This is a genomic window from Lentzea sp. NEAU-D7, from assembly GCF_026242055.1.
Taxonomy (GTDB): domain Bacteria; phylum Actinomycetota; class Actinomycetes; order Mycobacteriales; family Pseudonocardiaceae; genus Lentzea.
This window is the reverse complement of sequence record NZ_JAPJDL010000004.1, coordinates 111,945-337,685: the sequence shown is the minus strand read 5'-3', so window position 1 is coordinate 337,685 and position 225,741 is coordinate 111,945. Positions and strand designations below refer to the sequence as shown.

The 225,741-nt window shown below is 67.3% G+C and carries 233 protein-coding genes and 5 pseudogenes (2 of these 238 running past the window's edge); 126 read left to right on the top strand and 112 right to left on the bottom strand.

The genetic code is table 11. The features are described 5' to 3' along the window. The 18 genes from ORI60_RS11635 to ORI60_RS11550 all read left to right on the top strand — a co-directional run. A protein-coding gene (locus ORI60_RS11635; RefSeq protein WP_266037082.1) for a hypothetical protein crosses the window boundary here: on the top strand, window positions 1-23 show its 3' portion. The gene continues 817 nt to the left of window position 1, outside the view; the window shows 23 of its 840 coding nt (coding positions 818-840); its start codon lies beyond the left edge, outside the window; the stop codon is at window positions 21-23. Between the two features lie 72 nt (window positions 24-95). After that, a complete protein-coding gene (locus ORI60_RS11630) occupies window positions 96-725 on the top strand; it encodes a hypothetical protein (RefSeq protein ID WP_266037081.1) in 630 nt (209 codons plus the stop codon). Then, the gene (locus ORI60_RS11625; protein ID WP_266037080.1) at window positions 725-1,444 is read left to right on the top strand and encodes a chromosome partitioning protein; all 720 of its coding nucleotides are present in this window, start codon (window positions 725-727) and stop codon (window positions 1,442-1,444) included. The genes ORI60_RS11630 and ORI60_RS11625 overlap by 1 nt, the downstream gene beginning before the upstream one ends. Continuing rightward, window positions 1,441-2,799 carry a CpaF family protein gene (locus ORI60_RS11620; protein ID WP_266037079.1) on the top strand — a complete coding sequence of 453 codons (1,359 nt, stop codon included), beginning with the start codon at window positions 1,441-1,443 and terminating at the stop codon, window positions 2,797-2,799. Before ORI60_RS11625 ends, ORI60_RS11620 begins: the two co-directional genes overlap by 4 nt. Before the next feature lie 11 nt (window positions 2,800-2,810). Further along, window positions 2,811-3,629, top strand: coding sequence for a type II secretion system F family protein (locus tag ORI60_RS11615; protein WP_266037078.1), 819 nt, complete (start codon window positions 2,811-2,813; stop codon window positions 3,627-3,629). Next, on the top strand, window positions 3,626-4,504 hold the full coding sequence (locus tag ORI60_RS11610) for a type II secretion system F family protein (protein ID WP_266037077.1): 879 nt from the start codon (window positions 3,626-3,628) through the stop codon (window positions 4,502-4,504). Before ORI60_RS11615 ends, ORI60_RS11610 begins: the two co-directional genes overlap by 4 nt. 8 nt (window positions 4,505-4,512) lie before the next feature. Further along, a complete protein-coding gene (locus ORI60_RS11605; protein ID WP_266037076.1) occupies window positions 4,513-4,689 on the top strand; it encodes a hypothetical protein in 177 nt (58 codons plus the stop codon). 13 nt (window positions 4,690-4,702) lie between these two features. Next, on the top strand, window positions 4,703-5,095 hold the full coding sequence (locus ORI60_RS11600; protein ID WP_266037075.1) for a TadE/TadG family type IV pilus assembly protein: 393 nt from the start codon (window positions 4,703-4,705) through the stop codon (window positions 5,093-5,095). Between the two features lie 5 nt (window positions 5,096-5,100). Continuing rightward, the gene (locus ORI60_RS11595; RefSeq protein ID WP_266037074.1) at window positions 5,101-5,526 is read left to right on the top strand and encodes a TadE/TadG family type IV pilus assembly protein; all 426 of its coding nucleotides are present in this window, start codon (window positions 5,101-5,103) and stop codon (window positions 5,524-5,526) included. Beyond that, on the top strand, window positions 5,523-5,909 hold the full coding sequence (locus tag ORI60_RS11590; RefSeq protein ID WP_266037073.1) for a pilus assembly protein TadG-related protein: 387 nt from the start codon (window positions 5,523-5,525) through the stop codon (window positions 5,907-5,909). The genes ORI60_RS11595 and ORI60_RS11590 overlap by 4 nt, the downstream gene beginning before the upstream one ends. Window positions 5,910-5,931: 22 nt before the next feature. Continuing rightward, window positions 5,932-6,330 carry a hypothetical protein gene (locus ORI60_RS11585; protein WP_266037072.1) on the top strand — a complete coding sequence of 133 codons (399 nt, stop codon included), beginning with the start codon at window positions 5,932-5,934 and terminating at the stop codon, window positions 6,328-6,330. Further along, a complete protein-coding gene (locus tag ORI60_RS11580; protein ID WP_266037071.1) occupies window positions 6,327-8,603 on the top strand; it encodes a BTAD domain-containing putative transcriptional regulator in 2,277 nt (758 codons plus the stop codon). Before ORI60_RS11585 ends, ORI60_RS11580 begins: the two co-directional genes overlap by 4 nt. An 814-nt stretch (window positions 8,604-9,417) precedes the next feature. Continuing rightward, window positions 9,418-10,608, top strand: a complete 1,191-nt coding sequence (locus ORI60_RS11575) for an AAA family ATPase (protein ID WP_266037070.1) — start codon at window positions 9,418-9,420, stop codon at window positions 10,606-10,608. Between the two features lie 26 nt (window positions 10,609-10,634). After that, window positions 10,635-12,365, top strand: a complete 1,731-nt coding sequence (locus ORI60_RS11570; protein WP_266037068.1) for a hypothetical protein — start codon at window positions 10,635-10,637, stop codon at window positions 12,363-12,365. 421 nt (window positions 12,366-12,786) lie between these two features. Continuing rightward, a complete protein-coding gene (locus tag ORI60_RS11565; protein ID WP_266037066.1) occupies window positions 12,787-12,912 on the top strand; it encodes a hypothetical protein in 126 nt (41 codons plus the stop codon). Window positions 12,913-12,942: 30 nt separating this feature from the next. After that, window positions 12,943-13,236 carry a hypothetical protein gene (locus ORI60_RS11560; protein ID WP_266037064.1) on the top strand — a complete coding sequence of 98 codons (294 nt, stop codon included), beginning with the start codon at window positions 12,943-12,945 and terminating at the stop codon, window positions 13,234-13,236. Window positions 13,237-13,272: 36 nt separating this feature from the next. Next, the gene (locus ORI60_RS11555) at window positions 13,273-13,755 is read left to right on the top strand and encodes a hypothetical protein (RefSeq protein WP_266037062.1); all 483 of its coding nucleotides are present in this window, start codon (window positions 13,273-13,275) and stop codon (window positions 13,753-13,755) included. Between the two features lie 57 nt (window positions 13,756-13,812). Continuing rightward, the gene (locus tag ORI60_RS11550; RefSeq protein WP_266037060.1) at window positions 13,813-14,403 is read left to right on the top strand and encodes a hypothetical protein; all 591 of its coding nucleotides are present in this window, start codon (window positions 13,813-13,815) and stop codon (window positions 14,401-14,403) included. Here the strand turns inward: ORI60_RS11550 and ORI60_RS11545 are convergent. Continuing rightward, window positions 14,392-15,114, bottom strand: coding sequence for a MarR family transcriptional regulator (locus ORI60_RS11545; RefSeq protein ID WP_266037058.1), 723 nt, complete (start codon window positions 15,112-15,114; stop codon window positions 14,392-14,394). The genes ORI60_RS11550 and ORI60_RS11545 overlap by 12 nt on opposite strands. Before the next feature lie 284 nt (window positions 15,115-15,398). On the opposite strand from ORI60_RS11545, the gene ORI60_RS11540 reads away from it, so the two are divergent. Further along, the gene (locus tag ORI60_RS11540; RefSeq protein WP_266037056.1) at window positions 15,399-18,623 is read left to right on the top strand and encodes a tetratricopeptide repeat protein; all 3,225 of its coding nucleotides are present in this window, start codon (window positions 15,399-15,401) and stop codon (window positions 18,621-18,623) included. Window positions 18,624-18,676: 53 nt separating this feature from the next. Here ORI60_RS11540 and ORI60_RS11535 read toward each other — a convergent pair whose 3' ends face one another. Genes ORI60_RS11535 through ORI60_RS11500 form a run of 8 tightly spaced genes read right to left on the bottom strand, consistent with a single transcriptional unit; the run spans window position 18,677 to window position 28,938 of the window. Continuing rightward, window positions 18,677-19,636, bottom strand: a complete 960-nt coding sequence (locus ORI60_RS11535; RefSeq protein WP_266037055.1) for an NlpC/P60 family protein — start codon at window positions 19,634-19,636, stop codon at window positions 18,677-18,679. Further along, window positions 19,633-20,637 (bottom strand): replication-relaxation family protein, encoded by a 1,005-nt coding sequence (locus ORI60_RS11530; RefSeq protein WP_416234390.1) that lies wholly within the window; start codon window positions 20,635-20,637, stop codon window positions 19,633-19,635. The genes ORI60_RS11535 and ORI60_RS11530 overlap by 4 nt, the downstream gene beginning before the upstream one ends. Before the next feature lie 14 nt (window positions 20,638-20,651). Further along, entirely contained in the window at window positions 20,652-23,126 is a 2,475-nt protein-coding gene (locus ORI60_RS11525; protein ID WP_266037051.1) for a type IV secretory system conjugative DNA transfer family protein, read from the bottom strand. Further along, window positions 23,126-24,916: a VirB4 family type IV secretion system protein gene (locus ORI60_RS11520; RefSeq protein ID WP_266037049.1), complete on the bottom strand. Its 1,791-nt coding sequence runs from the start codon at window positions 24,914-24,916 to the stop codon at window positions 23,126-23,128. Before ORI60_RS11520 ends, ORI60_RS11525 begins: the two co-directional genes overlap by 1 nt. Then, window positions 24,913-25,941 carry a PrgI family protein gene (locus ORI60_RS11515; RefSeq protein ID WP_266037048.1) on the bottom strand — a complete coding sequence of 343 codons (1,029 nt, stop codon included), beginning with the start codon at window positions 25,939-25,941 and terminating at the stop codon, window positions 24,913-24,915. Before ORI60_RS11515 ends, ORI60_RS11520 begins: the two co-directional genes overlap by 4 nt. Further along, a complete protein-coding gene (locus ORI60_RS11510; RefSeq protein WP_266037047.1) occupies window positions 25,938-27,761 on the bottom strand; it encodes a hypothetical protein in 1,824 nt (607 codons plus the stop codon). The genes ORI60_RS11515 and ORI60_RS11510 overlap by 4 nt, the downstream gene beginning before the upstream one ends. Continuing rightward, entirely contained in the window at window positions 27,761-28,120 is a 360-nt protein-coding gene (locus tag ORI60_RS11505; protein WP_266037045.1) for a pilin, read from the bottom strand. Before ORI60_RS11505 ends, ORI60_RS11510 begins: the two co-directional genes overlap by 1 nt. Next, a complete protein-coding gene (locus tag ORI60_RS11500) occupies window positions 28,111-28,938 on the bottom strand; it encodes a hypothetical protein (RefSeq protein ID WP_266037043.1) in 828 nt (275 codons plus the stop codon). Before ORI60_RS11500 ends, ORI60_RS11505 begins: the two co-directional genes overlap by 10 nt. A gap of 521 nt (window positions 28,939-29,459) precedes the next feature. Between ORI60_RS11500 and ORI60_RS11495 the strand changes: the two genes are divergently transcribed. The 5 genes from ORI60_RS11495 (at window position 29,460) to ORI60_RS11475 (ending at window position 32,941) form a co-directional block, all read left to right on the top strand. Beyond that, window positions 29,460-30,152, top strand: coding sequence for a hypothetical protein (locus ORI60_RS11495; RefSeq protein WP_266037041.1), 693 nt, complete (start codon window positions 29,460-29,462; stop codon window positions 30,150-30,152). Continuing rightward, window positions 30,149-31,033, top strand: coding sequence for a TRM11 family SAM-dependent methyltransferase (locus ORI60_RS11490; RefSeq protein WP_266037039.1), 885 nt, complete (start codon window positions 30,149-30,151; stop codon window positions 31,031-31,033). Before ORI60_RS11495 ends, ORI60_RS11490 begins: the two co-directional genes overlap by 4 nt. Before the next feature lie 47 nt (window positions 31,034-31,080). Beyond that, a complete protein-coding gene (locus ORI60_RS11485; protein WP_266037038.1) occupies window positions 31,081-32,067 on the top strand; it encodes a DNA cytosine methyltransferase in 987 nt (328 codons plus the stop codon). Next, window positions 32,064-32,252 (top strand): hypothetical protein, encoded by a 189-nt coding sequence (locus tag ORI60_RS11480; protein WP_266037036.1) that lies wholly within the window; start codon window positions 32,064-32,066, stop codon window positions 32,250-32,252. The genes ORI60_RS11485 and ORI60_RS11480 overlap by 4 nt, the downstream gene beginning before the upstream one ends. Window positions 32,253-32,584: 332 nt before the next feature. Next, window positions 32,585-32,941, top strand: coding sequence for a hypothetical protein (locus ORI60_RS11475; protein WP_266037034.1), 357 nt, complete (start codon window positions 32,585-32,587; stop codon window positions 32,939-32,941). 330 nt (window positions 32,942-33,271) lie between these two features. On the opposite strand, the gene ORI60_RS11470 is transcribed toward ORI60_RS11475, so the two are convergent. Further along, complete coding sequence (locus ORI60_RS11470) at window positions 33,272-33,763, bottom strand: NUDIX hydrolase (RefSeq protein WP_266037032.1); 492 nt, start codon at window positions 33,761-33,763, stop codon at window positions 33,272-33,274. A 356-nt stretch (window positions 33,764-34,119) separates the two neighbouring features. Between ORI60_RS11470 and ORI60_RS11465 the strand changes: the two genes are divergently transcribed. Continuing rightward, window positions 34,120-35,022 (top strand): hypothetical protein, encoded by a 903-nt coding sequence (locus tag ORI60_RS11465; protein ID WP_266037030.1) that lies wholly within the window; start codon window positions 34,120-34,122, stop codon window positions 35,020-35,022. A gap of 11 nt (window positions 35,023-35,033) precedes the next feature. Then, window positions 35,034-35,384 (top strand): hypothetical protein, encoded by a 351-nt coding sequence (locus tag ORI60_RS11460; protein ID WP_266037029.1) that lies wholly within the window; start codon window positions 35,034-35,036, stop codon window positions 35,382-35,384. Between the two features lie 519 nt (window positions 35,385-35,903). Here the strand turns inward: ORI60_RS11460 and ORI60_RS11455 are convergent. After that, window positions 35,904-36,224 (bottom strand): hypothetical protein, encoded by a 321-nt coding sequence (locus tag ORI60_RS11455; RefSeq protein ID WP_266037028.1) that lies wholly within the window; start codon window positions 36,222-36,224, stop codon window positions 35,904-35,906. Window positions 36,225-36,861: 637 nt separating this feature from the next. Continuing rightward, window positions 36,862-36,930: pseudogene (locus tag ORI60_RS44745) on the bottom strand (hypothetical protein); the annotation flags it as partial. 333 nt (window positions 36,931-37,263) lie between these two features. Between ORI60_RS44745 and ORI60_RS11445 the strand changes: the two are divergent. The 3 genes from ORI60_RS11445 to ORI60_RS11435 all read left to right on the top strand — a co-directional run bounded on the left by ORI60_RS11445 (window position 37,264) and on the right by ORI60_RS11435 (window position 39,752). Then, window positions 37,264-37,407, top strand: coding sequence for a hypothetical protein (locus ORI60_RS11445; protein ID WP_266037025.1), 144 nt, complete (start codon window positions 37,264-37,266; stop codon window positions 37,405-37,407). A gap of 314 nt (window positions 37,408-37,721) precedes the next feature. Next, complete coding sequence (locus ORI60_RS11440) at window positions 37,722-38,588, top strand: diacylglycerol/lipid kinase family protein (RefSeq protein ID WP_266037023.1); 867 nt, start codon at window positions 37,722-37,724, stop codon at window positions 38,586-38,588. A gap of 339 nt (window positions 38,589-38,927) precedes the next feature. Beyond that, complete coding sequence (locus ORI60_RS11435; protein WP_266037021.1) at window positions 38,928-39,752, top strand: GAF domain-containing protein; 825 nt, start codon at window positions 38,928-38,930, stop codon at window positions 39,750-39,752. Window positions 39,753-39,769: 17 nt separating this feature from the next. Here ORI60_RS11435 and ORI60_RS11430 read toward each other — a convergent pair whose 3' ends face one another. The 3 genes from ORI60_RS11430 to ORI60_RS11420 form a co-directional block, all read right to left on the bottom strand. Then, window positions 39,770-40,192, bottom strand: a complete 423-nt coding sequence (locus ORI60_RS11430) for a hypothetical protein (protein ID WP_266037019.1) — start codon at window positions 40,190-40,192, stop codon at window positions 39,770-39,772. A gap of 126 nt (window positions 40,193-40,318) precedes the next feature. Beyond that, entirely contained in the window at window positions 40,319-40,453 is a 135-nt protein-coding gene (locus ORI60_RS11425; protein WP_266037017.1) for a hypothetical protein, read from the bottom strand. An 87-nt stretch (window positions 40,454-40,540) separates the two neighbouring features. Next, complete coding sequence (locus ORI60_RS11420; RefSeq protein ID WP_266037015.1) at window positions 40,541-41,389, bottom strand: hypothetical protein; 849 nt, start codon at window positions 41,387-41,389, stop codon at window positions 40,541-40,543. A gap of 762 nt (window positions 41,390-42,151) precedes the next feature. Here ORI60_RS11420 and ORI60_RS11415 point away from each other — a divergent pair. Beyond that, window positions 42,152-43,477, top strand: a complete 1,326-nt coding sequence (locus ORI60_RS11415) for a hypothetical protein (RefSeq protein ID WP_266037013.1) — start codon at window positions 42,152-42,154, stop codon at window positions 43,475-43,477. A gap of 220 nt (window positions 43,478-43,697) precedes the next feature. Here the strand turns inward: ORI60_RS11415 and ORI60_RS11410 are convergent, their stop codons facing one another. Together ORI60_RS11410 and ORI60_RS11405 are read right to left on the bottom strand one after the other, a co-directional pair. Beyond that, complete coding sequence (locus tag ORI60_RS11410; RefSeq protein WP_266037011.1) at window positions 43,698-44,183, bottom strand: hypothetical protein; 486 nt, start codon at window positions 44,181-44,183, stop codon at window positions 43,698-43,700. Between the two features lie 113 nt (window positions 44,184-44,296). Next, window positions 44,297-44,791, bottom strand: coding sequence for a hypothetical protein (locus tag ORI60_RS11405; RefSeq protein WP_266037009.1), 495 nt, complete (start codon window positions 44,789-44,791; stop codon window positions 44,297-44,299). Between the two features lie 1,386 nt (window positions 44,792-46,177). On the opposite strand from ORI60_RS11405, the gene ORI60_RS11400 reads away from it, so the two are divergent. Beyond that, a complete protein-coding gene (locus ORI60_RS11400; RefSeq protein WP_266037007.1) occupies window positions 46,178-47,386 on the top strand; it encodes a PP2C family protein-serine/threonine phosphatase in 1,209 nt (402 codons plus the stop codon). Here ORI60_RS11400 and ORI60_RS11395 read toward each other — a convergent pair. Together ORI60_RS11395 and ORI60_RS11390 are read right to left on the bottom strand one after the other, a co-directional pair. Next, entirely contained in the window at window positions 47,335-47,736 is a 402-nt protein-coding gene (locus tag ORI60_RS11395; protein WP_266037005.1) for a hypothetical protein, read from the bottom strand. The two genes, ORI60_RS11400 and ORI60_RS11395, sit on opposite strands and share 52 nt — an antisense overlap. Window positions 47,737-47,865: 129 nt before the next feature. Next, a complete protein-coding gene (locus ORI60_RS11390) occupies window positions 47,866-48,102 on the bottom strand; it encodes a hypothetical protein (protein WP_266037003.1) in 237 nt (78 codons plus the stop codon). Between the two features lie 703 nt (window positions 48,103-48,805). Here ORI60_RS11390 and ORI60_RS11385 point away from each other — a divergent pair. Both ORI60_RS11385 and ORI60_RS11380 read left to right on the top strand, forming a co-directional pair. Beyond that, window positions 48,806-51,238: a transglycosylase domain-containing protein gene (locus tag ORI60_RS11385; RefSeq protein ID WP_266037001.1), complete on the top strand. Its 2,433-nt coding sequence runs from the start codon at window positions 48,806-48,808 to the stop codon at window positions 51,236-51,238. A 424-nt stretch (window positions 51,239-51,662) separates the two neighbouring features. Further along, window positions 51,663-51,944 (top strand): response regulator transcription factor, encoded by a 282-nt coding sequence (locus ORI60_RS11380; RefSeq protein ID WP_266037000.1) that lies wholly within the window; start codon window positions 51,663-51,665, stop codon window positions 51,942-51,944. Here ORI60_RS11380 and ORI60_RS11375 read toward each other — a convergent pair. Continuing rightward, window positions 51,926-52,144 (bottom strand): hypothetical protein, encoded by a 219-nt coding sequence (locus ORI60_RS11375; protein WP_266036998.1) that lies wholly within the window; start codon window positions 52,142-52,144, stop codon window positions 51,926-51,928. The two genes, ORI60_RS11380 and ORI60_RS11375, sit on opposite strands and share 19 nt — an antisense overlap. A gap of 214 nt (window positions 52,145-52,358) precedes the next feature. Between ORI60_RS11375 and ORI60_RS11370 the strand changes: the two genes are divergently transcribed. Beyond that, window positions 52,359-52,520, top strand: coding sequence for a hypothetical protein (locus ORI60_RS11370; RefSeq protein WP_266036996.1), 162 nt, complete (start codon window positions 52,359-52,361; stop codon window positions 52,518-52,520). A gap of 4 nt (window positions 52,521-52,524) precedes the next feature. Here ORI60_RS11370 and ORI60_RS11365 read toward each other — a convergent pair whose 3' ends face one another. From ORI60_RS11365 to ORI60_RS11345, 5 genes are all read right to left on the bottom strand, one after another. Next, complete coding sequence (locus ORI60_RS11365; protein ID WP_266036994.1) at window positions 52,525-52,926, bottom strand: MmcQ/YjbR family DNA-binding protein; 402 nt, start codon at window positions 52,924-52,926, stop codon at window positions 52,525-52,527. Window positions 52,927-53,662: 736 nt separating this feature from the next. Next, on the bottom strand, window positions 53,663-54,346 hold the full coding sequence (locus ORI60_RS11360) for a hypothetical protein (RefSeq protein WP_266036992.1): 684 nt from the start codon (window positions 54,344-54,346) through the stop codon (window positions 53,663-53,665). Next, window positions 54,339-54,563 (bottom strand): hypothetical protein, encoded by a 225-nt coding sequence (locus tag ORI60_RS11355; protein ID WP_266036990.1) that lies wholly within the window; start codon window positions 54,561-54,563, stop codon window positions 54,339-54,341. The genes ORI60_RS11360 and ORI60_RS11355 overlap by 8 nt, the downstream gene beginning before the upstream one ends. Before the next feature lie 20 nt (window positions 54,564-54,583). Continuing rightward, window positions 54,584-55,093, bottom strand: a complete 510-nt coding sequence (locus ORI60_RS11350) for a tyrosine-type recombinase/integrase (RefSeq protein ID WP_266036989.1) — start codon at window positions 55,091-55,093, stop codon at window positions 54,584-54,586. Then, window positions 55,084-55,296, bottom strand: coding sequence for a hypothetical protein (locus ORI60_RS11345; protein WP_266036987.1), 213 nt, complete (start codon window positions 55,294-55,296; stop codon window positions 55,084-55,086). The genes ORI60_RS11350 and ORI60_RS11345 overlap by 10 nt, the downstream gene beginning before the upstream one ends. Before the next feature lie 580 nt (window positions 55,297-55,876). On the opposite strand from ORI60_RS11345, the gene ORI60_RS11340 reads away from it, so the two are divergent. Continuing rightward, window positions 55,877-57,625 carry a DUF1996 domain-containing protein gene (locus tag ORI60_RS11340; RefSeq protein ID WP_266036985.1) on the top strand — a complete coding sequence of 583 codons (1,749 nt, stop codon included), beginning with the start codon at window positions 55,877-55,879 and terminating at the stop codon, window positions 57,623-57,625. 286 nt (window positions 57,626-57,911) lie between these two features. Here the strand turns inward: ORI60_RS11340 and ORI60_RS11335 are convergent, their stop codons facing one another. Further along, complete coding sequence (locus tag ORI60_RS11335; protein ID WP_266036983.1) at window positions 57,912-58,250, bottom strand: DUF1330 domain-containing protein; 339 nt, start codon at window positions 58,248-58,250, stop codon at window positions 57,912-57,914. An 88-nt stretch (window positions 58,251-58,338) separates the two neighbouring features. Next, window positions 58,339-58,959 carry an NAD(P)-binding protein gene (locus ORI60_RS11330; protein WP_266036982.1) on the bottom strand — a complete coding sequence of 207 codons (621 nt, stop codon included), beginning with the start codon at window positions 58,957-58,959 and terminating at the stop codon, window positions 58,339-58,341. A gap of 444 nt (window positions 58,960-59,403) precedes the next feature. Here ORI60_RS11330 and ORI60_RS11325 point away from each other — a divergent pair, with 444 nt between their 5' ends. Then, window positions 59,404-59,748: a YidH family protein gene (locus tag ORI60_RS11325; protein WP_266036980.1), complete on the top strand. Its 345-nt coding sequence runs from the start codon at window positions 59,404-59,406 to the stop codon at window positions 59,746-59,748. Then, a complete protein-coding gene (locus ORI60_RS11320; protein ID WP_266036978.1) occupies window positions 59,745-60,032 on the top strand; it encodes a DUF202 domain-containing protein in 288 nt (95 codons plus the stop codon). The genes ORI60_RS11325 and ORI60_RS11320 overlap by 4 nt, the downstream gene beginning before the upstream one ends. Window positions 60,033-60,117: 85 nt before the next feature. Here ORI60_RS11320 and ORI60_RS11315 read toward each other — a convergent pair whose 3' ends face one another. Together ORI60_RS11315 and ORI60_RS11310 are read right to left on the bottom strand one after the other, a co-directional pair. Then, entirely contained in the window at window positions 60,118-60,732 is a 615-nt protein-coding gene (locus ORI60_RS11315; RefSeq protein ID WP_266036976.1) for an NAD(P)-binding protein, read from the bottom strand. Window positions 60,733-60,900: 168 nt separating this feature from the next. Beyond that, window positions 60,901-61,695: a DUF4142 domain-containing protein gene (locus ORI60_RS11310; RefSeq protein WP_266036974.1), complete on the bottom strand. Its 795-nt coding sequence runs from the start codon at window positions 61,693-61,695 to the stop codon at window positions 60,901-60,903. Between the two features lie 546 nt (window positions 61,696-62,241). Between ORI60_RS11310 and ORI60_RS11305 the strand changes: the two genes are divergently transcribed. The 9 genes from ORI60_RS11305 (at window position 62,242) to ORI60_RS11265 (ending at window position 69,636) form a co-directional block, all read left to right on the top strand. Next, a complete protein-coding gene (locus tag ORI60_RS11305) occupies window positions 62,242-62,925 on the top strand; it encodes a response regulator transcription factor (RefSeq protein WP_266036972.1) in 684 nt (227 codons plus the stop codon). Further along, window positions 62,922-64,289, top strand: coding sequence for a HAMP domain-containing sensor histidine kinase (locus tag ORI60_RS11300; protein WP_323055900.1), 1,368 nt, complete (start codon window positions 62,922-62,924; stop codon window positions 64,287-64,289). The genes ORI60_RS11305 and ORI60_RS11300 overlap by 4 nt, the downstream gene beginning before the upstream one ends. Window positions 64,290-64,549: 260 nt before the next feature. Beyond that, the gene (locus ORI60_RS11295; protein WP_266036971.1) at window positions 64,550-64,999 is read left to right on the top strand and encodes an SRPBCC family protein; all 450 of its coding nucleotides are present in this window, start codon (window positions 64,550-64,552) and stop codon (window positions 64,997-64,999) included. Between the two features lie 32 nt (window positions 65,000-65,031). Beyond that, window positions 65,032-65,514 (top strand): MarR family winged helix-turn-helix transcriptional regulator, encoded by a 483-nt coding sequence (locus tag ORI60_RS11290; protein WP_266036969.1) that lies wholly within the window; start codon window positions 65,032-65,034, stop codon window positions 65,512-65,514. Window positions 65,515-66,107: 593 nt separating this feature from the next. Continuing rightward, the gene (locus ORI60_RS11285) at window positions 66,108-66,914 is read left to right on the top strand and encodes a universal stress protein (RefSeq protein ID WP_266036967.1); all 807 of its coding nucleotides are present in this window, start codon (window positions 66,108-66,110) and stop codon (window positions 66,912-66,914) included. A 9-nt stretch (window positions 66,915-66,923) separates the two neighbouring features. After that, a complete protein-coding gene (locus ORI60_RS11280; protein ID WP_266036965.1) occupies window positions 66,924-67,271 on the top strand; it encodes a cytochrome d ubiquinol oxidase subunit II in 348 nt (115 codons plus the stop codon). Further along, window positions 67,207-67,992 carry a cytochrome d ubiquinol oxidase subunit II gene (locus tag ORI60_RS11275; RefSeq protein ID WP_266036963.1) on the top strand — a complete coding sequence of 262 codons (786 nt, stop codon included), beginning with the start codon at window positions 67,207-67,209 and terminating at the stop codon, window positions 67,990-67,992. The genes ORI60_RS11280 and ORI60_RS11275 overlap by 65 nt, the downstream gene beginning before the upstream one ends. Window positions 67,993-68,089: 97 nt before the next feature. Further along, window positions 68,090-68,245 carry a hypothetical protein gene (locus tag ORI60_RS11270; RefSeq protein WP_266036961.1) on the top strand — a complete coding sequence of 52 codons (156 nt, stop codon included), beginning with the start codon at window positions 68,090-68,092 and terminating at the stop codon, window positions 68,243-68,245. A gap of 191 nt (window positions 68,246-68,436) precedes the next feature. After that, window positions 68,437-69,636 carry a DUF2254 domain-containing protein gene (locus ORI60_RS11265; protein WP_266036960.1) on the top strand — a complete coding sequence of 400 codons (1,200 nt, stop codon included), beginning with the start codon at window positions 68,437-68,439 and terminating at the stop codon, window positions 69,634-69,636. Window positions 69,637-69,940: 304 nt separating this feature from the next. Here ORI60_RS11265 and ORI60_RS11260 read toward each other — a convergent pair whose 3' ends face one another. Then, window positions 69,941-72,070, bottom strand: a complete 2,130-nt coding sequence (locus ORI60_RS11260) for a transglycosylase domain-containing protein (protein ID WP_266036958.1) — start codon at window positions 72,068-72,070, stop codon at window positions 69,941-69,943. Between the two features lie 388 nt (window positions 72,071-72,458). Between ORI60_RS11260 and ORI60_RS11255 the strand changes: the two genes are divergently transcribed. Beyond that, the gene (locus ORI60_RS11255) at window positions 72,459-72,752 is read left to right on the top strand and encodes an iron-sulfur cluster biosynthesis protein (RefSeq protein WP_266036957.1); all 294 of its coding nucleotides are present in this window, start codon (window positions 72,459-72,461) and stop codon (window positions 72,750-72,752) included. 97 nt (window positions 72,753-72,849) lie between these two features. Here ORI60_RS11255 and ORI60_RS11250 read toward each other — a convergent pair whose 3' ends face one another. Beyond that, a complete protein-coding gene (locus ORI60_RS11250; RefSeq protein ID WP_266036956.1) occupies window positions 72,850-73,272 on the bottom strand; it encodes an ATP-binding protein in 423 nt (140 codons plus the stop codon). Between the two features lie 1,051 nt (window positions 73,273-74,323). On the opposite strand from ORI60_RS11250, the gene ORI60_RS11245 reads away from it, so the two are divergent. Then, the gene (locus tag ORI60_RS11245) at window positions 74,324-74,614 is read left to right on the top strand and encodes a hypothetical protein (protein WP_266036955.1); all 291 of its coding nucleotides are present in this window, start codon (window positions 74,324-74,326) and stop codon (window positions 74,612-74,614) included. 100 nt (window positions 74,615-74,714) lie between these two features. Here the strand turns inward: ORI60_RS11245 and ORI60_RS11240 are convergent, their stop codons facing one another. Both ORI60_RS11240 and ORI60_RS11235 read right to left on the bottom strand, forming a co-directional pair. Further along, window positions 74,715-75,299 (bottom strand): hypothetical protein, encoded by a 585-nt coding sequence (locus ORI60_RS11240; protein WP_266036953.1) that lies wholly within the window; start codon window positions 75,297-75,299, stop codon window positions 74,715-74,717. Next, window positions 75,247-76,371, bottom strand: a complete 1,125-nt coding sequence (locus ORI60_RS11235) for an alpha/beta fold hydrolase (RefSeq protein WP_266036951.1) — start codon at window positions 76,369-76,371, stop codon at window positions 75,247-75,249. Before ORI60_RS11235 ends, ORI60_RS11240 begins: the two co-directional genes overlap by 53 nt. 293 nt (window positions 76,372-76,664) lie before the next feature. Between ORI60_RS11235 and ORI60_RS11230 the strand changes: the two genes are divergently transcribed. Further along, on the top strand, window positions 76,665-77,033 hold the full coding sequence (locus tag ORI60_RS11230) for a hypothetical protein (protein WP_266036950.1): 369 nt from the start codon (window positions 76,665-76,667) through the stop codon (window positions 77,031-77,033). Between the two features lie 374 nt (window positions 77,034-77,407). After that, entirely contained in the window at window positions 77,408-77,827 is a 420-nt protein-coding gene (locus tag ORI60_RS11225; protein WP_266036948.1) for an STAS domain-containing protein, read from the top strand. 135 nt (window positions 77,828-77,962) lie between these two features. Here the strand turns inward: ORI60_RS11225 and ORI60_RS11220 are convergent, their stop codons facing one another. Next, window positions 77,963-78,907, bottom strand: coding sequence for a universal stress protein (locus ORI60_RS11220; protein ID WP_266036946.1), 945 nt, complete (start codon window positions 78,905-78,907; stop codon window positions 77,963-77,965). Window positions 78,908-78,980: 73 nt separating this feature from the next. Then, entirely contained in the window at window positions 78,981-80,435 is a 1,455-nt protein-coding gene (locus ORI60_RS11215; RefSeq protein ID WP_266036944.1) for a phosphatase PAP2 family protein, read from the bottom strand. A 293-nt stretch (window positions 80,436-80,728) separates the two neighbouring features. On the opposite strand from ORI60_RS11215, the gene ORI60_RS11210 reads away from it, so the two are divergent. Further along, window positions 80,729-81,553, top strand: coding sequence for a YihY/virulence factor BrkB family protein (locus ORI60_RS11210; RefSeq protein ID WP_266036943.1), 825 nt, complete (start codon window positions 80,729-80,731; stop codon window positions 81,551-81,553). A gap of 151 nt (window positions 81,554-81,704) precedes the next feature. Here the strand turns inward: ORI60_RS11210 and ORI60_RS11205 are convergent, their stop codons facing one another. The 4 genes from ORI60_RS11205 to ORI60_RS11190 form a co-directional block, all read right to left on the bottom strand. Continuing rightward, on the bottom strand, window positions 81,705-83,093 hold the full coding sequence (locus tag ORI60_RS11205) for a GDSL-type esterase/lipase family protein (RefSeq protein ID WP_266036942.1): 1,389 nt from the start codon (window positions 83,091-83,093) through the stop codon (window positions 81,705-81,707). Between the two features lie 281 nt (window positions 83,094-83,374). Continuing rightward, window positions 83,375-83,989 (bottom strand): NAD(P)-binding protein, encoded by a 615-nt coding sequence (locus ORI60_RS11200; protein ID WP_266036940.1) that lies wholly within the window; start codon window positions 83,987-83,989, stop codon window positions 83,375-83,377. A gap of 249 nt (window positions 83,990-84,238) precedes the next feature. Continuing rightward, window positions 84,239-84,790, bottom strand: coding sequence for a DUF4142 domain-containing protein (locus tag ORI60_RS11195; protein ID WP_266036938.1), 552 nt, complete (start codon window positions 84,788-84,790; stop codon window positions 84,239-84,241). A gap of 150 nt (window positions 84,791-84,940) precedes the next feature. Continuing rightward, window positions 84,941-85,831: a hypothetical protein gene (locus ORI60_RS11190; protein WP_266036937.1), complete on the bottom strand. Its 891-nt coding sequence runs from the start codon at window positions 85,829-85,831 to the stop codon at window positions 84,941-84,943. A 1,092-nt stretch (window positions 85,832-86,923) separates the two neighbouring features. On the opposite strand from ORI60_RS11190, the gene ORI60_RS11185 reads away from it, so the two are divergent. Continuing rightward, a complete protein-coding gene (locus ORI60_RS11185) occupies window positions 86,924-87,229 on the top strand; it encodes a MarR family transcriptional regulator (RefSeq protein ID WP_266036936.1) in 306 nt (101 codons plus the stop codon). Between the two features lie 10 nt (window positions 87,230-87,239). On the opposite strand, the gene ORI60_RS11180 is transcribed toward ORI60_RS11185, so the two are convergent. From ORI60_RS11180 to ORI60_RS11165, 4 genes are all read right to left on the bottom strand, one after another. Continuing rightward, window positions 87,240-87,611 carry a hypothetical protein gene (locus ORI60_RS11180; protein WP_266036934.1) on the bottom strand — a complete coding sequence of 124 codons (372 nt, stop codon included), beginning with the start codon at window positions 87,609-87,611 and terminating at the stop codon, window positions 87,240-87,242. Window positions 87,612-88,029: 418 nt separating this feature from the next. Beyond that, window positions 88,030-88,509, bottom strand: a complete 480-nt coding sequence (locus ORI60_RS11175; protein ID WP_266036932.1) for a hypothetical protein — start codon at window positions 88,507-88,509, stop codon at window positions 88,030-88,032. 12 nt (window positions 88,510-88,521) lie between these two features. Continuing rightward, the gene (locus ORI60_RS11170) at window positions 88,522-89,844 is read right to left on the bottom strand and encodes a sodium:proton exchanger (RefSeq protein ID WP_266037287.1); all 1,323 of its coding nucleotides are present in this window, start codon (window positions 89,842-89,844) and stop codon (window positions 88,522-88,524) included. Further along, window positions 89,832-90,374, bottom strand: a complete 543-nt coding sequence (locus ORI60_RS11165; protein WP_266036930.1) for an SPW repeat protein — start codon at window positions 90,372-90,374, stop codon at window positions 89,832-89,834. The genes ORI60_RS11170 and ORI60_RS11165 overlap by 13 nt, the downstream gene beginning before the upstream one ends. A gap of 564 nt (window positions 90,375-90,938) precedes the next feature. Here ORI60_RS11165 and ORI60_RS11160 point away from each other — a divergent pair. Continuing rightward, on the top strand, window positions 90,939-91,292 hold the full coding sequence (locus ORI60_RS11160) for a hypothetical protein (RefSeq protein ID WP_266036928.1): 354 nt from the start codon (window positions 90,939-90,941) through the stop codon (window positions 91,290-91,292). Here ORI60_RS11160 and ORI60_RS11155 read toward each other — a convergent pair. The 4 genes from ORI60_RS11155 to ORI60_RS11140 are packed head-to-tail and all read right to left on the bottom strand — an operon-like array spanning window position 91,286 to window position 93,028. Then, complete coding sequence (locus tag ORI60_RS11155) at window positions 91,286-92,149, bottom strand: universal stress protein (RefSeq protein ID WP_266036926.1); 864 nt, start codon at window positions 92,147-92,149, stop codon at window positions 91,286-91,288. The genes ORI60_RS11160 and ORI60_RS11155 overlap by 7 nt on opposite strands. Then, the gene (locus ORI60_RS11150; protein ID WP_266036925.1) at window positions 92,146-92,484 is read right to left on the bottom strand and encodes a hypothetical protein; all 339 of its coding nucleotides are present in this window, start codon (window positions 92,482-92,484) and stop codon (window positions 92,146-92,148) included. The genes ORI60_RS11155 and ORI60_RS11150 overlap by 4 nt, the downstream gene beginning before the upstream one ends. Further along, on the bottom strand, window positions 92,472-92,678 hold the full coding sequence (locus ORI60_RS11145) for a hypothetical protein (RefSeq protein WP_266036924.1): 207 nt from the start codon (window positions 92,676-92,678) through the stop codon (window positions 92,472-92,474). Before ORI60_RS11145 ends, ORI60_RS11150 begins: the two co-directional genes overlap by 13 nt. After that, window positions 92,675-93,028 carry an SPW repeat domain-containing protein gene (locus tag ORI60_RS11140; RefSeq protein ID WP_266036923.1) on the bottom strand — a complete coding sequence of 118 codons (354 nt, stop codon included), beginning with the start codon at window positions 93,026-93,028 and terminating at the stop codon, window positions 92,675-92,677. The genes ORI60_RS11145 and ORI60_RS11140 overlap by 4 nt, the downstream gene beginning before the upstream one ends. 327 nt (window positions 93,029-93,355) lie before the next feature. Between ORI60_RS11140 and ORI60_RS11135 the strand changes: the two genes are divergently transcribed. Then, window positions 93,356-93,649: an iron-sulfur cluster biosynthesis protein gene (locus tag ORI60_RS11135; protein WP_266036921.1), complete on the top strand. Its 294-nt coding sequence runs from the start codon at window positions 93,356-93,358 to the stop codon at window positions 93,647-93,649. 2 nt (window positions 93,650-93,651) lie between these two features. On the opposite strand, the gene ORI60_RS44740 is transcribed toward ORI60_RS11135, so the two are convergent. The 5 genes from ORI60_RS44740 to ORI60_RS11115 all read right to left on the bottom strand — a co-directional run bounded on the left by ORI60_RS44740 (window position 93,652) and on the right by ORI60_RS11115 (window position 95,648). After that, entirely contained in the window at window positions 93,652-93,774 is a 123-nt protein-coding gene (locus ORI60_RS44740; protein WP_416234388.1) for a sensory rhodopsin transducer, read from the bottom strand. A 15-nt stretch (window positions 93,775-93,789) separates the two neighbouring features. Further along, on the bottom strand, window positions 93,790-94,143 hold the full coding sequence (locus ORI60_RS11130) for an SPW repeat domain-containing protein (protein ID WP_266036918.1): 354 nt from the start codon (window positions 94,141-94,143) through the stop codon (window positions 93,790-93,792). Between the two features lie 161 nt (window positions 94,144-94,304). Next, window positions 94,305-94,580 (bottom strand): DUF3040 domain-containing protein, encoded by a 276-nt coding sequence (locus tag ORI60_RS11125; RefSeq protein WP_266037286.1) that lies wholly within the window; start codon window positions 94,578-94,580, stop codon window positions 94,305-94,307. A 67-nt stretch (window positions 94,581-94,647) separates the two neighbouring features. Continuing rightward, entirely contained in the window at window positions 94,648-95,196 is a 549-nt protein-coding gene (locus tag ORI60_RS11120) for an SPW repeat protein (protein WP_266036916.1), read from the bottom strand. 5 nt (window positions 95,197-95,201) lie between these two features. Then, complete coding sequence (locus ORI60_RS11115) at window positions 95,202-95,648, bottom strand: SPW repeat protein (RefSeq protein ID WP_266036915.1); 447 nt, start codon at window positions 95,646-95,648, stop codon at window positions 95,202-95,204. A gap of 197 nt (window positions 95,649-95,845) precedes the next feature. Here ORI60_RS11115 and ORI60_RS11110 point away from each other — a divergent pair, with 197 nt between their 5' ends. Next, window positions 95,846-95,989, top strand: coding sequence for a hypothetical protein (locus ORI60_RS11110; RefSeq protein WP_266036913.1), 144 nt, complete (start codon window positions 95,846-95,848; stop codon window positions 95,987-95,989). Between the two features lie 121 nt (window positions 95,990-96,110). On the opposite strand, the gene ORI60_RS11105 is transcribed toward ORI60_RS11110, so the two are convergent. Further along, window positions 96,111-97,208 carry a S1C family serine protease gene (locus ORI60_RS11105; protein ID WP_266036911.1) on the bottom strand — a complete coding sequence of 366 codons (1,098 nt, stop codon included), beginning with the start codon at window positions 97,206-97,208 and terminating at the stop codon, window positions 96,111-96,113. Window positions 97,209-97,277: 69 nt separating this feature from the next. Between ORI60_RS11105 and ORI60_RS11100 the strand changes: the two genes are divergently transcribed. Next, a complete protein-coding gene (locus tag ORI60_RS11100) occupies window positions 97,278-97,772 on the top strand; it encodes a DUF2231 domain-containing protein (RefSeq protein WP_323055899.1) in 495 nt (164 codons plus the stop codon). A 4-nt stretch (window positions 97,773-97,776) separates the two neighbouring features. Here ORI60_RS11100 and ORI60_RS11095 read toward each other — a convergent pair whose 3' ends face one another. Both ORI60_RS11095 and ORI60_RS11090 read right to left on the bottom strand, forming a co-directional pair. After that, the gene (locus ORI60_RS11095) at window positions 97,777-98,907 is read right to left on the bottom strand and encodes a site-2 protease family protein (protein ID WP_266036907.1); all 1,131 of its coding nucleotides are present in this window, start codon (window positions 98,905-98,907) and stop codon (window positions 97,777-97,779) included. Next, on the bottom strand, window positions 98,904-101,867 hold the full coding sequence (locus ORI60_RS11090) for an FAD-binding and (Fe-S)-binding domain-containing protein (protein ID WP_266036905.1): 2,964 nt from the start codon (window positions 101,865-101,867) through the stop codon (window positions 98,904-98,906). Before ORI60_RS11090 ends, ORI60_RS11095 begins: the two co-directional genes overlap by 4 nt. A 173-nt stretch (window positions 101,868-102,040) precedes the next feature. Between ORI60_RS11090 and ORI60_RS11085 the strand changes: the two genes are divergently transcribed. After that, window positions 102,041-102,340, top strand: a complete 300-nt coding sequence (locus tag ORI60_RS11085; protein WP_266036903.1) for a hypothetical protein — start codon at window positions 102,041-102,043, stop codon at window positions 102,338-102,340. Here the strand turns inward: ORI60_RS11085 and ORI60_RS11080 are convergent. Next, window positions 102,315-103,079, bottom strand: a complete 765-nt coding sequence (locus ORI60_RS11080; RefSeq protein ID WP_266036901.1) for a copper chaperone PCu(A)C — start codon at window positions 103,077-103,079, stop codon at window positions 102,315-102,317. The genes ORI60_RS11085 and ORI60_RS11080 overlap by 26 nt on opposite strands. 159 nt (window positions 103,080-103,238) lie before the next feature. Between ORI60_RS11080 and ORI60_RS11075 the strand changes: the two genes are divergently transcribed. The 6 genes from ORI60_RS11075 to ORI60_RS11050 all read left to right on the top strand — a co-directional run bounded on the left by ORI60_RS11075 (window position 103,239) and on the right by ORI60_RS11050 (window position 107,233). Then, window positions 103,239-104,318 (top strand): AI-2E family transporter, encoded by a 1,080-nt coding sequence (locus ORI60_RS11075; protein WP_266036899.1) that lies wholly within the window; start codon window positions 103,239-103,241, stop codon window positions 104,316-104,318. Continuing rightward, complete coding sequence (locus tag ORI60_RS11070) at window positions 104,315-104,932, top strand: hypothetical protein (protein WP_266036897.1); 618 nt, start codon at window positions 104,315-104,317, stop codon at window positions 104,930-104,932. Before ORI60_RS11075 ends, ORI60_RS11070 begins: the two co-directional genes overlap by 4 nt. Before the next feature lie 12 nt (window positions 104,933-104,944). Next, complete coding sequence (locus tag ORI60_RS11065) at window positions 104,945-105,733, top strand: DsbA family protein (RefSeq protein ID WP_266036895.1); 789 nt, start codon at window positions 104,945-104,947, stop codon at window positions 105,731-105,733. A gap of 86 nt (window positions 105,734-105,819) precedes the next feature. Beyond that, window positions 105,820-106,326 carry a PPC domain-containing DNA-binding protein gene (locus tag ORI60_RS11060; RefSeq protein WP_266036893.1) on the top strand — a complete coding sequence of 169 codons (507 nt, stop codon included), beginning with the start codon at window positions 105,820-105,822 and terminating at the stop codon, window positions 106,324-106,326. Window positions 106,327-106,331: 5 nt separating this feature from the next. After that, window positions 106,332-106,700: a nuclear transport factor 2 family protein gene (locus ORI60_RS11055; RefSeq protein ID WP_266036891.1), complete on the top strand. Its 369-nt coding sequence runs from the start codon at window positions 106,332-106,334 to the stop codon at window positions 106,698-106,700. Between the two features lie 50 nt (window positions 106,701-106,750). Continuing rightward, entirely contained in the window at window positions 106,751-107,233 is a 483-nt protein-coding gene (locus ORI60_RS11050; RefSeq protein WP_266036889.1) for a MarR family winged helix-turn-helix transcriptional regulator, read from the top strand. 2 nt (window positions 107,234-107,235) lie between these two features. Here ORI60_RS11050 and ORI60_RS11045 read toward each other — a convergent pair whose 3' ends face one another. Further along, a complete protein-coding gene (locus ORI60_RS11045; RefSeq protein WP_266036887.1) occupies window positions 107,236-108,249 on the bottom strand; it encodes an SDR family oxidoreductase in 1,014 nt (337 codons plus the stop codon). 207 nt (window positions 108,250-108,456) lie between these two features. On the opposite strand from ORI60_RS11045, the gene ORI60_RS11040 reads away from it, so the two are divergent. The 7 genes from ORI60_RS11040 (at window position 108,457) to ORI60_RS11010 (ending at window position 113,460) form a co-directional block, all read left to right on the top strand. Further along, window positions 108,457-110,250: a thiamine pyrophosphate-requiring protein gene (locus tag ORI60_RS11040; protein ID WP_266036885.1), complete on the top strand. Its 1,794-nt coding sequence runs from the start codon at window positions 108,457-108,459 to the stop codon at window positions 110,248-110,250. Window positions 110,251-110,256: 6 nt separating this feature from the next. Continuing rightward, window positions 110,257-110,478 (top strand): hypothetical protein, encoded by a 222-nt coding sequence (locus tag ORI60_RS11035; protein ID WP_266036883.1) that lies wholly within the window; start codon window positions 110,257-110,259, stop codon window positions 110,476-110,478. A gap of 99 nt (window positions 110,479-110,577) precedes the next feature. Further along, window positions 110,578-110,991: a four-helix bundle copper-binding protein gene (locus ORI60_RS11030; protein ID WP_266037285.1), complete on the top strand. Its 414-nt coding sequence runs from the start codon at window positions 110,578-110,580 to the stop codon at window positions 110,989-110,991. Between the two features lie 23 nt (window positions 110,992-111,014). Then, window positions 111,015-111,200, top strand: coding sequence for a hypothetical protein (locus ORI60_RS11025; protein WP_266036881.1), 186 nt, complete (start codon window positions 111,015-111,017; stop codon window positions 111,198-111,200). Window positions 111,201-111,616: 416 nt separating this feature from the next. Next, window positions 111,617-111,910 (top strand): iron-sulfur cluster biosynthesis protein, encoded by a 294-nt coding sequence (locus ORI60_RS11020; protein WP_266036879.1) that lies wholly within the window; start codon window positions 111,617-111,619, stop codon window positions 111,908-111,910. A gap of 10 nt (window positions 111,911-111,920) precedes the next feature. Beyond that, entirely contained in the window at window positions 111,921-112,697 is a 777-nt protein-coding gene (locus ORI60_RS11015; RefSeq protein WP_266036877.1) for a universal stress protein, read from the top strand. Window positions 112,698-112,707: 10 nt separating this feature from the next. Continuing rightward, entirely contained in the window at window positions 112,708-113,460 is a 753-nt protein-coding gene (locus ORI60_RS11010) for a CPBP family intramembrane glutamic endopeptidase (RefSeq protein ID WP_266036875.1), read from the top strand. Window positions 113,461-113,463: 3 nt separating this feature from the next. Here ORI60_RS11010 and ORI60_RS11005 read toward each other — a convergent pair whose 3' ends face one another. Both ORI60_RS11005 and ORI60_RS11000 read right to left on the bottom strand, forming a co-directional pair. Beyond that, a complete protein-coding gene (locus ORI60_RS11005) occupies window positions 113,464-113,826 on the bottom strand; it encodes a hypothetical protein (RefSeq protein WP_266036873.1) in 363 nt (120 codons plus the stop codon). After that, window positions 113,799-114,896 (bottom strand): enolase C-terminal domain-like protein, encoded by a 1,098-nt coding sequence (locus ORI60_RS11000; RefSeq protein WP_266036872.1) that lies wholly within the window; start codon window positions 114,894-114,896, stop codon window positions 113,799-113,801. Before ORI60_RS11000 ends, ORI60_RS11005 begins: the two co-directional genes overlap by 28 nt. Window positions 114,897-115,112: 216 nt before the next feature. On the opposite strand from ORI60_RS11000, the gene ORI60_RS10995 reads away from it, so the two are divergent. The 7 genes and pseudogenes from ORI60_RS10995 to ORI60_RS10965 all read left to right on the top strand — a co-directional run bounded on the left by ORI60_RS10995 (window position 115,113) and on the right by ORI60_RS10965 (window position 123,184). After that, a complete protein-coding gene (locus tag ORI60_RS10995; RefSeq protein WP_266037284.1) occupies window positions 115,113-116,222 on the top strand; it encodes a ubiquinol-cytochrome c reductase iron-sulfur subunit in 1,110 nt (369 codons plus the stop codon). After that, a complete protein-coding gene (locus ORI60_RS10990; protein WP_323055897.1) occupies window positions 116,219-117,715 on the top strand; it encodes a cytochrome bc complex cytochrome b subunit in 1,497 nt (498 codons plus the stop codon). Before ORI60_RS10995 ends, ORI60_RS10990 begins: the two co-directional genes overlap by 4 nt. A 462-nt stretch (window positions 117,716-118,177) precedes the next feature. Next, window positions 118,178-118,408, top strand: a complete 231-nt coding sequence (locus ORI60_RS10985; RefSeq protein WP_266036870.1) for a hypothetical protein — start codon at window positions 118,178-118,180, stop codon at window positions 118,406-118,408. Between the two features lie 209 nt (window positions 118,409-118,617). Next, window positions 118,618-119,002, top strand: a pseudogene (locus tag ORI60_RS10980) (ferredoxin); the annotation flags it as partial. A gap of 150 nt (window positions 119,003-119,152) precedes the next feature. Then, window positions 119,153-120,730: pseudogene (gene ctaD, locus ORI60_RS10975) on the top strand (cytochrome c oxidase subunit I); the annotation flags it as partial. Window positions 120,731-121,262: 532 nt separating this feature from the next. After that, on the top strand, window positions 121,263-121,592 hold the full coding sequence (locus ORI60_RS10970; protein ID WP_266036869.1) for a hypothetical protein: 330 nt from the start codon (window positions 121,263-121,265) through the stop codon (window positions 121,590-121,592). Continuing rightward, window positions 121,589-123,184, top strand: coding sequence for an alanine/glycine:cation symporter family protein (locus ORI60_RS10965; protein ID WP_266036868.1), 1,596 nt, complete (start codon window positions 121,589-121,591; stop codon window positions 123,182-123,184). The genes ORI60_RS10970 and ORI60_RS10965 overlap by 4 nt, the downstream gene beginning before the upstream one ends. 70 nt (window positions 123,185-123,254) lie before the next feature. On the opposite strand, the gene ORI60_RS10960 is transcribed toward ORI60_RS10965, so the two are convergent. The 6 genes from ORI60_RS10960 to ORI60_RS10935 form a co-directional block, all read right to left on the bottom strand. Beyond that, entirely contained in the window at window positions 123,255-125,057 is a 1,803-nt protein-coding gene (locus tag ORI60_RS10960; protein ID WP_266036866.1) for a glycoside hydrolase family 15 protein, read from the bottom strand. Further along, window positions 125,054-126,115 carry a glucose 1-dehydrogenase gene (locus tag ORI60_RS10955; RefSeq protein WP_266036864.1) on the bottom strand — a complete coding sequence of 354 codons (1,062 nt, stop codon included), beginning with the start codon at window positions 126,113-126,115 and terminating at the stop codon, window positions 125,054-125,056. The genes ORI60_RS10960 and ORI60_RS10955 overlap by 4 nt, the downstream gene beginning before the upstream one ends. Window positions 126,116-126,138: 23 nt before the next feature. After that, window positions 126,139-127,593 carry a peptide MFS transporter gene (locus ORI60_RS10950; protein WP_266036862.1) on the bottom strand — a complete coding sequence of 485 codons (1,455 nt, stop codon included), beginning with the start codon at window positions 127,591-127,593 and terminating at the stop codon, window positions 126,139-126,141. Beyond that, a complete protein-coding gene (locus ORI60_RS10945) occupies window positions 127,590-128,243 on the bottom strand; it encodes a copper chaperone PCu(A)C (RefSeq protein ID WP_266036860.1) in 654 nt (217 codons plus the stop codon). The genes ORI60_RS10950 and ORI60_RS10945 overlap by 4 nt, the downstream gene beginning before the upstream one ends. A 216-nt stretch (window positions 128,244-128,459) precedes the next feature. After that, a complete protein-coding gene (locus ORI60_RS10940; RefSeq protein ID WP_266036859.1) occupies window positions 128,460-128,729 on the bottom strand; it encodes a hypothetical protein in 270 nt (89 codons plus the stop codon). 546 nt (window positions 128,730-129,275) lie between these two features. Then, window positions 129,276-129,827, bottom strand: coding sequence for a DUF4232 domain-containing protein (locus ORI60_RS10935; RefSeq protein WP_266036858.1), 552 nt, complete (start codon window positions 129,825-129,827; stop codon window positions 129,276-129,278). Window positions 129,828-130,653: 826 nt separating this feature from the next. Here ORI60_RS10935 and ORI60_RS10930 point away from each other — a divergent pair. Together ORI60_RS10930 and ORI60_RS10925 are read left to right on the top strand one after the other, a co-directional pair. Next, window positions 130,654-131,172, top strand: coding sequence for a DUF421 domain-containing protein (locus ORI60_RS10930; RefSeq protein WP_266036857.1), 519 nt, complete (start codon window positions 130,654-130,656; stop codon window positions 131,170-131,172). A 10-nt stretch (window positions 131,173-131,182) separates the two neighbouring features. Continuing rightward, a complete protein-coding gene (locus ORI60_RS10925; RefSeq protein WP_266036856.1) occupies window positions 131,183-131,473 on the top strand; it encodes a hypothetical protein in 291 nt (96 codons plus the stop codon). Between the two features lie 76 nt (window positions 131,474-131,549). Here the strand turns inward: ORI60_RS10925 and ORI60_RS10920 are convergent, their stop codons facing one another. Together ORI60_RS10920 and ORI60_RS10915 are read right to left on the bottom strand one after the other, a co-directional pair. Further along, window positions 131,550-132,473, bottom strand: a complete 924-nt coding sequence (locus tag ORI60_RS10920) for a universal stress protein (protein ID WP_266036854.1) — start codon at window positions 132,471-132,473, stop codon at window positions 131,550-131,552. Between the two features lie 18 nt (window positions 132,474-132,491). Beyond that, window positions 132,492-132,977: a hypothetical protein gene (locus tag ORI60_RS10915; RefSeq protein WP_266036852.1), complete on the bottom strand. Its 486-nt coding sequence runs from the start codon at window positions 132,975-132,977 to the stop codon at window positions 132,492-132,494. A 971-nt stretch (window positions 132,978-133,948) separates the two neighbouring features. Between ORI60_RS10915 and ORI60_RS10910 the strand changes: the two genes are divergently transcribed. Then, window positions 133,949-135,166, top strand: a complete 1,218-nt coding sequence (locus ORI60_RS10910) for a cation:proton antiporter (RefSeq protein ID WP_266036851.1) — start codon at window positions 133,949-133,951, stop codon at window positions 135,164-135,166. 460 nt (window positions 135,167-135,626) lie between these two features. Here ORI60_RS10910 and ORI60_RS44735 read toward each other — a convergent pair whose 3' ends face one another. Together ORI60_RS44735 and ORI60_RS10905 are read right to left on the bottom strand one after the other, a co-directional pair. Further along, window positions 135,627-135,800 carry a helix-turn-helix domain-containing protein gene (locus ORI60_RS44735; RefSeq protein ID WP_416234395.1) on the bottom strand — a complete coding sequence of 58 codons (174 nt, stop codon included), beginning with the start codon at window positions 135,798-135,800 and terminating at the stop codon, window positions 135,627-135,629. A gap of 171 nt (window positions 135,801-135,971) precedes the next feature. Continuing rightward, entirely contained in the window at window positions 135,972-136,106 is a 135-nt protein-coding gene (locus ORI60_RS10905) for a hypothetical protein (RefSeq protein WP_266036850.1), read from the bottom strand. A 603-nt stretch (window positions 136,107-136,709) separates the two neighbouring features. Between ORI60_RS10905 and ORI60_RS10900 the strand changes: the two genes are divergently transcribed. The 9 genes from ORI60_RS10900 to ORI60_RS10860 all read left to right on the top strand — a co-directional run bounded on the left by ORI60_RS10900 (window position 136,710) and on the right by ORI60_RS10860 (window position 144,054). Next, the gene (locus ORI60_RS10900) at window positions 136,710-136,856 is read left to right on the top strand and encodes a hypothetical protein (RefSeq protein ID WP_266036849.1); all 147 of its coding nucleotides are present in this window, start codon (window positions 136,710-136,712) and stop codon (window positions 136,854-136,856) included. Window positions 136,857-137,321: 465 nt separating this feature from the next. Continuing rightward, window positions 137,322-138,389, top strand: a complete 1,068-nt coding sequence (locus ORI60_RS10895) for a hypothetical protein (protein WP_266036847.1) — start codon at window positions 137,322-137,324, stop codon at window positions 138,387-138,389. A 22-nt stretch (window positions 138,390-138,411) separates the two neighbouring features. Further along, a complete protein-coding gene (locus ORI60_RS10890; protein WP_266036845.1) occupies window positions 138,412-138,816 on the top strand; it encodes an SRPBCC family protein in 405 nt (134 codons plus the stop codon). After that, window positions 138,813-139,934 (top strand): PucR family transcriptional regulator, encoded by a 1,122-nt coding sequence (locus ORI60_RS10885; RefSeq protein WP_266036843.1) that lies wholly within the window; start codon window positions 138,813-138,815, stop codon window positions 139,932-139,934. Before ORI60_RS10890 ends, ORI60_RS10885 begins: the two co-directional genes overlap by 4 nt. Window positions 139,935-140,066: 132 nt before the next feature. Beyond that, on the top strand, window positions 140,067-140,498 hold the full coding sequence (locus tag ORI60_RS10880) for an NfeD family protein (RefSeq protein WP_266036841.1): 432 nt from the start codon (window positions 140,067-140,069) through the stop codon (window positions 140,496-140,498). A 4-nt stretch (window positions 140,499-140,502) separates the two neighbouring features. After that, the gene (locus ORI60_RS10875) at window positions 140,503-141,549 is read left to right on the top strand and encodes an SPFH domain-containing protein (protein WP_266036839.1); all 1,047 of its coding nucleotides are present in this window, start codon (window positions 140,503-140,505) and stop codon (window positions 141,547-141,549) included. A 45-nt stretch (window positions 141,550-141,594) separates the two neighbouring features. Beyond that, window positions 141,595-141,891 (top strand): DUF3040 domain-containing protein, encoded by a 297-nt coding sequence (locus tag ORI60_RS10870; RefSeq protein ID WP_266036836.1) that lies wholly within the window; start codon window positions 141,595-141,597, stop codon window positions 141,889-141,891. Window positions 141,892-142,025: 134 nt separating this feature from the next. Further along, on the top strand, window positions 142,026-143,357 hold the full coding sequence (nhaA, locus tag ORI60_RS10865; RefSeq protein WP_266036834.1) for a Na+/H+ antiporter NhaA: 1,332 nt from the start codon (window positions 142,026-142,028) through the stop codon (window positions 143,355-143,357). A 136-nt stretch (window positions 143,358-143,493) separates the two neighbouring features. Beyond that, window positions 143,494-144,054 (top strand): NAD-binding protein, encoded by a 561-nt coding sequence (locus ORI60_RS10860; RefSeq protein WP_266036832.1) that lies wholly within the window; start codon window positions 143,494-143,496, stop codon window positions 144,052-144,054. A gap of 78 nt (window positions 144,055-144,132) precedes the next feature. On the opposite strand, the gene ORI60_RS10855 is transcribed toward ORI60_RS10860, so the two are convergent. From ORI60_RS10855 to ORI60_RS10845, 3 genes are read right to left on the bottom strand one after another with little or no spacing between them, the layout of a single operon-like run. Continuing rightward, window positions 144,133-144,951: a hypothetical protein gene (locus ORI60_RS10855; protein WP_266036830.1), complete on the bottom strand. Its 819-nt coding sequence runs from the start codon at window positions 144,949-144,951 to the stop codon at window positions 144,133-144,135. Then, complete coding sequence (locus ORI60_RS10850; RefSeq protein WP_266036828.1) at window positions 144,941-145,189, bottom strand: hypothetical protein; 249 nt, start codon at window positions 145,187-145,189, stop codon at window positions 144,941-144,943. Before ORI60_RS10850 ends, ORI60_RS10855 begins: the two co-directional genes overlap by 11 nt. Next, window positions 145,189-146,400, bottom strand: a complete 1,212-nt coding sequence (locus ORI60_RS10845) for a cation:proton antiporter (RefSeq protein ID WP_266036826.1) — start codon at window positions 146,398-146,400, stop codon at window positions 145,189-145,191. The genes ORI60_RS10850 and ORI60_RS10845 overlap by 1 nt, the downstream gene beginning before the upstream one ends. A gap of 160 nt (window positions 146,401-146,560) precedes the next feature. Between ORI60_RS10845 and ORI60_RS10840 the strand changes: the two genes are divergently transcribed. From ORI60_RS10840 to ORI60_RS10830, 3 genes are read left to right on the top strand one after another with little or no spacing between them, the layout of a single operon-like run. Beyond that, a complete protein-coding gene (locus tag ORI60_RS10840) occupies window positions 146,561-147,169 on the top strand; it encodes a TetR/AcrR family transcriptional regulator (RefSeq protein ID WP_266036824.1) in 609 nt (202 codons plus the stop codon). A 5-nt stretch (window positions 147,170-147,174) separates the two neighbouring features. Further along, window positions 147,175-148,443, top strand: a complete 1,269-nt coding sequence (locus ORI60_RS10835) for a glycosyltransferase (protein WP_266036822.1) — start codon at window positions 147,175-147,177, stop codon at window positions 148,441-148,443. Then, window positions 148,404-148,886: a DUF6653 family protein gene (locus ORI60_RS10830; RefSeq protein WP_266036820.1), complete on the top strand. Its 483-nt coding sequence runs from the start codon at window positions 148,404-148,406 to the stop codon at window positions 148,884-148,886. Before ORI60_RS10835 ends, ORI60_RS10830 begins: the two co-directional genes overlap by 40 nt. Here the strand turns inward: ORI60_RS10830 and ORI60_RS10825 are convergent. Genes ORI60_RS10825 through ORI60_RS10815 form a run of 3 tightly spaced genes read right to left on the bottom strand, consistent with a single transcriptional unit; the run spans window position 148,874 to window position 150,935 of the window. Then, the gene (locus tag ORI60_RS10825; protein WP_266036818.1) at window positions 148,874-149,644 is read right to left on the bottom strand and encodes an ABC transporter permease; all 771 of its coding nucleotides are present in this window, start codon (window positions 149,642-149,644) and stop codon (window positions 148,874-148,876) included. The genes ORI60_RS10830 and ORI60_RS10825 overlap by 13 nt on opposite strands. Next, the gene (locus ORI60_RS10820) at window positions 149,641-150,552 is read right to left on the bottom strand and encodes an ABC transporter ATP-binding protein (RefSeq protein WP_266036817.1); all 912 of its coding nucleotides are present in this window, start codon (window positions 150,550-150,552) and stop codon (window positions 149,641-149,643) included. The genes ORI60_RS10825 and ORI60_RS10820 overlap by 4 nt, the downstream gene beginning before the upstream one ends. Continuing rightward, window positions 150,549-150,935 (bottom strand): class I SAM-dependent methyltransferase, encoded by a 387-nt coding sequence (locus tag ORI60_RS10815; RefSeq protein WP_266036815.1) that lies wholly within the window; start codon window positions 150,933-150,935, stop codon window positions 150,549-150,551. The genes ORI60_RS10820 and ORI60_RS10815 overlap by 4 nt, the downstream gene beginning before the upstream one ends. Window positions 150,936-151,439: 504 nt before the next feature. On the opposite strand from ORI60_RS10815, the gene ORI60_RS10810 reads away from it, so the two are divergent. After that, window positions 151,440-151,637, top strand: a complete 198-nt coding sequence (locus tag ORI60_RS10810) for a DUF3188 domain-containing protein (RefSeq protein ID WP_266036813.1) — start codon at window positions 151,440-151,442, stop codon at window positions 151,635-151,637. An 84-nt stretch (window positions 151,638-151,721) separates the two neighbouring features. Next, window positions 151,722-152,000 carry a hypothetical protein gene (locus ORI60_RS10805; protein WP_266036811.1) on the top strand — a complete coding sequence of 93 codons (279 nt, stop codon included), beginning with the start codon at window positions 151,722-151,724 and terminating at the stop codon, window positions 151,998-152,000. Between the two features lie 458 nt (window positions 152,001-152,458). Here ORI60_RS10805 and ORI60_RS10800 read toward each other — a convergent pair whose 3' ends face one another. Further along, the gene (locus ORI60_RS10800) at window positions 152,459-153,313 is read right to left on the bottom strand and encodes a class I SAM-dependent methyltransferase (RefSeq protein ID WP_266036810.1); all 855 of its coding nucleotides are present in this window, start codon (window positions 153,311-153,313) and stop codon (window positions 152,459-152,461) included. Window positions 153,314-153,439: 126 nt separating this feature from the next. Here ORI60_RS10800 and ORI60_RS10795 point away from each other — a divergent pair, with 126 nt between their 5' ends. From ORI60_RS10795 to ORI60_RS10775, 5 genes are all read left to right on the top strand, one after another. After that, on the top strand, window positions 153,440-153,703 hold the full coding sequence (locus tag ORI60_RS10795; protein WP_266036808.1) for a hypothetical protein: 264 nt from the start codon (window positions 153,440-153,442) through the stop codon (window positions 153,701-153,703). Continuing rightward, complete coding sequence (locus ORI60_RS10790; RefSeq protein ID WP_266036806.1) at window positions 153,700-153,873, top strand: hypothetical protein; 174 nt, start codon at window positions 153,700-153,702, stop codon at window positions 153,871-153,873. Before ORI60_RS10795 ends, ORI60_RS10790 begins: the two co-directional genes overlap by 4 nt. Window positions 153,874-153,880: 7 nt before the next feature. Beyond that, window positions 153,881-154,360: a cation:proton antiporter regulatory subunit gene (locus tag ORI60_RS10785; RefSeq protein ID WP_266036804.1), complete on the top strand. Its 480-nt coding sequence runs from the start codon at window positions 153,881-153,883 to the stop codon at window positions 154,358-154,360. Window positions 154,361-154,362: 2 nt separating this feature from the next. Continuing rightward, entirely contained in the window at window positions 154,363-155,517 is a 1,155-nt protein-coding gene (locus ORI60_RS10780) for a cation:proton antiporter (RefSeq protein WP_266036802.1), read from the top strand. 138 nt (window positions 155,518-155,655) lie between these two features. Next, a complete protein-coding gene (locus ORI60_RS10775) occupies window positions 155,656-156,675 on the top strand; it encodes an FAD-dependent oxidoreductase (protein ID WP_266036800.1) in 1,020 nt (339 codons plus the stop codon). 537 nt (window positions 156,676-157,212) lie between these two features. On the opposite strand, the pseudogene ORI60_RS10770 reads toward ORI60_RS10775, so the two are convergent. From ORI60_RS10770 to ORI60_RS10745, 6 genes and pseudogenes are all read right to left on the bottom strand, one after another. Beyond that, window positions 157,213-158,143: pseudogene (locus ORI60_RS10770) on the bottom strand (IS481 family transposase); the annotation flags it as partial. A 294-nt stretch (window positions 158,144-158,437) separates the two neighbouring features. Beyond that, window positions 158,438-159,862 carry an MFS transporter gene (locus ORI60_RS10765; RefSeq protein WP_266036798.1) on the bottom strand — a complete coding sequence of 475 codons (1,425 nt, stop codon included), beginning with the start codon at window positions 159,860-159,862 and terminating at the stop codon, window positions 158,438-158,440. After that, the gene (locus ORI60_RS10760; RefSeq protein ID WP_266036796.1) at window positions 159,859-160,521 is read right to left on the bottom strand and encodes a DUF3159 domain-containing protein; all 663 of its coding nucleotides are present in this window, start codon (window positions 160,519-160,521) and stop codon (window positions 159,859-159,861) included. Before ORI60_RS10760 ends, ORI60_RS10765 begins: the two co-directional genes overlap by 4 nt. Before the next feature lie 44 nt (window positions 160,522-160,565). Continuing rightward, window positions 160,566-161,801 (bottom strand): NAD(P)/FAD-dependent oxidoreductase, encoded by a 1,236-nt coding sequence (locus ORI60_RS10755; protein ID WP_266036794.1) that lies wholly within the window; start codon window positions 161,799-161,801, stop codon window positions 160,566-160,568. After that, the gene (locus ORI60_RS10750; RefSeq protein ID WP_266036792.1) at window positions 161,798-161,989 is read right to left on the bottom strand and encodes a ferredoxin; all 192 of its coding nucleotides are present in this window, start codon (window positions 161,987-161,989) and stop codon (window positions 161,798-161,800) included. The genes ORI60_RS10755 and ORI60_RS10750 overlap by 4 nt, the downstream gene beginning before the upstream one ends. Next, window positions 161,986-163,185: a cytochrome P450 gene (locus ORI60_RS10745; RefSeq protein WP_266036790.1), complete on the bottom strand. Its 1,200-nt coding sequence runs from the start codon at window positions 163,183-163,185 to the stop codon at window positions 161,986-161,988. The genes ORI60_RS10750 and ORI60_RS10745 overlap by 4 nt, the downstream gene beginning before the upstream one ends. A 268-nt stretch (window positions 163,186-163,453) precedes the next feature. Here ORI60_RS10745 and ORI60_RS10740 point away from each other — a divergent pair, with 268 nt between their 5' ends. Next, entirely contained in the window at window positions 163,454-164,026 is a 573-nt protein-coding gene (locus tag ORI60_RS10740) for a MarR family winged helix-turn-helix transcriptional regulator (RefSeq protein WP_266036788.1), read from the top strand. Between the two features lie 207 nt (window positions 164,027-164,233). Then, window positions 164,234-164,848 carry a hypothetical protein gene (locus ORI60_RS10735; RefSeq protein WP_266036786.1) on the top strand — a complete coding sequence of 205 codons (615 nt, stop codon included), beginning with the start codon at window positions 164,234-164,236 and terminating at the stop codon, window positions 164,846-164,848. A 16-nt stretch (window positions 164,849-164,864) separates the two neighbouring features. Here ORI60_RS10735 and ORI60_RS10730 read toward each other — a convergent pair whose 3' ends face one another. Together ORI60_RS10730 and aztA are read right to left on the bottom strand one after the other, a co-directional pair. Next, the gene (locus ORI60_RS10730) at window positions 164,865-165,062 is read right to left on the bottom strand and encodes a hypothetical protein (RefSeq protein WP_266036784.1); all 198 of its coding nucleotides are present in this window, start codon (window positions 165,060-165,062) and stop codon (window positions 164,865-164,867) included. 233 nt (window positions 165,063-165,295) lie between these two features. Continuing rightward, complete coding sequence (aztA, locus tag ORI60_RS10725; protein ID WP_266036783.1) at window positions 165,296-166,030, bottom strand: zinc ABC transporter ATP-binding protein AztA; 735 nt, start codon at window positions 166,028-166,030, stop codon at window positions 165,296-165,298. A 54-nt stretch (window positions 166,031-166,084) separates the two neighbouring features. Between aztA and aztB the strand changes: the two are divergent. From aztB to aztD, 3 genes and pseudogenes are all read left to right on the top strand, one after another. Beyond that, window positions 166,085-166,903, top strand: a pseudogene (gene aztB, locus ORI60_RS10720) (zinc ABC transporter permease AztB); the annotation flags it as partial. Window positions 166,904-168,075: 1,172 nt separating this feature from the next. Further along, a complete protein-coding gene (aztC, locus tag ORI60_RS10715) occupies window positions 168,076-168,984 on the top strand; it encodes a zinc ABC transporter substrate-binding protein AztC (protein ID WP_266036782.1) in 909 nt (302 codons plus the stop codon). A 34-nt stretch (window positions 168,985-169,018) separates the two neighbouring features. Then, entirely contained in the window at window positions 169,019-170,182 is a 1,164-nt protein-coding gene (gene aztD / locus ORI60_RS10710; RefSeq protein ID WP_266036781.1) for a zinc metallochaperone AztD, read from the top strand. A gap of 156 nt (window positions 170,183-170,338) precedes the next feature. On the opposite strand, the gene ORI60_RS10705 is transcribed toward aztD, so the two are convergent. After that, complete coding sequence (locus tag ORI60_RS10705) at window positions 170,339-170,560, bottom strand: hypothetical protein (RefSeq protein WP_266036779.1); 222 nt, start codon at window positions 170,558-170,560, stop codon at window positions 170,339-170,341. Window positions 170,561-171,184: 624 nt separating this feature from the next. Then, window positions 171,185-173,440, bottom strand: a complete 2,256-nt coding sequence (locus ORI60_RS10700) for a hypothetical protein (protein WP_266036776.1) — start codon at window positions 173,438-173,440, stop codon at window positions 171,185-171,187. Window positions 173,441-174,145: 705 nt separating this feature from the next. On the opposite strand from ORI60_RS10700, the gene ORI60_RS10695 reads away from it, so the two are divergent. The 3 genes from ORI60_RS10695 (at window position 174,146) to ORI60_RS10685 (ending at window position 180,896) form a co-directional block, all read left to right on the top strand. After that, on the top strand, window positions 174,146-176,830 hold the full coding sequence (locus tag ORI60_RS10695) for a hypothetical protein (protein ID WP_266036775.1): 2,685 nt from the start codon (window positions 174,146-174,148) through the stop codon (window positions 176,828-176,830). 1,571 nt (window positions 176,831-178,401) lie between these two features. Next, a complete protein-coding gene (locus tag ORI60_RS10690; protein WP_266036774.1) occupies window positions 178,402-179,304 on the top strand; it encodes a tyrosine-type recombinase/integrase in 903 nt (300 codons plus the stop codon). Between the two features lie 521 nt (window positions 179,305-179,825). Next, on the top strand, window positions 179,826-180,896 hold the full coding sequence (locus ORI60_RS10685; RefSeq protein ID WP_266036773.1) for a sensor histidine kinase: 1,071 nt from the start codon (window positions 179,826-179,828) through the stop codon (window positions 180,894-180,896). Between the two features lie 9 nt (window positions 180,897-180,905). Here ORI60_RS10685 and vanX read toward each other — a convergent pair whose 3' ends face one another. The 4 genes from vanX to ORI60_RS10665 all read right to left on the bottom strand — a co-directional run bounded on the left by vanX (window position 180,906) and on the right by ORI60_RS10665 (window position 184,167). Further along, window positions 180,906-181,505, bottom strand: coding sequence for a D-Ala-D-Ala dipeptidase VanX (gene vanX, locus ORI60_RS10680; protein ID WP_266036772.1), 600 nt, complete (start codon window positions 181,503-181,505; stop codon window positions 180,906-180,908). Further along, entirely contained in the window at window positions 181,502-182,500 is a 999-nt protein-coding gene (locus ORI60_RS10675; protein WP_266036771.1) for a D-alanine--D-alanine ligase family protein, read from the bottom strand. The genes vanX and ORI60_RS10675 overlap by 4 nt, the downstream gene beginning before the upstream one ends. Next, window positions 182,497-183,459, bottom strand: coding sequence for a D-isomer specific 2-hydroxyacid dehydrogenase family protein (locus ORI60_RS10670; protein ID WP_266036770.1), 963 nt, complete (start codon window positions 183,457-183,459; stop codon window positions 182,497-182,499). Before ORI60_RS10670 ends, ORI60_RS10675 begins: the two co-directional genes overlap by 4 nt. Before the next feature lie 69 nt (window positions 183,460-183,528). Further along, window positions 183,529-184,167 carry a TetR/AcrR family transcriptional regulator gene (locus ORI60_RS10665; RefSeq protein ID WP_266036768.1) on the bottom strand — a complete coding sequence of 213 codons (639 nt, stop codon included), beginning with the start codon at window positions 184,165-184,167 and terminating at the stop codon, window positions 183,529-183,531. Between the two features lie 134 nt (window positions 184,168-184,301). Here ORI60_RS10665 and ORI60_RS10660 point away from each other — a divergent pair, with 134 nt between their 5' ends. Genes ORI60_RS10660 through ORI60_RS10650 form a run of 3 tightly spaced genes read left to right on the top strand, consistent with a single transcriptional unit; the run spans window position 184,302 to window position 187,772 of the window. Next, the gene (locus ORI60_RS10660) at window positions 184,302-185,105 is read left to right on the top strand and encodes an SDR family NAD(P)-dependent oxidoreductase (RefSeq protein ID WP_266036767.1); all 804 of its coding nucleotides are present in this window, start codon (window positions 184,302-184,304) and stop codon (window positions 185,103-185,105) included. A gap of 4 nt (window positions 185,106-185,109) precedes the next feature. After that, on the top strand, window positions 185,110-186,237 hold the full coding sequence (locus tag ORI60_RS10655; protein ID WP_266036766.1) for a DUF5938 domain-containing protein: 1,128 nt from the start codon (window positions 185,110-185,112) through the stop codon (window positions 186,235-186,237). Next, the gene (locus ORI60_RS10650; protein WP_266036765.1) at window positions 186,237-187,772 is read left to right on the top strand and encodes an acyl-CoA synthetase; all 1,536 of its coding nucleotides are present in this window, start codon (window positions 186,237-186,239) and stop codon (window positions 187,770-187,772) included. The genes ORI60_RS10655 and ORI60_RS10650 overlap by 1 nt, the downstream gene beginning before the upstream one ends. Here ORI60_RS10650 and ORI60_RS10645 read toward each other — a convergent pair. After that, on the bottom strand, window positions 187,747-188,175 hold the full coding sequence (locus ORI60_RS10645) for a hypothetical protein (RefSeq protein WP_266036764.1): 429 nt from the start codon (window positions 188,173-188,175) through the stop codon (window positions 187,747-187,749). The two genes, ORI60_RS10650 and ORI60_RS10645, sit on opposite strands and share 26 nt — an antisense overlap. A gap of 101 nt (window positions 188,176-188,276) precedes the next feature. Between ORI60_RS10645 and ORI60_RS10640 the strand changes: the two genes are divergently transcribed. Then, complete coding sequence (locus tag ORI60_RS10640) at window positions 188,277-188,885, top strand: TetR/AcrR family transcriptional regulator (RefSeq protein WP_266036762.1); 609 nt, start codon at window positions 188,277-188,279, stop codon at window positions 188,883-188,885. Here the strand turns inward: ORI60_RS10640 and ORI60_RS10635 are convergent. Then, the gene (locus tag ORI60_RS10635; protein ID WP_266036761.1) at window positions 188,882-191,884 is read right to left on the bottom strand and encodes an MGH1-like glycoside hydrolase domain-containing protein; all 3,003 of its coding nucleotides are present in this window, start codon (window positions 191,882-191,884) and stop codon (window positions 188,882-188,884) included. The genes ORI60_RS10640 and ORI60_RS10635 overlap by 4 nt on opposite strands. 24 nt (window positions 191,885-191,908) lie before the next feature. Beyond that, on the bottom strand, window positions 191,909-193,066 hold the full coding sequence (locus ORI60_RS10630) for a glycosyltransferase (RefSeq protein WP_266036759.1): 1,158 nt from the start codon (window positions 193,064-193,066) through the stop codon (window positions 191,909-191,911). Between the two features lie 58 nt (window positions 193,067-193,124). On the opposite strand from ORI60_RS10630, the gene ORI60_RS10625 reads away from it, so the two are divergent. Next, window positions 193,125-193,778, top strand: coding sequence for a class I SAM-dependent methyltransferase (locus ORI60_RS10625; RefSeq protein ID WP_266036758.1), 654 nt, complete (start codon window positions 193,125-193,127; stop codon window positions 193,776-193,778). Here ORI60_RS10625 and ORI60_RS10620 read toward each other — a convergent pair. Next, window positions 193,735-194,358: a cation transporter gene (locus ORI60_RS10620; RefSeq protein WP_266036757.1), complete on the bottom strand. Its 624-nt coding sequence runs from the start codon at window positions 194,356-194,358 to the stop codon at window positions 193,735-193,737. The two genes, ORI60_RS10625 and ORI60_RS10620, sit on opposite strands and share 44 nt — an antisense overlap. Next, entirely contained in the window at window positions 194,351-194,668 is a 318-nt protein-coding gene (cmtR, locus tag ORI60_RS10615) for a Cd(II)/Pb(II)-sensing metalloregulatory transcriptional regulator CmtR (protein ID WP_266036756.1), read from the bottom strand. The genes ORI60_RS10620 and cmtR overlap by 8 nt, the downstream gene beginning before the upstream one ends. Before the next feature lie 229 nt (window positions 194,669-194,897). Here cmtR and ORI60_RS10610 point away from each other — a divergent pair, with 229 nt between their 5' ends. After that, window positions 194,898-195,482, top strand: a complete 585-nt coding sequence (locus ORI60_RS10610; protein ID WP_266036755.1) for a class I SAM-dependent methyltransferase — start codon at window positions 194,898-194,900, stop codon at window positions 195,480-195,482. Here the strand turns inward: ORI60_RS10610 and ORI60_RS10605 are convergent. Beyond that, entirely contained in the window at window positions 195,458-197,023 is a 1,566-nt protein-coding gene (locus tag ORI60_RS10605) for a hypothetical protein (protein ID WP_266036754.1), read from the bottom strand. The genes ORI60_RS10610 and ORI60_RS10605 overlap by 25 nt on opposite strands. Window positions 197,024-197,188: 165 nt before the next feature. Between ORI60_RS10605 and ORI60_RS10600 the strand changes: the two genes are divergently transcribed. Next, window positions 197,189-198,550 carry an alpha-amylase gene (locus tag ORI60_RS10600; protein ID WP_266036753.1) on the top strand — a complete coding sequence of 454 codons (1,362 nt, stop codon included), beginning with the start codon at window positions 197,189-197,191 and terminating at the stop codon, window positions 198,548-198,550. A 52-nt stretch (window positions 198,551-198,602) separates the two neighbouring features. On the opposite strand, the gene ORI60_RS10595 is transcribed toward ORI60_RS10600, so the two are convergent. From ORI60_RS10595 to ORI60_RS10580, 4 genes are all read right to left on the bottom strand, one after another. Beyond that, on the bottom strand, window positions 198,603-199,736 hold the full coding sequence (locus ORI60_RS10595) for a S1 family peptidase (protein ID WP_266036752.1): 1,134 nt from the start codon (window positions 199,734-199,736) through the stop codon (window positions 198,603-198,605). Between the two features lie 157 nt (window positions 199,737-199,893). After that, window positions 199,894-200,994, bottom strand: a complete 1,101-nt coding sequence (locus tag ORI60_RS10590) for a zinc-binding dehydrogenase (protein ID WP_266036751.1) — start codon at window positions 200,992-200,994, stop codon at window positions 199,894-199,896. Then, window positions 200,991-201,404, bottom strand: a complete 414-nt coding sequence (locus ORI60_RS10585; RefSeq protein WP_266036750.1) for an acyl-CoA thioesterase — start codon at window positions 201,402-201,404, stop codon at window positions 200,991-200,993. The genes ORI60_RS10590 and ORI60_RS10585 overlap by 4 nt, the downstream gene beginning before the upstream one ends. 13 nt (window positions 201,405-201,417) lie before the next feature. Further along, window positions 201,418-203,787, bottom strand: coding sequence for a helix-turn-helix transcriptional regulator (locus tag ORI60_RS10580; protein ID WP_266036749.1), 2,370 nt, complete (start codon window positions 203,785-203,787; stop codon window positions 201,418-201,420). A 225-nt stretch (window positions 203,788-204,012) separates the two neighbouring features. Here ORI60_RS10580 and ORI60_RS10575 point away from each other — a divergent pair, with 225 nt between their 5' ends. After that, the gene (locus ORI60_RS10575; protein WP_266037283.1) at window positions 204,013-204,828 is read left to right on the top strand and encodes an alpha/beta hydrolase family protein; all 816 of its coding nucleotides are present in this window, start codon (window positions 204,013-204,015) and stop codon (window positions 204,826-204,828) included. Window positions 204,829-204,923: 95 nt separating this feature from the next. On the opposite strand, the gene ORI60_RS10570 is transcribed toward ORI60_RS10575, so the two are convergent. Continuing rightward, a complete protein-coding gene (locus ORI60_RS10570; RefSeq protein WP_266036747.1) occupies window positions 204,924-206,147 on the bottom strand; it encodes an MFS transporter in 1,224 nt (407 codons plus the stop codon). Then, window positions 206,144-207,118 carry a helix-turn-helix transcriptional regulator gene (locus ORI60_RS10565; RefSeq protein ID WP_266036745.1) on the bottom strand — a complete coding sequence of 325 codons (975 nt, stop codon included), beginning with the start codon at window positions 207,116-207,118 and terminating at the stop codon, window positions 206,144-206,146. Before ORI60_RS10565 ends, ORI60_RS10570 begins: the two co-directional genes overlap by 4 nt. A gap of 95 nt (window positions 207,119-207,213) precedes the next feature. Here ORI60_RS10565 and ORI60_RS10560 point away from each other — a divergent pair, with 95 nt between their 5' ends. Further along, on the top strand, window positions 207,214-207,609 hold the full coding sequence (locus ORI60_RS10560) for a RidA family protein (protein ID WP_266037282.1): 396 nt from the start codon (window positions 207,214-207,216) through the stop codon (window positions 207,607-207,609). 46 nt (window positions 207,610-207,655) lie between these two features. Further along, window positions 207,656-207,796: a hypothetical protein gene (locus ORI60_RS10555; RefSeq protein ID WP_266036744.1), complete on the top strand. Its 141-nt coding sequence runs from the start codon at window positions 207,656-207,658 to the stop codon at window positions 207,794-207,796. Between the two features lie 93 nt (window positions 207,797-207,889). Here the strand turns inward: ORI60_RS10555 and ORI60_RS10550 are convergent, their stop codons facing one another. After that, window positions 207,890-208,747 (bottom strand): phosphatidylinositol-specific phospholipase C/glycerophosphodiester phosphodiesterase family protein, encoded by an 858-nt coding sequence (locus ORI60_RS10550; RefSeq protein ID WP_266036743.1) that lies wholly within the window; start codon window positions 208,745-208,747, stop codon window positions 207,890-207,892. A 316-nt stretch (window positions 208,748-209,063) separates the two neighbouring features. Between ORI60_RS10550 and ORI60_RS10545 the strand changes: the two genes are divergently transcribed. Continuing rightward, the gene (locus ORI60_RS10545; RefSeq protein WP_266036741.1) at window positions 209,064-209,453 is read left to right on the top strand and encodes an HPF/RaiA family ribosome-associated protein; all 390 of its coding nucleotides are present in this window, start codon (window positions 209,064-209,066) and stop codon (window positions 209,451-209,453) included. Between the two features lie 199 nt (window positions 209,454-209,652). On the opposite strand, the gene ORI60_RS10540 is transcribed toward ORI60_RS10545, so the two are convergent. Beyond that, the gene (locus ORI60_RS10540; protein ID WP_266036739.1) at window positions 209,653-210,444 is read right to left on the bottom strand and encodes a PaaX family transcriptional regulator C-terminal domain-containing protein; all 792 of its coding nucleotides are present in this window, start codon (window positions 210,442-210,444) and stop codon (window positions 209,653-209,655) included. A gap of 91 nt (window positions 210,445-210,535) precedes the next feature. Here ORI60_RS10540 and ORI60_RS10535 point away from each other — a divergent pair, with 91 nt between their 5' ends. From ORI60_RS10535 to ORI60_RS10515, 5 genes are read left to right on the top strand one after another with little or no spacing between them, the layout of a single operon-like run. Further along, entirely contained in the window at window positions 210,536-211,414 is an 879-nt protein-coding gene (locus ORI60_RS10535) for an SDR family NAD(P)-dependent oxidoreductase (protein ID WP_266036737.1), read from the top strand. Window positions 211,415-211,425: 11 nt separating this feature from the next. Beyond that, on the top strand, window positions 211,426-212,301 hold the full coding sequence (locus ORI60_RS10530) for an amidohydrolase family protein (protein ID WP_266037281.1): 876 nt from the start codon (window positions 211,426-211,428) through the stop codon (window positions 212,299-212,301). After that, the gene (locus tag ORI60_RS10525) at window positions 212,298-212,756 is read left to right on the top strand and encodes a MaoC family dehydratase (protein ID WP_266036735.1); all 459 of its coding nucleotides are present in this window, start codon (window positions 212,298-212,300) and stop codon (window positions 212,754-212,756) included. The genes ORI60_RS10530 and ORI60_RS10525 overlap by 4 nt, the downstream gene beginning before the upstream one ends. A gap of 9 nt (window positions 212,757-212,765) precedes the next feature. Then, complete coding sequence (locus ORI60_RS10520) at window positions 212,766-214,082, top strand: MFS transporter (protein WP_266036733.1); 1,317 nt, start codon at window positions 212,766-212,768, stop codon at window positions 214,080-214,082. Further along, window positions 214,066-215,457: an acyl-CoA synthetase gene (locus ORI60_RS10515; protein WP_266036731.1), complete on the top strand. Its 1,392-nt coding sequence runs from the start codon at window positions 214,066-214,068 to the stop codon at window positions 215,455-215,457. The genes ORI60_RS10520 and ORI60_RS10515 overlap by 17 nt, the downstream gene beginning before the upstream one ends. On the opposite strand, the gene ORI60_RS10510 is transcribed toward ORI60_RS10515, so the two are convergent. Further along, window positions 215,426-216,058, bottom strand: coding sequence for a TetR/AcrR family transcriptional regulator (locus tag ORI60_RS10510; RefSeq protein ID WP_266036729.1), 633 nt, complete (start codon window positions 216,056-216,058; stop codon window positions 215,426-215,428). The two genes, ORI60_RS10515 and ORI60_RS10510, sit on opposite strands and share 32 nt — an antisense overlap. A 96-nt stretch (window positions 216,059-216,154) precedes the next feature. Between ORI60_RS10510 and ORI60_RS10505 the strand changes: the two genes are divergently transcribed. After that, window positions 216,155-216,925 (top strand): SDR family NAD(P)-dependent oxidoreductase, encoded by a 771-nt coding sequence (locus ORI60_RS10505; protein ID WP_266036727.1) that lies wholly within the window; start codon window positions 216,155-216,157, stop codon window positions 216,923-216,925. Here the strand turns inward: ORI60_RS10505 and ORI60_RS10500 are convergent. Further along, window positions 216,914-219,733, bottom strand: a complete 2,820-nt coding sequence (locus ORI60_RS10500) for a BTAD domain-containing putative transcriptional regulator (protein WP_266036725.1) — start codon at window positions 219,731-219,733, stop codon at window positions 216,914-216,916. The genes ORI60_RS10505 and ORI60_RS10500 overlap by 12 nt on opposite strands. A 53-nt stretch (window positions 219,734-219,786) precedes the next feature. On the opposite strand from ORI60_RS10500, the gene ORI60_RS10495 reads away from it, so the two are divergent. Continuing rightward, the gene (locus ORI60_RS10495) at window positions 219,787-220,650 is read left to right on the top strand and encodes an alpha/beta fold hydrolase (protein ID WP_266036723.1); all 864 of its coding nucleotides are present in this window, start codon (window positions 219,787-219,789) and stop codon (window positions 220,648-220,650) included. Window positions 220,651-220,675: 25 nt separating this feature from the next. Here the strand turns inward: ORI60_RS10495 and ORI60_RS10490 are convergent, their stop codons facing one another. From ORI60_RS10490 to ORI60_RS10465, 6 genes are all read right to left on the bottom strand, one after another. Next, window positions 220,676-221,044, bottom strand: coding sequence for a hypothetical protein (locus tag ORI60_RS10490; RefSeq protein ID WP_266036721.1), 369 nt, complete (start codon window positions 221,042-221,044; stop codon window positions 220,676-220,678). A gap of 9 nt (window positions 221,045-221,053) precedes the next feature. Next, window positions 221,054-222,019, bottom strand: a complete 966-nt coding sequence (locus tag ORI60_RS10485) for a hypothetical protein (protein ID WP_266036720.1) — start codon at window positions 222,017-222,019, stop codon at window positions 221,054-221,056. Between the two features lie 196 nt (window positions 222,020-222,215). Further along, window positions 222,216-222,734 (bottom strand): hypothetical protein, encoded by a 519-nt coding sequence (locus ORI60_RS10480; protein WP_266036718.1) that lies wholly within the window; start codon window positions 222,732-222,734, stop codon window positions 222,216-222,218. Further along, complete coding sequence (locus ORI60_RS10475; protein ID WP_266036716.1) at window positions 222,727-223,827, bottom strand: hypothetical protein; 1,101 nt, start codon at window positions 223,825-223,827, stop codon at window positions 222,727-222,729. Before ORI60_RS10475 ends, ORI60_RS10480 begins: the two co-directional genes overlap by 8 nt. An 11-nt stretch (window positions 223,828-223,838) precedes the next feature. Continuing rightward, entirely contained in the window at window positions 223,839-224,225 is a 387-nt protein-coding gene (locus ORI60_RS10470; RefSeq protein WP_266036714.1) for a FixH family protein, read from the bottom strand. Continuing rightward, entirely contained in the window at window positions 224,222-225,553 is a 1,332-nt protein-coding gene (locus ORI60_RS10465) for a hypothetical protein (RefSeq protein ID WP_266036712.1), read from the bottom strand. The genes ORI60_RS10470 and ORI60_RS10465 overlap by 4 nt, the downstream gene beginning before the upstream one ends. A gap of 135 nt (window positions 225,554-225,688) precedes the next feature. Between ORI60_RS10465 and ORI60_RS10460 the strand changes: the two genes are divergently transcribed. Next, window positions 225,689-225,741: the 5' portion of a sensor histidine kinase gene (locus ORI60_RS10460; protein WP_266036710.1), read on the top strand. Its footprint extends 1,081 nt past the window's final position; only the first 53 of its 1,134 coding nucleotides appear in the window; it begins with the start codon at window positions 225,689-225,691; the stop codon falls past the right edge of the window.

The following is a 225,741-nucleotide window of genomic DNA, read 5'->3' as shown; positions in this document are numbered from 1 at the left end:
GCCAGGCTCTCAACTCCCGCTAATCCCAGCAATGCCCGAGCGTGCCGCCAAATCAGGTGTCACGTCGCGATAGCCCATGCCTTCAGGAGGCCAGGATGAACACGCAGCAGGCTCTCAAGTCCAAGCCGGCCGACATGGTGCCGCCCCGGCTGCCCGGCCGTAAGCGACGAAGTCTCCCCCATCTGATTCTCGGCGCTGTGCTGGTGGTGGCATGTGCAGCTGGTGGGGTTGTTGCGGCACAACAGCTCGGTGACCGCCAGGAGGTCATCGCGCTGGCGCGACCGGTCGATGTCGGCCACGTGATCCTGCAGCAGGACCTTGTCGGGGTAAGTCTCGCCGTGGACGGTGCCGTGAAGGTCGTTCCCGCGTCTGCCGCCTCAAGCGTGGTCGGTAGGCCGGTCGCGTACTCGCTCCCGGTCGGGGTTCTCCTGACCGACGACGTGCTCGGACCGCCGCGACTGCCTGGCGACGGCAGGGCGATCGCCGCCCTTGGGCTCAAACCTGGGCAGTTCCCTCCCGAGCTGTCCGCCGGGTCGAACGTGCTCGTACTGGCCTCCTCAACGAACGAAGGCAACTCAGCGAGTTCCTGGCGTGCCGTGGTCGTCGCAGTCGACAGGACGGACCAGGCACCCGTCGTCTCGATGGAGCTGCCTGAACTCGATGCGCGAGCCCTCTCCTCGACACCCGCGGACAAGATCGCCGTGCTGATGGTCGGAGGTCGTTGATGATGGTCATCACCTGTTCCCTCAAAGGTTCGCCCGGTGCCAGCACGCTCGCTGTCGCACTCGGTACCCGCTGGCCGGAGCCGGTTCGCCCGATCGTCGTCGAGGCGGACTTGGCCGGCGGGGACGCCGCAGCGCGCCTTCGACTGCCGAGCTCTCCAGGCCTCGTCAGCCTCACCGCTGCTGCGCGTGGCAACCCCGGCACAGAGCTCCTGGCCCAGCACGCACACGCCCTGGCGAGCGGTCTGCGGATCGTGCCCGCGCCGTCTGATCCTGCGCAGTCGCGAGCAGCACTCGGAGCGCTGGCGGCCTCGAAGTTCGGTCCCTTTCGGACACTCGGCTCTCCGCTCATCGTCGACGTCGGCCGAGTCGATCCGGACCCCAAGATGCTGGGACTGCTGAGGTCCGCCGACGCGGTCGTTGTCGTGGTCCGGCCTCACGACGACTCGTTGGCGCACGTAGCGGCAAGGCGAGCCCAGGTGCAGACGTGGTCACACCGGCTCGGCCTCGTGCTCGTGGGCAAGGGCTATCCATCGGCACAGGTCACGGAGGCGTTGGGCCTGCCGGTGCTCGCCAGCATCCCGGACGACGCCAAGGGCACGCAGTCGCTGTGGCATCAGCGCGGCTTCGACTCGGCGTTGAGCCGACATGCAGAAGGGCTCGCTGGACAGCTCCTGCGCACGGCTCAGCAGGACATGACGCTGCAGCGGAGTTCCCGATGACCGCCGTGACACCGCTGAGCGGGCCTGCGGACCTGCCGTTTCCGAGGCCGATGAGCGACGTCCGCGGTCTGCGTGAACGGCTCCGGAACGACGTCACCGACCAGCTCAGCGCCCGACTGCGGGCGGACGGGAATGCGGAGCGCCCACCGCTCGGACCACTGCAGCGCCGTCAGCTGGCCGAGGCGGTTCTGCGCGACTCCGTCGAGTCGATCGCACAGAAGCGGCTTCAGGCCGGGCTCGACCTGTTCAACGCCGATGTGGAACGGCTTGCGGTCGCCGAGGTCCTGGCCGAGTTGTTCGGCGCTGGCAGGTTGGACCCGCTACTCGCCGACACCAGCATCGAGAACATCAACGTGAACGGCGCGGACCAGGTGATCGTCAAACGCGCCGACGGCACACGCGAGATGCTGCCGCCGATCGTCGACTCCGACGACGATCTCGTCCACCTGATCCGCACGCTGGCTGCCCGCAGCGGCATCGAGGAGCGCCGCTTCGACAACGCCTCCCCCATCGTGAACTTCGCTCTGCCATCTGGCGAACGCGTCTCGGCCGTGATGACGGTGACGGCCCGGCCGTCCGTCTCCATCCGCAGGCACCGCCTCCAGCGGGTGAACCTGGGCGAGCTTCGTGACAACGGCACGATCGGACCGGGGATGGAGTCGTTCCTCGCGGCAGTGGTCAGGGCGAGGAAGAACGTGCTCGTCACCGGAGGCACGACGATCGGCAAGACGACCTTGCTCCGGGCACTCGCCGCCGCGATACCGGCGCACGAGCGCCTGATCACCATCGAGGACGTGTTCGAGCTCGGCCTCGACCAGGACCCTGCGCACGCGGACGTGGTCGCGCTGCAGGCGCGCGAGCCCAACCTGGAGGGAGTCGGCGCGATCACGTTGTCCGACCTGGTGTGGCAGTCACTGCGCATGCAGCCCGACCGCGTGATCGTCGGTGAGGTGCGCGGGCCTGAAGTCATTCCCCTGACCAACGCGATGTCGATGGGCAATGACGGCTCGATGGGCACGTTGCACGCAAGTTCCAGCGCGGGTGCGTTCACCAAGCTGGGCGCATATGCGGTTCAGGGACCCGAGCGCCTGACGTTGGAAGCCACCAACCTCTTGGTCGCCTCAGCACTCCACTTCGTCGTCCACCTGGACCTTTCGGCGGACCGCCGCCACCGCGTCGTGTCCTCGGTGCGGGAGGTGGTGGACGCCGACGGGCGCCAGATCATCAGCAACGAGGTCTGGCGTCCAGGCCCTGATCTCCGAGCGGTTCCTGCAGCCCCGCTCCGGTCGCGCACGCTCGACGAACTCATCGTGGTGGGCTACGACCCGGAACTCGTGGATCGGTGGGGATCATGAGTTCCGCGTTGATGGCCCTGCTCGCGACTGGATGCGCCACAGGTGTGTGGCTGATCGTCATTGGCATTCGCGGCACCACCACGCCGCCTCGACGGTGGACCGTTCCCGACCACTTCTTCATGGTGCGGCTCTGCATCGGCGTGGTGGTCGCTCTTCTGGTCGGCGTGGTCACGGGCTGGATCGCGGCGGCGGTCCTGGCCGGACTCGGCGTCGCGTTGTTGCCTCACATCATGCGGGCGGGTGCCGAGCAACATGCCCGGCTCGACCGCATCGAAGCGATCGCGAGTTGGACCGAAATGCTCCGCGACACCTTGGTCGCCGCATCTGGACTGGAGCACGCCGTGCTGGCAACTGCGACCCGAGCGCCCGAAGCCATCCGGCCTGAGGTGGCGTCGCTCGCCGCCAAGATGCGCAGCGGCGAACGTCTGGCGGTCGCGTTGCGACGCCTCGGCGACGAACTGCACGACCCGACCGCGGACCTCGTGATCGCCGCACTCGTCCTGTCCAGCGAGCACCAGGCACGTCATCTCGCCGAACTGCTGGGCGAGCTGGCGACGGAAGCGCGCGACCAGGCATCCATGCGAATGCGGATCGAGGCGAGCCGACGACAAACCCGCACGAGCGTCAGGGTCATCGTGATCACGACGATCGCGTTCGCCGGCGGCCTGATCGCACTCAACCGCGCTTACCTCGACCCGTTCGGCAGCCTTCAAGGACAGCTTGTTCTCACCGTCGTGGGTGCGCTGTTCGGTCTGGCGTTCACCTGGCTCGCCCGAATCGCCCGCCTGCGGGAACCCGATCGACTCCTCGTTGCAGAGGTGCGGCGATGATCATGCCGTTGTTGTGGGGAGCATGCCTAGGTGCAGGGCTGTGGGCCTTCGCGGTGTGGCTGGTACCTCCAAAACCCTCGCTGCACGAGGTGCTTTCGACGCTTTCCGCACCTGCGAGTCCCCCAACGGGCACCAGTCCGGTATGGAGGGTCAAGCACAGGATCGCCGACGTTGTCGGCTTGTTCGGGCTTCCGAGCGCACGCCTGCGAGCTGACCTGAACGTCACGGGCGGAGATGTCGAACGCCACCTGGTGTCGAAGGTGCTTGACGGCTTGGCCGGTGCCGTCCTAGCGGCCTGCGTCAGCCTCGCACTAGTCGTCAGCGATGTCGGATGGCCGTGGATGACTTCCGCGATCGCGATTATCGCTTTCGGCGCGGCCGGATTCCTTCTGCCGGACTTCAAGGTGCGTGAGGCAGCTCAACGCCGCCGGTCCGCATTCCGACACGCGCTAAGCGCCTACCTCAACCTCGTACGCATCCTGCTCGCAGGTGGAGCAGGAGTGGACTCGGCGCTGTCCGACGCTGCCGAGGTCGGCGCCGGCTGGGTATTTCACCAGCTGCGGCAAGCACTCGTGACCGCTCAGGTGACGCGTTCGACCCCATGGGCCGCGCTCGAACGTCTCGGCGAGGACCTTGAGCTGCGTCAGCTGTCGGATCTTGCAGCTGCCGTCGGGCTCGCTGGCACAGACGGCGCCAAGATCCGTTCCAGTCTGGCTTCCAAAGCGGCAGCGTTGCGCACCAGAGAGATCACCGATTCCGAAGGTGAAGCGCGTGCCGCTACCGAGCGGATGAGCCTTCCACTTGTCTTGCTGATGCTCGGTTTTCTCCTGTTCATCGGATATCCGGCCCTGATTTCAGTCCTCAACGGACTCTAGGAGTGATCATGATCTATCTCTTGCTCTGCAACGTCCGTGCCGCGTTCGAGAGCCTACGGCGAGACGATCGCGGGTACGTGGGCGAAACGGTGGTGACCATTGCCGCGCTCATCGCCGCGGCCTTGGCGGTGGCCGCGCTTCTCTCGTCCTTGTTCGTCGGTGCCGCTTCCAAGATCTCCTTGTGAGCGGAGGCGTACGGTGCAACGACTACGGCTCCCCGACGACCGCGGAAGTGCCTCAGCGCAGGTCGTGATCATGCTGCCAGTGACCTTCCTGGCCTTCTTCATGGTCGTGCAGTTCGCCATGTGGTCTCACGCCACGCACATCGCGCAAGCCGCAGCTTCGCAAGGACTTGCAGCCGTTCGGGTTCACGGCGGATCGCCAGCCGACGGCGCCGCGAGTGCGCGGAATGTGCTCGCCGATCTCGGAGGTGGACCCCTGCGCGACACGAACGTCGACTGCGAACGAGGTTCTGAGACGGCCCTCGTGCGGATCTCGGGCACCGCGAAGCAGGTCGTTCCGTTCCTGAGCCTTCCGGTGCACGCCAAGGCCGCAGGTCCCGTTGAGCGTTTCGTCGAGCCGAGGCGGTGACCAGCATGTCCTGGTGGCGCGATCAACGTGGATCCGCAGCGGCAGAGGTCACGCTGTGGGCTCCCGTCATGGTGATGGCCTTGGTGTTCGTGGCGGTCGTAGTGCACCGCGGCGTCGATGCGCGACTTCGGCTCAACGACGTCGCACACCAGGCGGCGCGCGCCGCGAGCATCGAGAACACGACAGCACGAGCTGATGCCGCTGCCACAGCTGTCGCAACCAGGGCGCTCGCCGATTCCGGAGTCAGTTGTGAGGGCGTGAATGTCGAAGTCCTCGGCGATGTCCGGCCAGGAGCAGCGATGAGCGTGACGGTTTCATGCACGGTCGATCTCGGCGACGCGGCGCTGCTCGGCGTATCGGCCCAAAAACAGCTGTCCTCCACCGCATCAGAGGTGGTTGACGCCTGGCGTTCCGCGGGGAGCGGCACATGACCGCGTTCCTCGTCGCCCTCACCACCAGCCTCCTGGTCCTCGCCGGCCTCGTCCTCGACGGTGGCCTCGCGCTCGCCACGAAGGTCCAAGCCGCGGGAGCAGCAGAGGCAGCAGCGCGAGCAGGAGCTCAAGCAATCGACCTGAGCGCCTATCGCCTGGACAACCGGCTCACGCTCGCACCGGACCAGGCGGCGAGCAGAGCTCAAGCACATCTCTCCGCAGCTGGTGTCGGCGGCAAAGTCAACGTCTCCGGCAACACCGTCACGGTCGTTGTCACCGCCTCCCAACGCACGCAGCTACTCGGCCTCGTCGGGATCTCCAGCATCTCCGTCCAGGCAACCGGCCACGCGAGTCCCCACCGCGGTGTTGCACCAAGCCCGTGAAGACACTCGAAAGGGGAACACCATGGCCACCACGGATGAGATCCGCAGGCGGGTCGAGCTCGCTGACGCCGAGAGAAGCAATCGCCGGCTGGCCACCGCACAGCTCGTCGGCGAGCTCGCGCACCGACGCACCGTTCTGGCGGCTGAACTGAACGAGGTCGACGTCAAGCTCGGTGAGCTGATCATCGAGGCCGAGGACGTGATGAGCCTTCCGGAACTCGCTTCGTTCACCGACGTGCCGGCTGACGAACTCACGAAGTGGACGGCCGCCAGCAAGCCGAAGCGAGGCCGGAAGAGGCGGGCGAACACACGGCCACTCAAGCCTGGGACCTCCAGCGATCAAAGCAAGCCTGGCGTGCATGAAACCTCGTCAGGCACCGAGGTCGTCTCGCAGGCGCCACAGCCTGCACCAGAACGATGAACTCGAACGCCGGTGGCGTCGTGAGGCGCCTTGGCAACTTGCTACGCGCGCTGGTTGCGTCAGCGGTACTGCTCGCCGTGTTGGTCGGGTTGCCGCTCGGGCTGCGTGACTACGTGGGCTGGCCGTTACCGGACGAGTTCCCGAGCTGGGCTGTGCTGTCCTCCGTACTCGCGCAGCCGATGTCGCCTTCCTTCTTGATCGACGGACTCGCATGCCTCTGCTGGTTGCTCTGGGCCGCGTTCGTCCTGGACATCGGACTTCGTGCCGCTGACGTCCTACGCGGCGTGCGGTGGCCAGACCTGGCAGCGGTTAGGTCGCCGGCGGCGGTGTTGGTCGGCACGATCGTCTTGTCGGTGCTCGGCAACCGTGCGGCTGGGGCGACCAGCGACGGCCTTCAGCTGGCCTCATCCAGTCCGGTAGCCGTGGTCGAAACCGTGCGAGCACCCGATCCGGTCACGGGCAACTGTGACTCGATGTGGGCGGTGACCGAACGCGCGCTTGGCGACGGTGCCCGCTGGCCCGAGGTCTTCGAGCTCAACCGCGGTAAGCCGCAGCCCAACGGCCAACTTCTCACGGACCCGCACCGCGTGTTCCCTGGGGAGAAGCTGCTCATCCCGTCAGCACCGCCACCTCCCCCCGTGTCCACTCCCCCGATTGAATCGCCAGCGCCGCCAGCGCCTTCACCCGAAACGCCTCGGCACGAGGACCAGCTTCCGCAGCCCGACTCCGTACCGTCCGGAAGGGCCACGGCGTTCGTCAGCGCTGCCTTGGCCGCTGCCGTCAGCGCGGCCCTCGTCGTGGCAAGACGGCGACGCCGCGTCAGGTACAAGCCCGGCAGCGGGCTACGTGACGATCTCCGCGTCGCGCCCGTGGTCTACGAGCTGCGGCTCGCCCACCACCGTTCCGAGCACCCATCAACTCCAGCGGACGACGCAACACCGCTCGGCGTCAGGAACGAACGGGAAGTCGCACTCGACCTAGCGGCATGCGGCGGGCTCGGCTTGGTCGGCCCTGGCGCTGTTGCGGCAGCGCGTGCTCTCGTCCTGACTGCGTTGACCCGCACGACCGTCGGGATCACCGCTGAGGACTTGGCGTCGCTCCTTGGCGAAGCCGCAGTCGGTGAGCCACCGTCCGCGTTGCGGATCGTCTCCAGCTGTCGACAGCTCGCCGACCAAGCACCTCCGGCCGTGCTCGTTGCTCACCTTGACCACCAAAGCCGGCGGCAACTCGAAGTCACCTTTGCGCAGGAGTCCTCGCGGCAGCTCGCTGGCGTCTTCCTCGGGCAGTGGGCGCGTGGCATCACGCTCTACGTCGGTGCCGACGGCACGGTCTCTTCAGCAAGTCCTGGACCTGGCCAGGAGCTCGCGGGCACCAAGCTCTTCTGCCTCGGAGACGACGATGCGAGCGACCTGCTCGCGTTGTTCCGCGACGCCGAACCCCATCCACAGCCCGCAGCTGCCGAAGCCGCGCTCGAGATCAGTGCGCACGTCGTGCCCGCCGACCGACCACTGCTCCAGCTCCGGCTACTCGGCGTGCCCGCCCTGCATTGGCCTGATACCGAGCACGACGTCACCGCTGCCATTCAGCCGCGGCTACGCGAACTCGTCGTCTTCCTCGCCGTACACCCCGAGGGCACGACCCGCGAGGCACTCGTGAACGCCCTGTGGCCGGCGAACACGTCGGACAAGACGAACAACGCCCTCAACACGGCGCTCTCCCGGCTTCGCAACGCGATGGCGAAGGCGACAAGAGGAACGATCACCGACATTGCGATCGTCGGAGGAGGTCGCTACCGCCTTGACCCGGATCTCGTCGAGGTCGACTACTGGCACTTGGACCGCGCGATCACGGCCCGCCGCTCAGCAAGCACCGCACAGGAACGCATCGACGCATACCGCGAGGTCGTCAACCTCTACACAGGTCCGCTCGCGGAAGGGATCGAGAGCGAATGGCTGGAGCCGGTGCGCGAGGCCGTGCGGCGCGACGTCATCGACGCGGCCGCGGCACTCGCGCACGCGTTGCGCGAAGTCGATCCCGAACAGACGCTCGAACTGCTGGAGCGCGCAAGGACGTTCGATCCGCACAACGAGCTGCTGTACCGGGACATCATGCGGCTTCAGGGGCGGCTCGGGCGGCTCGAGGCCATACCGCGCACTCTCGCTCTGCTCACCAGCAAGCTCGCAGAGATCGACGATGAGCCATCACCAGAAGCGACATGGCTTGCAGCCAACCTCCCGCGGCACCACGCCAAAGATCAACTCTCCACGTCATGAGAGTCGCATTCTCTCCAAAAATCTCCGCCACAACAAAAGAACCTTTTCCTGCAATTTCATTCACGCCCAACTCGATGCTACCGTGCATTTTGTCATGATCAACCAAATCAACCACCGGAGGGGAATCATTCCGGGGTTCAGCACCAGGTACACCTGGAGGTCACCTCCAGACCTGATCCACCCAGCACGCACTCCACGCGTGACAGGGCGACCACAGCGGGATCACCTGATGTCCCAGACTCGCTTGGCCACAAGCGGGAGGTCAAAACGGCGCGGCGGCGGGCCTGCGGTCCACGTACCACCTGCACAGGCCCGACGAACCAACCTCACCTCTGCTCCGTGCCAACCTCCCCCGACCTGTTCGACCAGCCCTAAGCCGGACCTGGGCCTTGGCCGGCGTCTCGACCCGGCAGCACTCCAGCCGGAACGCAACCGCAAATACAATTGAATTCAATTACCGCCATAGCGCGAATGCTTCAATTTCACTGAAAAGAGTCTTGAAAAACCCCCAAAATGCACTGGCAATTGATGTGCGGCGGAGTTATATTTGAATCACACCGGGAAACCGGAAACCACACCGAATACCACACCTGGCGCGAGCCATGCCTGCCGAACGGGGTCCATCATGTGTTACGCCGACACCAGCACCGAAATTGACGGCACCGTTACCGCGTACTGCGGCTGTGGATGGGTCGAACACGCACACACCCCGGAATCGGCTGACATCGCAGCAGAAACGCACCAGAACGCGCCCGACGTCGAGTCGCCCATCGCGGCCGCCTGACCCCTGCAACCGGACCGAAAGGGAACCGCGATGACCACGCCCGCCACGACCCCGACCAGTGCCCCCGCGACAGGATCGGCAACCCGTCTGCGCAACGGCGAACTTCGCGCCATGGTTGCGCGCGTGCTGGCAGACGACCCCGGCACGGACATGACCCCGCGCGTCGTTGCCGCCAAACTCGGCGGACGATCATCGGGCGCGGTGGGCAACGCGTTGAAAGTACTCGCCGAATGCGGCGCCGCCGAAGTCGTGTCGACTGCGCCGTTGACCTACCGCGCTACCGCCACGACCGCCGTTGTCGCAGCAACCGTGATCACCCCGGCCCCGGCACCCACCCCACGCCCCCGCCGCGCGAAGTCATCAGCAACCACAGCGGTTCCCGATCCCGTCGCGCCTGCCCCGAAACCCGCCGCAACGGCTGTTGTCACGGGACCGGTGACGCGCCCGAACGGCCTGACCTACCACCCCCGGTTGTTGTCCGGCATGCCGGACGTGACCGCGCTGCACCGGTTGCGCGAAGCAGGAGTCGCCGCACTGCTGTACGGCCCGCCTGGGACCGGAAAGACGTCGGTGATCGAAGCCGCTTTCCCTGACCTGCTCACAGTTCAGGGTGACGGCGACACCACGGTCGCCGACTTCGTCGGCGAGTACACCCAGACCGATGACGGCCGCTACGTGTTCGTGCACGGCCCGTTGGTGCGTGCAATGCGCGCGGGTGTGCCGCTGTTCATCGATGACGCCACGTTGATCCCGCCCACCGTGCTAGCGGTGGTCTACCCCGCGATGGACGGCCGCCGTCAGATCGTGGTCAAAGCGAACGGCGGTGAGGTCGTTGACGCCGCTGACGGGTTCTACGTGGTCGCCGGACACAACCCCGGGGTGCATGGCGCGATCCTCACCGATGCACTGTCGTCCCGGTTCTCGGCTCAAATCCACGTGTCCACCGACTACGACCTCGCCGCGCAACTCAAGATCGACAAGCGGGCCGTCAAGGTGGCGCGCAACCTGGCCACCCGCCAAGCCAGGGGCGAAATCGGTTGGGCACCGCAGCTGCGTGAGCTGATCGCGTTCCAGAAGATCGCGGGTGTACTCGGTGCCGAAGCCGCCGCCGGAAACCTGGTTGGCATCGCACCTGAGGAAGACCGCACCACCGTCGCCAGCGCTGTCCGAGACGCCTTCGGCACCACGGTCAAACCACTGGCACTCGGCACCCGCATCTAGCGCGACCATCCGGAAAGGACACCGCCATGACCGCCCACCTGGTAGCAGACCCGGACGCAACGGGTGCCGCCATCTTCCCCGCACGCCCGGAATGGCTGACGCTGTCCGCCGCATTGGCGAACGAAGTACCGGTGATCGCCGACCGGGAAGACCTGTTGGTCACCATCGCACCCGGTGCGGGTGGCGGTGCCCCGGCGTGTTTCTACCCCAACCGCGCATTGATCGAAGTCGACGGTGACCACCTGGAAGTGGATCCTGCGACCGTTGATCCAGCGAACCTTTCCGACCGTGCGCGTTACCCCGTCACGTGGGGACTGCTGACCCACGAGTGCGCACATGCGAAGCACAGCGTGTGGGAGCTACCCGACGATGTCCCACCCGTTGTGGCGGACGCGGCGATGGTGCTGGAAGAGCCCCGAATGGAGTCTGCGCACGTTCGTCGCCGTCCAGACGACAGGCACTGGTTGCGCGCATCGGCGACGAACCTGGTTCTCGCCGACTTCGCTGGAAGCCCAACGATGAGCAAGGCGGACGCCGCCCGTGCTGCTGCCCTGGTGCTGGCACGAGTCGACGGTGGCATCCTCACCTCCGCTGAAACCGCACCGGTCGCCGACGTCGTCGAGGACGTTCTCGGACTCGACACGCTGAACGAACTCCGTGTTCTGTGGCAGGAAGCTCTCGCCACGGCCGACGATGACGCCGACACGATGATCGATCTCGCGAAGCGCTGGTGCAAGACCGTCGGGACCGACTCTGACAGCGAATCGCCTGAACCTGGTGAGCCCGGCAGGGCGGGCGAGTCGTCGCCGCCATCGCCCCTCGCCGAAGCGATCGGCCGGACACTGGCCAAGGTGGCGAGTGCGGTGGCGGACGAAGCCCCGCCAGAAGATCCGGCCGTTGTAGCGGCTGCAGCGAAGGCAGCCGAAAAGGCGGCTACCGATGCAGCTGAGGCAATCGCGCGGTCCGTGTTCTCCGGCAGCCACCCCCGTTCCGGCTACGGATCAACGACCATTGCAGGCACCCGCAAACCGACCACGGCCGAACGCACCGCTGCCCGAACGCTGGGACGGGCGCTGTCGACCGCTGGCACACGCGAACGAGTCGCCGTGAAGTCGACCTCGCCGATTCCTCCCGGACGACTTCGGATGCGCGGCGCACTCGCCGCCGATGCTCAACGTGCTGCAGGTGCCGTGCCCACAGCCGAACCGTTCACCCGTACCACACGCCTGACCGTGCCCACACCGCCGCTAAGGCTGGGAATCGCGTGCGACGTGTCGGGATCGATGAGCCACCTTCGTGGCCCTGTCGCGTCGACTGCGTGGATTCTCGCCCACGCTGGACGGCACGCCACCGTGCCTGCCGACACCGCCGCCGTGATCTTCGGCGTGCACGTCCGGCCTATTACCCACCCCGGCAAGGTGCCCGCAGAGGTGACTGAGTTCGACGCTGACGACGACTGGGAAAGCGTTGCCCTCGCAGTCGATTCCCTAGACGGTGCGCTCGGCCTCTCACGTCCCGGTGCCGCACGACTGCTGGTGATCGTGTCCGACGGACACTTCAACGGCGACGAACGCACCGCCGGGCGAAAGCGGGTTGATCGGCTGCGCGCGTCCGGCTGCGCGGTGCTATGGCTGACCTCAAACCCTTGGGACGCACCCTTCGACGGCCTCACCGTGCACCAACTCACCGACCCCACCGCCACTGCTACCGCGATCGGCCGTGCTGCCACCAACGCACTGAAGGCGGCCGTCCGCTAACCGAGATCAACGCTTATTGGAGGTGTTTCCCTTGCACAGCAGAGACGACACAGCCGTGAAGGAGCATGCGCCCGGCCTCGCCGACAAGGCTGTTCGCGTCGCGCGAGCTTTGCGTTCCACGGGCGTCAGTGAGTTCCGCCGCCGCCACGACTCACCAGAGCAGTGGAGTCGGTGGGCGCGACGTGCCCGCGTCGCACGAACCGTTGCGGCTGCGCTGCAGTTGCCCGCCGACCGCGTCACCGTCACGGACGACCCTGACCGCCAGCACCGCACACGCAACGGCAACGTGCCTGGTGACCTGATCACGGTCGCAGACCCCGATACCCCTCAGCGGTGGCGACTGCTGACCGACTTCACCAGTCCTGGTGAGAGCTGATTCGTCCTGGACAGGTGCCCCGGCTGCGACGCCGAGGTGCCCGTCGTGCGCATCGCGTGCCTCGCCGACCTCGGCGACTACCTCGACCCGGACACCGACCTGGTTCCCACCGACGAAGCCCGGGACGCGTCGCTTCATGAGGCGGACTGCGTACTCGCACTTCCGAACTGACCATGACCGCCTCTGCCAAGGAGACCTGACATGACCTCCCACACGCACGCAGAAACCGTTGTCGACCGCTTCCTCGAGAACGGCTTCGTGGTGACCTCCGTCGTCGCCGATCCAGCCGACGCCCAACAGGTTCTCTACGGAACCGTCACTCGCAACGGCGTCCTCGTCGGGAGCTACTACTGCACCGACCGCATCCGTCAATCAGGTTGGCGAGTCGTCACAGCGGACGGCCAGCACCTCGCCTTCGGCAACGAGCCAGTGGAGCTCACGTACGACGGTGACGCGGTCTTTCTGCTGACGAAGAACGCCGACTCGCCGGCGTGATCGAAGGAAAACCCAGAGAAACCAGGAAGGCGCGCCATGACATCCACATTTCACAACGAGATCAACCTCGGCAACATCAATTACAGACTCGCTGCAACCGTGGAGTCCGAAGATTCGCTGGTGCTCGACCTGCTCGGAACTACGGAGTCAGGTGAGGTCGTCGCCGACGGGCGCTTTCGGCTCCCGGTCGAGGGCGGCAGCACGATCGGCAAGCTCCTCACCCGCGTACTCTCCGCGCACACACGGATGCAGGTCCGTCCGGTCCGGTACGCGAACGCCACCCGTCCTTGGACCCAAGACCTCGACGCGGAACTACGGCAAGCCTGGCTGCAACCGGGTATCAGAGATGCGGTGGGCCGCATCAACGACCTCGCCCAGCACATGCAACGGTCCCCCAGCGCCATCAGGGCCCGCCTTCCGAAGGTGGGTTGCGACCCGGACGTGGCAACCCGCGAACTTTCGAAGACAGCCGCTGCCTTGTTGCGCGTGAAGCCGACGCGCGCAAGTGAAGACGACTGACTTCCCAACCGTTCCCCGTAGACATTCGCTTGCCCAACAACCCAACGAAAGGCCGCTATGAACGCGCCATTCCCCCACACCGTGGTCGATGAGAGCCTCAGCGCGACCGAGGGCTACTACACGCTGCTGCGGATCGCGCATCTCGGCCCGCACACCGTCCGAGTGCGAGTCCATCGGCAGGTCGAGGTGGAGCCGTGCTTCGCCGCGGCCGAGATCCTCAGCGTTGACATGACCTGGACGCCTCTCGTCATGCATCACCCGGACGACTGGTTCGACCGTACAGCGACGCCGTTCAAGCACATCAACGTCAAAGCCGAGCTCGAGCCCATCGCGGACGGTTTGATGCAGCGCGTCACGGCGATCCTCGTCAAGTCGATCTCCATCCCGGAGCACGTCCTGGATGTCGTCGGCGCGCTGTTGGCCATGGCCTACGGCAGCACGGGCGAACATCTGGTCACTCCCGATGACGTGCGGTGGGCGAAGGCCAACGGCGGCCCGTTCCGCGCTATCGACCGGCGGGACGGCAGCGTGCTGCTCACCAAGGCACATCGGTACGACTGCCCTTTGCTCACCAGCGAATGCGACGTCCCCTGCGACGGCAAGTGCCAGGCCGTGCAGGCTGCAGGTGGTGATCCATCACTGAACTAGGTTCCAGCCCTTAGCTTTACCCGACCGACGACGCGGAGTCGCCGGTCGGCCTTCTTCTCCCGGAGGTTTGCTCGCTTCCCTCAAGCACCAAAGCGAGCCGTTGCCGAACCCACAGGTCCGGCAACGGCATCGGCTCAAGGGCGTTCGATCTACTTTCCGGCGGCAGGCGCGATCGCGAACCGCTTCGGTGCCGGGTTCGTCTTCACCACGGTCCCGGCAGACGTCAACGCTTCCAGTGCATTGTTCACAGCCCCCTGAGAACGTCCGAGGGCCCTGCCGATCTGTGTCGGCCCGTACGCGCATGTAGAGGTAGTGCTCCACCAACTGCCTCAACGCACCGGACTTCAGCCGACCTTCCGGCACCGGGTCGAACGGCTCGCGGGCAGGAACTGCACCTTCGGCCGACTCAGGTTCCGCGATCACTTCCGGTTCCATCACGTCGACGGCGACACCCGACCACAGATCACTAGCGCGTCGTCCGTCGACGACCCCGCGCGCCGTGCGTATTGCGGACCCATCTGCCTCCCAGCGCGCCAGAAGCTTCCCGGCGGTGGATTTGTTGATCCCGATGCTGGCCGCCAAATCAACGGCCGTGGAACCCGGCGCAGCGGTCAGCGCCGCCCGCAGTTTGTCCGCAGCCGTTTCAGGCGCTGTGACATCGCTGCTCTTCTCGATCTTGGTTGTCGTCTTGGTTCGGTTCTTGCTGGGCATGACGGTCTCCGCTTCTGGGATGTGGTTACGCGGTCATGCCCTGGCCAGGGCTTGCATTAGCCTGCGGCGCGCTACCGCTTGAATCGGCTAGGACTATGGACGCTTCCTTCAACCCAAGAAGTCAAGCAGCCACTAGAAGAATCTCTGTCTCATGTAGACACATCGACAGGTGGCGGAGTAGCAGTATTCCAACCGCGTCATACTCGCGGACAGAGCGACCCAGTTCGAACGCCGCCCACGCCTCCAGTCGGTCATCTACAGGCGGGGTGATTACACCGGCGCCGATGAGCGCGACCAATCCCCACTTCTGCGCGAGCGCTGCTGTCAGTGCACGTCGAGATGCCTTCCGCCGACGCGCCTATGACATCCGGCATCATGTCAAGGTGAGCATCAGCGACAAGGACAGAAAGATCCTCTGGGGCCGGTCTGGCAACCGATGCGCGCTTTGTCGCCAACTCCTCGTCGCGCAACGGACGTCGGCGGACGAAGATGCCGTTGTCGGCGATGAGGCTCACATCGCGGCACGCTCGCCGGGTGGCCCGCGCTACGGCGAGGGTGTCCCCGCTGCGATCGATGGCTACGCAAATCTGATCTTGCTGTGTCGAGTCGACCACAAAAGGGTGGACGACCAACCCGTGCACTACACAGCCACACGCCTCAGAAAGATCAAGACAGAGCATGAAGCATGGGTTGAACATGCACTCGTAGGGCAGGCACCGAGACTACGGGTTCGTGAAGTCTCACCGCGGGAGTTGGGAGTGCACGCGGCGATCCAGGTGCGGGATACCACGGGCGAGCTGCCGGCGTACGTGACTAGGGACGTTGACGCCAAGCTGCGCGCAAAGCTGGCTCCTGATATTGGAAGAGGCTGTTTTCTGCTTCTAGTGGGTTCGTCATCGGTGGGAAAGACGCGGACGGCCTCCGAGGCGATTCGGGAATGTTTTCCCGACTGGTGGTTGATACAGCCAGAAAATGCCGACGAAACGCGCGCACTAGCCTCAGCGCCGGTCGCACAAACCGTTGTGTGGCTTGACGAGCTCCAACGCTACCTCGGCCACCAGGGGACCACCGCTGAGACGGTGCGTGCGTTGTGCCGGGCTGGCATGGTCGTGATCGCTACACTCTGGCCGGATATCTACCTGACGCGTATGGTACCGCGCCAGCCCGGGTCGGCTGATATGCATCGAGCCGACCGTGAACTCCTCAGCCTGGCCACCGTGATTGATATCAGCGATACCCTCACCGCTGAGGAACTTGGTCGGGCAGCAGCACTCGCTGCCACCGACAATCGCATCCGGGAAGCTCTTACAGTCACCGACGCCGGCCTGATCCAGGTGCTGGCCGCCGGGCCTGCGCTGATTCGCTGGTGGGAGTACGCGCCGACGCCCTATGCGAGAGCGATCATCACTGCGGCAGCCGATGCCCGTCGGCTCGGTGTGTGGTCGCCTCTGACCCGTGAATTCCTAGCTGCCGCGGCGGTCGGTTACCTCACTGCCGCTCAACGGGCGGCCGCGCCCCCCGATTGGTTGGACGCGGCGTTGTCCTACGCGCTGGTCCCACTCCACGGCGCGGCTAGCACCCTCACGCCCGTTCCCGTCGGGGATGATGTGGCTGGTCCGATTGCTGGATACATGGTCGCCGACTACGTTCTTCAGTACGCGCGCCGGGCTCGCCGCACGGTGAGTCCTCCTGCTGCCTGCTGGAAAGCACTGGTGGCACACGAGACCAACAACGATGATCTTCGGCGACTGGCACACGCCGCACGAGCACGTTTACGCCATCACTACGCGGAATCCTTCTACCGTCGGCTGGTCGACGACGGCGACGCCGACGCCGCCCATACGATGGCCGTTCTGTTGGCCCAGCAGAAGCGCACGGACGAGGCCATCGCAGTACTACGACCTCATGCTGAGGCTGGCGTGTGGTTCGCCACCGCTGAACTGGTCGGATTGCTGCGCAGCCAGAACCGCATGGACGAGGCGATCACGGTCCTGCGGTTGCCTCGCCGGGACTCGATCGGTATTGATCGGCTTGTCGATCTGCTGGTCGAATTGGACCGAGAGGACGACGCAGTCGACGTGTTGCGCGAGCACACGCGAACCGGCGGCTATGAGACGGTGGACCGCTTCGCCGAACTCCTGGTGCGCCTCGGCCGTACCGATGAGGCGATCGATGTGCTGCGGCTGCACGCGGACGACAACTACTTGTTGTGGCGTCTGGCCTGCCTGTTTGCCCATGTCGGTCGCTTTGATGAAGCTATCGAGGTGCTGGTGGCTCATCCCGAGGCGGGCGCGGACCGCGGTCCCGAGTTGTTGGTTGATCTCCTCGCGAGGCAAGGCCGAATCAACGACCTGTGGGTCCGTGCGGAAGCCGGCGACGAGGTCTCGCTATGGCGGCTCGCTGACGTGCTCTCCGAGCAGGGCAAGGCTGAGCAACTCTCGGCGCTACTTGACAGCCACCGCGACGACCCTCACTTCACCTTGGTCGTCTCACATTGGCTGGCATGCGTGCTCGCCGAGCAGGGTCGCGTCGACGACCTACACGTGCGTGCTGACGCCGGCGACAAAATGGCCGGCTTCGAGTTGGCAGACCTGCTGATCGACCAGGGGCACCTTGACCAACTTCGCGCGCGTGCCGATGCGGGCGATCGAGCGGCCACCTGGCGGCTTGCCCAGCACATGGAGCGGTCTGGACACCCCGACGATGCCATCACCGTGCTACGCGGCTACCCCGACGAGGCAGACGTATCCTCCTTCCTTGCCAACCTGTTGATGAAGCAGGGACGTGTAGACGAGGCCATCGAGGCACTCCAACCTGCCGCCGACATCAACAAGGTGATAGTCACCGAGCGCGTGCTGCTCAATAACCTTCTCGCCCAGCAGGGCCGGGTGGAGGAGTTGCGGGCACGCGCGGACACCGGAGATAGGAATGCGGTGTGGCGACTGGCGGATCAGCTGGAGAATTCCGACCACGTGGACGAGACCATCGAATTGTTGTGGGCGCACGCTGACGACGATCACTCGGTCGCCTTCCGTCTCGCCGAACTGCTTGCCAAAAACGGTCGCATCACGAGCCTTCGAGCGCGCGCGGACGCCGGCGATAAGGAGGCCGCCGGGCGTTTGGCCGGACTGCTCGCCCAGCATGGGCTTCTCGACGAGCTCAGAATGCGCGCCGATGCGGGACAACTCTCCTCACACGTCGCCCTTCTCGATCTGCTCGTCCAACAGGATCGGACCGACGAACTAGGGCAACGCGCCGACGCCGGCGACAAGGATGCCGCCCGGCACCTCGTCGATCTGCTGGCGGATCAAGCTCGCATCGACGAGCTGCGAGCAGAGGTTGACGCCGGTACTGACGGTGCCATTGAAAAATTCACCGCCCTGCTTTTCACTCAGGGCAAACTCAGCCGACGCGAAGCTGCACACATCCATGCTTTCGGTTTCAACGCCGACGGATCAGTCTGCTACCCCACCGACCCAGCCGACGGCGACAATCTTGGATTATCTTAAGTTTCGTCTTGAACTTCATCTACGAACGAAAAATTGTCAACTAAGTTCGGAAACTAAAAGACTCTATTGTCCGGCCGTGTCGCGCCGTAGTAGTCGTCGCCGGTCCAGCGATATGGGCTGATCTTGACGACCTGGCCGAACGTAGGCGCGTGGATCATCTGCCCTGCCCCGAGGTACAGGCCCACGTGGTGGATGTCCTGTGTTGTCCCGTAGAACACCAGATCGCCCGGCAAAAGCGCCTCGCCCGCAGGAACCAGCGGCCCAGCGTCGTGCTGTGTGTGCGCTGTGCGGGGCAACTCGACGCCAGCAGCGTTGTACGCCGCCTTCGTGAGCCCGCTGCAGTCGAACCCGCCCTCTGCCTCGCCGTCTCCGCCCCAGACGTAGGCCAGGCCCAACTGCGCACACGCGAACTCAATCGCGACCCGCGCTGCCGGAGTGGCCGTGCGGATGTCGGCGCAGTCGCCGGTGCCTAGGTTTGCCGCTTCGGAGTACTTCCGCGCTTGGGCGAACACGTCGCGTACATACCAATCGGCGTGGTTGTACGCGAAGATCGCTTTGTAGAGGTCCTGCGGAGCCCCTGAATCACACAAGTAAAAGGCTGCCGCGTGCACCGCGTCGTGCGGGTTGTAGCGCGAGGGCGGCGTGGCACCGCCTGGCGGAAGCGCATGACGTCCGAGCACGCCTGCGAAGGTCGGTTCGAGGAACTGCATCGGCCCGCCAGCGCCCGCGAAGTTCTCGCCGCTGGTCACACCCGGCGCGTCGAGGCGCCCGTGGTCAGTTTCGATCTTGCCGATGGCCGCGAGGATGCTCCAGTCGAGGCCGGGACAAACACGCGCTGCGGCGACGTAGAGCACGCAGAACGCCGGCGGTATGTCCTCGACCGGCTTGGCACAGTTCACGTGCCCGGACGTTGACGAGCCGAACAAGGCGGACACCGCGTTGACGACACCTGCTGCTGCCAGAACGGCGACGAGCAGCACCGTGCCAACTGCGGCGCCAAGCTTGGACATCATCGGACACCGCCGCCCGGTCCCGACGCCGGAGGCGGCATCGGGTCTGGCGGAGGTAGCACCACCAGCGAGTCGTTCGCCGGCTCAGCGGGACGCGGGCAGGCTGGAAGCACCTCGCGAAGACGTACGCGGTTCGACGAGTGCGTGTTGAGCGGCAGCCAAACCGCACTCGCTGGGCTCGGTTGGTCGTCAGGTGCGAGGAGGTTGGCGGCCGCAGTGGCAACCGGCACGGCGTCTGGATTGTCGAGTCCGCGCCAAGCCGCAAGGAGTTGCTTGCGAGCGCTGGCTTCTCGTCGTGCGGTTGGAAACCACAACAGCAGCGGGGTTGAGATGCCGGTGCTCTCGGCGAGCGCGCTGTAGCCCACGAGCTTGGCAGCGACCTTCGTCAACGGCTCGGTGCCGAGGTCGAACTCCAGGAAGAACTCGGCGTGCGAACCCCCGCAGCCGAGTAGACCGTAACCGTCCGGCCGGGTGAGATCTCCGAAGAGCCTCGCGCACCGAACCTCGGACCACCACGCGTCGACGGTGAAGGTGTCACTGCGCTGGGCGTCCGCGATGAGGCCGAGGAACCACTCGTTCACGCCGACCGTGTGGGCGAGCCGCGGGCTGTGGGCGATGCCAACGGCCCGGTCATGCCGGTAGCCGAGGTCCTTGGCTTCGAAGCCGTGCTGCGAGGCCAATGCCGTGGCGCCGGCAGGCGCGAGGACGTAGTGCATGGGCGCGCTTCCGACCGGCGTGAACGGCTGGAAGCGATCGACTACGCCCCAGAGGTACAGCTCCCGCAGGCGCTGTCGTCCAGAGCGGTAGGACGGGAACGCCACCGACGTGATCAGCTCGGAGGTCAGCACGCGATGTTCCCAGAGCATGCTGACGATCCAGCGGTCTCGGGGAGTGAGTCTGGTCGCGAGCACCGCTTGGTGTGCAGCGGAGTTCGCTACGCGAGGTGCGAGTCGAGCCGACTTGGGCGCGCGGTGACGTCGTTGCGTAGTGGGTGCGGCGAGCATGCGTACTCCCCTGGTCAGCTGGAAGTGTTGCTGCGTCGTGGATCTGCCGCCCGTCGCGACGTGGGCCGGCCACCACCGGGTCCCGTGTGGACGGCCTTCGGGTGGACTCGTTGGTTGTTGCGCGCGGCTACTCGAAGCAGTCGGCTCCGTCCGGGCACGGCGGGACGGAGCGGCTCGGTGACCACGGTGAAGGGCTCTGTCTCAGCCCCGTGCACGACCAGGCGGACCGCGGCGTGGAAGGCGTCGTAGTGCGACAGGTCGTGAGCTGAGATCCGCGGGGCGGTGTGCCGGGAGAGGTGGTGCGCGTCCTCGGGACTTACGTTGAAGAAGAACTTGTTGCGGGCGTTCGCTGAGATGCTTTCCTGCATCTCCCGAGGAAGCTGCGAGGCGTTCTGGTGAGCCAGCACCAGCGAAAGCCTCAAGGCTCGCGCCTCAGGAAGCATGTCGTCCACCGCATACGGCAGGTTCAGGAAGTTGTGGAACTCGTCGAGCATCAGGGTGGCGTCCCGCCTGTCGCGTTGCGGCGTACGAGCGCGAGCTGTGACGACCTGCCACACGTTGGCGACCACGATCGAGCCGACGAGCCGCGCGGTTTCGTCACCGAGCGAGCCTTTGGGGATGCGGACGAGGCAGATTCCGCCGTTGTCCAGCACTTCCTTCATGTCCACCGTGGATCGGCCAGCGGCCACGGTGTCGCGCACGAACCTGCGCAACAGGAAGGCTCGGAGCTTGTTCATCAGCGGGGCGATGACCTGGGATCGGCTTGCGTCGCTGAGGTCGTCATACCAGGTCCAGAAGCCGCGCAACACCGGGTCCGTGATGCCTGCAGTGGTCCTGGCGCGATAGGCGGGGTCAGCCAGCAGCTTCGGCACATCGGCGAGCGTCGCGACGCCGTCGGTGAGCCGGAGCGTGAGGCAGGCGGCACGCACGACGTCGTCGGTACGTGGTCCCCAGAACGCCGCATACACGCGCCGGAAGATCGAGACGAGGTTGTCGACGGCCAGGTCCGGGTCGCCTCCGTCGAGCGGGTTGAGGCAGGGCGGCCGGTTCCGGGAGTCCGCGTCGAAGAGGACCACCCTGTCCGCGGCTGCTTCCGGCAACCGGGACAGGAGGTCGGTGACGAGGTCGCCCTTCGGGTCGATCACGACCGCGGCACGCCCTGCTTCGGCATCCGCGAGCACGAGCTGGGCCAGCAACGTGGACTTGCCGGAGCCCGTGGCGCCGATGACGTGCATGTGGTGGCGGGCATCGGCAACCCGGAGACCGACCGGTCTGCTGTGGCCGCTGTCGGTTAGTCCGAGCGGCTTGATGTCCTGGCCGGTCGCTGGGATTCCTGGGGGCGGAGCGATCGCTCGGGCACCGGCACGTTGGATGCCGGGCAGGGTGTCATCGGTCGGCAGATGCGCAACAGCCGCGAGCTCGGGCACCGAGAGCAGATCGCCTCGACCGAGTCGGCGTTCGGCGAGCGCTTGTGTCGGCCGGCGAAGCCGTTTGCGGGCGAAGTGGTTGTGCTCGGTGTAGGTGGCGAACGTCGTAGCCAAGGCGTGAGCTCGTCCGCGGATCGCAGCTTTCGCTCGACGCACGTCGGTCTCCGAGGCGTCGGTACTGAGCAACGTCGAGACGCCGTACCGCACCACGACCTCGAATTGGCTGCTGCGCTGTTTGTTCACGGACGCACGGTGCTGACTCGACAGCTCAAGCCTGTACTCGGGGACGATGTGGCTGGTTCGGGTGACGGATGCTCGCCGCGGGGTCCTCAACGACGGTGTGAGCAGGTCGAGCAAGTGCCCGGCGAGGTTCGTACTGCTGCGCCTGGCACGTCGCCCTCGTGCCAGGCGACGCCCGGTCGCCGGGCGAGCAAGCACCTGTAGGCAGGCATGCTCGTTGTTTCCCAAGCCGACCGGCGCCCCGAGCAGTCCGCGAAGGGGATCTGCCGCGAAGTCGACGCGCAATGGTAGAGCCTCCTCACGTGCGAGGCGCAGCTCTCCCCCAGCGGCCACCATTCGCTCACCAGGGCTGGCAAGCGGAAGAGGCGGTTCGGCTGGCGTCGTGCTCGTGTGGGCACCCGGCCAGGCCGATTCGACAGCACGTTCCACGAGACCGGGCGGAACCGCGCCGGGCACCCAGATCCGAATCCTGACCCCTGCCTGCGAGAACGTGAACTCGAAAACCAGGTGTGGCTGGCCAGTGAGCATGCGGTGCCACGCCGGGCGCAGGAGCCCCACGAGGTGCGACCAGAGCGCCGCGCCGCCGGTCGAGTCCGGCTGCGGCGGCACTAGGACGGTGACCATCCGAGCTTCAGCAGCGAGGAGCGTGTGGCAGCGGCGTCGCCAAGCTCGACGAGCTGCGAGCGCAACAACCGCGCCCACAGCTGCAGCGGGCGCGAGCACAGGTCCGGATGCGATCACCCAGTCCTGAGCAGCAGACACGAAGTCACAGATGCCGGATCCCGGATCGGTCAGGTAGTAGTCGATCCAGTTGCTCGTCATCACGCCACCTCGATGTCGTCGATGTCGACGTACGCCGCCTCGGCGTCGTCGAGGTCGTCGGTGAGCTCCGCCGGGTTGGTGGTGATCAGCTCGTGCTCGGCAGGAGATGCGATGCTCTGGAATGCGACGCGCTGCGTACCGGTGGACAGCAGACCTTGGCCTCGGTCAGCGGACAGCAGAAACTCCTGTTCGCCTTCCGAGAGGTGGAACAGGTGGGCGAGCTTGTCGATCGCCTGGGGGGCCTGCCTCAACAGGATCTGCGTCTCGGCGTTCGCGACCACCGCCTGCCCGATGTCGTTGCCGAGAACGTCCAGCGCGTCCTGAGTGATCACGGTGAGACCGGCGTTGTTCTTCCGGCCGACCTTGGAGGTCTTGAACAGGAAGGCCGCTCCGGCCGGCTCCTTGATCAGCCACCAGGCCTCGTCCACGACGACGAGCCGCGGCCGACGAATCGCCGGGTTGGTGATGCGCCGCCAGACCGCGTCCAAGGTGAGCACGGTCCCGACGCTCTTCAGCTCGTCCGGCAGGTCGCGAAGGCTGAAGACGATCAGATGACCTTCGGGTTGCGTGGTGGTCTGGCCGTCGAAGAGCTTGCTGAAGGCACCGTCGACGTAGGGCCCGAGCTGGGCAGCGAGGCTCGTTGCCGTCTTGTCGCCATAGCTGCCGAGGACTTCGCGCAGCGTGCGCAAGGTCGGAACCGGTCGGGACCATGTTCGAGCATCGGCGTTGATGCCGACCGACTCGTACGCGGCGGCGATCGCCTGGTCGAGGACCGCTCGTTCAGCCGCGTCGGGCTCGCGTCCGATCAGGACTGCGATCACGGTGTGCAGGAACAGCGCACGTCTCTGGAGCGCGTCACGCGGCGCAGATCGGCGGCCGTCAGCGCGCACGTGAACAGGTAGGTCGAACGGGTTGAGACGCACGTTGTCCGCGCCGAGCCGCACCTGGACGCCGCCGACTGCGGCAGCGAGCCGGACGTACTCGTCCTCGGGGTCGATGACCGCGACCTCGACACCGCGGTAGAGCGACCTGAGCAGTTCGAGCTTGACCAGGTAGGACTTCCCCGCGCCGGACCGGCCGAGGATCACGGAGTTGTGGTTGTGCATCCCGGCGCCGAAGCGATCCCAGTGGACCAGGCCTTGGGAGCCGATGTTGTAGCCGTAGAGCACTCCGGACGGTGCTGCGACGCTCGTCGGGTCGGGCGCCGGCAGGTCCGGCGAGGTGAACGGGAAGGCAGCGCTCAGCGCACTCGTGTCGAAGGTGCGGCGCATCCCGATCAGGTCCATGCCCAACGGCAGCGTGGACACCCAGCCCTGCAGGCTTCGGTACGTCGTGTGTTTGGCGTCGAGCAGCAAACTCGCGCACAACGATCGGAGCGCGGCCACTTCGTCCGCGAGCTCCCGCTCACCGGCAGCGTGAATGGTGAGGTACAGGCCGACCCGGTAGAGCTTGCCCTCCCCGCGGGCGACGCGGTCTGACAGATCGTGCGCGTCCGCGGTCGCGATGTCGGCTTGCGGATCTGGAAGCCGACCGTGCTCGGCGTCGTGCCGGCGCCCGGACTCCAGCCGCGCGAGTTGCTTCTTCAGCCGAGCCGCCGAGGTGGCCGGGTCGACGGGGTCGATGTGCAGCGAGACATCCAACCGGCCGGGGTAGTTCAGCAGCGGTGAGAGCCAGCCCGGGTAGACCTCACGTGGGAAACCCGTGATGGCGAAGCTCGCCACCCATTCGTCGCCGAGCTCCAGGTGCCGAGTGCCCACGGAGATGGCGTCCGGAACGATCGCGTTGATCATGGCGCCTGCTCCCAGTCGTAGTCGGACGCGGTCGTGATGACCTCGCTGGCATTGGCGAGTCCTGAAGAAGGCGGCAGGAGGGTGTCGGGATTGCACGCCGCCGCGAGCACTGCGGTCGCTTGTCCCGCATCCAGCGGAGTGATGACGACGCCAGCGCTCGTGAAGAGTTCGATCGCGTCGTTCAGCCGCCGGACCAACTGCGCTTCGGCAGCGCGTCGAGGCCCCTCACCCACCTGCCCGCCTCCTCGACGGCGGAGCATCGGCAACGCGCCCTTGGTCTCCTGGGCGATGCCGAACGGCTCCCGCAGCACCAAGAGGACCTGTCGACGCAACAGTTCGGTTCCAGCACCCAGGTGTTCGAGGAAGTCCGCGTGTTCACGAGCTGCCCGCTCCAGTGCTGGGTGCGGAAGCCCGCCGGCGGTGTCGCGGAGTTCGACGATCTGTTCGGTGAGGTCGAGCCGGTGTGCACGGACCAGCACCTGGACGGGCCCGGTGAGCGAGTGCAGGTACCTGCCGAAGCTCGAAACGATGGCCTGCTGTTCCATCGGCGTTCGGAGAGCGAAGTTGACGGTGCCGGCCACGGCGACGAGCGCTAGGCCGTCCGCGCCGAGGTCCACAACTCCGGTCGCTGTCACGTCCTCCACCGGCAAACGCAACGGAGAGGACGCGAGCTCGTGCTCGGCCCCTGAGTCCACGCTGGCGGTGATCCAGTCCGGTGCGGACAAGGCTTCCTCCTGCGCCGCGACATGCCTTCGCGGCGTCAAGCGCTGCCGGAGTGCAGCCCAGAGCAAGCGGTCCAGCGACACTCCGTCACGCTGGCCAAGGGCGAGCACGACAGCGACCGTCGCGAACGGGAGCGCGAGAAACAAGAACGCCGGCAGCGGGACAAACCGCTGGGTGACCGCCCACAGGACGTAGAGCGTCACCCCGGTCGTTGTGAGGATGGTGAGCTGTCGTCCGGTCAGGCCGAACAGGATGCGATCGGGTCGGTCGACGTCAGCGGGAATTCGCACAGGTCGTGTCATGACGCACCGCCGGTAGTCGGCTTGGCGCTTCGCGGTGCGCGGACAGGCGGGTCGAGCGGAAGCCGAAGCTGACGCGAACGTGCTCGACGTGGAGACGACGACGGTTTCGGAATCGGCGGAGGCGCGACGCGAGCAACCCTTTCGAGCGGCAACGCGTACTGACCATCACGTTGCGGCCGAGTCCCGGCGAACGGGTCGAAGGGAAGTTCCGGTTGATGCACTCGGCCAGCAGTTCGCCGGGGCTGCTTGGGCGCAGGGGGTGCTGGCGGCTTCGGAACCCGCGCGACATCGAGCGGAAGTACGTACTGGCCGTGACGTGTCGGCCGAATGCCTCGGTAAGGGTCGAACGGGATCTCAAGCTGCTTGCCCGGATCACGTCGAGGCAAGGGGGCTGGACTCGCGGCCACCGGACTGCTTGGTGCCGCCCGCGGAACGTCGATGGGGAGCCGATACTGGCCACTGCGGGTCAGCACTGGCCGATCCGACGGCCACCCCTTGTCAAACGGAAGAGCGAGTTGTCGGCCCTGGGGTTTCCGTACGCCGCCGGCCTGAGGCGCTGCAGGTGCCGGAGCGGCCTTGGAGCGTCGCCTCAGTCCGGACAACGGCAGCATGTACTGGCCAGACGCGGTCGCCTTGACGTTCGAGTACGGGTCGGGTGGTCTGGCAGGTGGACGACTCGCTCGAGCGCCAGGTGCCCGTGCCGAACCTGCCGCTCCCCGGCGGATCAGGCCGAAGGTCTTGTAGGCGATGAAGCCGCGGATCAGCGATCCCAGGAAGGTGCGACCGCCGCCGAGTTGAACACGTTGCATGACCCAGCTCGGGATCTTGACCAGGATCCACAACAAAGCCCCGGCGACGATGAGGTTCAGAACGTTGTCCGGGTTGGGGCCGAAGATGCTGAAGCCCCCGTCGGACAGCAGGACGCGCAACCCCACGATGAGAACGAGTGACTGTCCGATCTGGATTGCGAGCACGCCGCCAAACGCACGCCACCACCATCGCGCGATCCCATCTGTCTGCTGCAGGCCGTGCAGGATGAGGCAGAGTGGTGCGCCTGCGAGAAGCAAGGCGGTCACCGCGACTCGCACGGCATAGGTGCCGAGCAACGCCAGAAGCAGCACGACGATGCCGAGGCTCACGAGCAGGTTGAAGATGCTGCCCCCGGTTGCCGCGCTCGTCACGGTGTTCGCGAACATCCCGGCGAGTTGCTTGGCGGCGGCGTCCGGGTCCACTCCGCCGGCGACGAGTGCGTACGACAGCGCGTTCGCGAACTCGACAGCTCGTCCCGCGAGAAGCAACGACAGGTTCGCGGCCAGGAACCCGATGGCGATGCGGGGCGCGGTCTCGCGAATGGTGGTGCGCGTCTGCAACGTCTCGTACGTCATCAGGATCAACCCGGCCATTGTGATGAGCAGGGCGTAGCTCGCGACCGCGATCACGCGGGACGACTCCCACAACTCGGCGATGCGAGGGACCTGATCCAGGCGAGGCGTCGCCAGCAAGGTCTCGCCGACCGTCTTCAGCAGCGGGTTGAGCGCGCCCACCACCAGCGCCGAGAAGAAGCTCGTGATGCCTTCCGACACGCACGCACCGACGTCGGTGATCCCGCAGTCGTCTGACTTGGGAACGGGCGGTGTCGATGGGGGTGGTGCAGAAGTCGTCGGCGGGCTGGTTGTCGTCGTAGTCGGGTTGGGCGGTTGCGGTTCCGCAGCAGCCGAGGTGACTCCGACGCTGAGAATGGCGGCGAGCGCACCGAACACCGCCCACGCGATCCGCCGCTTGGTCGTCGAAGGACGAGTGGCTGTGGAGGCGGTGTTCATCACCGTTCTCCGACCAACGTCTTGAGAATCGCGACGAGCAACGGCGCGAGCATAGCGATGGCGAACCCGACGCCACCGGCCTTGAACGATGCCTTCGCCTTGTCGACTTCACCAGGCTCCGACCCGTTGATGAGGAGTCGCAGCCCGCCGATCGAGAAGCACACCGTGGCGATGGCGGCGGCGATGCCGATGATCCAGTTGCGGATGTTGTTGAGGACTTCGTCCAACGTGGACGCGAGCGCAACTACGTACACAGGTTGCGCGGAGGCGGTCGACGTGGCGATCAGCAGAACGACGACGACCAACTCGGTGAGAAGAAGAACCCGGCTGCTGTGGCGGAACGAACGAATCAAGCGCATCGCGGCACCTCCGGAGTCGTGCTCGACGGCGGCGCGGGCACGTCGGGCGAACTGGTGTGCGGGGAGGCGATCGGCTGCCTCTCGCACCCCTGAACTCCGGATTCGGAAGTGTTCCGGGACACCGGCCCGACGTCGTCGCGCAGGTAGAGGACGAGGCGGCGTTCAGCGCGTTGGCGAGCTTTCTTCGTGGCCTCGTAGCTCACGCCGCGCTGTTCAGCGACCGCGGCTAGCGGTACTTCCTCCAGCCTGGTCAGGCCGATGAGGTCGGCTTCACTGGACGAGACCGCGCCGTCTTCGACAGCGCGCGCGAGAACGAAGTCCGGATGTCCCCACGCCGCAGTTGGAGATGCTGAAGCGATCGCAATGGCTGACGGCGCAGGCGTGTCCAGTGCTTCGCGGAGAGCTGCGTGTCCGGCGCGACAGGCGGCCCAGCGCAGCCGCACCATGACGCGCGGACGGCTGAGGTCGATCGTGGCTAGCTCGGCGAGAAACCCTGTTAGCACCGAACTGTGGATGTCGCTCGGATCGTCGGCGAACCGAGCGGTCAGCTTCGACGCGACGTTGAGTAGCGCCGGCAAAGCGATCCCGGCGCACGCGACCGTCCATGTTGCACCTTCGGTCCGAGCAAGCCGGACGAGGTGAGTCCACACTGCATCGCGGACGCTCTGTGGGCATGTCCGGCGGAGCAACAGGTCACGGACTTCGTCCACCCGAACCCTGCGATCAGGGAACCCGTCGAACAGGCTCCCGTCGACGGACACCGGATGAGGGCCGGCAACGAGCCACGCGAAAGCAGAGCGGACGACGTCGAGCGGCATCGAGCCGACAGTGATACCAGGGCAGTTTCTGGGAAGCATCGGAACTCCTGACGAAGTGGAAATCCAGCTCCGTCAGGGCGCCACGCTGACCATCACCAAACTCTGACCCAGCAATGACTTGGCTCTTACCAACAGCATTCACGCCTGCCATGGCGGGTACGGGCGGTCGAACGAGTTCACAGCTGCTTACCCCTCCGCTACCAGCGGATTAGCACCTCGGTACCTGTCCGGTACTCGATCGGTTAGCGACCTCCACGCCGTCTGGAGCCCAAAAAGAACTCGCACGTCCCGAACAGGATCCGCATTCGGAGTTCAGGGGTGTCAATCACCGCCCGCCAATGAGGCGACATCCCCGACCTGGAGGATCCGTGACGCGATTCGGCGATTCCGTTGGTACCGATGGGACGGCTCGCCGTCCTGGAGCACGACCGTCCTCAGCACCCGGCTCTGCCCGCGCTGATGGCACTCGCAGGCCGTACCCGACTGCGCCCAACGTCAGCAGGGTCAGTCCGGCCCGGCCGGTGAGGCGCCCGTCCTCATCCACGACAGGCCCGACGCCGGCGACCGTGTGGGCTTGCGGTCCTGCACAGTTTCCGCTGGACGAAGACTGGCCGGTCCGCCTCATTCAGCAGGTGGTCCGCGCGTTCAGCCGCCCGGACGACCGAGTCGTCGTACTGCCTTGGCCGACCAGCTCAAGCTCCACCGGGCCAGCGGTCGAAGCCGTGAACGATCTCGGCCGTCGGGCAAACTCTGAGTCCGATGTGGAGCAGGAGCCGACCGCGACCGCCGATCTGGTCATCACCTGCACGCCGCCTCACCAGACGATCGCAGAGTTGGCGGACCAGGTCGTGCTCACCGCGGCACGACTGCTCCGAGTCGGCGGTGTCCTCGTCGTGTTGACCCACAACGACGCGGCCAGCGGTGAACTCGTGGACCGCACCGGCCAGGTCGTCACCAGCGCCCAGTTCGCCGATCTCCTCTATCTCCAGCACATCGTCGCCGTGCACGCCCCGATCCACAGCGGCCGGTTCCAAGTGGACCTCAACGACCACGACGCGGAGGAACTTCATCGTGCGCGACACCGCGCCGCGGTGCGCGGTCTTCCCGCGCCACATCTCCGTATCCACTCGGACGTGCTGGTGTTCGCCCAGCCCCACGACCACGCAGCTCGACCGCTCGCCAACGCCGTCATCGAAGCGGGGGTCATCCGATGAACAGCGAACTCCCGGTGTCCGTCTGGTCGACGGCTCAGACCTCGCCCTCAACCCAGCGGAAGAACCGCTACACCCGCGAGTCGACCGCACATCCCGCGAAGATGCTGCCCGACGTCGCGCGCTACGCCATCGCGCACTACACAGAGCCCGGCGACCTAGTGCTGGACCCGATGTGCGGCATCGGCACAACGCTCGTCGAGGCCGTGCGCCTCGGACGGCGCGCCGTGGGCGTCGAGTACGAACCGCACTGGGTCACCGTCGCCGGCAACAACCTCGCTCTCGCTGCCGAGCAAGGCGTCGATCACGACGGCCAGGTCTTCCATGGCGACGCCCGTCAGTTGTCCACGTTGCTGCCCGCCGAACTGCGCGGCCAAGTCGCGCTCGTGGTGACCTCGCCGCCGTATGGACCGTCAACGCACGGCCAAGTCGCGGTGGCTCCTGGCGAGGGCATTCAGAAGTACTTCCACCAGTACGGCAGCACGCTCGACCGCGGCAACCTCGCCAACATCGGCCACCATCGACTGCTCAGCGGATTCACCCGCATCCTCGGCGCGCTCAGCGAGTTCATGCGCCCAGGCGGGCACATCGCCATCACGGTCCGCCCTTGGCGTGAGCACGCCGAACTCATCGACCTGCCCTCGCAGATCCTCACCTGTGGACGCAACGCCGGCCTCATTCCGGTGGAACGATGTGTTGCTCTTCTCGCACGGGTCGCCGAGCACGACTTCGTCGCCCGAGGTTCGTTCTTCCAACGCGACTTCCTCCGCAAGCAGCGCGAGGCGGGTCTTCCCCTGCACCTGATCGCACACGAAGACGTGCTCATCTTCCGCACACCACTTCGTCCGTCTCGCTCAGCGGCCGTCAAAGCACGCGCCGCATGAACACGCGCGTCGCTCCCGACCTGTCCGTCAGGTTCGGTCCTGGGCCGGTGCTGGGTTCGCTCTGCACCGGCTACGGCGGCTTGGACATCGGGGTCCTGGCTGCCTTCGGTGGCGGTCGCATCGCGTGGTGCGCCGACCACGACGCACAGGTTGAAGAGGTTCTCGCCGCCCGCCTGCCTGACGTGCCCAACCTGGGCGACTTTCGCCTCGTCGACTGGACCACGGTCGAGCAAGTCGACGTCCTCACCGTCGGGTTCCCTTGCCAGGAGATCTCCGCCGCTGGACGACGCAAAGGCATCGAGAAGGGAACGCGCAGTGGAGTGTGGATCGACGTCGTGGAGGGCATTTGCGTTCTACGACCGCAGTTCGTCGTCGTGGAGAACGTCGCCGCGCTCCGCTGGAGGAACGGCGGACTCCACCGCGTTCTCGGGGACCTGGCCGAGGCAGGGTATGACGCGGTCTGGCGCAGCGTTCGCGCCTCCGACGTCGGCACGCCACACCGCCGCGAACGCGTGTTCCTGCTCGCATGGCCCGCTGTTCCCGACGCCGCAGGCGCGAGACGGCGACAACCGCGGCGCCGCCGATCCGGCACGGCGCCGCGCCCTCGGTCGTCAGGTGAGTCTGCACGACATCGTCAACGACATGCTTGCAGTGCGTCAGCGAGCGCCACGAGGCTCCATGCCCAAGTCGACGCGGTCATCCGGGACAACTCGTCCCGGACTCCGCCGCCCTCGCACACGAACTGGCGCGCCTTCTCCCATGTTGTAACCCGCTGGGAGAACGTCACTGGCCGAGCAGTCCCACATCCGACCGTGCCAGGCGTACACGGCGGTCCGGTGCTGTCCCCCGCGTTCGTCGAGCACCTCATGGGCCTCCCGGCTGGGTGGCTCACAGACGTTCCGCTGCTCCGCGTCGACCAGCTGCGGATCCTCGGCAACGGCGTTGTCCCGCACCAAGCCGCCCTCGCAGTCTCGGTGCTGCTTGACGACTTCCAGGCGATCACGCACGCGCCGACCCAAGGGCGTGCGGCATGAACCTCGTAGAAGCTCTGGCCGAAATCGAGGCGGCCAGCACCATCAATCGAGCAACTCGCCTCGGGTTGACGGGCTACCGGTTGCCCGGCCTCCTGAACGAGTTCAAACGAGGCTTCTCGCGCTACGCGTTCACAACCATGATGTCCATGGTCGTCTGGGTGCCAGGTCCTTGGTCAAGCCGCTGAACTGGCTGCGCGGCACATCGCTGAACCGACAGTGCTCGACCGCCGGAAGCTCGGCCACATCCGTCTCCCCGTGGCGGTCCAGCACCGATGTTTACTGCGTGCGGCGACGGGCTTCTTCTCACCACCTCTGCCGCTGGCGACCTCCTTGTCGTCTGCACGACGGCGGCGCTCGACCAGGCGCTCAGCGCGTATGTGCGCAGAGAGTCATCGTGAACGACATCGACCTCGAGGCGGCGCGGCTTCTGCTCAACCGCCTCGCGGTTCGGCCGGAACAACGGTTCGACCAACGGGCACTGACCTCGATGCCGAGCATCCGCGAGTAAGTCGAGAGCATGTCCAAGGCCGTACTCGCCAGCACGCTGCGCGTCTACGAGACGTACTGGAACCGCATCGTCGCGGCTCGCTGCCTCTACCCGCACGCGATCGCAGACCGCCTCATGTCCGAAAGCGACAATCCGGCACGACGCGTCGCCAAACCACGCGGACTCGCCAACACTCGTCGAGCACTATCCGATAACCGCCTCCGTGAGATCAACGAAGTCGCTGGCACGACCGGCAACGATCCCGAGCTCGACCTCGTCCTGCTCCGCTTTCACACCGAGACCGCCGCACGTCGCGACGGCGCACTCGCGCTCCGGAGCTGCGACCTGGACCCCGACCAATGTTTCGTCAGTCCCCTCAGGTCGTGACCCGAAGGACAGACATCAGGAACGCCGCACGGATCTAATCGAACATACGTACGAATGCAGCGATAGGTTCTCGCGTCATGGATCGGCAGCTTCTCGAACCGTCCCAGTGGACGGCACGCTTACCTACAAGTACGACTCGACCGGACGACCGGTGGCTCTCTTGCCGGCTAGGTGCAAGTCACTGCGGTGTCGCCTGATCAGGCCCGCCAGTTGCTCCGTGCCGACATGGTGCGTCGGCTAGAATGTGCGCTCCAAACGCTCGACACAGCCCCACCGACTATGCGGAAAGTCCTCGGTGAAGCGTCAGCCCCGCATCCGCTGGCAACGCGGTCAGTCGACCAGCTTCAGCGGCGTGGTGCCCAGCCTGCCTTCGAGGAGTTCGTCGAGGAGACCGGGAAGCTGAGCGGGAAGCAGTTTGTCGGTGCACTGGCGGAGTTCGGCTGCTGACCACCAGCGTCGTTCGATCAGTCCGGCTTTCTCGTTCTCGGTGGGTTTGAGTGCCACTTTGGGCGCGGTGTCGGTGATGCGGCCGAGGAACACGTGGTCTTCGCGGTGGTGATCGCGACCCTTGTAGTGGAAGCGGGATTCGCGGATCCACAGCTTGTGTCCCAGCGACGGGATGACGATGCCTGTCTCCTCCGCCACCTCGCGCAGAGCGGCGTCCTCCGGCTTCTCACCCTCGTCGAGGCCGCCGCCGGGCAGTTCCCACCAGTGGTGGCCGCGGTCGTGCGGATCGCAGGCGTGAATGAGCAGCACGCGGTCGTGAGCGTCGAGCAGCAGCACCCGAGCGCCGATGCGTGGGGTGGTGACGGTGGTGGACATCCGGCGGGCGTTCCTCGCGGTCGGCTGACTGGTTGGCAGCCTGCGCGGGTGGTGCCGGAGTTCAGAACAGAGTCGGCTCCGGCTCGTTGTGCGCGTCGACCGCCGTGGCGGGGTCCGACGTTAGCAGCGTCCTGTTAGCGGTAAGCGACAACCGGACGGCGGTCCCGAATGATCGGTCAGCCGCGAGCCGTCCGGCGAGAGTTACCTGGTCTCGTGGACGTACTCGCATGTCATGAGCCGCTGGACGAGTGCCGGTGAGCCGTGCGCATGGTCGTAGCGGTAGCCAAGTTCCGGCCGGCGTGCCCAGCTGTGTTGACACGCTGGCGGCCCGTCACCACGAGCGAATCCACCGGCTGATGAGCGGAGCGACCAAGGAACTGGCTGACCGGACCAACCGGGCGGCTCGGGCTGTCGACCAGACCGCCGACGCGTTCGCCAAACTCGACGACGAGGAGAAGCAGCGTTTCGACGCGCTGTTCAGGGCGTTGGACGGGCCGCTACCGAACTTCGCGCGACGGTACGGCGGATCGCTCGACGCCCCGTCGTTCGCCGATCCGAGCGAGCCCTCGGACTGGTTCACCGATCCGGAGCTGCACGCCACCACACCGCTGTTCGAGTATGACTGGCGGCACGACCTGCTCAGCGTCAGTGCGGCGGCGCGGCAGGCCGCGGTGTGGCTGGTGGGCAAGGATCCGTTCCAGGAGGCGTTCACCTGGCTCACCGGTGACTGGGCGGGGTTTCAGCGCTGCGCGATCGTGTGGGGTCAGATCGGGAAGGTCGCCGAGGGCATCGGGCGCAACATCGCCTCGGCGAGTGCCGGGTCGGAGTGGGTGTGGGAGGGACGGGCCGCGAACGAGGCCCGCGAGTACCTGCTGGCGCTTGCCGATGCCGCCACCGACTTCGCGCCGGTGTGCCTGGAGGTGGCCAAGCGCTACCAGGACGCGGTGAGGGCGGTGCGCAGTTTTAGCAAGTTCGTCACCACCGCGGCCGGTGAGATGGTGGACGCGGCCATCGCGTGGGCGCTGACCAGAGCGGCCATGGCCCGGGCCGCGCATCCGGCGGCGCTGGCGGCGTTGCTCGGGCTCCTCTACTACTGGGCGGAGAAGTTCAAGCAGGCCTACGAGTCCCTGTCGAGCAAGCAGTCCGAGATCTCGAAGATGTACGAGGGCATCTCGGGATGGTTCGCGACCGTCGACTACCGCCGCATCAGCCAGCTGCGGCCACCCGCGATGCTGCTGTCACCGGGGTCGCCGCTGTGAGCTTTCCCCAGGTGGACGAGAAGCGAGCGCTGCAGTCGGTACTCCGCCTGCTGTCGAGCGGTGGGCGGCGCGACCCGGCTGCGGAGATGGCACGCGAAGTGCTGTCCCGGCGGATGACGTTGCGGGAGGCCGGCAACAGCCTGGCCTACGGCGAGATGTTCACCCAGGCCGTAACGGACGCGGCCGCGACCATGGAGTCGACATCGCCGCAGCAACGCGCGGAAGCGGAGGCCGCGCTGGCCCACGCGGCGGACGTGCTGGACCCACCGGCCGCGCCACCGGTCCTTCCGCCCCGCAGGCGGACTCCTGCGGAAGACGACGACTGGGACGAGTCGGTCACTTCACCATGGGACCACCGGTAGTGGCCTGGCAGTCGACATAACAGCTCGCGGTGCCAGCACTACCACCGGCCTCCCGTGGCTGTGCGCATCTGCACCCCGCGACGAGGTTGTGCGGCGTTATGCGACCGTGGGCAGCCAATCTGGCGGCGTGATGTTGGGCGAAGGACGTCCTCGAGGTCGCGGAAGATCACAGCGTATGCAAGGCGGAGGATTTCGTCTCGCTCGACCACGCTCGACCGCCTGGACATGGTTCTCGGCGGAGCCTGGTGGCGCGACGTCTACCTCAAGGCACCCACCGGCAGCCAAGCCGTGAGCAAGCTAGTCGGAGAGTACGCGCGCCGCATCTGCCAAGCGGTCAACCAACGCACTCACGCCGGTGTCCCGCAACGCTGCGAAGCGACCTTGGCTCGTCCACTTCACCTTCCATCCCCACGGCAAGTGGTGCATCGCCGAAGCACCCGCGAAGGCCAACAAAACCTGGCGCGAGACCAACCACCAACTCACTCTTAACAAGCGCCTCGCCCGAGAGGCCGACACGGGTCAAGAAGACCTGTTCTCGGGAGCACTTGTCCCACAGATCACCGAGAAGAACACGCCCGCGCCGAGGAGGACCTCCAGCGGCGATGGGTTCTGACGATCACCGAGAACATCAAGAACCTGATCCAGGCCCGACCGCGTTTGGACGTGTGCAGGGACATGGATGCGATCTTCGGCGTGACGCTGGGACTCGCAGACGGCAAACACGTGCGAAAGGCGTGGGACCTGTTGGCGCAACAGGCTCTCGTCGATCGCCGCGAGACCGGCATCCCGCTCGAAAGCAGGCGATACGCCGGGTTTGACCTTGATTACGAAAGACGTCATAACCACTCAGCTTGAGGTCACGATCTCCGCGCGCGATGCGTGCGTAGACGGCCGGATCCGACTTCCTGTCAGTCGGGTAGTGGTGGGCGCCATCGACTTCTAGCACAACCCGGCGTCCCTGTGGCAGCAGTAGCAGGAAGTCCACACGGAAGTTGAGGAGTGCGTCCTGGCCGCGAGCCCGCGCAGTCTGCGGATCCCAATGGAGCCACACCTCGGGCAGCAGCGCTGGAACCTCCGGCACCACCAAGCCGTGGACATGGTGGTAGAGCTGGAAAAGCAGACGTTGGGGCGGCGAGTTGGCCGGCAGGCTTGCGATCAATCGCTTGTATAGCGTCTCTTTCGCCTCTCCGTCACTGTCCAGGCCCTGCCTATCCTTCCACCATGCCTGGAGATCGGTCCATCGCAGCCCTCCGGCTCGATCCTCCGGTCGTATACGAGGACCTTGTCGGCGTTGCTGACGATCTCTATGTCGTTGTCGATCGCGTCCCGGAAGCGGATGTCCGGCTTGACCGAGGAGGCGAAGATCGGGTTCTTCGGCCGTCCAGTGCCCCAACGCACCGCCACTACTCGGAAACTCAGACCCGTCCTCCTCGCCCACCTTGCGCAGTTCAGCGCCGATCGTGCGGAGGTGCGGGTTGATCACGTCGACCAGCGCCCGCTGCGCCGACTCGTCGTGCAGCACGTCTGCCGACACCATGCCCTCGATGAAGACCGCGAATCGCCGGTCTGGGGCGTCCAGCGCACCGAACTGCTCAAAAAGTCCTCCGCCGTCCAGGCGCGGTTTCGGAACACGTGACGGACGATCCGCTCACCCAAGCTTCGACCGGCGTGCACCGCCATGCTGAACGCGTTGTCGTCCAGCACCCACAACTGTTGAGCAGGCATCGAGGGTCTGGAGAGAGGCCCCGTTGACTTCAGCAGCTCGGATCGGCAGACACATGATCTTTCTCAACGGCCCTGTCGCGGTTCATCCCCAGTCAGCCGCGGTGCTGCTGGGATCGGCGGACCGCCTGCGGCGCAGGAAGAACGAACGCCGTTCTTGGCCGCCGCACGGGATCATGTGCTGATCGTGCTCGGGGACCGCTGGACCAAGCACCTCGGCCGCGCCCTGGACGACGCCGCGCTCGTGGCCTTCGCCGGCGAACTCCCCCGCACGGAGTCGTCGGTAGACAGAGTGTTCTGACGCGCCGTCCGTTCGATCAACGCCACGACGGTCTCGGTGACCCCTCACTCGGCAGGAATTGCAGGTTGCGCCGCTCGGCAAGTCATCGTCCCTGGTAGCGCGAGAGGCAGGGGACCGGTCGGACAGCCCTATGGGCCCATGCCGCACGCGCGCCCGCGACACGGGGCGTGACTGTGGCCCCGTCCCGGCCGGGTCCACAGCGGTTTGCGTGTCGTGTCCACGTGTGCGTTTGCTTGTCGCAGGGCATCCGGTCCGGTGTCGATCTCATGAAGGCGGTTCGGGTGGATCCTTGGCGTGACAGGCATCGTGTGGCGGTGGTCGTTCATCCGGGCGCCGTGGTGGACCACTCCGGCTTGCGGGACCTGGTATCTCGTGCCGCCTGGGACCGCGGCTGGTGCGAGCCGCAGTGGTTCGAGACCACCCGTGACGATGCCGGGACAGGGGTGACCGCACTCGCCCTGCGCAACCACTCGCGACTGGTTTTGGCGTGTGGTGGAGACGGCACGGTGAACGCGGTGGCCGCCGGGTTGGCGCACACCGGGGTGGCGATGGGAATCGTGCCGATCGGCACGGGGAACCTCGTGGCCCGGAACCTGGGAATCGGCAGTGAGGTGGAGGACGCCGTCACGTCGGCGTTCGACGGGGCGGACCGCCGCGTCGACATGGGCCTGCTGGACGGACGCCCTTTCGTCGGCATGGGTGGGATCGGTCTGGACGCGGAGATGGTCCGCGACACCTCGCCCAAGATGAAGCGCCTCCTGGGATGGCCCGCATACGTACCAGCCGTCCTCAAGGGTCTGAGGTCGGGCGCCACCCGGGTGACTGTCCGGTTGGACGACGGCAGCTGGCTGACCCGCCGCGTCCTTGGAGCGGTCGTCGGCAACATAGGCGCCCTGCAGGGCGGGGTTTCCCTCCTGCCGGACGCAGATCCCACCGATGGGCTCCTGGACCTGGCGTTGCTGCATGACGTGAACACCAGGGGTTGGCTGGTGACGGCGGGGCGCCTGATCGGTTCCCGCCGGGCGGACGGGCCGGCGGTGGAGCGGTTCCGGTTCAAGCGCTTGGAGTTGCGCAGCAGTCGCACCAAGCCGTTCGAGGTCGACGGAGAAGTCTGCGGGACAACCAGGTCACTGAAGGTCGAGGTGAACCCCGGAGCGCTCGTCGTCAAGGTGCCGGCATGACCTCGGCGTCTCGGTCCGAAAACTGTCGTCCGCTGGCTGCGAGTCGCATTCCTGACGACCGCGGGGGTACTGGCGCGGTTGCTGCGAGAGCGTGACGACCTGCGCGTGGTGAGCGTGTGGGAACCGAGGATGCCGCACTCCCCCGGCGTCGACTGGCAGTCCACACCGCGGACGGTTCACCACAGCACGGAGCGGCTGCCAGACCACCTAGGCCTCGGTGGCGAGGCCTTCGCGATGTCGACCGGTGAAAGTGTCCACTGTCGCCAGCGGTCAACGTGGCACGGTTACAAGATCTCTCGCAGTCCGGGCTTGCGGTGATCCTGGGTTACTGTTGCTCGCGTGCTCACCCACACCGATCCAGAGCGTCTGTCGGCGGTCCGCCGCTACCACATCTTGGACGCGCCCGCCGACGGTAGTTTCGACAGCGTCGCCCGTGTGGCCGCACAGGTCTTCGACACACCGATCGCGACCGTGACGATCGTGGACGTCGACCGCGTGTGGTTCGCGGCCTGTCACGGTCTGGAGGGTGTCACCCAGATCGGTACCGAGCCCGGCCTGTGCGCCTCGGCCGTTTTGCAGGACGGGGTGTATGTGGTGAACGACGGCGCGGTCGACCCCCGCACCCTTGACCACCCGCTGGTGCGCGGAGACTTGGGTCTGCGTTTCTACGCCGCCGCGCCGATCACCACCAGCGACGGCCACCGGCTGGGCACGGTCAACGTGATCGACCGCGACCCCCGCGAAGTCACCGACACCCAGGTCGCGACGCTCACCGCGCTGGCCGGGATCGTCGCCGACCAGTTGGAGCTGCGCCTGGCGGCCATTCAAGCCGTGCGCGCGGAACGCGGCCTGGACCAGATCCCCGGCCCACGCTCCACCGCGTCGGCCAAGTTGGCGGGCCAGCTGCGGCACCTCGCGGCCGACCATCTCGACGGCGAACACCCCCAGGTGTGCGAGCTCGGCTTGTCGGGCCCGTGCGACAAGCCCGTGGAGGTCAAGGTCGCCGACCCCTGGGGGGACTCGGCATGGGCATGCATCCGGCACGCCGAGGACATCATCATCAACGAACCGTCGACGTTCATCGCCGATCAGAAACTCAACGGGCTGGAGCGCTACCTGCGGCGCGCGAAGCGCCGCAGCACCGAACCGGCAGGCACGTCCTAGTACACCGACCGTGGATTTCACCGAGGCCTGGCCAAGTGGAATCGCGGTTCGGGCGTGGCGGGGTTCGTGGTGTGGGCCAGATCGGTGTGGACGGCACCGACCATGACCGAAAGATCGGTCTCGGTGAAGAACCCGGCCCAGCTGGGCACATCGGCAGGGTCGACGGCCGCGAACCGGTCCCTGCCGCGGTCGAGCTCGGCGAGCGCCTGACCACCGTCGCCTTTCCTGGCATGGGTCCACGCCGAGTTCATCGACAAGATGCTGGCGGCGATCTCGTCGCCCGGCCCGGCCGCGGCCAGCTGACCCAGCGCGAAGTAGTCCAACGCCTCGTCGAGGCTCCCGTGGTGCAAGCACACGCGGCCGAGCCGACAGCTGATGTTGGCAACCTGGCTGTCGTGCTGGCCCCGTCCCGCGAGCACGAGCGCTCGGGCGAAGTGCACGCGAGCGCTGCCGACCGGGCCCATGTCGATGAGATGGAACTCGGCTGCGGAGTCATCGTCTGAAGGGCCTGCGCCGAGTGCCTTTCGCGGCCGCATCAGGAGGCACTGAGCGCCTTCCAACACGAGCTAGCCGGAGTCGGCACGCCGACTTTGTGCCGGGTGGAGCCGATCTCGGCGAGCCGTCCACATCTCGTCGAGCAGCACCTCCAGCCGCAGCCCGCCCGGCAGGCTGCGCGTCGGTCTGTGCTCGAGATCCGGCATGGATCAAGGCCAGGCGACAACGATTGTCCGCGCATAGCTGTGGGCCTGCCCGTTTCGGGGCGGCCCACGGCGTTGTTCGAGATGTGGTTATCCGGTGCAACTGGGCACGGCGGGGACGCTGCCGAGGCAGTTGTTCGTCAGGTTGCCGCTGATCGGTGAGTTGTTGTTGGTCATGGTGCCGCCCTGGCGGTAGACGCCGCCCGCGGTGAGCACGGCGACGTTGGTCGTCACGGCGGTCTGGGTCATGGTGGTCGTGGCCGAGTCGACCGCCGCGATGCCCCCGCCACGTGATCCGGTGTTGCGGCCGACGAGCATCAGGCCGCCGGTGACACCAGTCGTGGTCAGTGTGCCGCGCAGGCCGTTGTAGATTCCGCCACCGTCCAGCAGCGCGACGTTGTCCGTCACCGGGCTCCTGGTGAACGTGGCGGCGGGCGAGGTGCCGGTGGGGGTGTCGGCGTTGGCCAGGCCGCCGCCGTTGAGGGTGGCCAGGTTGCCGCTCAGACTGCTGCTGGTCAGGGTTACCGCTCCTCGGTTGAGAATGCCGCCACCGTTACCGACGACGCTGCCGTTGGTGACCGCGACCGAGGTGCTGAGGGTGAGGTTGCCGGTGGCGCTGACCTCGAAGATGCGGAACAGCAGCAGCGACGTGCGGGTGATGGTCGCCGGGCCGAGCAGCTCCATCTGAGTGGTGATGACCGGCAGCCCGGTGGTCGGCCCGCCATGGGCGGCAGTCAGGCCGTAGGTGCAGCCGCCCGCCAGGACGAGGGTGTCCGCGGCAGGGGTGGAGTTGGCCAGGTTCACCGCCGCGACGAGAGCGCTCTCGCTGCACGCGACAGGGATGGTGATGGCCTGCGCCGCAGGGGCGGTAACAGCCATGGCCCCTACCACCACGGTGGCACCGAGCATCGCGCGAATGGTCGTGCGGACTTTTTGCATGACGCCTACTGTCCTGAAACATAATCGTGCACAAAACAACCCCGGTTCGCATCGTTCTGCGCTACCGGGGTCCTGGGCAACAACACACACCATACTCCCCAGCTAACAGGATGCAAACCCAGCCGCCCCGAATGGCTCATCGTCGCGAGATGGTGAATTCGTGTTTAAGGGAGTCTACGTGCACTATTCGAAGCCATGTGGGCGTCAACGTCAAGGCGACGTGATAGACCATCGAATCAGGCTGGGCGCGAAAAGTGCCCACGCTCAAGACTCATGCAGCCAGGACCAGGCAAGATGACTAGCTGATCAGCGCCGTCCGATGGCTGCCTCCACTGCAGACCCAATTTTGCCGATCGGGCCTGCGAAGCCACGGAACGCCGATCGAGGAGGACGATCACATTCCGTGTTGATCAACGGAAGCCATCCGTGCCGTTCGCACCGACGCGAGCTCCTCCGGACAAATTTGAAAAATCATGTTTTGCAGCATGCGGTGGTCAGGCCGCGAGAAATCGACCAAAGGCAACGGGGCGATCATGACATTGCTGGCATTGGCGGGAACCTGGTCTCACGTCCGGGTGACAGGCCGCAGTTTGCATTGCCATCCCCGAAAAAGGCGCGAAGGCTCGGTCACGTCGAGGGTGTTGGTCGATCCGGTGTCCTCACTTCTACGGCACCGGGCAGTGACCCCAGACCCCGGTCATCACACCACCTCGCAGGTCCGTGGCATCAGCTTCGGGCAATTTCACGGGTGGAAGGTTGATCATGAGATCGACAGCACGCATCAGCACGGCAGGCCGGGCCGGGCGGGCCCTCATCGCCTTGGGCACCGCGGCGGGATTTGTCCTCCTCGTTCCCACGCAGGCGTGGGCGCTCCCGCCGGGCTGTACCCAGAGCGGCGCCAACTTCACCTGCACCGCAGGGATCCCGGCTGGTCAAGTGCTGGACGGCACCAGCGGGAACAACATCATCACCATCACCGGCGGTGCCGTGAACGGCACCGTGAACGGCCTCGCCGGCAACGACACGATCAGGGTTACCGGCGTCGCCGGTACCGCGGGCACCAACGGCCCCGCTGGAGCCAACGGCACCGCGGGCACTCCCGCGGGGAATGCCGGCGGCAACGGGGGAGCCGGAAACGTCGGCGGACCCGGTGTCGGGAGCACCGGCGTCATCGACGGCGGCGCGGGCACGGACACCATCATCGTCCTCGGTGGGGCCGGAGGTAATGGCGGCAACGGCGGCCAGGGCGGCGTCGGATTCGCCAGTGGCGCGGGTGGCGCCGGTGGCAACGGCGGCATCGGCGGAATCGGTGGCGTCGGCAATGCCGGGAACATCACCGGTGGGGCCGGCAACGACATCGTCACCCTCACCGCGGGCAAGGGCGGCAACGGCGGCCTCGGTGGCTTGGGCGGCAACAGCGGCCTCGTCGCCGGCGGCGCGGGAGCTGGCGGCATAGGCGGCGCCGGCGCGGCCGGCGGCGTCGGGAACTCTGGAACCTTCACCGGCGATGTCGGTGATCCCGGTCTGGACGACGTGACCGCCAACGGTGGTGCCGGTGGTACTGGTGCGGCCGGAGGCGTCGCTGGCTGCGGCCACGGCGGCGGCGCCGGGGGCGTCGGCGGTGCCGGCGGTGCCGGTGGGATCGGGAACTCCGGCACCATCAGCGGCGGTGCCGGCGTCGACACGCTGAAGGCCAACGGCGGGCTCGGCGGGAACGGCGGCGTCGGCGGCAAGGGCGGCAACGGCTCGGCAGCCGTCCAGCCCGGCGGTGCAGGGGGCGTGGCCGGTGCCGGTGGCGCCGGTGGGATCGGGAACTCCGGCACCCTCACTGGCGGCACCGGTGTCGACATCATCACCGCGACCGGCGGCAAGGGCGGTAACGGTGCCACTGGCGGTAACGGCGGCACCGGCTGCAGCGGCCCTGGCGGTCCTGCCGGTCTCGGCGGTGCCGCGGGTGCCGGTGGTCTCGGGAACTCCGGAACCATCAACGACGCGGCCGACACCATCACCACTTCCTCTGGCGCCAGCGGCCTCGCAGGCGCCAACGGCATCGCCGGAACCAACAACGGCGGCACCTGCACCTGCTGACCGATAGGAGCAGCGGTACTAACGGGCAGCGGCAACACCGGTGATGTTGCCGCTGTCCTCAGTGGACAAGGAGAGCTGCTGAGGTGTCTTGGTCCGGTCAACCATTGTGGCGCCGGACTTGAGACGGGGGAACCACACGCCGTTGGCTGGTAGGGCAGCCGCAGCTTTCGACGTAGTTTGTGGGAGTGGGTCGACTGCGCAGGGCCGGGTGCGGTGGATGTCAGTGGATGACCTTGAGGTGGACGAACCATGTGGTGTGATACGTCATGCCCTGGCAGCGGACGTCGGTGTCGGCCTTGAGCTTCACGGCGTCGATCATCTTGTACGGGTGGTTGGTCTCGTGCTTCGCGAGGGTGGGCAGATGGGGGTCCGCTCCGACGGTGGACAGTTCGATCTGGTCGTGGCAGTAGGGCTTGTCGGCGGGATCGGCGACGGTGTCGATGACGACGTCCCCGGCGGAGATGGGTTGCAGTTCGGCTTTCACGTTGGCGTGCGGGTTTGCCAGGGTGAGGGTGACGTTCGCGGTTTCACCGGGTAGCAGGACGCCGATCTGTGTGCCGGGAACCGTTGCGCGGGTGACAGACTCGGGCGAGCCGGCTGAGCCGCTAGCGGTGGTGTGCTGGACAAACGCGGCGATCACGAAGGTGCTGACGGCAACGACGGCGTGGATGAGCAGTAGCGATTTGCCTTTTCTGTTGCTGTGCATCGTTTTCTCCCTTCTGCGACTAGTGGGGGTAGTGCGACAACCACGGGGCCGGCAGCCTCGTGGTTGTCGTCGATGGCCCCTGCTTGGCGGCGATCAGCGGGGTGTTCCCGGACCTAGCGGACGGCCTGGAACTGGGCGGTCCAGGTGGTGTGGTAGGTCATGGCCTGGCAGCGGATGTCGGTGTCGTCCTTGAGCTTCACGGCGTCGGTGAGCTTGTACGGGAAGTTGGCCTCGCTCACGGCCAGTGTCGGCAGCAGGGGGTCCGCGCCGGCGGCCGACAGTTCGATCTGGCCGTGGCAGTAGGCCGAGTCGACGGGGTTGGTGACGCTGTCGATCACGACCTCGCCCGGGGTCACGCTCATCAGCTTGATCTTCACGTTGGCGTTCGGGTTGGACAGGGTCAGGGTGACGTAGGCCTTTTCGCCGGGCAGCAACGTGCCGGTCTGCGCGCCGGTCACGGTGGCGGGAACCATCGCCTCAGCCGAGCCTGACACGCCCTCGGCGGTGCTCTCCTGGACGAAGGAGGCAACTGCCAGGCCGCTGACGCCGAGGATCGTTGCGACGGAGGCGATGACGAAAACGGACTTGGCTTTCTTGCTGACATGCATGGCGAGTCTCCTCATGTGGGACAGAAACCTGGTGGCCGGAAGGCCGTCGGGTGGCGTAAAGCTGCGCCGGTCGTGAACCTGGTGGCGTGATGGCGTGCGGACACCCTCGGCGGTCAGGGAGTCGTGGGTTCCGGCTCGCTGGAACCGGATGGCGCGTCAGCAGGCGTGGTACCGGCCGATGTGGACGGTGTCGTGTCGAGCGTGGACGGCGTGGTGGAGACGATCGGCTGATCCGGAGCCGAATCGGGTGGTGCTGCCGGGACCGGCGCGGTGGTACCGGTCGTCGGTGCTGCGGCGCTGGGCTGAGTGAGTGCGGCTGTCCATGTGCCGATGGCGCCCTCGATCGACACGGTCACCGCCAAGACCGGACTCAGCCCGGCGGACGCCACGCCCATCACGAATCCCGCGGGTCCCAACCCGGCGGCAGCAACCAGCGCGATGATCGCGCCACGTCGGACGCTGCTGCGGCGAACAGAACTCTTCACAGCCCGATTCCCGCAGGCTTCCGCCTTCCAGGGAGTGGTCCGATACTGCACGGACTCAATTTACCCTTCATGATCTACTCTTCCTGTGCACAATTTAAGACGGATCATGATATTGCCCGTCGAAATACATTAAATTCGCACCCAGCAAGCAATGAGGGCACCAAACCAGACATGCGGCGATGTCTCGCAGGTTCACACCCAACGGCGCCGGAGCTCCAACCAAGACTCGGCATCTCTGCCTCGTTCGAGCAGGTGAACTACATGCCTCGCTGCCGTGAACGTCGGACAAACGCTCTGCCTTGTTACACGTCAGCGATTCACGTATTCAAACGTTACAAATATTCGAAGATCGCGATGGAATCGCAGCGAACTGTTTCTCCAGATTTCGCGACTCACGGCCACGACTCGAAACTGCCAGTAGCGAAAATCCCGTCCTCGGCAAGGAACCCACAGAAGGAAAGAACCGCAGAAAGCAGTACAGAACCAAAAGAAAGAGCGCCTATGAGAGACACAAGCGGTGCAGCGATGATGACGTCGTTGCACCCGAGTTCTTTCAGCAGGCGGACCGCCGCTCTCAGCGAGGCGGTGTCACCCCGCCTTGGCCACCTCACCCGCCTACTGCGGATGACGGGCACCAACACCCCTCATCGCCGTCTGCCAACACGGGGATGACGGCTTTCTGGAAAGCGACAACCGCCTGAGCCGACATGCCAGGCGCTTCGGTTGTTCGTCACCGTTCGCTTCACGGAGTGCTGATGTCGCGAGTGGGTGGCATCCACCGCAGGGACCACAGCCAGTCCACGGCCATCTCGAGATCGGACGATCACCGAGACGGAGGGTCGTGGGACATGGTGGACGCACGACGTAGTGTCATGGACCGATGAACGTCAAGGGAGGCGGAATGGCTGAGGCCGAGGGCTCGGTGATCCGTCTGCAGGCCCTCAACGCCGTCACGGACGCGTCGCTCAGGGAGCTTGATCTGGACAAGCTCCTGGAAGTGTTGCTGGAACGAACTCGTGAGCTGCTCACGGTCGACACCGTGACAGTCCTGCTGATGGATCGCAGCGGCACGCAGCTGGTGGCGAGGGCTGCCTCGGGCCTGGAAGAGGAGGTCTTCCAGGGAGTGCGCGTGCCGGTCGGCAAGGGTTTCGCCGGCCGCGTGGCCCGGTCGCGGGAACCGTTGCAGCTCGAGCGCGTCGACGAGTCCACTGTGGTCAACCCGCTGCTGTGGGAGCACGGCCTACGAGTGCTGCTGGGCGTGCCGATGATAGGAGAGGGCGACCTGATCGGGGTCCTCCACGTCGGCAGTGCCGCGGCACGCCGGTTCACCGACGAGGAGATCGAGGCGCTGCAACTGATCGCCGATCGTCTCGCGGTAGCGGTCTACGTGGACCGCACGCGTGCTGAACGTGCCGCGGCCGCGTTGCTGCAGGAGAGCCTGCTGCCGGGCCGACTGCCGAGCACCGAGGGCTGGGAATTCGCGGCCCGCTACGTCGCCGGTGCGGACAGCGGCGTCGGCGGCGACTGGTACGACGTGTTCGAACTGCCCGGTGAGCGCATCGGCGTGGTGATCGGCGACGTCGCCGGTAACGGTCTGAAGGCCGCCGTCGTCATGGGGCGGCTGAGAAGCGCGTCGCGCGCCTACGCGCTGGACTACTCCGATCCAGCGGCGGTGCTGAGCAAACTCGATCGGAAGGCCAGTTACTTCGAGACCGGCACCATGGCCACCGTCGCCTACGCCGTCATCGATACGGCGACCCACCGCATGCGCCTCGCCGTGGCCGGACACCTGCCCCCAGTGCTCGCGGCTCCAGGAGACGAGTCCGGTTTCATCGCCGTCCACGTCGGCCCGCCCATCGGGTTCAACCTCGGCAGCACGGGCCGCCGATGCACTGACGTCGACGTGCCGCCAGGCTCTCTGATCGTCCTGTACACCGACGGTCTGGTGGAACGCCGGGGGCAGGACCTCGACGCTGGTCTGGAGCGGCTACGGCGGGCCGTCCTGCCGATGGGCCCGGAGGCGGCGTGCATCGAGGTCATGGCCACCATGGTCGGCGATCAACCAGCGACGGACGACATCGCGTTGGTGGCGATCCGCCACAGCTCTTGATGATCAGGAGTCAGTGCGCCGACGGCGTGACGTGCTGTGGCGCGGGTCAGTGTTCCGAGTGGTTCCCCGTGGGAGTGCTCACCGTCGATGTCGAGGCCCACGCAGCGTTCGCCGTCGTTGTCGGAGAAGGCTGGCACCGCGATGACGTTCACGTCGACGTGGCAGACGTTGGTGTCACTGAGCAGTTCGGCGTTCTCCATGTTGACCAGACTCACCTGGTGGTCGTGGTCATACTTCGAGGCGAGGTCGGTCACGTCGTCCATCGCGCCGCCCTGCGCCGCGAACGCGGGCGTGCCCATCATCAGAAAACCCGCGCCCACAGCAGCCGCGGCAAAAGCCTTCTTCAGCATGATGATTTCTCCTTGCGAACCCTTCGGCCGGTCCGTGCGTGCTACGAAGGAGGAACGGAGCCAGGCACCCCTGCCAGACTCCGTTCCCCGGTCTGCGGACGGCGCCGTCGCAACGCGCGCCGCCTCACGTCACTTGTCGTCGGGGTTGGCGCACAGGCCGCTGTCGTTGTCCGACAGCACCGGCACCGCGATGACGTTGACGTCGATGAAGCAGGCGTTCAGGTCGCTGAGCACCTCGGAGTCGTCCAGGTTGACACCGCCGACCTGGTGCGACATGTCCAGCTCGGGGGCGTCAGCCATCGCGGTGGAACCGAAACCGAGAAAAGCGCCCGCGATAGCGACGGCCGCGCCTGCCTTCTTCAGCACGAAAATCTCCTCTGTTGAATCGTTCAGAAAGGAACGTGTCGGCGTTGCACACGTTCCTCAAGTCCGGCAAGACCGTATCCAAACGGTCATGAGTCACCAAATCGTCAATCGCGCTCTGGCGTGACGATCCCACTTCAGATCACACCTTCGAGTGGCGCCTTCTTTTCGCCATTTAGTTTTGTTTCGCCGGATGACCAGGCCAAAGAAGCAGGCATCTCGTTCGCACCCCGCCATCGGGTGAATGTGTCCGCACGCATGCTTCGCCCGAGACGACCTCACGCCCGTCGCGCCGTGCCGGAGGACTCAGCCACAGGCCGCACACAGGGCTGAGACCCACGTCCGATGCGGACGATCTGTGCGACTAGACCAGGTTGGCAGAGATGGCGTTGTGCGCGGAGTTCATGCAGCGAGGAGCCGAACGTGGGCGCGCGGTGGCCGACCAGCACAAGAACACGCAGGCGCGCCGACTGCTCCCGGCACGCCCGAGCACCGTTGTGCACGCGGCGGTTTTCCTCGCACCAGTTTTCGACAGTCAGCCCGCGGAGAATTCAGACTCGAATCTGGTAACACGAGAGAGTGAGAAGGTCCCCACTCAGCACCCTGGGTAACGAATCCCCGGCGTCGGTTTCATTCGATGAGGTCGCCTGAAAGCAGATTCGGCGGGTAACCGGCGGAAGCCGCATTGACCGAGGGGAGTCCATCTGTGGATCGCAAGCGGATCGTGCCCTGTGTCGGCAAACTGGCCGGGCTTTGCCTGCTCGCCGGTGTGCTGCTCGCCGGGCTGCTCTTTCCGGCCACGGCGACGATGGGGGCGTTGTCCAACAAGCTCAGCGATCAGGTGGATTCCACTCTGGCGATGATACTGGCCACGGAGCCGCCGTTGATGACGACGGTGACGGACAAGCATGGGACACCGATCGCGTACCTGTACGACCAGTACCGGGTGCGGACTCCGCCGGACAAGATCTCCCAGCCCATGAAGGACGCGTTGCTCGCGATCGAGGATCATCGCTTCTACGACCACCACGGCGTCGACGGTCTGGCCACGTTGCGCGCCGCGGCTCGCAACAACGCGAGCGGCTCGGTGGAACAGGGAGCGTCCACGCTGACCCAGCAGTACGTCAAGAACTACCTGGTACACGTGCTGGCGCGTACTGACAGGGACGCGCAACACGCCGCTCAGGAGCAAAGCCTCACTCGCAAGCTGCGGGAGGCGCGCATCGCGGTGGGCATCGAGACGGCGCTGAGCAAGGACGAGATCCTCGGGCGCTATCTCGATCTCGTGCCGTTCGGTTCGACGATCTTCGGTGTCGCCGCCGCCTCGCAGGCCTACTTCGGCACGACACCGGACAAGCTGACCGTCCCTCAGGCCGCAATGCTCGCGGGGATGGTGAACAGCCCGACCGCGCTGGATCCGGAGGCACGGCCGGACAAGGCGTTGCAGCGCAGGAACCTCGTGATCGACGCGATGGTCGCCGGCGAGAAGTTGAGCAGGGACGTGGCGGATCGCCACAAGGCCGCTCCGCTCGGCCTGCACGAGCCGGTTCGCCCGCTGCGGACAGGTTGTGTCGGGGCGGGACCGTCGTACGGGTTCTTCTGCTCGTTCCTGGTGGAGTACCTGACCGAGGCCGGTTTCAGCCTGGAGGAGCTGAAGATCGGCGGCTACCGGGTGGAGACCACACTGGACCCGAAGATCACCGAGCACGCGAAGCAGGCGGTCGAGGCCCAGGCGCCCAAGAACACGCCGGGCGTGGCGAACACGATGGCCGTCGTCCGTCCGGGAAAGGACGCCCACGAGGTCGTGGCGCTGGTGGCCAACCGCGACTACGGCCTCAAGAAGGAGGAGTTCCAGACGCAGTTCGACCTGCCCAGCGGAGTGGAGAACAAGTTCGGCACCGGCTCGGTGTACAAGATCTTCACCGCGGCCGCCGCCCTGCAGAAGGGAATCGGCATCGACACGGTGATCCCCTCCCCCAACTCCTACACCTCGAAGGTCTTCAAGGGCGGAGCCGCCTCCTGTCCCGCCACGGGTGAACCGAACACCTACTGGTACTGCCTGTCCAACCACAACGACCGCTACCCGCCACAAATGCCACTGCGGCAAGCGCTCGCGACGTCACCCAACACGGCGTTCGTCATGCTGGAGGAGAAGACCGGTATGGATGCCGTGGTGGACATGGCGTCCCGGCTCGGCATGCGCAAGACGATGGCCACGAACATCGCCGGAGTACCGCCCACCACGAAGGGCCCCAAGGACCTGCGGGTTTCTCAAAAGCAGTACTACGCCGCCAACGCCAACGCCTCCTTCACCCTGGGCCCCGCACCGTCGAGCACCCTCGAACTCGCGAACGTCGCTGCCACGATCATGAGCGGCGGCACCTGGTGCAAACCCACCCCGATCCGGCGGGTGCTCGATCGGGACGGCAAACCCGTTGAGCTGAAACGACCTCCGTGCGAGCAGGCGGTCCCGGAACCGCTGGCCGACGCACTCGCCGTCGGCCTGGGCGACGACAGCAAAGGCATCGGCAGCTCGGCACAGGCAGCGCGCAAAGCAGGGTGGAAGCGCCCGATGATGGGCAAGACCGGGACCACCGAGGAGTACAAGTCCGCGGCGTACCTGGGAGCCACCCCCGACTACGCCGCCGCCGTCCAGGTGTTCAACGACAGCACCTCACCGAAAGGCATCTGCATTGGCGGCGGACCGCCGCGACTGTGCTCCGAGGGCAACATCTACGGCGGCACCGTGCCGGCGGCCACCTGGTTCGACACGATGGTGAAGGTGCACGCCGACCTGCCGGAGAAGCCCCTGCCGCAGGTGGAGGAACGCTACCTCCGCGGCGATCCCGGACTGACGGTGCCGGACGTCGTCGGCTCGGAGATCAGCAAGGCGTCGGCGATGCTGCGCGACGCGGGTTACCAGGTGAGGACCGTATCCATCAGCTCACCGAAGCCCCGAGGCGCCGTGGTCGCTCAGTCACTGCGGGGCTTCTCCCTGCGAGGCGCACCGGTGACGCTCTCCGTCAGCAGCGGCCCCGTCCTGCCTCCCACGACGACTTCTCCACCGAAGCCGCCCTCCCCTGCCGCGGTCCTGCCGCCTCCCGCCCCCGCAATTCCGTCCGCCCCGCACCCCGGCTGACACCCCCTGGCGTCACCAGAACTCGTTGCAGACCTCGGTCATGGCGTTGCGCGATGGCAGCGACGAACGACGTGACCGTCAACGCCACCGCGACCACCGCAAGCCCCGGAAACCGCTCCCCAGGACCACCCTGAACCGCCACGACGGGGGTAGGAGGTCACCGAAAACCGAGATGCCGAGCGCCGCCGCCACCTCCGCAGAGGTGTTGAGCAACGCGTTGATGTCGGTGGCCCACTCGTCCGGCGCTGTGTGGGTGAGGCCCGCGCCCAGGACCCAGCAGGACCACCCAGGCGATGTAGTTGCGGCCGAACAAAAGGAGTTGCGCTGTCACGAGGAACTAGCCGAGCGCCAGCAGGCTGGACACGCGGAATGAAGCGATCCGGGCCACCAGCGGAAGGCCACACCGAACGCGACGACCCACAGAGTGAGCGCCAGGCCCGACTCCAGCGCGGCGTTGGAGCGGTATACGCCGCGTGCGCCATCGGAGAACGACGGCGGTCTCACCGCCCGCGAGCTGACGGTGCTTGGACTGATCGCCGATGGGTTGACGGCTGGTGCGGTCGGCCACCGGCTGTTGATCTCGCCGCGGACCGTGCAGAAGCACCTCGAGCACATCTACGCGAAGCTGCGCACGACGGACAAGGTCTCTGCGGTGCTGAAGGCGCAGGCTCTCGGATTGCTCGCGGTTCAAGGATCGATGCGATAGCCCACCTCCGGCACGGTGTGAATCATCTTAGGCTGGCCACACTTGCGCCGGCGCGGCGGAAATGTGCCCAGCGCGGCCCATACTGGTTGAGCGGTGCGTTCGACCCGCGATTGAATGCCGCGTGGCCATTCGTCGAGTTCGGTCCGTACTCCGAATTCCACGAACGTGGCGAAGACATCGAATACAGGTGGCAGCAGCATCACGCCAACTCGCGACAAGCGCCGCAGCCGGCCGAGCTGCGGTCGTTCATCGCGGCGGCGATTCGTGAGCCTGTGTGGTGCAAAACTAGGCTCAGCGGGTCTGACCTGCCTTAGGCCACCGCGGGTTCGTACTCGTTGATCAAGCCGCCGAGTACTCGCGACGACGAACGGACCTCTGACCATTCCCTGGACGTCCGACAGGCCCAAGGAATACGTGGCGTTCAAGTCGCTCGCCTCCGCGATGTCCGCCCTGCCGACCAGGAACCACCCGCGCAAGCAACCGTCCGCCGCCGCCGTGAACCAGGCATTCGCCGAGATCACCGCCAATCGCCACGAGCGGACGTGGTCCGCAGTCCCCAGCACCCGCGAGCCCTGACCGCTCAACCGAGCAGCTTCACGAGCTTCGCCGGCGCCAGCACGCGGTAGCTCTCAGTCAGCAACTCCCGCACCTCGTCCCAATCCACGTCCGGCAGCACCTTCAGCCCGACCACGTCCTTGCCCCACGCCGCCCGGAAGAACGGCTCCCCGGCTCCGGCCAAGGCGTCGAACTCCTCGGGCTGGGCGCGGAACGTCATGATCACTGTTGGTTCGGTGAGTTCGACGGCCCGGCTGTACGCCCCGGTCTCACCGGGATGCGCCATGAAGACGTGCACGAAGCTGCGGTTGCGGACGCTCCACCGCACGCCCACCCACGCCGCTTGCTCGGTGGCCTCCGGCAGCGCAGCGCAGATGGCCCGCACCTCGTCCAGCACCCGGCCCGGCACGTCCGAACGATCGTTCACGGCACACAACGCTACGCGCCCGCTCCCCGTCCACGGGCATAATTGCCCCGATCACCATCGATGCCCCGTCGCTGAGCAGCCAGGCCGTCACCTCGGCCACCACGCGCAGTTCGGCCACGCCCACTTAACGGCGGCGCTCTCGATGAGGCTGTTGAGATCGCGCCTCATGGCGCCGTAGGTGGGCAGGACCGGGGGTTGGCGCGGCGGCTGCCGATGCTCGACGTGTTCACGATCGCGCCTCCACCTCCCCGTCGCACAAGGGCCGCCTGTGCATTCGTGGCAGTCCAGCGGGCGCGGAAGTTCACGGCGAACTGCTCGTCGATCTCGGCCTCGCTGGTTGGTGGTGTCCGAGCGGGCCGGGTTGCTCGCGAAATTTCAGAATGCCCTCGTCATGTCCACTCTGGTGTCCAGAAACGGCTGCTCGAGCGTGCCTTTGACGAGGACATGCACCCCCGCGACGCCGACCCGATCTGGGCACTCGGCGGGCTCGATCCAAGATCGGGACGTGGCCGCGCGATCCAGGCGAGCGCTGTGCTCAGCCTGGATCGCGCATTGAACCAATCGGCCCACTGCCTAAGCGCCCCGTTGAATCTAGACTGGCAGTAAATCCGGTAGCTGAGACGCGCGATCCCTACCGAGACGCCCGGAAATCATCGAGACTCGATACGGTTGTTCATGCAGCTCAAGACCGTCGTACTGAGACCAGTGCAACTGCTTGATACTCGACAGGATCCGTTCACACCGAAGAGGTCACTGTCGCACGGCCTGTTCGGTCCATGGAGCGAACGGCGTTGACGAGCCTTCTCGACCAGGCGGAGCCCACCCGAAGTCGCTGACGCAACGCCTCCGACGAGATCGGCCGCTGGTAGAGCTCACGATGGCGGATGTCCTCACGCCTCGCACGTTCCAACAGCTCGTCGTCAGCCGTCGACACCGTGTCTACCAGCTCGGTTGAGTCACTGACTCTTGCCTTGACGGGCAGCGGTGCCGGCTGATTCTCAACCTCCGAGCTAACGCGCCGAGCACAGTTCATGCCCTGTAGCAGCCGCGGCCCCACGTCGGACCAGCCGATGAGCAGCAGGGGCCCGACCGCATCGAATGCAGCCTTGCCGTACTCCCCTGCGATGACGGGATCGGCAATGTTCAAAGCCAACGTGACCAAACTGCAGAACATGAGCAGGCGACGGACGGGCTTGAGTTGCTCTTCACCTACTCCGTTCGCCGCTGTATGGCGCAGCCCGAGCAGCAACCCCACTACGGACAGGTCGACCGCAGGGGCAACCAGTGGAGCGATCCATCCCTGCACGCCAAGCCTGAGCCCCAGACTCAGCACGTTGCCGAAGCCGAACAAAAAGGTCAGTCCGACCACCGTGCCCATGATTACTTCGACGATCCGGCGGACACGCGTCTGGTCAGACATGTTCACCGATCCCCATCCGCAGCTGCGTCTCCTGGGGCCGCTCGGCCGCGGCGCTCTCGCCGTAGTGGCGTGGCATGTCCTCTGAGGTCCATCCGAGCAACAACATCAGGTCGCCGGTATCGCCGCCTGCGCGCTTCCACTCGTGCGCGAAGTTGTGCCGCCACCGATGCGCGTGCACGCCTTTCAGTCCAGCGGATAGTCCTCGGCGCTTGATCATGATCTTGATGCCGTTGGGCGTCAGCGCACGGATGCCTCGATCGGCGAGCCACAGTCTGGCAGCTCGACGCCCTTGTGCTTCGCACGGGCCCGAAGGTAGCGGCTGATCGCCCGGGCGCTCTTGGGTCCGTACCGGACACGGCGGTCCTTGTTGCCCTTGCCGTGGTAGTGCACGGAGTCGGTGTCCTGATTGAGGTCGTCGAGGCTGAGGTTGCCGACCTCCGACAAGCGGCCGCCGGTGTTGTAGTAGAGCCGGATGATCGCTTCGTCGCGAAGCTGCACGAAGTCCTTGCCCTTGCAGGTGCCGAGGACCTTCTTGGTGTCGTCGTCGCGGATGACGGCGATCAACTTCTTCTGCGGCTTGGGCTGCTTCACCCGGTCCATCGGCGAGCGGTCGATGTCCTCCGCGTCCTCCACCAGCCACTTGAAGAACTGCTGGAGGCCTTTGTGCTTGTTCAGTGCCGTGGCACCCGACCGGGTCTCGATCATCCAAGCCTGGAAGAACTCGACGTGCGCCTTGGTCACTCGCACGGGTCGTCGGCCGCGTCGTCGGCCTCCGGGTCGGGCGAGTACTCCGCCAGGTAGCGCGCTAGCTGCGCGGCGGCGAGGAGGTAGTTGTAGCGAGTGGTCTCCGGATGACTCGCGGATCGCAACGTGCGGTCCCAATCACGCAGATAGCCGGTCCAGGTCTCGGAGAGGCCGTTTGAGAGCTTGTTCAGATCCAGAAGAGGCATTGTGAAAGCCCTCCGAGCAAAGGGGTCGATGAGCGTCGTGCTCGACCCGGCAGAACTCGGCAAGATCACAAAAAGAGGATTCTCACAGTATCTGACCTGCGAGAACCCTCTTGGCGTCGGGACGACAGGATTTGAACCTGCGACCCCTTGACCCCCAGATACGGGTTCGCAGGCCGCTGACCTGCAAACAAGCACGTTGGACGCAGTTCGGCGCACTTGACTGCGAATCAAATGCGTTGCCACCTTTTGCACAGCCACCAAGATCCACTCCTTCGTGCCAGAGTTCCACTCGACCTCGCTTCACCTGCGACGCCGCACGAAGAAGTCCAGCAGGCCGTTGCCGAAAACGAGAACCGATGGCTCCAGCGACCCGCCGTTCGCCTGCTGCCGAACGCGATCACGGTCTTGTCCATGTGCTCGGGCCTGTCCGCGGTGCACTTCGCGAACAGCTGGACTCAGTCGTCCCGCTGTCGGCGCGAGCGAAGGTTCTTACGGAGTGCTGACGTCGCAGCTTGCGCCCAGTCGACGTCGCCTGCGCCTGCGTATGCCCCCTCAGACACGGCGCCTACGAGGAGGACGTATGACACACCGCGTAACCGACAGGCGGAAGTTCCGGCTGATCGCTTCGTTGTCGGCGGTGGCCGTGGTGGCAGCAGGCACCGCCACCGCGGCACTGGCCGCCAGGAACGGCGATCCGGCGCCGCTCAGTGCGTTCGTGCGCATCGACCAGGTCACCTCCAACGTCGTCAACCCGAAGTTGCAGCAGGGCGGCACCAGCGGCGTGTTCACGGTCGACTGCGGCACGAACGAGAACGGCAAGTTCAGCGCCGACAACCCGGTCGCCCAGCCGGGTCTGCGCCACGGCGCTCAGCACGTCCACGACTTCGTGGGCAACCTGTCGATCAGTGCCGAGTCCACCGATGAGAGCCTGGAGGACTCGGACACGACCTGCCGCAACGGCGACCGGTCGTCCTACTTCTGGCCGGTCGTCCGGATCAACCCGAAGGCCAACGTGAACTCGTCCGGCTCCAGCCCGGAGAAAATCAAGGAGGCAGGCGGGGCGGAGGTCGCCTGTCCCTCGGTGAAGGACAGGTTGCCCGCAGTGCCGCAGCAGGCCCGCGACGAGGTGACCAGGAACCTCGCGTTGCTGGACCAGCAGGTCAAGGAGGCCAGCGACCGAGTGGCGCGCAACGAGAACCCCGGCGACCCGAACTTCGTGAACAACGCAATCCTCGGCCCGCTGCGCAGCAAGCGGGTGGCCACGCTGGACCGGATGGCGATCGCCATCGGCCGGTCCGCGCGCAAGCCGAACCTGATCTCACTCGCCGACTGCGACGTGCGTTTCGGGCACGGTGGGCACTCGCAGGCTCCTCGCAAGTTCGCAGCCCAGGACGGCGCGAAACAGGACAGCCCCACGCCGACGATCAAGTGCCCGTCCGTGCGCGGTGCGCTGCCCGGTGTGCCGGACCAGGCGGTCGACGAGGTGGACCGGAACCTCGCGTTGCTGGACAAGCAGATCGCCGAGGCCAATCAGCGACTGGTCACGAGCAAGGGCCAGGGTGGGCCGAACTTCGTCGACAACGCGATCCTCGGGCCGTTGAAGGACAAGCGGGTCGCGACCCTCGACCGGATCGCCATCGCGATCGGCCGCAACGCCTCGCGGCCGCAGGGACTTGAACGCCTCGCACCGTGCGGCCTCAACGAGACCGGCAACGCGGGCGGAAACAACAACAACGACGGCGCCAACGACCCGGCCCTGGCTGCTCCCACCGGCAAGAACCTGGAGCTCGTCGGCAACAACGGCAAGATCGTCCGGCCGGCCCAGGTGAAGATCGAGTACCGCGGCAACGCGGCCAGCAAGGTCACGGGCATGCCGAAGTTCCTGAAGATGGTCGTCGGTGACGCCAAGCCGACCAGCCGCGGCCCCGCCAACGCCCGTGCCACGTGGACCTGCAGCGGGTTCGAGGACCGGCTCTCGGACAAGTACGTGATTTGCCCGAACGGCAGCAAGGTCATGCGGGTGCACGACTTCGCGGGCTGCTGGGACGGCAAGAACGCCGACAGCGCCAACCACCGCGACCACGTCCGGTTCGCCGACAAGCAGACCGGCGCGTGTCCGCAGGGCTTCAAGGCGATCCCGCAGCTGCGGATCAGCATCTCCTACGACATCTCCCGCGACGTACAGGAGAACGGTCAGTACCAGCTCGACGCGTTCCCGGAGGAGAACCACAACCCGTTCTCCGACCACAACGACTTCGCCAACGTCAACTCCGACCAGACCATGGCGCAGATTGTGAAGTGCGTCAACGAAGGACGGCGCTGCGGCTGATCGTTACCGTCGGGGTGCGGTCGCGCCGTCCGCACCCCGCTCAGCCCGGCGGGAAGCCTTTGGTCACCTGAAGCGCAACCTGGCCGACCTCGTAGCGGGCAAGAGCAACCGCATGTCGCGCTTGCCTCGTACCGGGGCCGGACAGGTGCGGTCGTCGCTTCGCAGCATCGGCGTCGCTCTGCCTGATCACCAGCGCGCGTTCGTCACCAGCTGAGGTCACCTTCTTGGACCGGAGATCACGTCGTGCCTGCGCCGTCCGACGACCGGATTCGCGGACAGAGTCGGATCAGCTCCAGGCGGTGGTGGCCTGGAGCACCGCCTCGGTCAACGCCTCCGTGCGCAACCGCGTCACCTCCTGGTAGCCGGCATCGGCCACCATGCGGCTGAACGCGGTCCGGTCCGGGTAGCGCACGATGATCACCGCGTCCCAGTCCTGGCCTTCCTCGGCCACCAGCACCGTGGAGCCCGTTCCGGCGTAGACGATCTCGCCGCCGTACCGGGGCAGGAACGTCTCGCGCAGCTGACGCGCATACTCCTCATAGGACTCCGCACCGCCTTCGGCGAACCGCAACAGGTTCAGCATCACCACCGGCCCGCCAGGATCTTCGGCGAGCAGTCGCTTCAAGTCCGCACCACGTGGATCAACGGCCATGTGCACAGCATGCCTTGCAGCGCCGCCGCCCGCATCGGTCAATCCACCCGTCACTGCGGCCTCACGTGGTGACAGACCTGCTACTCACCACGAGCAGTCTGTCGTCATCACGCAGCACCGCCACCGCCGGATCCTCTCCCCAGATCCGCTGACCGTGTCGCATCACGGCGAGCACCTGATGCCCGCAGGCGCGTGGCGAACGGCCGACCTCGTCCTGCGTCACCGCGCGTTCGGTCAACGTCCACTCAAGATCAGCAGACTCATCGGCGCCGTCCTGTGGCCGCGTCGCGCCGGGTGCCCATTCGTAGACCTGACGGACGTCTACAACGTGATCGGCGCCCGCGTGTTCGATCAGCTCGCGAACTTCACGGCTGTGGACCACGGTGATGATCGTGGCTGTCTCGTTGAGCGAACGCACTGCGGACGTGGTCCGAACGGCCGTCTCGTCATCCGGAACCGCGACAACGACATGGTCGGCGTCATGCGCGCCGGCCAACCACAAGGTGCGTAAACGCCAGCAGGGACCGACCACCGCCGGCACACCTTCCAGCACAGCTTGCTCGGCCCGCACGGGATCCGAGTCGACCACCATGAAGCCGTTCGCGTGGCCATTTTCACGCAGCGCCGCGACGACGGCTCGACCGCGGACGCTGTAACCGATGAGCACGGTTCGCGAACTCACCAAATCTCCCATCGCGGACTAGCCGTGCTCCCGGAGCAGTTTGGCGCGGACGCTCACCACGACCGGTTCGCGTCCGCCTCCCCATTGTGACGGAAACCTGCACTGTGCAACCTTGCGAGGTCCTTTCGATGATCGCGTATGTCGAGCAGTTCCTGGATCAACGGTCGCTGCGGACAATGAGGACCAGACCTACGGCGAAGATCACAGCGATCACGGTCAACCCCGCCCATCCTCCCCAGGAGGCCAGAGCCAGTACCGCTACAGGTACGACTACGAACAACCCGGCCAGAACCGCTGGACGGAGGACACCGCTGGAGTCGAAGAGGAATCGGCGCATCACCACAGCCTGGCAAACGTCCTAGGAGGACATTCAGGTGGGCCGACACGCAGCACCGCAATTGCTGCTCCTCGGCAACGAAGTACCCTCTCGCACGAGGAGGCTCAATGGCGATGGAACCACCCGAGCAGGAACCCGACTACCGGTTCTCGTTGGCCAACGAGCGCACGTTTCTCGCCTGGATCCGCACCGCGCTGGGTCTGCTCGCCGCGGGCGTGGCGATCCAGCAGTTCGTGCCCCCGTTCGCGATACCCGGCGCCACGACCGGTCTCGCACTGGGATGCGTCGGGCTGGCCTTCGTCGTCGCAGTGGTCAGCTTTCCCCGGTGGCGGCGCGTCCAGCAAGCGATGCGCACTGGGGCTCCCCTGCCGCGCAACTCGATGATCGTCGTGCTCGCGGCCGGAGTGGTGTTGATGGCGTTGTTCGCGGCGGTGCTGGTGGTGGTCGGATGAATCGTGACGCAGGCCTGCAGCCTGAACGCACAGCGCTGGCATGGAACCGCACCGCGCTGGCCGCCGCAATGTGCTCATTGCTCCTGCTGAACACCGCAGCACGGCACGGCTGGAGTTCGGCGATCGTTCCTGCGGTGTGCACGGCAGCCGTGTCCGCATCTCTAGTCATGCTCGGCCGTGATCGTCAGTCGACCGTGAAGCAATCGCGCGGACTGTTCCTGATCAGCGCTCTCGTGAGCCTCGCATGTGTCTCCGCGCTACCACTCGTGTGGAACGGCCACTGAGCCGCGATGTGTTCGGTGGAAATCTTGCTGACCACGGACCAGCACTTGTGTTGGGACGGTGAGTTCCGCAGACGCCGCAGAGCTGTCAGTCACCAACGGGTCCGCTGCTCAGCACGACAAGTTTGTCGTCGCAGCGCAACTCCCCGACCTCAGGATCCTCGATCCAGATCCGCTGACCGTCCCGCACGATGGCCAGCACGTCGTTGCCACACTCCCACGGCGAGCTGCCGACCTCGTCCTGCATGACCGGACGCTCCAGCACGGACCACTCCAGCTCCGGCAACTGATCGCACACGATGCCGTCCATCTCCAGCGCCCACTCGCCGACCCGATCCGCGACCAGGACGTGATCGGCGCCGAGGTACTCGATGAGTTCCTGCAGTTGTGTGCTGTGGACCAGGGTGGTGATCGTGGCGGCCTCGTTCAGGCTGCGCACGACCGAGGTGATGCGCAAAGCCAAAGCGTCGTCGGTCACGGCGACGACGATGTGGTCCGACGTGTGCACGCCCGCCGACCACAGCACGTCCAGGCGCCAGCCTTCACCCGCTACGGCGCGTACACCGTCCACTCCGGCTTGCACGACGCGTTCAGGATCGGAGTCGACGATGGTGAAGTCCGTCGCATGACCTCCGGCGAACAGCGTGCTCAGGACGACACGGCCGCGCGCGCTGTAGCCGATGAGCACGACATGTGAGCGCATCCGACGTTCCCCATCTTGCGCGGGCGGGTGCCGACCGATCCTGCCGGTCGGCACCCGGATCTCCCGTGGTGGCCTGGCGCGGACGCCCGCCCCGATCGGTGGCGTCCGCCCCGCCATTCTGATGGAGTCCCGCACTGTGCAACCTTGCGAGGCACTTGCGATCTGATGTCATTGTCGCGACGAGCGCGAGCGGCGCGGACGTCCACCTGTCCACAGGTAGATCCCGCCTACGACGGCCACCATCACGACGACACCGAGGATCGCGTCGGAGCCGTCACTTCCGTTCTCCTGAGCGATGTTCTGCGTCCTGGGCACGGTGGGCACCGCCTGGGGAACGGTGGGAACGGGCGCGGGGCTGACCGGTGCGGCGGCGAGCGCGGCGAGCGGAATGGCTTCCGTGTCGGTGAAATCGACCATGCCGGTCGCTTCGAGAACTTGGATGTGGTCGAGCACGACTTCCATGCAGCGCTTGGCGAAGTCCCGGATCAACGTGTTGCGGGTGCCGGTGCGAACGACCGCGAGGAACTTGTAGACACCACCGTGCGCCGCGCGGAGGCGGTTGGCGAAGACCCGGTCGAACTCGGCGCTGCCGGCCGGGGCGTTGGTCATCTCCGCGATCCAGCCCTTCTGGTCCGCGTTGGACTCGCTGGGCAGCGGGACGTTCAGCGTGCGCCCGAGCTCGAGAACCTTGGCGTCCAGTTCGGCGTGGCCGTTGATCAGATGACGGCCCGCCTCCTTCACGAGAGGATTGGCGGACTTCTCCAGTCCCAGCCGACCGGCGGGCCCCTCCCACAATCCAGCCAGTCGAACCTTGACCAGCATGTCCCTGCCCGCAGGTCCCATCGGGCCGAACTGGGTCTGCGTGTACTCCGGCCCGAATTCGGGTTGGGCGGACGCCTGCGGAGCCGCGAGCGAACAAAGGATCGCGAGCACCGTCACCACCTGGGCGAGACGTGTGAGCACGTGGATCTCCCTCCGCGTAGAGCGGCGATCGTGTGTACCGACACGGAGGGATACGGACGAATCGGACCGGCAAGATTATTGCATTGTGCAAACGTTATCTACTCGTTATCAACGCAGATCGTGCAGTAGTGAGGTCCCAGCGGCCTGTCCGAGCCCGTCCACCCTGCCTGATCAGCCTGCAGCCACAGCAAGTCCCACGCGAACAGACCTGTGGCACTGGTGCGGCGCGACCGGCCGCATCCGTCGCACACCAGGATTGTCCCTGTCATGCCTTCGTCAGTGGTGGGCATGCCTGTCACGACTGGTAGGGCCTTTCATCATCCCGAGACAGACGCCGGCCGTCTCTCGTCGGCTGACGTCTGACCTTCCCCGGAAGCGCGCGGGCACGCGCCCACTACGGGCGATCCCCCGCGGCGACAAGCATGCCTGACGCGTGCATTGTGCAACCTTACGAAGTCCTTTCGAAGGCATACATCTCAGCCGCGATGCGGTCACCATGGCAACGTGGTAGAAGCAGCACTAGAAACCTACGAAGAAAAGCGGGACATGGATTTCTCCGTGCTGCTCGTGGACGACGACGAGCGCATCCGCCAGGCACTCGGCCTGGCCCTCGCGGACGAGGGCTTCGCCGTGGACGAGGCCGTCTCGGGCGAAGACGCGTTGAGCCGGCTCGACGACAGTTCCTTCGACGTCGTCCTGCTCGACCTCATGCTGCCCGGGGTGGACGGCCTGCAGGTCTGCAGGAGACTGCGCGCCCAGGGCGATCTGCCGATCATCATCGTGACGGCGCGCACTGACACGCCCGATGTCATCGCCGGGCTGGAAGCGGGCGCGGACGACTACGTGACCAAGCCCCTGGTGGCGAGTGAACTGGCCGCACGCATCCGGGCATTGTTGCGGCGACGTGGCGGCACGAGGGAGAACCTGTGCTACCGCATCGAGGACCTGGAGATCTGGCCGGACGAAGGCGTCGTCAAACGTGGCGGTGAGGAGATCCGGCTGACGCGCACCGAGTTCCGCCTCCTCGCCGAACTGGCCGGGGGCGGCGGGCGCATCGTCACCAGGGAACAGCTGTTGCAGCGGGTGTGGGGGTACGACTACTACGGCGACACCCGGTTGCTCGACGTGCACATCCGCAGACTGCGCACGAAGGTCGAGCACAACCCGGAAGATCCGGTGTTCGTGCTGACGGTGCGCGGTTCCGGTTACAAGATCGGCCCCCCGAGATGATGGTGCCTCGCCTCTCCCTGCGCTGGCGGGTGGCGGCCGCGTTCGGTCTCGGTTCAGTGCTCGTCACCAGCCTGCTGGCCCTCGCGACGTGGAACCTGGCGTCGGACTACATGCTCCGGCAACGCGTGCAGGCCACGACCCGTCAGGCGGAGGTCAACCTGCGCCTGGTCGAGGCGGCCGTCCGCTCCAACTCGGACGGGCTGACCGAACTGCTGACCGGTCTCACCACCAACCCGGATTCGACGATCATGCTCTTCCACGGGAACGAGGTGCTGACGAGCGGACGGCAGGTCGATCCCGCCGTCGTTCCCGCCGAGCTGCTCGCAATGGCACGCGATGGCACGCCCGCCAGGCAACGCCTCAGGGCCGACGGCATCCCGGTGATCGCGGTGGCCCAGTCACTGGCCGACGGACAGGGCGTCTACGTCGAACTCTTCCAACTCGTCCAGCTCGACCGCACCTTCCGCTTCCTCAGCGGCCTGCTGATCGCCGGAACCGTGCTCAGCGGCATGATCGGCGTCGGACTCGGTTCCTGGGCCAGCAGACGCGCGCTGAGACCATTGACCGAACTGACCGCCGCTGCGTCACGCATCGCCGGCGGCGATCTGAAGGCACGACTACCCAGCCAGCGCGACCCCGACCTCGGACCACTGGCCAGCACGTTCAACACGACCGCCGACGCGTTGGAGCAACGGGTGCTGCGCGATGCCAGGTTCGCGGGCGACGTCAGCCACGAACTCCGCTCACCTCTCACGACGATGGTCAACGCCGCCGCGGTGCTCCGGCGCCGGCAGGCGGAGTTGCCCGGCACGGCGGGCAAGGCACTCGGGCTGCTCACGTCCGAGGTCGACAGGTTCGCCCGCATGGTGGTCGACCTGATGGAGATCAGCCGAGCCGACCAGGACGGCGACAAGGCTGACTTCGAGCCGCTCGACGTCGGTGGCCTCGTGCGCGGTGCCGCAGGTTTGCGGCTGGGCCAGGACGTCGAGATCGTCATCGAGTCGCCACCGCCACTGGTGCTCGGCGACCGGCGCAGGCTCGACCGCGTCATAGGCAACCTCATCGAAAACGCCGAGCAGCATGCCGGAGGCGCCGTCCGGCTGGCCGTGCTCCACCAGGACGACAGCGTCCGGCTCGAGGTCGATGATGCGGGACCCGGTGTACCTCATGACATGAGGAGCCAGGTGTTCGAACGTTTCACCCGTGGCGCCAGAGCGGGCAGCCGGGGTGCCGACACCGGCAGCGGACTCGGTCTGGCGCTCGTCGCCGAACACGTCCGCCGCCATCACGGCAAGGTGTGGGTCGAGGACCGCCCTGGCGGTGGAGCGCGATTCGTCGTGGAGCTTCCGGAGGCCCTCGTATGAGAATCTTCTTGGTCGCCGCCGCATGCCTTCTAGCTGCTGCCTGTGGAGTGTCCACACAGGATGAGCCTGAACCCCTGGGCACCACGACCACGCACAACGAGGCGCCTACGCCGGTGGTGACGCAGCGGCGCCATTCGGCACCGGCAACCACTTCAACCACCTCGAGCACCCCTGCCGCTTCGACGGCACTCGCTCCATCACCCGGCACGACCGGCGATCGTTAGGCACTCGTCAGGCGCAGCGGCCGGGAAATCGACAGAATGGACGGAATCCGCCGGAGGGACTCCGTTTTGAGCCGAAGCCGATCCATGCCTGCCGACGCGGACGCCGTTTTCGACGTCCTGTCCGATCTCGACAACATGACCGCCTGGCTGCCCGACTCCGTCGAGGTCGAGTTGTCCGGCCCCAACCTCATCCGCCTGTGGTTGCCGGGCCTGCACGCTGATGTCGACGTCGAGCGACAGGTCACCATCGACTGGGAACGGTTGCGCATCACGTGGGGCAGCGAAACCACGACGAGCTGCAACGGCACCCTCCAGGTTCTCCGGCTGACCGCAGGCCGCAGCGCGGTGTCCGTGCGCTTGACCGGCCCGCCCGGAGCTTCACGGAGCACGGTCGACACCTGGGTCGAATCAGCGCTCGACGCCCTCGAAACCGTCGTAGCTGACGAATGCCGTACAAAACAGGCAGTACACCAACCAGCTCTGTGATCACAGCACCGAAGTTGCGGTACAACAGTCGCATGACCCGGTCCAAGGTCGGCCCGAACGACGTCGACGCGCTCACCGACGCCGTGCTCACAGCCTCGCGCCTGCTGGTCGCCGTGTCCGCGCGCTCGCTCGCGGCGTTCGAGGAGACCCTCACCCTGCCGCAGTTCCGGATGCTCGTCGTCCTGGACAGCCGGGGATCGATGAAGCTCAGCTCGTTGGCCGAACTGCTGGACGTCAACCCGTCCACCGTGACCCGCATGGTCGACCGCCTCGTGACGACCGGGATGATCGCACGCCAGCCGAACCCGGCAACGCGCCGTGAGGTCGTGACCGAACTGACCAACGCAGGTCGGCGGGTTGTACGCGGCGTGACCCGACGGCGTCGTGCGGAGATCGGGAAGATCGTCGCGAGGATGCCCGAGGATGAACGGCGTGGGCTCGTCGATGCGCTGACCGCCTTCACCGAAGCAGGCGACGAGCCCACGGTGACCACGGCTGATCTCGGCTGGATCTGAACGGAGTCAGCCCAGCCGCCTTCCCGCATCGACGGCGACCACCAGCAACACCAGCGCGATGGCGGCCCCGACCACCACCTGGTTGACGCGTTCCTGCTCGGCCTGCTGTGGACTGCGGTCCGAACTGGGCGTACATCGCTCTCGTGGCGTTGACCGTCGTCACGTTGGTGATCGGTCTGGTGATCGGGATGCGCGCCGCCGCACCCGTGGGCACAACACGAGCGGGGAAGCCTCCGAGTTCGAAACGCAACCCGGAGAAGGAGGCTCGTTCATGACCATGGCGTGCCGGGACCTGCTCGGCTCTGGCTGAGACGCGCCGGTGGTCGCGGTGGCCTCACCACGACCACACCATCGAAAGGAACGAAACAATGGAGGTCGCACCCGCCGTGTCCAAGGGTGCTTGGCCTACTCGCTCCGATCAACCGTCGCGCAACCGATCGAGCGCGAGGCTCGACCTTTCTTCTGTGCAACATTTCCTCGTACCAACGGATTAGATCGTGCAACGCAGGCACTCACGTGCATACGGTGAAGCCTCTTAGGACGACACCGGAGCCACAACGCTCGGCGTCCATCCGCCTCCGTCAAGTTGCTTTGTGTGCACCATCGGCTTTGAGGTGAAGGACATGTCTGCTGCCAACCCGTTCGCGGAGTCCGGTCATCGAGGTGGTGTGGTCGCAGGTTTCGACGGCTCCGACTGCGCCCGAGGGGCGATCCTCTGGGCAGCGGCCGAAGCCGCTCATCGGCGCCGTTCGCTGCTGCTCGTTCACGCTCAGCTGACGGCGATCACGAGTGCCTGGGGAACTGTGGCCGCGCCTGGATGGGGCGCGGCAGCGGTGTTCGACGACACGCCCCTCCTGCGACAGGCCGAGGAGCAGGTCCGCGCCGCCGCAGAGGAGTGCCGGCAGCTCGAGCCGGGTTTGGACGTCGAGGCCCGGGTCGTGGCAGGCCGGGCCGCTCCGACCCTTCTCGAGGCGGCCCGGACGGTGGACGCGGAACTGCTGGTGGTCGGGATGTCCGGGCTGGGCGTGTTGCCCCGCACGCTGATCGGTTGCACGGCCACAGACCTCGTGAACCAGGCGGACCAACCGGTCGTCGCGGTGCACGGCGGACCGGCGCACAGGAGCGGTCCGGTGGTGGTTGGAGTCGATGGCACGGCCGAAACCATGTCCGCCCTGCAGTTCGCCTCCACGTATGCGGACCGCCACGCGTGCGAACTGCGTCCTGTGCACGATGATGTCGACACGTTGCTCGCGCACTCCGAAGAAGCTCAGCTACTCGTGGTACGAGACCGCGGTCATGGCGTCGTGCACAGAGCAGTGTTCGGCTCAGTCAGCCGCGCGGCACTCAGCCGTGCGCTGTGTTCCGTCGCGGTGTTGCCCAGTGCTCCGGTGAGTGTTTAGGGAGGCGGGGTGCACGAACAACCGAGCGGCTTCATGGCGGGCCTCCGCATACTCATCGCGTTCGTCGCCGCCGAAGTGGCGTTCCTGGCGTTGACCCTGGTGACACTGGCCTGGTACGCGTCGCTGTTCGGCGGTGCCGACTTCGGCGGCGAGGTCTGGGACCTGCTGGCGGGCGGCACCGAACGCGGACACCGGGTGCGGGACCGCATCGAGCGGTCGATCGGCCCGGTCTGGGAGGCCAACCACGTGTGGCTGATCTTCGTGCTGGTCGTGCTGTGGACCGGCTTCTCCCGTGCCTTCGCCGCAGCGGTCACCACGCGCTCTACATCCCGCTCACGCTGGCCGGGTTCGGCATGATCCCCGCGGCGCCGCCTTCGCCTACCGCAAGAGCGTCAGCACGCTGGGAAGGCGCCGGTTCTTCGGCGCGGCCTTCGCACTGTCCTCGCTGCTGACTCCGTTCCTCCTCGGCGCCGTCGTCGGCGGCGTGGCCTCCGGCCGGGTGCCGCCCGGCATCGCCGCCGGCGACGTGCTGGCAAGCTGGGCCAACCCCACCTCGCTGGTGGGCGGCACACTCGCCGTGCTGGTCTGCGCCTACCTGGCCGCGGTGTTCCTCTGCGGCGATGCCCGGCGCGATGGGGAGGACGACCTGGCCGACCAGTTCCGTGTGCACGCTCTGGTGATCGCCGCCGTGGCCGGCGCGGTGGGCCTGGGAGGGATCGCGGTACTGCGTACCGACGCGCCAACGTTGTTCGCCGGCCTGACAGGACGCGGTTTGCCGGTCGTGGTGCTGTCGGTCATCGCCGGTCTCGCAGCGCCCGGCCTGCTGCTTGCCCGGCACTACACCCTCGCCAGGATCGCCTCCGCAGTCGCCGTTACGGCGATCCTCATCGGCTGGGCGGTCGGGCAGTACCCATACGTGCTGGTGCCGTCCCTCACCGTCGAGCAGGCCGCGATGGGCCGCACCACCCTCACCGCCCTGCTCGTCGCGCTGGGTGCCGGCGCACTGGTCCTGGTTCCTTCGCGGACCTACCTCTACGTGCTCTTCCAACGCCCCCGCGCAAGCGCAAGCGAGAAGTGACCGGCCATCCAGCTCTCGCCCGAGGTAGATCAGGCAGCGGATCACGTCCGACGCCGAGTTCATCGGACGCAGGACGGCCGGTGCGTACCGAGCCGGGATGTTCGACCTCGTGGCCGTCACCATCACCCTGTCCATCGTCCTGCACTCCTCTTCGGACGTCCCGGTCGTCAAGGCCCTGCGCATCGAACCGCCCGTCAACCTGCCCACCGGCGGACCGGAGGAGCCGGGCATCGAGCACACGCCGCCTGGCTGAGGCAACCCGACAACAAAGGTGCCGCGACCCTGCTTCGACCCAATGAGTCCTTCGCCCTGCAAGATCGCCTCAGCCTGGCGGATCGTGTTCAACAAATTGCCGATGGTGCCCGCGACCGCCGGGCGGGCAGTCGGTCCGCGTGCGTGGCCCGCCCGGATGTCCGGAGCACTCCAGCTGTTTACGATGCCGGGATGAGGAGCGAGAGGCGGACGGGGCTGCGGTACTGGCTGCGCGACCGCTTTTGGGCATTGCCCCTGGCCATCGCCCTTACAGCAGCCGGCCTCGCCATCACGCTGACCGCGGTCGACCAGGAGCTGTTCGGCTCGCTGCCGCTGCTGTTCAGCGGCGGCCCAGAGGGTGCCCGCGCACTGCTCGCGGCGATCATCACCTCGATGATCTCGTTCACCGGTCTGGTGTTCTCGATCACGGTCGTGGTTCTGCAGTTGACCAGCAGCCAGTTCTCCCCGCGCGTGCTCAACACATTCCTGCACGACCGCTTCACACAGGTCGCGCTCGGCGTGTTCGTGGCGACGTTCGTGTTCGCGTTCGTCGTCCTGCGCACGGTCCGCGGCACAGCGGAGACCGAAGGCTTCGTCCCCGCTACGGCGGTCACCGCGGCCGTGGTGCTGGTCTTCATCAGTGTGCTCGTCTTTCTGCGCTACATCCACCACATCACCCAGTCCATCAGGGTCTCCACGATCATCAACCGGATCGCCACTGATACCAGGACGCTCATCGCCCGCCGCTATCCCCCCGACGACGCCAGCGCTCCGTCCGAGGGTGTGCCCGCTGCCGGACCGGTCCACCGGGTGCCGGCCGCCGAGGGCGGTGTCGTGCAGAGCGTGCGGGACGACCGCCTCGCCGACACGGCGGCCGAGCACCGGTGCTCGATACGGCTGGTGCCCGCAATCGGTGAGTTCCTGCCCGCGGGCGCCACGTTGTTCGAGGTGACGGGGACGGCGGAGCCACCGACCCGTGAGGAGCTCTGCGCCGCGGTCGTCCTGAACGAGGAGCGCACCCTGGACCAGGACGTCGGTTTCGGTCTGCGCCAACTCGTGGACATCGCCCTGCGCGCGCTGTCGCCGTCGCTGAACGACCCGACCACCGCCGTCCAGGTCGTCGATCAACTGCACGACCTGCTCCGCTGCCTGGCCACCCGACCGCTGCCGCCGCGCAGGCGAGTCGCCGAGGGTGTGCTCCTGCTGACCGTGCCGGAGGCGGGGTTCGACGACCTGCTGGCCGTAGCGGTGGACGAGATCGCCCGCGTCGCGGCCGACGACCCTCGCGTCCGCTCCCGGCTGCACCGGATGCTCCTCGACTTGGCCGACGTCGCCCGGCCCGAGCACCACACGGCGATCGCCCGCATGCTCCAGGCGTTCACGGAAGCCTGACCGGCTGTTCAGGATCCGGTGTGACCGGCAACACGCCGATGCCTGCTGACCTGCGCGGATGTGTTTCTCAGCATCTACAGGGCTCGTAGTGGACCCTGCTGGGCAATTGTCGGCGAAGCTCCGTCTTCTCGTGCCGAAGCAAGAGAAGCTCAGCGTCCCTCACTGCTTCACCACGGAGCAGCGAGGGACGCGGCGGACAGCAACTTCCAAGTCCTTGCACAGCAGGGCACGATCACCCAAGCGTGATCTCAGTCGGAGAGATGCGCCGAACACCGTGGTGACGACTTCTCGAGCAGCACAGGATTCAACCGTCGCCGGTACGTGTCGTCGTGCGCTGGGCAAGCGGTACCGCGGGCAGCGGTTTCACAGGCATGTTGGCGTGCACCTCCGTCATCCCGTCGAACCAAGCAAGGGCGGGCAGCGTTCCGCCATAGAGGTCGCCGGTCGCACACAGCACAGGGCCCACGGGCCTGACGCAGATCGGACGGGGTGCAGGGCTGTCGTTGAACACCTGTACGGCGCCCGCGTAGTTCATCGTGGCGCCCAAGAAAGCGGCGGACTTGTACTCCTCCGTGGTGCCTGTCTTGCCGATCATCGGCCTTGTCCACCCGTGGCGCCGAGCCGCGTTCGCGGCTGTGCCTCGGTGTCCGTCGTCGCTCAGGGCGGCTGCGAGGGCATTGGCAACTGGCTCGGGCACGGCCTGATCACACGGTGATGCCGGAAGTTCCACGGCTCTGCCGTGCCGGTCGACCACCTGGGCAATCGGCGTCGGTTCACACCAGGTGCCGCCGCTTACGACGGTGGCGGCGACGTTCGCCAGTTCCAGTGTGCTCGACGGTGCCGGGCCGAGGGTGAAGGAGGCGTTCTGCCTGCTGGTGAAGAACTCGGCCTGGTTGATCCGCAGATCGGGCCGCGACGAGTTCGGATCCGGGCGTGTCCCGTCGATGTTGGTCGCCAGCGTCTGGCGCATCCCCAGCCTTCGCGCCATCTCGACGACGGCGTCCAGGCCGACCCGCTCCTCGAGGATGACGAAGGCGGTGTTGGGCGAGGTAGCCAACGCTTGGCGCAGCGTCATGCGGGCCGGGTAGTCATCGTTGTGGTTGCGCAGGCAGTACCAGCGGGTGTCCGGCTCGCCGGTCGACGGGCAGCCTGGCGCGCCGCCTTTGAACACCTGCGAGGTGTAGGAGCCGGGCGAGTCGATGACAGAGCCGACGCGGTAGCCCTGTTCGAGGGCTGCGGCGGCGGTGAAGACCTTGTACACGGATCCCGCGCCGAACTTGTTGGCCACTCCGGCGGGTAGGTCCAGCATGCTCTGGAACCGCTCGGCGTCAGCGCCGTGATCTCGGTTGGCCACCAGCGCGGTGACCTCGTGCCGGTCACGGCCAGGTTTGACGACCGCCATCGTGCCGGCGACACCTGAGGTCTGTCGGGGGACCTGCGCCAGCACTGCTCGCTCGGTGGCCTGACTTACCGCGCGATTGAGCGTTGTGTGCACTGTGTAGCCACCAGCCTTCAACCGCTGTGGGGTGATGCCCTTGGAGGCCAAGTAGTCGACGACGTAGGAGCAGAAGAAGCCGAGTCCCGGATCGGCGGCCACACATCCGTTCGGCAGCCTCCGCAGCGGGGTCTGCACGCCCAGAGGCGTCTCTCTGGCTCTCTCAGCCGCGGCGCGGTGCACCATGCTGTGGTCCGCCATGCGGTCGATGACGAGGTTGCGGCGCTGCAAGGCGGCATCCGGAGAGTGTTCGGGGTTCAACGCGGCCGGGCTGTTGACGAGCGCGGCGAGCAATGCGGCCTGCGGCACGGTCAGACTGTCCGGCGTGGTACCGAAGTAGAGCTGCGCGGCTGCCGCGACGCCGTAGGTACCGGCTCCGAACGGCACTGTGTTGAGGTAGCGGGTCAGGATTTCCTCTTTGGAGAACGTACTTTCCAGCGCCACAGCCATGCGGATCTCCTGCAGCTTGCGCTCAGGCGTGCGCAACTGCACCCGCGCTTGACGTAGCGGGTCATCGCGCGCCACGACATGGATAAGGTGGTTCTTGATGTACTGCTGGGTCAGGGTGGAAGCACCCTGCACCACCGCGTCCGAGGCATAGTTGCGCACCGCCGCCCGCGCGGTGGCCACCCAGTCCACACCACGATGCTCATAGAACCGATGGTCCTCCACAGCCACGATCGCGTCTTTCATCGCCCGTGAGATGTCCTCGGACTTCACAAGCACCCGGTGCTGGTCATAGAGATGAGCAAAGGGCTTGCCTTCTTCGTCGACCAAGGTCGTCACCGCCGGCGGCTCGACGCCGACAGGCAACGCGACCGGGTTCGCAAACTGGTCGCTGGCCTGGGACAGCAACACGCCCGCTCCACCGACGACCGGGAACAGCATTCCGGACAGGAGGATTCCCGCCACCAGGCAGAGTCCCAGAAGACGCATCATCGTTGCCCCTCATAGATTTGCACGGCAGGCGCCTCTGCATCACACCAATGGAGCGGTTCGAGCCTCACTCCCGCACCGGTGGTCACGAACTCGCCGACCATCGCCGCCGACACCTGTCGTCGTTCCGGCCCAACGGGTTCCTGCAGACGAGCAGGTAGAATCTTGCGGTCACCTTGCGACTCATTACGTCCGCTGGCCTGGTCTCAACCCGCTCTGATGCTGCAGCGTTGGTCACGTCGCGGCACACCAGCCAGGATTGTCATCCGATCGTTTCCCAGGTAACGAAGAGACTTCGTTGTAGCTCCACCACCTGGCCTGTTCCATCGGAGCCACGTTTGCGCTCGTGCCACGACGTCTACCTTGGTACGAAGGCATCGAAGGGAAAACCATGCTCGACATCACGCCATCTGCTGGAGAAGCGATCAAGGATCTCGCCTCGTCAGCGGGAACTGTGAACGGCGGCGGGTTGAGGATTTCCGTCGCGGACATGAACGACGACGGCGCTGATCTCTCCCTCACTGTGATGGACCGGCCAGCGAGCGGTGACCAGATCGTGGTGGGAGCACTGAACTCCCATGTGTTCTTGCAGCCCGAGGTGGCCGAAATTCTCGACGATCAGGTCCTCGACGCCCGCCGCGAGGATGGTGGGAAGATCCGCTTTTCCCTGCACGCCAAACGATGAGCTCTGCAGGGACATGCCATGGCGGACGGCGATGCCACCACCGCATCTCATGGCTTAGAAGCGCCTACGGGATCGGCTGGGTGCGCTCTGAGGATCGTCACGGGCTGGTCGAGTTCTCGTCATCAGGGCAAGGAATCGACGCGAACACCGTTTTGCCGCCGTCAGGCAGTGGGCGGCTGCCCCACTCGCAGGCCAGGTTGTCGACGACCACGATGCCACGGCCTCTCGTGCCACCAAGTCGTGAACGCCCGCGTACCGGCTGGGCTGGCGAGCTGTCATCGACTTCGATCTTGATATCACACGGCGCGTAGTACCGGAAGATGCGGAGCCGACCCGTTCCGGGTGTGTGGTCCAGGACGTTGCTCACCAGTTCAGTGACGACGAGCGCCACGTCGTAGCGGTGGTCTTCGCCTAGATCACGCAATGTGACGGCAACCTGATCGCGCACTACCGACAACTTGATGTTCGGCTCGACAGGCAAGTCGAGCACGATTGCCGCAGGGCCGTCACCGACGGTCATCAATTGGGCGCCTCCACATAGGCACGCACCAACATGCTGTGCGCGCTTTTCGCACGATATCTGCGACTCATCAGCGTGAAGCACGTATGTGGTGCTTGACGACCTTTCGGATTCGTTAAGTTTTCGGTGATCAGATCTGGAGTCAGCGGCTATGCGCTGGCTGACGGGCCATTGTGCAGGGGCGTTCACTGCAGTGAGATGACATGCTGACCGACCGTGACGAACCCTTCGAGCGCTCGGCGAGGTCGAGCTGGTGGGGACGCACGTTGGCAACCTGATGCGAAGCGATCAGGCCAGAGAATGGTCAGCTGCCAACGGGCTAGGCATTGACAGGCTGCTTAGGGGCCCTCAGCACTCGGCTCAACCGTCGCTGCGAATCACGAGCGCGAGCCCTCCTGCGAGAATCACGGCGATAGCAGCCAGTCCCGCCCATCCGCCCCCATGAGGCCAACACGAGTACGCCCACTGGAACGGGCCACCAACATGCCGACCAGAACTAATGGTCGGACGACACCGCTGCAGTCGAAGAGGAATCGGCGCATCACCACAGCGTGGCAAACGTCCTGTTGCGACTTTCACCTGGGTAGACGAGCCGCAAGCAAGGTGAGATAACGCTGCTCGGCAGACTCGCGTGGTGACCCTGCAAGCCGTCGGGAGCAGCGTCGCCGTGAGGGAGCAGTTCATGTGAGTACGGAGGGATTCGGGCACACGGTTAGTGCAATCGGGTTCGCGCTCAACGCTGCCGTCCAATCAGGTCACAACACCGCCTCGACTGGGACGGCAGTTGCACCCGTCGTTTCCCTTGTCCTGCGTGGAGAACGCTTCGAGGAAGCAGGGATGAGACTCGGGCGGGAGGTCGCGATTGGTTCGACGATTTTCACGCAGTGGACAGGACCGCGGTAACGACTCCGCCACCCCGAAGGAGAAGATCGGCACGACGGTCACCGGTCTTGGAGGTGGAGCGGCTACCGGGTCCGGCTTCAACTGTCCCTACGGAGCCCCAGTAGCGCCTCCCCGTCCAGTGCCGACGGTTGCACGTGCAGTCAGTGCGGTGACAATTCTTGCTGGCATATGGCTGTTGCTGGCTCCATTCGTGCTCGACCAGGTCCCGGCTGCAGACGGGCTTGGCGCGTACTGGAACGACCTGGTGCTGGGAACTGCGATCGTGGTGCTCGCCTCGATCCGGATGGTGGCTTCGGACCGACTGCCGTGGTTGAGCCTCGTTAACGCTCTTCTCGGTCCTTGGCTTGTCGCGTCGCCGTTCGTGCTCGAATGCCGTCAGCGTCGTATGCCTACGAAGCGACGAGCAATGATGTTGCCGCCGGTCTGCTCGTGTTCGTGATGGCAGTCGTCAGTGCTGCGACGACCTATCAGCACACAGACAGCAGCGACAGGATCGGCCGGGAACGTGACCCTCACGGCCGGGGAAGTGCGACCACTTCCTACCTGTTAGGGAAAGGGTTGCGGCCGTTCGCCAGCCACGCCATCAGCGCAAGACCCGCAGCGATGGAGCCAAGGGTGTCCATCGCCAAATCGGCGATGGTGTCGCTGTAGCCAACGCCGATCCGGACGCCGGCCACGACCTCCGCGTACCACTCGTAAAACTCCCAGAACACGCCTAATGCAAGGCCCACGACCGTGGTCAGGAACACTACCGCGCTACGGCCGTGGTGCCGTTGGTGCGGCAGCAGGGGTGTGCGCAGCAGCAACAGGTAGGTCATCGCGGCGAGCGCGCCGGTGCAGAGGCAGTGCAGCACCCAGTCCAGCCAGATGATCTCGCGATACCAGTGGAACAGCGACGCCGCTGCGGCCAGTGGCAGCAAGATGCAAACTGCCAAGTCGAAGGGGCGGGGCAGACCGGCCAGCCGAGGAGCCAGCAGGATCGCGAAGACCAGACCGAGCCGGATGCCACCCTCGACCTCGTCGACGAGCGCGGCGTACACGGCCCCCACAAGCACGGCGCCGCGAAGCACGTCAGCGACCATCCCTGCTGTCCGCAGAGCGATGTCGGTCTTGGTGGGCACCACGTTCACGCTCCTCACGTGCCGACGAGTGGAGACCGTTCGTAGTCGGCGGGTCGACGGTTGTGAAACTCGAACCCCTGTCTCCCTGCTGCGCTGCCGTCCGCTCGTTTGCCGGATCGACCTCGAGAATGACCCGGGCCAGGTCGTCTGGCGAGGTGTACGGCACTGCGTGGCATCCCGGAACTTCCGCGTAGCGGCCGCGCTGCGCGATGTCTGCGAGATGCCGTGCCACCGCGCGCGGAACCAACGGATCGCGCGCTCCGCGCACGAGGAGCACGGGGCAGCCGACCCTGCGCAGTGTGGCCCGCAGCCGATACGACAGCAGGTGGCGAAAGGCTCCCCAGACCTTGCGCGGACCTGCGATCACCGCATCTCGCAATGTCTCGGCCACCAGCGGCGACGGTTCCTGTGCCATTGCCTGAGCCCATCGGATGATCACGGCGAGGGGATGGCGGTGGCCCGGAGGCGGGCTGACCAGGACCAGACGGCGGACCAGTTCGGGATGGCGGACGGCCAACTCCACCGCGGCATGGCATCCCGCCGAGTGCCCCATCACGATCGCCGGCCCGGTCAGACGCGTCATGACGGCCCGCAGGACTTCAGCCGCGTCCCTAACGGAGATCGGTGGCCCAGCCTCGGAGCTACGTCCGAACCCGGGTAGGTCCGGAGCGACGACTGTGCGGGACTGGGCGAGCCGCGTCATGGTCGGCACCAAATAGCGTGAGCACACCGCCATCCCGTGCACCAGCACGACCGGTGTCGGATGATCACCGGGATGATCTGCTTGACGCACCAACACTTCATGCCCAGCGGCCTCGACACGGACAGTCGAGCAGTCCTTGCATTCGTCCCCTTTCAGGTGCGGAACCAGATTTCCGGTTCGAGGTGATCGGCGGCGGCGAGCCTGCAAATCTTCCGGTCGGCCGAGCGGGTCCACGCCTTCATCCCTCCTACCCTCATCGTCCTGTTGTGGAGGCATCCCCTCGGCGAAGGCATCGAATCTCTCGACGTCCAGCCGTCGCCTGATCGTGATTTCCTTTGCAGGCCTGGAGTTCTCTTCGAGATCCGATCGCAACGGAGTTGGTTGTCTCGATCAGGCGGTCCGTCCTGCGCGGTGTGCCGCACTGGTACGTCATACCGCGGAAGCCGGTTGTTTCAACGTTGTTGCGGGCTCCGGTGTTGAACTCGTCCTTTAGAGGCAGCCGTCAGGAGGGACTCCTCCGCGGATCCTCATCGTCGCGCTGTGGCCTTCCCACTAGCAACCGCTTGAGATACAGCATCAAGCGCACACGCCGTTCCCGGTTCTCCGAGCCTGAAGCCGGGTAAGCGTATGAAGGTCCAGCCCGTGACCACAGGAGGTGCGCCCAGATGACCACACAGATCCCGGAACCCGACCCCATGACGAACGTCGAGGTCGGCATGCGCGTAGTGGACAGCGAAGACGAGGAATTGGGCACAGTGGCCGAGGTGAAATTCGGCGACCCGGAAGCGATCACTGCCGAAGGCCAGCGGTCTCCTCGGGGGATGACCGAGCACGTCGTGAACTCGTTCACCGGCTCGGAACCCGATGTGCACCCGCAACTAGAAGGAAGGCTACTGCGCACTGGATACATCAAGATCGATGCCAAGGGCCTGTTCGCCACCGACCTGTACGCCGGCACTGAGCAGATCCATCACGTCGACCCGGATGGAGTCCGCCTCGCCGTTCCACGGGGCCGCCTGATTCCCGAGGTCTGATCGACTGGAACTGGTAGAGGACGGACATGGCTAGGCGCAAAGCGCCTCTTGGCCTACCGCACCTGGAGTGTGGCGGAACCGGCAACTCCAGGCCGCCGTCCCACCGGCAACCCACGGCGGTTCGCGGGCGAAGAGCACAGGAATCTGCCGGGCCGCGAACCGCCGCGAACATCATCTTGTCCAATCGCCGCACATGGCGTATGGACAGCTCGCCGACAAGCTTCGGACATTGCAGGGTAACGACCTTCTCACAATTCGTGCAGATAACAACATTTGCGCTTTGAAGAGGAAGCCGGCGGTCACCATCGGTAGTATCGCGATGCGTGAAGGCAGCGAAGAAGCATCCTCGGTAAGCTGAGAGAAGGTGCGACGACATGCGATCCGTTCTCGACCTCGTGAAAGCCGGGCAACTGTGGACGCTCCCGCCCCGCCCTGATCGTGCCGCCGCAGCGCGCCAAGTGCTACACGTCCACAGCATGAGGATCCAACCGGATTGCACGATCTTGGAGCTAGCTGGCGAGATCGACATGCTGACGACATGGCTCCTCGCCGAGCGCCTGGACGAACATCTCAGCGAGGAGGTTCGCCTGATCGTCCTTGACCTGTCCGATGTAACGTTCTTGTCGGCAGGTGGCTTGAACGTGCTCGTCATCGCCGATGACTACGCCCGTGCACGCGGTGTCACGATATCGATCACCGGTTGCGGTGGCCTGGTACGAGTGTTCGAGATGGCGGGTCTCCGGGAGCGCTTCCACTTCGTCGCAGATCATCAAAGCCTTGTGGATCAGTGCTGACGCAGCTGCCTGACGAGCCACCATCTCCAGGATCCGGCGATTGCCCAACAGGAGCGTCTGCCCCGAAGCGATACACCAACACCGGAACCACGAGCATCGCGACGGAGAGTTCATACATCACGCCCGCGGCGTGGCCTAACTGTCGACTCCGGGCACGATAGCTACCGGACATACTGCGTGATGCAGAACGACGTGACTGACCGAGCCGAACAGAACACGGCGCACTGCGCCGCGGCCGCGGTTGCCGACCACCATCAGCCGGGCCTGTTCGGAGTGATCCAGCAGCGTGTGTGCCGGCCGTTCGTCGACGACGTCGATGTGAACGGGCACGCTGGGATGGCTGTCGTGCCAGGGTCGCAGGAATTCGTCGTACAGCACGTTTCTGGCCGCGCTGCGGTCGGTTTCGGGACTCGATGGACCTGCCGAGGTGATCACGTCCAAAGGCCAGCCGGAGAGGGCGTGCACTGCAACGACACCACACCCGTGCCGCGCTGCGAAGTCGAACGCGAACCCGACGGCGCGAACGCTGGCGTTAGTGCCGTCCACACCAAGAACGACCGGTGCATCCAAACGTGGCGGGGCGTCACGGACCACGACGACAGGCCGATCGGTGCTGTGCACGAGGTCCGCAGCGGTGGAACCGAGCAGTGTTCGCGACAGCGAGCCAAGCCCGGACATTCCCACGACCAGGAGATCGGCTTCGGTGGCGTCGGCGGCGGTGAGCAGTGCCACTGAGGCGGTGCCCTCGACGACGGTGACGGACACGCTGATTCCCGGCGCCACCGCCCGGCACTGGTCAGTCAGTTCAGCGAGATGTTGCTCGATGCGCTGCCGCACGTGCTGGTCAGTGAACGGCGGCATCGTGCCCCACGCAGACGCGGACGTCGGATCCCACCCAGGCAATGCCACAGGGCCCGGCCAGTGCCCGGCGCTGACCTCCGGCCAGACCTGTGCCTCTACGATGAGCAGCGGGCAGCTGCGGCGTGCTGCTTCGACTGCAGCCCACAGCACCGCTTCGCGTGACTGGTCCGAACCGTCGAACCCGGCGACGATGTTTCCACGTTGCTCGAAGACCTCCACGGCAACTGATTACCCAGTCGCCGGGAAGTCTGCCGATAGGAACAGCACGATCCGACAACCGTGACAAAAATATTTAGTCCTCAGTGGACGATTGCGTGATGGAGTCACCGGTCATCAGCCCCTGCGGGCGGATCACCCACCAGCACACCATGATCCAGATCAGTGCCATCGAGGCACCGCCGGCGACATCGGTCGGGTAGTGGACACCGGCATACAGTCGCGTGAACGCGACGGTTGCGACAAGCGCGATGGTTGCCGTCACGACCAGCCATTTCCACCAGCGGCGGGTAGCGGAGACCACAAGGAGAGCCGTCGCGGCGTACAGAGCGCAAGCCGCGGCGACGTGACCGGAGGGGAAGCTTGAGGTTGGCGGCAGGTTCGGATTGAGCTGTGGCACATCGGGCCTGGATCGGCTCACGATCGCGGTGGTGGTGAGAAAAAGGCTGACCTCACCGACGAGCACAACGGTGAGGAAGAGCACCGGCCGCCAACTGTGAGTGATCGCGAGCACGAGGGGGCCGATGACGAACGCTGCGGCAAGAACTCCGCCGGTGCTGCCGATCCGGCTCGCATAGGCGTTGAAGGTGTCCAGAAGTGCAACACGGTGGTGAGCCAGCCACGTCACCGCGTTGTGGTCCCAGGCGAGCGGCACCGGCCCCGTTCCATCCGCGCTGACCAGCAGGCCGGCGCCGTAGAGCAGGCCTAGCAGCAGCACCCAGGCGGTGACGAGCTCGGCGGCTCCTCGCCAAGGATGCGGCAGAGTGGGCGGGTGCCGTCGCGGGACCGGCCGTAGTTGGGACTCCGCTTCAGGCGCGAGCCCACTCGACAGCGGGGTGACCTTCGCGGTGGTTGGGTGACCCCAGCGCCGGAAGGCGACCGCGGTGACCCCCAACCACAGCAGTCCTAGCAGCCATCCAGCGAGCACGTCGCTGAGGAAGTGCGCGCCCAGCGCCATCCGGGAGAAGCCCACCGCTACGACCACGACACCGACAAGTGTGGCGAACACCCATCGTGCGGACTTCGGCACGACGGGCAGGAAGATCAGCAGGAGCACGCCGTAGGACACCAGCGAGCCCATCGCATGCCCGCTGGGAAAGCTCATACCGGTGCTAGCAGCAACTGGAAAGTCGACGACGGGGCGAAGCCTCCCGACAAGCGCCTTGACCGCGCCGTTGAGCACCAGTGCACCGACTGCGGTGACCACCGCATAGCCGGCGAGCCGCGGCTGGCGGCGAATCAGAAGCCAGGCCGCGCCAACCGTGACCACCCACAGCAGCATCGCTGTCCCGCCCAAGTCGGTGACACCAGTCAGCACTCTCACCACGATGTCGTTGCCGGCCACAAGATCGTTCAACCCGCCCGCAATCATCAGGTCCAGCTCGTGAAGCGGCTTCCACCGCAGCTGAACTAGTGTTAGCAGCAGCGCGAAACCGACTCCAGCCGCCGTGACGAGCGCCAGGCCGACGACCGTGCCGAGCGCGAAACGTTCAGCGCGAGACACCGCGTCCGGTGAGGGTCGAAATGTCATGGCGGACTCCCATCAGCTCATCATGACCCGCGACGGTCAGTGGGTCGCCTCGTGATGGGCTACCCATCAACGTGGCGGCTACCCGAGCCCGGCCTCAAACTTTCGTCGCATCGGCCGGGCCGCACAACGGCTGATCCGTCCAGATTATCTTGCAGACAAAGGGGAATTCCTGCTGCATGAACGGACGAACCACACGCGGTCCAGTGCTTTCTCTTGTGCGTGAACGTTTCCGGCACCTTCGCCGGTGGAGGGACCGAGTTCCCATGCCAGCCTGGTGGAATGTCGTCAAACGCGTGCTGGACGCGGTGTCTGCCGACCGGCTGCCGTTGGTCGCGGCCGGAGTGGCGTTCTTCGTCATGCTCGCGCTGGCGCCTACGATGATCGCGTTGCTCACGGTCTACGCTCTCGTGGCGGACCCGCACCACGTACCCGATCAGCTCGCACCCCTCCTCCGGGTGGTGCCAGGAGAAGCGGGCGATCTCGTGATGCAACAGTTGCGTGCGGCCGCGGAGATTGACGTCACAGGGTTGACCATGGGGCTGGTAGTCAGTGCCGCCACAGTGTTGTGGAGCATGTCCAACGCCGTGCGATGGCTCATCGCCGGACTCAACATCGCCCACGGCGTACGGGAGACGCGCGGCTTCTTCAGACTACGTGGACTGGCCCTGCTGTTCGCGCTAGGAGCGTTGACCGTAGTAGTGGTCGGACTTGCTGTGGTGGCAGCCGTTCCGGTCATCCTCGACGTGGTCGGAGCCGACTCGTCCACGAGGGACGTGGTCAACCTGGTGCGGTGGGCGGGAGGGGTTCTGCTGGTGACGCTGGCGCTGGCCGTGATGTACCGCTTCGGTCCCAACCGCAGCACAAAGGGATGGCACTGGGTAACGGCCGGCAGCACGGTGGCAGTCGTGGTGTGGTTGGCGGGGTCAGCCGGTTTCGCCTTGTATCTCAACTACTCCTCGGGCTATCACCGGACCTACGGGACCTTGGCTGGAGTCACCGTGCTGTTGTTGTGGCTGTACCTCTCGGCGTTCGCGGTGCTGCTCGGTGCGGAGATCGACGCCCAGAAGGAGCGGGATACCGAGTGTGATCAAGACAGCGAGACCAGAGTCTCTTCCTAGGCCGCGGCAATGGTAATGCTGGCACCGAACGGCGTCCGACCACCATAGGTGGTCGGATCGCCTTGAGGACAACGAAATCCATGAACTTGCACATCGTAATCTTCCTGCATGTGCGAGACAGATCTTTGCAATGTGCAACAAGGCGCGTTGATCATCTTGTTGTGGACGTGACAGTCGGCTCGTACCGCAGCGCATGTTGGTCGGCCAGAGCCATGGCCAGCTGGCCGGCGGTCGTCGGGTGAAAGGGAGCCGAGGCGTTCACTCCCTGGACGTACGGCTGCTGGTCACACAACCCATGACCCGTGAAGTCCGGCCGGACAGGGGTCGCTCCGGCTGCTTCGGCTCCCTTGCGCAGCACCTCGTTGAGGGAGTGCAGCAACGCGAGCAGAGATCTCTGCTTGGCCGGCGTGAAGCCGTGTTCAGCCAAGCAGTGCTGGTTCCCGCCGAACGGATCATAGTAGAGGTTGATCAAAAGCCGGGGACGGGCGGGGAGTTCTCTCAGCCGCAACAGCAACTGCTCGTAGCTCAGGCTGAACTCCGCGAGCTGTTGCTGGAAGTAGGCGGTCGACGCGTTGTTGTCGCAACTCGGCGTCATCGCGCACAACCGGAGCAGCGACGTCCAGCCAACATCGTTGGCACCGATGCTGACGATCACCACACGCACCTGTTCACTCGTTTTCGCAACAGCCAGCTGAGACGGCACCACCGTGTCCCCCGCCTGTTGGGATCCCATGACGCCCGCCGTGATCGTGGCACCACCGCAGGCCAGGTTGAGTATTCGCCAGCGGTTGACGGCAGCCAGGTTCTCTGCGAAAGCGTCCGCGCTGCGGCCACATGCACGGTCCTGTGCGGTCGGCTGCACAACGGCAGGGAGACCCGCTCCCGCCGCGACCGAGTCCCCCAACACCAGCGCATCCACCGGGCCGACATCGGTTCCTTCCGCCGCCGGTACAGCGGGCAGCTGGGCCCGCCCGACCAAAGCGGCGAGAGAATTGACACCGCGAAGCCGATCCGGAGCCGAACGCGCGCCGACCATCACGGCGCCCACGTTGACCGCCTCGACGCACAGCAGGCTTGCCAGCAGCACGACGACGGTGCGTCTGCGGGACAATCTCATCCATCCGACAACGGCACCGGCGAAGAACAGTGCGAACAATCCAGCGATCACCGTTTCGAGCAGGAAGTACCGCTTCCAGCCGGCGGCCAGCGCCTGTCCGAGCGCGTTGGTGGGACTCTCCATATCATCCGAGGCGACGAAGTTCTCGATTTCGCTGTCCAGGGTGATGCGGCTGAGCTCCAGCCGAGGTCGCACCGGGCCGGTGAACTGCACCGCGGTGCTCAGCCGCTGACCGAACAACTCCAGGACCCCCGGTCCCGACGCCGTCAGCGACGCAACCGCGCCGACGCGCACCGTCTGCCCGGCCACCGACACCTTCTGCATCGGTGTGATCGCCAGCGAGACAGCGATCGACGCCATTACGACGGCAGCGATCGCCGCCAGCGCCACCACCCGTTCACCCCACCAGGACAACCGCCTCATGCCGACTCCCGGAACCAGCGTCGCTCGGACAGTGACCTGTCGGGATTCACCTCCGGAGGCCCTACTAACCATGTACGGGTCAGGTCAGGCGATCAGGAGTCCGATCGGCCGGGTAGGATGTTCACCCGCCCAGTCATTCCGGAGGCCTCGGGCCTGCTGAAGTCCGAAGTGGACGCCGACACGTGCACACTCGCCGGTTAGAGCGGCGATTGGACACCATCATGACGGTGTCCAATGGAGACATCGATGCAGCCCGGCCGGTGCTCCTGCGCCCGAAATTGTCAGTCGATGACCGGCATGGTGCTCAACACGATCAGCCAGTCATCACCGCGCAGCTCCCCGATCTCCGCGTCATCGGTCCACATCCGCTGACCGTCCCGCACGATCGCCAACACCTCGCTACCACAGTCAAGCGGCGAGCTGCCGACCTCATACGGCATCGCGGGACGCTCCTCCACCGCCCATTCCAGCTCGGGAAACAGTTCGCGCGGAAGGCTTTCAACTTTGAGCGCCCACTCGCCGACCCGGTCAGCCACCAGGACGTGGTCGGCTCCGAGGTACTCGATGAGCTCGTGCATTTGCGTGCTGCGGACCAGAGTAGTGATCGTCGCGGTCTCGTTGAAGCTGCGCACGACCGAGGTGATGCGCAGAGCGAGAGCGTCGTCGGTCACCGCGACGACGATGTGGTCGGAGGTCTCTGCACCGGCAGACCACAGCACATCCAGGCACCAGCCTTCGCCCGCCACGGCGCGCACACCATCCGCTCGGGCCTGCGCGACGCGTTCGGGATCGGAGTCGACGATGGTGAAGTCCGTCGCATGCCCTCCGGCGAGCAGCGCACTCAGGACGACGCGGCCGCGAGCGCTGTAGCCGATGAGAACGGCATGTGAGCGCATCCAGACGTTTCCTCATCGTGCGTGGGCGGATACCGGCCGCCGATCCTGCCGGCCGGTACCCGGATCTCCCCGTAGCGGATGGGCGCGGACGCTCGCCCGACCGGTTCGCGTCCGCCGCCCACAGTCTGCCGGAAGCCCGCAGCATGCAACCTTGCGAGGCCCTTTCGATGAATCCTCATTGCCGTGAAGAACGTGAGCGACCTGGCCGTCCGCTGGTCCACAAGTAGATCCCGACGACCACGGCGACCATCACGAGGAATCCGAGCAGTGCATCGGAGCCGTCGCTCTCGTTCTGCTGAGCGATGTTCTGAGTTCTGGGAACGTTCGGCACGGCCTGGGGCACAGTGGGAACCGGCGGGGGCTGGCAGGTGCTGCCGCAACGGCCGCGAGCGGAATCGCTTCGGTGTCGTTGAAGTCGACCATGCCGGTCGCTTCGAGGACCTGGATGTGGTCGAGCACGACTTCCATGCAGCGCTTCGCGAAGTCGCGGATGAGCGTGTTGCGTGTACCGGTGCGAACGACCGCGAGGAACTTGTAGACACCACCGTGCGCCGCGTGAAGGCGGTTGGCGAAGATACGATCGAACTCGGCGCTGCCGGCGGGGGCGTTGGTCATTTCGGCGATCCAACCTCGCTGGTCGGCGTTGGCCTCGCTGGGCAGCGGGACGTTCAGCGTGCGGCCGAGCTCGAGGACCTTGGCGTCGAGCTCGGCGTGCCCGTCGATCAGATGCCAGCCTGCTTCCTTCACCAGCGGGTTGGCGGATTTGTCCAGCCCTGGGCCGTGTTTTAGTTCTGGCTCCACTGCGGCTGTTGGGCCGTGGCGATCGTGGTGCCGTTCTGGGGCCTCGGAACGAGGACTGGTCGGAGTGGTGCGTCGCAGGCGGTATGCAAGGACCCGGGCCCGTTTCTGCGTTCGGCCGGCTGTCTTTGCGGCTGTGTCCGCAGTCCGCCGCTATCGACTTCTGCACATCACATAGAGGTCCACGTCGATCGGCTCCCAGAGGCTTCCGGCCTGGATCCACCAGCCGTCGCGGTCGGCTCCCTCGCTCATCAGGCCGGGCCTGGATGCGATGAGTACGGGCTCCTGGCTGTTCGCCGCGGCGCCGCCGCTGGTGACCCGCCGTCCGTTGAGGCAGGTGAGGAACCCTCCTGACGGGGTGTTCTTGCTGACCTTGTAGGTCGTCCACTCGTTGTCGGCGATCGGGTCGGCACAGGTCACGGCCCCAGCGACGCCGACCGTGCCGTTCGACCAGACACGGCCAGCCACCGTCCACGCCGTCGGTCCGGAGGCGGTGAAGCCGGACGGGTAGCTCTTGGTGAGAGAGCTTTCGGTGCCCTTGATCTCGGCGCCGCCGCCGAGGGCGGTCTTGCCTGCCGGGCAGGAGACGGTGACGGTCTGGTCGCTCGGCACCTGGACGAGCGGGGCCTGCACGACCTCATAGCCCCTGGGCAGGGACGCGCAGACCGCCCAGACGGTCACAGTGGTGGGTGTCCCACCGAAGTTGCGGGCGTTGGCCACCCATCCCCACGCTCCCGTCTCACCGTGGAGGACGGCGGGGAAGCTCCCGACCAGGCCGACCTCGTGGTACACGGCGTTGGGGGCTACCGCCTCCGCGCCGCCGCTGATGGCCCAGTCCCCATCGCGGCACTCCGCGTAGACCGGCTGGTAGTCGTTGACGGTCTTCGTCGCCTTGACGATCGAGACCAGCGCCAGCGGCGGCGCCGGTGTCGTGTCGGCGGCGGCAGGCTGGGCCAGCAGCGCCGCGATCAGGACTAGGCCGAGCGCGGTGACGCACCAGCCGATCCGGGAAGCGGCCCGTGACAGGAACTGCTGAAAGCTCATGGGGCCTCGATCTGTGAAAGCGCGACACAACGCGCAGCGCGATCAAGGTATTGCGGTGCGTGATCAATTGCCTAGCGGGTGCCACTGGATCCGGTGACACCCGCTTGCGCACGAAGCCCGCGGGGTCATGCCGGGATGGCGCCGTTGACGGTGCAATCGGCCGGGCGCGGCACGTCAGCATCGGCGGTCCAGCTGATGGCCACGTATCAGCGGGCAGCCCTGTGCTCGTGCCTCGGGCGTCCAGGTCACAGCCACAAGTTCACCGCCGCGACCTGGACTGCCGCCTCGGAACGGCAGGCCAACTTCTCGTACCGCGCGGCCACGGCCGGTGCTGTTTGAGACGGCTGATGCCGCATTCCACCGCGTGGCGGGCTTTGTAGTCCTGGCGGTCGAAGTCAGGTGGCCGACCGCCGAAGCGGCCCCGGCGCTCGCGGTTGCGGACCTGGTCGACCGGCTCGGCGATGGAGCACCGGATTCCGCGCCTCCTCAGGTAGGCGCGGTTGGCAGCGGACGAGGCCGCTTTGTCGGCCGCACCCGGACCGGAGTCCGCCGCGGTCGGCCCAGGCCCAGCCGGGGCACTCTGATCGCCTCCCGTGCCGGCACGAACTGCGGACCGTCACCCCTCTGACCCGCAGTCACCAGGAGTGACAGGGGCTCTGGCCCTGCTCGCACGCAAGATGGATCTTCGTGCTGAACCCGCCCCGCGACCGGCCCAACCCGTGATCATCTGGCTCGTAGACCAACCCGCCAGGCGGCTCCTTCTGCCCGGCCTCATCCCGCCGTGCACAAGCCGCGTACTGATGGGCCCGGCATGCCGTCGAGTCGACATTGACCTCCCAGACGATCAGCCCCGCCGCGTCCGCTCTCGACTGCAACAACGTGAGTATCCGCGCCCACACTCCCTGGCGCTACCACCTACAGAGCAGCCCATACACGGTCTGCCAAGGCCCGTACTCGGATGGCAGATCACGCTACGGGGCACCGGCCCGCACCCGCCACCGAACTCCATCGACCAACCGTCGCCGATTCCTCGACCTGCGACGCACCCCTGCCGCAGTTCCGGATGCTCGTCGTCCTGGACAGCCGGGAGCGATGAAGCGCAGCTCATTGGCAGACCTGCTGGATGTCAACCCCTCCACCGCGACCCGCATGGTCAAGCGGTTGGTGCGAGCCGGATGGTCGCGCGCCAAACCACCCCGGCCACGCCGTGAGGTCGTCGTGGAACTCACCGACGAGGGACGCCGGGTCGTGCGTGATGTGATTCGTCGACGGCGGGCGGCGATCGGACGGATCGTGACAAGGATGTCCGAGGACGAACGGCGCGGACTTGTCGATGCGCTCACCGCGTTCACCGCCGCAGGCGGCGAACGCGCGGTCACCTCAGGTGACCTCGGCTGAATCTGACCGCTCAGCCGAGCCACTTCCCGGCATCGATCGCGACCACTAGTGATACCAGCGCAATCGCTGCTCCGACGACGATCTGGTTCATATGCACCACCGGGCTGCCATCGGCGCGGAGAAGGAACCCTGCCGCGACGAGCGCCGCCGCAAGCCAGATGTTGGCCGTGCGCAGCCATGGAACGTCCAATGGCGCCAACGCGCGCAGCATTCCCACCAGCATGATGACCGCGGCGAGTACCAGCGCAAGCCAGTAGGGCCGGAAGAGACGCTGTGCGGCTTGAAAATCCAGGAGCAGAGGAGCCGCGATCAGCCATACACCCGCGAAGAACGTGAGGGTTCCGGTTCTGGCTTCCGATCGTCGGCACTGTTCTTCACGCACACGGCAATCATTGCGGGGCGCAATCGAAGAGACGACACGCCAGGGTGATCGTAGGGAGTTCGCAAGGGCAGGACTGCCGGAGTACGGCAGGATTCGTCATCGTAGCGGGGTTTGCCGGCGACCTTGGCGGCCGCCTCGCAAGTATCCGCGTGCGGAGACCGGGAAGGTCCGCGAGCCGGAACATCCAATCACGCGAGAACATGCGCCACCTCGATGAGGGCGCCATCCCCTCCGTGAGCCGACGTCCGAACTCCTGCATACGCGTGACCGGCGATCGCATCCGCCCCCGGATAGGGCATTAAGGCCGCGTCCACATCGCCGTCCGCCAGTTCTCGCCGAGCCACCGAATTGGGCACATGCCCGAGTGAAACACATCATTTGCACAGTGCAGAGGCGATCTCACGCAGTGGTCCTCAGTTCATCCGAGACGGGCGGTGGGAGTCCTGATGGTCGACCACACGCCGATGCCGAGCGCGGACCCGTACAGGACGTGGCCGAAGAACGAGACCCACGGCGTGAACGCACGCGCTCCAGCCAGATTGATCAGGGGCCACAGCAGCACGCGGTCGACGAGCCACAGCGGCAGACCGAAGAGGAATCCGGCGATCACCAATGCCTTGCCCTGCAGCGAGCGGTATCCCGAACGGCGGCGCAGCGCCATACCGAACAGAGCGCCGAACAGCACTGACAGAACCAGGTGAACGGCGCCGCCTACCAGCAGGCCGGTCCAGTCGAACGCCCCGTCCAGCGGCACGTCCCGGACGACCAGATGAGCGATGATGTTGAGTGGCGCGAGCATCCCCGTTCCGAAAGCCGCCATCACCGCCATCACCCAGAAGCCCATCACCATTCCCGCCACCAGACCGCTGGTGGCCCCCACGGCGGCCTTGCTGGTCATCACGGCATCTCCTCAGGTGTCCCTGTGTTCGAGTTCGGAGAACGGGCGCACCAATCCGTCGCGCACCACCCGTACGCAGTCACGTCTGCGGCGCAGGAGCTGTCCAGCGGCCAGCGCCGTGTACAGCGCGGACAGCACCAGGATCAGGACTTCGTTGAACCGGGGTGACATCGTGATGCTGGCGACGAACTGGACGGCGAACAACGCGAAGAGCGTCGCCGCCCCGCCGGTGGTGAGGCCGAGGTTGACCAGAATGCTCACCGCGAACAACGACTGCGCTGCTGTGATAAGCAGTTCCAGGCGCTGGTTCGTGTCGATCGGCAACCCGTGAGCGGTCGTCGCGGAGATCGCGAAGATCACCGGAATTGTGCCAACCAGCAACGTCCACTGGTTGACCTTGCTGGACAGCAACGTGCCCAGCGAGTGCGACGCCTTGAGACGCACCGCGTACAGGCAGGCGACGATCAGCTCGGGTGACTCGCTCGCCAGCGGAGCGATCCACTGCACCAGCAGGAACTCGTCGACGCCGATCTGCTGCCCGGTGTCCACGAGGCTATGCGCGAAGTGTTCCGCCGTGGCCAGGATGACCAGGCCCGCGGCCACGAACATGCTGATAACCAGGGTGCGGCGGCGAGCGGCCGGTTTGCCCCCGGCCCACGCCGCCACACCTATCAGGTCAGGTTGCTCCGCTGGCATCTTCGCCAGTCTCCAGCCGTACGCGGCGAAAATCGACACGAAGATGGCGGCGTCGAGCAGAGTGAGCGATGTGCGCAGCGGCAGCGTCAGTGAGTACAGCGTCGCGATGCCGAGAAAGACCACCTCGGCCGACATGGTGGGCGCCAGGCTGACCCGGCCGGGCCGGGTCGAGGCGCTGCTCCTGGCCGCCCGCCGTGCCGAAATGCTCGCCACCAGAACGACCAGCGGCCAGCCGAATCCCACCAAGATGCGGTTGGCTCCTGTCATGTTCGCCAGCGCAAGGGAGCAAGGGTTTGCTCCGCCTTCCGCCGACACGCATGTGCCGTGCTCTCCGAACTGCTGTCCTGCCTGGTAGGTGAACACCAGGTCGACCGCGTACTCGGGCAGCACGGCGACGACGGCGAGTACTGCGATGGCGAGCCCAGCGCTGATGTCGACCTGGGCCGCTTCCGCCGCCCAGGCGAGCACGAACGCGGCTCCCACGATCGCGATGCCGAACACCATCGCGTCCGCAACGGCGGGGAAGCCGGGATGTGGCAAACCCAGGTAGTCCGCAGTTCCGAGGTAGGCACCGGGCAGGCAGATCGCGGCCGCCGCGGCCAACCTGCCCGGAAACCTGTCCTGCGTCACCGGTCGGATGCGTTTCGGTCACTGCGATTCCGGTAGGTGATCGCGGCACTCAGCCCGGCCATGATCACGACGAGTGCTCCTACGATCACGTCGTTGGAAGTCGCAACCGTCGTGCTCACGCCTTCGGCGTAGTCAAGCACCATTGGCGCGACGATCAACCAGGTGCCCAACGCTACGTTGACCACGCTGAACCACGGCACGTTGCGCGGAGACACGGCCCGCACAAGCGCTAGCACCGCGATCGCGCTACCGACCACCAGGTCGTTCCAGTACGCCCCCACTCCCTGCACGGCAGGGGCGTAGTCGAGCGCGAACGGTGAGAGCACCAGCCAAACACCGGCGAGGAACGTCACGGCGCTCGCGGCGCTGGCCGCGGGCGGCGGCGCCGCCGGATAGGTTGGCGGAGCGCCGTATCCGTAGCCGTATCCCGGATAGGCGTACGGCTGTCGCTGCTCCGGGATCGGGTCGGTCGACCGCTCCGCGGTACGAGGCTCAGTCTCGATCCGCTCCGCGTGCTGGTCCGCTGGACGTCGAGCCATTCCAGTCACTTCCTTCCAGTTGCCGAAGCCTCCTCACTCCGCTGGTTACCGCGCAGACCCCTGTCCCGATGCACGCTGTCACCGTGCCGTTAGGCAGATAACGGACGGGACAACGTCGAGTTCAGCCCCGACCCCAGGCGCCCGAGAGGGCTTGCCGATGCCCATGGCGCAGGAGGTGGTGCCGGAGTCACATGGAACGATCCAAGAACCACTGTGATGCATGCTGGGACATCGGCGTCTTGAAGAATCACCGGAATTCGCCGAGCCACCGAGCCACATCCGTCAGTACGATGCCGCCACGGCAGCTGCCAGTTCGGGCGAAACAAAATCGTCACGTCCTTCAACCGTCGCAGCTGGACAGACCCGAAACGGATCGCCGCCGTACGACCTGCACCCGCCGACGCGCGGTCCGGTGATCGTGCCTTGGCGTGTGAGTTCGCGGGATCGGTGAAGATCTTCTTGGACCTTCTCGCTCACAGGCACCACCGGCTCGGGTCAGCCCTGCGGTGGCTCGTTCACCGGCGGCCCGGCAGCAGGCCGAGCTGACCGGGCGGTGAGTATCAGATGGCTGATCTGCAGGGCCATGAACATCTTCTCGTTGATCGCCCACCGGCCACGAACACCAGCAGGCTCGACGCAAGGAACGCAGCACATCCCTGCCGGGGACGCGAAAAGCCGGAACCGGTCGCGAAGTTGCGGCCGCAGTGCACCCACTACCAGTGGTCGCGCACCGAACAAAAATCGCGAAGCCGAGGTGATGACCCCGATGAACTGTCGCCCACCGGGAACGGCATGACACCTGCCAGACTCGAACCTCGGCCAGCATCGGTCACCGCGCAGCGTGCGTTCGGCACAACAGCAAGAATCTCTGTCGCACAACCGATTCTGGTTCATGAAACGGGTAGCGACGGTCAATGAGCTCGTAGCACGGCCACCGGGCAGGGTGACTCGTGCAGGATGGTGTGGCTGACTGAGCCCAGCAGAGCCCGACGCAGCGCACCTCGGCCATGGCTGCCGACCACGAGCAGGCTGGCGCCCTGGGCTTGTTCCAGCAACACGTTGGCGGGTCGTTCTATCGCGGCGACATCGCGAACCGACACATCCGGCCACCTACGCACGGCGCCGGCGATCGCCAGGTCGAGCGACCGCTGGGCGTGCTGCAACGCCGTGCCCCCGTCAACCGGCTCACCGTGCAGCGCCTCGTCGAGTGGTACGTCGCTCCAAGCGTGTACAGCGACGAGTTCCGCGTGGTGCCGGGCAGCGAACTCGAAAGCGAAGTCGACGGCCCGCGCGCTCGTGGGTGATCCGTCGACGCCGACGACGACATGACCGCCCGACGTGTCTGTCTCCCGCACTACCACCACGGGAGGCTTGCTGTGCCGTGCAAGCTCAGCTGCGGTGGAGCCGAGGAACAGCCGGGTCAACCTGCCGGCGCCGGCCGCTCCGACGACAACCATTGCGGCATGTGGCTCGACAGCGGTCAGAGCCTCGGCGGGTACGCCGACCTCCACGCGAGTGTTCACCTCGACAGCCGGGTGAACCGCGCGGCAGACATCGGCCAGCGACTTCAGCATGGTCGCCGCCCACCGCCGCAACGGTGCTTCGTCCATCGTTACAGAGGGCGAGGGCAAGTACATGTGCTCGTACACCGGCCATCGGACGATGTGCACCAGCACGAGAGGCGAGCCTCTCCGCACCGCTTCGTTGGCTGCCCAGACCGCCGCGTGTTCCGCGGCGTCCGAGCCGTCGACTCCCACCACGACCGGTTCGTTCACCTGGCTTCCCCTTTCACTGGTCTGGGCACGCCGGCCTGGCCTCGTCCGGTCGGCACGACGGCGGCCACCAGCCCTACGAGAACTACTCGCAAATGCAGGACCAAGGCGTCTTCCTCGATTGCGGCGTAGGCGATGGCGCCGTACAAGATGGCGAGACCGGCGCCGTACAGCCGAGCGTGGCGGCTGCTGCAGGTGCAGGCGAGGCCGAGCAGTCCGGTGCACACCAGCAGAATTCGATGTGGTTCACCGACATCCGGAAAGCCGAACAGGCCAGACGCCGTCTGCGACGTGCCGACGAGTAGGACGATGATCTGTGGTCTGCTCAGTCGTCCCACCGCTCCCCCACAGGCACCCCGCGGCGACGAATTCCCACGACGCCCACGACCGCGCATCCAATGCCCAGCATGAGCACGTCGAAGTTGACTGCGAGACCACCGCCGACCGTAATCGCCATACCGGCGCCGGTCAGCAGGAGGTAGCGCCGGATCGAGTACCGCCGCCGCGGGCGTTCTTCGAGCAACATCGTCATCCCATCCTCGACGTGTCACCGGGGTAGGCGTCGAACCGTGGCTTCGACCGGGCTCGCCACGAGATCGCCGTACTCACCAACGCGAGCGCGATGACGACGAGACCGACAACGACGACGTTGACCGCCGCGGCTGGTGTGTCGTGGGCCAGCAGCAGCGGCGTGGCCACCAGCCAGCCGCCGAGGGCGACGGTGACCCAGTCGAGCCACGGAATCGACCGCGGCGAGATCGCGCGGGCCAGTGCGACGACGGCGATCACGGTTCCTGTGACGAGCTCGTTCCAGCGCCCTGCGGTGATGTGGTGGAAGCTGACCGCTGAGAGCAACAGCCAGACCGCGGCTAGGAAGGTCAACGCGTTCGGCACCGCCGCAAGTCCGCCCCGATCGCGGAGGTGCCGAGCGGGATAGCGCGCCCGTGACGGTTGGCGCATACCGTTGAGCTCGCTCAATGGTGTGTGCACTGAGGACTGGTTTCTGGGTGGCGTCATGCGAGTCGGGTACCGCCATGGGCGTCCGCGACACCTGCACGCCACCGGTTCACTGCACCGTGACACCGGTAACGAATCGATCTCACCGTTTCAGGCCAAAATCCTTCCGCCCGCAAAATTCAGCCTGCACAACCTTTGCAGGTTCGTCTGCCACGGTTACGTTGATGGGCAAGGACAATCGAAGGAGGAAGCATGCTCGACGTCACGGCCAATGCCGGCGAAGCCATCAACACTCTCGCCTCCTCAGCAGGTACCTCCGACAGCGCTGGGATCAGGATCTCGGTTGCCGACCGGAACGATCAAGGCGCCGATCTCGCGCTCACGATGACGTCCCATCCGCTCGACGGTGACCAGGTCGTTGTCGGAGCACTGGGATCCCACGTGTTCCTAGAACCTGAGGCAGCCGAAATCCTCGACAACCACGTGCTCGACGCTCGCCGCGCTGGCGATGGCGAGATCCAGTTCGCTCTGCGCGTCAAGGCCTGAGTTCAGGCCGAGTACGTGCCACGAGGCACCTGCACGGGGGCGGCCAGGTCGTTGAACCTGACGTGCCGAGCGCGGCACGCGGGGATCGTCACGACGTGCGGTCCCTGCGGGTCGCGGCCCGCCAAGAACAGCGTGATTGTTCAGTTCGACGCCTGCTCGGTGCGGCTGCGGTGGCGGTGGGTTGACACGGCACTCGCTGCCGCCATGACGATCACGACCATGCCGACCGCGAGGTCGTTGCCGATCATGACACCTTTGTTCGCACCTTCGTACTCGTGTACAAACGGTGCCACGATCAGCCATGCTCCGAGTGCGACGTTGACAATGCTGAACCAAGGCACGTTCGACGGGGCCACGGTGCGCACGATGGCGAGCGTCGCGATCGCGACGCCGACCACCAGGTCGTTCCAGTACGCGCCGATTCCGGAGCTGGCCGGCACGTACTCCAGCACGAAAGGCGCAAGCACCAGCCAGATACCGGCGAGGAACGTCACCGCGCTCGCGGCACTCGCTCCGAGCGGAACTCGTCCCCCGTACGCCGGCTCCGCACCATAGGGATACATGTGTTCCGGGTCAGTGGTCTGCTCTTGGCCACGTGAGCCAAGCGGTGGTTGTCGAACCATCACGACACTCCTGTTCGTTGATGTTGTTCCCTCTACTCCGGCCAGCACGAGTCGTCGTCCGAACGGCGTTTGCGCATCACGACGACGAATCCGCCGCCTGTACAGGCCAGGCCGACGACGACCAGGTACACGCTGAGCACCGCAGTGCCCAGCACGGTCAGCAGTACGCCGGTGATGATCAATACGACGAACGGCCACTTCCGGGTGCACGGCCAGGCTTGTCGCATTCCTTCCACCAGAAGGGGATCCTCGCGCTCGAGTTGACGTTCGATCTCTTTGAGACGGCGGCGGTCATCGTGGTTCAGCATCATCGCGCTCCGGGCCAACGAGGTCGGTTCTCCAGCCGGATACCGCACCGGAGAGTGCGGCCGACGGTCAGCGTTGCTCGTCCGGTTCCTCCTCGCGCTCGTCGGCCTCCTCTTCACGGCGGCGGTAGGTGCTCGCAGCGCTCAACGAAGCCATCGCGATCACGACCGCACCGACGACGAGATCGTTGATGACGGCTTCAGGAGTTGCTTCCGGACGGCTGTAGCCGAGTGTGAGAGGCGCGACCACGAGCCAGATGCCCAGTGCGACGTTGACGATGCTGAACCATGCCACCCGCATCGGCGCGAAGGCGCGCACGATCGCGAGCACCGCGATGACCCCGCCGATGACCATGTCGTTCCAGCGAGCCTGTGGGGCGGTGTCGTAGCCCAACGCGAACGGCGCCAATACCAGCCACAGCCCCGCCAGGAACGTGACACCGCTGGCAGTGGCGGCGCCGACGGGTTCGCGGGTGTCGAGGGCCAGCGGTGCCCCGTACGGATAGACCAGCGGTGCGTACCCGTAGGGCCGCAGCTGCCCAGGCGTGACCTCGGCGGTCTCCCCGCGAGCGGATGTCCGCTCGTCACCCCGAGTCCTGCCTGATGATCCGAAAACCATGATCCTCACTCCTGTCCAGATCGGGCGCGGAGGCGGTAGGTGGTCGTGGCGCTCACCGAGGCCATGACCGCGATGATCGCGCCCGCGGAGATGTCGACCGCGATGGCCGAAGGGGCATCTGGCCCCTCGTAGCCCAGTACGAACGGCGACACGATCAGCCACAGTCCGAGCACGCCGTTGACAACGCTGAACCACGGCACCTCTTTCGGCGCGAACACCCGCACCAGTGCGAGCAACGCCACGACGACGCCGAGGACGATCTCGTTCCAGTACCCCTGCACGGCGCCGCCCGTTGTCCCGAAGCCGAGCACGAACGGTGCCAGGACGAGCCAGACTCCGGCCAGGAAGTTCACCGCGCTCGCCACGCTCGCGGCCACAGGTGGCCGCCAACGCTTCTCGGTCTCGTGCCACTCGATGTATCCGGGCTCGTGCCGTTGTGAACGGAAGACCACCGTCGTCCTCCTCTCTGTTGAGGCCACGCCGTTCGGGTATCCGCTCCCGGCTCTGGGACACAGTTCGTGTCCTGTTGGTTATCGCGGTGCGCGGACAACACCTCCACGTCTCGGCGGCGTCACGCTCGCCTCACGACGCGGGGCCAGACGCATGGCGCCGCAACCAGTCGGCAGCGTGGCTGGAAACGACGAAGGATGTGGACAGAGGGAGACAACTTCCCCGCAAGAGCGTCACTTTGCGCCTCGCGGCGCAGGGCGGTGTCGACCACCTCTACACCGCGGCCGCCTACTACACAGCTTCCTACGCGTTGGAACGCGCGTATGCGCGCGTCAGCTGGTGACCAGCCCGGTTGCGCCGGTCGGTGCACGCGCCATGTTGGACCCCCGCGTTCGGTTGCACTGGTCGGCCAGGGCCTCCCCCTGCACGGGTCCGTGACGCCGATACCAGCGCGAGCCACGCCATCAACGACTACGTGCAGCGATCTTCACCCTTAGCTCCTGCTTGTCGCCGTTGCGCACGATCATCGCCGCTACCTGCTGTCCGGGGTCGGTCGCTCGCAGGGCGCCCAGCAACGATTCCACAGTGCTCACCTCTATATCGTGCAGCCGCACGATCACGTCACCGGGCCGAATGCCGGCGTCCGCGGCCGGACCGTTCTCGTCGACGCCAAGCACGACGACCCCGGAGTCGGCCCGCACGCCGAACCGCTCCCGGATCTCGTCGGTCAGACGACCCGCACTGATACCGAGATACGGATGTTCCGCTGTGCCGCCCTCGATGAGTTGCTCCGCGATGTCGACCGCGGTCGCCGACGGGATGGCGAACCCGAGTGACACCGCGCCGGCCGCGGGTGGGATGTAAGCCTCGTTGATGCCTATTACCTTTCCGCTGGTGTCCAGCAAAGCGCCACCGGAGTTGCCGGGTGAGATCGGGGCATCGGTTTGGATGAGATCCACCAACGACCTCGTCTGCGCCGCCGAACCGGGAATCTCCCGGTGCAGCCCGGACACGATGCCCGCCGTGACGGAGTTCTCGAACCCGAGCGGGCTTCCGATCGCCAGCACCGAATCACCGGGACGCGGCAGCTCCTTGCGGAACTCGGCGACCGGCAAGTCCTTGCGCTCGGTCCGGACCACCGCGAGGTCGGTGATGGGGTCGGTGGCGAGCACTGTGCCGCCAGAACGTCCACCGTCCGCGTACTCGACGCTCACCTGATCCCGCCCGCCGACCACATGCTCGTTGGTCAGCACGATGTCCGAGCGGAAGACCACACCACTTCCCACGCCCGCATCCGTGCGCACGGTGACCACGTTCGGTGACACCCGCTCGACCAGATCCGCGTACGAGGAGCCTCTCTGCTGCACCGGGGCGCCGGTGCCGGTTTCTCGCGGTGAACAGGCCACCAGGGCCAGCAAGAGGGCGACCGCCGCGACGACGGCGATGAGCGCGACAGTGATCTGCCTGACCTGATCGTTTCTCACGGGTTGCCTCCGTGGTGAAGGTGAATGGTCCCTGTGGCAGGAATTCCCTTGCGATACCGCTAAAAACGCGGTCCTCACGCGGAATCGCGCTTCCTGCGACAGGTGGCTGGGTACGCGGTGGGAACCGAGACATCGAGGAGGAATGCCATGCGAAGCCGCGCACGAATGATGGGACACGCGATCCATCCGATGCTGATCGTGTTTCCTCTGGGACTGCTGTTCACGGCGGTCTGCTTCGACGGGTTGTACTTCGCGACCACCACGACGAACTTCGCCGTCGCCAGCGCGTACACGACGGCCGCGGGTGTACTGGGTGGTGTGCTCGCCGCCATGTTCGGCTGGGTCGACTGGTTCGCGATTCCGGGAAAGACCCGGGCCAAGCGGGTGGGGCTCATCCACGGGCTCGTCAACGGCCTGGCGCTCGCGCTCTTCGCCGTGAGCTGGCTGCTGCGACTGGACCAGGTCACGTGGCGGCCCACCGTGCTCAGCATCTCGTTCGCGCTGGGCGGTCTCGTGCTCGCGTCGGTCGGCGGCTGGCTGGGCGGCGAATTGGTCGAGCGCCTCGGTGTGGGCGTCGACCCCGACGCCGGGCTCGACGCGTCCAGTTCGCTGCGCGGGCACAAGCGCGCACCCGCCGCCTGAGAGCTCAGGCACGGCCGGTGTTCAGCCCCTGGAGGGAGACCGCGCGGCTGATGTCGGTGGGCGAGACGATGCCGACTAGCCGTTCCTCCTCGAACACCAGGGCCCGGCCGTCAGTACATCCGTTCATCCGGGTCAGCAGGTCCGCCAGCGGGTCGTCGGGCTGTACCAGTGGAATGTCCTTCGGCTCGCAGGCGACCTCGCGCAGCGCGACAGAACCGCGCTGGCCGGGCGCGACCCGCTTGAGCCTGCCCAGCGTGACCATGCCCTGGAGCGCCCCGTCTTCGTCGACCAGCGGAAAGGCGGAGTGTCGGCGGGCGAGCGCCACGTCCTGCAGGAACGAGCTCACGCTCAGTCCGCCGTCCACGGTTTCCGGCTCCGGGGTCATGACGTCCCGCACCCTCAGGCCTTCGAGCATCCTGCCGAGCGTGGACTGGCGCTCCTCCGCGCTCGCCATCGTCACGATGAACAGACCGATCAGGGACCACCACAGGCCACCGGCGAACCCGGTGAACAGCGACCACACACCGAGCGCGATCAGCACGAAGCCGAACCCGCGGCCGATTTTGGTGCTCCACACGGTCGCCCGGTGCGGGTCGTCCCACCACGCCCACAGCGCCGATCGCAGGATCCGGCCACCGTCCAACGGCGCTGCGGGCACGAGGTTGAACGCGGCCAGCACCACGTTGATGAACGCCAGGTAGACAAGGACTCCGAGCACGAGCGGATCGGCGTCCAGCGTGCCCGCCAGCAGCAGAGCAGCGCCGGACACGAGTGCCACCAGCAGGCTTGTAGCGGGCCCGACCGCCGCGACCCGGAACTCGGCGCCCGGTGTGCGTGCCTGACCTTTCAGCGACGCCAGGCCGCCCAGCATCCAGAGCGTGATGCCCTCGACCTCCTGACCCGTTCTGCGCGCCACAAGGGCATGCGCGAGCTCGTGAGCCAGCAACGACACAAGGAAGAACACGGCCGTCACGAATCCCGCGACCAGGTAGACCCACCAGGCGTGCCCGGCGGCGACGACCGGAAGCTGACCGAACCCGATGCCGGACATCAGCAGCGCCACGATGACCAGCACGCTCCAGTGCAGTCCGACGCAGACACTCCAGAACCGTCCGATTTGGATTGTTGCCTTCATCGCGTCTCCGTCCGGTCTTGGTGGGATCGAAGCCTGAGGACCTGTTCCGGTTTCTCCGTCAGCCGGACACCCCGCACGGCGGACGCCAGCACCTGAGCCGAATGCACCGCCACGCGGCCTGTGTGCCCCTGGCGTATCTGAGTGCGGCAGGAGAAACCGTCGGCGATCACGAGGCTTGAGGTGTCGGCCTGGCGGACTGCGGGTAGCAGCACGCGCTCGGCACAGGCCATCGACACGTCGCGGTGCTCCGCCGTCATGCCGAAGTCGCCGGCCAGACCGCAGCATCCCGAGTCGAGCAACTCGGCGTCCACGCCCGCTCGGTCGAGCAGGTCGCGTTCCGCGTCGTATCCCAGTACCGCGTGCTGGTGACAGTGCACCTGAACCTTGGCGGAGACCGGTTCGTCCGACCGCACTTCCGGTGCGAACCTGGGCGCCCGGTCCGTGAGCAGCTCTGCGAGCGTGTGGCTCTGCTTGCGCAGCCGTTCGACGTCGAGGTCGTAGCCGAGCAATTCACGGGCGTCGGCCCGGAACACGGACGCGCAGCTGGGTTCCAGCAGAACCAGGGGAACCCTCGCTCGCAGTTGCGGTGCCAGCGTCGTCACCGTCCGGCGCAACACCCTGCGCGCGATTCCCAGCTGCCCGGTGGAGATCCAGGTCAAGCCGCAGCAGAGCGTCCCCGTGGGGATCTTCACCCGGAATCCCGCCGCTTCCAGCACGGTGAGCGCGTCCACCGCGATTTCCGGCTGGAAGCTGTTCGTGAAGGTGTCCAGCCACAGCAGCACCGTTCCGCGCTCCCCGGAACCACGTGGTCCCCGGTGCCGGTACCAGTCCGTGAACCGCAGGGAGGCGAATCTGGGCAGGTCCCGCCAGGGATCGACGCCGCCGAGGCGCTTGACGATCGGGCCTGTGACCGGCGCATGCGCGATTCCGTTCACAAGGCCCGGAGCGAGTGCGGCCAGCCGTGCCCACAGCGGCAGCCAGCCGAGACTGTAGTGCTCCAGGGGCCGGAGCCTGCCCTCGAAGTGGTGGGACAGGAACTCTGCCTTGTAGGTGGCCATGTCGACGTTCACCGGGCAGTCGGTCTTGCACCCCTTGCACGCCAGGCACAGGTCGAGCGCGTCGTGCACGTCCTCGCTGCGCCATCCGTCGGTGATGGTGCGGCCGGACATCATTTCGTTGAGCAGCCGTGCGCGGCCGCGGGTCGAGTGCTTCTCCTCCTTGGTGACCATGTAGCTCGGGCACATCACGCCGCCTTCTGACTGACGGCACTTGCCCACGCCGACGCACCGCAGCGTCGCGTGCGCGAGGCTGCCTTCGTCGTGCGGGAACGTGAACTCGGTGCTCGGTTCGGCCGGTTCGTAGTCCGCCCCGAGGCGGAGGTTCTCGTCGAGCGGACGCGCGTCGACGACCTTGCCGGGGTTCATCCGGTTGCGCGGGTCGAAGATCGCTTTGAACTCTCGGAAAGCGCGAGTCAGCTCCTCCCCGAACATCCTCGGCAGCAACTCTCCCCGTGCCTGCCCGTCGCCGTGCTCGCCGGACAGCGAGCCGCCGTAGGACACGACCAGGTCCGCGGCGCGTTCCACGAACGCGCGAAAAGACTGGATGCCGTCCGCGGTGGTGAGTTCGAACGGCATCCGGCTGTGTACGCAGCCGTGCCCGAAATGGCCGTAGAGGCTCGATTGCTCGTAGCCGAAGTCCTCCTGCAGTGTGGTCAGGTCCCGCAGGTAGTCACCGAGCCGGTCGGGCGGCACGGCGGAGTCCTCCCAGCCAGGCCAGGCGTCGGGCATGCCGGGCACTCGTGCCGTCGCGCCCAGGCCCGACTCCCTCACCTGCCAGATCTGCTCGCGGTGCTCGTCGTCGTCGAAGATCTCCGCCTTGGGCCACCTCGAGCCGTTGCCTGTCAGGTCGTCGACGAGCTTGCCCGCGGCCGCACGCGCCTCGTCGCGCGTGTCGCCGCCGAACTCGATGATCAACCAGGCTCTGCCGTCGCGGGGCAGCAGCCGCACCGCCTCCGGATGCAGGTGCTTGCGGCGCATGAAACCGACCAGCTTCTCGTCGACACCCTCCAGCACCATTGGTGCGTGCCCGTTGATCTGGGGCACCGCGTCGCCCGCTTCGGCGATGCTTGGATACGACAACAGCACCATCACCGCCTCGGCGGGCTCGGGCACGAGATCCAGCTGCGCGCGCAACACCGTCACGCATGTGGACTCCGTACCCACCAGGGCCTTCGCGAGGTCGAATCCGCTCTCCGGCAACAGTGCGTCGAGATTGAAGCCCGACACCAGACGTGGAATGTCGGGGAACCCGGTCCGGATAGCGTCGGCATACCGGTCCCGGAGCGCGCGAACACCGCGGTAGATCTCCGCCTGCCTCCCTCCCGCCGCCAGCCGGGCCGCGTAGCCGACCTCGTCGGTGCGGCCGACCCACATCCGGGTTCCGTCGTAGGTCAGGATCTCCAACGCGCGGACGTTGTCGGCGGTCGTGCCCGCCCACTGCGCCGTGGAGCCGCAGGAGTTGTTGCCGATCATCCCCCCGATCGTGCACTGACCGTGTGTGGACGGCTTCGGTCCGAAGACGAGACCGTCGCGGCGCGTGATCCGGTTCAGGTGGTCGAGCACAACCCCCGGCTGGCACACCACGCGTCGCTTTTCCACGTCCACCGACTCGACACGGTCGCAGTACTTCGACCAATCCAGCACCACGGCGTCGTTGCAGCATGCACCCGCCAGGCTGGTGCCGGCACCGCGCGACAACACAGGTGCGTCGTGATCACGGCAGATCTCGATGGTGGCCACCGCGTCGTCCACATCGCGTGGAAGCACCACACCGATGGGCGGCTGGCGGTAGTTGGACGCGTCGGTCGCGTACAACGCCCGGCTGCCGGGATCGAACCTCACCTCACCGCGGAGCCGCCGGGTGAGCTCGGCCGCGAGCGCGCCTGTGTTGCGGGGTGCCATGCCGTCAGCTCCTTGTCTGCTCAACGCGTGCTGTCGATGGCTGCCGGTTACCACGAACTGGTCCTCGCGCAGCGACTGTGACACCACCGATACGTTGACAACATGGCCGTAACGATGCGATTCAGTCCACTGTGGACTCCTTCTGCCAGCCGTTCCTGAGGCAGCCGACCGTCATGACTGAGGTAATCGAATCGACCGAAGTCGACGCACCATTGGACACCGTGGTTCACCAGTGGTCGAAGTGCCAGCGGATGGGGCGACAACTCCCGGAGGCGTTCGCGACCTTTCAAGGGCTACCGGACGAACACACCAGGGTGAAGCTGTGCGCCGAGCAGCAACAGGGCAGTTCCGCAAGCGCACAGGAACTCGGCCTCGAAGAGGAACTCGACCGCTTCAAGCACGTGGTCGAGGCGGACGTCGCGGACCGATCCGGGCTGCTCGACTGGCTCAGCCAGACAGTCTGGCATCGCTGACGAGGAACGGAATGCCCTGCATGCAGGTCGTCGGCCTGCCAGGTGCCGGTGTGCCTTCTACGACGACCTCCTCGCCGGTCTGCAGTACCTGACGATCTCCGCCGAGCAGCAGGAACTGCCGGCCGTCGTCGACCCTCATCACCAGGCACCGCGGCTCGACACCGCTCTGCACCACGCCGGTCAGCGTGATCTCGTCGGGTGTGCAGGAAGGCAGCGGGCCGTCGTCCCCGTCTCCCGTCGTCTCGATGATGGCGTCTACGGTCGTCTCCCCGGCACGGTCGAACTCGAACGTGACCGGTACCGTGGTACCCGCGATAACTTCCTCGGAGAAGTTCAAGACGCGCAGGTGGTAGGCGAGTTGCTCGCCCGCCACTCCGGTGACCCCGCCGTCCGCGGCCAATGGCAACTCCTGCACCTTCTCACCGCTGCCGTCGCAGTCGCGGTCCCACCGGATCTCGACGTCACCGGCCACTGGCGTGCGCACATCCACCAGTGCGTCGGGATGGTTCGCCTGGTTGAACAATGCGAGGCTGATCACGCCATCGTCGCCGGGTCGGAAGGCGTTGCCCTCCGGCGGGCGGAGGTGAACGTTGCGCAGCAGGATCTCGCCGAACTCCGCGTTGGTGCCGATGGTGCCGCTCTCGTACACCCGTTGAGGTTCACCGCAGGACGCGGCTGTGAGCGCCAGCAGCACCACCGCCGTCGTCGACGCGATCTTCGCGATACCGGTTGGCAGCATGGGTCGCTCCTCTCCTGATTCGCTTGTCACCAGTGGGCTTCCCCGATGCCGTGGGAGGGAACGGTCTACCGCCCGTTGTGACTCCGCCGTTACAGGGCAACGAAGATCCACAGTGGACAGGTGCGGTTTCGGCGGTACGGGGAAGGCTAACCAAACACCGTGAAGGAAGAACCACATCCCCCGAACTCCGCACAGCTGGTACGTCGTCTCAAAGAAGCGGCGGTACCGGCGGCCGCGTGCATCGCCCTGATCGTGCTGCTCTACCTGCTGATCCGGCTCTCGGTGATGGTCAGCGCGGTGCTACTGCCGTGCGCGGTGGCGTTGCTGCTGGCCGCGCTGCTACACCCGGTCGTCCACTGGCTCCAGCGGTTGCACGTACCCCGGTGGCTGGCCACGGCGCTCGTGTTGCTCGCCGGAGTCGCGGTGATCGGCGGAATCCTTGCGTTCGCGGTGAACGCCATCGTCTCCGGGCTCACCGATCTGCAGGCCACGTTGCAGTCAAGTCTCTCGTCGCTGCGTCATTGGCTCGTGCACGGTCCCCTGAACCTGAGCCAGCGGCAGATCGAAGAAGGCATCGACAACCTCACCGCATGGCTGCGGGAGCGCTCGGATCAGCTCGCCTCGAGCGTGACGGCGACGGCATCGGCGCTCATGCGGTTCCTGGCAGGGACGGTGCTCGCTCTGTTCGTACTGGTCATCCTGCTGCACGACGGTGAACGCGTACATCGAGCCGTAGTGCGCGCCATGCCACGCGACCTTGCACACCGTGCCGACCAGCGGATCCGGCGTGCGTTCGCACAACTCTCGACGTACGTCCGGGCGAGCATCGGCGTCGCCCTCATAGACGCGATCGGCATTGGCGCGGGTCTCGTGCTGCTCGGCGTGCCGCTCGCACTTCCCCTCGCCTCGCTGGTGTTCCTCGGAGGCTTCGTCCCCTTCGTCGGCGCATTCGTCACCGGCGGAATGGCTGTGCTGGTCGCCTTCGTGACGAAGGGCCCGCTCGTCGCTCTTGTCGTCTTCGCCATCGTGATCGGGGTCCAGCAACTCGAGGGCAACATCCTGCAACCTCTGTTGCTGGGCAAAGCCGTGCGGCTACACCCCCTCGTGGTCGTGCTCGCGGTCTCGACCGGCGCCGTCACAGCGGGCATCGTGGGCGCCGTTTTCGCCGTGCCGCTCGTCATCGTGCTACGCGCGCTCTTCTCACCACCTTCGCATCAGAGCGACGAACGACACGCATGACCGGGTTGCTGTCCTGCATCGTTTTCGGCGGATCGCAAGCCTGTATGGATGCATTGAGCAACATTTGCATAAAGGCACTTTTGATGCTCGTCGGCTGGGTACGCCAACGGAACAACGAACCGACGATGATGGGAGAGCCTGTGAGCTCCGTGAGGAATCGCTTGATCGCCGCCGCCGCGGTGCTGGGCCTGGGGTCCGGCGTCCTGACCGGATGCGGGAACGACGACCCTGTGAACGATGTGGTCCCAGGCACGACCGACATGACCACTACCACCACAAAGCCTGATCAGCCTCAGTACTTCGCCAACGCCGACCACGTCGGGAAGAAGGCCACCATCACGGCCCCGGTGGAGAACGATCTCACCGACGAGTCGGTAATCCTCGACGCCGCCTCCTACGGCGACGACTCGCTTCTCGTGCTCTTCAAGGGCGACCAGCCCGAGTTCACCGAAGGCCGGACGATGACGGTGACCGGCACCGTGCGGCAGTTCTCCTACGACGACTATGCCGAGCGGTACGGGCTGGGTGAGGCGGCACTGTTCGACGCGTACGCGAACGAGGAGTTCCTCGAAGCCGAGTCCATGTCCACGTCGAGCCCGGCGCCGACCAGCTGACACGGAGGCGGCATGGGAGCCCAACGCCGAAGGAAGAACGTCGTCAGCGCCGCGAGGAGAAGCAGTCGCGACCGCGTCCCGGTGTTCATCGGTCTGGCGGTCGTCCTCGCGCTGGCTGCGGCGGTCGCCGTCGTGGTCGCCCTGACGGCACGGGACAGGTCGGCCCAGACGGCCCAGCCCATCCCGGCTGTCACGGCACCGCCCGACTCCGTCCCGGTCACGCTCGACCGCGAGAGCGGGACCGTCGTGGCGGGCCAGGAGGACGCACCGGTGGTCATCAACGTCTACGAGGACTTCCTCTGCCCTGCTTGCGGCGCGTTCGAAGAACGGTACGGGCAGGATGTGCACGAGCGTTTGACGAACGGCTCCCTCCGCGTTCGCTACCACCTGGTCAATCTCCTCGACCAACGTTCGGATCCACCCGGATATTCACTGACCGCGGCCAACGCCGCCCTCGGCGTGGCCTCGCATGAGCCTCAGGCGTTTCTCGACTTCCACACGACACTCATGCGCCACATGCCGCCAGAACACAGCCGGCCGTACAACGACGATCAGCTCATCGATCTCGCACGACGCCTCGGCGTGACGGCGGACGCCTTCGCCGCGGCGGTGCGGGACAGGGCGTTCGCCGACGCGGTTCGGAGCCAGCTCGAGGCCGCCAGGAACGACCCCGCGTTGAAACGGCAGAGCGGAGACGGTCAGTCCCACTTCGGCACGCCGACGGTCACGCACGACGGTCGCGTCCTCGACGTCTTCGCCAACCAGGACTGGCTCACCGACCTGACCGAGTCGTTATCTTGATAACCCTTTCGCAGCAACGGTTTCCATTGGCACAGAACGGAAAGCCGAGCATCAACAGCCTTCGAAGAAACGGAGCGGCGATCGCGATGGTCCGTATCAAGACTCTGGGCGCCGACCTCGTCAAAAGCCATGTCCTCGTGCTGGACGCGGGTGACTCGGTGATCGACACACTGACCGACTTCGCCGGCGACCTGCAGCTGCGCTCCGCCTCGTTCACCGGCATCGGCGCGTTCCGCCGGAGCACGCTCGCCTTCTTCGACGTTGAGAGCAAGCAGTACCAGAACATCCCGGTGGACGAGCAGACGGAGGTGCTGTCTCTCATCGGCGACATCGTGCCCCGCGAGGACGGTGGATGGCAGGTCCACGCCCACGCCGTGCTCAGCCTTCGCGACGGCAGCACGCGCGGTGGCCATCTACGTGCGGCCACGGTCCGGCCGACAATGGAGATCGTCGTGGCGGAGTCGCCACAGCAGCTGACGCGGCGCTTCGACCCCGAGTGCGGGTTGGCGTTGATCGACCTCGACGGTGATTCAGCGATCGAGGAAGACCCCCTGCGGCACGGACTCGCACCCTCCAACAGGCACACGCCGTGATCCCGATGTCGGCACAGGACTCCAACGGCAGAAGCACTCGGGACGTTCTCGAAGACCATCTCGAGCAACGGCGCGCCGGCAGGCTGCAGGCCGATCTCGACCGGAACTACGCCGCCAACGTAGTCACGTTGTCGGCTGAGGGCGTTCACCACGGCCACGATGCGATCCGCTCGCTCGCGGCCATTCTGCGCGGCTATCTACCCGACGGTGCGTACAACTATCGCAGCCTGCTCGTGCACGGCGAGGTCGGCATGCTCGAGTGGTCGGGGCGATGTTCTCCAGACAGCACCAGAATCCACGACGGCGTCGACACCTATCTCGTGAAGAACGGCCGTATCGCAGTACAGACGATCCACTACTCCGCGCAAGAGTGACGTTTTCCGGCGTTTGTGGCAACACGGTGCCGTTGGGGTACAACTGTGCCATGACTCGGTCCAAGGTCGACACCACCAGCGTCGATGCACTCGCGGACGCCGTGCTCACCGCGTCGCGTCTTCTCGTCGCCGTCTCCGCACGGTCGATCGCCGCAGCGGGCGACACCATCACGCTGCCCCAGTTCCGTGTGCTCGTCGTGCTGCAGAGCAGAGGGCCGATGAAACTGACCACGCTGGCCGAGTTCCTCGGGGTCAACCCGTCCACCGCGACTAGGACGGTGGACCGCCTCCTCGCACTGGAGATGGTGGCGCGTCAGCCCAACCCGGCCTCACGCCGCGAAGTCGTCATCGAGCTGACGGAGTCCGGCAAGAAGCTCGTCCGGGATGTCACCCGACGACGTCGTGCCGGGATCAGGAAGATCGTCGAGCGGATGCCGGAGGATCACCGGCAAGGCCTCATCGACGCGCTTACGGCGTTCGCCACGGCCGGTGGAGAACCAGCCGTGAACGGAAGCGATCTCGGCTGGATCTGACCTCACTCACGGCCGCGCCAGCGCAGATACGCCGCCGCCCCGCACAGCAGCGTGACCACGCTGACCGCCTTGCGGTGCTGGGACAGCCACAGCTGCGGACTGTGATCGCGCTGGTGCGGTCCGAAACGGCCCTGGGCACCGAAGTCCGGCCCAGTGCCGTCTACCGGCTCCCACAGGTTCGCCGGACGATCAGGGTCTTCAAGCTGATCTGTCTGCTGCGCCTCATATCCGGTTCGAGCGAGGTAACGGTCGAGGAGTCCTGGCATCAGCCGGTTCGCCATCAACGTGGCGACCGTGCTGGCTCCTAGCCAGTACTCACGACGATCGGGATGGTCTGCCGCGTACGTGATCGCCTTGGCCGCCAGCTCCGGCTGGTAGATCGGTGCCACCGGTGTCGCCTTGCGGCGCATGCGGGACAGCGCCCAGTCGAACTGCGGCGTGTTAAGCGCTGGCAGCTGCACCATCGTGATCTCCAGGCCGCTGCGGTCGTGCATGAGTTCGCACCGCAGGGACTCGGTGAAGCCCTGAATGGCATGTTTGGCGCCACAGTACGGTGACTGCAGCGGAATCCCCCGATAGGCGAGCGCTGAACCGACTTGCACGATGGTGCCGCGTCCACGCGGCACCATCTGACGCAAGGCTGCTCGGGTGCCGTTGACGTAGCCGAGGTAGGTGACCTCGGTGACGCGGCGGAATTCGTCGGGTTCGATCTCGGAGAACGGCGCGAACACGGTTGTGAAGCCGTTGTTCACCCACACGTCGGCCGGACCCAATTCCTCCTCGATCCGGTCCGCTGCCGCGCTGACAGCATTGTTGTCAGCCATGTCCGTGGGCAACGGCAGCGGAACTCCGCCCAACCGCCGCACTTCATCGGACGCCGCCTGGAGACCGTTCTCGCCTCGTGCCAGCAGGGCCACCCGGTCCCCGCGACGAGCGAACGCGCGAGCCGTCGCGCGTCCAACGCCTCCGGTCGCCCCGGTGACGACGACAACCTGTGGCCCAAGACTCGTTCCCATGCCGGTTCACCTCTCGCTGCGGTCACTTCGCGCCATGGGTACCACTGCAGGCCTACTCCTCACATCACGACATCGAGCCGTTATCCACACAACGCCCCCACAACGTTTGCACCACCAAAACGTTTTCAGCCGCAATGGTCGGCGCGTTACGTGTTGGCGACGACGCTTCCGGGGTAGGCGAACGGAGAGACCTAGCGAGGAGGCTTCATGACCCAGACGGTCGGCGACCACGTAGTCGCCAGGTTGAGGGACTGGCAGGTCGACCAGGTGTTCGCCTACCCCGGCGACGGCATCAACGGCATCATCGCCGCGTTCGGCAGGGCAGGTGACCAACCACGCTTCATCCAGGCCAGGCACGAGGAGATGGCGGCGCTCGCTGCAGTGGGTTTCGCGAAGTTCTCCGGCAAGGCCGGCGTCTGCCTGGCCACTTCCGGCCCCGGTGCCATCCACCTGCTCAACGGCCTGTACGACGCCAAGCTGGACCACGTGCCGGTAGTGGCGATCGTTGGTCAGACGGCACGCAGCGCGATGGGCGGCAGCTACCAGCAGGAGGTGGACCTGCAGTCGTTGTTCAAGGACGTGGCGAGCGAGTACCTGGTGGAGGTCAACGTCGCCGAGCAGCTGCCCAACGCGATCGACCGGGCCATCCGCGTCGCGCTCGCGGAGCGCACACCCACGGCAGTGATCATTCCGGCCGATCTGCAGGAGGAGGACTACGTCCCACCGCAGCACGAGTTCAAACAGGTTCCGTCCAGCAGGCCGGGAGCTCCGAGGTCGAGGGTGCTGCCTCCCGAGGAAGACATCAGCCGGGCCGCTGAGATTCTCAACGCCGGCGAGAAGGTCGCCATGCTGATCGGTTCAGGGGCGCGGTCGGCCGTGGGCGAGGTCGAGCAGCTGGCCGACCTCACCGGTGCCGGTGTCGCGAAAGCGCTGCTGGGCAAAGACGTGTTGCCCGACGACCTGCCGTACGTAACCGGGTCGATCGGCCTGCTCGGCACGCGCCCGAGCTACGAGCTGATGCGTGACTGCGACACATTGCTGATCGTGGGATCGAACTTCCCTTACACCCAGTACCTTCCGGATTTCGGTCAGGCGCGGGCGATCCAGATCGACATCGACGGCAAGTTCATCGGCATGCGCTACCCCACCGAGGTGAACCTGATCGGTGACGCGCAGGCCACCCTCGCGGCGCTCGTACCGTTGCTGGAACGCAAACCACGCAGCAAATGGCGGGAATCGGTCGAGAGCAACGTCGCCCGCTGGTGGGACACCATGGAGAAGCAGGCGATGGTCGATGCCGACCCGGTCAACCCGATGCGCGTCGTCTGGGAGCTGTCGAGCCGGGTTCCGGACAACGCGATCATCACCGCCGACTCCGGTTCCGCGGCGAACTGGTACGCCCGCGACCTGAAGATGCGACGCGGCATGCGCGGCTCCCTCTCGGGAACGCTCGCGACGATGGGCCCGGCGGTGCCGTATGCGATCGGCGCGAAGTTCGCCCATCCCGATCGCCCGGCGATCGCGCTGGTCGGTGATGGCGCGATGCAGATGAACGGTCTGGCTGAGCTGATCACCGTGATTCGGTACGCGGTCCGGTGGTCAGATCCACGGCTGGTGGTCTGCGTGTTCCACAACAACGACCTCAACCAGGTCACATGGGAGCTGCGGGCGATGGGCGGTGCACCGAAGTTCGAGGAGTCGCAGACACTTCCCGATGTGGACTACGCGGGCTTCGCCCGCTCTCTCGGGATGCAGGCCATCGACGTCGACGCCCCCGATCAGCTTGGACGCGCGTGGGATCTGGCCCTCAGCGCCGACCGGCCGACCCTGCTGGACGTCCGTTGCGATCCCGAGGTGCCGCCGATCCCACCACACGCCACGTTCGACCAGGTGAAGTCGTTGACCGAGGCGATCCTGCGCGGCGACCCGGAGGCGTGGCACCTGATCGTCCAGGGCACCAAGACCAAGGCGCAGGAGCTACTGCCCGGCGCGCGGAGGTGAACAACCATGAGTTCACCTGACCAGCAGGACGAGCCGCTCTACGGTGCGAAGGTGACGGCAGGCTGGCTCAGCGTCGCGTTCCTGCTCGGCCTGCTGTGGGTATCTGTGGAGCGCGGACCGAACCAGGCATACATCGCGCTTGTCGCATGCACTGTCGTCGCTCTGGTGGTCGGACTTGTGGCCGGGATGCGCAGACACGCACGCCGACGCCGATTTGAGCGCTCGTAGCAGCCGAAAAGATCCTGCTCGGTTTTGATCACAGCCATGGGCGTGCTCGGCCGCTCGCCCAAGAATCAGCCGAAATCGACGTGAGGAGGCATGAACCACATGACCGTGGTAACCGAAATGCTTGAGACTTATCCGGCGGACCTGGGGCAGGTGGACCGGTCAGCGCTCGTGCGGTGCATCGAGGAATGCATCGCCTGTGCCCAGGCATGCACGGCCTGTGCGGACGCGTGCTTGTCAGAGGCAGATGACCAGTTGCCGATGTTGCGCAAATGCATCCGCACCTGCGAGGACTGTGCGGACATCTGCGCCGCCGCCGGCCGGATCCTGTCGCGCCACACCGGCTACGACGCCAACGCCACCCGCGCCGTGCTCGAAGCGTGCGCGACGCTCTGCAAGTCGTGCGGCGACGAATGTGCTCAACATGCCGAACGGCACGAGCACTGCCGAGTCTGCGCGGAAGCATGCCGCAAGTGCGAACAGGCGTGCCGGAATCTGATTGGCGCGCTCGCCTGAGACCAGCTCGGAAGGACAGGACGATGGACGTCGAACCTCGTATCAGGGCAGGTCTGCTCTTCGCGCTGATCCCGCTGGCGTTCCTGGTCGGATTCGCCGTCTACGCGGGCAACCGCTACCAGGTCTCCTGGATCGTGCTGGCGGCCATCGCCCTGTCCGCGGCAGCGGTGCCGATGACGGTGATGCTGTTCGCCATCAGCCGCCGCTGAGTCATTGCGACGTCGTGATGTGAGCTCCGACAGCGTGCGGGTGGGTGCGATGAGACCGACCAGGCTGAACGCCTATGGTGCTTTGCCCACCTGGCGACCGGCGTTGACGTCGCACTCCTCGCGGAATAGTCCGACGTCGCTGCAAGGTGCAGAACCCGCTGGAAGAGACCGGTGGCCTCACTGGGCCCGGCCGATGGCGTGCAACGCGTGTCGGAAACGGCTGACAGCCCAGCCTAATCCTGCCAACTGTCTCGAATGTGCCGTACACGATCGGCACACACAATCGAACCGATCCGCAGAGAGCGTTACCTTTCGTCTGTGCAACATTTGCGCTATCCGTACATCGCGTCCGTGCAGCCGACGCGTCCGGTCCTTACGGTGGACTCGTCAGCACGAAGCCGTCACCAGGAGCCGCAATGCTCGACGTCAGCCAGCGAGCCAGCCAAGCGATCAACACCATCGCCTCCGTCGCCTGCCACGGCGCACAGGGCGGGCTGAGAATCTCGCTCACCAGGAAGCCCGCCACGGGCGCCAGCTTCGCGCTGGTGGTCGCCGACGAGCCGGTGGATGGTGACCAGGTCGTGGCCGGAGCTGCGGGCTCGCGTGTGTTCCTCGACCACATCGCCGCTCGCTGCCTCAGCGATCAGGTGCTCGATGTCCAGGGCGACGATTGCGGCAAGTTCCACTTCGCCGTTCACCGCAAGTCCTGAGGCGGCGGACATGTCTGCGGCGAATCCGTTCGTCGAGGTCGGCCACCGAGGTGGTGTGGTCGTCGGCTTCGACGGCTCCGACACCGCGTGGGAAGCGGTCAGGTGGGCGGCGGACGAAGCCGCCCACCGATGCTGTCCGCTGCTGCTCGTGCATGCGCATCTGACGTCGGTCACGAGTGCGTGGGGCGCGGTGGCGGCACCCGGATGGGGTGCTGCGGCGGTGTTCGATGACACGTCGCTCATACGGCAGGCAGAAGAGGATGTCGCCGTCGCCGCTGAGGAGTGCCGACGGCTTGAGCCGGGACTTGAGGTCGACGTCAAAGTCGTGGGCGGCCGGGCGGCTCCCGCCTTGATCGAGGCAGCACGGACCGTGGACGCCGAGCTGCTGGTAGTCGGGATGTCCGGCCAGTGGGCGTTGCCTCGCGCGTTGATCGGCTCCACCGTCACGACCTTGGTGCACGACGCGGACCGCCCTGTTGTCGCAGTCCGCGGTGGCCCGGTGGGCCGCAGCGGTCCGGTGATCGTCGGAGTGGACGACTCGCCTGACAGCATGCCCGCCGTGCGATTCGCCGCCGGCTACGCGAAGCGTTACGCATGCGAATTACGTCCTGTGCGCGACGACGCCAGGATCCTGCTGGAGCAGTCCGAAGATGCCCAGCTCCTCGTGGTGAGCGACCACGGCGACGGTGCCGTGCATCGCGCTCTGTTCGGCTCGGTCAGCCGTACCGCGCTCAACCACGCATCCTGTCCCGTCGCCGTGGTACCCCATGCCTTGCTGAGCGAGTAGGGAGGTAAGGGTGCACGAACAGCTGGGTGGGTTCATGGCGGGCCTGCGCATGCTCATCGTCTTCGTCGCCGCCGAGGTGGCGTTCCTGGCGCTGTCGGTGGTCACGCTGATCTGGTACGCGCCGGCCGACCCGGCGACCGTCGAGGAAGGACAGCTGCCCGACAGCGGCCTGCTCGTGTTGCTGATCGTGCCTCCTGTGGGTGGTGCGCTGGTCGCGATCGCGTGCACGTCGCTGTTCGGAGCAGGACCGCGAACAGGCCGGTCGCGCCGCGAGCTCGCGGTCCGGTCCGGGCTGCGTTCGGCTGGTCTCGGTGCGGCGATCGGGCTCGCCGGACTGCTGGTCACCATTCCCGCCGCCATCGTGTGGGCGAACTGGGTCGGCGGCGATCAGGCCACGTCAGCGGTTGGTGAGGCGTTCGCCGACCGGCAGATGCCCACAGCTGCGGCCGTGACCGTGTTCCTGGTGGTGTGGCTCGTCGCTCCCGCAGCCGAGGAGGTGCTGTTCCGGGGTGCGTTGTGGCGCTCATTGGAGCACTGGCGGCTCAACCGGTGGGTCGTGTTCGCGGTGACAAGTGTTCTCTTCTCCTTGGCGCATTTGGAACTGCTGCGCACCCCGCTACTGCTCGTGCTGTCGATTCCGGTCGGACTGGCCAGAATGTTCACCGGCAGCCTGATCGGAGCGATAGTCGCTCATCAGGTGAACAACCTGCTGCCCGCCTTGGGTTTGCTGCTGGCGCTGACAGGCAACGTTCCCCAGACCTGAGCCTCAGCGCACGCCGCTCATCAGCTTGTGGATGAACGGACTGGCCAGGACGAGCAGCACTCCGAACGCGACTGCCGCGCCGCCGACCACACTGAAGTACACCGCCTCGTCGTCGACGCTGCAGCAGCTCGCGAATGCTCCTGCCAGCAGGATGATGAAGATCGCATTGATCGGGTCGGTCCACACTACCGGCATCTCCCAGCCGAAGAGCGTGCGGTCGAGCCGCTGATCAACGGTAGAGGACAACGACGGTGAACTGGTGGTGGCATTGGCCTTCAACCCACCCCTCCCCCGTCCCACGGCGCAGAGGCCCAGACCAACACCGGCCGAACCCGGGATCAGAGCGAGCGAGACGTGGCCGACCATGTTGGGAACTGCACCCGGTGGTCCGTGGCGTCGCGGACGGCAAGTCCATGTCCAGATAGCTCGGTCTGCGGTGTGAGAAACCCGTCATCAGGACGAACACACCCGGCGAACAGGATTTCGTCGGCCCTGACGTGATCGCTGAACCACTCGATGTGCCGGATGTTCGGGACCGCGCAGCTGACCGCGGCATGCAGTTGCGGTGCGGTGTGCGAACTGATCTCCAGTTCGAACGAGCCCGCGATCGCCGCGGCGCGGAGAAATCCGGTGATACCGCCGCAGCGCGTGACATCAACCTGCAGGCAGTCCACCGCGCCCGCCTGGCACATCTCCCGGAAGTAGCCTTCAGAGGTGCCGTACTCCCCCGCCGCCACGTCGGCTTGGACGGCATTGCGCACCATCGCCAGCCCTGTCAGGTCGTTCGACGACACCGGCTCTTCGAGCCAAGTGACGTCTGCCTCCGCTGCTCGATCCGCGATCCGGACCGCTTGTTTGGCGGTATAAGCGCCGTTGGCGTCGACGAACAGCTGAGCACCAGAGCCGATCGCCTGACGTGCGAGGTTCATTCGCCGAACGTCGCGTTCGTCGGTGGTGCCGCCGATCTTCATCTTCACGCTGGACATGCCATCCTCGTGCACCCAGGTGCCGAGCTGACGCCCCAGCTCGTCCTCGCCGAGGCTGGTGAAGCCGCCACTGCCGTAGACCGGCACGGCGGTGCGCACCCTGCCCAGCAACCAACTCAGTGGTGTCCCGAGCGTCTTCGCCTTCAGATCCCACAACGCGATGTCCACCGCGGAGATCGCCGACATCACCAGGCCTGGCACAAGAGCGTTGCGCGCACCTACGCGCATCGCTTGCCAGCAGCCCTGCACGTCCATCGTGTCCATGCCGTCGATCGCGGGCGCGAGAACGTCACGGATCACATCAGCCGCCCCGCCCGCGCCATAGGTCCATCCGACTCCCGTCACTCCGTCGGCGCGCACTGTTGATATGACGACCGTGATGTGACGCCATGTCAAGGTGCCGTCCGCGTGCGGTTCGTCGAGTTCGATCTGATAGACGTCGGCGGACACGTCTGTGATGGCAGCCATTTGTCTTACTCCGATCACGTGAGCATTTGTACCGCGAGTACCACCACGAAGGCACCGTGAGCTGTCTGTGACCAGAACGAAAGCAACATTGCGACTCAACAACATTTGCCCCTTACACGCTCCTTCGCCTTAGTTTTCTCCGCCGGATATGGGGAACGCCAGCTGCACTCGCGACGCAGCTGCCGACGGGAGACTGAAGTGCACCCCAGCCAAGACAAAGATTCCACCGGCCGAGACGAACTGGTGCGGCACAGCGCGGAACTAGATGACGTCGAGCTCCGCCAATACGCCGGCCCCTGGCCGACACTTGGCACCAGGGCGGAACGACGTGCCCGCAGGCACGTGCTGACGTGGATGGGAATCTCGATCATCTCTGGACTCGCGTTGGTCGCGGTCTACCTGTTCTGGCCGTGGAGGTACGTACCTCCACAGCAACCTGGCTCGGCTCTTCACCAGCTCTACACACCGATGCTCGGACTAACGTCCGGGCTGACGGTGCTGGGGTTCACCGTCGCTCTGATCGTCCACATCAAACGGTTTCTGCCACACGAGCAGTCGGTGCAACGACGGCACGACCACGGCGGCGAGGGATCCACGGACACCTCCCGCAACACGCTGGTGGCCACCGTGACCGATGCTGCCGAACGTTCCGGGGTCGCCAGGCGTTCGTTGTTCCGACGGACGGCCGGGCTGGGTGCCGCGGTACTCGGCGCAGGCGCGGGTGTGGTGGCACTCGGGGGCTTCGTGCGCGACCCGTGGGACTCCGGCCGCGGCGAGGACACGTTGTGGCGCACCCCTTGGCGCTCGCACAACGGCGAGAAGGTGTACCTGCGCGCGGTCGGCGATGACCCTCACACGATCGTGCTCGTCCGGCCAGGAGAACTCGAGGCGGGATCCATGATGCCGGTCGTGCCGTTCCGTGAGAGCGAGCGCGGCCATCCGGAACTGCTGGCGGAGGCGATGCATCGGGCGGACAGCCCGGCGATGCTGTTCCGGCTGCGCCCTGACGTCGTGGTCGAGCGACGGCCGGACCGGCGCGGCATGAACTTCGACGACTACTACGCCTATTCCCGCATCTGCACGCACCTTGGTTGTCCTGTCTCGCTGTTCGAACAGCAGATCGACCTTCTGCTGTGCCCGTGCCACCAGTCGCAGTTCGACCTCGGAAAGCATGCCGAACCGGTCTTCGGTCCAGCTGTGCGCGCGCTGCCGCAGCTGCCGATCGATGTCGACGACGACGGCTACTTCGTGGCACGCGGCGACTTCACAGCACCGGTGGGACCTGGATTCTGGGAGTTGGAGCCGTGAACGCGTTCGACTGGACGGACCGCCGCCTGCCCCTGGCCGCAGGTCTGCGGCGACAGCTCAACAAGGTGTTCCCGACGCACTGGTCGTTCCTCCTCGGCGAGATCGCGCTCTACAGCCTGGTCGTGCTGCTACTCACCGGCACCTATCTCGCACTCTTCTTCGACCCCTCCATGGAGGAAGTCGTCTACGACGGCAGCTATGCCAACCTGCGAGGCATCGAAATGTCGCGCGCCTACGAGTCGACGTTGCAGATCTCGTTCGAGGTACGTGCCGGGCTGTTCCTGCGTCAAGTGCACCACTGGGCCGCGCTGGTCTTCGTCGCCGCGATCGTCGTGCACATGCTCCGGATTTTCTTCACCGGGGCGTTCCGCCGGCCACGCGAGATGAACTGGGTGATCGGAATCGGCCTGTTCACGGTGAGCATCGCCGAGGGTTTCGCTGGCTACTCGCTGCCCGATGACCTGTTGTCTGGCACAGGCTTGCGCATCGCGTCTGGAATCATGCTGTCGATCCCGGTGATCGGCACGTGGATCCACTGGCTGGTGTTCGGTGGTGAGTACGCTGGCAATGACATCATTCCGAGGCTTTACACCGTCCACATCCTGCTGCTGCCCGCGATCATTCTCGCGCTCGTCGCCGTGCACCTCGCCCTCGTGTGGTACCAGAAGCACACCCAGTTCCCCGGCGTCGGCCGTCGGGAGAACAACGTCGTCGGCGTACGCATCGTGCCGGTGTTCGCCGCCAAGAGCGGTGCCTTGTTCACCGGCGTGGTCGGCGTTCTGGCTGCGATGGGTGGCCTACTGCAAATCAACCCCGTGTGGAACTACGGCCCCTACGACCCGACACAGGTCTCCGCTGGATCACAGCCCGACTGGTACCTGATCTGGCTTGACGGTGCGGCTCGCATCTGGCCGGCCTGGGAGATACCACTGTGGAACTACCGGATTCCCGCAGTCGTTTTCCCGACCGTGGTGCTACCTGTTCTCGTGCTCGGTACGGCGGCCCTCTACCCGTGGGTCGAACGGCGGCTCACCGGCGACCGTGCGCACCACAACCTTGTACAGAGGCCTCGTGACGCCGCGATGCGGACCAGCCTGGGAATGATGGCGATCACGTTCTTCGTTGTTCTGCTCTTGTCCGGCGCGAACGACATCATCGCCTTCGTGTTCGACGTTTCGTTGAACACGGCGGTCTGGTGGGGCAGGCTCGGGGTGGTCCTGCTCCCCCCACTCGCCTACTACCTGACCTACCGCATCTGCCTGGGCCTTCAGCGGCGTGACCGCGAGACGCTCGAGCACGGCATTGAGACCGGCATCGTCAAACGCCAGCCGCACGGCGCATTCCTGGAACTGCACCAGTCGCTCGGCAGGACCGGTCTGCCCTACGCCGGCGCGCCGGTTCCGAAGAAGCCGAACGAGCTCGGCGCAGCGGGCAAGCCGGTTCGAGGCGGGTTCTTCAGCCCTGATCCACAGGGCAGTGACGAGCATGGATGACGCCGAAGAGCTCCCAAGGCCGCCGCTTCGACCGCTCGACCGACCACAGCCGCGTGACACACCGGGGTGAGCTCCTCTGCGCGGGAGCATTGGCTACCGGACGGGCAGACGACGCACCCGTCCGCAAACCAGTACTCGAACCTGCTGCAGGTCCAGGTGGCGCGGGTTCCCCATCTCTGGCGGCCAAGGCCACCGTGGCGGTGCGGTACCCACCAGGGCACTGCTGAAACCGTGCCGAACAAGCAGTACTTCCGGCTCTGAACCTCGCGGTGTCATCCGTTCTTTTGTCTGCCCCGAGACGGGAGACCAAGTCGTGGTCGTCCCGCACCGAAAGGACCGAAGTCCTTTCGGTCCTTTCGAACAGGCAAAAGTTGCCAACAGCATGGATTCGTCATCGACTCGTCAGGTCCCGCGCCCGGCAGCTCGTTCAGGATGGAGGTGAAGCCAAGTGAGGAGGAGAAGATGACTGTCGAGGTCGAACAGTCAGACCGGCACGTGATGGAGGTGACGAACGGGTTGGCCGCAGAGTTCAGCGGTGTACTTGCACGGCCCGTCGTCTCGAAGACCGTGCTCAACGCGCGGCAGGACCTGGAAGGACAGATCGTTCCCGAGGCGCTGAGCGAGATGCTGCATCAGCTCGCCCGGCACAGGCTGGGGAACCTGAGCACCGCGAGGAAAGCTTCTGTGTACTGATCACCGGATTCGGCCCACGCGGTCTGGGCGGGTCAACCTGGTGCAGTCCTACCAGCGGCGGTATGGCACCACGGAGCAGACCGGAACGGGGGCGTGAGAGTCATGGACTTTAACCTGGTGGACCTTCTGAAGAGCGGCGACCGTCGTACGACGGTCGCTACGAAGATCTGGCTTCGCGCTACGGGATCTTCACCGTCATCAGGGCGTGCCAGCGCAGGGATGACGGCCGCGTGTGGCAGTGCACGGTGTGCTACGACCGGCTCGGCGCCAGCCAGGAGCCCGCCTTCGCGAAGACCTGCCCACCGACTCCATCCAGTTCGGTGAACTCGACGAGCTGCGAGCGCGCGGCCAAGCGGGTAGCGCAGCTCAACGACGCGGGCACCACGGATGCCCGCCTGTACGGCCACGACCCCGACGACGGTGCAGGCGATGCGGGGGTTCTTCCTGCTGTTGGACGAACCCGTGGTCTACGGACCGCCACCCGATCCGGTGGTCATCACCCGCCACCTGCCGTCGCTGGGCAAGCATCTCGGTATCGGCGACGCGCTGGGAGGGCTGGCATCGCTCGCCGGCTCGGCCTGCGCGTGGTTCGGAATCTTCCACACCGGAGTCGACTCCGCTGAAGATCCGAAGTACGCAGTGCGAACGAGCGGAGTGGAGCGCACCTTGACCCAGTCCCCCACCCGCACGGCATCGTCCGCACAGCAGTCCTCCGATCTCCGCCACGAACCTCGCTCGCGGTTCCTGGACCTACTGCGCACCACCGACCACAAGCAGATCGGCCTGCTGTACCTGGCGACCTCGTTCGGGTTCTTCGTCATCGGCGGCGTGATGGCGCTGTTCATGCGCGTCGAACTGGCGGCACCCGGCCTGCAGTTCCTGTCCAACGAGCAGTACAACCAGCTCTTCACCGCCCACGGCACGCTGATGCTGCTGCTCTACGCCACCCCTAACGTGTTCGGCTTCGCCAACTTCGTGTTGCCGCTGCAGATCGGCTCTCCCGACGTGGCTTTCCCCCGCCTCAACGCCTTGTCCTACTGGCTGTTCCTGTTCGGCGGGCTCATCGTGCTCAGCGGCTTCCTCACCCCAGGTGGCACCGCCGACTTCGGCTGGACGGGTTACACCCCGCTGAGCCTCGCGACGCACTCGCCAGGTGTCGGCGCGGACCTGTGGGCCACCGGTCTCATCCTCAGCGGCCTGGGCACGATCCTCGGCGCGGTCAACATGATCACCACGGTGATCTGCCTGCGCGGACCCGGCATGACCATGTGGCGGATGCCCATCTTCACCTGGAACATCCTGTTCACCAGCATCCTGATCCTGCTGGCCTTTCCCGTGCTGACCGCCGCGATGTTCGGCTTGCTCGCGGACCGGCACCTCGGGGCACACGTGTTCGACCCGGCCAACGGCGGTGCGATCCTCTGGCAGCACCTGTTCTGGTTCTTCGGCCATCCCGAGGTCTACATCGTCGCGCTGCCCTACTTCGGCATCGTCACCGAGATCCTGCCCGTCTTCAGCCGAAAACCCGTGTTCGGCTATCGCGGACTGGTGTTCGCCACCATCACCATCACGCTGCTGTCTGCTGCCGTATGGGCACACCACATGTTCGCCACCGGCGCGGTGCTGCTCGCGTTCTTCTCCTTCACCTCGTTCCTCATCGCCGTGCCCACCGGTATCAAGTTCGTCAACTGGATCGGCACGATGTGGCGCGGCACCCTCACCTTCGAAGCGCCGATGCTGTGGGCGGTCGGGTTCCTCGTCACGTTCCTGTTCGGTGGTCTGTCCGGCGTGATCCTCGCGTCGCCACCGCTGGACTTCCACGTCACCGACACGTACTTCGTGGTCGCCCACTTCCACTACGTGCTGTTCGGCACGATCGTCTTCGCCACCTTCGCAGGCCTGTACTTCTGGTGGCCGAAGATGACCGGCCGCATGCTCCACGAGGGCCTCGCGAAGTGGCACTTCTGGACGACGTTCATCGGCTTCCACACCACGTTCCTCGTGCACCACTGGCTCGGGAACGCCGGCATGCCCCGCCGCTACGCCGACTACCTGCCCACTGACGGGTTCACCGGTATGAACCTCGTGTCCTCCATCGGGGCGTTCCTGCTCGGGGCCTCCACTCTGGTGTTCATCTGGAACGCTCTGCGCAGCAGAAGGTACGGCGAACGCGTCACTGCCGATGACCCTTGGGGCTTCGGCAACTCGCTCGAATGGGCCACCACCTCGCCACCGCCTCGCCACAACTTCTACCAACTGCCGCGCATCCGATCCGAACGGCCAGCTTTCGAACTGCACCACCCCAAGGCGGCCCGGCAGATGCGTCAGCACACGATCGGCGGATCAGGCGGCCGCAAGAGCAGAGGCCAGCACGAGCACGAGGGCCTCCACACCGACGAAGCACTTGAGCGCACGAAGAAGAACGACACGGCGCCCGCCCACATGGGCCGCGACCGTCGTGAGCTCATCGCACGCGTCTTCGTCCTGGGCGCCGCAGTCAGCGCGGCCGTGCCGGCTGTCAGCGGACCCCGCGCGCTGTGGTGGGAGATCAGCGCCGGCCACGCCCTGGTGCTCGCTTCGCTCGCCGTCACGGCGTTGGTGTCTGCCTGGTGGCGGGTGTCGTTGATCATGTTCGCGTTCCTGGGTGCCGTCGTCAACCTCTGCCTGTTCGTCTTCGGCAGTACCGCCACCGCGTCACCCACGGGTTTCCTCGGGCTCGACCACTCAGACAGCTTCCTGCACCTCGGCATCGCCGTCGTGCTGTTCTTCGGCGGACTGTTCAGCGTCGGCGGACAGCTCGCCAATCCGTGGAGCGACGAACAGGCGCAGGAAACCAGGAAGTGAGGCGGAGACCGTGCAGGATCATCGACGTCAGGACGACCGGCTCTACTGGTGGAAGGTCCTCGCCGGCGTCCTCAGCGCCACCTTCCTCGCCGGCCTGCTGCTCACCGCGATCTTCCGCGAATTCAGCAGCACCTACATACCGCTTGTGAGCGCGGCACTGGCTGCCGTGCTCATCGGGGTCACCGTCTCCCTAGTCCGGCGGTACCGCGCCTGGCTGCACCCGTCACCCTGTCCAGGCGGACCGCTGGAGGACCGGCTGACGTCGGTCGTGCGCAAGGTCGGGTTGATTGGCATTGGCACGTTGCTTCTGCGCAGGAAAAGCCGAAAGGACCGCTCATGACCGTGGAAACCGCGGACGCCGTAATCATCGGCGCCGACCACAACGGACTCATCGCCGCGAACGTGCTCGCCACGGAGAGCGGGACTCTCGGCGCCGTCGAGAACTGGATCAACAGCGTCTTCGATCCGGTGTCCCAGGCACTGTCCGCGTTCGTCTTCGCAGAGATTTCCGTGTTCGGCCTGGAGTTCCCGTGGATCGTCGCCTGGCTGGTCACCGCCGCGACCATCTTCAGCGTCTACTTCGGATTCATCCAGTTCCGCGGGTTCAAGATGGCGCTGGACCTGGTGCGCGGGAAGTACAGCAAGAAGGACGATCCCGGCGAGATCACGCACTTCCAGGCGCTCAGTTCGGCGGTGTCCGGCACGGTCGGTCTCGGCAACATCGCGGGTGTGGGCGTCGCGGTGACCATCGGTGGCGCGGGTGCCACGTTCTGGATGATCGTCGCAGGGCTCCTGGGCATGTGCACCAAGTTCGTCGAGTGCACGCTCGGTGTGCGGTACCGAGAAATGCACGAGGACGGCACGGTCTCCGGCGGCCCCATGCACTACCTGCGCAAGGGGATCGCGGAGCGGTTCGGCAGCCGGGGCAAGGCCGTCGGCAGGGTCCTCGCAGTGCTGGCGGCGGTGATGATCCTGTTCTTCGCCATTTCCGGTGGCAACATGTTCCAGGCGAACCAGACCTTCGCCCAGTTGCGCGATGTCACCGGAGGGGACAACGGCCTCCTCGGCAGTGACGGTGCCGCCCTGATCTTCGGTGTCGTGCTCGCCCTCGTGGTCGGTTCTGTGATCATTGGCGGGATCAAGTCCATCGGCAGGGTGACCAGCAAGCTGGTCCCGTCGATGGCCATCGTCTACGTCGCGGCCTGCCTGATCGTCATTGGCGTCAACATCTCCGGAGTGCCCGCCGCGGTCGGCGCCATCGTCTCCGGCGCCTTCTCACCGGAGGGCGTGGTGGGCGGCGCTGTCGGCGCGCTGATCGTCGGCTTCCAGCGAGCGGCGTTCTCCAACGAGGCGGGCCTCGGGTCCGCGCCGATCGCGCACTCGGCGGTCAAGACCAGGAACCCGGTCACCGAGGGCTACGTCGCTCTGCTCGAGCCGTTCATCGACACCGTCGTCATCTGCACCATGACCGCGTTGACTATCGTCATCGCCAAGACCCAGTTCTGGACCGACGCTCAGGCCAGCGTGTTCGCCGGCGGTGACATTCCGGACGGGGTCACCGTGACCTCGCAGTCCTTCGAGACCGTGCTGCCCTGGTTCCCCTACGTGCTCACCGTGGCGGTCGCTCTGTTCGCCCTGTCCACACTGATCACCTGGGCGTACTACGGACAGAAGGCGTGGACCTACCTGTTCGGCAAGTCACGGGGCAGCGAACGTCTCTACCAGTTGATCTTCTGCCTGTTCATCGTCGCCGGGTCGGTGCTGACCCTGGGCAGCGTGCTCAGCTTCGCCGACGCCGTGCTGTTCCTGCTCGCCCTGTTCAACATCATCGGCCTGTACCTGCTGGCGCCGGTGGTGAAGCAGGAGTTGAGGAGTTTCCGAAACAAGATCGATTCCGGCGAGGTCCGGAAGAGTGAGAACGTCAGCTCCTGATCACGTGGAATGTCCGCGGACTCTCCTTCCTGGCCCTGCACTCCGAGCTGTCTGGTCAGCTCACCGAACCTCATCGACCCCTGGCGTCGGCCGGTGCCGAGGTCGTCGTCGGCCCTCCAGACAGGCTGCGAGCGGTGTTGACGAGGCCGACGAGGCTGAACGCCTGTGGTGTGTTGCCGAGGTGCCGTCCGGTGGCGACGTCGTACTCCTCGCTGAGCAGCCCGACGTCGTTGCGCAGGTCGAGCAATCGCCGGAACAGCGCTTCGGCTTCCTCCACGCGTCCGATGCCGCACAACGCGTCAGCGAGCCAGAAGCTGCACGCCACGAATACGCCCTCCGAGCCGGGCAACCCGTCGACTCGGCCTTCGACCTCCGTGCGGTACCGGAGGATGAGCCCGTCCTCGGAGAGCTGCCGTTGAACAGCGTCGACGGTGCCGCGGACACGCGGATCGTGCCAGGGCAGGAATCCGACGCGGGGCAGGAGAAGCAAGGCTGCGTCGACCGCTCGTGAGCCGTAGTACTGGGTGAACGTGCCTTGTTCCGCGTCGTAGCCGTGCTCGCACACCTCGCGGTGGATGGTGTCCCGCACGTGGCGCCAGCGGTCGGCTGGTCCGTCGAGGCCGTGGTGTTCGACGGTGTGCACGGCGCGGTCCAGCCCGACCCACGCCATCACCTTGGAGTGCACGAAGTGCCTGCGCGGTCCGCGGACCTCCCACAGGCCGTTGTCCGGTTCGGCCCAGTGCCCTTCGAGGTAGTCGAGCAGCGCGCGTTGGACGTCCCAGGCCGTGTCCATGACCGCGATCCCCGACTGCCGGGCGAGGTGCAGGCCTTCCAGGACCTCACCCCAGACGTCGAGCTGGAGTTGATCCGCCGCGGCGTTGCCGATGCGCACAGGTACCGACTCCGCGTAGCCGGACAACCACGGCAATTCCTGTTCCGGCAACCTCCGCGCGCCGTCGACGCTGTACATGATCTGGAGTTTCGCCGGGTCCCCCGCGACTGCCCGGACGAGCCATTCCCGCCACGCACGCGCCTCTTCCACGAAGCCGGTACCGAGCAGCGCCTGCAGGGTGAAGGTCGCGTCGCGCAGCCAGCAGTAGCGGTAGTCCCAGTTGCGCGTGCCGCCCAGTTCCTCCGGAAGTGACGTGGTGGCCGCGGCGACTATTCCGCCCGTCGGGGCATAGGTCAGCGCCTTCAGCAAGATCAGCGAGCGGCGCACTTCGCGATCCCAGCGGCCCTCGTACCGGCAGCCGCTGATCCAGGCGCGCCAGTGTCGTTCGGTGTCACGCAGGGCCTGCTCCGCGTCCACGACCTGCGGTGTCGGGCAGTGGGAAGGCGCGTAGGTGAGCACGAACGGAATCCGCTGACCTGCGCGTACGGTGAACTCGGCACCTGAGCCGGTCTCGTCGAGGGTGACCGGCGTGTGCAGCCACACCGCGTCCGGCCCGGCGATCGCGACGAGCTGACCGTCGTGGCGGCGCACCCAGGGCGCGACGTTGCCGTAGTCGAACCGCAGCCGCAGGTCCATGCGCATCGGCACGGAGCCGGAGATCCCCTCCACGATGCGCACCACGTCCGCGGCCTCGCCGCGCGGCGGCATGAAGTCGATCACCCGCACGGTCCCGTCCGGTGTCTCCCACTCGGTCTCGAGAACCAGTGTTTCGTCCCGGTAGCGGCGACGGGTGCACGGCGTCCCGTTCGCCGGCGCCAGCAACCACCGGCCAGCGTCCGCGTCGTCGAGCAGGGCGGCGAAGCAGGCGGGTGAGTCGAACCGCGGCAGGCACAGCCAGTCAATGCTGCCGCGCCGGTCGACCAGAGCCGCTGTCTGCAGGTCGCCCAGGAGCGCGTAGTCCTCGATCGGCGTGGCGGTCACGAGCCGGCTCCGTTCAGCTCGATGACGACCTTGACGTCCTCAGGACCGGACTCGAACGCATCGGCGTAGCGGGTCAGCGGCACTCTGCGGGTGATCAGGGAGTCGAGCCAGGTCTCGTCGGCGGACGCCAGTGCGTCAGCGGCCTGCCGGTAGTGCCGCAGGTTGGCGTTGACCGACCCGATCACGGCGTCGTTCTCGAGAACGAGCTCGCGGTTGATCGCCGCCGCGTCGAGCCGTATCGGACGTCCGACGGACGAGACCCCGGTCAGGCACACGATCCCGTAGGCGGCGGTGTTGGCGAGCACGTCGAAGACGACGGTGCCGGCGCCGGTCGCCTCGACCACCACGTCGGGATGAACACGAGCGGCCACCGTCGCGGCGTCCTCGTGGTGGTAGGTCGCTCCCAGCTTGCGCACCAGATCGGGCTTCGGCCCGTCGGTCACGCGATCGAGCACGTGCACGTCGAGGCCTTGTTGGATGCCGAGCAACGCGGCGAGCAGCCCGATCGGACCGGCTCCGGTGATCAGGGCACGTCGTGGTTCGAACCAGGCGCGCTCACCGACACGACGGATCTGCTCCCAGGCCTTGGCCACGACGGAGGTGGGCTCCATGAGAACGCCGACCTGTTCCAGCGCGGGATCGATCTTCACGGCGTAGTCGGCTTCCACGCACCACAGTTCGCTCGCATACCCGTCTAGCTCCTTGATGCCGCGTTCGGTGTACTTGCCGTTGCGGCACATGTCGAACTCATCGTGGGCACATGCTCCACAGGGGATCGGGTCGGGACGGCGGACGACACCCACCAGCAGATCACCCGCTGAGAATCCGGTGTCCGGCCCGGCCGTGAGGACGCGGCCCAGCGACTCGTGCCCGATGACGAGGCGCTCGCGCTGCGGTGGTGACCAGCCGTACTCGCCGCGGACGATCTCCTTGTCGGTCCCGCACACGCCCACGGCCAGTCCTTGCACCAGCAGCTCACCGCCGACTGGTTCCGGATCTGGCACGTCGGTCAGTTCCAGGGTGTCCTGTTGCTTCGGTATGACCGTGATAGCACGCATCAGCGGGGGGTTCACCTTTCAGATCAGTGCACACCGGACATCAGTCGCCGGATGAACGGGCTGGCCACCGCGATCAGCACACCGAACGCCACCGCGGTGCCACCGACGATCGCGAAATAGGTGGCCTCGTTGTCGACGCTGTAGAGCGATGCGAGCGATCCCGCGGTGGCTGTGCCGAGCGCGATGGACAAGAAGTTCAGCGCCACCATCTGCGTGTGGAAGGCTTTGGGCGCCAGCTTCGTGGATAGTGACAACCCGACCGGTGACAACGACAGCTCCGCGATGCTGAACACCAGCAGGATGCCCACCAGCGCCAGCAACGGTGTCGTGTTGCCTCGTTCGCCCGCCATCGGCAGGAACATCAGGAACGCCAGGCCCATCAGCGTGGTGCCGAGAGAGAACTTGATCGGCGTGGACGGCTGCCGCGTACCCAGCTTGGTCCAGAGTGCGGCGAACACGCCCGCCAGCAGGATGATGAAGACAGGGTTGATCGAGTTGGCCCACGCCACCGGCATCTGCCAGCCGAACAGCGACCGGTCGAGCCGTTGGTCGACGTAGATGGCCACGACGGTGAACTGCTGCTGGAACAACGAGAAGAACACGAAGCTTGCCAGGAACATGGGCACGAAACTCCAGACCCGCTTGCGTTCCGTCGCGGTGATCCTCTTGCTGGAGAGGATCACCGCGAAGTAGGCGACGGCGGCGATCACGATGACGACGATCGTGACGTTGGCCAGGTTGGCCAGGGTGATGACCTCGGTGAGCACCAGCACGACGACGGCGGTGATCGCCGCGACGGCCACGACGGCGGCCAGCAGCCGTTTCGACGCGGGCAACGGGTTGGGTGCCGCGCTCTCCTCGGGCGCGAAGTTCTTCCGCCCCAACGTGTACTGGATCAGTCCTGCGGCCATGCCGATCGCCGCCAGCCCGAATCCGTAGTGGAATCCGAGTTCCTTCTGGGCCAGGCCCGTCAGCAGAGGCCCGGCCAGCGCACCGAGGTTCACACCGAGGTAGAACAACGAGAAGCCAGCATCCCTGCGGGGATCGTCCCTGTCGTACAGCGAACCCACCAGTGAGGTGGCGTTCGCCTTGAGGCCACCGCTGCCGAGCGCGACCGCGCACAACCCGACACCGACACCCGCGAAGCCCGGCAGCAGCGCGAGAGCGACATGGCCGAACATGATCAGAACCGCGCTGAAGAACAGCACGCGTTCCGAACCGAGCAGTCGGTCGGCGGCCCAGGCGCCGGCGATGGTCGACAGGTAGACCAGCCCACCGTAGGCGCCGACGATGCTCGTCGCGGTGGCCTCCGACAGCCCGAGACCGCCCTCGGACGCGGCGTAGTACAGGTAGATCGTGAGAATGCCCTGCATCCCGTAGAACGAGAACCGCTCCCACATCTCTACGCCGAAGAGGTTCGCCAGCCCTCGCGGGTGACCAAAGAACGTCCTACCCTTCGTGTCTCGGGAAACGCTCATCGCCGCGTCTCCGTCGAGGGGGCCGCCGGTCGGCTGACGGGCGGCGCGCTGTCCGAAGCCGGGCATTGTCGCGGGTGCCTGGAGCCGACTGCTTCGGAGGCGACCTCCACCGGGACGTCGAGTGTGGTGCTGCCGGCTCGCTCGAACTCGAAGGTGACCGCGACATCAGTGCCCGCGCGCACCTCGTGGGTCAGGTCGATCATCTCCAGGTGGTAGGCCAGCAGTGCTCCGCTCAGCCGGGCAACCCCGCCGTCGGCCAGCAACGGAAGACGCTCCACCGGCTCTGTCCTGCCGTCGCACTGGGTGTCCCAGTGCATCACGATGTCCTGGGCGGCATCGCTTCGAACGTCGATGAGCGCATCCGCCTCCCCGGCACGGTTGAACACCGCGAACTGCACCACTGCGTTCGCACCCTGCTCGTAGCCGTCTCCACCCGGTGGCGTCACGTGGATGTTGCGCAGCAGAACATCACCGACCTCGCCGTTTGCGCCGATCGTTCCGCTCTGCAGCACACGTTGAGGTTCGCCGCACGACGCGAGCACGAACATCAGCGTGACAACCGTGCCGATCAAAAGCTTCATGCGGTTGGCCTCCGTCTCAGCGCATGCGAGCGGTGATGGTGACTTCAAATGCGTGTCGTTGTCCTGCACGAACAACGGTCACCCTCACGTGCTGGCCTGGTTCAGTCAGGCGCAGAGCTTCGAGCAGGTCTCCAACGGCGCTCGCCGGCGTCCGCCGCCATCACGACCACTGCCGTTCGACAGACCTGCTCGTTGTTCATCGCGACCTCTGCTCGCTCGAGCAATCACGACCTTGCGTACGGCTACCCGTCACCACGCCCAGAGCACTTCGGAACGGCACAACAATCAGGTAACCCGTCGCTGTCGCACCTCGGCGGAACCGTCCACATCAGACCCTAGGTTACGACTCGTCGGCCAGCGCTTGCGGCGGTACCAGGCGACGAGCAGCGCGAGCACAAGCCCGGCGATCGTCAGGGCGACCAATGCGATGTACGCGTCATTCGGGCCTCGGTTGATCGCCACGAAGAGCAGCCCCACCAGGAAGGCAAGCACCACCAACGCCGCGATGATCTTCGCCTTGACCAGGCTTCGGCCCGGAGGCAACTCGTCCGGCATCCTCGTTCGCCCTTCCTAGAGAAAGTCGACCGTTCACGACCGTTCGTCCTGCTCGATCTGGAAGTACTCGCGGTGCACCCCAGCCCGGAATCGACACATCGAAGTCGAAGGCCATCGCACCGAGCAAATGCGTCCATCAGTCCGTCACACAGTCCTCGTTGAACTGACAGGTACGTCGTTCAGCAGCAACGCCATCGCCGGGCAAGCCGCACTGCGAGGTTCATGAACACGGCCAGACCACACTGAACGAGTACCGCGACGGCTGGCTGTGACACCCCTGGAGGACAAGGGTTCACTCGATTGTGACCTGGTGCCGAACGAAGCTCACCGAATCTGGATTCCATGCGGCGAGCCAAGGCTCAGATGCCTTGCCGGAACCGATGGGCGCCGTTACAGCAGCGACGAGACAAGAGCTCAGGCCACGAGCGAGCAAGAGGGATCATGTCGAAGCTCGTTCGCCAACTGATGCCTGGCCGGGCGCGCTGCTGTGCAGGCCTTGGCACCAGTGCACTGGAGTCGCCGGTCGACCCGCACATGGAGCCGGCCTCAGATCCGGGTGTTGTCGGCTCCGGGCCGGACAGGACCGACCTCGAGGAACGGGCCGCCGAGCGGCGGCGCGCAAGTTGTGGCGGTGTGGCCGACGAACTCAGGTTCTGTGGCGTTCGGCGGGTAAACCCGCAAGCCGCCGGCCTGCACCTCTTCACAATCCGGTGTTTTCTGCGGCGCACTGGACAGGAACAGGGCCGCGGATGCCGTCGCGCCAGGCTTCAGGGTCACCACCGGCCCGTCGACGTGGCGCTGCGCCGGCAACCCGATCTGCTCGCCGCCCTGACCGGTGACGTAAGAGACACCAGGTGCACCGTGCAATGTGCACGGCTGGCCGGCGGTGTTGGTGAAACGCAGCGGCACATGGATGCCCTGCATGTCGTTGTTGCCAGGACCAAGGTGCACGCGCAGATCAGCGGTGAGGCACCGATTTGCGCTCTCGCTATCACGTAGGGCCTCGGCCTCCACCTCGCCTGAGGTGGTGGGTGTGCCGACCGGATCGCCTGCAGTGGCGCCACCGCACGCGGTCGACGCCGCGACTGCCAGGGACAACGCGGCTGCCGACAATCCCTTTCGAGTATATTTGCGAAACATTTGGGTCGCTCCCATCTTCGCTACCGGGTTCCCCTTCGGGCGTACCCGTTCGCCCTGTCAGCTCCCGGTCCGTCAGCTACTCGCAAGGTCAGACCACCTGATCGAGTTCGATATGGATCAACCATCGCCCGTGCGTTTCGTCCGGTGGGTAGGGGCCGCCGCGGGCAGAAGTTGCTGGGCGCGTCGGCGTGCAGCCCTGTCATCGCGTTGATCGAAGCGCGAGCGGGCGACGTTCCGCCGTCGAGGTTGCCAGTCGGATACAAACTCGGGCCGCTGGCATTTCACAGTCGGGGCGAGGTGCCGGGCTGTCGTGGAACACCTGTACCGCGCCTGCGTAGTCCCATTGTGGCGCTCAGAGCGCGGTGAACTTGTGCTCCTCCTTCGTGTCCCGTCTTGTCGATCAGCGGTCCCGGATACCTGCGGCTGTTGATGTCGACAAGATCGGAGAGCGCTTCTTCGCGGAGCGTGCCATCATCGTGAACGCCCGATCCGCAGCTGCTGGCGCGTCTTGCTTGTTGCCCGATGTTCGGTGCACGCGGCAAGTGCGTGCCGACGGGACGCCGGCGCATGCTGGCCATCGAACTCACCCGTTCAGGCCGCTGCCCCAATCTCCAGACTTCGCAAGCGGGAGTCGCCGTTCCTCGCCGCAGTGCTTCGTCGAATTGGCGCACGGCGTCCCTGCGGGAGCAGGGACTGAATCTTGCGATCTCCTTGCAACGGTGGCAGCGCAGGGCGCCGTTCACTCCACTGCGCTTCGCCCGAGCGCGGCTGGGTAGACCTGGGCATGTTCTTCGATTCATGGACCGGGCTGCTGCGGGTGGTGATCGTGGGCGCATGCGCCTATGCGGCGCTGGTGCTCCTGCTACGGCTCGCGGGCAAGCGAACCTTGGCCAAGATGAACGCCTTCGACTTGGTGGTGACGGTGGCTCTCGGTTCCACCCTGGCCACCGTTCTGCTCACTTCCGGCGTAGCGCTGGCGGAGGGGGTCCTGGCGTTGGGGCTGCTGATCTGCGCGCAGTTCGCCGTCGCTTGGACCTCGGTGCGCGTACCACTGGTCCGCCGAGCGGTGAAGGCAACTCCGACCCTGCTGGTGTGGCGGGGCCGTTTACGCGCCGAGGCGATGCGCGACCAACGTGTCAGCCACGCCGAGGTGCTCCAAGCTGTGCGGGCGCAAGGACAGGGTGGCCTCAACCAAGTCATGGCTGTCGTCCTGGAAACCGATGGCAGCTTCAGCGTCATTCCCCTGAGCTCGGCGGGAAACCTAGATGCCCTCGAGAACGTACCCGACGTGCCGAAGTCCTGAACTGTCGCAAGTGGACTTTCTCGACATATCCACACCGTTGTGCGGAGCTCGTTCTGCGAGCAGTCGCTTCAACATCTGCACCACGGGGATCAACGGCCGCGTGCAGAGCATGACGCTCGCCCGCCCAGGCCGTGTCAAGGTGCTGCAGAATTCCCCAGACCTGAATTGCCGTCGCATGCTTGCCCCGCGGCGCGCGACCTTGCCGCGTTCGTCACGAGCGGGCCCACGACGCGGCGGCGACGACGATGACCTGCTCCGGCTCGTCGGCAACGAGGCCGCCGACGGTCTGGCGAGCCCCTGAACCGCCGAATCCTGGGGTACCCCAGGATTCCTCAGATGAGCAAGCGAGACGAGTGTCCACTCGCCGGGTCAGGGCGTCAGCGCTGGCCGGACTCCCTCGTCTGGTGGGTCAGAACCGCCACCGGGCATGAAGCGCGGTCGATAACCGCGTGGCTGACCGAGCCCATGAACGCCCGGCGAACCGCGCCCTTGCCGTGGCTGCCGACGACTAACAGGGACGCGTCGGCGGACGCGGAGAGCAATCCATCCACCACAGGGCCACCGACGGACATCAATTGGTGCCGAACGCCTGGGTACCGCTGTGCACAGGCGGCCAGCTCCGTGCCCACCGGGCCCAAGTCCTCGCGCAGCAACGCCTCGTCGTGGGTCTTCACGGGCTCGACCACGGTAGTGACCTCTCCGTCGGCGGCGTGCAGGACCACGACCTCGGCGGCATGTCGGGCGGCGAATCCGAAGGCGAACCGGAGAGCCCGCCCGCTGACAGGGGATCCGTCCACTCCGACTACCACCGGTCCGTCGTCACGCCTGCCGTCGACCGCGACCTCATCCCGGACGACGACGACCGGCCATGGGCACGACCGTGCGAGTCGCTGCGCGGTGGACCCGAGCAGGAACTCGGCCACACCGCCGTGGTCGGAGTGGCCGACCACCACGAATGCCACCCGATCCGCGGCCAAGATCACCGCGTCCGCCGGATCACCCGAGAAGATCTCGGTGTGCACGTCGACACCGGCAGTCTGGCGGCAGTGTTCGGCAAGCCCTTCGAGCATGTCCCGCGCCCATCGCCGCATCGGCTCCTCGGTGACGCCCGGTTCCATGGCACCGATGCCCACAGGGGCATGCAGGTGCGCACTGGTGTAAACCGGCCACTGCATGGCGTACACCAGCAGCAGCGGTTTGCCGAAGATCGCCGCCTGCCGTGCAGCCCACCGGGCAGCCCGCTCCGACGGCTCCGTTCCGTCCACGCCGACGACGATCGCGCTATCGTTCGACACCTCCATGATTCTCCTTCCCGTCCGTCAACTCGACGATGTGGTGGTCTCTGACCGTGTGGACACGCCCTGTCGCACCTCGTGCGCGACCAGGAACTCTTCGTCGTAGTAGGTGTTGTCGAGCAGCCCGTAGCGGTGGCGTTGGTCGGCCAGGTGGAACTGCTCCACGATGTGGCTCACTTGGAAGTCATCGCCCTCTCTGACGGCATCCGCGTTCTCGGTGGAGAGCACGAGCAGCGGCTCGTCGCCGTACTTGCTCCCGCCGAACACGAACGACTTCTGTCCGAGCACCTCGGTGAGGACGGCGTTGACGATCAGCCCGTCGCCGGCGAACGGGTCCGAGCCGAAGTACTCGCGTTGTTCGGTACCCGCGGCGCCGGTGATCTGCTGCGCAGCGCTGTCGTCCTGGGCAGGGTCGCCGGCGTAGGCGACGGCGCTGAACAGCAACAGCGCTGACGCGCCCATCACGAGTGCGTTCGACCTGCCGAGACCTCCGACCTGGCCAGCACGCACGATGAATTCCTCCTGCCTCCATGTCGCCACGCCGCTCAACTCTTCTGCAGGTTTCCTTGGCTGCGACGGCTGACGACCACCAGCGAACCGACTGGCGGCATCCGGTGCTCACAACAGCACGACGTCGGAGTTGATGACCAAGAAGCCGACCAAAACGGTGACGACAAGAGCGGACGCGAGTCGGTCACCCCACGCCTGCTCGATCTAGTCCAAGCGGCGCCCGTAGTCACGCTCGATCATCCTGTCCACCTTTGGTCTCCCAGTTCAGCGTGCTCGACATGCTCGGCGCGTCACCGTCAGCGATCGGTTTCCGTGGCACCGCACCTGGACAACGCGATGGCCAGGGGAACCCGGACCGCTAAGCCCGTGCGGGAAGGACTTGCTCCCGCTCAGGTTCGTTTCGTTTCACTCGTGTCCTCTGTCGGGTTCCCATAGGCCGCTACCAGAACCTTGCGACCACCTTTCGCCTGTCGGGCGTCCCGACGGATCGGCTGGCACACGGCGAGCACTGGCTAAGCACTCGGTGTGCCGGGCGGCGGCCGGCTGGCAGGCTGATCTCCTCAGCGTCCCCGCCGACAACGGTGGTGCCGGGTCGAGGTCGACGCGCGGACCGCAGTCAGACACCGCCCGGCGCTGTCAGCGCGTCGCGGGGAGTTGACACCTAGAACATTCGCGTTCGCTGGCGTGCCGGTGGATTGGTCTACGGCATCGGAGCCGCAGCCACCTGGCAGTGTCATGGTCACGCGCGACGCGGTGGTCGGGACCCGGTTGCGTTGGTCTCGCGGACATCGGTGACTGGCGTCCTCGGTGCAGGTCCATGGCAGGACCTCCCAAAGCGCCTCGATTTGGATGCAATCCGTCGGGCGATCGCAAGGTCCCCATCTCGATTGGCTGCCCGTCTGGCGGGTATCGCGAACCCGTGTCCCGTTCAGCACTCCCCGGTAGGCAGCCGGGAGAACTGGAGCTCTTCCGTGACGCTGGTGCTGGCTTTCGGTGTGGTGATGCTGGTCAGCGTCGCGTTGTCAGGGCTGGCGGCACGCACAGTGCTCTCGACGGCGTTGATGGTGCTCCTCGCCGGGGCTCTGCTGGGCCATGGCGGATTCAGCGTGGTGGAGATCCCCTCCGACAGCGGGTTCGTCTCGGCGCTGGCCGACCTGGCCCTGTTCACGGTGTTGTTCACCGACGGGCAGCGGGCCGGATTGCCCGCGTTGCGCGAGGGATGGCGTAGTTCGGGCAAGGCACTGGGCATCGGCATGCCGCTGGCCATGATCGGCATCGCGGTGCCCGCGCACTACCTGGCCGGCCTGGACTGGGCCACCGCTTTCCTGCTGGGTGCGATCCTGTCCCCCACTGACCCGGTTTTCGCCTCCGCGATCGTCGGCCGCGAGGACGTACCACTGCGGTTGCGGCGCCTGCTCAACGTCGAGTCCGGTCTCAACGACGGCTTGGCCCTTCCGTTCGTGCTTCTCTTCCTGGCTACGGCCTCGCACGAGACCGCGCACCCCGGCGAGATCGCTCTCGAACTCGTCCTCGGCCTGGTCCTCGGCGTCGCGGTACCCGGTCTCGTGGCGCTGGCACTGAGGTTGCCGCTCCTGGGCGCAGAACCCCGCCTGCAGGCGCTCGGGCCGCTGTCGGTGGGCATCGTCGTCTACGCGGCAGCGGATCTGACCCACGCAAACCCCTACCTGGCTGCCTTCGCTGCCGGTTCCACCATCGCGACCCTCACCCCGACTGCGGCCGAGCGGTTTGAGCACTTCGGCGATCTGCTGTCGGAGACCACCAAGTTCGGCGCGCTGCTCGTCTTCGGGGCGATGATCACCCCTGAAAGGTTGTCGCATCTGAGCGTCGGTGACTGGCTGGTCCCGGTGGTGGCGATCCTGCTCGTACGACCACTGTCGATCGCCCTCTCGCTGCTGCGCAGCAGGCTGAGCAAGCAAGAACGGGCGGCTGCAGCGTGGTTCGGGCCCAAGGGCTTCGCGTCGGTCGTCTACGGTCTGCTCGTCGTGCAGTCCGGCCTGCCCGAAGCCTCACACGTCTTCGACCTCGTCGCTGTCACCATCGCCCTGTCCATCGTCCTGCACTCCTCTTCGGACGTCCCGGTCGCCAAGGCCCTGCGGATCGAGCCACCTGACAACCTGCCCGCCGGCGGACCGGACAAGCCGGACGTCGGACGCACGCCCCCTGATTGATACGGTCGATCACCGCTGCCGGCACCCCTGTCCAGCGGTTGAGTTCACGGCCGGCACAGCGCGACGATCACTGGACCGGACCTTCGAGCAAAGCCCGTGACCAGGGCTGGCGGTCAGGCCGAACACGACCGTGTTCGCCACTGTGACAAGCACGACCGCAGCGAACAGACGCGGATCGGTCACTCCTTCTTGGACAGTCCGGACATGCTCGGTCCCGCGAGGCAAAGGACTTCATCGCGGAGCCATCGAGAACTTGCAGATGTGCAAGGCCAGCGGACTGCTAGCGATCTGGTTCCCGGCACGCCAGGCACCGAAGGCGAGCGCAGGATGGCGCTTGATCCGTTCTCGAGGTTCACGGTCAGCGAAGCGTGTACTCAACCTCGACGGGCCGAACATTCACCCACCGGCTTCGCCGAGCCGCAGACCAGCGCTGAGCCGTGTCGGCCGAACACGTTGAGTGTCAGGCGTGGTGCAGGCTGCGGCGCTGTCGGCCAGAGGTGATCCGGAGTTTCCGGAAGACCTTGCGCAGGTGGCAGTCCACGGTGGTGGGGCTGACCACGAGACTGACGGCGATCTCCTGGTTCGTGGCGCCGGCTGCGGCGAGGCGGGTGACGCGTGCTTCCTGGGCGGTCAGTGTTTCGTAGGCGTCGTCTGGTGCGGCAAGGCGTTCGGTGAGCTGCGCTCCGGCCGCGACCAGTTCGGCGCGGGTGCGGGCGGCGAAGGCGGTGGCACCGGCAGTGGTGAACGTGCGAAGCGCGGCGTGCAGTTGGGTTCGGGCGTCGGCGCGGCGCCGCTGACGGCGCAGTCACTCGCCGTACAGCAGTTGGGTGCGTGCTCGTTCCAGGGACAGCCGGGTGCCGTCGAGGTGGGTGAGGGCGGCGACGTAGTGCGGCTCGGCCTGCTGGGGATCTGCGAGCAGGGCTGCGCAGCGGGCGGCCAAGCCGTGCGCGGTGGCGTTGCCCGCGCCAGGCGTGCACGAGCACGTCCACCGAAGGGAAGGCCGGGGTTCCGGTCAGAGCCTCGTACACGTCGCGATAGTGCGCCCGGTGCTCGTCGGCTGCGGCGAGGTCGCCGATCAGCACGTCGTGGTGGGCTTGCCCTGCGAGTCCGATCGACAGCATCCGAGCGTCGCCCGCGTGCCCGAGTCCGGTGACCCGGTTCGCAAGTTCGCCCAGGGCGGCCTCGTCTCACAACTCGTGCGCGGCCAGCAGCGCGATCAGGCCAGAAAGTACGCGTTCCCAAGGGCGGGTCGCATGACTTGGACGACGAGCATCAGGAGCGGCATCTGCTGTGCTGTTCAGGTGGCGCGGCGACGCATCTCTGTCTGCGCGAGGTGTTCGAGGATGTGGCGTGACTCGGTCCGAAGGTTCTGGCGTAAGTGGACGAAGAGTCGGCAAGCCGGCGCGTCGGCTTTCAGGTGCATGTCAGCTCGTGGGCATTGGGACGGAGCGATCGGTGGATCCGAGTTGCTGGGAGACGCACTCGACATCTTCGACGACGACTGACCGGCAAGGCATCTCAGCACCACCGGTTGTCTCCCAGGGTGTTGTTCGTCGTACTGTTGCTGCTCGCATATGCGGCAACGTCGACGCCGCTGGTCGGCGGCGTCGGGGTGCGGTCGGCCATGTTGGTGATGCTCGGCATCGTCGTGACGGCGATCCTTCCGGCGCTGGTCACGATCCGCGCGTAGCGAAGCATACGAGGCAAGCGGTGAGCATCATCCGATCGGAGGATGCTCACCAAGCTGTCCAGCCAGCTCACCGGCTCGCACCGACCTGAACGTCTGGTCGATCTGCCGATGACATGCGGCGACAGTGACCCCTCTGAATGCGGGTGGTTCATCCGGGGTTTGCCTTGCGAACGTTCTTACGGCATCTTTATGGGTGGAGCGCCGGGAAGCCTGGTCGGCCCGTCCGTCACAACACGGTGACGAACGGATACACGACTTGAGGTGCCATGCCCCGGCTTCGATCATCCTCCTCCGCATGTTTCCTCCCCCTGTCGAGCAAGACGGGCCATCCGCCCGAACGCTGAACCGCGCGTTCTCCCGGCTTGGCGGGCACTCGGTTCGAGCTGCTCTTCTACTCCCGTCCTGCAAGGCGTTCACGCCACAGGACCGCTAGGGGTGAGGTGTGCCGTGGTTTTGATTCCCCGCATGATTCCGATGATCGACAGCCCACAAGTAGCTGTCGCTCTGGCCGCACGATGGCACCACGCTAGAGTGCTCCTGCTGGCCTCGATGGTGGGTCTTCCCGCGTTGCTCGTGTTGATCTGCCTGACGTTCGCGCTGTTTCCCCACCCGGCTGTCTCAGCGACGACATGGTCGGTGATTCCCGTTGTCGTGGCGGCCCTGTTGTCCGTAGCGCTTGTGGCGTGGCTGCGTCGCGACGGTCTCACCGATCCCGCCTCGTGGTTCCCCGCGACAGTGCTGATGACCGGCAGCCAACTCGTGTTCGGCGTGGTGCCGGGTTTCGGCGTGGCCCTGCGTTCGGCGACCGGGACCGCTGTGGCACTGAAAGCGTTGCTCGCCCTCGGGATTCTGAGCGCGGGATCGGCGTGCTCGCTCGCCCGGCGCGCGTGCCGTTCGTTGCTCGCGTCGCCGGTTGCCGAGCTCGGTTCCACTCCGCTCCAGCTGGTGTTCCGCAGTTCGTTGTCCCGCATCATCATCGGCACCGACCGAGTCGACTGGACCTGTCGCACCGCAGGTGGCCGGCTCGATGCGGGCGTGTCTTTCCGCAACCTCCACGACGTGAACATCACGATGGCAAGCGTGGACAAAGGCACATCGCCCGCCTTGGTGCTGCACACCTCGTCGGGCCGGTGGACGGTTCCCGCGCACGAGGCGGCGGCGATGTGTGCGCTGCTACGCAGACGGAAGACGCGGTGGGAACAGCGCGTCGAGGCTGCGATCGAGCAGGAACGCGCTCGGTACCACGAGATGATGCGACTGCTCGGCGCCGCGAAGGCGACTTCGTCCACTGACGACGGCTCCGTCTCGGTGACGGTGAACGCGGACGGGGTCACCACCGGCATCGCGTTGACCGAAGGAATTCAGGGGAAGAGCCCTCAGCTCGTCTCTGCGGATCTCATGGTGTGCATCGTCGAGGCGCACAGGATTGTTCGCAAGCAGGTCCAGCACCTCATGGTCGAGCGGTACGCGACAAAACAGAGGACGGAGGCGTTGCCCGCTCTTGCGCAGCAAGTCGCCGAGCTCGCCGCTTGAGCTCCGAAGTCCACAAAGGAGTGTGACTGCGTTGCCACGAAGCCGTTCGATCCCTGCTGACGCCGACACCGTGTTCCAGATCGCCGCCGACCTGGCGAACACGGCGTGGTTGCCACCAGGTGTCGAGACCGAGCTCTCGGGGCCGCGACTTCTGCGCCTGTGGTTCCGCGACCGGGATGTCGAGATGCCAATCATGATCGACTGGAAGCGACTGTGCGTCCAGTGGGGTTCCGACAGCGGTGCCGATTACTCGGGCCGGCTGCGGGTACTCCGGCTCGGCGACAACACGAGCGTGGTGTCGGTCGACCTGCACGTACCGCGCGGCGTGCGCAGGACGCGTGTCGACGCATGGATCGATGAAGCGTTGACGGCATTGGCCTCCGAGGTCCGCGCTGAGCTCGCGCCTGACTCCACGGAGGTCACATGACCAGGAAGACCGGCCCAGCGCCGCACAAGATGACTGCGGATGTGCCGGTGTTCGTTCAGGCACTACGAGATATCAGCCGGGCGAGAAGATCGCTCTCGGCCAAAGAACGGCGTGACCTGCACGACACGGGTGCCGACGCTGCGGCGCGCGGGGTGCCGCTGCGCGAGCTGATCAAGGGGTATCTCGAGGCGACAGGGCGAACCTGGGCCACCTTGCCCGGCGAGGACGCCGCAGCGAGCGCCGACGCGCTGAAACGAATTGGTGACGCCTTGTTCCAGGCGGCGGAGGATGCCGTCGGCGAGTTGACCAAGGGCTACGAGGAGAGCCAGCGCTGGACCCTGCGCCGCGATGAGTCGCTGCGTCACGAGTTCATCGACGACCTGCTCACCGGGCGCGACCTCGGCCAGCTCGCGGAACGCGCGGAGCGGTACGGGTTGCAGCTCGCCGGCACGAACGTCGTCGCAGCGGCATCCACGTCCGAGCCGTTCCTCGACTCGGGTACGGCGACCCCGAGTGTCCAGGCCGCCATGAGTCTGCGGTTCAGCTCCCGCCATGTGCTCGTGGCCGCGCGCGAAGGCCTCCTGGTGTGCGTGGTCCCGCACAACCTCGAAGGCGCGCCTGAGGAGTTCGCGCGTCAGGTCGGTGAGGTGGTGGGACGGACCTCCGCGTGGCGGGTCGGTCTCGGCCAGCCGCAGTCCGGTCCCGGAGGCGCGGTCCGCTCCTTCGAACAGGCCCGCAACGCCCTCGACCTCGCCGAACGGCTCAACCTGAGCGAGCGGCTCGTCAAAGCCGCCGATCTCCTGGTCTACCAAGTACTTCAGCGTGACAGCGCGGCACTCGGCGAACTCGTCACCGCCGTGCTCGAGCCGCTGCTGGGCGCTCGCGGAGGGGCTGAGCGTCTGATGGACACGCTGGAGGCGTACTTCGCTTCCGGGCGGGTGACGACCACTACCGCAAAGAATCTCGGCGTCGGCGTGCGCACAGTCACCTACCGCCTCGATCGGGTGCGCGAACTGACCGGCTACCGCGCCGACGATCCCGCCCAGGCGTTCACCCTTCAGGTGGCGGTGCTCGGTGCGCGCCTGCTCGGCTGGCCCCAGGCTGCGCCGATCCGCTGATTGCCGGGCACCGGCAGGCAACGGCGGTCCAACTGGCCGGGCGGACACCTGTCCGCCGGACAGGATCGGATCCACGATGAAGGGGAGACGTCGCACGTTCGAGGCGTACCTCCACCTAGGGAGGGTCGCACCATGGATCCCTGGCTCATCTGGTTGGTCATCGCGTTGGTGCTGGCCATCGCTGAGATCTTCACCTTCACCGCGGCACTGGGCATCCTCGCCACCGCGGCTGTCGCCACGGCGGGGACGGCGGCGATCGGTCTGCCGCTTCTTGGCCAGCTCGTGGTGTTCAGCGTCGTGTCCACCGCCGGTGTGGTGCTCATCAGGCCCTGGGCGCGGCGAATGATGCTGCAGCCGCGGCTCGAACGGTTCGGCGTGGAAGCGTTGGTCGGCGCTTCGGCCTACGTGCTCCGCGAGGTGAACGGCCACGAGGGCCTCGTGCGCCTCCGTGGCGAGGACTGGACGGCCCGTCCGTACGACGAGTCGCTCGTCATCCCCGCCGGAAGCACGGTCGACGTTCTGCACATCGATGGCACCACCGCCGTCGTCTATCCACGGGAGTGAGTCCATGTCCACATTGCTCGTCGCCGGACTCGTGCTCGCGATCTTCGCGGCGTTCACGGTCCTGCGCGCCGTGCGCATCGTGCCGCAGGCCCGAGCGCGCAACGTCGAACGTCTAGGCCGCTACCAGCGCACCCTCAAGCCCGGTCTCAACTTCGTCATCCCTTACATCGACCGCGTCTACCCGGCGATCGACCTGCGCGAGCAGGTGGTGTCCTTCCAGCCGCAGCCGGTGATCACCGAGGACAACCTGGTCGTGGAGATCGACACGGTGCTGTACTTCCAGGTCACCGACCCCCGCGCCGCCGCCTACGAGATCGCCAGCTTCCTGCAGGCGGTCGAGCAGCTCACGGTCACCACCCTGCGCAACGTCGTCGGGTCCATGGATCTCGAGAAGACCCTCACCTCACGCGACACGATCAACAACCAGTTGCGCGGTGTGCTCGACGACGCGACCGGTAAGTGGGGCCTGCGGGTCAACCGGGTGGAGATCAAGGCCATCGACCCGCCGCAGAGCATCAAGGAGGCGATGGAGAAGCAGATGCGGGCCGAACGCGACAAGCGGGCCGCGATCCTGAACGCCGAAGGGCAGCGGCAGTCGCAGATCCTCACGGCCGAGGGCGACAAGCAGGCCGCCGTGTTGCGCGCCGAAGGAAACCGGGCCGCCACGATCCTGAAGGCGGAAGGCGAGTCCCGCGCGATCGACCAGGTCTTCCAGTCGGTGCACCGCAACGACCCCGACCCGAAGCTGCTCGCCTACCAGTACCTGCAGATGCTGCCCAAGCTCGCGGAGGGTCCCGGTAACACGTTCTGGGTGATTCCGAGCGAGGTCACCACCGCACTGCAAGACGTCTCGAAGGCGTTCTCCGATGTGCTGCCGCGATCGGCGGCCGCCGCCAAGCCTGACGAAGCCGTCGAGGCTGCCGCGGCACAGGCAGAGAAGGACGTGGCCCGGGCGAGCGAGGCCGCTGCCGAAGCGGTCGCGGACGCGGCAGAAGCCGCCGAACCGGTGAACGCGCGGTCCGCGCTGCGACCGGAACTGGCGGATCGCTGAGCAGGCGCGAATAGTCGATGTGGCGGGTTGGGGAGGTGCGTGACAATGGGATTGGCCGAGGACGAGCAGCGCGAACTGGACGACATCGCGCAACGTCTCGCCGAGGACGATCCCACGTTCGCAGCCAAACTCGCCACAACGCCGCCACCGCATCGCCTGCTGCCGCCGCGTGTGCTGAGGCTGATCGGCCTGCTGCTGATCTACGCCGTTGGCCTGGTGGTGGTCATCACGGGCGTGTCGCTGTCATCGACCGTGCTGATCGCGATCGGCGCGGCGGTGACCGCGTGCGGCCCGGTGGTCGTCATCGTCCAGACGTGGCGGAACCGCGGGACATCAACCTGATCCGTTCCGGACAAGATCACATCGACAGGCCCGCTGCCTGATCGTGAGGTACGGTCGGACCGTTGCCGTGACGAGCGGCATGGTGTGCCGGGAAGTCTGGTCGGCGTTGCGGCCGACGACACCCGGAGTGAGCTGTGGAACCCGTGAAGACCCGGCTGTTCAGCCGCGCGTCCTGGCCCGAGACCAAGCGCATCGCCGACCTGCTCCGCCTGGAGACCGTCGGCGGCGTCATCATGCTGATCGCGGCAGTGGTGGGCCTGGTGTGGGCCAACTCGCCGTGGGCATCGATCTACGAAACCCTGCGCACCGTCGAGATCGGCCCTGAATCGCTGCACCTGCGCCTCAGTCTCGCCGAATGGGCCTCCGACGGCCTGCTGGTCATCTTCTTCTTCGTCGCCGGCCTGGAACTCAAACGCGAGTTCGTCGCCGGCGACCTGCGCGATCCCCGCCGCGCCGCCGTCCCGATCGCGGCTGCATTCGGCGGCGTCCTCGTCCCGGCGTTGATCTTCGTCGCGATCAACCTCGGAGGCGGCCCCGCGTTGTCCGGCTGGGCCATCCCCACCGCTACCGACATCGCGTTCGCGCTCGCGGTGCTCGCGGTCATCGGCAGGTGTCTGCCTTCCGCGCTGCGCACGTTCCTGCTGACCCTCGCCGTTGTGGACGACCTGATCGCCATCGTGATCATCGCCCTCTTCTACACCGACGACCTGTCACTGGTGCCGTTGCTGCTGATGTTCGTCCCGCTGGCGTTGTTCACCGTGCTCGTGCAGCGACGCGTCCGGTCGTGGTGGCTGCTGATTCCCCTCGCGGTGGCGACGTGGGCACTCATGCACGCCTCCGGGATCCACGCAACCGTGGCGGGCGTGCTGCTCGGATTCGCCGTGCCGGTGATCCGCAAATCTGGCGAGGGCCCCGGCCTGGCCGAGATCTTCCAGCACCGGTGGCAGCCTCTGTCCACCGGTGTGGCCGTTCCTATCTTCGCCTTCGCCGCCGCCGGCGTCTCGATCGGAGGCCTGAGCGGTTTCGTCACCTCGCTCACCGACAGCGTGACGCTCGGCATCGTTCTCGGGCTGCTGCTGGGCAAACCGATCGGCATCACCGCGGCCACCTGGCTGGTCGCGCGGTTCACCAAGGCCGATCTGGACGACGACCTGGCCTGGATCGACGTGGTCGGCCTGTCGATTCTCGCCGGCATCGGGTTCACCGTCTCACTCCTGATCAGCGAACTGTCGTTCGGCGAGGGCAGCGCCGACTACAGCAACGCCAAGGTGGCCGTGCTGCTGGGCTCGGTGCTGTCCGCGCTGATCGCGACCGTGATCCTTCGCGTGCGCAACAGGGTGTACCGCCGGATCCACGAGGAAGAGACTCTCGACGCGGACAACGACGGCATCCCGGACGTGCATCAGCAGGCAACGAATACGAGAAGCAGTGCGGCAGCAAGGAATCGCGGTCCCGCAGACGGCTGACAACGCACCAGGATCTGGACGGCGCTCAGTTGGTCGGTCATCGGTTATCCTTCCTTCCCAGGTGTGCCGGGAAGTCTGGTCGGCGGCTGATCTGCCGCTCCGCCATCCAGGAGTTGCTTTGGATTCACACACCGTCTTGATCGGCTACGGCGAGCGTGGGCAGCGGGTGCTCGGAGCGATGTTCGGGCCCCAGCTCGGGTCCCTGGCCGTGATCGACACCGATCTTGCTCGCGCCAACCTCGTATCGCAGCGTGGGGCCCGGTCTGTGCTCGGCAACGGCACCGATGTCACCGCGTTGCGCGAAGCCGACGTCCCGCGCGCGACACGGGTGATCGTTACGGTAGCGGACGACGCTGTCGCCTTGCGCATCCTGTGCGCGGTTCGCTGGCTCAACGACCAGGCGATCGTGATGGTCGCCTTCCACGAGCCGCATTGGCGGGAAGTGGGGTTGTACCTCGGCGCTGACCGCGTCGTCGAGGACGCGTCGCCGCCAGACGACTGCACGTGCGAGCTCGAGGACCTGGTGTTCGTCGAGCGAGCCGTCCTGCGCAACGAGATCGGCCTGCGCCTGACTGAGTGCGCCCCTGAAGTACTCGCCGCCACGCGGGAGAACACACGCCACTGGCGTGATCAAGCCGAGCCGCACGTGCTGCGCGAGGGAGACCTGCTCCTCGAAGTCTGCGCCGAACAGCCCTGAGCGCTCTTCAGCCGTCCTCGACGCCCAACATCGGCCACGTCCACTGCCGACTCAGCTCACCGCCTGGCCGGGCGTGAGTCAGTTCGTTCCCAGTACCCACAGTTCTTGGCGACGGTTCAGCAGTTCGGTGACGAGCACCGCGTCGTGCACAGGGATGAGCCACTCGTCGTTCATGGAGGTCAACAGGACAGCCGGCCCTGCTTGGGCGTACAACGTGATGCCTCCGGGCAGAACGGTCCACGGCCGCAGCACGGGAACAGCTGGCAAGGTCACCGGCAACACGCGGATGAGTTCGCGGAACGGAACCGAGTTGTCCAACCGCGAACCCCGACCAAGGCCCGCGTACAAGCGCACGGTCCACTCGACACGGTCATGATCGACCACGATCTGAGCCGACACGAGTTCAGGGCCGCTGACCGCGGCCCGCACGTCGAGCGGCAAGCGCACATCAGCTGATCCGAGCTCGGCGATGAGCGGCTTGAGAAGAGCTCGGCTCGCGCGATGAGCTGCCACGCAGGTCGCGGCCGCGACACTCCAGCTGCCGAAGAACAAGACGGTCGGCCCGGTCAGCTCGTCATGTGTTCTGCCGGTGGCAATGCCATACCCGGGGATCGCGATGGACAGTTGCTGCGCTCCCACTGCGATGGCCGCGGCGGGCAACCATGACGACGGGTCGAGAGGTGTCTGGCGGCGGAGCCAGTGGCGCAGTGCCAGTGCTGCGACAGCAATCGGCACCAGCGCAATCGCCGCCGACGAAATGATTCCACCACCTGCCAGCAGGACGATCGCCGTGCAGGGCAGGAACTGCAACGCCGGCAGGAACACGGAGAACGCTGTGACGTACCGCTGGCTGCGCGACCACCGTTCGCGCAACACCGCTTCCGCATCAGGGCTCATGGTGGCCCCGTCGCTCAGTGTTGTCGGAAGGTGTGCCGAACCACAGCCACAGCAAGCTGAAGCCGGCGACGGCGAGTCCTAGGGAGTCCGTCCAGTGACCTGTGAACTCGCCGTCGAACCACACCAACGCCCAGCCGAGGACAGCGGGCAACTGCACGTACCAGTGACGCCGCGGGATGGCGAAGAAGGACAGCATCACCAGCGCCGCCCACACGAGGGTCAGGTTCGGCGATCCCATCAGGCCTGCTCGCGCTCCTTTCGGTCGTCTGGCCTGCCTGTGGGGAGCCCGTCCGGAGGCTCGAAACTCAGGGCCTTGGCCACGGGCACGTCCGTCGAGGAGTGCAGCACGATCGACAAGGCGATGGTGATCGCCACCAGGTCGAACACGTGCTCACCGGTCGGGATCCCGGCTTGCAGGACGAGAAGCCCGTAGACCACCGACGCGAAGCCCTTCGGGCCGAACCATGCTGCGGCGGAACGTTCGCGTGCGGGCAGGGGTGTGCGCAGAAGCGACAACATCATCGCCGCCGGGCGCACGAGCAGGATCGCGATGACCGCGACCGCCCAGTCCCCCACGGTCAGGTGCGAGAGGCGTTCCGGTGTGATCAGCGCGCCGAAGACGAGCAGCGCCGCGAACTTCGTGATCTCCGACAGCAGGTCACCGAAGTGCTCGAAGTGCTCTGCCGCGACACGGTCCAGGGTGGCGATGGTCGACCCGGCTGCGAACGCGGCGAGGTAGGGGTTGGCGTGCGTCAGGTGGCAGGCCGCGTACAGCATGACCGCGATGGCCAGGGGCCCCAGTGCTTGCAGCCGCGGTTCGGCGGTGAAGATCCGCAGCCGCCACGACAGCACGACGACGGCGGGGATCACGACGCCCAGAGCGAGCCCTGCGACCAGTTCGATGCCGATCGTGGCGAAATCGGTGTCCTTGTTGGCGGCCGTGGCCAGGAAGATGAGCACGAACGGCAGCGCGAGACCGTCGTTGAGTCCGGACTCGACGTTGAGCAGGCGCCGCAGCCGCGCGGGTACGTCGGTGCGGCCCACGATCGCGGAGGCGAACACGGGGTCGGTCGGCGAGAGGATCGCGCCGATCAGGAACGACGTCGTCCAGTCCAGTCCGGTGAGGAAGTGCGTCGGCACGGCGATGCCGACCATGGTCAGCGGCATGGCCAGGCCCAGCGCCCTGCCCGAGAGCCGCCACCCCTGCTTCAGGTCGGGCAAGCCTGCCCGCTGACCGTCGGTGAACAGGACGGTGAAAAGCGCGAGATCAGCGAGAACTGTGACGAACCCGCTGTTGGACGGGATGTCGACCAGCCCGAGGCCACCTTGGCCGATCAACGCTCCCGCCACCAGGAACATCAACGCCGTCGACAGGATGGTGCGGGCGGCGAGACCGGACAGCGAGACGCTGATCAGCAGGACTACACCGAACGCCAGAACCAGCGCCATCAAAGAACTCCGCCCACGTCGACCAGGCCCACCACGAGTTCGTGATGAGCGTTGCCGACCAGACTTCCCGGCGCACCGCGCGCCAAGATGCCGTAAAGCTCCGAGCAAAGCAAACCGACTGGCCTGGACGCGGACTAAACAGACGTTCAATAATCAGAACATGCGTTCAGTCTCCGATCTGACGGCACGGGCTCGTATCCGTGACGCGGCACTCGCCCGGTTCGGCACCGACGGCATCGCGGGCACGTCGGTCCGCGCGGTGGCCGCGGATGCCGGGATCTCGCCCGCGCTGGTGGTGCACCACTTCGGCTCGAAGGACGGACTCCGGCAGGCTTGCGACGACTACGTCCTCGACTCGATCCGCAGCGGCGGTGAAGCGGCCTCCGAGGCTTTGGGAGAGGTGCTGCAGGCGGCGACACCGGTCCGGCGTTACCTGGCGAGAGCGTTGCTCGACGACACCCCGGCGGCCCGTGCGCTGTTCGCCGAGATCGTCGAACGCACGGAAACGTGGCTCGAGACCGGTGAGGCTGAGGGCTGGGTTCGCACTTCAGCGGACGCACGAGCGCGAACGGTCACCTACGTCTCGTGGTTGCTGGCACCGCTGGTGCTCGGCGATCACGTCGGCCGGCTGCTGGGCGGCGACCCGGCCGAGACCGCGACAGCGGTACGTGGCGCTCGCGCCGGTCTGGAAATGCTGACCAACGGCCTGTTCGCCGACGACCGCTGGCTCGCCGCGTTCACCGCGATCGACGAGAGGAACAGTCGGTGAAAGCTTTGCTGGTCACCCACGGCACGCGTGGCGATGTGCAACCGTTCCTGGCGCTCGCGGTGGCTTTCCGACGGGCAGGCCACGATGCGGTGCTCGCCGCTCCCGCGTCCTTCGCTGACAGCGCTGTCTCTTACGACGTGGAGTTCGCGCCGCTCGACGAGGGACCGAACAGGCTGCTTCGCGACCCGACCATGGTCAAGGCGATCGAGGGCGGGTACAGGGGTGTGCGCGGCAAGCTCACAGCGATCTCGACGATCCGGCGCATCAAGCCGTTGATGGCGGACGTGCTGCGCGACGTCGGTGCGGTCGCATGCTCCTCCGGCGCAGATCTGCTGGTGCACTCGCCGAGTGTGCCCGCACAGCACGCGGCGGAACTGCTCGGCGTACCTGCCGTTCTGGCCACGCTGCAGCCCGGTTGGGTGCCGACCTCGGAGTTCCCCTGTCCCATGGTGCCGCTGCCGAGAGTTCCCCGGTTCCTCAACCGGGCCACCTATCTCACGGTGTCGGCGACCATGCGCGCCTACAACGGTGTCGTCAACACCTGGCGCGCCGACGACCTCGGACTGGCACGTGGTCGCGGCCCAGACCACGCCCTGGTGTTGCAGGCGTTCAGCTCAGCCGTGACACCGGTCGATCCCGCATGGCCCGAATCCGTGCGGACCACGGGTTTCTGGCTCCTGCCGCGGAACGCGGCGTGGTCACCGGAGATGTCGCTGCGGGCGTTCCTGGAGGCGGGTCCGCCGCCTGTCTACCTCGGTTTCGGCAGCATGGCGGGACGAGACGCCCAGCGCATCGGCGACATCGTCGCCGATGCGGTCAGAGATGCGGGGGTGCGCGCGGTCGTGGCCACCGGCTGGGGCGGGCTGGCCACACGCTCGTCCGACGACCTCCTCGTCATCGACCAGGCGCCGCACGACTGGCTGTTCGGCAAGGTGGCAGCGGTCGTGCACCACGGCGGAGGAGGAACCACCGCCGCGGCTCTGGCGGCAGGCGTTGCCCCAGGTGATCTGCCCGTTCGTCGCCGATCAACCCCACTGGGCGCAGCGGATGCACGCTGTCGGCGTTGCCCCTCCGCCACTTCCCCACCGGAACATCACCGTCACCTCGCTCAGCGACGCGATCACTCGAGCCGTGAGCGATCCCGCGCTCCAGCAACGCGCCATCGACCTCAGCGAGCAGATCCGCGGGGAAGACGGTGTCGGCACAGCCGTCCGCGACCTGGAGGAGATCCACAATGGACGTGGCTGACCGCGTCGCGAAGGCCTTCGGCATGACAGACGAAGCATGGCAACGGCACGCCAACCCGTGGAGCGTCTGGACGCGATTCGCCGCGATTCCGTTGATGCTGCTGGCTGTCTGGAGCCGCACGTGGATCGGCTGGTGGAGTCTTCTGCCCATCGGTGCTGTGGTCGTCTGGCTGTTCGTCAATCCGCGAGCGTTCCCGCCTGTGCGCGAACCGCGCAGCTGGGCTGCGCGGGGCATCTACGGCGAGCGCGCCTGGCTCGAGAACCACGACCTCGTACCGCCCGACCACCGTGCGGTGCTGCGCTTGCTGGTCGCCGTCGGCGTCATCGGATTCGGCTTGATCCTCTGGGGTCTGATCGCCCTGGAGGTGTGGCCGACGGTCTTCGGCACCACCGTGGTCGTGATGGCACAGTTGTGGCGCATCGACCGCTTCGGCTGGCTGTGGGAGCGCCACCAGGGTCAGCGGTCCTGATCGGCGTTGCGCCACCACAACGCGGTCGCCACCGCCCCCGTCGCTCCGACCAGCACCACGCCGAGCACGCCGGTCGGCACCTGATCCGGACCCGCCAGACCGCTGAACAACGCCGGGACCGACCATGGGAAGTACCGGCCGTAGCCGAGCGCGGCGACGATCTGCGCGCAGAAGACAGAAGCGATGATCACTCCAAATCCCGGCAGGTAGCCCCTGCCGACGCTGGACGCGAACGCAATCGGCGTGGTGAGCAGCATCGTCATCACCGCGGTCGCGACGATCACCGCCGCGCCGCGAGCAAGCACTTCCGCGGACAGACCCGGCAGGCCGAGCGCCACACCGATCAGCAGGCCGAGGACAAGCAGCTGGAACGTCAGCGCCAGGCACCACACCAGAGCCACGACGAACTTCGCCGCGACGATCGAGGTCCGGGAGGTCGGCAACGCCAAAAGGTCCTTGACGGTGTTCTGGCTGAACTCCCGCCCGAACAGCCACACCGAGACGAGACCGAACACCACGATCCCGCCCACAGCGGTGATCTGTGCGAGGAAGGAGAAGTACGTCGGCCAGTCCGCCTGACCGCCGACGAGCGCGGCCTTGGTGCCGATCAAACCGAGTGACCGAGCACGCTCCTGGTCTTGGAGGATGAACATGAACAGCCCGCCAACCAGAACAGCGACGGTGAACACCACAGCGGTCACCAACGGCACGCGAGATCGTCGCGTCTTGAGCGCTTCGGTCGCCAACGCGTCGATCACGACTCCACCTCACGCAGGAAGAAGGTCTCCAGGTCGTCCTGCTCGACGACGAGCCGGGTCGGCGGGCAGCCCGCGGCCACGAGGACGGTGGCCACGGCGTCGGGTTCCCGCACAGACCGGGCGTCGGTCAGAACGAGAGCACCGGTGTCCAACCTGACCGGTGCGAAGCCCGCGGTGGTCAACGCCCGCTCGGCCGATTCCGGGTCACGAGCTGACACGCACAGGCGTTGGTTCAGGAATGCGTTGAGATCTGCCGCTTCCAGCTCGCGGACGAGCCGGCCGCGGTGGATCACACCGATGCGAGTCGCAAGTCGCGCTACCTCGGTGAGGATGTGGCTGGACAGCACCACGGTCACACCCTGATCCCGGCTCAACTCGCGCAGCAGATCGCGGATCTCCGCGACGCCCGCCGGGTCCAGGCCGTTGGCGGGCTCGTCGAGGATCAGCAGGTCGGGTTCGTGCAGCAGCGCCTTGGCCAGCCCCAGTCGTTGCGCATTGCCCAGCGACAGCGTTCGCGCGCGCTTGTCCGCGTAAGCAGTCAGTTTCAGCCGCTCGATCATCTCGCTCACGCGGCTGCGCGGGAGTACGCCTCTTAAGCGAGCCGCCACCGCCAGGTTCTCCCGGACGGTGAGTTCCGGATACGCCGCAGGTGTTTCCACCAGGTAGCCCACCCGTGACCACAGCCCGTGTGCGCCCGGCCCGAGAGCGGTTCCCAGCACGTGAACGGATCCGCTGGTAGGGCGCACCATGCCCAGCAGCATGCGGATCGTCGTCATCTTGCCCGCACCGTTGAGGCCGAGCAACGCGTAGGTCTCCCCTGCCGCGACCGTCAGCGACAAGTCCTCCACCGCAACGACATCGCCATAACGCTTGGTGAGACCGCGTGTATCGATCACCGGGGACGTCATGCCGACACCTTGACGCAATGCACGATCCGCTCGATCTCCGACGTCGACAAGAGGCAGGCTGACAGCTTGACGAACCCCGCCACTTCCCGGCGGGAACCTTTGCGAGAACCTGTTTCTCGAAGTGGATCGGAACCAATCGCGTGTTGAGAAGACCTGGCGCTCCTCGTGTCGAATCCAGCACCGAGAACCACGACCACATCAGCATCTGAGATGCCGATCAGGTCGTCGAGGTACCGTTTGCGGCACAAGGCAACCGCCGTTCGCCCGGTCGCTGGCGAGATGCGCTCCGCGAGGTCATCTCGGACCAGCTGGTGCTCCTCGTACTGAGCCGCAACGGTGATGATCATCGGGGCGATCACCGTACCGGCGACGGTGGTGTCCATGAACACTCCTCGAGAAGGCGTCGTCGAACAACGCCGACCAGGCTTCCCGGCACACCTGGGGAGAGCTTACCGCCGCACGACCCGATTCAGCCCGGCATGCCGCACAGAACGAGCAAGAGATCGTCTTCTCGCAGCGCAGCGACCGCCGGATCGTCGCCCCAGATCCGCCTGCCTTCTCTCTCGGTGAGGCAGGACTCGGACTCCCGCCCCGGCCGATCACTGTCGTCAGTCTCCAGGAGGCCTGCACCGCGCAACCTTCGAGGTCCTTTCGATGAGCAACTACCGCGCACCGTGAGCTTGACGACGAACGCACTTCTTCCTGGAAAATCGATCGGCGTCAAGCCGACTTGGGACGCTCGCGCCCATGGTGCGTGATCAGCCGCGAGATTGCCGAGATCCGGCAAGAAAGGGTCACCGTACTTGCGCGGTCAGGCCATGTGTTCGATCCACCGCACCAGCGAGGATGGAAGAGGGAGACAGCCGAACTAGCGAAGAGCGAGCGCCATGGAGAAGAAACTCCGCTGGATCGCGCCCAGCCTGGTCCTGCTGGCCGTGATCTCCATACTGGTGACCACAGCTACCGACGAAAGTCCCCTCAGCGCGGTTCTGGTCGTCTTGGCGATCGGCCTGCTGGTCGCGGGATACGCGTTGCGCTATCGCGACCGCAAGCGGCTGATCTACCAGCGAGACGACGATCACTGAGCGAGCAGCGATAATCAGTCCACTTGCGACAGATGCGTGCGAGATACGAGCCACGGAGCACTGAGACGCAGAGGAGGAAGTGGGATGACCGTCCAGGTCGAACCCTCGAACGAGGATGTCCGGGAGGTGTTCAACGGGCTGGCGACCGAGTTCAACGGCGTGCTGCCCAGGGCCGTCGTCTCGAGAACGGTACTCGACGCACATCAGGACCTGGACGGACAGATCGTGCCCGACGCACTCGCCGAAATGTTGCACCACCTTGCTCGACATCGATTGATCAGCCTGCGCGCTCCCGAAACCGAAGGAACGCGCCGCGTGCCGGCGGAAGGCCGTACCGCACCGTCGTATACGCCACAGCGGTAGTTCGTGCTGACCGGTCACCGCCGGCGCGATGACCGGACTCGGCATCGGTCTTCGTCGTCGAACGATCGGCCTTGCCCTGCACTGCGCTTCGTCTGAGCGACGATTCCCAGCGGGCAGCACGAGCGAGACTGCTGTCATGTGCCGCTACTGCGTGACCACCGCTCACGCAGTAGCGGCTCGACAGCCGGATCAGATTTCACGATGACCCTATCGTTTCGCGCGAACGGTGAGACCGGTCAGCAGGACGCTGATCAGCAACACCACACCGAACGCCCGAACCAGCGCCATGCCGCTCCCCGTCCACGTCGTCAACGCTCATCACGAGTTCGTGGTGAGCGTTGACGACCAGACTTCCCGGCGCACCGCGTGCAAAGATGCTGTAAAGCGATTTTGAAGCAAACAGCGAAGCGTGGCGACGGCGCTCGGCCGATCGCCGCAGGTCGTCGTCTACAAGGCGTTCACGCACCGCCCTTCACGCAGTACACGGTGCGTTCGATGTCGGACACCGGCATTTTCCTGCCGGACGTGTGCACGTAGCGGCTCGAGAACTCCTGGGGGCCTAGTTGTTCCACCTGCCTCCACCCGTAGGGTTCGACGAACGGCGCCACCTCGTCCGGCATCAGACCGAACTTCCACACGCGCCGTTTCGTCACGAACTCGCGGTGTCCTGCCTGCGCACCGAACATGGCTGTGCCATCGAGAAAGTCCTTGCGCAGGAAGGTGAACACCAGCTCACTACCAGCGGGTGCATGCGCCAGGAAGTCGAAGGTCGCACGCACGGCGCTCTCCGTCAGGTACTGGGTGACCGCCTCCCAGACGAAGAACACCGGCTCGTCGTCCCGGTACCCTTTTTCCACCAAGGCGTTTGCGAGGTTCTGCTCTTCGAAGTCCAGTGGCACCAGGGTCAGCCGCGGAGGCATTGACCCGAACAGCTTGAGCAGCCGGTCGTGCTTGACCTTCATGTTGGCCGGCAGGTCGACCTCGAACACACTGCCGTCCCAGCTTCCGCAGCCACGGGTGTCGAAACCCGCACCGAGCACAACCGCCGTGCGCGCACTGGTGGCGTCCAGACGATCATCGATATAGCGCTTGCGGCACAACATGCTCGCCCACAGACCGGGAATCTTCTTCTCCGTTGCGGAGAACAACGCGTTGCGCACCGGCCGCCAGCGCGCTGCCGCCACGGCCAGCCGGCCGGACACAGGCAGGATCCGAGCCGCGAGGTCGTCGCGCACAAGGGGGCGTTGCTCGAACTGGTCCACGGCGGCGATGACCATGGGGCCGTTAGCCGTTCCAGTGACAGCGGTGTCCACGAAGTCTCCTCGGAGTAGGCGTCGTTCTACTCACGCCGACCAGGCTTCCCGGCACACCTGTCGTGGAGTCTACAACCACCGAGCTCAGATTAGGCTGATTCAGCAGCGATTCCGGGGGGGGGCGGCGTGCGGCGAGCGTTGGTTCTGGTGGTGACGGGGTTCGTGCTGCTCGTCCTCTTCGCCATCGGCGTTGTCCTGCTCGACGACCGCGCCACAGACCTTGAAACTCGCGGGTCACGCGTCGATGGCGTCGCGGTTGCTGTGCACCAGGGAATCCGCAACTCGTGGACAGCCGATGTTCGCTACGAGGCCGAAGCCGAAGGCGTAGGGCGTGAAGGACCGGTCCAACTCGACCAGCGCGGGTCAGGCCAGGCGATGCCGTCACCGTGATCTACGACCCGGCTGATCCCGAGCGCATCGCCCTGCCCGGCGTGCCCAACGATCCAGCCTGGGCCAGCACCGTGACGGCGCTGTTCCTGGTCTGTGGACTGGGCTTGTTCTTCGGCGGGTTGGTCCGGACGTTCCGTGCGGCTCGTGCCACGCGGCATCACTTGCGATGATGCCCAGATGGACGTCAACGAGGTTCTGCTGCCCGGTGTCGGACTGCGCTACGAGTTCACCAACGCCGACGGCGACCACATCGGCATCGTCGCCCGCCGCGAGGGCAACTTCGAGATCCTCCGCTACGGAGCCGACGACCCCGACGAGGCACAGCCGTTGTTCCGCCTCACCATCGCCGAAGCCGACACCGTCGCCGAGATCCTCGGCGCACCGCGCATCGCCGAACGGTTCGCCGACCTCACGAAGGAGGTACCCGGTCTCAGCGCGGGTCAGGTCGTGGTGCCGGCCTCGTCTGAACATGCCGGCAAGCCGCTCGGTACCACGCGGGCGCGCACCCGCACCGGGGCCTCCATCGTGGCCATCGTGCGCGGAGACTCCGTCATCGCCTCCCCCGCGCCCGAAGAATTGCTGAAGTTCGGGGACGTCCTCGTCGTCATCGGTACCCACGAGGGCATCAACGGCGTGCGACAGATCATCGAGAACTGACCGTGCACCCGTCCATGGCCCTGCTGCTGGAACTCGGCGTCATCCTCGTCGGGCTCAGCGTGCTGGGCGCGGCCGCACGACGGTGGTCCTTCTCCCCCGTTCCCCTGTACCTGCTGGCCGGGCTCGCCCTCGGCAACGGCGGCATCGCGCCCGTCCCCGCCGCCGGCGACTTCGTCGAAGTCGGCGCCTCCATCGGCGTGGTGCTGCTCCTGCTCACCCTCGGTCTGGAGTTCAACACCGCCGAGCTCACTCACAGCCTGCGGCGCCACATCCCGTCCGCGGTGGTCGACCTCGTCCTCAACGCGACCCCAGGCGCCGTCGCGGGCTGGTTGCTCGGTCTGTCCTGGCCTGGCGTCCTCGCGCTCGCGGGGGCCACCTGGATCTCCTCGTCGGGCATCATCTCCCGTCTGCTCAGCGACCTCCGGCGGCTCGGCAACCGCGAGACACCCGCCGTGCTGGCGATCCTCGTCATGGAGGATTTCGCCATGGCGATCTACCTACCGGTTCTCGTCGTACTGGCCTCCGGAGGCACCTGGTGGCAGGCGCTCATCGGCGTGTTCATCGCCATCGGCAGCGTCACCGCGGCCTTCACCGTCTCGCACCGCTGGGGCCACCACGTCAACCGCTGGCTCGCCCACCCCGACGACGAACAACTCATGCTCCGCGTGCTGGGCAGCACGCTCGTCGTCGCCGCACTCGCGGAACTGGTGTCCGTCTCCGCCGCCGTCGGCGCGTTCCTCGTCGGACTCACCCTCACCGGCACCACCGCAGAACGAGCACGCGCCGTGCTCGCTCCCCTGCGCGACCTGTTCGCCGCCGCGTTCTTCCTCGCCATCGGCTTTGCCGTCAGCCCGGCCGACCTGCTGCCGGTCCTGCCCGCCGCACTCGGCCTGGCGGCGGCCGGCGTCCTGACCAAGGTCACGACCGGCTGGTATGCCGCGCGTCGCGACGGCATCGCCCCACGAGGCCGCCTCCGCGCGGGCACCGCCCTCATCGCCCGCGGCGAGTTCTCCATCGTGATCATGAGCCTCGCCGGTGCATCCAGCCCTGGCCTCGGACCGGTGGTGACGGCCTACGTCCTCATCCTCGCCACGATCGGGCCCCTGCTGACCCGATGGTCCGGCGACTGGCTTCGCCCGCGGGTCCTGAGGACGTGAAACCGGGCATCGTGTCCAGTCCGCTCGACGTTCGAGACCCCTTCGCACCTTTCCGACGCGGACCTGAACACCTATCCTGGTGATCGGTGTGCCGGGAAGTCTGGTCGGCTTGACATTGTCCTGCTCGAAGGGAAAGTCATGCCCACCAGGAGAGCACTCGTCATAGGCACGGGGGTCGGCGGCCTCGCGATCACGCACCGTCTGCTGCGCAGCGACTGGGAAGTGGTCGTGCTGGAACCAGAGGCACCGGCGCGCCCCGTCGGAATCCCCACCGCGCTCACGGACTTCGGCCTCGACGCCGCGCGACGGCTAGGCCTGTTGCCCGCACTCGTACAGCGACGCCAACCCCGGTGTGATCTCGTGCAGGTCGACGAGACAGGGGTTCCGCTCGCGGTGCGCCCCAAGCCGTCTCCACGTCATCCTGTGCTGAACGAGGACGACGTGATCGCGGCGCTGGACGACACGATCGGTGACGCGGCGCCCCGCCGGCGCGAGAACCTACCTGTTCTCATCGCAGACGATTGTGGTGTCACCGCTGTCGCGGGCAACGGTGACGCGGACTGGTTCGACGTCGTCGTGGGTGCCGATGAGGCGTGCACGGAGGTCGGGGACGCGGTGTTCCCGGACACGTCCGACACCCGGCCGCCGAGCTGGTCGACCGTGTCCCGACGGATAGACGTGGCTTCGTCGTGTGCGGTCTCGATGGACCTCACCGGCAGATCCGTGCGACTGCACCCGCTGCGCGACAACAACTCCGCGGTCTCGTTCGCCTGGCAGGACGTGCCGGGGATGATCCACTGGCCGCAGCAGTTCGCCGACCTCGGCGCGCTCGTCCCATCGCTCCTGTCGCATGTGGACGGTATAGCGTGCACAGCGTTTTCCCGTGGGTGGACCCGAGGGTGGTTCCACCGCCAGATCGCGCTGCTCGGCGACCCTGTCTGGAATCTCGGACCCTATGCCGATCACGGCTTCTCACTGTCGATCGGCGCAGCCGAGTTGCTCGGCGACGCCTTGGACATCTTCCCCTGCGGGGCTGAAGCCTTGAGCTGGTGGGAACGCGTGGTGCGGCCGTACGTCAGGCGTGCACAGACCAGAGTCCGAGGACTCGACGAGAGGAGGGCGCGGCGGGACTCACCGAGCACGAGAAGCGCGAACTGAAAGCAATAGAACAACACGACCCCACCGTCGCCACCAGGCTTACTGGCGCTCCTGGCAGCTTCCACCATTGACAAGGCAGCCGGTGGTGGCACGGTTGGCCGTCGTGGTCCTTGCCGCCCGCCGTGTTCTACGTGATCCGATGCGGCGCCTGGCTCGTTCTGCGCCGTAGCGGGCGGCCCCGAGCCGGATTCACTCCTCTGCTCGAAGCAGAAAGCTTTCTTCTCCGAAGAACTCGTCCTAGTTCCGCCTGGCGGCACGCGCGCGGCTGTTCGCGCTGCGGGGAACCGCCTCGGGACAGATCCCAGCCTCGAACCTGGTCTTCAGCTCGGGCGCTGCGCCTGCCGACAACTCCATCCATGCAGGTTGAAACCGTGCGTAGTGTGAGGGAGCGAAGTGCTCGTGGGTGCGGCCGAAGGCCCGCAGCGATGTCGAATGACGCGGCATGATGACCGGCCATGCTGCGCCGACTGGCCTGCCTGAGTGACCAACGCGTTGCATGTGCAACTGACGCTGGCCGGTGACAGGCTGGACTTGAGTCTTCTGTAGCAGCCTCTCATAGGGTGTTTGGCCGCCGAGGCCGCCGTGGGGTCGGTGGTAGTTGTAGTAGTCCTCCCCACTCCTTGAGCTTGTCGTTGAAGACGCCGGCGTCGTCGATCACCACGCCGTCGAGCTGGCGGTAGAACTCCTCGGCGTCGATGCGGTGGCTTCGCTCGACTTTCCCGTTGAGCCGTGGGGTGGCGGGGCGGATGTAGATGCGCCCGATTCCCTGGTCCAGGACGTGCCAGTGGAACTGGGTCTGGAACTCCGCCCCGTTGTCGGTCTGGATCTTCTCGACCTGGAACGGCAGTCGCGACAGCACGTAGTCCAGGAACTGGATCGCAGTCTTCTGATCCGAGCGCGGGTAGATCCGCAGAATCCGCAGCCGGGTGCAGTCGTCAATCGCGGTGTACTGGTAGAAGCGCTTGCGTGTACCCGTGGCGGTGGTGATGGGTTCGATGAACTTGACGTCGATCTGGACGTGGTGGCCTGGACGCTGCTTCTCGTAGCGCTTCCAGCGTTTCTGGCGGCTCTTGTAGCGCTGGGAGGCGGGGAGCCGGTTGAGGCCCAGCCGCTTGAGGATCCGCCACACCCCGGACTGGCTGATGGTGATGTCGTGATAGCGCTGCAGGTACATCACGATCTTCGTGGGCCCGAAGTGGTAGTGCTGCCGCAGGTGGATGATCTTGCCGACCACTTCCGGATGGGTCATCGCCGGGCTGTGGTGCGGAGCGCTGGAGCGGTCCTTGAGCCCTTCCAAGCCCTCGTCCTCGTACCGGCGTTTCCAGCGGTAGAACACATTGCGGCTGATGCCGTAGTAGCGACAGGTCGCGGCCACGTTGCCACTGACCTCCTCGGCATGGCGCAGGACGGCCAGGCGCCGGCCTGCCCGCCTGACCAGATCCTTCTCGCTCCACACACGCTCTGACATCCAGGTCTCCTAGCCATCAGGAGCCCAGACTGTCAACAACCTCAGTCAGTTTTAGATCTAGCGGCGCTGCTGCACCGATTCCCAATCGAGGCGCTTCGTCGACTCCGATTGCTGGTGCGCCCAGACCGTGCTGCGGTGGCACCGGAACCTCATCGCACGACACCACGCGATCAGATCCCGCCAAACGGCCCGCCTCTGTCGGCACCTGCTTGAAGACTGCGGTCACATCACCCCGGTCGACAAGCCGGACGTCTTCGCCGACCTTCTCGTCGAGCGCGCCAGGGCCGCCTGAGCTCACGCCTCCAGGACCCGCCCGGCGGTTTCGGGCGTTGTTTCCCGGACACGCGTGGCGTGGGGACGAGCCGGGATGAAGGCGGCGACGACCAGGGCGAGCAGCGCCGCCGCCGCACCGGCCAGCAGGACGGTGGTGAACGCGGCCGGGTCGGGGACGGCACGCCCGCTCACCGTCGTGGTCCCGGCGGTGAGGATCAGCCCGGTCACCGCACCGGCGGTGGAGGTGCCCAGCGACCGGCAGAGGTTGTTCAGGCCGTTGGCCGCCGCCGTCTGGCCGACGGGGACCGCGTCCATGACCAGCGACGGCATCGCCCCGTAGGCCAGCCCGATGCCTGATCCGACGAGCACGGTGCACACGAGCAATTGCCAGAGCTGGGTGTGCCACAGCGCCGCGAAGCCGTAGCTGCACGCGAGGACCAGGGCGCCGGCCATGAGCGTGATCTTCGGTCCGAAGTGGACGGTCATCCTGGCCGACACCGGCGACGTGGCGATCATGCACACTCCGCCTGGCGCCTGCAGGAGGCCGGCGACGAGCATCGACTCGCCGAACCCGTACCCCGCCGTCGCGGGCGTCTGCAGGAGCTGGGTGAACACCAACGAGTTGGTCAGCATGGCGAAGCCGAAGACCAGCGAAGCGGTGTTGGTGAGCAGGACCTGCGGCCGGCGGCTCACCCGCAGGTCGATCAGCGGCTGCGGGGTGTGCAGCTCCCACGCGCCGAACAGCACCAGCAGCGCGACCGCGGACGACCCGAGGATGAGACCGCCGGCCCACCCCCAGGCACCTCCCCGGGAAACGGCGAGGAAGAGGCAGACCAGCGCGCCCGACAGCAGCAACGCGCCCAGCGGGTCGAACCGGCCGCCCTGGGGCCGGTGCGAACGGGGCACCACGAGCACGACGAGGACGCCCACCGCGGCCGCCAGCCCACCGGCGGTCCAGAACAGGACCCGCCAGTCGGTGTACTGCGCGAGCAACGCCGACAGCGGGATTCCCAGCGAGGCCCCGACGCCGAGGGACGTGCTCATCACCGACGTCGCGGAGGCCAGCCGGCGCGGCGGCAGGTGGTCGCGCAGCAGGCTGATGCCCAGTGACACCACCCCCGCGGCCGTGCCCTGCAGGGCGCGACCGGTGACGAACCAGCCCACCGAGGTGCTGAGCGCCGTCACCGCGGAACCCGTGACCAGCAACGAGAGGCACCACAGCAGAACGCGTCGTTTGCCCCGCGTGTCGGCGAGCCTGCCGGCGATCGGGATGGACACCGCCCCCGCGATCAGCGTGGCCGTCACGGCCCACGAGGCATTGCCGGAGGTCGTGTGCAGCAGTTCCGGCAGATGAGGGAGCAAGGGGATGACGAAGGTCTGCTGCAACGACACCGTGATTCCCGCGAGGGCGAGGACGACGATGAGCGCTCTCGGTGGTGGTGTCACGGGTGCTTCGGGAGCAACTGCTTGGTGCTGCGGCGGAAGGCCCACACGATGACGACCACGACGAGCGCCGACAGCGGCGTGCCCATCGCGATGCGGGCGACACCGAGCGCGCTGGTGTTGTCGTTGAGGTAGAGCCACTGCTGGAAGCCGAACCGGCAGCCCAGCACGGCGGCTGCGGCGAGTGTGGCGATGGTGTGGGCGCGCAGGACCGTCCGATCGTTCCGCCACCGGTGTTTGCGGCCGTGCACGAAGTTCCAGATGATCCCGGTGACCGGGCGGCGGAGCAGCACGGAGCCGAGGGTGATCACGAAGCCCGCCAGATAGGCCCAGATCCCCACCGCGAAATAGTTCTTCGCCGACCCGGTCAGTGCCACGATCCCGGCGGCGACCGCGACGCCCGCCAGGCTGCCGGCGGCCGAGATCCAGCGCTCACCGCGCACGAGCCGGAACACCATCAGCCCCGCCCCCGTCAGCAGGGCGACGGTGAGGGTCACCGGTAAGGGCAGGAAGAGGTTCGCCGTCACGAACACGACCACGGGGACAGCGGAGTAGATGAAACCCATCCGCGTGCCCATGCGGGCGAGCATCGCCTCTTCACGGGTGGGACCCGTGTCGGAGGGTGAGGTCGTGTGGTCGTCGTCTTGCTGCAACTTGGTCATGGTCGTCTCGTCCTTTCCAGCTGTGGGCAGGTGTTGGCGGAAATTCAGGAGGCGGTGGTCGCGGACGCCCTGGCGAACGCGACGGCTTCGTCGAAGCGGGCGTGCTGGGCGATGAGCCGGCGGTACTTCATGACGTGGCGCTGCCCGTTCAGGGTCAGCACGCCGGTCAGGCGGTCGCCCTCGCGGTACAGCGCGACGAAGTGGTCACCGGCCGGGTCGCCCGAGACGATCTCGACACCGTCTTCTGCCGCGACACCGGCGAACTGGATGCGCGAGCCGTACCAGTCCGACCAGAAGTACGGGACCGTCGAGTAGGGCCGGAGGTCTTCCGGTGCCACCGCGTTGCGCGCGGCACGCGCCCCCTGCTCGGCGGCGGCGGACCAGTGCTCCACCCGCATCGAGCGGTCGAACAGGACGTTGTGCCAACGGGCGACGTCCCCCGCGGCGTAGACGCCGGGTGCGCCGGCGCCGAGGAACTCGTCGCAGACCACGCCGTCGTCGACGGGCAGTCCGCTGCCGGCGAGCCACTCGGTGCGGGGCATCGCCCCGATCCCGACCACGACCAGATCGGCGCCGATCACGGTGCCGTCGGTGAGGCGGACGCCCTCTATCCGGTCAGCGCCCTCCACCGCGGCCACGGCTTGTCCGCAGCGCAGCACGGTGCCGTTGCGGGTGTGCAGCGACGACAGCGCGGCACCGAGCTCACGTCCGACGGACCGGACCAGAGGGGCCGGCAGCGCCTCCACGACCGTTGCCGGCAAGCCGCGCTTGCGGGCGGCCGAGGCCACCTCGGACCCGATGAACCCCGCTCCCACGACGACTGTGCGGGCGCCCTCGTCCAGGGCGCGGCGAACGGCGCGCGCGTCGTCGAGCGTCCGCAGGACGTGCACACCTGCCAAGCCTTCTGTGCCGGGCAGGCCGCATGCCGCGGCGCCGGTGGCGATGACCAGCGCGTCGTAGGGCACCTCCGCGCCGCCGGCATGCACCACCTTGGCGTCCGGATCGAGTCCGGTGGCCGGGGTGCCCAGCAGGAGTTCCACGCCCAGCTCGTCGAACTCCGCGCGGCCGCGGAAGGTCACCGGGTCGGTCGGGCCGTCTGGGGCCAGCATCTGCTTCGACAGCGGCGGCCGGTCGTAAGGAAGGCGGGGTTCGTCGCCGATGAGGGTGATGCGGCTGGTGAACCCGGCCTTGCGCGCGGCCTCGACCGCACGCAGACCGGCGAGCGAGGCGCCGACGACCACGAGCGAGCGCGGTCCTGCGTGGACAGCAGAGGCGCTCACGGTTCCAGCCTCAGCGCCATGGCCGGGCAGCCTTCGACGGCCTCGGTCACCTCGTCCAGCGCGCCTTCCGGCACTTCGGCGGCCAGCACGACGAGTTCACCTCTGTCGTCCACCTCGAACACCGTGGGTGCGAGGGACTCGCAGATTCCGATGCCGGTGCACTTGGCCCGGTCCAGGACGATCCTCATCGGACAGCTGCCTTCTCGTTCGCACCCAGGCGGACGTGCATGGTCCGGACGCCCGGCACCATGGTCGAACGCATCCGCAGCACCTCACCGGTGAGCTCGACGCGGTCGAAGCGGGCGAGGAGCTCCTCGAAGAACACGCGGGCCTCGAGCCTGGCCAGCGACAGGCCCATGCAGGCGTGCTCGCCGGTGCCGAAGGCCAGGTGCGGGTTGGGCCTGCGGGTGATGTCGAACTGCTCGGCGGTGTCGCCGAAGACGTCCTCGTCGCGGTTGGCGGCACCGTAGAGCAGGACGACCGCCTGCCCCTTCCTGATGGTCCTGCCGCGCAGCTCGACGTCCTCGGTGGCCCAGCGCGTCATGTGCGTGACCGGGGAGACGTAGCGCAGCATCTCCTCGACCGCGGAGGGGATCAGGCTCGGGTCCTCGACGAGCATCCGCAGTTGCTCGGGGTGGTTGATCAGCGCGATGGTGCCCAGTGCGATCAGGTTGCGCGTCGTCTCGTTGCCGGCGACGAGCAGCAGGTGCAAGAACGACATGAGCTCGTCGTGGGACAGGCTCTCGCCGTCGACCTCGGCGTCCATGAGGATGGAGATGAGGTCGTTGGCGCGGCGCTGCTCCCTCAGTTCGATCAGCCGGCGGAAGTACGTGGTCAGCGCCCCGAACGCCTCCTGGGAGGTCAGCGTGATGCCGGGGTCGGCGGAGCCGACGGAGGCGTCGGACCAGGCGCGGAACTGCTCCCAGTCCTCGGCCGGTGCCCCGAGCAGGTCGGCGATGATGCGGACGGGGACCTTCGCGACGATCCCCTCCGCGTACTCCAGTTCGACGCCGGCCTTCGCCGAGTCGAGCACACCGCGGACGATCTCGCGGACGTCGGGCTCCATCGCGTTGATGTGCCTCGGGGTGAAGCCCTTCGAGATCAGCTTGCGCAACGCGTTGTGCCGCGGTGGATCGGTCGTGATCAGCATCGGGCGCGGCTCGGCCGGTTTGGGTTTGCCGTCGGGCATCAGCACGCCCTTGGCCGACGAGAACAGGTGCGGCCGCGAGCCGATGAACTTGACGTCCTCGTAGCGGGTGATCCCCCAGAACCCGCCGTTGGCGTCGGTCCAGTGCACCGGAGAGTTGCGGCGCAGGTCCCGGTAGGCCGGTGCGGGATCACCGATGTAGAAGTCGGGCAGGTGCAGCGGGTAGTTCGGTTCCACGTGCGGTTCCCTTCAGGGGTGGTGGCGTGCTCCGCAGGGTCGTCAGGAGCTCCAGCCGCCGTTCAGATATGCGGCACAGTACACACATATTATGCGGTCGTCTACACGCATATCGGTGTGGTTCCGGTGCTGTGACTGAAGTCCGCCGGGTACCGGGTCAGGTTCTGGCGTACATTGATTTAGGACGCGGTGTACACGTGAATTCGCACGAGGCTGTGCAACGTGGACCTCTCCCGCCAGCTCGACGATTGGACGCGGTGACGCCGGCATGACGACCCACGGTGACTCAGGTGCTTCGACCCCCTCCCCCGCGGGCAGGGAGCGGGGTGCGCCGACGACGCACCAGACGCTCGAGAACCGGGTCTTCGACGCGATGGCGATGCTCACGCGGACGACAGAGGACTTCTTCGAGCGGACCGCCGGCGGCATCTCGGCCGGGCTCCGCCGCGGCACCGCCTCGCCGCTGTTCGTACTGCACCGCACCGGACCGCTGCGGGTGTCGCAGCTGGCGGAGGAGCTCGGCCTCGACCGCACGACGGTGACACGCCACCTCGACGACCTGGAGTCCCGCGGCCTGGTGACCCGGCAGCCCGACGAACGGGACCGGCGCGCGATGGTGGCGAGCCTGACCACGGCCGCCCAGGACTTCCTCGACGACATGAGGGTGCGCAACAGGGCGCTGATCCGGCGCATCTGCGCCGACTGGACCCGCGAGGAGCGGGCAGTGTTCGGGCGGCTGCTACCTCGCTTCGCCACCGAGGGCGAAAAGGTGTTCGGCAGCGCGCAGATGCCGGACGCCGCGAGACCTCAGGGCCGTTCGCGTGGAACCGGACGAGGGTGAGTCGGGAGGCGGTGCACGCCGATGGGCCTTGGCCAGAAGGCGTACCGGACCCGCAGGTACGGAGCGCGCGCCTCGACCAGTGCGAGGAAGGGATCGGAGAGTTCCCGCTTCAGTTCCGCCGGTAACGACGTTGATCCCGCCGCCCTCGCTGCATCTGACCTCCTGCAGTTCGGGGCGCCGCAGGAGGTCGGCGACGTAGGTGCCCTGGTGGAAGACCTGCACGGGATCGCCAGCATCGACCGGGCGCTGCGGGAGGGTGCGGCCCAGGTCGCCTCCCTGGAAGCGACCTATCCGCTCGACACAATGGTCGACCCGCAGACGCAGGCCCTGACCTACGCCGTGGCCACCAGCTCCGACATGGACGACGGGTTCGCCGGCTGCGGGTGGCCCGCCGAGGTGGCGGTCCGGGACGACACGCCACCTCCTCTTGCGGGCAAGGATCGCCGCGAGCGGTCTGCCAGGTCACGCGGTCGTCGGTCATGCGGATTCCCGGCAATCGGCAAGCCAAGCCCGCGCGCCGTCAAGCGCACGCTCTACGCAGAAGCGGTAGAACTGCGCGTCCGACGTACGCAGGTGGTCGATGGTCAGGGCTCGCGGTTGGACCCAGCCACCCGTCACCGACAGACCCTTGTCAGCCGGGTCGGCGTTGCGCTCGACCTCGATCGCGATGAGGCTGAGCGCGGTGTTCGCGAGGTAGCTGCAGATCGTCGCGGCCTCGTCCGCGCAACCCACGCTCTGAGCACTCGCAGCCCCGCATTGATGACCCGCTGCGCCCCCGCGACCGGGCCGGGCACCACGAGATGCCGGGCCATGCCCGGATGACGCAACGCCACCCGGCTTACATCTGTGAAGCACGTCCCGAACCACTGCCGCCACGGCAGGCCGCCTCCGGTAGCAGGATTTGCGCGACCACGCGCTGCCCCACCGAGCGCACGAACTGCCGTCGGCCCCAGTGGTGGTACACGACCGCCTGTGCGACCTCCAGTTCGTGCGCGAGCGCGAGGATCGTCCAGCCGTCGGTCCCGTACCGAATCATGAGTCGCACGGCAGCATCCACGACCTGCTCCTGAGTCATCGGGGAAGCCCAAACGCGCTCAGCGACCTCGGGGGGATGACACGTCATCAGAGCCGCGCATTTCGCCCGAAGGCGAACGGCGCGAAAGCAGAGGCGCGGGCGTCATCCGGAGGAACAGCCGTCCACGCCAGATGAGGATTTGGACTGGCCCGTGGCCCCAAGGAGGAAGGGTTCAGCTCACCGGGCCATCGCCGCTACACCTCGGTCGCGACGATCCCGCCGGACGCACCACCGTGCCGCAGCCTGCGATCTGCGTCGATCGCGAGCACGTCGCGCGGGCCGCCTTCAGCGACGAGCCGGCCGTCCTGGAGCAGCAGGCAGTGGTCCGCCTTCGACGCTGCGTCCAAGTCGTGCGTGACGCAGACGACCGTCACGCCGCCAGCGCTCGCGTGAGTGATCGCCGCGGAGATGTCGTGACGAGCCTGTGCGTCGAGACCGGCGTCCGGCTCGTCGAGCAGCAGCAGGTCGGACTCCTGAGCGAACGCCTGCGCAAGCAGAGCACGCTGGCGTTGTCCTCCGGACAGTGAGCTGAGCCGCCGCTGCGCCAGATCGTCGATGCCCATCCTTTCCAAGCAGGAAGCGACCAGAATTTTGTCCTTTTTGGACAAACTGCGCCACCTGCCGCGATGCGCCCACCGGCCCATGGCGACCGTCTCCCACACCGTCATGGGCAGCCCGGCCGGGACGGCACTGTGCTGCACCACGAAGGCGGGCCGCCTCGTTCCGATCTCCACGTCGCCGGCGGCAGGGGCGATGACGCCGGCGAGGACACCGAGCAATGTGGACTTCCCTGAGCCGTTCGGGCCCACGATCGCCGTCACCTTGGCGCGCGGCAGCTCCGCTGTCACCTGGTGCAGCACGGTGTACCGGGCATGACCGGCGGACAACCCGCGGATCCGCACGGCCGACTGGTTCGAGGTGTGCGCCATGACACCCTTCCATCCGATTGTAATGATAATCGTTATCAATATACGGTGCCGGGCGTGGAGTGGTTGCTTGCCCCTTTCGAGGTTTCCTTCGTACAGCGGGCGTTGTGGGCCGGTGTACTCGTCTCGTGCTTATGCGCACTAGCCGGGACATGGGTCGTGTTGCGAGGCATGGCGTTCCTCGGTGATGCGATGTCGCACGGGATGCTGCCCGGCGTTGCGATCGCGTCCTTGCTGGGCGGAAACCTGTTCGTCGGTGCCGCGGCGAGCGCGGGCGTGATGGCGTTCGGTGTGACAGCGCTCGGACGGACCAGACGGTTCTCCCAGGACACCGGCATCGGCCTGCTGTTTGTGGGAATGCTCGCGCTGGGCGTGATCCTCGTGTCTCATTCCGAGTCGTTCGCGGTGGACCTGACCGCGTTCCTCTTCGGCGACGTGCTGGCGGTGCGCACACAGGACCTCTGGCACCTGGCGATCGCTCTGGCCGTTGCCGTACCGGTGGCACTGTGGGGGCATCGCGCGTTCGTCGCGATGTCCTTCGACCCGCGCAAGGCGCAGACGCTCGGTCTGCGGCCGCGGTTGGCGCACGCGGTGCTGCTCGGCCTGGTGACGCTGGCGATCGTGGCCTCGTTCCAGGTGGTCGGCACGTTGCTCGTGTTCGGTCTGCTCATCGCGCCACCGGCCGCCGCGACGTACTGGGCGAGCCGCATCCCGACGATCATGCTGGGCGCGGCGGTGCTCGGCGTGACCGCCACGGTCGCCGGGCTGCTCGTGTCGTGGCACGCGGGCACTGCCGCGGGCGCGACCATCGCGCTGGTCGCCGTCGCGCTGTTCTTCCTGGCCGCGATCGGCGCCCAGGTCCGCGACCGGGTGCGGATCTCCGGGGCCGGTGGGCAGCACGCGGTGATGATCGCCGCGATGCTCCTCGTGCTGCCGGTGGCCGGTTGTGGCACGAAGCCCGCACAGGAGGACGTGCCGCACGGCTATGTCGAGGGCGCGGAGGAGACCGCGGAGGCGCAGCCCCGGCTGGTCGTGGCCGATGCGCGCACCGGTGCGGTGCGGGTGGTCGACCTGATCACCGAGGAAGTCACCGACACCGGCCGGGTGGACGGCGTCCAGGCGGTCAACGGCGACGGCCGTTTCGCCTACCTGACCGGCAAGGGGTCCGCGCGGATCGTCGACAGCGGCGCCTGGATGGTCGATCACGGCGACCACGTGCACTACTACCGCACCCAGGCCAGAGATGTCGGTTCCGTCGTGGGTGACCGGGTGCTGAACGCGGACAGCGATCCCACCGTCGCGGCCGTGACCTTCGGCCATGGCGACTCGACCCTGTTGGACCGGCAAGCCCTGGACAGCGGCTCGGTGACCGCACGCGGCGAACTGAAGGGCGGAGTCGCGGTGCCGTACGCGGAACACCTGCTGGTCGCCCAGGCCGACCGCGTGGCGGTCAAGACGAGGGACGGCAAGGACGTGACGCGGATCGAGCAGGCGTGCCAGAGCCCACGCGGTCAGGCGGTGACCCGGCGGGGCGTCGTCTTCGGCTGCACGGATGGAGCCCTCCTCGTCTCGGGGAAGGACGGTTCCTTCACCGGCGAGAAGATCCTGTACCCCCGTGCCGTGTCCGAAGCCGAGCGCGCTGCCGAGATCCGCCACCGGCCCGGCAGCACGGTGCTCGCCGCCAAGGCGGGCGAGCTGGGTGTCTGGTCGCTGGACGTGCGGGCGAAGAGGTGGACGCTGCTGGAGACCGGGCCGGTCGTCGCCGTGAACGCGGTCGGCGAGGGAGGTCCTCTGCTGACGCTGACCGCGGACGGTGTGCTGCACGGCTACGACACCAAGTCCGGCAAGCAGGTCGCACAACGGCAGGTGCTCTCCGCGCCGATCACCGAAGGCAGCGTGCCGCCGGTGATCGAGGTGGACCCGAACCGCGCGTACGTCAACGACGCCGGCGCGCGGGCGGTGCACGAGATCGACTACAACGACAACCTGCGAGTCGCCAGGACGATCAAGCTGGAGATCGAGCCGGCACACATGGTGGAGACCGGACGATGAAGCGACTTCTCGCGGCGACCTGCGCCCTGCTGCTGGTGCTCACCGGATGCGGCAGCGCACGAGGCCAGCGCACCGGAATCGTAGTCACCACCAACATCCTCGGCGACATCACGCGCAGCATCGTCGGCGACGCTGCTCCGGTCACGGTGCTGATGAAGCCGAACGCAGACCCCCACTCGTTCGCGATCTCGGCACAGGAGGCAGCGCGGCTGGAAACCGCCGCGCTCGTCGTCTACAACGGACTCGGCTTGGAGGAAGGGGTTCTCCGACACGTCCAAGCCGCCGAGCAGGCCGACGCGCCGACGCTGTCGGTAGGCGATCAGATCGCCCCGATCCGCTACACCACCGAAGAAGCTGCCGGACAACCGGATCCGCACTTCTGGACCGACCCGAAACGGGTGCGCAAGGCGGTCGAGGTGATCAGCGAACGCGTCATCGAGCACGTCGACGGCATCGACGCCGATGCGGTCAGGGCGAACACCGCACGGTACCTCGGCGAGATCGACCAGCTCGACAGCTGGACGGGTGAGCGGTTCGCGACCATCCCGGCGGAGCGCCGCAAGCTGGTCACCAACCACCACGTCTTCGGCTACCTCGCCCAGCGCTTCGGCTTCCAGGTCATCGGCGCCGTGATCCCAGGCGGCACAACGCTCGCCTCACCCAGCTCGTCCGACCTCGCCTCGCTCGCGGAAGCCGTCCGCACGACGGGCGTCGGCGCGATCTTCGCCGACTCCTCCCAGCCCGACCGCCTGGCCCGCGTGCTCGCCGAACAGGCAGGGGTGCACGTGAAGGTCATCCCCCTGTACTCGGAGTCGCTCACCGCGGCAGGCGGTGGAGCGGCCACCTACCTGGAGATGACCCGCGCCAACACCGAGGCCATCGTGCGCGGCCTCGCCCACGACTGACTGACCCGAACCCTGAAGAGGAAGTTGAGAAGCAATGAAAAGCTGGTCGCGAACGCGGACCACAGCCATCGTGTCCACTGTGGCCTCCGCCCTCGCCCTGACCGGTTGCGGCGCCGAACAGGCACAGCAGCCCGCCTCCGGCGGCGGCTCGGTCGCGGAGCCGGTCGCCGTCACCTATGACGGCGGGATCTACACGCTGGACGGCAAGACGCTCGAGGTCAAGGCCGACGTCAAGCTGGCAGGCTTCAACCGGCTCAACCCCGCCGGTGACGACAAGCACCTCATGGTGTCCACGTCGAGCGGATTCCGGATGCTCGACGCCGCCGCCGGCAAGCTGACCGACGTCGAGTTCCCTGGCGCCGAACCGGGTCACGTCGTCCGGCACGCCGGACGCACCGTGCTGTTCACGGACGGAACCGGCGAGGTCCGCATTCTCGGCAAGTCCTCCTTGGCCAGCGCGGAACGTGAGGTCAAGACCTACAAAGCTCCAGAACCGCACCACGGTGTGGCAATCGAGCTGGCCAACGGCGAGCTGGTCTCCACCCTCGGGAACAAGGACAAGCGCGTCGGGATCCAGGTCCTCGACTCCAACCGCAAGGAGATCACCCGCAACGAGGACTGTCCCGGCGTCCACGGCGAGGCGACCGCGAAGGACGATGTCGTGGTCATCGGCTGCCAGAACGGTGTGCTGATCTACCGCAACGGGGCCATCACCAAGGTGAAGAGCCCCACGAAGTACGGCCGGATCGGCAACCAGGCGGGCAGCGACCACTCCCCCATCGTGCTCGGCGACTACAAGCAGGACCCCGACGCCGAACTTGAGCGCCCCACGCAGGTCTCGCTGATCGACACCACCACCGGCGGCCTGAAGCTCGTCGACATCGGCGCCAGCTACACCTTCCGCTCGCTGGCCCGCGGCCCGCAGGGCGAAGCGCTGGTGCTCGGCACCGACGGCAAGATCCACGTGATCGACCCCGTCAAGGCCGAGGTGACCAGCACCATCCCGGTCACGGACAACTGGCAGGAGCCCCTGGAGTGGCAGCAGCCGAGGCCGGCGATCTTCGTCAGGGGTGGCACGGTTTACGTGTCCGACCCGAACAAGCAGCAACTGCACCGGATCGACCTCGCCGAGGAGAAGATCACCGCGACGGCGTCGTTGTCTCAGAAGCCGAACGAGCTCAGCGGCGTCACCGCCTGAGAAGACCATCAATGACAACACCTCCCGCAGCTACGCAGTGCGGCCTGTGCACGAGAAGCACAACCAGCTGGCAGGCAGCCTTCTTGGGCGTTGGATGGCTGACGACCACATCCTTGAGGAAGATCGGTTCTACGTGCTGATCAAGGATTGATATCGTCAGGTGGGTGCGTCGACCGCGATGGTCGGCGCACCCGCATCCGCACCTGAGGAGGCTTTGACGTGGTCAGCGTACTCAAGTCGGTTCAGGCCAGGCTTCTCGTTGAGTACTCCCAGTTCGTCCTGTTCGATCACTTTGGGGATGCTCGACTGATCGACCTCGGACTGCCAGACGACCCCCGTTGGGTCGGGCACGCCGGCGTCGGTGGCGCTGTCTTCCATGCAGCCGACCGATCAGTTGAGGCGTTGGTGAAACTTGAGCTCTGCTCCGGGCCCCCAGAGGCTGAAATGGGTTCACCAGGCCAGTCGCAGTTCGAAGGCGCGTTCACCAGCGATTCGGGCCGAGTCACGCTAGCAACACTGACAGCGTCACCGGGTGATCGCACGCTAGAACTACAGGGCCCAGGCCGCTATCGCGTGCGTGCGACTCGCCTCGGTGACGAGTTCGACGCCGACGCGGAGGGACAGGTTGAGTCGTGGCGCCTGAGCGTCTGGCCAGACACCCCATAGGGCCCCTCAACCCTCGACCAACCTCAGACAAGGTTCGTATCAGCGAGCCTGGCGTACACCGGCCTACGCTGGGGCGAGCTGACCGGACTGCAGTGGATCAGGACTCACCTGGACTCGAATCCGCGCATCACCGTGGATCCTGAGTTCGGCGCGCTGCACGAAATTGGGGGACGCAAGCCCACTCTCGGGCCGCCCAAGACGCCGTCCAGCGCCCGCGACGTGCACCTGCGATCAGCCTGCTCCAGGAGGTTTTAGGAGCCCAGATGAGGTTCCAGCTCTGGGTTCAGGCGTCACGGCAGGGCTGGCTCTGACGCGCTGGCCCGGATCTGCGGTTCTCTATTTCAGTGAGGGGTCGAGGAGCGTCGGACTCACACGATCGCGTGGCTGCTCAAGGAGGCCTTTGGACACAGCTTTGACGAAAGCTGCCTCACGCTCCACGTCCGCTTGTCGGTCACGTGACGCCCCGACAGCAAACGGGTTCTTGCCCAGTTCCCAGATCGGGTAGTCCTCATGCAACTGATCGTTCGTGAGGAGAAGACGAGGGCGTTGAGGCAAGCCGCGTGCCTGTTCCATCAGGCCGGTGCACTCCCGCCCAGGTTGGGTGACCGCGAGCAGGTCCCAAGGTGCTTGCAAGGCATCGGCCAGAGTGTCCATCTTGGTAGCGTTGCTGGCGTCGGCGCCTGCGACACGACGCTTAACTTCAACGGGCACCAGGTCGCCGTTGGCGAACAACAGCAGTACGTCGGCTTCTCCGACATCTTCTCCGATCTTGGGATCGATGAAGGTCACACCAGGATGCACGCCGACGAGGTCCCATCCCTCGAACAACTCAGTGAGCCACCGCAACGCGATCAGATGTCCAAGACAGTCGTTTTCCAGGACTCGGCGTAGCGGCTCCCCCAGCCTGTAAGTGAACTTCAGCTCGCCGGCACCGTACGGCTGCCGGATCTCACGACCACACCCAGTACAGCCCACGGGAGGAGGCAAGGAGGCCATGGGCAACCACGACTTTCCGTTGCACTCGGGACAGCTGACCTGAACACCACGCACCAACAAGTGCCGTTGCTCGGCCCAAGTCACCCAATTCTCCGCAGCATCCTGCTTGCCGCCGAGCGCCTTGCGGAATTCATCAAGTGGCAGGTCGCGTCCCTCACCAGAGGGAGCGATTGCGGGGTCATCACGCCCCAGTTCCTCCGCTGCACGCTCCAGCTTCTCGTCGTCAACGCCCAGCTCACGCAACTCCTTGTGCACAGTCGCCCATCGTTTCTTCCACCACGACATACCGCTGCGCTCGCCGAGCCGGTACAGCAAGTCGATCAACGGCGCGTGCGAAAGCCACCACACCTGCTCTATGCCGCCCAAGGCTTCCAACAACGCGACCGCAGCGAGGCCTGGGTTTGATGGTTTGGCGACCAAGCCACGGCTGTGGACTGTGGCCGCCACAGCGGTCCAAGAGGGTGGCCACGCCACACTGATCGGATCAACGCGGCGCATTCTCAGTACGTCCGCCTGAGCCGCGCCCGCCCGGAAAGTGGCCGCGTACGTCGCGCCACGCATCATCCCGTCGGCAGGCAACAAGCGATCGTGCACAGTGACATCAACGAGCACATCCGCACCGCAAGCGCCGTCCTGCTGCAAGGGAGCGAGGGTTTTCCGGTCCTCGTCGGAGACCGTGAGACGGGCACGCCCCGCGCTCCACATGGCCACCTGACTACCAGGCCTGCCCGGTGCGCTGCCGAACGTCAGCAACTCCTCTTCGCTCGCCACGACGACGCCGTGAGCACGTGCGGTCAGAGCCACCAACTCGTCGTGCCTCAGCGAGGAGCTCGTGACGTGGCACTTTCCACCTGACCACCCGAACATGGTGGCCCTACCAGGCTGGCTCAGCTCCTCGAGAGCCTGGTCAGTGAGCTCAGCAACCGGGATACCGATCGGCAACACTCGTTTGTCCCCGTGCGCCGCCCTCAGGTTCCACAGCAACACCACATCTTCGACAGAACCAGGCGACAGCGCGACGATGATGTTCGGGCCGGCCGCCCTCCGAACTGGAAACCGCGGCGGAATTATCGGGCTGCGTGCCATGAACCCCCTGTCAGGTTCCATGCCAGCAGCCAAGTTCATGTTGCTGAGCTGTCGCGGTTTGACATGATCGTTGCTCTCAAGCCGGATCAGCAGATCCTGCAACGACCCCTCAGTGTGAACACGTCGAACGGGGAACAGCTCTTCGAAGGTCAAATCCTTGCGCAGGAAGAACCGGTCGAGGGCATGTTGGTCGATGGCCGCCGGAAGTCGCCCCAGTACCGCCGCGTAGGCCGGTTGCCAGGGATCGTCGTCAGCGAGTTCGACGACTTCGACCGGACGGGTCCACCTATCTAGGTCCTCGCCGGAGGCAATCAAGACCACCGGCGTGTCCCATGTGGACTCCTGCCGAACCCTGAACGGAGTTGCAACCGGGATCCCGGAGGCAACGTAATCAACCAGTTCCGACTCCAGCAGCCGAGCGTAGCGACGAGGCATCTGCCCGTCGCGAACCGGCAGGAGCGGGCGGCCGCCACCGCCCCACAACTGGCACAACCACTCGATTTCCTTCAATGCGCCAGGAACGTCGCCTACCGCAACCGGGTGCGCGCATCGCACCGGCCTCAGCCACGTGGACACCTCGTGAGGTCCGTCAAGGAGATCATTATCGAGTAGACCGCGCACAGGACCGATAGTGCCATCGCCTCGACGCGGTTCCTACTCGACACTCAATGAGTAGCACGCCGAGCTACCTGAGCAACCCCCGCATTCCACCTGAGGTGGGCGAGCACTGCGAGTCGGGCACGACGCCCGCGCAAGTCCGTTTCCGGGCGCCCGACGGTCTCCAGTGTGTACCCACCCACTACGAGTGACTTCGACGAATTGGACCGAGTCACCCGGCCTTCGATCACGACCACGCCGTATCGCTCGGACCGCACCATCACGCCTACTAGGTCGCCCTCGCGCAGTTCTGCGACTTGGGTAGTTAGGGCTTTCAGGTTACGCCGGGGCTGTGCGGAGGACAGCGCGGACTGCTGCATCGGTCAGGTCTCCTTGCTGACTTGATGGTCGGTGCCAGCTTGCCCTGTGATCGCCCCGATCGACCCGCCGCCCGAACCAAAACACGTTCGAGGCAACTCGTCGCCACCTTCGGAGGTGAACAGCACCACGACATCGCGACCAAGGTGCCCGTCAGGTGGTCTTTGCCGAGTGATGGCACAGGTGGCGGACAAAGGCCGGTCTACGCGCTGTGACACCACCACGCGTTACTGTCCTCCGGTGGCGCGTGACTATTCGTTGCAGACGATCAAGCTGCTTTTCGGGCGTTCGAACAGGTGCGCATACCCGGAGTGCTCTGAGCAGCTGGTCTTCTCGGACCGGGACCTGCTCACGGTTGCCGTGCAGATCGCCCACATCAGGTCCGAAACGCCACGAGGACCGCGACACGATCCCGACTACGAGGAGGACGTTGACGGCGAGGCAAACCTGTTGCTCTTGTGCGGCAAGCACCACAAGCACGTCGACGACCACGCCTCGGCCTATTCGACAGAGGAACTGCTGACCTGGAAGCAGCAACAGGTCGCCCAGGGCACCGGGATCGACTTGTCGGACAACGAACTCCGGCAGATCCTGCAGCGATTGGCGGCCACGATGCCGTTCAGTCCTCGGATGCGCAGCAGAGCCGAGACACTGGACAACGCACACCGTGAGCTTCACGGACGCCGTGCGGCCCGCCTGAAGCTGTTCGTCCCGCCGCACCGCCGTGACGAGGTGCTGGCGTGGATGACCGCCCTCGACGACCCAGTCGTGACCGTGCCGACTGGAAACGTCCGCGTGCTCGTAGCGTCGCTCGGAGCCGGGAAGTCCGAGCAAGCCAACCGCTGGTGGGAGCAGGGACTGCGGGAGGCCGAATCCGCTGACGACGTCGACGTTCCACTCTTCTTCACCGCCCGCATGGTGGCGCACGGGCTACAGGATGCGATCGTCGCGAAACTGGGCGCCGATCCGCACCTGAACTGCCGAGTCGTCGTGGACGAGCTAGACGGTGTGCCGACCTCAGAAGCCCAGAATCTTCTGCATGAGGCACGCACTCTGGTGCACGCGTGGCCTCAGGTAAGCGTGCTCGCCTGTACACGACCAGGCCTCGCGCTTGCTGAAGAGGAACGGATCGACGTTCCCGCCTGGAGCCCCGACCGCGGAGCCGCACTGGTCAGCCTCGTGCTGGGCGAGCCCGCACCCCACCACCTGTGGACCGCGGAGACATCGACCCTGCTCACCAACCCACTCACCAGCCTGGCCCTCGCCGCACAGGTACGCGCTGGACGCAACATCAGGATCTCCAGGACTCGGCTGCTTGCCGACCTGGCGACGCAGGCAGCCTGCGTCCCCGGCCAGGACGTGCCAGACGAAACTTGGGAGGATCTCGCCAGCCTCGCTGTGGTACTGCTCGAACCGCCGCACGTCGCGAAGAGCACCCTGTTCCGGCTACCGCGGGTCCAGCGCCTAATCGCCACCGGGCTGGTCGTCGAAAACAGCGGCGAGCTGACGTTCGCCCTCCCGGTGTTCGAACAGTACTTCGGCGCGGAGGCGATCGCTTCGGACTCGGTAGATCTCGCTACCGCCGCAGCGCCCCGGTCGTTCCCCCGATGGCGATACGCGCTGGCCGTGGCCGTCTCCAGCGCCCCGACGCCAGCCCGCCAGGAAGAACTGCTCCTGCGTCTGGCAAAGATCAACCCGGCAGCCCTGTTCTGGATCATGGGCGAAGTCTCGACGTGCGATCTCGGCCCGTTGACATTCCACACGGACACGGAGATCTCGGCCGTTATCCAACGCCGTGACGTCAACGGTGTGAACACCGAGCCCAACCTCGCGCTCAGAGCGGGCAGATGGCTTCGTGAAGCCGAAACAGCCCTTCTGGAAGGCCTCGGACCGCTCGCGAAGTCTCTCGTTCGCCACCATGACGGAAGGCCCGCCCGCTGGGGAATCTGGTTGCAGAACGGCTGGGCCACGTTGGCACGTGCCCGCGACGCAGAGGGTGGCCCAGAGGTCACACCGCTTACCGAGCCCTGGCCACCGCGTCCCCACAACTGGCAGAGCGTCACGGGATTTACCTTCCCTGCCCACGATTTCGGACGCTGGCACATTGCTCAGCAAACCCTCCAAAAACAACTCGCAACCGCCATCCAACGGAGGACGCTGTCAGTTCCGAAAGACTCATGGCTCGCCCGCGAACGCACCTACGACCTTGCCAAGTTCGTCCACACATTCGACAACGGACGCGGCCACAGCACTCCCATCGATGTCGCCGAGATCCGTGAGCGGGTTTCCGCGTGGGAGGAACGCGCTGCCGGGACCGTGCGGTCCACCTGGTCCGGGACGGGGCGGAACGTGGATGTCGATTCGGACGACATCCGTTGGTTGTCCAGCCAACTTGCTCTGGAAACCAACGACCTCTTGCTTCCGCCGTGGCCTGAGGGCGATCTTGTACGGCCACGCGCCACCTGGACTTGGGAGCTCTACTCGCCGAAACTCACGTTGGCCCTGGCCGAAATCATGGTGCGAGAGGCCCTGGTCGGCTACCGACAGCTCGTGGAACAGAACTTCCCCGCCTTCGGTGACGCATTGGGTCTCTACGGCATGTTCCCCGTGCGAGCTGAAGTACTCGTCATGCGATTCACTGATACTGAGGTCGACTCACCCGACGTACGCCTGGCAGTGCTGCCCGACAACTCAACCAGCGACTTCGAGTCGGCAGCGGTCGTCTCGACGCTCGTCACCGGCCTCCAAGACCCTGCTTACGGTGATTGGTGTCGGAGGATTCGCCATGTCCCGCGCAACGCGTTCAACCCGATCGACCTCGGCAACATCGACCACCCGATCTGGGACTCCAACGCCGCAACCACGCTCGCGTACCGGTGGTTGAGGCGAGACCTCGCCGCGCTCGGCTGGCACACAGAGCGCTAACGCCGAACAGAACCGGCAGGCGACGGCGGTGGTCAGCCCGTCGTCGGGCCTAATCCTGCCCAGCGGCGGGACGCCCGCGTTGAACACTGCCTTGTGTGTATCGTCGCCGCCACACGTCGAGGCCTAGCGAGAGTCGGGGCCGGCGCGGTACTGGTGGATCTCACCGTGCGGGGACGCGGGCTCCGGATCGAACGATGGCGGCAACATCGTCAGTAACGGCGTCCAGGACAGTAAGTCCCTCAACACTTCCCGCCAAAAGTGCTCCGCAGACCAGCCCGCGACCACCGAACGGCCGACGTCAAACCGGTCAAGGGTGGGCTACGTGCACCGTGGTGCGTTTGGGTTGTCGAACGGGGCGCTCTACAGACTGATGCTCAGCACTGCGGCGCTGGTCTGGACAACGGCCGAAAAAGGCCAAGGTCATGCTGGGACCAGTAGACCCCCAGTCGCTGACGACCGCATGTGGGGTCATTCACGACGACGGCGTGAGTGTCACATCGAACGCGACCGCCAGCGCCATCACTCGGGGCATGTCGCGAGGCATGAGGATCGGAGCCATCGCTGCGGTGAACGTTCGATTGCCCAAGCGGACCAGACTGCGGCCTCGGTCTTGGCCCAGGCGTGAGCGGCCATGTGTCGGGTGCTACGCAAGGCTTCGGAGTCAGCCTGCCGGACCAGGGCGAGAGATTTGCAGTACATCGGGCAGTGCGGAAGTCCGGTCAGTGAGGTCCAGGCTCACTAGGTGGCTCTGGAGCGACGATGCCTCGGAGCAGCCGCTCGGACGGGGTCGATGCTCAGGTGGATCCGCTGCGCCAACGCCGGATCCACATCAGCGGCAAGTTCACGAAGTCGCGCGTGCAGCTAGTGCCCGCGCGTTGTCGCCGGATCAGCCTGAGGTCAGCACGGCCGCGTCCTCCGCCGTCAGCCCGTCTGCGGCCAGGACCCGTGCAGCAGCTGCAGCCGCGCACGTTAGGGGCGTTCGCCGCTGTTACGTCCCCTGACGGGCGCTGTGCAGAGCCTTGAGTCAGCTGTCCCGAGAAGCCTTCCCATCCGGAGTTAAGAGGTGCCAACGGCGCTCTCTACATCGGCCGAGAGCACCCCTCCAGAAGGGCGTGCCTGATGACACTGCCAATTCGACCGTCATCTTCAGGATCGCCAGCGCCGAGCTGCTCCGGCCCGGTGACTAAGCAGACCGCCGCCGCCGAAGATCACCCGGCGACGACCCACCTGGCGACCACAACCACGCAGGTCCTGTTCACCCCAGCTCAAGCGGCAGCGCAGCTGCAGGTGCGGGAGTCTTGGCTGCGCCGACGAGCCGCACGTCGAGCAGTACCGTGCACTTTTCTGGGTAAACACCTGCGTTTTTCTCGGGACAACATAGAGAAAATTGCAGAATCGGCGGCACAGCCAGCGAACTCGACTAGCGCAAAGACACGTCCACGTCGCACCACAAAACGCCGGAACCCGGAACACAATGAACACATTTAGCTTGCCCTTCTCCTCGAAACGAGCGTTCATCTAGGTGACACCTATTCGGCGCACCCGACAAGCGCGACTCAAATGGAGAAGAAATGGCGTGGACAGAGAAACACGGCAACGTCTGGCGTGTTCGCTACCGCCTAGGAGACGGAGCCGTCTACTCCGAGAACGGCTACGCAACCGAGGCGTCGGCTGAAGAACGCGCACTAGACGTGGAATCTGACCAACGGCGGAAACAATTTGTCGATCCACGTCTCGAGAAGACCACGATCGACGAGTGGATTCGGAAATGGTCTGACGCGCACAATGTGAGGCCGACCACATGGTCGAAGTACGACTCGCACCTGCGCACCCACATCCTGCCGTTCTGGTCCGGCACCGCGCTCGGCGACATCGAGCGGATCGAGGTCAAGGGCTGGGTTAACAGGACACTGCGGTCGAAGCTCGCCGACAAGAGTGCACGGGATGTTTTCAAGCTCTTCTCCCAGATCATAGGCGAGGCGGTCGACGAGAAGCTGATCGGTTCGAACCCCTGCCGGAAGCTGCGGATCGTCTTCGCCGATTCACCAGAACGACCTCACGCCACCACGGACGAAGTGGACGCGCTCGCAGCGCGAATGCACCCCGATGACGGCTTGCTGGTGATCACAGCCGCCTACACCGGCCTACGCTGGGGCGAGCTGACCGGACTGCAGTGGATCAGGACTCACCTGGACTCGAATCCGCGCATCACCGTGGATCCTGAGTTCGGCGCGCTGCACGAAATTGGGGGACGCAAGCCCACTCTCGGGCCACCCAAGACGCCGTCCAGCGCCCGCGACGTGCACCTGCCGCCATTCCTCGTGAACGAGTTGCTCGCGCATCGCGAACGCAATCCCGACTCGCGATTCGTGTTCCCCACGAGACGGGCCTGCTTCAACGTCGCGCCAACTTCCGGGCGCGCGCTTGGTTGCCAGCCGTCTCTGGCAACGAAGCGCTCGGCTGGGCTCCGCTGAAGGAGGGCATGGTCTTCCACGATCTCCGGCACACACAGGAGACTTGGCTCATCGAGGACGACGTGCCACGCGTGCTGAGACTGGAGCGGTTGGGACACAAACGCAGTTCGACTGACGACCGGTACTCGCACGTGACCGAAGCGATGATCGGCAGGATGCTCGAACAGCTCCAACGCCGCTGGGAGGCGGACGGCGGATGGTCCTGGACCATGGAAGACCCCGACGAAGCCTGGTGACCACCTCTGCATCTCGAAATGTGTTCAGCACCTGCGCTCCCAAATTGCTCCCAATCAATGCGAACGCCTCGTCGACGAAACCGCCGACAGTCCACCTGACCAGGCCAGACACGCCGTTCCACTGATGAGCTTCGGCTAGCGAACACTTCCCCGAGAGCTACCGGCTGATGCCGCCGATGCTCTAGGTCGTTCCCCGCCCGCCGTGGACGCGACGCCGAAGGTCTGTCGCGTCCACGGCCAGGACGGATACGCAGGCGATACGGGTGTTGTCCTAGCCTCGGGGCGGTGGACAGGGCACCGGGTTTGAGCGTCCGCCTCAAGCTCACCATCAGCTACGCGAGCTTCCTCATGATCACCGGCATCCTGCTGATGGCCGCGGTGCTGGTCTACTACACGTACCTGCTGCCGGACGGCTGGCTCCACACCCCCACCGGTGACTTCTGGATCCACCGCGACCGGCTGCTGGCCTCGTTCGGCCCGTTCATCGCCGGGGTGCTGTGCTTCCTGCTGGGGTTCGGGCTCGTCGGCGGCTGGTTCCTGGCGGGACGGGTGCTCGCCCCGCTCGACCGCATCACGCACGCCACGCGCATGGCCGCGGGAGGGTCGCTCTCCCACCGCATCGAGCTGCCGGGTCGCGCGGACGAGTTCCACGAGCTCGCCGACGCGTTCGACGCCATGCTCGCGCGGCTCGAGACCCACGTCGCCGAGCAGCAGCGGTTCGCGGCCAACGCCTCGCACGAACTGCGCACGCCGCTGGCCATCACCCGGACGCTGCTCGACGTGGCGCGCAGGGACCGCGACGCGGACGAGCTCGTCGACCGGCTGCACTCGGTCAACGCGCGGGCGATCGACCTGACCGAGGCGTTGCTCCTGCTCAGCCGCGCCGACCAGCGGACGTTCACCCGCGAGCGCGTCGACCTGTCGCTGGTGGCCGAGGAGGCCGTCGAGACGTTGTTCCCCCTGGCGGAGAAGCACGGCGTCGCCGTCGAGACGTCCGGCGACGCCGCCTTCGCCGCCGGTTCACCGGCGCTGCTACTGCAGATCACGACGAACCTCGTGCACAACGCGATCGTGCACAACGACCGCGGCACCGTGTGGACCAGCACGGCCGCCGGGCCGGCGTTCGTCACGCTCACCGTGGAGAACACCGGTGAACTGCTCACGCACCGGCTGGTGTCGACGCTGACCGAGCCGTTCCAGCGCGGCACCGAACGCGTCCGCCGCGACCACGCGGGAGTCGGTCTCGGCCTGGCGATCGTCAAGAGCATCACGCACGCGCACGACGGCACCCTCACGCTCACGCCGCGGGCAGAAGGTGGGCTGCGCGTCACGGTGCGGTTGCCCGCCGCACCGTGACGCGGCCGCTCAGCCGATCGGGAAGTCGAAGTAGGTGTCCGGATAGGGCTCGTCGATCAGCGTGTAGTGCCACCACTCGCTGTCGTAGCGGCGGAACCCGCAGGCCTCCATGATCGAGCAGAGGTGCTGCCGGTTCGCCGTTTCGGCCTCACCGACCGCGGCACCGTGGTGCGAGATCGGGTCCATCAGGTCGTGGCCGCCGCCCATCGCGGCGAGCTCACCGGTGCCCAGGTGGTAGAGCGTGAGGTCGACGGTGCTGCCGCGGCTGTGGCCCGACTTCGCCGCCACGTACCCCTGTTCGAACATCTCTGCCCTGGTGATGTGCGGGTGGTGACGCGCCTTCGTGCGGCCGTCCTCGGGTTGCGCGGCCCAGCGCAGGAAGCAGTCGACGGCGCGTTGCGGGCGGTAGCCGTCCCACAGCAGCAGGCCGAAACCGAGCGACTCGGCCTTCTCCTGCGCCATCGTCAGAGCCGCGACCAACGCCTTCGTGCCGACGATCCGGTTGACGAGGTAACCGTCGACGGGTTTGCCGGTGAAGTTGTCCCACGTGGCGTACTTGGCGTCCCAGCGGATCCCGGGCACGTCCACGAAGACGAAGCCCGCGTTCACCGGAGCTTTCCCGTCAGCGCCAGGGACACCAGGTGGTCGATCACGTCACCGAGCGGCAGTCCCGCGGCGGCCATCATCCTCGGGTACCGGCTGTAGGAGGTGAGGCCGGGCATCGTGTTGACCTCGTTGAGGACCACCTCCCCGTCCGGTGTCAGGAACATGTCCACCCGCGCGAGACCCGAGCAACCCAGCGCGCGGTAGACGACCTTCGCCGTCTCCCGCACGAGCGCGCGGGACTCCGCCGGGATGTCCGCGGGCACGACGAACGTCGAGTTCTCCGAACCGGTCTCGGGAGTGCTCTCCTGGTGGATCCGGAAGAAGCCGTGGGTCAGCGCGACCCTGTCCAGTTCACCGACGACCAGGTCGTCTCCGGTGCCCAGGATCGAGCAGCCGATCTCGCTGCCCTCCACGGCCTCCTCGACCACGACCTTCGAGTCGTACTGCCGGGCGACTTCCAGCGCGACCTGCAGTTCGTCCTCAGTGGACACCTTGGTGACGCCGAACGACGAACCCGACCGGGCCGGTTTGACGAAGACCGGATAGGCCGGGGAGTCCGGCGTGCCGGTCCAGAACGTCGGCGTCGCGACACCCGCGCCGCGGGCGACGACGTACGTGAGCGACTTGTCCATGCACAGCGCGGAACTCTGGACGTCGCACCCGATGTACGGGATGCCCGCCAGTTCGAGCAGACCCTGCACCGCGCCGTCCTCCCCCTGCCTGCCGTGCAGCACGGGGAACACGACGTCCAGGCCCCTCCGCTCGAACCGGCCGTCGCCCAGGACGAGCAGGCCTCCGGGTCCGAGCACGACCGGGCGGCCGTCCTCGGCGTCCGGGCCCGCGCAGAGCTTCCAGTCGCCGCTGCGGGTGATCTTGATCCAGGACGGGTCGTACTTCGCGGGGTCGAGGTTCCGCGCGACCTCCCCCGCGGACTTCACCGAGACGGGATGTTCCTCGAACGTCCCGCCGAAGACGACTCCGATCTTCACCTTGGTCATCGCATTCCCCCGTTCGCGAAGCTCAGACAATTGATGAGGCTGTTCTCCACGGTGTCGCTCAGCGCGTGGTCCGTGTAGTAGGCGGTGTGCGGAGTGATCAGCACGTTCGGCAGCCGCCGCAGTCGCAGCAACGCCTCACTGTCGATTTCACGAGCCCGGCAGTCGGTGTAGAAGATTCCTTCCTCACCTTCGAGAACGTCCAGCGCCGCTCCGCCGAGACCGCCGCTTTCCAGCGCCTCGACCAGAGCCTTGGTGTCGACGAGCGGGCCGCGTCCCGTGTTGACGACGACGGCGCCGCGTTTCATCAGCGCGATGCGGTCGCGGTCGAGGAGGTGGTGTGTTCCCGCGTTCAACGGCGTGTGCAGCGTGACGACGTCGCTCACCCGCAGCAGGTCGTCCAGCGGCACGTAGTCGGCCGAGTTGCGGGGCCGGGTGTCGTGGGCCAGCACGCCGCACCCGAAGCCGCGCAGCCGGTCCATCACCGCCACACCGATGCGCCCGGTGCCGACCACGCCGACCGTCAGGTCGCGCAACTCCCTGCCGCGCACCGCGTTCAGGCGGTAGTCGTGCAGGTCGGCGCGCCTGAGGACGGATCTCACGTCGCGTACGACCATCAGCATCAGCATCACCGCGAAGTCGGCGACGCTGTCGGGCGAGTACGCGATGTTCCCGACGGTGATGCCGAGGCTCTCGGCGCACTCCACGTCGATGTGGTCGAAGCCGGCGCTCCTGGTGGAGATGTACCGGACCCCGACGCGGCCTAGCGCCAGGAGGGCGGACTCGGTGACGCGGGACTTGTGGCCGACGCTGACGCACTGGTTTCCGCGGGCCAGTTCGGCGTTGGCCTCGGACACCGGCGCCTCGGTGATGGTCGGCGTCACGCCGCAGCGGGGTGCCATTCTCCGGAACAGGACAGCCTCGTCCTGCTCGCACCCGTAAATCGTGATGCCTGTTGCCATGCCTCCCACTCAAGGAGACACGGCGTTGCCGGCCCGTATGCGGTTTCTGATATCTCCGCGATACGGCCGCTATTCGGCTTTGGTCACCAGCAGGTCGATCACGGCGGGCAGCTCGGCGCGCAGCTGGGCCACGGTGCCGGAATTCCCGGTGAAGTGGTGCAGCAGAGCCCGCTGGAAGATGCCGTCGAGCGTCACGTAGGTGGTGCCGGGCGACGCCGCGGGCGTGCCGCCGAGCAGTTCGGCGTAGCGGCTGACGACCCGCCACACCATGTCCTGCCGGTGGCCGTCGATCTCCAGCACGTCGGCGCGGAACGACCCGTCGAACAGGCTCTGGTTGCGCAGGTCGTACCAGAGGCGGTGCAGCGGCGCGTCGCGGCCGAGGGTGTCGAAGAACATCGCCACGAACTCGGCGCGCAGCTGCTCCGCCGTCGTCGACGTGGCCACCACCTCGTCGTAGCGCGTCACGCAGACGACCTCGTACTGGCGGACCGCCTCGGTGATCAGGTCGCGCTTGTCCTCGAAGTAGTAGTGCAGGACACCGTGCGAGAACTCGGAGTTCTGCGCGATCTCCCGCAGGCTCGTGCGGGCGTAGCCCAGCTCGGCGAGCGTGTGCAGCGTCGCCACGGCGAGCTCGGTCCGCCGGGCGTCGAACTTGTCGACCTGCCGGCGGGCGAGGCGGTCCTGCTTGCGCGAAGCGACTTCTGTCACGTCCTGGATCGTAACCCCCACCGCGACGAATCTTGACCATTCGTCCAAAAAATCTTGGACAGTCGTCAAAGAAAAACTTGACGACTGTCAAGGAGTAGCTAGGGTGTGAGCCATCTCACCGAGGAGGCGACTCAATGACGAGTTATCAGCTGAGCGGGCGGAAAGCGCTGGTCACCGGAGGTGCACGAGGGCTGGGCGCGGGCATGGCGCAGGCTCTCGCGGCGGCCGGGGCGTCCGTCCTGATCGGCGACGTCCTGGAGGACGAGGGCAAGCAGACCGCCCAGGCGCTGCGCGACTCGGGAGCGACGGCGGAGTTCGTGCCGCTGGACGTCACCGACGACGCGGGCTGGGCCTCAGCGGTGAGCACGGCCGTCGACGCGCTCGGCGGGCTCGACATCCTCGTGAACAACGCGGGCATCGAGATCACCAGCCTGATCACCGAACTCGACCCCGCGGACGTCCGCAGGATGCTGGACGTGAACGTGCTGGGCACGGCGCTCGGCATGAAGCACGGCCTGCGCGCGATGCGCCCCGGAGGAGCCGCGGGCAACGGCGGCTCGATCATCAGCGTCGCGTCCGTCGCGGCCACCATCGCCTTCCCCGGCATCAGCGTCTACTCGGCGACGAAGTCCGCGATCGACCGCCTGACCAGGGTCGCGGCCGCGGAGTCCGGCAAGCTCGGCTACGGCGTGCGCGTCAACTGCATCTACCCCGGCCTCACCCCCACCGCGATGGGCAACCAGCTGGCCGTCGACTGCGCCCAGCTGGGCCTGTTCCCGTCGGTCGAGGCCGCCGTGGGCGCGGTCGTGGAGCTCACGCCGCTCGGCCGGCTCGGCCAGGTCGACGACATGGCCGACGCTGTGGTGTTCCTCGCGTCCGACGCCTCGAAGTTCATCACCGGGGCGGGCCTCCCGGTCGACGGCGGCATGGGGATGTGACGCGATGCCCACCGACAAGCCCGTAGTGGTCTACGGGGCCTCCGGCTACACCGGACGCCTGATCTGCGAGTACCTGCGCGAGTACGGGATCCCGTTCCTCGCCGCCGGCCGCGACGGCAAGAGGGTCAAGGAGGCCGTCGACGCCGTGCCCGGCATCGACACGGTCTCCTACGACGTCGCGGAGGTCGAGCACACCGAGCAGGCGCTGACCGAGGCGTTCACCGGCACCAAGGTCGTGCTCAACACCGTCGGCCCCTTCTCCCGCTACGGCCACGAAGCCGTGCGGGCGAGCCTGAACGTCGGCGCGCACTACACCGACACCAACGGCGAGCAGGACTGGATGATCGACGCCGACGCGCGGTACGGCGCCGAGTTCGCGAAGCAGGGCCTGCTGATCTCCCCCGGCATCGCGCAGATGTACACGGTCGGCGAGATCGCCGCGCAGATCTGCCTGGAGCAGCCCGGACTGGACACCTTGGACATCGGGGTGTTCTGGAAGGGGTATCCGACCGTCGCCTCCACCAACACCATCCTCACGAACGCCGCGTTCTCGAAGGCCTACTACCTGGAGCAGAACGAGTACGTGGAATGGCCGGCGGACGCGGGTCTCTACGAGCTCGTCGTGCCCGGCCAGCACGAACTGGGCCTGGCGCTGCCGTGGGGCGGGACCGCGCATCCGGTGTGGTTCAAGAGGGATCCGCGCGTCGCGTCGGTGCGGGCGCTCGGAGGCGTGTTCAACCGGCCGTTGATGCTCGGGGTGCCGCAGATCGTCGCGGCGGCGCTGGAGCAGATGGAGGGCAAGTCGGACGCGGAGAAGTACGAGATCGTCGACGCGTTCTCCGCGCAGGTGCGCAGTGAGATGCCGCCGCGCGAGAACCCGCGGATCAACATCTCGCTCGACTCCGTGCACGCCTCGGGTCCGCTGGGCCGCGCGCACTGCGTGATCCACGGCAACTGCAACTACAAGCAGACGGCGTTGCTGAACGTGCACGCCGCCGTGCACCTGCTGCAGGACGCGCCGCGCCGGACGGGGTTCGCGTCGGGCTGCCAGGCGTTCGGGCACCGGGAGCTGCTGGGAGCGCTGCGGTCGTTCGGCCTGGTGCTCGACCCGATCCTCGAAGTGCACCGCTGATGCGGCTCTGCGACTACCTGGACAAGGGGGCGTCGCTCGGAGGCGACGCCCCCTGTCTGACCATCGACGGCTCCTCGCAGAGCTACGCGGAGGTCCAGCGGCTCTCCCGGGCGATCGCGGGAGCGTTGCAGGGCAGCGGGATCGGGCCGGGCGACCGGGTCGCCGTGCTGTCGGCGAACGACCCGCTGGCGCTGACCTGCGTGTTCGGCATCTCGCGGGCCGGGGCGGTGTGGTGCCCGGTCAACCCCCGCAACGAAGCGGCGGAGAACCGCGAGCTGCTCGACCTGTTCGGGTGCCGCTGCCTGTTCTTCCAGGCGAGGTTCGCCCCGCTCGTCGACCGCATCCGGGGTGACCTGCCCGCGCTGACGACGCTGGTGTGCCTGGACGGCGAGGTGGAGGGCGCGGTCGCGTTCACCGACTGGCTCGCGCGTTTCGGACGTGAGCCGGAACCGGTGGCGGTGGCCGACGACGACCTCTGCGTGCTGGCGGGCACCGGTGGCACGACCGGGCGGCCCAAGGGCGTGCGCCTGACCGGGCACAACCTGGAGACCGCGACCGCGCTCACCCTGATGAGCTACCCGTTCGGCGACCGGCCGCGCTACCTGGCGCTCGCCCCGCTCACGCACTCGGCGGGCGTGCTGACGTTCCCGATCATGTCGCTGGGCGGCGAGACGGTGATCATGCCGGCGCCGGACCTCGGCGAGTTCCTGCGGCTGATCGAGCACCACCGCATCACGCACGCGTTCCTGCCGCCGACGGTGATCTACGGCCTGCTCGACCACCCGGCCCTCGACTCGACGGACCTCGGTTCGCTGCAGTGCCTCTGGTACGGCGCCGCGCCGATGTCCCCGGTGCGGCTCACCGAGGCGCTGCACCGGATCGGGCCCGTGATGGGCCAGCTGTTCGGGCAGACCGAGGCACCGAACATGATCGCCACGCTGGCCCCCGCCGACCACTTCCTGCCCGACGGCTCGATCGCGCACGAGCGGTTGTCGTCGGCGGGCAGGCCGACTCCGCTGACCCAGGTGGCGATCATGGCCGCGGACGGTGCGCTGCTGCCCGCGGGTGAACGCGGCGAGATCGTCGTGCGCGGCCCGCTGGTGATGGCCGGGTACCACGAGAACCCGGCGGCCACCGCCGAGGTGAGCGCGCACGGCTGGCACCACACCGGTGACATCGGGTACCTCGACGCCGACAACTACCTGTTCATCGTCGACCGCGCCAAGGACATGATCATCACCGGCGGGTTCAACGTGTACTCCGCCGAGGTGGAGCAGGCGTTGCGGGCGCATCCGGCGGTCCAGGACAGCGCGGTGGTCGGGCTGCCCGACGAGAAGTGGGGCGAGCGGGTGACGGCGGTCGTGCAGTTGCGCGCCGCGGGCAACGCCGACCCGGCATCGTTGATCGCGTTCGTGAAGGAGCAACTGGGCGGGGTGAAGGCGCCCAAGCAGGTGGAGATCTGGCCGGACCTGCCCCGGTCCAAAGTGGGCAAGGTGCTGAAGGCCGAGATCAGGCAGCGACTTTTCGATTCGTGACAGCCTTCGCCGGGATCACGAGGATGACGGACACCACCACGAGCAGCCCCAGCAGCACGACGTTCAGCGCCCGGTCGAGCGGCTCGTACACGTGCAGCATCGTCAGGTGGTAGAGGAAGTGCAGGGTGTTGAACACCAGCAGCGTGGCGCCGGCCAGCGGCACGACGGCCGGTTTCCTCGCGTGGGCCAGCGCCATCAGGCTCAGCGCGGTGAACGCGAGGTAGACCGCGCCGATGTCCTTGGCGAAGTGCTCGTTGTACGGACCGAGTTGCGGCAGCCAGCGCAGTCCGAACCCCGGGAACGTGTCGAACCAGGTCCTCGTGGCGAAGTAGGCGAAGACGCCGACGTACGCGGACGTTGCCGCGATGAAGGCCAGGCTGATCCGGTCGAGCAGAAGTTTCACGAGACGGTCCTTCGTTCGCGTTGCGGGGCTTCAGCAGGTGGACGAGGTGGCGCTTCGATTCGTGACAGCCCCGCCCGAGGTCACCGGGTAGCGTGCAGGCCGTGGAACCAGTCGCGCTGCCGTTGGGCCGTCCTCGTGAGGAGCGGGCCGACGCCGCGCGCAACCGTGCCCACCTGATCGAGGTCGCCCGGGAGATGGTCGCGGAACTGGGCGCCGACAAGGTCACGATGGACGGCCTCGCCGAACGCGCCGGGCTGGGCAAGGGCACGGTGTTCCGGCGCTTCCGCACCCGTGCGGGCATCTTCCACACCCTGCTGGACGAGGAGGAGAAGCTCTTCCAGCAGCGGGTGCTGGCCGGGCCGCCGCCGCTGGGTCCCGGGGCGCCGGCGGCGAAGCGGCTGGTCGCGTTCGGACGGGCCCGGCTCGAGTTCCTGGTCGAGCACATCGTCCTGGCACGCGCCTCGCTGGACCCCGGCCAGCCCGTTCCCGCTCGTGACAGCCCTTCGCTGTTCCACGTCCAGATGCTCCTGAGCGAGGCCTGTCCGGACGAGGCCGCCAGTGGCAGCCTCGCCCTACAACTCGTCGCCGCGCTGGAAGGGCCGGTCCTGCTCTACCTGCGAGCGCAGGACGGCGACGCGCCCGACCTGGGAGCCGTGGTGCACGACCTGATCGACAGCTGGCAGGTCCTGGTCGAGCGCGTCTGCGGCTAGGTCCTCGACCGCACGGTGAAGCGGTCGATCGTGAGCGCGCCCGCGTCCAGCCGCAGGCCGAGAGCCGGTGCCCAGCCCGCGACGACCGGGGGATCCACGAAGGACCCGATCGGCGCGGAGCGCAGCAACGTCCACCGGCCGGCGTGTTCCTGCCAGCTGGTCAGCCGGCCGTTCTCGACGACGACGGCGAGCCGGTCGCCCGGTGCCCAGGTCAGTGTCGCGCAGCAGCCGCCGGTGGCCTCGTCACCGCGGCGGACGCCGGCCACGGTCACGTCCACGCCCGAGGCCCTGCCCGCGTTGTTGAACCAGGCCAGGGCGAAGTCGCGGTTCCCGGCGGTCTGCCCGAGGAACAGGCTGTCCTCCGGCGCGGAGCCCGCGAACGACCGGGGTTCGACGACGACCGCCGTGCCTCGGACGGCACCGGTCACCGGCGCGCCCAGCACCGCGCCGGCACGCGTTCCGGTGCTCGCGGTCAGCACGCCGTCCGCGACCTCCAACGCCGGTGGCGGTTCGCCGAACGGACCGTCCACGCGGTACGAGGCGAGGCGGTCCGTCTCGAACGTGTCGTCCCAGACGACGGAGGAGTAGGCGGCAGGATCGAAGACGGTCTGCGCGGAACTCAACGCCGACGTGACGCCACTGTCGCCGGAAGCCGTTGCCAGCAAACGGATCGGGGCCCGCTCCCCCAGTGGCAGGTCGGCAGGTGCCGTGATGCGCCACCGGGTGACGAGACTCCGGCCCGTCCCGAGCTGCGCAGCGTGGGCCGAGGACAGGGGCACCGCACTCCACCCCGGCGGCACGGCCAGCGTCGCGCGGACACCGCGCAACGGTTGCTGTGCCTGCAAGGTCGTGGTCGTCTCGACGGCTCCCGCGCGGACCGCGAGATCGTCCGGCACCGAGGCGCGCAGCCCCCGGACCGGTGACCGCCACGACGAGAACGACGTGATGCCGACGGCTCCGCCGTCCGCCCGGCTCGGCAGGATCCGCACCCGGCTGGTGGTCACCGCCGGTTCCACCAGAACGCGGTTCAGCCGGCGTGCCACCGGTTGCGCAGGAGTTCTCCGCTGGCCGGGGAGGTCACGCCACTGGCCGTCCCAGTACTGCAGGTCGAACGTCGCCGGCACGCGCACTCCCCCGCCGTCGTCGTAGAACACGACGCGCAGATCGGAGATCGGTGCTGGCGCGCCCAGGTCGACCTCCAGCCAGTCCGCGGAGTTCGGGCTGCCGTACGACGTCCAGCGCGTGCCGGGCACGTCGAGGTGGAAGTCCTGGCCGTCGATCGCCTTGGCGGGCGGGTCGGCGCTGTAGCTGTGGGACGCGCGGGCGGCCGGGAAGCCGGTGCGGCTGACGTTCGCGAAGTCGTCGACGAGCTCCGGGACGTCCGCGGAGGTGCGCGCCGGGATCGTCAGGCGCACCGGCGCCAGGCCGGCCTGCGTGTGCGTGAGCCTGCCGTCGAGCCAGACCCGCAGGCCGGCGCCCTTGCCGTAGCGGCTGCCGTCCCTGTCCCACAGCACGGTCAGGTTGTGCCCGTGGTACGGCACGTTCTCGGCGGCGAAGTGGGTCCAGGAGTCCGGGACCAGCGGCGCGATCGACACCGCGTTCCCGAGCTGTGGCCGGATGCCGAGCAGGCCGGACAGCACGTTGTCGTTGAACGTCGAGTGGTTGTAGTCCTCGCTGTGGCCCTTGCCGTCGTACAGCCAGCGGTTCTCGTCGGGGTGGTGCGCCTCGGCGACGTAGGGTTCGCCGTTCTTGCGCTGCGTCAGCGCATAGCCGCGCAGCACCGCGAGGTAGTCGTCGCGGTCGACGTAGGACTGCGCCGGGTAGTCGATGAGCAGGTTCGCCAGCGCGGTCAGGGTCTGGCTGGTCGCGAACGGCCAGCTCGGGCCGTTCCAGCGGCAGCAGCCGTTCAGCGCGTCGCGCATGAACCACGGGCTGCGGCGCTCGGCGGTGGTCGGGCCGTACGGGGCGGCGAACCCCTGCGGGTCGGTCAGCTGCGCCCACGCCGCGCTGTTCGCCGCCGGTGGCATGTGGAAGTACCACGGCACGAAGCCGATCGCCTCGCGGTCGGCGAGCTTGGTGCGGCCGGGGTTGCCGTCGCGCATGACGTGCTTGTAGAACTTGCCCGCGTCGTCCCAGAGCCACCGCTCCTGGTTGGCCCGCAACGCGTCCGCGGCCTGCTCGAACGGGCGTGCGCCGGCGGCGTCGCCCCGCGCCTCGAACAGCTGCGCGATCGCCCGCGCGTCGCCGTACTGGTAGGCGTTCAGGGTCGGCCGGAAGCCGTCGCCACCGTGGTAGGGATCGGGGCTCTGGTACGAGCTGACCGTGTACTCCATCGCGTCCCACACCGGCGTCTGCCAGTAGAGCCCCAGCTGCTGGTCGAACTGCGGCGACCAGCGCTGCCACTGCCGCACGAGCTCGGGCAACCGGTCCGTGGCGAAACGGGAGCGCCCATCGACGGCGGCACGGGCGGCCACGGCGTCGGCGGCCCAGAACGAGTACTGGTGGGCCCAGTCGGTGGTGTTCTCGTTGAGGAAGTCGGTCGCGGGCTTCGGACCCGCGCCGGAGCCGCGCAGCCAGTAGTCGACGTAGTCGTCCAGATAGCGGTGGTCGCGCAGCCAGCGGCCCTCGTAGACGTGGTGGCCGGCCGCGGCGACGATGCCGCCGTTCGGGGCCGAGTAGCCGACCGGGCCGAGGAACTCGGAGACGATCCAGCCGTCCTTCGGGCCGGTGTACTTGAGCGCCTCGCGGTAGGTCCGCCAGCGGTAGTAGTAGGTGTCCCGGATGACGCGGTCCGGCAGGTCGACGAACGGGATGTTGGCCTCGTACCAGGCAGGTTCCGGGACGTCGCCCAGCAGCCCCGCGTGGTCGAGGAAGTTCGTGCCGGCCCCCACCGCGGGGTACGGGTCAGGTGCCGCCGCGCGGTCCTGCCGTGCCACCGCGGGCCCTGCCGTCGAGATCGTCAACACCGCTACCACGAGCATCGTCATTGACACGCGCATGAGCTCATTGAAGTGGGAGCGCTCTCAACGCGCAAGACTCAACGCAGTCCGACATACCTCCACAGGATCTCGAACATCGGCGATCATCGCCGCCGCCAGAGCCGCCGCGGCGGCGAAGCCGGGGTCCCCCAGCACCCGCGTCACGGCGCCTTCCAGTCCCTCCACAGTGGACGGCCGCACGACGAGGCCGCTCCCCTGCCGCGCGACCCGGCACGCCATCTCCCACTGGTCGCCACCGCCGGGCACCACCACCACGGGAACGGCGGCCCGCAACGCCTTGACCAGCATCCCGTGCCCGCCACCGCACACCAGCACCGCGGCCTGGCGCAGCAGCGCGTCCTGGTCACCGGGCCCGGACCGCGCCCACGACGGCAGGTCGTCCGGGGCGGGCGCGAACGTCGACACCACCGCCCGCACACCCTTGTCCCGCAACGCTTCCAGCGCCATCTCCGCCATGCCCCGCGTCCCGGTCCACGCCGTCGACGGCGCGATCACCACCAGCGGTGCGTCACCCGGCGGCGGGGTCAGCGTCTCCTTGCTCGCCTCCCACAGCAGCGGCCCGACGACGTGCGCGTCACGCGGCCAGTCCGGACGCGGCACCTCCAGCGCGGGCAACGTCGCGATCAACCGCGCCGCCGGACCCGTTCCCCGGGCGTCGAGCCCGATCCGTTGCCGCACAACGGCACGCTGCCGTTCCCCTTGGCGCAGCGACCTGGCCGTCAGCGCCCGCAGCACCGAGTCGCGCAGCCTGCCCCGCACGCCGGCCCCGGCGGCGAGCCCGCTCCCCATCGGCGGCAGCCACTTCGAGGGTTCGTAGAGCGGATGCGGCGACAGCTGCACCCACGGCACACCGGCGAGTTCCGCGGCCATGCTCGCGCCCAGGGCGAGAACGTCGCACACGACCAGATCCGGTTCCAACGCGGCGAGGTGCGGGGCGAGCGCCAACGCGAGCGTCGCGGCCTGGTCGTGCAGCGCGCGCCCGAGGTCCGGCGCGTCCCTCAGGTCGTCCAGCGACAGGCCGGGCACTCGCGAGGCCGTGATCCCCTCGGCGAGGGCGGGCTCGACCCAGCGTTCCCCCGTCAGCAGGACCGGGGTGTCGCCCGCCTCCGTGAACCGCAGGCACAGCGCGATGGCCGGCACCACATGACCGGGATCGCCCCCGGAGACAACCACGACTCGCACCGGGGCAGATCTAGCCTTCTTCGCGCGGCCTGTCCAGTGTTCGTGTTGGCTGGGCGGCATGGATCAGACCCGCTGGCAGAGGTACTGGGACCGCAAGTCGGCGAACTACGACGCGGAGATCGGCGTCCTGGACCGCCGGGTCTTCGGCGACTCCCGCCAGTGGGCCTGTTCCCGGGCCACCGGGGAGGTCCTGGAGGTCGCCGTCGGCACCGGCCTCAACCTGCCGCACTACCCCGCCGGCGTCGCGCTGACCGGCCTGGACCTGAGCGAGCGGATGCTCGAGCTCGCCCGGTCCCGCGCGGCGCGGCTCGGCCTGGACGTCGTCCTGAGGCAGGGCACCGCGCACGCCCTGCCGTTCGGCGACGCCGCGTTCGACACCGTCGTGTGCACGCTCGGCCTGTGCGCCATCCCCGACCACGAGACGGCGGTGACCGAGATGGTTCGGGTGCTGCGGCCCGGTGGGCGGTTGGTTCTCGTCGACCACGTCGCCAGCTCGTCCCGGCTCGCGCGGGGCGCGCAGTGGCTCGTGGAGCGGATCACGGTGCCGATGGCGGGCGAGCACTTCCTGCGCCGCCCGCTGCACCTGGTCGTGGCCCGCGGCCTGACCGTCGAGCACCGGGAGCGGTTCAAGCTCGGGGTGGTGGAACGACTCGTCGCCCGCAAGCAGGTCAGCAGCAGTGGTGACCCCGCCACGCCTCACGACCTTCCCTGACCGCCACCGCGGCGATCACGAGCGCCGCCAGCGGATCGGCCCACCACCAGCCGAACAGGCTGTTCACCACGAGGCCCACCAGCAGCACCGCGGACAGGTAGGTGCACAGCAGCGTCTGCTTCGAGTCCGCCACCGCGCTCGCGGACCCGAGTTCCCGACCGGCCCTGCGCTGGGCGTAGGACAGCCACGGCATGACCAGCAGCGACACCGCCGCGAGCACGACGCCGACCGTCGAGTGCGCGGCCCGGTCGCCCTGCACCAGGGACAGCACGGACTCGACGCTCACGTACGCCGCGAGCGCGAAGAACGACACGGCGATCACCTTGAGCGCCGTCCGTTCGCGCTTCTCGGGGTCGCGCCCGGCGAACTGCCAGGCGACCGCGGTCGCCGACGCCACCTCGATCACCGAGTCCAGCCCGAACCCGATCAGCGCCGTCGACCCCGCCACCGAGCCGGCCGCGAGCGCGATGACCGCCTCGACCACGTTGTAGGTGATCGTGGCGGCGACGAACATCCGGACCCGCCGCTGGAGCAGGAGCTTGCGCCCGTCCACGACGGGCGCGCAGCAGGCGTCACTCATCGGCGCAGTCCGCTCCGGGCTCGACGGCCAGCACGACGTCCAGGAGCTCGCTGATCGCGCGCTTCAGGTGCGGGTCCGCCAGCTCGTAACGCACCTGGCGGCCCTGGTAGGTCGCGACGACCAGGCCGCAGCCGCGCAGGCACGACAGGTGGTTCGAGACGTTCGACCTGGTCAGCTCCAGCCGCTCGGCCAGCTGCGCCGGATAGCCGTGGCCGTCGAGCAGCGCGATCAGGATCCGGCACCGCGTCGGGTCGGCCAGCGCGCGGCCCAGCCGCGCGAGGGCGGTCTCCCGCGTCTCACAGGTCAGCATGAACCGAACTGTACAGCCGGGGCTGAACAGTTCAGCGCACGCGGTCGGTAGCGCAGCCGGCGAGGAGGAGAACCAGGACGGCTGCGAGCGCGTGGTCACCGCTGAGCGCGCAGGCGCAAGCGAGTGTGAACCAGAGCACAAGCCTCATGAAGCGAGGTTAGGGACCGTACGACGAAGACCGCATCTCATTTGGGCAAGGCTTGATGGTCCCTTAAGCAAAACTGAAATCGTGACGACACGGGAGTTCTGGGACCGGCACGCCGCTGCGTTCGACGACGAACCTGACCACGGTTTGCGCGATCCGCGGGTGCGTGACGCCTGGGCACGGCTCCTCCTGTCGCTCGTCCCCGCGGCGTCCTCGGTCGTCGATCTCGGCTGCGGCACCGGCAGCCTGTCGGTGCTGCTCGCCGAAGCCGGTCACGACGTGCACGGCTTGGACCTCTCCGAGGAGATGGTGGGAATCGCGCGTGCCAAGGCGGCGGCCGCGGGCGTGGCCGTCGAGTTCGGCACCGGCGACGCGGCTCACCCGCCGCACCCCAGGGCCTCGTTCGGCGTCGTGCTGGCACGGCACGTGCTGTGGGCGTTGCCGGATCCGGCGGCGGCACTGGCGGAGTGGGTGTCCCTGCTGGAACCGGACGGCGTCCTGCTGCTCGTGGAGGGCCGGTGGTCGACCGGAGCGGGACTGACCTCCGCGCAGACCCGCGAGCTCGTGCTCGGGGTGCGCGCGGAGGCCGTGGTCACCCCGCTGACGAGCGAGGACCTGTGGGGCCGCCCGATCGAGGACGAGCGCTACCTGCTCGTGAGCCGGCGGTAGGGGCGGTAGGGCAGGCCGACGAGCGCGGCACGGTCTCTGCCGTCGAGGCCGACCATTCCGGTCGTGACCTTGGGATCGGACGCCACCAGCGCGGCGAACACCTCGTCGGCCACTTCTTCCGGATCGCGGCCGGTCACGTCGACCGCCAGCCGGAAGGTGACGTACGGGTCCGCGTCCGGGTAGGAGAAGTCGAGCTCCGCCACGTCCTGGCTGTCCCACGTGGCGTGGCACCTGCCGCGGACGCAGTCCCACCGGCCCAGGACCGTCGGATCCGCACGCAGCCTCTCGTTGAGCAGCCGTGCCACCGTCCTGGCCGGCCATTCCCAGCTGTGGTCGTGCGTGAAGCGGGCGACCTCGCGGTCGTACTCCCCGGCGTCGAACGGGACGTCCTGCGGCAACCTGCCGATGATCTGGCACTTCCAGTCCCGCCACACCACCTCGTCACCCTCGCGCACAATCGTGACGCGCAGCTCGGCACCGTCGTTCTCGTCCACGACGATCTCCTTCGGCTCAGCCGTGGCGGCCAACTGGGGGATCACGCACTCCGGCGGGTCGGCCTCGAAGCAGCCGAACACCCGCGCGGCGATCGGCACGCCGTCGATGACCACCCTGGCCTCGGCCATGCCGACCGGTTTCGGTTCGTGCGTCACGACGCGCACAGCGAACCCGGAGCGGGGTGTGTCGAGCGCGGCGGCCCGCTGAGCGATCCAGGCGCTGACCGGACCGAGCTCCTCGATCCAGGCGGTCAGGACGTCCTTCAGGGTGGCGACCAGCTCGACGCGCAGGTCACCCAGCACCAGCGCCGCGTGGCCGGTGGCGAACTCGTCGGCGAGGGCCGTCAGCGCCGCGGCCCGGTCGTGGGTGGCGGGCCGCAGGTGGGCGAGTTCGACCCAGCGCCGGCACACGGCGATCGCGTCCTGGTACTCGTGCAGCACCGAGTAGCCGTGCGCGCGGCTCATGCCGTACAGCAACGCCCCGGCCTGATCCCACAACCGATCCGTCACGTCCGCCTGGTCGAGCAGGCCACGAAGGTCGTGCGACTCCGCGATCCTCCTGGCGATACTGCCCCGGCCGCCGTGCGACCGCACCCAGTCCCGCACCTGCGGATCGGGATGGCCGATCAGCACCCGGACGGCCGCGTGGAGCGCGTCGCCGGAGTGCTCCTCGGCGAACCGGATGGCGTCGTGCTCGGCACCTTCGATCTTCACCAGCACCTGGACGGCGACTCTGGCCAGGCCCGGATTCGTTGCGGCCGCGATGACGTCCGGGACGTCGCCCAGTTCCGCCTCGCCCTCCAGCAGCCGCAGGCCGAGGAGGCGAACGCGGTCGTCCGTGCTCCGGGAGAGGAACCACCTGGCCGCGCGGACGAGCGGTGCCACGGGTTCGAAGCGGGCTCGACAGCTGCCACGCAGCACGGCTTCCTCGTCAGGATCGAGAGCGAGGACCTGGTCGTGCAAGGCCTGCGGCGTGAGCGCGGGATCCGCGGCGAACCGCGCCAGCAGTTCGAGGAGGGCGAGCGTCCGCTCGCTGCGCTCGCTCACCTGGCGGAGGAAGACTCGATTCTCTTCGTCATGATCGAGACCTTACCCGGTCTCGTGCGGCGCGCGCACTAGGCCGAATTGCTCCAGAAAGTTCTTGCAACGCTTTGCCCGGTGTGCCTGCGGATGCTACGACCTTCAGTGAACCCCTGCACACAAGGAGACAACGTGGTTTCCTCAGTTTCACGCACCCTTCTCGCGGTGCTGCTGATCGTCGGACTGTCCACACCGGTGCAAAGTCTTGCGGCGCCACCGGGCGCCAAGGACGTCACCGTCACCCTGTTCCAGTGGCCGTTCGCCCGCGTGGCGGCGGAGTGCACCAACGTCCTCGGCCCCAAGGGCTACGGCTACGTCGAGGTCTCCCCCGCGACCGAGCACGTCCAGGGTCCGCAGTGGTGGACCAGCTACCAGCCCGTCAGCTACCGGATCGCCGGGCGCCTCGGTGACGAGAACGCCTTCCGGAACATGGTCAGCACCTGCCACAACGCGGGTGTGAAGGTCATCGCCGACGCGGTGATCAACCACATGAGCGCCGGATCGGGCACGGGCACCGGCGGTACCGGCTACTCCAAGTACAACTACCCCGGCGTGTACAGCGACTGGGACTTCCACTCGTGCCGCTCGCCGATCAGCAACTACCAGGACCGCTTCAACGTCCAGAACTGCGAGCTCGTCGGTCTGTCCGATCTGGACACCGGCAGCGAGTACGTGCGCGGGGCCATCGCCGCGTACCTGAACCGCCTGATCGCGATGGGCGTCGACGGGTTCCGCATCGACGCGGCCAAGCACATGGCCGCGGGCGATCTCGCCGCGATCAAGGGGAAGCTGAGCAACCCCGCCGTGTTCTGGGTGCACGAGGTGATCTACGGAGCGGGCGAGGCCGTGCAGCCCGGCGAGTACACGGGGTCCGGTGACGTGGACGAGTTCCGCTACGCCTACGACCTCAAGCGGATCTTCAACAACGAGAACCTGGCCTACCTGAAGACTTTCGGGCAGCCGTGGGGCTTCCTGCCCAGCGGTCAGGCGCGGCCGTTCGTCGACAACTGGGACACCGAGCGCAACAACTCCACCTTGACGTACAAGGACGGTTCGACCTACACGCTGGCGAACGTCTTCATGCTGGCGTGGAACTACGGTGCGCCGCAGGTGTACTCGGGTTACGAGTTCAGCGACAAGGACGCGGGCCCGCCCGGCAACTCGGTCTGCTACAGCGGCTGGAAGTGCCAGCACGCCTGGACGCAGATCGCGAACATGGTGGCGTTCCGCAACACCGTGGCGGGCACCGACGTGAACAACTGGCAGGACAACGGGTTCGACCTGATCGCGTTCGGCCGCGGCAGCAAGGGATTCGTCGCGATCAACCGCGAGACGTTCGCGGTGACCCGCACGTTCCAGACCGCGCTGCCCGCCGGGAGCTACTGCAACGTCCAGGAGAACGGCTGCGTCCGCGTGACCGTCGACTCCTCCGGCAGGTTCACGACGACGCTCGGCGCGGGAACCGCCCTGGCGCTGCACGTCAACGCACGCTGAGACGAGCCCCGGCTGTCCACCGCTTCACGCGGTGGACAGCCGGGGACTCCCGTCAGGCGGTGTGCAGCCTCAGGCCGTAGACGTTGAGGATCTCGTTGATCGGCTGGAACCACGTGCGACCGCCGCTGGTGCAGTCGCCGTAGCCGCCGGACGTGACGCCCTGGGCCTGGTCACCGGTGATGAACGAACCACCGGAGTCGCCACCCTGGGCGCAGACGCTCGTGCCCGCCATCTGGTGCACGTCGCCCTGCGCGTAGCGGATCGTCTCGTTGCGGCTCTGGATCACGCCGCAGTGCCACTGGGTCGTCGAACCCGAACGGCAGACCGAGGTGCCGACCGGCGCCTCCCACGAACCGCGCACCAGCGCGTCGGGCACCCGGCCCCAGCCGAGCACGACGGGCACGGTCCACCAGCCGCCGCCGGTGCGCACCCACGCGTAGTCGTTGCCGGGGAAGGAGGATCCGGCGAAGTTGCCCTGGTAGGAGCGGTCCCAGCCGTAGACGGCCGCGCCGTTCCCGCCGCAGTGGCCCGCCGTGACGTAGCCGCCGTGCACCGAGAAGCCGATGGAGCAGCGGACGTTGCCGGTGTAGTACGGGTCGCCGCCCACCGTGCCGGCCGCGAACGGCTGCGGCTGCCGGACACCCTCGGTGCGCACGGTGATGGAGCCGAGCTGACGTGCCTTGTCCAGGAACGAGGCCACCTCAGCGGTCTGCTTGCCCGCCTCGACGTTCACCACGACGGTCCCGGTGCGCGGGTCGGGGTGCCAGCTCGCCACGGCGGACGGCACCGACCCGGACGCGGACAGGGCGTCGAGGCGGTTCTTCTGCGCCGCCATCGAGCCCGCCGAACGGCCGACGACCACGGCTTCGGCACCGGTGGCCTCGACCTTGCGTGCGGCCGTCCGGTCCGTCACGGCGACGACCAGGCGGTTCTTCGTCTCGTCGAACCAGCTGCCGGCGAGTGCGGCACCGGCCTCGCTTTCGGCGCGCGGTGCGATGACCGACGCGCGTTGTTCCTTCTCCAGGCGCAACCGCGCCTGGGCCTCGGTCAGCCCGAACGCCGAGCTCATCGCGGTGAGCAGGCCGGGGGACATCTCCTTCTCCGACGCCTGGGCAGGCACCGTGAAGGTGGACCCGACCAGCACGAGTGCCAGCGCGGGCACGATTCTGGGCATGGTGAAGCGCATGCTCTTCTCCTTGTCCGTGCAGGGATCGCTGCCCGCCCCGTTGCGGGAGCGACGAACATGAGAGCGCTCCCACCGTGGCGCAGGCAGCCCGCGGTGGTCAACAGCTGACACGGGAACTGTCCTGCCCGATTCGTGCCCGGACGGGCCGAACCGGGCATCACCGCATGACGACGACCTGCCGGACGGCCTCCCCGGAGGCGAGCTTCGCGAAGCCTTCGTTGATCTCGTGCAGCGCCAGCCGCCCGGACAGCAGGCCGTCGACGGGCAGCCGGCCCGCGCGGTAGAGGTCGACGAACCGCGGCACGTCCCGGCGGGGCACGCACGAACCGAGGTAGCTGCCCTTGAGCGTGCGTTCCTCGGCGACCAGGTTCAGCGCCGGCAGGCTCACGGTGCGGTCGGGGTGCGGCAGGCCGACGGTGACGGTGGTGCCGCCGACGGCCGTCGCGGCGTACGCCTGTTCGAGCACCGCCGCCACACCGGTCGTGTCGATGACCTTGTCCGCGCCGCCACCGGTCAGGTCCCGGACGTGGGCGACGACGTCCGGCCCGCCCGCGGCCTCGTGCGTCGCGCCGAGCGTGAGAGCCAGCTTGCGCTTGTGCTCGACCACGTCCACCGCCACGACCTGCGTCGCGCCCGCCGTCACGGCCGCGAGCACCGCCGCGAGGCCGACACCGCCGAGACCGAACACCGCGACCTTCTCCCCCGGCTTGACCTCGGCGCTGTAGAACGCGGCGCCCGCACCGGTCAGCACGGCGCAGCCGAACAGCGCGGCGACGTCGAGCGGCAGGTCCTCGGGGACCAGGGTGGCCGACCGGCCGGAGATCACCGTGTACTCGGCGAACCCGGACACGCCCAGGTGGTGGTGCGGCCGTGTGCCGTCCGGAAGGGTCCAGCGGCGCTGACCGCCGAGCAGCGTGCCGTCGCGGTTCGCCGCGGCTCCGGGCTCGCACAGCGCCTGGCGGCCCGACGCGCACCGGCGGCAGGCGCCGCACGCAGGCACGAACGACAGCACGACGTGGTCGCCCACCTGGAACTCGGCGTTGGGACCGGTCTCGACGACCTCGCCCGCGGCCTCGTGGCCGAGCACCATCGGCAACGGCCGGATGCGCGAACCGTCGATCACGGACAGGTCGGAGTGGCACAGGCCGGTGGCGTGCACGCGCACCAGCAGTTCGCCGGGACCGGGCGGGTCGAGCTCGAGGTCCACGACCTCGAGCGGCCCGCCGACTCCGGTCAGCACCGCGCCTCGCGTCTTCACGCCACCACCAGACCTTCCATCGCCGTGCGCAGGTGCGCGGGGATCTCCACCGGTTTGCGGGTCTCGCGGTCCACGAACACGTGCACGAAGTGGCCCTCCGCCACGACGTCCTCGCGTCCCTCGAAGAAGAACCCGACCTCGTAGCGCACGCTCGACCGGCCGAGGTGTCCCACGCGCAGCCCGGCGTCGAGCGCCTCCGGGAACGACACCGAGGCGCGGTAGTTGCAGTGCGACTCCACGCAGAGCCCGATCTGCTGGCCGGCCTGGATGTCCAGCCCGGCGCCGATCAGCCATGTGTTGATCACGGTGTCCATGAACGCGTAGTGCACGACGTTGTTCACGTGGCCGTAGACGTCGTTGTCCGCCCATCGGGTCGGAATCCGCTGCCAGTGCCGGTACTGCTCGCGCACGCGACCTCCATCGTCAATCGAGTCTCCTGGTGAGCTCGACCCTCGACCGCACGCCGAGCCGCGCGAAGATGTTGCGCAGGTGGTGCTCGACGGTGCGGTGGCTCAGGAACAACCGCGCGGCGACCTCGCGGTTCGTGGCGCCCTCGGCGACCAGCCTGGCGATCTGCGCCTGCTGCGGCGTCAGGCCGGGGTGGTCCCTGGGCTCGCTCGTGGAGTCGCCGGCCGCGCGCAGTTCGGCGCGGGCCCGCTCGACCCAGTGGTCGACCTGGTAGGACTGGAAGATGCGCACGGCGTCGCGCAGGTGTTCGCGCGCTGCCTTGGGTTTGCGGCCGCGCCGCAGCCGGTTCCCGTACAGCAGCTCGGTCTTCGCGAGTTCGAGAGCGGTGCCGCTGGAGCGGTGGAGCCGGATCGCTTCCTCGAAGTGCTCGTCGGCGGTGCCGCTCTCCAGCAGGCCGTGGCAGCGGTGCGAGAGCGCGAGGCGGGCCGCGCTTCCCGTCGTGCCGGCCCACTTCTCGAACGGCTGCAGCGCTCTGTCCGCAGTGGACGGCTTGCCGCACGCCACGGCGGCCTCGACCACGTGCGGCGCGGCCATCACCTTGATGCCGGCGTGCCCCGGCTGCAGCCGCAGCCGGTCCAGCGCGTCGGCGGGCCGGTCGCGCGCCAGGTCGACGCACGCGAACGCCCAGGCGCCGAACGTGCCGGGCCGGGTGAGACCGCGCTGGGTGATCTGCTCGGTGGCGGCGTCGATGCGGTGCAGCGCCGTGTCCGCGTCACCTCTCAGCGCCGCCAGCAGCGCGAGGATCGTCAGGTGGTCGACCACGGCGTTGTGCTGTCCTATCGCCGTCGCCGCGTGCACGCCCTCGGTCGCCGCCATCAGCGCCGCCGAGTGCTGGTCCAGCAGCAACGCCGACAACGCCCGGTACACCAGCGCCCACGGCACCATCGCGGTGAACCCGGTCTCCCGCGCCGCCGTGACCGCGCTGGTGGCCATCTCGTGCGACCGGGCGGCGTCCCCGAGCACGTAGGCGGCCTGGCTCGCCCAGATCCGCGCCTGCGGTCCGGGGACCTGGTCGGCCAGGTCCACGACGGTGCGCAACGCGGGCAGCGCCTCGTCGTGCCTGCCGTCGAACGTCGCCAGCATCCCGGTGAGGTGCTCGAGCGTGAGCCGGGTGGCCGGCGGCTCGTCGGCGCGGCGGATCTCCTTCGCGAACTCGGCGACGGCGGCGTAGCGGCGGTGGTCCCCCGCGATGCTGGCCGCCTCACCCGCGAACCCCAGCGCGGCCACCGCGAGCTCGCGACGCGTGCCGACCAGTCCTTTCGCGGCGCGGATGAGCCGGTCGGCCGCGACGTCGGGGAGGCTCTCGCCGAGCTCGATGCCGCCGACGAGCAGGTCCATCAGCGCCCTGAGCTCCGGCGTGTGGGTCATCTTCGTCGCGGTGCGCAGGACGGCCCGCGACCGGTGCGGCGCGCCGTGCGCCCAGTGGTCGGCGGCGGCCTTGAGCAGGTGGTGCGCCTTCTGCTCGGGATCGGTCGTGAGGCGGGCGGCGCGGTCGTGGTCCCGCGCGGCCGTCGCGAAGTCGCCACACCGCTGCGCGTGCTCGGCGTAGGTGGTCAGCACGTCGACGAGCGCGGGGTCCCGCGTCGTGACCGCCTGGTGCCACGTGCGGCGGGCGCCCGGCGGCAGGGTCTCCGCCAGAACGGCGTGGGCCCGGCGTCTCAGCGGGAGCGGCACGTCCACCCGCAGGGCGGACCGGACCAGCCTGCGCGAGTCGAACAACGGCCCGGCCTCGGTCACCGCGTCCAGGTCGAGCGTCTCGGCGTCGACCTCCTCGTCCACCGCCACCATCGCGACGACGTGCTGCGCCTCGGGGGACAACGCGGCGAAGCGGGCTCGCCACCTCTGCCGCAGGGAGCTGTTCTCCGGCAGCACCTCCGGCGCCGGCGCGACGCCTCCGAGCTGCGCGGACGTGAGCGATCCGGCCAGCTCGACCAGCGCCAGCGGGTTACCGCAGGCCAGCTCCACGAGGTCCGCGGCGACGGCGGAGGGCAGGCCGGGCACGAGGTCGTGCAGCACGCGGAGGCTCGTCACGGCGTCCAGTGGATCGAGCGTGATGCTCGGCAGCCCACGTGGTCCGCCTTCGGTCGCGATGAGCAGCGCGCCTCTCGTACCTCCCACGTCCTGTGCGAGTTCCAGAAGCTCGTCATCGATCTCGGGGACGTCCACGCACAGCATCGCGTCGTAACTGTCCTCCACCGCGTTGAGCAGCGCAGTCTTGCCTGAACCGGCCTCACCACACAGCACAAGCACTCCGCCGCACCCAACGCGCGCACGCTCCACCAACGCGTCCACGGCGACGCGTTGCCGCTCTCGGCCACGCAGCATCGGCCCAGTCTTACGGCGGCGGCCGCTCCTCCGGAAGGGGTAAGGGCCAAATTCACCTACCACCGTTAGTTTTGACACCGAAGTTGTTCACCGAGACCGGTGGTTGCACCGATGCGCACCCGGACGCCGTGGTTGCAGGGTCGAGGTCGTTCCTCCCCCTGTTCCCTGCCGAATGAGGTGTACAGCGCTGTGCAACTCCGCACCCTGATTCCCGTCGCGCTCTCCATGGTGCTGCTCGGCGGCACCGTGGCCCAGGCCGCCGACAACCCGTACGAACGCGGGCCGGCCCCCACCAACTCCAGCATCGAGGCGAGCCGCGGCCCGTTCGCGGTCTCGGAGACCTCCGTGTCGTCGCTGGTGGGCGGCTTCGGCGGCGGCACGATCTACTACCCGACCAGCACCTCCGCCGGCACGTTCGGCGCGGTGGTCATCTCCCCCGGCTACACCGGCACCCAGTCGAGCATCTCGTGGCTCGGCCCGCGCCTCGCGTCGCAGGGCTTCGTGATCTTCACGATCGACACGAACTCGATCTACGACCAGCCCGACAGCAGGGCCTCGCAGCTGCTGGCGGCCCTCGACTACCTCACCCAGCAGAGCTCCGTGCGCACCCGGATCGACTCGTCCCGCCTCGGCGTGATGGGCCACTCGATGGGCGGCGGCGGAACCCTGCGCGCCGCCAGCCAGCGCCCGTCCCTGCAGGCGGCGATCCCGCTCACGGGCTGGCACACCACGAAGAACTGGTCGACCGTCCGCGTCCCGACCCTGGTCGTCGGCGCCGAGGACGACTCCATCGCCCCGGTCTCGTCCCACTCGGAGCCGTTCTACACGAGCCTGCCGTCCACGTTGGACAAGGCGTACCTGGAGCTCAACAACGCCTCGCACTTCGCCCCGAACTCGTCCAACACGACGATCGCGAAGTACAGCATCTCGTGGCTCAAGCGGTTCATCGACAACGACACCCGCTACGAGCAGTTCCTCTGCCCGGCACCGGGACGCAGCACGCTGATCGAGGAGTACCGGGACACCTGCCCGCACTCCTGATCCTCTGAACACGGGTCGCGGCGCCACCCCGAGCGCGAGCGCCGCGACCCGGCCCAGGTCGGTCGAGCACGAGCCGGCACCGCTGCGCCCCGGGATCACGTGGCGTTGCGGTGCTTCTGACCGCGCAGCACCGGTGACGCCCACGCCGCGAGCACACCTGCCGCCAGCACCACGAGGCCGGCCGCGATGCCCGCGCGCGGATCACCGGCCGCGACCGACAGGGCACCGCCCAAGGCGGCGCCGAGAGGCCGGCCGAGGCCCCAGGCGATCATCCGCGCAGTGGTGTTGACCCGAGACTGCAGTTCCTCCGGGCACACCTCCTGCCGGTAGGTGATCCCGTTGATCACCACGACGGCACCGGTGACGCCCCAGTAGGTCGCCGCCGCGCACGCCACCAGCCAGTGCCCGCTCACGAGCACGAACACCCCGCCCAGCAGGGAGAGCGGCAAGGCGCCGAGCGCCACCCCGGCGCTGCCCCAGCGAGCGGTCACCCGCGGCAGCAGGCGGGAGGCGAGGATCGCGCCCAGGCCCCAGCAGCTGAACAGGGCCGCGAGCCTCGGGTCACCTTTCGACTCCACGCCGAGCACCTGGTCGGCGAACGGCACGAGCAGGGCGATCCACGCGCCACCGGCCACCGAGTGCGTCGCGCCGACCAGGGTGAGGACCCGGATCACCGGTTCCTGCCAGAGGAACCGCAACCCCTCGCGCATGTCCGCGACGAGTTGCCTCCCACCACTCACCGGTCGTGGGGTGGCCATGCTGCTCGTGATCGCGCGCAACAACAGTGCCGAGCCCACAGCCGTCAACGCGTTCACGGCCAACAGCGCCGCCGGAGCGACGACGACCACGATCAGGCCCGTCACACCCGGCACCACGAGCTCCACCACGGTCGTGCGCCCGAAGAGCGTCGAGTAGGCGGCGGTCAGCTTCTCCTTGCCCACCAACGCCGGCAGCGCACCGAAGTTCGCCGCGTCGAAGAACACGAACGCCGTCTGCGACGCGAACGCCACCGCCACGACGTGCGGCGCGGTCAGTCCGCCCGCCAGCCACGCCACGAGCACGCTCAGCAGCACGGCGGCGACCGTGAAGTCCATCGCCACCATCATCGAGCGGCGGTCCAACCGGTCCGCGAGCGCGCCGGCCGGCAACCCGAACACCAGGTACGGCAACGCCTCCGCCGCCGTGACCGCGGACGTCCAGCCCGCCGAGCCGGTCAGCTGGTAGACGAGGACGGGCAGCGCCACCGCGGACACCACGGCGCCGACGACCGAGAGCACCCGCGCGTTCAGGTACCGGCTGAAGTCGCGTTCGCCGCTCAACGGGCCTCCTGCCCGTACCGGGCGGCGACCGCGGCGGCCCGCTGTTTCAAAGCGGTGCGCAACCACTGCGGCTCAAGGGCTTCCGCGCTCGTCGAGAGCTGCCACAACGCCCACTCCGCGTGCCGTGCGTCCTGGAACGCGACCTCCATCCGCAGCCAGCCGTCGTCGGGCTCCTCGGCGACCACGGCCAGTGCGGTGCCCACCAGCTCCTCCCGCCGCGCCGGGTGCACCCGCAGCACCACGGCGACCTGGTCACCACCGGTCCGGAACCGCGTGCTGCGTTCCTGCCAGGCCCGGCCGAGGTCGACCCGGCCCGCTCGCCGCGCGGGTTCGTCGAGCTCCTCGGCGGCGAGGATCCGCGACAGCCGGTAGGTCCGGTCCTCCCCCGCCTTCGTGGCCAGCAGGTATCCCTGCTCCCGCACGGTGACCAGCCCGATCGGGTCCACCGTGCGCCACTCCGCCGCCTCGCCCCCGGCCTCGTAGCGGATCCGCAGCCGGTGCCCCGCGAACACCGCGCGACGGACCTCCGCCACCACCGCGTCCGGCAGCTCCTCCTCCACCGCACGCCGCGAGAGGAGGTCGATCTCCGGATCGACGAGCAGCCGTTCCGCCGCACCGGCCGCCGTCTTCCGGTAGCTCTCCGGCAGCGCGTCGACCACCTTGAGCACGGCCGAGGCGAGCGACGAGCCGAGCCCGAACACCTGCGCACCGCGCCGGGAACCGGCGACCAGCAGAGCCAGCGCCTCGTCGTGGTTCAGGCCGGTGAGCTCCGTCTGAAAACCGGGCAGCAGCGCGAACCCGCCGTGCCGGCCGCGTTCGGCGTAGACCGGGACACCGGCCGCGGACAGCGCCTCGATGTCGCGCAGGACCGTCCGGGTGGACACCTCGAGCTCGCGGGCGAGGCTGGCCGCCGACAGCTGGCCGTGCCGCCGCAGCAGCAGGACCAGCGAGACCAACCGGTCGGCACGCATGCGAAAACCGTACGGGAATACGTGACACAGGATGTCGTGTATCGCTTGCGAGGCTGACGGCACTGTCGAAGAGATCGAATGGAGCTGTCGTGGCTGTGGAACGAACGCCGGTCAACCCGTGGACGTGGTCGGCGGAGCTGGGCTACCACCAGGGCGAGGTCGTCACCGGGCAGGCCCGGACGCTGTACTGCGCGGGCCAGACGTCGACGAACGGCGACGGCAAGCCCGAGCACGCCGGGGACATGGGGGCGCAGCTGGCACTGAGCCTCGACAACCTGGAGGCGGTGCTGGCCGAGGCGGGGATGTCCCTCGCGAACCTCGTGCGGCTCAACGTCCACACCACCGACGTCGACCTGCTGTTCCAGCACTACGGCGTGCTGGCGGCGAGGCTCGGCCAGGCGCGCGTGGCGCCGCCGACCACGATGCTCGGGGTGAGCAGGCTGGCGCTGCCCGACCTGATGGTCGAGCTGGAAGGGACGGCTGTGGCGTGACGCTCCGGGTGGTGACCGCTTGCGAACACCACCCGGAGATTGCCGCGTGATGGCCGCGGAGTACGTCCGCCGGTACGAGGCGGAGATCCTCGGCAGCGCCGACCTGGCTCCCGTCAGGTCGGCGCTGCCGAGAGGCGCGGCGCTGCTCTGCGTAGAACGCGACCGGAAGCCTGCCAGCGCTCGCTGATCGCCCGGCGGCCGGGCGTGCCCGTCGAGCACCTGCTGCCGTAACGGGTCGAACTCGTCAGGTTCCGCTGATCGGCGCTGCCCTGCCCGCGGTTCAGCCCTTGCGCCGCTCAGCCGGGTCGTTGGCCAGGAGGAACTCCCGCAAGCCTGCGAGGTCGTCGGTGTTGATGTGGTCGACGCCCGCCGTGAGCAGCTCGCGCCACACCGCGTCGCGAGCCTCACCCGCCACGTCCGGGGTGGCCCAGAACCGCACCCGGTAGCCGGCGGCGTGCGCCTGGGACACGATGCGGTGCAGCTTCTCCCGCTCGGCCACGGGCATGGCGCCCACTCCCTGCCAGGTGAAGTTCTTCGTCCAGTTGTCGCTGACGAGCGGCATGAACGCGGCGGGGACACCAGTGCCGAGATCGCTCATCCTGCCGTCGTAGCCGGCCCGCCGGATCCGCTGGGCGAGCATGTCCTCACGCGGCCGGTTGCCGCTGATGACCACCTCGACCGCGCCACGTCGTTCGTGACCGCCGACCCACTGGGTGAGCATGGGACGGAACTCGCGCAGCGCCTCGTCCACGGCCTTGTACGTCGCCGGACCGTCGCTCTTGATGTCGACGAGCAACTGGAAGGAACCACGCCAGTGCGGGTAGACGCGACCCCCGTTCGCCCGCACGACCTGCGCGAGCGGCTGGAGGTAGAGGCTGCGCAGTGTGCGGCCCGGCCGCGCGTCCACCAGGTCGTGCGCCACCCGCAGTTCGCCGTCCACCAGCCACACGTCGGCCTCCACCGACGTGAACCCGCGGTCGCGGGCGTCGGCCAGCGGGCGTTCGTGCTCGTAGTCGTTGTGCGCGTGCGCACGTTCGAGCGGCTGCACCCGGCCTGACGCGGCAGCGGCACCCGGCAGCGGGCTCGCCACGACGGTCACGAGCAGCGCCAACAGAACGGACGAGGTCAATCGCTTCATCGGATTCCCTTCTCTGCGTCCACACGCGAACCCGCGCCAGCGCGAGTGGTGGGCACGCACAGTGTCTAGCCAGCCGCCGCTGGTGGAAGGAGTGCTTCTTGTGGACGAACACCAGTCGACACACCGGACAAGGATCAGGTGCGGCAGAACGCCACGCTGTAGGGTCGTTCCCTTGCAGCCATGGTGGACGGTCACCGCAGCTCAACGCCCCAATTGCGGAGTCAGGGCATCCCACGCGCTGAACGCCGCCGCGTTTGAGCCGGCCGCTCCCGTGGTATCGACCAGAACCATTTCTGTCCCGTTCCGGAGGGTGCTCATGCAGATCCAGGTCAACACCGACCACAACATCCACGGTGGCGAACGACTGGCCACCTATGTGACCACCGACCTGGAGAGCAGCCTGTCCCGCTTCAGCGGATGGTTGACCCGCGTGGAAGTGCACCTCAGCGAGGACGCGGGCGGCAAGCCGGAGGACAAGAAGTGCGTCATCGAGGCGCGGCCGGGAGGCAAGCAGCCGGTCGCGGTCACCCACCACGCGACCACCGTGGACGACGCGTACGCCGGGGCGGCGCACAAGTTGGGACGGGTGCTGGATTCCCGGTACAGCCGCGCCCACGACCACAAGGGCAGTGACAGCATCCGGCACATGCCCGCTCCGGAAGACCCGGAACTGGTCGGCGCGCTCGAGGACGAGCCTCGGAGCTGATCCGGGCGACAGGGCGAGTTCGAGGACACCGTCCTCCGCGGGCTCGCCCTGGACCGGCTCGGCGCACCGCGCAGAGAGCGTTTGCAGCACTCCATCGATTTGGTGGAGTGCTGCTCCGCAGGTGACGTGCGTGAGCCTCTCCCGAGGGTGCCCACTTCATGATGACTCGACAGCGCCCCAGTCCAGTCAGCGCTGTGACCTAGACAGCCGGCACCGCGATCGACTCGATGGCGGCGGCCGCCAGCGGGGTCGCCGTCCCGGTGTAACGGGTGGCCAGCGACTGGAACAACCGCTCCGCCTCGATCGCGGGCCAGTCGCCCGCCAGCAGCTCGGCCGGCAGGTGCGGGTCCTGGCGCACGAGGTCGAGCCAGTCGCCGTGCAGCACCAGCTGGCGGGCCAGGTCGTCCGGCAGCGAGGCGTCCGGCTCGCGCCACTTCGCCAGGAAGTCCTGGTAGCGGGCGGCGATGGCGGCCGTGTCGAACGCGCGGCGCGCGAGGTCCGCCGCCTCGGTCGGCTTGGCGTGCTGGGCGGTGAAGACCGTGACGTTCTCCGCCAGCCCCTCGACCAGCTCGGTCACGTCGCGGGCGCCGGGCGCGATCCACAGGCCGTTCTGCACCGGGCCGAAGCCCGCCCACTGCAGCTGTGAGCGCAGGTCGTGTCGTTCGCCCCGGCGACCCTCCGGCAGCGAGAAGCCGACCAGGGTCCAGGTGCCGTCCCAGTCCCGGTTGACCGCGCCGCGCTGCCAGATGCGGCGCTCGCCGTCCTGCAGCACCGCCGTCGCGCGGGCGGTGAGTCCGAAGTAGACCTTGCGGCCGTTGCGGTGCTTGGCGAGCAGACCGCGCGACGTCATGCGCGTCAGCGTGGAGCGCACCGCCTCCTCCGAGACGTCCACGCGCCCGAAGACGTCGATCACGCTGCCCGAGTAGACCGCGATGTCGCGGCCCAGCACGTACAGGCCGAGGAAGTTCAGCATCAGGGACTGGGGCGTCACACCGCTCACGATACATGTTGGGCAGCATCTAGACGAGCGTCATGAATATGCCCTACTTTGGGTCGCGATCCCCACGGAGAGGACTCGCCTGATGGAGCTGTCGGGAAAGGTCGCGATCGTCACCGGTGCCGGTCGCGGGCTGGGCCGGGCGTACGCGGAAGCGTTGGCGCGCAACGGGGCCCGGGTCGTCGCCAACGACGTGGACGAGGTCGTCCACGAGGTCGCGGCGGGCATCGGCGGACGCGCGGTGGTCGCTCCGGTCGGGACGGCCGAGACCGCCCAGTCGCTCGTGGACGCCGCCGTCGAGGAGTTCGGCCGGCTCGACGTGCTGGTCACCAACGCGGGCATCCTGCGCGACCGCGTGCTGTGGAAGATGAGCGACGACGACTTCGACGCCGTGATCAACGTGCACCTGCGCGGCACCTTCACCTGCGCCCGGGCCGCGGCCGTGCGGATGCGGGAGCAGGGCACGGGCGGCAGCCTCGTGCTGGTCTCGTCGCCCGCCGGCCAGCGCGGCAACTTCGGGCAGACCAACTACGCCGCCGCCAAGGCCGGGATCGCCGCCATGGCGCGGACCTGGGCGCTGGAGCTCGCGCGGTCCGACATCGCCGTCAACGCGGTCGTCCCCGTCGCCGCAACCGAGATGACCCGCACGATCCCGGCGTTCGCGCCGCTGATCGAGGAGTCGGAACGCACCGGCGCGCCACTGCCGGAGTGGGTGCGGCGCGACGAGGGGCTCGGCACCGTCGAGGACGTCGCGGGACTGATCGTCTACCTCGCCTCGGACGCGGCGAAGGGCGTGACGGGACAGGCGATCGGCATCGGCGGCGACCGGCTCGCGCTCTGGTCGCACCCCGCCGAGAAGCAGGTCCTGTTCGCGGACGGCGGCTGGCAGGCGGACGCGATCGCCGAGCGGTTCGGCGAGTTCGAGGCCGAGACCTACGGGATCCCGCAGCCGGTGGCCCGATGAACGTTCCCAGAATGGATGTGGACAGCCTCGTCGCCATCGACGTCCACACCCACGCGGAGATCTCCGCCGACGGCCACAGCTCCCTCAGTCCCGCGCTGGTCGAGGCGTCCGCGAAGTACTTCAAGGCCGCCCACCGCCAGCCGACCATCGCCGAGACGGCCGAGATCTACCGCGAGCGGAAGATGGCCGCGGTCATCTTCACCGTCGACGCGGAGCACGCCACCGGCCACCCGCGCATCTCCAACGAGGAGATCGCCGCGTCCTGCGCCGAACACGCCGACGTGCTGATCCCGTTCGCGAGCGTCGACCCCTGGAAGGGCCGCACGGCCGTCCGCGAGGCGCGCAGGCTCGTCGAGGAGCACGGCGTGCGGGGCTTCAAGTTCCACCCGAGCCTCCAGGACTTCTCGCCGGACGACCGGATGGCGTACCCGCTGTACGAGGTGATCGAGGAGCTCGGCGTGCCCGCGCTGTTCCACAGCGGACAGACCGGTATCGGCGCCGGCGTGCCCGGCGGCGGTGGCATCAGGCTCAAGCACTCCAACCCGATGCTCGTGGACGACGTCGCCGTGGACTTCCCGCACCTGCGGATCGTGCTCGCGCACCCGTCGTTCCCGTGGCAGGACGAGGCGCTCGCGGTGGCCACGCACAAGCCGTTCGTGCACATCGACCTGTCCGGCTGGTCGCCGAAGTACTTCCCGCCGCAGCTCGTCCGCTACGCCAACACCCTGCTGCAGGACAAGGTCCTGTTCGGGTCGGACCACCCCGTCATCACCCCCGACCGCTGGCTGGCCGACTTCGCGAAGCTGGACATCTCCGACGAGGTCCGTCCCAAGATCCTCAAGCACAACGCCGCCCGTCTGCTCGGACTCGTGAAGGAGGACGCGTGACCATCTCCGTCCAAGGAATCGCAGAACTCAGGGCCCTGGCGGGGCAGAGCCTCGGCCACACCGACTGGCTGCAGATCGACCAGAGCCGCGTCGACACGTTCGCCACCGCCACCGACGACCACCAGTGGATCCACGTCGACCCGGAACGCGCCGCCTCCGGCCCGTTCGGCGGCACGATCGCACACGGCTACCTGACGCTGGCGCTGCTCATCCCGCTGATGAGCGAGCTGCTCGACGTCTCGGGCGTGCGGATGAGCCTGAACTACGGGCTGGACAAGGTGCGGTTCCCCGCGCCCGTGCCGGTCGGCGCCAAGATCCGGCTGCTCGGCCAGGTCGCGTCCGTCGAGGACGTGCCGGGCGACGGCGTGCAGCTCACCGTCGACTTCACCGTCGAGATCGAGGGCTCCGCGAAGCCCGCTTGCGTCGCACGTGCCGTCTACCGCCACTACACATGAGGTGAAGCCATGGCGCCAACAACGCAGTTACGCCGTGCAGTCGGGTCGAGCTTTCTCGGCAGTGTGATCGAGTACTACGACTTCCTGCTCTACGCCACGGCCTCCGCGGTCGTGTTCAACAAGGTCTTCTTCTCCTCGCTGGACCCGCTGGTCGGCACGATCGCGAGCTTCGGCACGTTCGCCACCGGCTACCTCGCCCGGCCGCTCGGCGGAATCCTCTTCGGACACTACGGGGACCTGCTGGGGCGCAAGAAGATGCTCGTGCTGACCATGAGCCTGATGGGCGTGGCGAGCTTCCTGATCGGCCTGCTGCCCACCTACGCCCAGGTCGGCTGGCTCGCGCCGGCCGGACTGGTCCTGCTGCGGGTCGTGCAGGGCATCTCCGTCGGCGGCGAGTGGGGCGGCGCCGTGCTCATGTCGGCCGAGCACGCCACCTCCCGGCGCGGGCTGTGGGCGAGCTTCACCAACGCCGGCGCGCCGTGCGGCATGGTGCTGTCGACGGCCGCGCTGACCGGCACCGCCGCGCTGGTCGGCGAGCAGGCGTTCCTCGACTGGGGCTGGCGGGTGCCGTTCCTGCTGAGCGTGGTGCTGCTGGGCATCGGCCTGTTCGTGCGGATGAAGGTCGAGGAGACGCCGGTCTTCCAGGCCGAGCGCAAGCCGGGCTCCATGCCGTTGCTCGACGTGCTGCGCAACCACCCGCGCACGCTGGCGCTGGGCGTGGGCGTCGGCCTCTCGGCGTTCGTCGCGCAGTCGACCCTGACGACGTTCGTCCTGGCGTACGGCGTGCAGGCGGGCAACAGCAGGCAGATGATCCTCAACGCGCTGACTCTGTCCTCGGCGCTCGCGGTGATCGGCATCATCGGCTGGTCGGCGATGTCCGACAGGGTCGGGCGCCGGCCCGTCGTGCTCGTCGGCGCCGTGCTGATGGCGGCGTTCGGGTTCGTGCTGTTCCCCATGGTGGACAACGGGTTCATCGTCATCGCGCTCGTGCTCGGCCAGGCCGTGATCCACCCGATGATGTACGGGCCGCTGGCCGCGCTCTACAGCGAGCTGTTCAACACCGGCAGCCGGTACACCGGCGCCTCGCTCGGCTACCAGCTGGCGGGTCTGGGCGCGGGGCTCGCGCCGTTGCTCTTCGCGCAGGTGCAGAAGTCCTCCGGCACGGGCGCGATCCCGTTCATCCTCGCGGCGTTCTGCCTGCTCACCGTCATCTGCACGGTGACGCTGCACGAGACCAGCCGGACCAGCCTGACAGGAGACAGGAATGCGCAACGCGGGACTGGGCAGCTGGCCACACCGCCGAGCACGCATGGCGCCGAAGCGTGAGGCGTTCACCTGCGACGGCGTTTCCTCCACGTACGAGGAGGTCGCCGTCCGCACGACCCGGCTGGCGTGGCGGTTGCGGGAGCTCGGGGTCCGGCACGGTGACCGGGTCGCGTACCTCGGCCCGAACCACCCGTCGTTCGCCGAGACGATGTTCGCCGCGCACCAGCTGGGCGCGATCTTCGTACCGCTGAACTTCCGCCTGACCCCTGCCGAGATCAACTACCAGCTCGCCGACTGCGGTGCGCACGTGCTGGTGCACGCGCCGTCGCACCAGGTGGAGCACCCGCGGGCGGTGTCGCTGGCCGCGTACGAGGACTGGCTGCTCCAGGGCTCCGGCGAGCCACTGGACGAGCCGGTCGGCGCCGACGACATCGCCCTGATCCTCTACACCTCCGGCACCACCGGCAGGCCCAAGGGCGCGATGCTCAGCCACGCCAACCTGCTGTGGAACACCTTCAACCTGATGATCGGCGTCGACATCGCCTCGGACGACGTCGCCCTGGTCAGCGCGCCGCTGTTCCACGTCGCCGCGCTCGCCCAGACGTTGCTGCCCACGTTCGCCAAGGGCGGGCGCAGCGTGATCACCTCGCGCTGGGACGTCGCCGAGTGCGTCTCGCTGATCGAGACCCAGCGCGTGACGTGGATGTTCGGGGTGTCCACGATGTACGCCGACCTGGCCGCCTCCTCGTCGTGGCACGACGCGGACCTGTCGTCGTTGCGGGTGCTGCTGTGCGGCGGGGCGGCGGTGCCGGACGCGGTGATCCGCGCCTACCAGGACCGGGGCCTGGTGTTCTGCCAGGGCTACGGCCTCACCGAGACCGCGCCCGGCGCCACGTTCCTGGAGGCCGCCGACAGCGTGCGGAAGGCGGGTTCGGCCGGTCCCCCGGTGTTCTTCGGTGATCTGCGGCTCGCCGGCACGGGCGAGATCGAGGTGGAAGGCCCGAACGTCACGCCGGGCTACTGGAACGACCCGGTCGCCACCGCGGCCGCGTTCACCTCCGACGGCTGGTTCCGCACCGGCGACCTGGGACGGCTCGACGACGGGCACCTGTACGTCCTCGACCGGCTCAAGGACATGTACATCTCCGGCGGCGAGAACGTCTACCCGGCCGAGGTGGAGAACGCGATCACCTCGCACCCGGACGTCGCGGAGGTCGCCGTCGTCGGGGTGCCGGACCAGCGCTGGGGCGAGGTCGGACGGGCGTTCGTCCGGCCTCGCGACGGCGCGGTGGTGGACGCCGCCGGGTTGCGGGAGTTCCTGTTGCCGCGCCTGGCGAAGTACAAGATCCCGGTCCACGTCGAGGTGGTCGCCGAACTGCCGCGCACGGGGTCCGGGAAGGTCCTCAAGCCCGCGCTGCGCCGGTTGCCGCTGTGACCGCGTGGCGGGCCAGGACCGTCTGGACCGCCTCGTCCACCGAGTGGGCCATGGCCTTCTCGGTGGGCGACCAGTTCACCAGCAGCATGCGGGGCCAGAACGCGAAGTTCGAGATCATGCCGAGGAACTGCGTGGCCGCCAGGACCGGGTCCTCGACGGTCAGCGTGCCGGCCTCGTGCTCGGCGGCGAGGTAGTCGCGCACGGTGTCGAAGAACGGCTGTTTGCCCAGCTTGAACTGCGTCTGCCCGAGCTCGGGGAAGCGCGGCGCCTCCGCGATGACGATGCGGAACAGCGCGACCATGCCCGGCCGCGTCAGCAGTGCCACGTACCGGTTGCCGAGCGCCGTCAGGCCCCTGCGCGGATCACCCGGCTGCGGGGTGAGCGCGCCCTCCTCGGTGCGCCAGTAGTCCGTGACGATCGCGTCGAACAGCTCGGCCTTCGTCGGGAACTGCTTGAACAGCGTCGCCTTCGACACCCCGGCCGCGTCGGCGATGCGCGCGAGCGAGGTCTTGTCGTAGCCGGACTCCAGGAACAGCCGGGTGGCGGCGTCGACGATCGCCGTCCGCTTCTGCTCCGCCATGCGCTCGTGGTAGGTCGGCACCCCGCCAGTATGCCACGAGGTGAGTCACTTGACTCACCACCGACCGATGCCTACGGTTCCGAGGTGAGTCACTCATCTCACCACTGGAGGAGACCGATGGGACGCTTCGACGGGCAGACGGTGTTCATCACCGGCGCGACGAGCGGAATGGGCGCGAGCCACGTGCGGGGCTTCCACGCCGAAGGCGCGCGGGTCGTGATCGCCGCACGGGACCTCGACGCGGGGGCGAAAGCGGCGGAGGAACTCGGCGAGCGGGCCCTCGCCGTGCGGCTCGACGTGACGGACGAGGACGCGTGGTCCGAGGCCGTCCGCACCGCGGAGGAACGGTTCGGGCCGGTGTCGGTGCTGGTGAACAACGCCGGCGCGCAGCACCCGGCCGCCCTGATCGAGGACACCTCGCGCGAGGTCTGGGACCGCACGCTCGCGGTGAACCTGACCGGGCAGTTCCTCGGCATCAAACACGGTGCGCCGTCGCTGCGGAGGGCCGGCGGCGGGTCGATCGTGAACATCGCCTCGACCATGGCCAACGTGGGCTCACCGTTCTACGCGCCCTATGTCGCGAGCAAGTGGGCGCTGCGCGGGCTGACCAGGACCGCGGCGCTGGAGCTGGGCCGCGACGGCATCCGCGTGAACTCGGTCCACCCCGGCGTGGTGTCGACCCCGCTGATCACCGAACCGGTCGTGGCCGGGCAGCCCGCGATCGGCGAGCTCTACTCCCCCGCTCCGTTCGCCGTGCCACGACTGGGCGAGCCCGCCGAGTTCACCGCGCTGGTGCTCTACCTGGCGTCGCGAGAGGCGGCGTTCGCGACCGGCTCGGAGTTCGTGCTGGACGGCGGCCTGCTGCTCGGGCCCGCCCTAGCGGCCTAGGTAATTCGCCACCGGGCCGAAGGTGAACAGCCCGGTGCCCGCCACCAGCTCGTCCTTGGCGGGCAACAACAACGCGCGTGCGCGCTCGCGCAGTTCCTCGTCTCGCAGCCTCGCCGCCGCCATGGCCAGCAGGCAGGCTCTCACCTCGATGAGCAGGTCCGCCGGTCCGTCCGGCAACGCGCGTGCGGCCTCCAGCGCCTCGTCGTGGGGCAGCACCAGCGGGCGAACCCAGTCCAGGTGCGGGCCCCAGTCGTCGGTCAGGTCCACTGAGGACGGACCGTGCAGGCTGAGCAGGGCCAGCGGCAGCAGTCCGCGTTCCATGCCCCACATGCCGGTTCCCCGGACGCGGCCGGCGGCCGCCCGGTAGGCGCGGTCGGCCTCGGACGTCCGGCCCGACGCCGCGAGCTTCAGCGCCGCGTACCAGTCGGTGAAGACGCCCACCAGCGGCAGGTCGTGGCGCTGGGCCAGGGCGTCGGCTGCGGCCGCGTGGCGGTCGGCCGTGCCGAAGTCGGCGAGCGCGGAGCAGGCCTGGACGAGGATCAGGTGGCCGAGGACCTCGTGCGTGACCAGGCGTCCTGCCGCAACCTCGACGAGTTCGCGGCCGATCGCGGCCCGCTCCCCCGCCAGGCCGGTGCGGTGGAAGGTGTGCATGAAGCGGGCGTTCAGCGCGAACGCGAGCAGCCCGGGATCGCCGAGGTCACGCGCGATGGCCTCGGCTTCCCGCGCCTCCGCCAGGCGGGCGCCGGTGCCTCGTTCCTCCATCGCGATCGTGGCGAGCAGGCGGGCGCGGGTGGAGGTGGGGCCGGGGAACGACGGGAGGACGCGTTCCGCGGCGGCGGCGAGTTCGGCGGAGTGGGCCGGGTCGTCGTTCGTGGTCCAGATCCCGGGGACGTCGAACGACCCGATCAGCTCGGCCACCTCCTCGGGACCGGCGGCCAGGCGCAGGGCCGCCGACCTCCGTTCTCGTGCCCCTTCCAGGTCCCCGCTCACCGCCAGCGCCCTGACCAGGCCGGTCAGCAGGTCGGGCCGCTCCGAGCCGGCCGCGATCGCGGCCTTCCACAAACGCACCGCCTCACCGGGCGAACGAGTCTGCTCCGCCGCCTCGGCCAGTGCCCGCACCGCCGCGGCGCTTCTCGTCCCCGCGAGGGCGTAGTGGTGTGCCCGCGTCTGGACGTCAGCGGGGCTCACCGCCTCGGCGACCGCCTCGTGCCAGCGAGCACGCCTGGTCAGCGACACCTCCTCGTACAGGTTGTCGCGCACCAGCGCGTGCGTGAACCGGGCGCGGCCCGGCGCGACCTCCACGACGAACCCCGCCTCGATCGCGAGGTCCAGCGCGTCGAGGACGTCGTGGCCCGCCAGGGCGGCCAGCAGGTCCACCTCGACGTCCCGTCCCAGCACGGAGGCCTGGCGCAGCACGGTCCGCACCTCGGCCGGCACCCCGGCGAGCCGGTGCCGCAGCACGTCCCGCACCCCTGCCGGAACCGAACCGAGGTCACCGCCCGAGGCGACCAGCCGCGCGAGTTCCTTGACGTAGAACGGGTTGCCGCCGCTGCGCTCGTGGACGGCACGCGCGTGCAGTGGTCCCACGATGGCGGCGACCGCCTCCTCGTCCAGGCCGCCGAGCTCGACGCGGACGGGGTCGGCGCGGGCCAGGGCTTCGAGCGGCACGGCGGTGCGGGAGGTCGCGACGACCAGCACCCGGCCGGAGAGCCGGGCCGCCGTGAACGCGGCCAGCACCGCGAGGGTCTCCTCGTCGGCCTGGTGCAGGTCGTCCAGCACGACCAGCACCGGAGCGGCGGACTCCACGGTGGACACGATCGCGCGGCGCAGGTGGAACCGGTCGGTGGCGGGCAACGACTCCCCCAGCGCCTCCACCACCTGCTGCCACGGCCACGCCACCGGTGCGTCCTCCGGGCAGCGCGCCCACACCGCCGTCCACCCCCTCGTGCGCAGCACGGCGCTGAACGCCTCGGCCAGCGCGGTCTTGCCGGCACCGGCCTCGCCGGTCACGAGGGCGAGCCCCAGTCCCGCCGCGGGCACGGCGGACTCGAGGGCCGCCAGCTCCGCGGACCTTCCCACCAGCGTCGGCGCGGCCGCAGGCGTGAGGCGGGGTGACTGGGCGAGGATGTCCGACTCCAGCGCGCGGAGCTCCGGCCCCGGATCCACGCCCAGGTCCTCGACGAGCGCGTGCCGTGCCTCGCGCACCGCTTCGAGCGCCTCGCCCTGACGGCCTTCGCGGTACAGCGCCAGCGCGAGCAGGCTCCACGCCTTCTCCCGCCACGGGTGCTCCGCCAGGTGCGCGCGCAGGTCGGCGACGACACCCGCGGCACGGCCGAGAGCCAGCGCGGCCTCGGCCCGGCGTTCCACGGCCACCAGCCGCAGCTCCTCGAGCCGGTCGATCTCGGCGCGCGCCCAGTGCTCGTCGGAGAACTCGGCGTAGGCGGGTCCGCGCCACAGTGCCAGCGCATCGTCGAGCACGGACAGGTCGCCGCCGAGCATCTCCTCGAACCGCCACGCGTCCACGTCCGACGCGAGCAGCGCGTACCCCGTGCCCTCGGTCACCAGCAGCGTCGAGGGGGTCCGGGGTGGACGATCGGGTTCCAGCGCCTTGCGCAGCGCGCCGACGAACGTCTGCACCGTGCCGACGGCACCCTCGGGCGGGTCCTCCCACAGGTCGTCGACGAGCGTGCGCACCGGGACGACCCGGCGCCGGGCCACCAGCAGGCGTGCCAGCACCGCCCGCTGCTTCGGGCCGCCGAGGCGGGCGGATCCCGCGGTCAGCGGGCCCAGCACCCCGAACGTCACCACCCGCTGACCCTAACGCTGATCGGTTGCTGATCGGGCACCCGCACAGTGGTCCCGTGAACCACACCGCATTCAACTACCAGCGCGTTCAGGTCTCCGAGGGCATCGAGCTGAACGTGGCCACCACCGGCCAGGGCAGCCCGGTCGTGCTGCTGCACGGCTTCCCGCAGACCCACCTCATGTGGCGGCACGTCGCCGCCGACCTGGCCGCCGACCACACCGTGATCATGCCGGACCTGCGCGGCTACGGCGCCAGCGACAAGCCCGCCGACACCGGTCTCACCTACGCCAAGCGCACGATGGCCGCCGACGTCGTGGAGGTCGCCCGTGCGTTCGGGCACGACACGTTCGCCCTGGCCGGGCACGACCGGGGCGCGCTCGTCGCGTTCCGGACCGGCCTCGACCACCCGAGGCACGTCACGCACCTCGCGTCGCTCGACGTGCTGCCGACGCTGGACATGTGGGACGTCATGCGCGGCACGTCCGCCGCCGTCGGGTTCCACCTGTTCCTGATGGCCCAGCCGCCCGGCCTCGCCGAGCAGATGATCAGCGCGACCCCGGACGCGTTCTTCGGCCACTTCCTCGACATCTGGAGCGGGCAGCCGTTCCCCGCGGACGTCCGGGCCGAGTACCTGCGCACGAGCCGCGAGGCCGTCACGTCGATCGTCGCGGACTACCGGGCCTCGGCGACCATCGACGTCGAGCACGACACCGCGGACAGGAACGCGGGGAACCAGCTGGAGATGCCGGTCACCGTGCTGCAGCAGGACTGGGGCGCGGCGCTCGGCTTCGACGCCAAGGCGCTGTGGCAGGCGTGGGCACCCGACCTCGACCACCGCACGGTCTCCTGTGGACACTTCATGGCCGAGGAGGCACCGGACGTCGTCGCGGGGGCGATCCGCGACCTGCTGAAGCGGTGATCCCGCCCGGTGCCGCGAGCCGGCCTCAGGCCCTGACGCGGCCCTTGGTGGTCCACATCCGGTAACCGGCCGACACGGCGTCGGCTTCCGACGCGAACGCCATGTCGCCCTTCATCCGCCGGTAGTACGGCGAGTCGGGCGTGTGGTAGACCATCGTCTTCGAGTTGCCCTTGACCGGCAGCGGTTCCTGCCTGGCCGGCTTCGGGCCGGCCGGTGCCAGGGCCTGTTCGGCGATCACCACCTGCTCGGCCGCCGGGCGGGGTGCGGGCAGCGCGAGGCGCGTCTTCGGGCGTTCGGGCTGCAGGCGACCGCGGACCGACAGCCACGTCACCAGCGAGCCGACGGCGAAAGACACCAGGCACAGCAGGAACATCTGCGAGAACAACCAGAGCACAGCGAACTCCTAACGGACTACGACGTCGACCTGGCGTGTGGCCGGGTCGTACTCGCCGCCGGGGGCGGGACGGGTCTCGATGGCGATCAACGCGGGCGCCACGCCCTGGCCGACGAGGACGTCGCGGACCAGCTCGCCGCGTTTCGCCGCCATCGCCTGGTCCGTGCCGTGCGCCACCAGCGTGATCGAGGCGCGCGGGGCGACCAGCAGCATGCGGCCGACGCGTTCGACGAGCACGGGGCCGTGGCCTTCGTAGGCGGTGGTGCCCTGCACGAACCGGATCGCGCCGTTGCCGTTGACCAGGCGGGAGATCGAGTCGTGCAGGGCCGCGACGTTCAGGTCGCCGGCCGTCGCGGACGAGCCGACCTCGATGCGGTCGGTGACCTGCAGGCCGTTCGCCGCCTCCCGGACGGCGTCGCGGACCGCGGTCGCCCTGGCCTCGTCGGGCACCCTGGCGGCGACCACGACCTGTCCGTTGTGGATGGTCGTGGTCACGTCCGACACCTTCGCGGACAGCGCGGCGGAGAGCACCCGCCCGATCACGGCGGGAGGGATCGGCAGCAGGCCGCCGAGCCGGAGCGCGGCGGTGACGCGGTGGTCCTCGGACCGCACGGCTTCCATCAGCGCGCGGCGTTCCGCGTCGTCGGCGACGGCGCCGGACACCAGGATCTCACCGCCGCGCACCGCCACGAGCAGCTGCTCGGGCTCGGCCGCGCGCACCTCGGTGCCGCCGACACCGTCCACGTCGGACACCACGGCGCGCACCGCGTCGACCGAGCGCGGCGAGACCTCGCTGACCACGACCGATCGGCCGTCCACCGCGACCACGCCGTGGTAGCCGGCCTTTCCCAGCGCTGTGCGCACGTCGGAGTGCAGCGTCCGTTCGACGCCACCGCCGTGGACGAACACGCCGGTGGTGGCGAGCAGCGCGGGCACCAGGAGCCCGCCGATCCAAACCGCGTGAGGCAAGCGCACGGCGAACTGGGTATCCGACCGCGTTGCCGAAAATCCAGCTGGTGCAGCCTTTCGGACCGAACTTCACCCGGTCAGGTGGCCGGGTGGAGTTCGGACCTCGTGTGCTAGGCCGTGTCCCGGAAGTTCGTCCGGTGGCAGGCGCGGGCGAGAGACCCGGAGACGACACCGCCGCCCGACGGGACTTCCGGGACACGGACTAGTCGACCGCGGCGCGCGTCCTGCGCCAGGCGACCACGATCAACGCGATCAGCCCGAACAGCGGGATCGTGCTGATCGCCCAGGACAGCCCCATGGGCGGCCCCGGCTGCTCCATCACCTGGAGGTTCTTCAGCTCACCCGTGCCCGCGCCCGCCGGACCGTCGACCTCGAAGCGCATGGTCCACGTCCCGGGTTCGGGCAGGGCGAAGATGTCCAGGCCCCACACCTCGCGCTTGCGGGGGTGCCGGGCGAGCGGGCCGCCGTCGTCCTCCACGCCCTCGCGGAACAGCGTCAGCGTGCCCTTCTTGCCCTCGATCCCGTTCTCGGGCGCGAAGGTGAAGTCCAGCGACTGCATGGCTTTCACCGGCCACGTGCTGAAGCCGATGGTCAGGTCGTACGGTCCCGCCTGCACCTTCTCGGTGTGCACGACGTTCACCGGTTCGAAGGCCAGCGCGGGGGCGGCCAGTCCGAACAGCAGCGCGACCGTGCCCGCGAGTCCCAGCAACGTCTTACGCATGGCTGTCCTCCTTTGCGGGTGCGAGGTGGCGGAGCATGTGGCCGAACCGCCGGCCGAGCACGCCGGCGAGGGCGCCGAGCACCGCGCCCGCCACGACGGTGGCCACGTACCGTTCGAGAGCGGGGAAGTTGCTGCCCTGCACGAGCATCCGCTGCAGCGGCGCGCAGGCGGTGATGATCACGCCGCCGATCGCGCCGGTGAGCCAGGCGGGCACCTTGTGCAGCAGCTCCACCGCGACCGCGACGAGGATCAGGCTCATCGGGATCATGTTGGGCAGTCCGGGGATCCCGTCCGCGTAGTCGCGCAACGGCAGGCCGGTGGCGTCCGCGTAGACGTCGGTGGCCCACGGCGAGAACCACCAGAACACGGCCTGCAGCAGCGCCACGACGATCCCGACGGCCAGCGCGCCACCGCGTCGCTTCAGGACGTACGCGCCCATGAACAGGATCATCACCGAGAAGAACGCACTACCCGCGTTGACCGTGTTGACGGCACCGCCGGGCAACGCGCGCAGGCCGAGCACGGTCACCATGCTGAACGCGAGCAGGGTGCCCGCCGCGGCGGCGACGCCGTACGTTCCCCAGCGCTGGTCGCGTGCGACCGCGAAGATCATGACCGCGCCGACCATCGTGATCGAGATCGACAGCAGCAGCCCGATGTGCGGCGGCGAGTCGATCACGGCGTCGAAGCCGTACAGGCCGTGCCACCACTGGTCCCACAGTCCGTAGACCAGGAACAGCGCCGCGCCGATGCCGGAGATCAGGTACCCGACCGGGGCGGCGAACGTGCGGCCGAACACGCCGACCGCGCGCCCGCCGACCATCGGGTCGACGACCTTGCCGCGCTTGGAGTCCGCCGTCGTCAGCAGCACGACGGCGAGGCTCGCCAGGCCCGAGATCGCGCTGCCCGCGTACAGGAACAGGTGCGGCAGGGTGAAGAACGTGTCCGGGCCGACGTCGGAGTGCCACTGGATGTCCCAGGTCAGGCCGATCAACGAGATCAGGGTGCCGCCGACGACGGCGCTCGCCGGGACCAGCCCCCTCGGGACCGTCCTCGCCGACGACGCTGCCGTCGCCGTGATGTGCACAGTCATTCCTCCCCCTTCTAGGTGAGCAGGAGCGGGATGACGACCCGCTCGCCGCGCAGTGACAACGTGATTTCCCATTGGCCCGCCATGAACAGGTCGACGCCCGCGACCTCGTACCGGCCAGGGGCCCGGGGTGCCGCCGTGATCGGCGCGAGCGCGTGGCCCATCTGCGGCATCGCCGGTTCGACCGTCACGTCGCCGTCGGCGGCGTTGCCGGACCGGTCGGTGATCCGCAGGTCGAACGAGTTGCTGCCGGACCGCGTGCTGGCGGGCGTGAGCTCGAACCGGAGCTGTGCGCTCTCCGCGAGGTGCGGCCGGGCCTCGACCCCGCGCGGCCACAGCACCAGCAAGGCGGCCACCACCGCGATCACCCCGGCCACGACGGCTGTCGTCGAACGCTTCACTTCGAGGCCACCTTCCCCGCCGGGACGTCGACGACCTTCGGCACGGTGACGACCGAGTAGTCCCGTTCGACCTGGATCCACACGAGATACCTGCCCGGCAACGGGAACGAGTAGGTGAACGGCACGTCCGGCCCGTAGGCGGCCACGCTCTCGTCGGGCCTGTCGGGCAGGCCGGGGGTCTGCGGGAGCATGGAGTGCACGTGCGCCCAGATCGGGGCGTCCGCGGCGGTGCCGGTGACCGGGCCGACGACGATCATGTGCCCGAGCATGCCCAGCCACGGCTGCAGGTCGCGCTCGCCGAACTTGGCGGTGATCGTGCTCGGCCTGCCCGCCTCGCGGATCTCCATCGCCGTCTCGGCCTGCGCGTCGTGGCGGGGAGCGGCCGTGCCGGAGACCTCGACGCTCGACCGCAGGAGCTGCACTCCCCCGCCGCGCCGGGCGATCTCGGCGGCGACCGCGTGCTCGCCCTGTTCGGGGTCGGTCAGCCTCGCGCGGAACTCGCCCGGCGCCGTGCGGACCGGATGCAGGTGGCGCAGGTGCCCGGACGGCGACACCACGACGAGGTGGATGAACGCGCTGTCGTGCACCAGCAGGTCGTCCACCGGCCGTCCCGACGAGCCGTCGGTCAGGTTCAGCACGAGGTCCTCGTCGTCCATGCGGGGCACCATGTTCACCGGCGGACGCGAGAAGTCCACAATGGACGTGCGCTCGTACGGGTTCATGACGTTGTCGTACGTCGGATCGAGGTGCGTACCGGGCGCCGCGACCGGCGGGATGCTCGGCGCCAGCAACGCCGCCGTCACGCCGACCGCCACCGCGGCGACCACGCCCGCGGTGGGCACCACAGCGAGGCCGATCCTGCCGAACACCGCCAGCAGGAGTGCCGCCAGCAACAGCACCCCGGCCGCGATGAAACCTCCGTAGGTCGCGTTCTCCCACGGCGACGGCACGAGCGCCGGCACGACGAACGGGATGGTGGCCTCGTCGACCGCGAGCTCCCACGGACCGGGCCGGTCCACGTGCAGCAGCCCGGAGTGGAATCCGGGCGTGGCACCGAGGACGACCTTGGCGGTGCTGCTGGGCGCGCCGGCCGCGCGCAACGTCAGCGTCAGCTCGCCCGGCGGCGTGCCGGCGTGCGTCACCACGTCGACGTGCACCGGCCCCGGCACCTCCGCGACCCGGCGGATGATCACCGTGAGGTCGCGGTCGCCGAGGCTCTGCGCGACGTGGATGTCGGCGCCGGACTGTGCGCCGTCGGCGAGGGCGGGGGCGGCGATCCCCAGGAGCGCCGCCAGCGCGAGCAGGAAGGTCACGACAAGTCGTTTCATCGCGACCGAACGTATCGATCACGGCCTCGCCGCCGCGTCACTGCCAAGTCGGAAATCGCATCCCCCGCGCGGGGGATCTCCGACCCCTGCGAAGCGGGAGGTTCTCAGGGGCGCCATCGGGCAGGATTGCGCTCGATGGATCTGATCAAGCTGCCCCTCAAGCACCAGTCGTGGCTGGTCGCGACCGT

Coding starts and splice junctions, on each gene's coding strand:
- ORI60_RS11630 (WP_266037081.1), top strand. CDS start 96: ATGAACACGCAGCAGGCTCTCAAGTCCAAGCCGGCCGACATGGTGCCG.
- ORI60_RS11625 (WP_266037080.1), top strand. CDS start 725: ATGATGGTCATCACCTGTTCCCTCAAAGGTTCGCCCGGTGCCAGCACG.
- ORI60_RS11620 (WP_266037079.1), top strand. CDS start 1,441: ATGACCGCCGTGACACCGCTGAGCGGGCCTGCGGACCTGCCGTTTCCG.
- ORI60_RS11615 (WP_266037078.1), top strand. CDS start 2,811: ATGGCCCTGCTCGCGACTGGATGCGCCACAGGTGTGTGGCTGATCGTC.
- ORI60_RS11610 (WP_266037077.1), top strand. CDS start 3,626: ATGATCATGCCGTTGTTGTGGGGAGCATGCCTAGGTGCAGGGCTGTGG.
- ORI60_RS11605 (WP_266037076.1), top strand. CDS start 4,513: ATGATCTATCTCTTGCTCTGCAACGTCCGTGCCGCGTTCGAGAGCCTA.
- ORI60_RS11595 (WP_266037074.1), top strand. CDS start 5,101: ATGTCCTGGTGGCGCGATCAACGTGGATCCGCAGCGGCAGAGGTCACG.
- ORI60_RS11590 (WP_266037073.1), top strand. CDS start 5,523: ATGACCGCGTTCCTCGTCGCCCTCACCACCAGCCTCCTGGTCCTCGCC.
- ORI60_RS11585 (WP_266037072.1), top strand. CDS start 5,932: ATGGCCACCACGGATGAGATCCGCAGGCGGGTCGAGCTCGCTGACGCC.
- ORI60_RS11580 (WP_266037071.1), top strand. CDS start 6,327: ATGAACTCGAACGCCGGTGGCGTCGTGAGGCGCCTTGGCAACTTGCTA.
- ORI60_RS11575 (WP_266037070.1), top strand. CDS start 9,418: ATGACCACGCCCGCCACGACCCCGACCAGTGCCCCCGCGACAGGATCG.
- ORI60_RS11570 (WP_266037068.1), top strand. CDS start 10,635: ATGACCGCCCACCTGGTAGCAGACCCGGACGCAACGGGTGCCGCCATC.
- ORI60_RS11560 (WP_266037064.1), top strand. CDS start 12,943: ATGACCTCCCACACGCACGCAGAAACCGTTGTCGACCGCTTCCTCGAG.
- ORI60_RS11555 (WP_266037062.1), top strand. CDS start 13,273: ATGACATCCACATTTCACAACGAGATCAACCTCGGCAACATCAATTAC.
- ORI60_RS11550 (WP_266037060.1), top strand. CDS start 13,813: ATGAACGCGCCATTCCCCCACACCGTGGTCGATGAGAGCCTCAGCGCG.
- ORI60_RS11545 (WP_266037058.1), bottom strand. CDS start 15,114: ATGCCCAGCAAGAACCGAACCAAGACGACAACCAAGATCGAGAAGAGC.
- ORI60_RS11540 (WP_266037056.1), top strand. CDS start 15,399: ATGAGCGCGACCAATCCCCACTTCTGCGCGAGCGCTGCTGTCAGTGCA.
- ORI60_RS11535 (WP_266037055.1), bottom strand. CDS start 19,636: ATGATGTCCAAGCTTGGCGCCGCAGTTGGCACGGTGCTGCTCGTCGCC.
- ORI60_RS11530 (WP_416234390.1), bottom strand. CDS start 20,637: ATGCTCGCCGCACCCACTACGCAACGACGTCACCGCGCGCCCAAGTCG.
- ORI60_RS11525 (WP_266037051.1), bottom strand. CDS start 23,126: ATGACGAGCAACTGGATCGACTACTACCTGACCGATCCGGGATCCGGC.
- ORI60_RS11520 (WP_266037049.1), bottom strand. CDS start 24,916: ATGATCAACGCGATCGTTCCGGACGCCATCTCCGTGGGCACTCGGCAC.
- ORI60_RS11515 (WP_266037048.1), bottom strand. CDS start 25,941: ATGACACGACCTGTGCGAATTCCCGCTGACGTCGACCGACCCGATCGC.
- ORI60_RS11510 (WP_266037047.1), bottom strand. CDS start 27,761: ATGAACACCGCCTCCACAGCCACTCGTCCTTCGACGACCAAGCGGCGG.
- ORI60_RS11505 (WP_266037045.1), bottom strand. CDS start 28,120: ATGCGCTTGATTCGTTCGTTCCGCCACAGCAGCCGGGTTCTTCTTCTC.
- ORI60_RS11500 (WP_266037043.1), bottom strand. CDS start 28,938: ATGCCGCTCGACGTCGTCCGCTCTGCTTTCGCGTGGCTCGTTGCCGGC.
- ORI60_RS11490 (WP_266037039.1), top strand. CDS start 30,149: ATGAACAGCGAACTCCCGGTGTCCGTCTGGTCGACGGCTCAGACCTCG.
- ORI60_RS11480 (WP_266037036.1), top strand. CDS start 32,064: ATGAACCTCGTAGAAGCTCTGGCCGAAATCGAGGCGGCCAGCACCATC.
- ORI60_RS11475 (WP_266037034.1), top strand. CDS start 32,585: ATGTCCAAGGCCGTACTCGCCAGCACGCTGCGCGTCTACGAGACGTAC.
- ORI60_RS11470 (WP_266037032.1), bottom strand. CDS start 33,763: ATGTCCACCACCGTCACCACCCCACGCATCGGCGCTCGGGTGCTGCTG.
- ORI60_RS11465 (WP_266037030.1), top strand. CDS start 34,120: ATGAGCGGAGCGACCAAGGAACTGGCTGACCGGACCAACCGGGCGGCT.
- ORI60_RS11455 (WP_266037028.1), bottom strand. CDS start 36,224: ATGACGTCTTTCGTAATCAAGGTCAAACCCGGCGTATCGCCTGCTTTC.
- ORI60_RS11425 (WP_266037017.1), bottom strand. CDS start 40,453: ATGCCGGATCTCGAGCACAGACCGACGCGCAGCCTGCCGGGCGGGCTG.
- ORI60_RS11420 (WP_266037015.1), bottom strand. CDS start 41,389: ATGCAAAAAGTCCGCACGACCATTCGCGCGATGCTCGGTGCCACCGTG.
- ORI60_RS11415 (WP_266037013.1), top strand. CDS start 42,152: ATGAGATCGACAGCACGCATCAGCACGGCAGGCCGGGCCGGGCGGGCC.
- ORI60_RS11410 (WP_266037011.1), bottom strand. CDS start 44,183: ATGCACAGCAACAGAAAAGGCAAATCGCTACTGCTCATCCACGCCGTC.
- ORI60_RS11405 (WP_266037009.1), bottom strand. CDS start 44,791: ATGCATGTCAGCAAGAAAGCCAAGTCCGTTTTCGTCATCGCCTCCGTC.
- ORI60_RS11400 (WP_266037007.1), top strand. CDS start 46,178: ATGGCTGAGGCCGAGGGCTCGGTGATCCGTCTGCAGGCCCTCAACGCC.
- ORI60_RS11395 (WP_266037005.1), bottom strand. CDS start 47,736: ATGCTGAAGAAGGCTTTTGCCGCGGCTGCTGTGGGCGCGGGTTTTCTG.
- ORI60_RS11375 (WP_266036998.1), bottom strand. CDS start 52,144: ATGCTGCTGCCACCTGTATTCGATGTCTTCGCCACGTTCGTGGAATTC.
- ORI60_RS11360 (WP_266036992.1), bottom strand. CDS start 54,346: ATGTCTGACCAGACGCGTGTCCGCCGGATCGTCGAAGTAATCATGGGC.
- ORI60_RS11355 (WP_266036990.1), bottom strand. CDS start 54,563: ATGATCAAGCGCCGAGGACTATCCGCTGGACTGAAAGGCGTGCACGCG.
- ORI60_RS11345 (WP_266036987.1), bottom strand. CDS start 55,296: ATGCCTCTTCTGGATCTGAACAAGCTCTCAAACGGCCTCTCCGAGACC.
- ORI60_RS11340 (WP_266036985.1), top strand. CDS start 55,877: ATGACACACCGCGTAACCGACAGGCGGAAGTTCCGGCTGATCGCTTCG.
- ORI60_RS11325 (WP_266036980.1), top strand. CDS start 59,404: ATGGCGATGGAACCACCCGAGCAGGAACCCGACTACCGGTTCTCGTTG.
- ORI60_RS11320 (WP_266036978.1), top strand. CDS start 59,745: ATGAATCGTGACGCAGGCCTGCAGCCTGAACGCACAGCGCTGGCATGG.
- ORI60_RS11315 (WP_266036976.1), bottom strand. CDS start 60,732: ATGCGCTCACATGTCGTGCTCATCGGCTACAGCGCGCGCGGCCGTGTC.
- ORI60_RS11305 (WP_266036972.1), top strand. CDS start 62,242: ATGGATTTCTCCGTGCTGCTCGTGGACGACGACGAGCGCATCCGCCAG.
- ORI60_RS11300 (WP_323055900.1), top strand. CDS start 62,922: ATGATGGTGCCTCGCCTCTCCCTGCGCTGGCGGGTGGCGGCCGCGTTC.
- ORI60_RS11295 (WP_266036971.1), top strand. CDS start 64,550: ATGGACGGAATCCGCCGGAGGGACTCCGTTTTGAGCCGAAGCCGATCC.
- ORI60_RS11290 (WP_266036969.1), top strand. CDS start 65,032: ATGACCCGGTCCAAGGTCGGCCCGAACGACGTCGACGCGCTCACCGAC.
- ORI60_RS11270 (WP_266036961.1), top strand. CDS start 68,090: ATGTTCGACCTCGTGGCCGTCACCATCACCCTGTCCATCGTCCTGCAC.
- ORI60_RS11265 (WP_266036960.1), top strand. CDS start 68,437: ATGAGGAGCGAGAGGCGGACGGGGCTGCGGTACTGGCTGCGCGACCGC.
- ORI60_RS11260 (WP_266036958.1), bottom strand. CDS start 72,070: ATGATGCGTCTTCTGGGACTCTGCCTGGTGGCGGGAATCCTCCTGTCC.
- ORI60_RS11255 (WP_266036957.1), top strand. CDS start 72,459: ATGCTCGACATCACGCCATCTGCTGGAGAAGCGATCAAGGATCTCGCC.
- ORI60_RS11250 (WP_266036956.1), bottom strand. CDS start 73,272: ATGACCGTCGGTGACGGCCCTGCGGCAATCGTGCTCGACTTGCCTGTC.
- ORI60_RS11230 (WP_266036950.1), top strand. CDS start 76,665: ATGACCACACAGATCCCGGAACCCGACCCCATGACGAACGTCGAGGTC.
- ORI60_RS11225 (WP_266036948.1), top strand. CDS start 77,408: ATGCGATCCGTTCTCGACCTCGTGAAAGCCGGGCAACTGTGGACGCTC.
- ORI60_RS11215 (WP_266036944.1), bottom strand. CDS start 80,435: ATGACATTTCGACCCTCACCGGACGCGGTGTCTCGCGCTGAACGTTTC.
- ORI60_RS11205 (WP_266036942.1), bottom strand. CDS start 83,093: ATGAGGCGGTTGTCCTGGTGGGGTGAACGGGTGGTGGCGCTGGCGGCG.
- ORI60_RS11200 (WP_266036940.1), bottom strand. CDS start 83,989: ATGCGCTCACATGCCGTTCTCATCGGCTACAGCGCTCGCGGCCGCGTC.
- ORI60_RS11190 (WP_266036937.1), bottom strand. CDS start 85,831: ATGAGCTTTCAGCAGTTCCTGTCACGGGCCGCTTCCCGGATCGGCTGG.
- ORI60_RS11185 (WP_266036936.1), top strand. CDS start 86,924: ATGAAGCGCAGCTCATTGGCAGACCTGCTGGATGTCAACCCCTCCACC.
- ORI60_RS11175 (WP_266036932.1), bottom strand. CDS start 88,509: ATGACCAGCAAGGCCGCCGTGGGGGCCACCAGCGGTCTGGTGGCGGGA.
- ORI60_RS11165 (WP_266036930.1), bottom strand. CDS start 90,374: ATGGCTCGACGTCCAGCGGACCAGCACGCGGAGCGGATCGAGACTGAG.
- ORI60_RS11160 (WP_266036928.1), top strand. CDS start 90,939: ATGGCTGATCTGCAGGGCCATGAACATCTTCTCGTTGATCGCCCACCG.
- ORI60_RS11145 (WP_266036924.1), bottom strand. CDS start 92,678: ATGACGATGTTGCTCGAAGAACGCCCGCGGCGGCGGTACTCGATCCGG.
- ORI60_RS11135 (WP_266036921.1), top strand. CDS start 93,356: ATGCTCGACGTCACGGCCAATGCCGGCGAAGCCATCAACACTCTCGCC.
- ORI60_RS11125 (WP_266037286.1), bottom strand. CDS start 94,580: ATGCTGAACCACGATGACCGCCGCCGTCTCAAAGAGATCGAACGTCAA.
- ORI60_RS11120 (WP_266036916.1), bottom strand. CDS start 95,196: ATGGTTTTCGGATCATCAGGCAGGACTCGGGGTGACGAGCGGACATCC.
- ORI60_RS11100 (WP_323055899.1), top strand. CDS start 97,278: ATGCGAAGCCGCGCACGAATGATGGGACACGCGATCCATCCGATGCTG.
- ORI60_RS11095 (WP_266036907.1), bottom strand. CDS start 98,907: ATGAAGGCAACAATCCAAATCGGACGGTTCTGGAGTGTCTGCGTCGGA.
- ORI60_RS11090 (WP_266036905.1), bottom strand. CDS start 101,867: ATGGCACCCCGCAACACAGGCGCGCTCGCGGCCGAGCTCACCCGGCGG.
- ORI60_RS11085 (WP_266036903.1), top strand. CDS start 102,041: ATGACTGAGGTAATCGAATCGACCGAAGTCGACGCACCATTGGACACC.
- ORI60_RS11080 (WP_266036901.1), bottom strand. CDS start 103,079: ATGCTGCCAACCGGTATCGCGAAGATCGCGTCGACGACGGCGGTGGTG.
- ORI60_RS11070 (WP_266036897.1), top strand. CDS start 104,315: ATGACCGGGTTGCTGTCCTGCATCGTTTTCGGCGGATCGCAAGCCTGT.
- ORI60_RS11065 (WP_266036895.1), top strand. CDS start 104,945: ATGGGAGCCCAACGCCGAAGGAAGAACGTCGTCAGCGCCGCGAGGAGA.
- ORI60_RS11060 (WP_266036893.1), top strand. CDS start 105,820: ATGGTCCGTATCAAGACTCTGGGCGCCGACCTCGTCAAAAGCCATGTC.
- ORI60_RS11055 (WP_266036891.1), top strand. CDS start 106,332: ATGTCGGCACAGGACTCCAACGGCAGAAGCACTCGGGACGTTCTCGAA.
- ORI60_RS11050 (WP_266036889.1), top strand. CDS start 106,751: ATGACTCGGTCCAAGGTCGACACCACCAGCGTCGATGCACTCGCGGAC.
- ORI60_RS11045 (WP_266036887.1), bottom strand. CDS start 108,249: ATGGGAACGAGTCTTGGGCCACAGGTTGTCGTCGTCACCGGGGCGACC.
- ORI60_RS11040 (WP_266036885.1), top strand. CDS start 108,457: ATGACCCAGACGGTCGGCGACCACGTAGTCGCCAGGTTGAGGGACTGG.
- ORI60_RS11035 (WP_266036883.1), top strand. CDS start 110,257: ATGAGTTCACCTGACCAGCAGGACGAGCCGCTCTACGGTGCGAAGGTG.
- ORI60_RS11030 (WP_266037285.1), top strand. CDS start 110,578: ATGACCGTGGTAACCGAAATGCTTGAGACTTATCCGGCGGACCTGGGG.
- ORI60_RS11025 (WP_266036881.1), top strand. CDS start 111,015: ATGGACGTCGAACCTCGTATCAGGGCAGGTCTGCTCTTCGCGCTGATC.
- ORI60_RS11020 (WP_266036879.1), top strand. CDS start 111,617: ATGCTCGACGTCAGCCAGCGAGCCAGCCAAGCGATCAACACCATCGCC.
- ORI60_RS11015 (WP_266036877.1), top strand. CDS start 111,921: ATGTCTGCGGCGAATCCGTTCGTCGAGGTCGGCCACCGAGGTGGTGTG.
- ORI60_RS11005 (WP_266036873.1), bottom strand. CDS start 113,826: ATGGTCGGCCACGTCTCGCTCGCTCTGATCCCGGGTTCGGCCGGTGTT.
- ORI60_RS10985 (WP_266036870.1), top strand. CDS start 118,178: ATGACTGTCGAGGTCGAACAGTCAGACCGGCACGTGATGGAGGTGACG.
- ORI60_RS10965 (WP_266036868.1), top strand. CDS start 121,589: ATGACCGTGGAAACCGCGGACGCCGTAATCATCGGCGCCGACCACAAC.
- ORI60_RS10955 (WP_266036864.1), bottom strand. CDS start 126,115: ATGCGTGCTATCACGGTCATACCGAAGCAACAGGACACCCTGGAACTG.
- ORI60_RS10950 (WP_266036862.1), bottom strand. CDS start 127,593: ATGAGCGTTTCCCGAGACACGAAGGGTAGGACGTTCTTTGGTCACCCG.
- ORI60_RS10940 (WP_266036859.1), bottom strand. CDS start 128,729: ATGCCGGACGAGTTGCCTCCGGGCCGAAGCCTGGTCAAGGCGAAGATC.
- ORI60_RS10930 (WP_266036857.1), top strand. CDS start 130,654: ATGTTCTTCGATTCATGGACCGGGCTGCTGCGGGTGGTGATCGTGGGC.
- ORI60_RS10920 (WP_266036854.1), bottom strand. CDS start 132,473: ATGGAGGTGTCGAACGATAGCGCGATCGTCGTCGGCGTGGACGGAACG.
- ORI60_RS10895 (WP_266036847.1), top strand. CDS start 137,322: ATGATTCCGATGATCGACAGCCCACAAGTAGCTGTCGCTCTGGCCGCA.
- ORI60_RS10885 (WP_266036843.1), top strand. CDS start 138,813: ATGACCAGGAAGACCGGCCCAGCGCCGCACAAGATGACTGCGGATGTG.
- ORI60_RS10880 (WP_266036841.1), top strand. CDS start 140,067: ATGGATCCCTGGCTCATCTGGTTGGTCATCGCGTTGGTGCTGGCCATC.
- ORI60_RS10875 (WP_266036839.1), top strand. CDS start 140,503: ATGTCCACATTGCTCGTCGCCGGACTCGTGCTCGCGATCTTCGCGGCG.
- ORI60_RS10870 (WP_266036836.1), top strand. CDS start 141,595: ATGGGATTGGCCGAGGACGAGCAGCGCGAACTGGACGACATCGCGCAA.
- ORI60_RS10855 (WP_266036830.1), bottom strand. CDS start 144,951: ATGAGCCCTGATGCGGAAGCGGTGTTGCGCGAACGGTGGTCGCGCAGC.
- ORI60_RS10850 (WP_266036828.1), bottom strand. CDS start 145,189: ATGGGATCGCCGAACCTGACCCTCGTGTGGGCGGCGCTGGTGATGCTG.
- ORI60_RS10845 (WP_266036826.1), bottom strand. CDS start 146,400: ATGGCGCTGGTTCTGGCGTTCGGTGTAGTCCTGCTGATCAGCGTCTCG.
- ORI60_RS10840 (WP_266036824.1), top strand. CDS start 146,561: ATGCGTTCAGTCTCCGATCTGACGGCACGGGCTCGTATCCGTGACGCG.
- ORI60_RS10830 (WP_266036820.1), top strand. CDS start 148,404: ATGGACGTGGCTGACCGCGTCGCGAAGGCCTTCGGCATGACAGACGAA.
- ORI60_RS10820 (WP_266036817.1), bottom strand. CDS start 150,552: ATGACGTCCCCGGTGATCGATACACGCGGTCTCACCAAGCGTTATGGC.
- ORI60_RS10815 (WP_266036815.1), bottom strand. CDS start 150,935: ATGGACACCACCGTCGCCGGTACGGTGATCGCCCCGATGATCATCACC.
- ORI60_RS10810 (WP_266036813.1), top strand. CDS start 151,440: ATGGAGAAGAAACTCCGCTGGATCGCGCCCAGCCTGGTCCTGCTGGCC.
- ORI60_RS10805 (WP_266036811.1), top strand. CDS start 151,722: ATGACCGTCCAGGTCGAACCCTCGAACGAGGATGTCCGGGAGGTGTTC.
- ORI60_RS10785 (WP_266036804.1), top strand. CDS start 153,881: ATGGACGTCAACGAGGTTCTGCTGCCCGGTGTCGGACTGCGCTACGAG.
- ORI60_RS10775 (WP_266036800.1), top strand. CDS start 155,656: ATGCCCACCAGGAGAGCACTCGTCATAGGCACGGGGGTCGGCGGCCTC.
- ORI60_RS10760 (WP_266036796.1), bottom strand. CDS start 160,521: ATGACCAAGTTGCAGCAAGACGACGACCACACGACCTCACCCTCCGAC.
- ORI60_RS10750 (WP_266036792.1), bottom strand. CDS start 161,989: ATGAGGATCGTCCTGGACCGGGCCAAGTGCACCGGCATCGGAATCTGC.
- ORI60_RS10740 (WP_266036788.1), top strand. CDS start 163,454: ATGACGACCCACGGTGACTCAGGTGCTTCGACCCCCTCCCCCGCGGGC.
- ORI60_RS10730 (WP_266036784.1), bottom strand. CDS start 165,062: ATGATTCGGTACGGGACCGACGGCTGGACGATCCTCGCGCTCGCGCAC.
- aztA (WP_266036783.1), bottom strand. CDS start 166,030: ATGGCGCACACCTCGAACCAGTCGGCCGTGCGGATCCGCGGGTTGTCC.
- aztC (WP_266036782.1), top strand. CDS start 168,076: ATGAAGCGACTTCTCGCGGCGACCTGCGCCCTGCTGCTGGTGCTCACC.
- aztD (WP_266036781.1), top strand. CDS start 169,019: ATGAAAAGCTGGTCGCGAACGCGGACCACAGCCATCGTGTCCACTGTG.
- ORI60_RS10705 (WP_266036779.1), bottom strand. CDS start 170,560: ATGGAAGACAGCGCCACCGACGCCGGCGTGCCCGACCCAACGGGGGTC.
- ORI60_RS10690 (WP_266036774.1), top strand. CDS start 178,402: ATGGCGTGGACAGAGAAACACGGCAACGTCTGGCGTGTTCGCTACCGC.
- ORI60_RS10675 (WP_266036771.1), bottom strand. CDS start 182,500: ATGACCAAGGTGAAGATCGGAGTCGTCTTCGGCGGGACGTTCGAGGAA.
- ORI60_RS10670 (WP_266036770.1), bottom strand. CDS start 183,459: ATGGCAACAGGCATCACGATTTACGGGTGCGAGCAGGACGAGGCTGTC.
- ORI60_RS10660 (WP_266036767.1), top strand. CDS start 184,302: ATGACGAGTTATCAGCTGAGCGGGCGGAAAGCGCTGGTCACCGGAGGT.
- ORI60_RS10655 (WP_266036766.1), top strand. CDS start 185,110: ATGCCCACCGACAAGCCCGTAGTGGTCTACGGGGCCTCCGGCTACACC.
- ORI60_RS10650 (WP_266036765.1), top strand. CDS start 186,237: ATGCGGCTCTGCGACTACCTGGACAAGGGGGCGTCGCTCGGAGGCGAC.
- ORI60_RS10635 (WP_266036761.1), bottom strand. CDS start 191,884: ATGCGCGTGTCAATGACGATGCTCGTGGTAGCGGTGTTGACGATCTCG.
- ORI60_RS10625 (WP_266036758.1), top strand. CDS start 193,125: ATGGATCAGACCCGCTGGCAGAGGTACTGGGACCGCAAGTCGGCGAAC.
- ORI60_RS10620 (WP_266036757.1), bottom strand. CDS start 194,358: ATGAGTGACGCCTGCTGCGCGCCCGTCGTGGACGGGCGCAAGCTCCTG.
- cmtR (WP_266036756.1), bottom strand. CDS start 194,668: ATGCTGACCTGTGAGACGCGGGAGACCGCCCTCGCGCGGCTGGGCCGC.
- ORI60_RS10595 (WP_266036752.1), bottom strand. CDS start 199,736: ATGCGCTTCACCATGCCCAGAATCGTGCCCGCGCTGGCACTCGTGCTG.
- ORI60_RS10580 (WP_266036749.1), bottom strand. CDS start 203,787: ATGCTGCGTGGCCGAGAGCGGCAACGCGTCGCCGTGGACGCGTTGGTG.
- ORI60_RS10575 (WP_266037283.1), top strand. CDS start 204,013: ATGGTGCTGCTCGGCGGCACCGTGGCCCAGGCCGCCGACAACCCGTAC.
- ORI60_RS10565 (WP_266036745.1), bottom strand. CDS start 207,118: ATGCGTGCCGACCGGTTGGTCTCGCTGGTCCTGCTGCTGCGGCGGCAC.
- ORI60_RS10550 (WP_266036743.1), bottom strand. CDS start 208,747: ATGAAGCGATTGACCTCGTCCGTTCTGTTGGCGCTGCTCGTGACCGTC.
- ORI60_RS10545 (WP_266036741.1), top strand. CDS start 209,064: ATGCAGATCCAGGTCAACACCGACCACAACATCCACGGTGGCGAACGA.
- ORI60_RS10535 (WP_266036737.1), top strand. CDS start 210,536: ATGGAGCTGTCGGGAAAGGTCGCGATCGTCACCGGTGCCGGTCGCGGG.
- ORI60_RS10530 (WP_266037281.1), top strand. CDS start 211,426: ATGGATGTGGACAGCCTCGTCGCCATCGACGTCCACACCCACGCGGAG.
- ORI60_RS10520 (WP_266036733.1), top strand. CDS start 212,766: ATGGCGCCAACAACGCAGTTACGCCGTGCAGTCGGGTCGAGCTTTCTC.
- ORI60_RS10515 (WP_266036731.1), top strand. CDS start 214,066: ATGGCGCCGAAGCGTGAGGCGTTCACCTGCGACGGCGTTTCCTCCACG.
- ORI60_RS10505 (WP_266036727.1), top strand. CDS start 216,155: ATGGGACGCTTCGACGGGCAGACGGTGTTCATCACCGGCGCGACGAGC.
- ORI60_RS10480 (WP_266036718.1), bottom strand. CDS start 222,734: ATGCGTAAGACGTTGCTGGGACTCGCGGGCACGGTCGCGCTGCTGTTC.
- ORI60_RS10475 (WP_266036716.1), bottom strand. CDS start 223,827: ATGACTGTGCACATCACGGCGACGGCAGCGTCGTCGGCGAGGACGGTC.
- ORI60_RS10465 (WP_266036712.1), bottom strand. CDS start 225,553: ATGAAACGACTTGTCGTGACCTTCCTGCTCGCGCTGGCGGCGCTCCTG.